Below are 211,146 nucleotides of genomic sequence, written 5' to 3'. Positions count from 1 at the left end.
CGAGTACGGTATCGTCAAAAATCAGATAGCCATGAGCGCTGGGAATCACGTGCGGCCGAATGTTTTCCCAAATGATGCGTGATGTGATGCGCTCGCCGTTCAAATACCGATTGAGGGCGTCATGGCTGAAGTGGGCATGATGCTCGGCATAGTGCGTCAAGGTGAAGTTGACCTGACTCGATAACAGGAACTGACAGTAGTCCACGCGGGATGGATTCATGTCGCCGCCTAGTGAAAGACAAAACTATGATCTATGCTTTCAAGAAGTTCAAGTTGAAATTAATTCATGGGATTTCTATGATTTTCTATCAAACTTTTGCGTAAGTCCTAACAAGAATACCCTTAAGCTAAGATTCTCGAAGTCGCAAGGCCAAAAAATTAATGAAGCAAAGAAACTCTTGTCGCTTTTATTCTTGCTCAAGCGAGAATCAGAAAAAACCCTTAGTAGCGTACTTGCCTTGGCAGAACTTATTTACCTTGACTTTTTGACTCACAAGGAAGAAATAAGACCGTATCTACGCTCCATCATTGAAACCGAAATACAACTCGCGAACGAGAAGAAGTCTGCTTTTGAGGTGGTCTGGCTGGTATTTTTCTCCCGCTACCTTAGCCTTGGCATATCAGACTTCAAAACCATGATCACCGATCCAGAGTTGATCGCAAACTCATTTGTTAAATGCTTTTTGACACCACAACACAAAATATATCCAGAAACCAAAATTTCGTTATTCCGCAAACCCAGCGAGTGCAAAGGAACGCTACTAGTAGATCAATTCGATGTATTTCAACGCAAAGCCTCCATATAACCACGTGGATAATGAGTCACAGACAGCACTTGCGACCCCACATACTCTCTCCACAACGATCATGATGGAATGTAGATATCGCATCTAAGGACAAGCTATCTTGGGCATCTTCTTTCAGGCCTTTTCGGTTTCTGACCAGACCATCGAAACCATCCTGCACGATCCGCTGCTGGTGTAGCAGGTGGTCGAGCATGAAAATCCCGAGGCCTATCGAAAGGCCTTGGATGTCGCCAACCGCAAGCATTTTCTCAAGCGCCTGTGGGGCAAGAGCTACCCGACCGTGGAGCCGTCAACGCTGGGTTTCAGTGAGCACGAGCTGCGCATACTGGACCTAGACAAATCCTGGGACGGCTTGAATTTCACCTTCCGCACGCTGTGGCCCGAGGCACCTAGATTTTTCGAGCATGCCGCAGAGATCGCGAACAAGTAATGGGCGACACAGATAAAACAATGAACTGGCGGTTTCCATGGAAATTTTATTTTTTCGCAGGAGCTTTTCTTCTTGCATTCCACCCATCTTCTGCCACGACGCTAAAATTCAGTCAAGAGCTGATACTTGAATTCCCTCAATCCGCAACACTGCTTGGTTTGCAGCACAAGAACCAGCTTCAAACGATTGCAGACGCCAAGACACAGCACTGCCTGCCGAGTCCGGAAGCGAGTGTTGTTGTTGCTGTGGAGGCAATAATATTAAGAACTGGCGATCCAGATGCACGTTCGGAAGCTGAGGCTCTCGCCAAAATTATCAGAGATACACTCATTGAACAGGGCATCCCGGGGTACACCATATTCCATGGCGCAACAGCCTGGGACGACATTACTTCAAGACGGTCGATTGCCAGAGATGTTTCTTATGAGCGGACAGCGCCAAATTCCGTCATCATTGAATTGGTTTGCGACCCCAAATCCCATTAAGCTGAAAATTCAAATGATCATGAATTCAATTTGATAGCTCATTTGTTCTTGGCCTATCCCAAAAAAACCTGTGAGCAGTTGGGCTGCTATACTCAACCACACAGGTGGCGCGCATTATTGAACCCTACCCCGCTTTCAAAACCAAAATACTCGCCGGCGACCGCAACCCCACGCGCTCCTCAACCTCCAGCCCGCACTGCCCGCACAGCGCCCGCCATTCACCGATAGGCCGCAGCCGGCCCGGTGTGCCCATGAGCATTTGCATGTCCACGGATGCGGAAGCGATATCCGGATCACATTCATCCGGTATCAACTCCATGACGGCCGCCCTCGCGCCGGAAACCGCGCAGCGCTCGCGCACATGGCGCAGCAACTCGATGCAGGCTTTGTCCTCCAGGCCGTGGAATATGGCGCTGAACAGGTAAACATCCTTTGCGCCCCGGGCGGGCGGCAGCGGGTCGAACAAGTCTCCCGCCTGGAATTCCAGCCGCTCCAGAATTTCGGGCTCCGCGCTGGCCGCCCACTTGGCGGACGCGGCCGAGACCAACCGCTTTCGATCCACCACCAGCGCCCGCAAATGCCGGTGCCGTTTCAGGATGGCGACCGCCTTGCTGCCCACGCCGCCGCCCACGTCGATCACCCGCTCGAAACGGCCCCAGTCGAAATCCTGCGCGAAACCATCGCCCCCCACGCGCTCCACGCTCGCCATGGCCTCGGAAAACAATTCGTCCAGGGCCGAATGCGAATCCATGTAGGCATAAAGATCCTGCCCGTGCGCCAATTCGAAGGGCACTTTCCCGCTACGCACGCCCTGCTCCAGTTGCGCGTACCACGGCAGGCTCATCGCCTCGGCGTTGTGCATGAGCACCAGCGGCCGCACGTTGCCGGGATGGCCGTCGCGCAAGTGGTTCGAGACCCGGTTGTTAGCAAACACGCCCGGCCGGGTTTCCCTGAACACCCCCAGCGCCGCCAATAAGCGCAGCAAGCGGCCGGTGGACCGCGCGTCCGAACCCACCCGGGCAGCCAGCGCGTCGATCGCCAGGCTTTGGTCTCCCAAGGCGGTGGCAAGGTCCAGCCGCGCGGCGACATATAAGGCCCGCGATTGCCAGAAGGCGGAGCCGATCTGGAGCAGCCTGAAGGGCGGCGGCGTGAGCTGGGCCACGGCCTGGCTCACGCCATTGATCAGGCGCACCAGGCCGCCAAAGACCCGCACGCCCAGCGCATTCCTTTGAAAGCTCATGCCTGCTCCAGCGGGCCACCCACGGCGGCGGCCAAGCCGGCCGAGAACAAGCGGCCGTTGAAGCACGCCAAACGGCCCAGGAATTCGGCATCCATGGGCCGCTCCATCTGCTCCTCGAAAACGCGCTTCAGCAGCATCGGCGTCATCGCCAGGCTGACGAAAGCCATGCGCACGATGTCCGGGTCCACGTCCGGCGCGATGCCGCCCTGGGCTTTCAAGTCTTCCAGGCGCCGAGCGCCGCGGGTGCGACCGCGCTCCAGCAACTGGTGGATGAAGCGCCGGCCGGGGCCCTGGTCCAGCGCCAGCACCTTCAATATCAGCTTGGGAAACTCCGGCCGGCTGGACATGGTGTCGTAATAAAGCCGCAGGAAACCCTCGAAACCTTCGACCGAGGCCAGCAGCGGGCCGTCTAGGATTTCCAGCAAGGGTTTCAACGTCTCCCGGATCATTTCCTCATACAGACCTTCCTTGCTGCCAAAATAGTAGCGGATCATCGAGACGTTCGCGCCCGCGCGGCTCGCGATCATTCTCGTGGTGACGTTGTGATAATCGTCCGCCAAGAAACAATCCAGCGCCGCCTGCAACAGTCGCGCCCTGACGGCTTCCGTTCCCTTGGCATTTTCCTTGTTGTCGTCTTCTTCCACGGTGCTTCCTCCCGGCTTGATGGAACCAAGAGTAGCATTCGGCGCAGCGCTCACGCCGGTGTTTCGTCAATCAAGATCTGGCGCTTGATTGAACTGGAATCCGTAAATTCATTTGCCACTGGACTTGATACGAATGGCGGCTCCAATCGCATCAAAATTTGATACGCAAACCGCGTTCATCGCATCAGGAGCGGCTGCACAGCAGGCTGGCGGAGGATCGCCGCTCCCCACGGCGATCCTCCCTTGCGCCTGTCATCGCCCCAGGCGCACCGGCGCCGCCGAGCCGGTTACCAGGACCAGCGCTTCGACGAGGCCCGGTTGGTCATGAATCCGCCCACGTAATAGCAATTCGGGAAGCAGCGCACCCAGTCGCCGGTCTGGTAATAGCCGTCGTAGCTCGTGTTGCGACTGCAGCCGCTGAAGCCGCGGGTAGAGGTCAGGCGGTTGTTGAATTGGCCCGGCATGTTGGCGACGTAGGAACGGCCGCCATAGCAACCATAGATATTGCGCGCGTACCAGGTGAAGCTGGCGCCGCGGTAGTAGGTGCTGTCGTAATCGATGCCGATCACCCGCGTCGCGGCGGCGGCGAGCTGCGATTCGCCCACCGTCTCCGGCGTGGCGTCGGAGGCCAGCGCGACGGTGTTGTCGGTCGCGGCGGCCATGGCGGCGGCGAAGCTCGCATGGCAGCTGACCTTGCCCATGGCTGAGGCCTTCGCGCCTTCGGCCAGCGGCGCCAGCTCGGCAATGCAGTGCTGCTTGCTGGGGGTGGTCGCCGCGCTGGTTTCCGGCGCCAGGCTGCCCGCCTCGGCTTTGGCATCGGATTGCGCCAGCGCCGCCGAAGTGCCCAGCACGGCCAGGCCCACGGTGGCGGCCACACGGAAGAAAGAGAATTGGCGATTCATTTCCAGCTCCAAAGCGAGTAGTTTCAAACTGCGGTTGAAAGGCACTGTTCCCTGGGTCTTGAAACTGTCAGCTTAAAAATGGCCCATCCGGCCATGAATCCTGAACCGGAATCATGGGACAGGCGGCCTGTTTCTTATGCTGCACTCCGCATGAATATCGCGGAATGAGGTCAGTGTAGGCAGCAGGTTCAACGTTTTTATCCCCCGGAGGGTGGCGCGAGTTGGAGGGGAGCTAGAATCCCCCCAATGGCCGTCGGCATCGCGTTGACACGAGTAACCCACCCCTCCATGCGAAAACTCAAGCAAATTCTGCTTCGTGCCGTCCTGGCGCTCGCCGGTTTCATGGCCGGGAGCGCGAATGCGCAGTATGGCAATCTGGGTTTTGCCCAGCTGCCGCAGGTGGATGGCGGAAAGATTTCGCTTTTCTATCCGACGCTGGCGGCGGAGGCGCCCGTGCGGCAAGGCCCTTTTGAATTCTCCTGGGCGGCCGAGGCGCCGCCCTCCTTCGGCAACGGCCGCTTGATCGTGATTTCGCACGGCTCCGGCGGATCGCCCTGGGTGCACATGGACTTGGCCCGGGTGCTGGTGCGGCGCGGCTTCGCCGTGGCTTTTCCCCAGCACCAGGGCGACAACGTCGTGGATGCTTCCAGCCCGGGCCCCGCAAGCTGGGCCAAACGGCCGCTGGAAGTCAGCCATGCCATCGACGCGGTGGCGTCCTACCCGCCGCTGTCCAATCTCGTGTCCACGGACAGGGTGGGTGTTTTCGGCGGCTCGGCGGGCGGGCACACGGCGCTGTCGCTGGCCGGCGGCGCGTGGTCTCCGGCCCGGTTCAGGGACCATTGCGAAAAGCACCTGCGGGAGGATTTCTCGTCCTGCGTCGGATTCACCACCCTGCTTCGCAACGACGGCTTCGACAGCCTCAAGCTGTGGCTGGCGAGGTTGGTCATCGCGTGGCGCTTCAAGGACGAAACTCTGCAGCGCCACACCGACCCGCGCATCCAGGCCGCCGTCGCCATGGTGCCTTTCGCGGCGGATTTCGACCCGGCATCACTGGCCGAGCCGAAAATCCCGCTGGGATTGGTCATCGCCAGCAAGGACGTCAACCAGGTGCCGCAATTCCATGCGGAGGCGGTCGCAAAAGTTTGCGAGCCCCGCTGCGAAATCATTTTGCGGCTGCCCGAAGGCGGGCATGGCGCCATGCTGTCGCCCATGCCGCCGCTAGCGCCGGGCAGCGTGGCGCAGGCGCTGTTGAGCGATCCGCCGGGTTTCGACCGCGCCACGGCGGTGCCCGCGGTTCACCAGGGCATCGCGGATTTCTTCGCGCAGCACCTGCTGCCGCAGCGGTGACCGGCTCGCGGCCGGCGCAGGCGGGTCCCGCCCCAAGCGCCGTGCCGCCGTGCCCTGGTCAGCGCATCACCTCTGCCGTGCCCTTGTTGGCGAGCTGGTCGGCGCGCTCGTTGCCCGGGTCGCCGGAGTGGCCCTTGACCCAGTGCCAGCGCACGTCGTGGCGCTGCGCCAGCTCGTCCAGGCGTTGCCACAGCTCCACGTTCTTCACCGGCTTCTTGTCGGCCGTGGTCCAGCCGCGCTTCTTCCAGCCGTGGATCCAGGTAGTGATGCCGTTGCGCACGTACTCGCTGTCGGTGTGCACGTCCACGCGGCAACGCTTCTTGAGGATGGACAGCGCCTCGATCACCGCCGTGAGCTCCATGCGGTTGTTGGTCGTCAGCCGCTCGCCGCCCCACAGCTCCTTCTCGTGCGTGCCGCTGCGCAGCCACGCGCCCCAGCCGCCGGGGCCCGGGTTGCCCTTGCAGGCGCCGTCCGTGTAGACGATCACGGCGGCGGGTGCCGCCGCGGCCTCGTCACGGCCCAGGGCCGCCCCACTCGTTTCACTCAACTTCCAGTCCTTCCTTGTTCGCGACCACGGCGGTTGCCGCGGTGCTCTTGATGCGTTCGCGCCGGGCCAGTCCCACCAGCCGCATGCCGCGCACGCGCTTGACCGCCACCACCAGGTACACGGCGCCGAACACCGGCCACCAGCGGTCGCCGCGGTCCTCCATCCAGGCGAAGCGCCGCAGCCAGCGGTGCGTCCACAGCGGCGGCACGAAGCAGCCGAAGCGCCCCGCCTCCACCTCGAAGCTCAGCAGCCGCAGCCAGTCGCGCAGCCGCCAGTAGCCGATGGGCTCGCCTGCCTGCGGCAGGAACAGCGGCGCGCGCGAGCCCAGCCGCCGCCGCAGCCGACCCACCCGCTGCCGCAGCCCCCACAGGCTCAACGGGTTGAAGCCCAGGATCACCACCCGCCCCTCCGGCACCAGCACGCGCTCGACCTCGCGCAGGGTGCGGTGCGGGTCGCTGGCGAGCTCCAGCGCGTGCGGGAGCACCACCAGGTCCAGGCTGGCGTTGGCGAAGGGCAAGGCGTCGGATTCGCAATGCAGCGTCACCACCGCCGCGCGCGTGCCGGCACTGATGACGTCCGGCGCCTCGTCGCTGGCGCGCCAGCGGTGCGGCATGCGGTTCATGCGCAGCGCGTCGAGCTCCGGCAACCCCAGTTGAAGGGCGTGGAAACCGAACAGGTCCGGCACCGCCTGGTCCATGCATTGCTGCTCCCAGGCGAGCAAGTAGCGCCCGGGCGGCGTCGCCAGCCAACGCCTCAGGGCCTCATGCTGCGACTGCGCTCGCGATGCCAACGGGTTCAAACGTTCGGCATCCATGACGAACGTCTGCGCTGCCACAGGGTTTTCACTTGGGGAGCCTTCCTATAATCCGGCCGCCATGCGTTTGCTTGCCCTACCCGCCTTCACCGACAACTACATCTGGATGCTGCACGACGGCGTGCGGGCGTTGGTGGTCGACCCGGGCGAGGCGGCGCCGGTGGAAACCGTGCTGCAAGCCCAGGGGCTGCAGCTCGCGGGCATTCTAGTGACCCACCATCACGGCGATCACGTCGGGGGCGTGGACGCGCTGCGGCCGCGCCTCAATGGTCCGGTGTTCGGGCCGGCGCGCGAGCGCATCCCGCAGCCCTTCACGCCGCTGCACGGCGGCGAGCGGGCCTCGCTGCTGGGCCTGGCGTTCCAGGTCATCGACGTGCCCGGCCACACCGCCGGCCACATCGCCTACTTTCTCCCCGAGGGCGCACACGGTGCGCCCATTCTTTTCTGCGGCGACACGCTGTTCTCCGCCGGCTGCGGCCGGCTGTTCGAGGGCAGCCCGGCGCAGATGCAGGCGTCGCTGGCGGCCCTGGCCGCGCTGCCGGACGACACACGCGTGTGCTGTGCCCACGAGTACACGCTGTCCAACCTCCGCTTTGCCGCCGCCGTGGAGCCGCACAACCCCGCCATCGCGCAGCACCGCGCCTGGTGCGAGACCGAACGTGCCCACGGTGGCATCACCCTGCCGTCCACGCTTGCGCTGGAGCGGCAGATCAACCCCTTCCTGCGCCTGTCGCAGCCGGACGTCGTCCGTGCCGCGCAGCAGCAGCGGTCGGGGACCCACGGCGACGTCGAGGTGCTGGCGACGCTGCGCGAATGGAAGAACGGATTCCAATGAAAAAACTGCCGACTTCGCTGCCGCCGTGCTGGCGCACCCTGCTGTCCCTGGCCGCTGCCGCGGCGCTGAGCGCCTGCGCCACGGCGCCCATGCCCGGCGGGCCCGTGACGCCCGAGGACGTGGCCGCCGCCCCGCCGGTAACGCCGGCCGTGGCGCCCGACGTCGTCGTCATGCCGCTGCCCAGCGAATCGGCCCCGGCGCCGGTGGCCGCGCCGGTGGACCCGCTGCGCCCCGACGAGTCGGTGGACCTCAACGCCAACAGCGCGCGCATCGACCTGTGGTCGCGCGTGCGCTCGGGCTTCACGGTGCCGGACCTGGACAACGACCACGTGCGCCGCGCCGAGCAGTGGTACTCCAGCCGGCCGGACTACGTGCAGCGCATGACCGAGCGCGGCGGGCGCTACCTCTACCACATCGTCGAGGAGGTGCAGCGCCGCGGCCTGCCCACCGAGCTGGCCCTGCTGCCCTTCATCGAGAGCGCCTTCAACCCGCAGGCGATGTCCACGGCCAAGGCCTCGGGCATGTGGCAGTTCATGCCCGCCACGGGCCGCGACTTCGAGTTGCGCCAGAACATCTTCCGCGACGACCGCCGCGACGTGCTGGCCTCCACCCGCGCCGCGCTGGACTACCTCACGCGGCTGTACGGCATGTTCAACGACTGGCACCTGGCGCTGGCGGCCTACAACTGGGGCGAGGGCAACGTGCAGCGCGCCGTGGCGCGCAACGCCAAGGCCGGGCTGCCGACGGACTACGAGAGCCTGCGCATGCCCGACGAGACGCGCTACTACGTGCCCAAGCTGCAGGCGGTGAAGAACATCGTGATGCGCCCGGACAACTTCGCGCTGTCGCTGCCGCCGCTGGAGAACCACCCCTACTTCCTGGGCGTGCCCATCCAGCGCGACATCGACGTGGCGCTGGCGGCGCGCCTGGCCGGGCTGACGCTGGACGAGTTCAAGGCGCTCAACCCGCAGATGAACCAGCCCGTGATCCTGGCCGCAGGCACGCCGCAGGTGCTGCTGCCCTATGACAACGCCAGCATCTTCCTGAACAACCTCTCGCGCCACCGCGGCCAGCTCGCGAGCTGGACCGCCTGGGTCGCGCCGCGCACCATGCGCCCGGCCGACGTGGCCAAGGAGCTCGACATCTCCGAGGCCGATCTGCGCGAGGCCAACCGCATCCCGCTGCGCATGCTGGTGAAGGCCGGCTCCACGCTGATCGTGCCGCGCACCGAGGACCGTGCCCATGACGTGGCCGGCCACATCGCGGAGAACGCCTCCATCGCGCTGGCCCCGGACGTGCCGCCGCTGCAGCGCGTGGTGGTCAAGGCCGGCCGCAAGGGCGAGACCGTGGCCGCCGTGGCGCGCCGCACCCACACCACCGTGGCGCAGCTTGCCGCCTGGAACAAGGTGTCCGCCAAGGGCCGCTTCGCCCCCGGCAGCAGCGTCGTGATGTACCTGCCCGAGCGCGCGGCGCAGGTGGCGATGGCCTCGGTGGCGCCCGAGCCCGAACCGGCCGCCAAGCCCGCCGCCGTCGCCCGCAACGCCAAGGCGGCACCCACGCGCAGCGCCGCCCGCCCGGCCACCAGCACCGGCCGCACCACCGTGGCCTCGGCCCGTCCCGCGGCGCGCCAGGCGCCTCCCGCGCGCAGCGCCGCACGTGCCGCTGCGCCCGCTCCGCGCACCGCCGTGGCCAGCCGCGGCAACGGCAGCATGCGGGTGGCGGAAGCCCGCGACAGCGTGCGCCGCTGAGGCGCCGTCGCCGGCCCTGTGGGCCGGACATGAAAAAGCCGCCGCGGGCCAGGTGCCCGTGGCGGCTTTTTCTTGGGCGGGTTCCAGGCGCAGGCCGCCACGGCCTGCGCGCGGCCCGGGTCAGTAGACCGCGCTGTGCTGCGGCAGCGCGCCCAGCAGGCCCAGCACGTCGTCCGTCGTGACGGCCAGCTGGTCCAGCAGGAACTGGTCGTCCGCCTTGCCGCCCTTCACGCTGGCCGCGATGACCAGCAGGTTGCCCTCGCGCCCGGTGGCGTTGAGATCGGCCCAGCGCGCCACGGCGCCGCCGTCGTTCTCCTCGCGCGCCAGGCCGGCCAGCAGCGCATCGCTCAGGCGGGTGGGCAGCGTGGCGGCGCTGCCGATCCAGGCCGTGAGGTCGCTGTCGCCCGTCACCTGGCCCAGGAAGGCCTTGTCCACCACCACGTCCTGCGAGAACTTGAACACCAGGTAGTTGTCGCGCCCGCTGTTGTCCACGGTGTAGGTCTGGCCGGCGCCCCTCTCGCTGGCGTCGGTCACGCCCAGGCCTTTGGCATAGGTGCCCACGTAGGCCTGGGACCACTGGCCGTCGGTGGTGCGGCTGAAGGCAGCGGCGGTGACGCTGACGTTGTCCCGCGCCATGCCGCCGCCGTTGGTGCCCAGGGCCTGCAGCAGCGTGGGCGCAGAGCCGGGCACGTCGACGCCGAACAGCGCCTCGAAGCTCATGCCGGGCATCAGCCCGGTTTCGGGCCAGCCCGACAGCGGCGCGCCGCCCGCTCCGGTGTGGTTCTTCCAGAAGCCAGGCGTAAGGCCCTCGGTGCCGCCGTCGGCGGTCTCGACGGTGTACTCGGCGTGGACGTATTTCTCGATGTCGATGCCCACGCAAGGCACGAGCACGCCGGCGTCGAGGCTGGTGTTCTCTCGCCGGAGGCCAGCGTGACGACCGGGCTGGCGCCAGCGGCGTCCACGTCCGAGTCGCCCAGGTCATCGCCGCGATCGCAGCGTGGCGAACACGCTGCCCGCGGGCTTGGCGAACACCACCTGTTACTGCACGCCCGGCGTCAGGCCCGTGAAGCGGTAGTTGCCGCTGGCGTCGGTGGTCACGGTGGCCGTGGTGTCGTCGCCGGTGCCGATGAGGCCATCGGCACCGCCACCGATGAGCGTGACTGTCTGGCCCGCGATGCCCTGCTCGCCCGCGTCCTGCACGCCGTCGGCGTCGAGGTCTTCCCCGACGAAATCGCCCAGCTTGGCCGCCTGGGTTTCCATGACCAGGGGCTGGTAGTGCGTGGTGCCGGCCGCGTTGGCGGGATCCAGCACGATGCCGATGGCTTCGCCCACGTCGGGCACGTAGCCGTCATGGGCCAGCGCCAGGGACACCAGGGCGTTGATGTCGCTCACGTCTTGCGGTGCCAGGTAGGCGGCGATCGGGTACTTGTAGCCCATGAGCTGCCAGATTGCGCTCTGCACCTCGCCGCTGAGGGCAGGTGCGAGCCCTGTCGCGCAACGTGGGGCGCGGCGCGGGATGAAGCGGGACGGGAGTCGAGAAGCAGCACACGGGGAGAACCGGCGTGCGGGAAAAGCCGCGGCATGAGGCCACGGCGGGAACGTCAGCGCCGGTCCACCAGGGCGTGTGCGATGGTGGAGAGGTCCACGTATTCGAGCTCGCTGCCCGCGGGGACGCCGCGCGCGAGCCGGGTGACCTGCAGCCCGCGCGCCTTGAGCGCCTGGGCCAGCACGTGGGCGGTAGCTTCGCCCTCGGCGGTGAAGCTGGTGGCCAGGATGACTTCCTGCACCTGCCCGTCACCCGCGCGCTCCATCAGCTCGGCCGCACCGATGTCGCGCGCGCCCACGCCGTCGAGCGGGCTCAGCCGGCCCTTGAGCACGAAGTACAGGCCGCGGTAGCTGCCGGTGCGCTCCAGCGCCGCGAGGTCGGCCGGCCCCTCCACCACGCAGAGCTGGCGCGCGTCGCGCTCGGGGTCGGCGCAGATGGCGCAGAGCTCGGTTTCGCTCAAGCCGTGGCAGCGGCGGCAGTGCCGCACGTGTTCGGCCGCGGCGCGCAGCGCGTCGGCCAGGCGCAGCGCGCTGGCGCGGTCGTGCTGCAGCAGGTGGTAGGCCATGCGCTGCGCCGATTTCACGCCCACGCCGGGCAGGCGGCGCAGGGCGTCGATCAGCGCATCGAGGTGGCTGGGGGCCGGGGTGTTCAAGCCGGGTCGGCGAGCGGCCTCAGAACGGGAACTTCATGCCCGGGGGCAGCGGCATGCCGGCGGTGAGCTTGGACATCTTTTCCTGGCTCACGGTCTCGGCGCGGCGGATGGCGTCGTTGAAGGCCGCGGCGACCAGGTCTTCAAGCATGTCCTTGTCGTCGGCCAGCAGGCTGGGGTCGATGGTCACGCGCTTGACGTCGTGCTTGCAGGTCATGGTGACCTTGACCAGGCCGGCGCCGGATTGGCCTTCGACCTCGATGTTGCCCAGCTCGTCCTGGGCCTTCTTGAGGTTGTCCTGCATCGCCTGCGCCTGCTTCATCAGGCCGGCCAGTTGTCCCTTCAACATCGTGAGTTCCTTCGTGTGTCAGTTCGGTTTGATCGACCCCGGCACGATGCGTGCCGTGGGATAGCGCTGGAGCATCTGCTGCACCAGCGGGTCGTCGTGGATGATGCGCTCGGCCTGGCGCTGGCGGCGGTCGCGCTCGGCGTTCTCGCGCAGCGCGGGCGAATCCTGCGCCTTGCCGGCTTCCACCTCCAGGCGCAGGGCCGGATGCACCGCCTCGCGCAGCGCCGCCTGCAGCTTCTCGCACAGCGCGGGGTTGCGCAGCGACTCGCGCTCCACGCGCAGCCGCCACAGCGGGGCGTCGGCCTCGTCCGCGGCGACGAGCTCGGCCTGCATCGCCAGCTCGCGCACCAGCGCCACCAGGCGCACCTGCTGCACGACCGCATACCAGCGCTCGCCCAGCGCGGTGGGCGCCAGCTCCACGTCCTCGGCCACAGCCGGCTGCGGCCTGGAAACCGGGGCCGGGGCCGGCGGCTCGCGCAGCACCGGCTCGGCCGGTTCCTCGGCCATGGGCGCGGCATCGGCCTGCTGCCAGGACGAGGGCTCGTCCTCCCAGGGCGGCGCCTCGTCGTGCCAGGCCGGCGGCTCCTCCTGCATGACTGGGGCGGTGGGACGCGCGGCCACGGCGGGCGGCTGCGGGCGCGCCTCGACAGCAGGCCGTGGTTGCGGACGCACCGGCGGCGTAGCGGCAGGCGGGGCAGCCGACGGCTCCACCCGGGTGGCGGCCGGCGGCGACATGCGCTCCGGACGGGCCGCGGCGGCTGCAGGAGCAGGTGCCGCCATCGGTGCACGCACCGGTGCAGCGGCCATGCCGGCAGGCGCGGGCGCCGCGGCTGGCGGCTGCGCCATGGCCGGCCGGGGCGCCGCAACGGGAGCAGGAGCCGGCAGCCGGGCTGCTACCGGCGCCGCGGTCGCGGTGGGCGTGGCGCTCGCGCCGCGCGCCGTTTCGGGTCTGGACAGCGTTTGCGGTGCCCCGCCCGCGGGCGGGAAGGCCAGCAGGCGCAGCAGCACCATGGTCAGCCCGGCGTATTCGTCCGGCGCCAGGCTCAGCTCGGCACGGCCCTGCAGCGCGATGCTGTAGAGCAGCTGCGTCTCGTCCGGTGGCATCAGGCTGGCAAGCTCGATGGCGCCGGCGGTGTCGGGATCGGTCTCGTCCAGCGCGCCGGGCACCATCTGCGCCACGGCCATCTGCTGCAGCAGCGTGGCCATCTCCTCCAGCGTTGCCGCGGCCGAAAGCCCGCGCTCGCGCAGTGCCTGCACGCCCGAGAGCACCGAGGCGCCGTCGCGCAGCGCCAGCGCGCGCACCAGCGAAGCCGCATGGCCGCGGTCCACGCTGCCGAGCATGGCGCGCACGGTCTCCTCGGCCAGCGCGCCGCCGCCGTAAGCGATGGCCTGGTCGGTGAGCGAGAGCGCGTCGCGCATGGAGCCGCGCGCCGCGCGCGACAGCAGCCGCAACGAGGGCGCGTCGAAGGCCACGCCCTCGCTCTGCAGCACGTTGAGAAGGTGCTCGTGCACGGTCTCGGGCGCCATGGGCCGCAGGTTGAACTGCAGGCAGCGGCTGAGCACCGTGGGCAGCATCTTGTCCGGGTCGGTGGTGGCCAGGACAAACTTCAGGTACTCCGGCGGCTCCTCCAGCGTCTTGAGCAGCGCGTTGAACGCGTCGCGCGTGAGCTGGTGCGCCTCGTCGATCATGAAGACCTTGAAGCGGCCGACGCTGGGCTTGTAGGCGGCGCGCTCGATCAGGTCTCGGATCTCGTCGATGCTGCGGTTGCTGGCGGCATCGAGCTCGACGTAATCGATGTAGCGGTCGGCGTCGATCTCGGTGCAGGCGGTGCACACGCCGCAAGGGTGCGCGGTGATGCCGCCCGTGCCGTCGGGGCCGGTGCAGTTGAGGCTCTTGGCGAGGATGCGCGAGACGGTGGTCTTGCCCACGCCGCGCGTGCCGGTGAAGAGATAGGCGTGATGCAGGCGCTGCTGCTGCAGCGCGTTGGTCAACGCCTGCACCACATGCGCCTGGCCGACCATCTGGTCGAAACTGCGCGGGCGGTATTTGCGGGCAAGGACCACGTAGGACATCCGGCGATTCTACGGGGCGCGCCGACCCTGCCCGGCGGCCCTGCCGGCAGCGCACGCAACAGGAGGCGGTCGGGGCGCTGCCCGATAATCCGCGCCCATGAATGCCCAAACGCCCTCTTCTTCCGACAACACCGCCGCACCCCTGAGCTACGAACAGGCGGGCGTGAACTACGACCTCATCGACCCGCTGAAGGTCAGCGCCCAGCGCGCCGCCGCCGCCACGGCGCAGCACGTGGCCGCGCACGGCTTCGCCGAGGTGGCCGCCTCGCGCGGCGAATCGGCCTACGTGGTCGATGTCGGCCCGTTCTACATCGCCAGCATCGTCGAGTGCCTGGGCTCCAAGGCGCTGGTGGCCGACGAGATGGCCCAGCTCACCGGGCGCAGCTTCTACGAGGGCATCGCGCAGGACACCATCGCCATGGCGGTGAACGACCTCATCACCGTCGGCGCCACGCCGCTGGTGGTGCAGGCCTACTGGGCCGCCGGCGGCAGCGACTGGTTCAGCGACGCGCAGCGCGCGCAGGCGCTGGTGGCGGGCTGGAAGGCCGCGTGCGACACCTGCGGCGTGGCCTGGGGCGGCGGCGAGACGCCGGCGCTGGCCGGCATCGTGGAGGCCGGCCGCATCGACCTGGCGGCTTCCTGCACGGGCCTGATCAATCCCAAGGAACGGCTGTCGGTGGGCGACAAGCTCGCCGCGGGCGACGCCATCGTGCTGCTGGCCTCCAGCGGCATCCACGCCAACGGCCTGAGCCTGGCGCGCAAGCTCACGGAGCGGCTGCCGCAGGGCTACCTCACGCCGCTGGCCAACGGCCAGACCTACGGCGAGGCGCTGTTGGCGCCCACCACGCTGTACTCGCCGGTGACCGAGGCGCTGTACAAGGCCGGCATCACGCCGCACTACTGCGCCAACATCACCGGCCACGGCTGGCGCAAGCTGCTGCGCCATCCGGCGCGCTTCACGTACCGCATCCACGCCGTGCCGGAAGTGCCGGAGGTGCTGAAGTTCATCGCCCAGCACGCCGGGCACGACGACCGCGAGGCCTACAGCACGCTCAACATGGGCGCGGGCTTCGCGCTGTTCGTGCGCGCCGAGGATGCGCAGCGCACGGTGGAGATCGCGCAGGCGCAGGGCATCCCGGCGCTGGTGGCTGGCCGGGTCGAGGAAGGCGACAAGCAGCTGCTGATCGAGCCGCTGTCGATCCGTTTCGGCGACGACGACCTGCAGCTGCGCTGAGCGGCGTTGCAGGGCGCGTGCCGGGCCCGCATCGGCATGCGCTTGGCAGCCCCGACGGGGTGGCTCATCGCGTGGGCTACAATGCGCGCTGACGGGCCTCCCCGCATGGGAGCGCGGCCAACCGGGTCAGGTCGGGAACGAAGCAGCCCCAACCGTTGTGACCAGTGCCGGGGGTAAGGCTCGTCAACCCCCATCTCTTCCACTTGGCGTGTTCTGCGCCAGGTTCTCCGACTTCCCTCCCACCACAGCCCCGAACGGCGACCGCGTGCGTCGCCCGGCAGCTGAGCCGGCGTGCGGGCTCAGCCCACCACGGGAGCTTCCGATTCGCGCAGCATGGCCCGCAGCTTGGTCGAGTCCAGGCGCAGCAGGTGGCCATAGCGCTGCGCGACCCGGTCCACCGCGGCCGCGTACAGGCGGGATGGTTGCGTATGCGCATGCACGGCCTCGCAGGCCGCACTGGCCACGGCGCGCAGGAGCTCATCGCTGTCGGTGACGCGCACGGGCTGGTCCAGCGGCAGGCGGCCCGTCAGCTGCAGCATCGAGTCGTCCAGGCCCCACTGCTTCACCACGTGCATGGAAAGCGCGCTCGGCTCCAGCCCCAGCACTGTTTGCGCTGCGCTGAGCTCGTCCATGCCGAAGACCTCGGGCTCGTCCTCCGACGTGGTCGGCGGCGGCGCCATGAGCACGCGGATCTGCAGCGCCAGGTCCGGGAAGTGGTAGTGCAACAGCAGGCTGCCCAGCTGCTGCAGCATCGTCACGATGTAGACGACCTCGGGATCGTGCTGTCCCGGGCTGAGCAGTTGCGCCAGCCGGGCCGAATGCTGCGTGTACGTGAGCTGCTGCATCATCCGCTGGGCCGCCGCTTCATCCAGCGTCCCTGGCCAGGGACGCTGCAACTGCACCGCGCGCTGCACGCCTTCCAGGCCGATCAACGCGATCGCCCGGCGCACGGTCACCACGGCGCCAGTGCCCGGGCGCTGCGTATTGCGCACGTAGGAAGCATTGGCTTGCCGCAGCAGCTCGAAGCACAGCGCGGGATCCTGCAACACCTCGTGGGCCAGCGCGCCCACGTGTCGACGCTCCATGTTCATCAGCCGTGTCGCGATGGCCGCGCCATCGGGCAAGGCCGGCAAAGCGCCATGGCGGCGCGCACGGTCCATCAGTTGCACGGGCAGGTCATTGCGCGATGACGATTGTTGCGACGGCACCCAGCTTTCAAGCGCACGCACCATCGTGCGCGCATGGCGGAAGCGCTGGTGCGGGTAGGGATCGAGGCAGCGGCTGACGATGGCGCGGAGCTCCTCGGGCACCGGCAGCGGCAGCTCGCGTGGCAGACGCACCGTGGCGTCGCCGAAAGGCGTGAGGCGCTCGACCGCCCGGCCCAGGTCGGGCTCGTCCAACGCCGGCCGGGCCGCAAGCAGGTGGTACATCTGCAAGCCCACCGCCAGCAGGTCGCGCTCGGCCAGGGCGTGCCGGCTCTGCAGCGGACCGATGTGCTCGGGCAGCTTCGGCTCGGGTGCCACGCCCAGCCCCAGCAGCTGCACGTCGCCGCGGTCGTTGAGCTGCACCATGTGCAGTTGCAGGTCCCGGTGCGCCTGACCGGCGTCGTGGGCGAAAGCCAGGCCTTCGAGCACTTGTGCGGCCCAGCGGACGACGTCCATCGTCACCTGGCCGCGCGGATCCAGCAGCTCCGCCACCGTCGGGCCGCTGCTGCGCGCATACGCGACAAAAGGCAGGCGCTGGAAGACGCCGATTTCCACCGCCGGCGCCAGCCGCGGATGGCTCAGCCGCGCCGCTGCGCGCACGTCCTCCATCCAGCGCTCCATCGCCATGGTGCCTTGGGGCGGCACGCGCGGCATGCACAGCGCCAACAGGCGATCCTGCTCCGCATCATGAGCTTCCCACAACATGCTGCGCCCGCTCTTGCCCAGCAACCGGCGGACTTCAAAGCGGCCAAAGCGTTGTGGAAAACGATCGACGGGCAGAGAGGGAGGGTGAGACATGACGGCGGTCACTGTGCCACCGCACCTGATTCACATCAGCCGCGATGGCATGAATTGCTGCCGTTTTTCAGAAAAACACGGTTACAAAACGGTAAAAACACCTTGCCAAGTACCGGGCTTGCATGCGTGAGCAAGCCTCCTCCCGGGATACCGATCAGCGCCAGCCCTGCCCGGGCAGGATGAGGGGTTTGTGTCAGAATCTTCAGACCACCGCTATTTACGCATTGCGCCGCAGTTCATCCCTGCGGGCGCGGGCAAATCCAACATGAGCAGCGAACTGATCAAGCATGTGTCCGACGCCTCGTTCGAGGCTGATGTACTGAAGGCTTCCCAGCCGGTACTGGTCGACTACTGGGCCGAATGGTGTGGCCCCTGCAAGATGATTGCGCCCATCCTGGACGAGCTGGCCGAGACCTACAAAGGCCGGCTGCAGATCGTCAAGCTCAACGTTGACGAAAACCGCGACACGCCGGCCAAGTACGGCATCCGCGGCATCCCGACGCTGATGTTGTTCCGTGACGGAAATGTCGCCGCGACCAAGGTCGGCGCGCTGGCGAAGGCGCAGTTGGCGGCTTTCCTGGACGCTAATCTATAATTCAGCAATCGCTGCGGTTTTCACCGCCTGAGATTTCGCCAAGGTCCGTTGCACTGGTCCCCGGCGGCGTCCGCAGCCCAAGCTTTGCCATCACACGCTCTACCGCCACGGCGGCTTGCGGCGTGTGAATCCGGCTCCCAACCCCCCGCGCATTTCCAGTCTTTTGGCCGCGACCAGCGGGTTGGTCCCGCCCGACATCGGGTTTTTCGAGCCGTAATGATCCGGTGCGCTTCCATGGCAAGGACGCGCGCCCTCCCCTCCCAGGGTCTGCCTTCCATGCATCTGTCCGAACTGAAAGCGCTGCACGTGTCCGAGCTCATCAAGATGGGCGAGGCGCTGGAGATTGACAACGTCGCTCGCATGCGCAAGCAGGAGCTGATGTTTGCGATCATGAAGAAGCGCGCCAAGGCCGGTGAGCAGGTCTTCGGCGACGGCGTTCTGGAGGTGCTGCCCGACGGCTTCGGCTTCCTGCGCTCGATCGACACCAGCTACATGGCGTCGACCGATGACATCTACCTGAGCCCCAGCCAGATCCGCCGCTTCAATCTCCACACTGGGGACATGATCGAGGGCGAGGTGCGCGTGCCCAAGGACGGCGAGCGCTACTTCGCGCTGGTGAAAGTTGACCGCGTCAACGGCCTCACCCCCGAGGAGAACAAGCACAAGATCATGTTCGAGAACCTGACGCCGCTGTTCCCCAAGGAACAGTTCAGGCTCGAACGCGACATCAAGAACAACGACGAGAACATCACCAGCCGCATCATCGACCTCATCGCGCCGCTGGGCAAAGGCCAGCGCGCGCTGCTGGTGGCGCCGCCCAAGAGCGGCAAGACGGTCATGATGCAGCACTTGGCGCATGCCATCGTCGCCAACCATCCCGACGTGCACCTCATCGTGCTGCTGGTGGACGAGCGTCCCGAGGAAGTCACGGAGATGCAGCGCACGGTGCGCGGCGAGGTCATCAGCTCCACCTTCGACGAGCCCGCGGCGCGCCACGTGCAGGTGGCCGAGATGGTGATCGAGCGCGCCAAGCGCCTGGTCGAGCTCAGGAAGGACGTGGTGATCCTGCTGGACTCCATCACCCGCCTGGCCCGCGCCTACAACAACGTGCTGCCCTCCTCCGGCAAGGTGCTCACCGGCGGCGTGGACGCCAACGCGCTGCAGCGCCCCAAGCGCTTCTTCGGCGCTGCGCGCAACGTCGAGGAAGGCGGCTCGCTCACCATCATCGGCACCGCGCTCATCGACACCGGCAGCCGCATGGACGAGGTGATCTACGAAGAGTTCAAGGGCACGGGCAACTGCGAGATCCACCTGGACCGCCGCATGGCCGAGAAGCGCGTGTACCCGTCGATCCTGCTCAACAAGAGCGGCACGCGGCGCGAGGAGCTGCTGCTCAAGCCCGAGATCCTGCAAAAAAGCTGGATCCTGCGAAAGCTGCTCTACCCCATGGACGAGATCGAGGCGATGGAGTTCATCCTCGACAAGATGAAGTCCACCAAGAACAACCTGGACTTCTTCGACCTGATGCGCCGCGGCGGCTGACCAGCCGTTCGCGCGGGCTGTCTCCGCACCGGCCCACTGCCCCACGGCAGTCGCGCATCAGTGGCGCCGCTTTTTGACGGCGTCAATCCCCGGTCGGCATGCCGGCTTGGGCTACAATCGCGGGTTTTCCGCTTTCGCCAAGTGCGCCGCATGGGGTGGCGTGGCTGGTGGCAACGCAGCGAGGTTTCCGATGAAAGAAGGCATTCACCCGAACTACCGCGAAGTCTGCTTCGTGGACCTGTCCAACGGTTTCAAGTTCGTCACGCGCTCTTGTGTGCAGAGCAAGGAATCCATCAAGCTTGACGACGGCCGCGAGCTGCCGCTGGTGAAGCTGGAAACCACCAGCGAGACGCACCCCTTCTACACCGGCACGCAAAAGAGCGTGGACAGCCTCGGCGGCCGGGTCGAGAAGTTCCGCAACAAGTTCGCGCGCGTCGGCCTCAAGAAGTGAGGTCGCGCTCCGGCGACACCAAAGGCAGCCTCGGCTGCCTTTTTTTCTGCCTGCGCCAACGCGGCGGCATGCCGGCCCGTTGCCAGATGTCCAGCGAGCAGCCGCGGCCCCGCACGGGGTCGCTTTCACATTGACGGCATGATTTCGGCGTGAACATCCCATCTCCCGCCCTGGTGACGCAACGCGCGGTGCAGCGGCTGCCGCGCATACCGCTGCTGCTGCTGTGCGCCGCTTACCTGCTGCCCGGCCTCTTCGGACGCGACCCCTGGAAAGGTGCGGACATCACGGCCTTCGGCTACATGACGGCCATCGGCGAAGGACGCGGCTCCTGGCTGACGCCCCTGGTAGGCCTGCTGCCGCCGGACGGACCGCTGCTGCCGCACTGGCTGGGCGCGTCTTTTATCGTCCTGCTCTCGCCGCTGATCGAACCGGCCCTTGCCGCCCGCATTCCCTTCGCACTGCTGCTGGCGGCGACGCTGGCGCTGACCTGGTACAGCGCTTTCCACCTCGCACGCACCGAGGCGGCCCAGCCCGTGGCCCTGGCCTTCGGCGGTGAAGCCAATACCGTGGATTACGCCCGCGCCGTGGCCGACGGCGCGCTGCTGGCCCTGATGGCCACGCTGGGCCTGTTGCAGCTCGGCCACGAGACCACGCCCGAGCTGGCCCAGCTCTTCGCCATGGCACTGCTGTTGTGGGGCCTGGCTGCGGCGACTTGGCGCACCAACCTGGCCCGCGCGGCGGTGCTGGGTGCCCTGCCCCTGCTGTCGGCCTGTGACGCGCCCAACGTGGCGCTGGCCGCGGGACTGATCGGCACGGCCATCTGTGCCCGCTCGGCCGACACGCCGATGCGCCGATTCGCCCCCTGGATCGGCGCCTCGACGCTGGCCTCCCTGCTGCTGACGCTGGCCCTGCAGCATGCGCGCTGGCGCTGGGAGTTCGAGCCCGATGCCGCGCAGCTGCTCCAGCTGGGCCGCCTGCTGTCGTGGTTCCTGTGGCCGGTGTGGCTGCTGGTGCCCTGGACGCTGTGGCATTGGCGCCGCCACCTGTTCAAGCGCCACATCGTGCTGCCGCTGTGCCTGGCGCTGGTCGGACTGGGCACCTGCATCGCCCTCGGCGGCTCGGACCGCGCCCTGCTGCTGGCGCTGCCCCCGCTGGCGGTGCTGGCCGCGTTCGCGCTGCCCGCGCTGCGGCGCAGCGCCAGCGCCGCAATCGACTGGTTCTCGGTCTTCTTCTTCAGTGCCGGCGCATTGGCGATCTGGGTGGTGTACGCCGCCATGCAGACGGGCGCCCCCGCGCGCACGGCGGCCAACATCGCCCGCCTGGCCCCGGGCTTCAAGGCGGAGTTCTCCCTCGTCAGGCTGCTGGCCGCGGTGGCCGGCACGCTGGCTTGGCTGGCGCTGGTGCGCTGGCGCACGGCGCGCCATCCGCAGGCGTTGTGGAAGAGCCTGGTGCTGCCCGCCGGCGGCGTGGCGCTGGCCTGGCTGCTGGTGATGACGCTGTGGCTGCCGGCGCTGGACTATGGGCGCAGCTACCGCCCGTGGGTGCAGCGCATTGCGCGCCACGTGGGACCGAGCCCCGCGTGCGTGGCCGCGCCGGGCCTGCCGCGCGCCGCGATCGCCGGACTGGAGTATTTCGGCGGCTGGCGCGTGGACGCCCGTCCCGATGCCACCGACTGCCCGGTGCTGCTGCGCCCCGATGTCGACCACCAGGCCGCGCCGCCCGCGCTTGCTGGCTGGCGCTTCGTCGCCCGGGAACGCCGTCCCACGGACCGCGACGAGAGCGTGCTGATCTACCGCCGCACCGCCGCGTCGACGCGCTGATCCAGCATTTGCGCCTGCCGCCGCACCCGCACCGGCGGCAGCAGCAGGCTGAAGGTGGAGCCCTGGCCCGGCGTGCTGTCGATGAGCAGCTCGCCGCCATGGCGCTGCGCCACGTGCTTCACGATGGACAGCCCCAGCCCAGTACCACCCGTCTCGCGCGAGCGGCTGCCGTCCACGCGGTAGAAGCGCTCGGCCAGCCGCGGCAGGTGCTCGCGCGCAATGCCGATGCCGCTGTCGCTCACGGCAATCTCCAGCCGCCCGTCCTCACGCCAGCGCAGGGCCAGACCGATGTGTCCGCCCGCGGGCGTGTAGCGCACGGCATTGCTCAGCAGGTTGGTCAGCGCACTGTCGATCTCGCCCTCGCTGCCGGCCATCTCGATGCCTTCCGGCGCCGTGAACCGCAGCTCGTGCGCGCCGCTGGACAGCGCCTGCGTGCGCGCCCGTACCTGCTCCAGCAGGGTGTCCAGCGCAAACCAGCGGTCCGGCGCCGGGCGCGGGCTGCCTTCCAGGCGTGCCAGCGTCAGCAGGTCGTCCACCAGCGTGCGCATGCGCGCCGTCTGCTGGGACATCAACGACAGCACCCGATGCCGCTCGGCCTCGGCCAGCGGCAGCGTCTGCATGGTCTCCACGAAGCCGGACAAGGCCGTGAGCGGCGTGCGGATCTCGTGCGACACGTTGGCGACGAAGTCGCGCCGCATGGCCTCGTGGCGCTCGCGCTCGGTCACGTCCTGCGACAGCACCAGCTTCAGTCCGGCGCCGTAGGGGCGCAGCAGCACCGACAGCGTGCCGGCGCGGCGCAGGCCCGACAGCAGCTGGGGCTGCGCCGGCGCCTGGGGTGCCTGCAGCAGCGCCACGAAGTCGGGAGCACGCACCAGGTTCGTCACGCGCTGCAGCCGGTCCCGCTCGGGATCGAGGCCGAAGTGGTCCGCCGCCGCCGCGTTGCACCACAGGATGGCCTCGCCCGCGTCCAGCAGCAGCACGCCGTTGGGCGAAGCTTCGATGGCGTTGAGGAACTGCGCATGCTGCGACCGCTCCCGCGTCAGCTGCCGCTCACGCAGCCGCAGCGCCCGCTCGATGCGGTAGCCCAGCTCGCCCCAGAAACCCGTGTCGCGCGGCGCTGCCGCGTCCTGGGCACCGCGCAGCCAGCGCATCAGCCGCTGCCCGCGCAGCGCATCGGCCGAGGCGTTCAGCAGCACCCAAAGGCCGCCTCCGGCCAGTACCCCGGGCCACAGCTCGCCCATCGGGGCCCCCACAAGCGCCCCCAGTCCTGAGCCCGCAGCCCAGGCCGCCACCGCGCCCAGCGGGCGCCCCAAGAGGTAGCGCACGGCCCGTCAGTCCTTCTGGCCCGGAGTGAAGTCTTGCGCCAGGCGGTAGCCGGCGCCGCGCACGGTCTCCACCAGCGCCGCGCAGTCCACCGGCGCCAGCGCCTCGCGCAGGCGTTTCACGTGCACGTCCACCGTGCGCTCCTCGATGAACACGTGGTCGCCCCAGACGCGGTCCAGCAGCTGCGAACGCGAGTGCACGCGCTGCGGGTGTGCCATCAGGAAGTGCAGCAGCCGGAATTCGGTGGGGCCGATCTTCACTTCCTGCACCGCCCCATCGAGCTCCCGGGTGACGCGCCGCGCCGCCGGGTCCAGCCGCAGCCCGGCGATCTCCAGCGGTGCCTCCAGTGCCTCGGGCGCACGCCGGCGCAGCACGGCGCGCATGCGCGCCTGCAGCTCCTGCATGGAAAAGGGCTTCACGAGGTAGTCGTCCGCGCCGGCGTCCAGGCCGCCGACGCGGTCGGCCTCCTCGGAGCGCGCGGTGAGCATGATGATCGGCAGCTCCCGCGTGCGCGGCTGGCTGCGCCACTGGCGCGCCAGCGCCACGCCGGAGCGTCCGGGCAGCATCCAGTCCAGCAGCACCAGGTCGGGCAGCACGCGGTCCACCGCGGCGACGGCGGCCTCGGCATCGCTCACGATGGTCACGCCATGGCCGGCATGGCGCAGGTTCATCGCGATGAGCTCGGCAATCGCCGGCTCATCCTCCACCACCAGCACGTCGCTCATGGCCGGGGCTCCCCGGCGGCACCCGACTCAGCGCACCACATTCTCGACCGTCTCCATCGGGGCATGGCGCACGTCGGTGCCCTTGACGACGTAGATGATGACCTCGGCCAGGTTCTTGGCATGGTCGCCCACGCGCTCGATGGCCTTGGCCACGAACACCAGGTCGATGCTGGCAGAGATGGTGCGCGGGTCTTCCATCATGTAGGTGATGAGCTTGCGCAGCAGGCCGTCGAACTCCTGGTCGATCTGGTCGTCCTGCTTGAGCACTTCCAGCGCGCGCGCCGTGTCCAGCCGCGCGAAGGCGTCCAGCGCCTTGCGCAGGCTCGCCATCGCCAGCTCGGCCTCGTAGGCCAGGTCGGCCACGGGAATGCGCATGCGCGTGGACAGCCCGGCCTTGATGAGCTGCTGCACGGTGCGGGCGATGCGCGCGGCCTCGTCGCCCACGCGCTCCAGGTTGGCGATGGCCTTGCTCACGGCGATGAGCAGGCGCAGGTCGCGCGCCGTGGGCTGGCGCCGGGCGATGACGCCGGAGAGGTCGCGGTCGATCTCCAGCTCCATGCGGTTGACGATCAGCTCGCGGTCCAGCACCTGGCTGGCGGTCTCCTGGCTGAAGGTCGAGAGCGCATACATCGCCTGCGCGAGCTGCGACTCCACCAGCCCGCCCATCTCCATCACGCGGTTGGAGATGGCGCCGAGCTCGGCGTCGAATTCGGATGAAAGGTGCTTGTCGGGCATCGTGATGTCCTCCTGGGCTTCGGGTCAGCGGCGCGGCCTCAGCCGAAGCGCCCGGTGATGTAGTCCTCGGTGTCCTTCTTGCGCGGCTTCATGAACAGCTCCGAAGTCGGCCCGAACTCCACCAGGTCGCCCAGGTACATGTAGGCCGTGTAGTCCGAGCAGCGCGCGGCCTGCTGCATGTTGTGCGTGACGATCACGACGGTGTAGTCGCTCTTGAGCTCGTGGATGAGCTCCTCGATCTTGCCCGTGGAGATCGGGTCCAGCGCCGAGCACGGCTCGTCGAGCAGCAGCACCTCGGGTCGGATGGCGATGCCGCGGGCGATGCACAGCCGCTGCTGCTGGCCGCCGGAGAGGCCCGCGCCGCTCTGGCCGAGCTTGTCCTTGACCTCGTTCCAGAGGGCTGCCTTGCGCAGCGCCCACTCCACGCGCTCGTCCATCTCCACGCGCGGCAGCGACTCAAAGAGGCGCACGCCGAAGGCGATGTTGTCGTAGATGGACATCGGGAACGGCGTGGGCTTCTGGAACACCATGCCGACCTTGGCGCGGATGAGGCTCACGTCCAGCCCGGACTTCAGGATGTCTTGGCCGTCCAGCAGGATCTGCCCTTCGGCGCGCTGCTCGGGGTAGAGCTCGAACATGCGGTTGAAGGTGCGCAGCAGCGTGCTCTTGCCGCAGCCCGAGGGGCCGATGAAGGCCGTGACCTTGTTCTGCGGAATGTCGAGGTTGATGTGCTTGAGCGCGAGGAACTTGCCGTAATAGAAGCGCAGGTCGCGCACGGCGAGCTTGGCCTTCTCGTGGGTGGGCAGCTCGAAGTCGAGCACGGCCTTGTCGGCAATGGCCTTTTCAGCGACGGCGTTCATGGGTTGGATCTCAATGCTTGTTGCGCAGCAGCACGCGCGCGGCGATGTTGAGCGCGAGCACGCCCAGCGTGATGAGGAAGACGCCAGCCCAGGCCAGCTGCTGCCAGTTCTCGTAGGGGCTCATGGCGAACTTGAAGATCGTCACGGGCAGGCTCGCCAGCGGCTGCGAGAGGTCGGCGTTCCAGAACTGGTTGGAGAGCGCGGTGAAGAGCAGCGGCGCGGTCTCGCCCGAGACGCGGGCCAGCGCCAGCAGCACGCCGGTGGCCACGCCGGAGCGCGCGGCCTTGAGCGTGACGGCGCCGATGACCTTCCACTTCGGCGTGCCCAGCGCGTAGGCGGCTTCGCGCAGCGCGTTGGGCACCAGGGTGAGCATGTTCTCGGTGGTGCGCACGACGATGGGAATGACGATAAGCGTCAGCGCCAGCACGCCGGCCCAGCCGGAGAAGCCTTTCATCTGCGTCACGACCACCGAGTAGACGAACAGGCCGATGACGATGGACGGGGCCGACAGTAGGATGTCATTGATGAAGCGGGTGGCCGCGCCCAGCCAGCCCTTGCGCCCGTACTCGGCGAGGTAGATGCCGGCCATCACGCCCACGGGCGTGCCGATGAGCGTGGCCAGGCCGACCATCAGGAACGAGCCGAAGATGGCGTTGGTCAGGCCGCCGCTCTCGGACTGCGGTGCGGGCGTCATTTGGGTGAACACCTGCAGCGATAGTGCGGGCAGGCCCAGGCGCAGCGTCTCCCACAGGATCCAGATCAGCCAGAACACGCCGAAGGCCATGGCCGCCAGGGCCAGGGCCAGTGCGACGGCGTTGTTGCGCTTGCGCGCGCGGTGCCGGGCCAGCCGGCGGGCGTCCAGGCCCGGATCGGTTTTCGCAGCGGTATTCATGCGCGCGCTCCTTCACCCTTCTTCAGCCGCGTCAGCAGCAACCGCGACAGCACCAGCACCACGAAGGTGATGAAGAACAGCACCAGCCCCAGGTAGATCAGCGAGGCCTGGTGCAGGCCCTCGCCCGCTTCGGCGAACTCGTTGGCCAGCGCCGAGGTGATGCTGTTGCCCGGCTCGAACAGCGACAGCGAGCGGAGCTGGTTCATGTTGCCGATGACGAAGGTGACGGCCATGGTTTCGCCGATGGCGCGGCCCAGGCCGAGCATGATTCCGCCCACCACGCCGGTCTTGGTGTAGGGCAGCACCACCTTGGAAACGACTTCCCAGGTCGTGGCGCCCAGCCCGTAGGCGGACTCCTTGAGCATCGGCGGCGTGACCTCGAACACGTCGCGCATCACCGAGGCGATGAAGGGGATGATCATGATGGCCAGGATGATCCCGGCCGACAGCAGCCCCAGGCCCACCGGCGGGCCCTGGAACAGCTGGCCCAGCCCCGGCACCTCGCCGAAGGCGGACTGCAGCGGCTGCTGCACGTAGGTCGCCAGCAGCGGGCCGAACACGAGCAGGCCCCACATGCCGTAGACGATGGAAGGCACGGCCGCCAGCAGCTCCACCGCAATGCCCAGCGGCCGCTTGAGCCACGAGGGCGCCAGCTCGGTCAGGAACATGGCGATGCCGAAGCTCACCGGCACGGCGATGAGCAATGCAATGGCCGAGCTGGCCAGCGTTCCCCAGATCATCACCAGGCCGCCGAAGCGGCCCTGCACCGGGTCCCACTCGCTGCTCCAGAGGAAACCCAGGCCGAAGGCCTCGATGGCCGGCCGGGCACCGATGAGCAGCGAGACGATGATGCCCAGCAGCAGCGTCAGCACGAGCACCGAGGCGCCGTGCGCGGCGGCGGAGAAGAGGCGGTCGGGCCAAGCGGAGAAGCGTCGCGCCACGGGCGACCTGGGCGCCACGTCGAAGGCGTCCATCGCGTCGGCGGCTTCCTGGCGCGGCGTGGCCGGCAGTCTTGCGGTCATGTCTTTGGAAGGGCGTGCGCTGCAGCGGTCGGGAACGGCGCCATCAGCAAACTGGAAGAAGAACAGGTACTTGCGTCACACGAAAGCCGGCGAGGAACGACGGGCGTCCACGCGCACGGGCCAGGGCGTCACTTGAAGGCCAGCGCCTTGCCGTCCTTGCCCTGGATGCCGGCCCAGCGCTTGCGCACCAGCGTCTTGAGCGTCTCCGGCAGGACCACGTACTTCAGCTCGGCAGCCGTGGCATCGCCGCTGGTGTAGGCCCAGTCGAAAAACTTCAGCGCGGCCGCGGCCACCTCGGGCTTCTCCGGCGACTTGGGCATGAGGATGTAGGTGGCGCCCGTGAGCGGCCAGGCGTCCTTGCCGGGCTGGTCGGTGAGCACTTGGTAGAAGGTCCTGCTCCAGTCGGCGCTGGCGGCGGCAGCCTTGAAGTTGGCGTCGTCCGGTGCCACGAAATGGCCCGCCTTGTTCTGGAGCAGCGTGTACGTCATCTTGTTCTGCTTGACGTAGGCGTACTCGACGTAGCCGATGGCGCCGGGCAGCTTCTGCACGTAGCTGGCCACGCCTTCGTTGCCCTTGCCGCCGAAGCCGACCGGCCACTTCACGGAGGTGCTGGCCCCCACCTGCGCCTGCCATTGCGCGTTGGCTTTGGAGAGGTAGTTGGTGAACAGGAAGCTGGTGCCCGAACCGTCGGAACGCTGCACCACGGCGATGGCCTGCTCCGGCAGCGCCACGCCCGGATTGAGCGCGGCGAGCGCCGGGTCGTTCCACTTCTTGATCTTGCCGAGGTAGATGTCGCCCAGCACCTGGCCGGTGAGCTTCAACTGGCCGGGCTGGATGCCCTTGACGTTGACCACCGGCACCACGCCGCCGATGACGGTGGGGAACTGCAGCAGCCCCTCCTTCTCCAGTTCCTCGTCCTTGAGCGGCATGTCGGTGGCGCCGAAATTCACCGTCCGGGCCTTCACCTGCTTGATGCCGGCGCCGGAGCCGACGGACTGGTAGTTCACGCGCACGCCGGTGGCCTTGTTGTAGACGTCGGCCCACTTGGCATAGACCGGCGCGGGGAACGTGGCACCGGCGCCCGTCACGTCCTGGGCGGCAGCCGAGCCGGCGGCGGCGATGAGCAGGGAGCCGATCAGCACCGGCAGATGGGGGCGCGACATCGCGGATCCTCAAGGCAGTTGAGCGATGGGCGCGACTCTAGGAGGCGTGTGTGACATCCGTGTGACAGCGCCACGGCACCTCGGCGCGGCCATCTCGCTCTCGGGGCCATGGCGCGATGACAGACGTGCGTGACGGATCGTCCGTGTCACACGGGCGTCATGCCGCGGGATCGGGAACGGGCGCCGGAAAAGCCGGCGCAAAAACAAAGAGGCGGCTGACGCCGCCTCTTCTGCCCGGGACAAGACCCGCCGCCGCGCCCTCAGCTCCGCGCCGCCTCGGCCAGCAGCTCGGCGCAGGAGCGACCCTGCTGCGCGTCACGGGCCTCCACCATCACGCGCAGCACCGGCTCGGTGCCGGAGGCGCGGATCAGCACGCGGCCGGCGTCGCCGAGGGTGCGCTCGACTTCCGCCTGCGCTTGCGCCAGCTGGGCGTTCTTCTTCCAGTCGCTGCCCTCGGCCAGACGCACGTTGAGCAGCGTCTGCGGGAAAAGGCTCACGCCTTCAAGCAGCGACGCCAGCGAACGGCCTTGGCGGTGCACGGCCTGCAGGATCTGCAGCGCGCTCACGATGCCGTCGCCCGTGGTGTGGCAGTCCAGCGCCAGCAAGTGGCCCGAGCCCTCGCCGCCCAGCTGCCAGCCGCGGGCCGAGAGTTCCTCCAGGACGTAGCGGTCGCCCACCTTCGCGCGCACCAGCGGCACGTCCAGGCGGCGCAGCGCCATTTCCACGCCCATGTTGGTCATCAGCGTGCCGACCGCGCCAGGCACGCTACCGCCCTGGGCCAGGCGATCCGCCACCATGACGTAAAGAAGCTCGTCGCCGTTGTAGAGGCGGCCCGTGGCATCGACCATCTGCAGCCGGTCCGCATCGCCATCGAGCGCGATGCCGTAGTGGGCGCCGTGCTCGCGCACGGCCTGCACCAGCGCCTGCGGTGCCGTGGCCCCCACGCCGGCATTGATGTTGAGACCGTCCGGGCTGGCGCCGATGTTCACCACCTCCGCACCCAGCTCGTGGAACACCGCCGGCGCCACGTGGTAGGCCGCGCCATGGGCGGAATCCACGACCAGCTTCATGCCCTTGAGCGACAGCTCATTGCTGACGCAGCTCTTGCAGAACTCGATGTAGCGCCCGCCTGCATCCTCCAGACGGCGCGCCTTGCCCAGGCCCGTGGAATCCACCCAGTGCGCCGGCTCCAGCAGCGCCGCCTCCACCGCCAGCTCCCAGGCATCGGGCAGCTTCTGGCCTTGGGCCGAGAAGAACTTGACGCCGTTGTCGTTGAAGGGGTTGTGCGAAGCGCTGATGACCACGCCCAGGTCCAGTCGCAGCGCCCGCGTGAGGTAGGCCACGCCGGGGGTGGGCAGCGGCCCGCTGAGCACCACGTCCACGCCGGCCGAGGCAAAGCCGGCCTCCAGGGCGGACTCGATCATGTAACCCGAGATGCGCGTGTCCTTGCCGATCAGCACCGTCGGGCGCTTCGTGCCAGCGCGCAGCACCCGGCCCACGGCGTGCCCCAGACGCAGCATGAAATCCGGGGTGATGGGCGATTGGCCAACGGTCCCGCGGATGCCGTCCGTGCCGAAGTAGTTCCTGCTCATCCTCTTTCCTTGTGCTTGTACGCCAGCGTCTTCGCGCCCCTCAGGGCAACCCGGCATTGTCGTCCAGAGGCTGGCCCCTACAGCCTTAGCGCACCAGCCCGGCCGCCTGCCAAACCTTGAGAGCATCCACGGTGGCGGCGACATCGTGAACTCGTACCACCTGCGCACCTTGGGCCACCGCAGCCAGCGCCGCGGCCACGCTGGGGACCAGGCGCTGGTTCACCGGGCGACCCGTGACGGTGCCCAGACAGGACTTGCGCGACAGGCCCACCAGCAGCGGCCGCCCCAGGGCCAGCAGTTCCCGCTGGCGGCGCAGCAGGTCCAGGTTGTGCGCCACCGTCTTGCCAAAGCCGTAACCGGGGTCCAGCACGATGCGCTCGTCAGCCACGCCCTGCGCACGCAGGACAGTCAGGCGCTCGGCCAGGAACGCACCGACCTCGGCCGCCACGTCGTCATACGCAGGCGCGACCTGCATCGTGGCCGGCTCGCCCTGCATGTGCATCAGGCACACGCCGGCGGCGACGCCGGATTGCACCAGCGCCTCCAGCGCCCCCGGGCGCTGCAAGGAGCGCACGTCGTTGACGATGTCCACGCCCAGATCCAACGCGTTGCGGATCACCAGCGGGCTGCTGGTGTCGACCGACACCGGAACGCCCAACGTCAGGGCATGGCGCAGCGCTGGCTCGACACGGGCCCACTCTTGCGCCTCGCTGGGCGTGGAGGAGCCCGGGCGGGTGGACTCGCCGCCGATGTCCAGGATGTCGGCACCCTCGGCCAGGAGCTGGTCGCAGTGCGCCTGCGCCGAAACCGCGTCGGCATGCTGGCCGCCGTCCGAGAAGGAATCGGGCGTGACGTTGACGATGCCCATCACTTGAGGGCGGGAGAGGTCGATGCGAAAGCGTGTGGTGGACCAGAACATGGGCAGATGAAAGAAAACGGGGCCCGAAGGCCCCGTGTACAGCATGTCAGTCAGGGAAGCGCCAGGGATCAGGACGATGCCGTGGCGGGCGAGCCGTCCGGGTTGACCGGCGGCGTGACGTTGCCACCCGAGCGCGGCGGCGTGGACGTCCAGTCCTTGGGCGGACGCGGCGGCTTGCCGGACATGATGTCGTCGATCTGGTCGCTGTCGATGGTTTCCCATTCGATCAGCGCGCGCGCCATGGCGTGCATCTTGTCCTTGTTCTCCTCGATGAGCCGACGCGCCGTGGTGTATTGCTCGTCGATGATCCGGCGGATGACCGAATCAACCTTACGCATCGTTTCTTCGGACATGTTGGTCGTCTTGGTGACCGAGCGACCGAGGAAGACTTCGCCTTCGTTCTCCGCGTAGACCATGGGGCCCAGCTCGTCGGTCATGCCGTAGCGGGTCACCATGTCACGGGCGATCTGCGTGGCACGCTCGAAGTCGTTGGAAGCGCCGGTGGTCATCTGGTTCATGAACACCTCTTCCGCGATGCGGCCACCGAAGAGCACGGAGATGGTGGAGAGCATGCGCTCCTTGTCCATGCTGTAGCGGTCGCCCTCGGGCAGCTGCATCGTTACACCCAGGGCACGACCGCGCGGGATCACCGTGACCTTGTGCACCGGGTCGGTCTTGGGCATCAGGCGCGCCACCAGCGCGTGGCCGGCCTCGTGGTACGCCGTGTTCTTGCGCTCTTCCTCGGGCATGACCATGGACTTGCGCTCGGGGCCCATCATGATCTTGTCCTTGGCCTTCTCGAAGTCGACCATCTCGACCACGCGCGCGTTGCGTCGCGCGGCGAACAGCGCCGCCTCGTTGACCAGGTTGGCCAAGTCGGCACCGGAGAAGCCCGGAGTACCGCGCGCCAGGATGTCGGCACGGATGTCCTGGCCCACCGGCACCTTGCGCATGTGCACGTTGAGGATCTGCTCGCGGCCACGCACGTCAGGCAGCGTCACGTAGACCTGGCGGTCGAAGCGGCCGGGACGCAGCAGCGCGGGGTCGAGGATGTCGGGCCGGTTGGTGGCCGCCATCACGATCACACCCAGGTTGGTCTCGAAGCCGTCCATCTCGACCAGCATCTGGTTCAGCGTCTGCTCGCGCTCGTCGTTGCCGCCGCCCAGGCCGGCACCGCGGTGGCGGCCCACCGCGTCGATTTCGTCCACGAAGATGATGCAGGGAGCGCTCTTCTTGGCCTGCTCGAACATGTCGCGCACACGCGCCGCGCCCACGCCGACGAACATTTCCACGAAGTCGGAGCCGGAGATGCTGAAGAAAGGCACCTTCGCTTCACCCGCGATGGCCTTGGCCAGCAGCGTCTTGCCGGTACCCGGAGGGCCCACCAGGAGCACGCCGCGCGGGATGCGGCCACCGAGCTTCTGGAAGCGCTGGGGATCCTTCAGGAAGTCCACAAGCTCCTTGACCTCTTCCTTGGCCTCGTCGCAGCCCGCGACGTCGGCGAAGGTGGTGGAGTTGTTGGCCTCGTCCAACATGCGCGCCTTGGACTTGCCGAAACTGAAGGCGCCTCCCTTGCCCCCGCCCTGCATCTGGCGCATGAAGTAGATCCACACGCCGATGAGCAGCAGCATCGGGCCCCAGCTCACGAGGATGCTCATCAGCACCGACGGTTCTTCACGCGGCTTGACGTCGAACTTGACGCCGTTGTTGATCAGATCGCCCACCAGGCCCCGATCGAGGTAGGTGGCGGTACTGCGCAGCCGCTTGTCGTCGGTGGTGGTGGCGATGATGTCCGTGCCGCCATTGCCTTCCTGCAGCGTCACGGATTTGATGCGCTTGGCGCGCACTTCTTCCAGAAAGTCCGAATAACCGATCTGGTTACCGGCCGTCACTCCGCGGTCGAACTGCTTGAAGACAGTGAACAGCACCAGGGCGATCACCATCCAGACAGCGACTTTAGAGAACCATTGATTGTTCACCGCGGCTCCTTTTCAAACCAGGCTCCGTCACGCGCGCGGGGCGTGACAGAGCGGAATTGAGGGCAATTTTAGTTCAGTCAAGGGTTCAACAAATCTTGCTTTGTCCCGGGAGGAGGCAGGTGTTTTCAACGCCCTAGGCAACACGGATGGACAAAGCCCCTCAAGCATTTTTCAGACCCAGGCCTACCAGAAAAGTTTCCGCCGACCGATCGCGCGAAGCCTTGGGCTTGATCGGCTTGACGACACGGAAGTGCCGCTTGAAAAGTTCCACCAACTGGCTGTAGCCACTACCGTGGAAAACTTTGCACACCAGCGCACCGGAGGGCTTGAGATGTCCCTCACAGAACTCCACTGCCAGTTCGACCAAATGGGCGATGCGCGCGGAGTCTGCACTCTCGATGCCGGACAGGTTCGGCGCCATGTCTGAGACCACCAAATCGGCCTGCCGCCCAGCCAGCGCTTCATGCAGCTGCGCCAGCACTGTGTCCTCCCGAAAGTCGCCCTGGATGAACTGAACGCCTTCCACCGGCTCGAACGGGAGGATGTCCAGCGCGATGATCGTGCCTTGCAGCTCGCCCACTGCCGCGCCGCCCGTACCGGCGGCCTTGGGCGCGAAGCGCCGCCGCAGGTACTGGCTCCAGGCTCCAGGAGCGGCGCCCAGGTCCACCACCACCTGCCCCGGCCGGATCAGGCCCAGCGCCTCGTCGATCTCCTTGAGCTTGTAGGCGGCGCGGGCGCGGTAGCCCTCCCGTTGCGCCATCTTTACGTAGGGGTCGTTGATGTGGTCGGCCAGCCAAGCCTTGTTGACCTTCTTGCTCTTGGTCTTAATCTTCATGCTGCGTCGATAATGTAAGGATGTCTGCGATCAATCTGACCCCGGCCCAGCGCAAAGAACACCGCGCCGCCGCTCACCACCTCGACCCCGTCGTACAGATCGGGTCCGAGGGCCTCACCCCCGGCGTACTCAAGGAGCTCGATGCTGCGCTCAAGGCCCATGGCCTGATCAAGGTGCGCGTCTTCTCCGATGACCGTGACGCGCGCGAGGCCCTGCTCGGCCAATTGGCCGACCAGCTCGACGCCGCCCCCATCCAGCACATCGGCAAGCTGCTGGTGCTGTGGCGCCCCATCCCACCCAAGGAAGCCGAGGAGCGCGAAGACCGCCGTCCCGGACCGAAGGTGGTGAAGATCGTGAAGTTCAGCAAGAGCGGCAACCACCGCCCCCAGGTCAAGAAGGTGCGCGTGCTGGGCAACGAACGCGTGACGCCCGGCGGCAGCATCAAGCGCGCCAAGCGCCGCACTACCAGCGTCAAGAAGCGCGTGGCCGAGTAAATCGGGAAACAGTTGTCAGGAATGCGGCGCCTTGTCCGGCGCCGCTACACGCCACGACAGCGCAAGCACGCACAGGATTTTCAGGCCGAAGAGCACCAGGCTGACGGCGTGCAGCTGTCCGAAGCTCAGCGCACCCTGCCCGGCACGCGCCTCGGCCATCATCGGCTGCAGGCTGAAGTAGCCAATCACCGTGAAAAACAGCGCACCCAGCGCCAGCGCCATCTCGGTGCTGAACTGGGAACCCAGCCCGGCGCGTGCACGGCGCCGCTCGATCAGCACGAAGGCCATCGCCGCCGCCAGTGTCAGGAACGCCTCGCGCTTGAAGATGAAAGCCACCACCAGTCCGGCCTGCGTACGCTCCAGCGTCGCAAAAGGCGCCGGCGTGGCCACCAGGGCGACGCACAGCAACAGCCCGGCCCACAGCGGGGGCAACAGCCGGCGTACGCGCAGCAGGCCGCCACCGCCCGGCGTCGTGGCATCGCTCACCGGTAGTGCACTTCCATGATCTCGTAGGTCTTGATGCCGCCGGGCGCCTGCACTTCGGCCACGTCGCCGGCTTCCTTGCCGATGAGCGCGCGCGCGATGGGCGAGCTGATGGAGATCAGGCCCTGCTTGAGATCGGCCTCATCGTCCCCGACGATCTGGTAGGTCACGCTCATGCCCGTGGCTTCGTCCTCCAGGTCCACCGTGGCGCCGAACACCACGCGTCCGCCGGCGTCGAGGTCCGACGGGTCGATCACCTGCGCCGCGGCCAGCTTGCCCTCGATCTCCAGGATCCGGCCCTCGATGAAGCCCTGCTTGTCCTTGGCGGCGTCGTACTCGGCGTTTTCCGACAGGTCGCCCTGCGCACGCGCTTCCTGGATCGCCAGCACCACCGCGGGCCGCTCGACGTACTTCAGGCGCTGCAGCTCCTCCTTGAGCTTCTCGGCGCCGCGCTTGGTGATGGGAATGGTGGCCATGGTTCGGATTGATGGATCAAAAGCAAAACGCGCCCGGGGCGCGTTTGAGTTATGAGAAAGCCACCGCCCCGGCAGCAGGCCCGGGCGGTGGCGACGCCGCTGCAGTTTAGTGCAGCTGAGCGTGCATCTCCTGCAGCGAGATGACGCCGAGGTCATCCTGGTGCTTGAGCGCCTCGGTGGCGGCCTCGCAGCCGGCCATGGTCGTGTAGTAGGTCACGCGGTTGGCCAGCGCGGCGGTGCGGATGTAGCGCGAATCGGCAATGGCCGTGCGCGTCTCGTCCACCGTGGTGAGCACCAGCTGGATCTCGCCCGCCTTCACCATGTCGGCGATGTGCGGACGGCCGTCCTTCACCTTGTTCACCGTCTTCACCGGGATGTCGGCAGCCGCGATGGCGGTGGCCGTGCCCTTGGTGGCCAGCAGCTTGAAGCCCAGCTTGTGCAGCTCGGCGGCCACCTGGACCGCGCGCTGCTTGTCGCTGTTCTTCACGCTGATCACCACCGTGCCCGACGACGGCAGCCGCGAGCCCGCGCCGAGCTGGCTCTTGAGCATGGCCTCGCCGAAGCTCTTGCCCACGCCCATGACCTCGCCCGTGGAGCGCATCTCGGGGCCCAGGATCGGGTCCACGCCGGGGAACTTGTTGAAGGGGAACACCGCTTCCTTGACGCTGAAGTATGGCGGCACCACCTCGCGCGGCGCGCGGCCGTCCGGCCCTTTCTGCCCGGCGAGCTTCTGGCCCGCCATGCAGCGCGCGGCGATCTTGGCCAGCGGCTGGCCCGTCGCCTTGGAGACGTAGGGCACCGTGCGCGAGGCGCGCGGGTTCACTTCCAGCACGTAGACGACGGCCTGGTCGCCCTCGCCCTGGATGGCGAACTGCACGTTCATCAGGCCCACGACCTTGAGCGCCTTGGCCATCAGCGTGGTCTGGCGGCGCAGCTCGTCCTGCAGCGACGCCGGCAGCGAGTACGGCGGCAGCGAGCAGGCGGAGTCGCCCGAGTGCACGCCGGCCTGCTCGATGTGCTCCATGATCCCGCCGATCATGACGGCCTCGCCGTCGCTGATGCAGTCCACGTCCACTTCGATGGCGTCGTCCAGGAAGCGGTCCAGCAGCACCGGCGACTTCTCCGACACGCGCACGGCCTCGCGCATGTAGCGCTCCAGGTCCTTGTCGCCGTGCACGATCTCCATCGCGCGGCCGCCCAGCACGTAGCTCGGACGCACCACCAGCGGGTAGCCGATTTCGTGCGCCAGTTGCAGCGCGGCCTCTTCGGTGCGCGCGGTGCGGTTGGGCGGCTGCTTCAGGCCCAGCTCGTGCAGCAGCTTTTGGAAGCGCTCGCGGTCCTCGGCGATGTCGATGGAGTCGGGCGAGGTGCCGATGATGGGCACGCCGTTGGCCTCCAGGTCCAGCGCCAGCTTCAGCGGCGTCTGGCCGCCGTACTGCACGATCACGCCGACGGGCTTTTCCTTGTCGACGATCTCCAGCACGTCCTCCAGCGTCACCGGCTCGAAGTACAGGCGGTCGGAGGTGTCGTAGTCGGTGGAGACGGTTTCCGGGTTGCAGTTGACCATGATGGTCTCGTACCCGTCCTCGCGCATCGCCAGCGCCGCGTGCACGCAGCAGTAGTCGAACTCGATGCCCTGGCCGATGCGGTTCGGACCGCCGCCCAGCACCATGATCTTCTTCTTGTCGCTGGGCGCCGCCTCGCACTCCTCGTCGTACGTGGAGTACATGTAGGCGGTCTGCGTCTCGAACTCGGCGGCACAGGTGTCCACGCGCTTGTAGACCGGGCGCACGCCCAGGGCGTGGCGCGCGCGGCGCACGTCGTGCTGGTTGCTGTTCAGCAGCTTGCCCAGGCGCTTGTCGGAGAAGCCCTTGCGCTTGAGGAAGAACAGCTCGTCCTTCGACAGGCTGTCCAGCGTGCGCGCCTTGAGCGCCTCTTCGGTCTGCACGAGCTGCTCGATCTGCGCCAGGAACCACGGGTCCACCGCGGTCTCCTCGAAGATCTCGTCCAGGCTCATGCCGATGCGGAAGGCGTCGGCCAGGAACAGGATGCGTTCAGGGCCGGGGCTGCCGATCTCTTCCACGATCTCGTCGCGGTCGGTCGAGCGCTCCGACAGGCCGTCGATGCCGGTCTCCAGGCCGCGCAGCGCCTTCTGGAAGCTTTCCTGGAAGGTGCGGCCCATGGCCATCACCTCGCCCACCGACTTCATCTGCGTGGTCAGGTGCGGATCGGCCTCGCGGAACTTCTCGAATGCGAAGCGCGGGATCTTGGTGACCACGTAGTCGATGCTGGGCTCGAACGAGGCCGGCGTGGCGCCGCCGGTGATGTCGTTCCTGAGCTCGTCGAGCGTGTAGCCCACGGCCAGCTTGGCGGCGATCTTGGCGATCGGGAAACCCGTCGCCTTGGAGGCCAGCGCCGAGCTGCGGCTCACGCGCGGGTTCATCTCGATCACGATCATGCGGCCGTTGTCCGGGTTGATCGAGAACTGCACGTTGGAGCCGCCGGTGTCCACGCCGATCTCGCGCAGGATCGCGATGGAGGCGTTGCGCAGCAGCTGGTATTCCTTGTCGGTGAGCGTCTGCGCCGGCGCGACCGTGATCGAGTCGCCGGTGTGGATGCCCATCGGGTCCAGGTTCTCGATCGAGCACACGATGATGCAGTTGTCCGCCTTGTCGCGGACGACTTCCATCTCGTACTCCTTCCAGCCGATCAGGCTCTCCTCGATCAGGAGTTCCTTGGTCGGCGAGAGGTCGAGGCCGCGCTTGCAGATCTCCTCGAACTCTTCGGGGTTGTAGGCGATGCCGCCGCCGGTGCCGCCCAGCGTGAAGCTGGGGCGGATCACCATCGGGAAGCCCGAGCCGCCGATCTCGGCCTGGATGCGCTTTTGCACGTTCCAGGCGTCTTCCATGCTGTGGGCGATGCCGCTCTTGGCCGAATCGAGGCCGATCTTGGTCATCGCCTCCTTGAACTTCTGGCGGTCCTCGGCCTTCTCGATGGCGTGCTCGTTGGCGCCGATCATCTCTACGCCGTACTTCTCCAGCACGCCGTGGCGGTGCAGGTCGAGGGCGCAGTTGAGCGCCGTCTGCCCGCCCATGGTGGGCAGGATCACGTCCGGGCGCTCCTTGGCGATGATGCGCTCCACCACCTGCCAGGTGATGGGCTCGATGTACGTGACGTCGGCCGTGGCCGGGTCCGTCATGATGGTCGCCGGGTTCGAGTTGACCAGGATGACCTTGTAGCCTTCCTCGCGCAGTGCCTTGCAGGCCTGGGCGCCGGAATAATCGAACTCACAGGCCTGGCCGATGATGATCGGGCCGGCGCCGATGATGAGGACGCTCTTGATGTCGGTGCGCTTGGGCATCTCAGTTCTTCTCCGTCTGGCGCGCCGCCATCAGCTCAATGAAGCGGTCGAACAGGTACGCAATGTCGTGCGGGCCGGGGGAGGCCTCGGGGTGCCCCTGGAAGCAGAAGGCGGGTTTGTCGGTCCAGGCCAGGCCCTGCAGCGAGCCGTCGAACAGGCTCACGTGCGTGGCGCGCAGGTTGGCCGGCAGCGCGTCGGCCTTCACGGCGAAGCCGTGGTTCTGGCTGGTGATGCTCACGCGGCCGTTGTCCAGGTCCTTGACCGGATGGTTGGCGCCGTGGTGGCCGAACTTCATCTTGTAGGTCGGCGCGCCGGCGGCCAGGGCCATGATCTGGTGGCCCAGGCAGATGCCGAAGGTCGGCAGCCCGCTGTGGATGAGCTCGCGCACGGCTTCGATGGCGTAGTCGCAGGGCTGCGGGTCGCCGGGGCCGTTGGACAGGAAGATGCCGTCGGGCTTGAGCGCCAGCGCCTCGCGCGCCGACGCCTGCGCCGGCAGCACCGTGATGCGGCAGCCGCGGCTGGCCAGCATGCGCAGGATGTTGAGCTTCACGCCGTAGTCGTAGGCAACGACGTGGAAACGCGGCGCCTCCTGGACGCCGTAGCCGCTGCCGAGCGTCCACTCGGTCTGCGTCCACTCGTAGGTCTCGCGCGTGGAGACCACCTTGGCCAGGTCCTGCCCCGCCATGCTGGGCGCGGCCTTGGCGCGCTCCACGGCCTCGGCCTTGTGCGCCTCGGTGATCACGGTGCCGGCCGGGAAGGCGACGATGCAGCCGTTCTGCGCGCCGGTGGTGCGCAGCACGCGCGTCAGGCGTCGTGTGTCGATGTCGGCGATGGCGACCGTGCCCTGCGACTGCAGGTACTCGGTGAGGGACTGGCCGGCGCGGAAGTTGGACACGCGCACGGGCAGGTCCTTGATCACCAGGCCGGCGGCATGGACCTTCGAGGCCTCGACATCCTCGCCGTTGACGCCGTAGTTGCCGATGTGCGGATACGTCAGCGTGACGATCTGGCGGCAGTAGCTCGGGTCGGTGAGGATTTCCTGGTAGCCGGTGAGCGCGGTGTTGAACACCACTTCGCCGACGGTATGACCGGCTGCGCCGATCGAGGTGCCCTGAAAGACCGTGCCGTCTGCAAGTGCGAGAAGTGCGGGAGGCTGTACAGGCAGCAAGGAAGACTCCGGTGTGTGTGCACGCCCGGCGCTGCTGTGGCGCTCGATGTTGGTGCGCAACCGGGGTGGACCGGCGGCAACGGTGGCGATATTCGCCGGGCGGGATGGTGGCGGGTAAACCTTGGAATTATAGCGGACCCCGGGTTTCCCCCCGGAGCCGCCCCCGCACCGCGTGAGGAGTTGTCCGCCTTTGCCGTGCACTTCGAACGGTGTCGCATGCGCCGGCATGGTGCATGCCAGCGCGGCCCCGACAGCCCGGGGCCAAGAACGGCTTTGTCAGGCGGTCTTGAGCGCCGCGATGCCCGCGCGCGCGATCTGGGCGTCCTCGGAGGACTTCACGCCGCTGACGCCCACGGCGCCGATGCAATGGCCTTCCACGGTCACCGGCACGCCGCCTTCGAGCAGGGCCTCGACGCCCGGCGCGCTCAGGAACGAGGTGCGGCCCTGGTTGATCATGTCCTCGTAGGCCTTGCTCTCGCGCCGGCCCAGCGCCGCGGTGCGGGCCTTGGCCGGGGCGATCTGCGACGACACCGGCGCCGCGCCGTCCAGGCGCTGCAGCCACAGCAGGTGGCCGCCGTCGTCCACGATGGCAATCGTCACGGCCCAGCCGTTGGCCTGTGCCTCGGCGCGGGCGGCCTCGCCCATCGCCTGCACGTCGTCCTGGGTCAGCATCGGTCGGTTCTTCATCTTGGGAACTGCTCTTTGTGGGGTGAAAAAAGGCCGCCAATGTAGCGGGCAGCCGGTCGCTGCTTCATGCGGCACCGATTAAAACTGCTTCACGCGCCGCGCAGGAGTGGCCACGGCGTCCGCGCCGGGGCAATCCCCCAAAGGGCGGAACTAGAATTGCAACAGCGGGTCGAAACCCCGTCTTGATCATCTTTGGAGGCTTCTTTCATGGACCAACGCCTGCAGACCGTCTATTCCGGCCAGGGAACGGCGGGTTCGCTCAGTGCGCAGCGCAACCGCGTGCTGCGCAACACCTACTGGCTGCTTGCGCTGTCGCTGGTGCCGACGGTCCTGGGCGCCTGGGTGGGCGTGAGCACCGGCATCATGGCCGCGATGGGCACGGGCATGAGCATGATCGTGTTCCTGGTCGGCGCCTTCGGCCTGATGTTCGCCATCGAGAAGACCAAGGACTCCGCCGCCGGCGTGGCCGTGCTGCTGGCCTTCACCTTCTTCATGGGCCTGATGCTCTCGCGCATGCTGGCCGCCGTGCTGGGCTTCTCCAACGGCGCGCAGCTCGTGATGCTGGCCTTCGGTGGCACCGCGGGCGTGTTCCTGGCCGTGGCCACGCTGGCCACCGTCATCAAGCGCGACCTCACGAACATGGGCAAGTTCCTGTTCGTGGGCCTGATCCTGCTGTTCGTGGCGATGCTGGTGAACATCTTCGTGCAGTCCAGCGCGCTGATGATGACGCTGTCGGTGATCGCCATCGGCCTGTTCTCCGCCTTCCTGCTCTATGACATCAAGCGCGTGATCGACGGCGGCGAGACCAACTACATCACCGCCACGCTGGCTATCTATCTGGACCTGTACAACATCTTCCAGAACCTGCTGGCCCTGCTGGGCATCTTCGGCGGCGACCGCGAATAACCCGAACACGCCGCACCCCGCAAGCAAAAAGGCCCCGCGAGGGGCCTTTTTCATGGGCGTTCGGTTTGTGCGCGTCAGGCCTCAGCCTCGGGCAGCGCCAACGCCTCGCCGGTGTCGGCCGGGGGCGCCTTCGGTACGGCATGCGGGTCGTACTCGAACACCGCCATGCTTTCCACATGCGCCGTGTGCGGGAACATGTTCACCGCGCCGGCCGCCGTGCAGCGGTAGCCCGCCTGATGCACCAGCAGCCCCGCGTCCCGTGCCAGCGTGGCCGGGTTGCAGCTCACGTAGACGATGCGCCGCGGCGGCTCCCAGCCCGGCGGCGCCAGCTCGGGCGACTGGCGCAGGTCCGCCAGCGCCTTGGCCAGCGCGAAGGCGCCTTCGCGCGGCGGATCCACCAGCCAGCGCTGCGCCGGCTCGTAGGCCACCACATCCGCCGGCGTGAGCTCGAACAGGTTGCGCGCCGCGAAGCTGGCCTTGTGGGCCAGGCCGTTGCGCTGCGCGTTCTCGCGCGAGCGCTGCACCAGCGTCTCGCTGCCCTCGATGCCCAGCACCTCGCGCGCCTGCGTCGCCAGCGGCAGCGTGAAGTTGCCCAGCCCGCAGAACCAGTCGATGACGCGCTCATCGGGCTGCACGTCCAGCAGCCGCAGCGCACGCCCCACCAGCACCGTGTTGATGTGGTGGTTCACCTGCGTGAAGTCGGTGGGCTTGAAGGGCATCACCACGCCGAACTCCGGCAGCGAATACGCCAGCTCCGGACCGCCCTCGTCGAGCAGGTGCACCGTGTCCGGCCCCTTAGGCTGCAGCCACCACTGCACGCCATGCTCGGTGGCAAAGTCGCGCAGCCGCTGCACGTCGGCGCCGCTGAGCGGCTCCAGGTGGCGCAGCACCAGCGCCGTCACCAGGCCCTGCGGGCCCTCGCCGATGGCGAGCTCGATCTGCGGCAGCCGGTCGCGCGCCTCCATGGAGGCGACCAGCGCGCGCAGCGGCATCAGCAGCGCGCTCACGTGCGGCGGCAACACCTCGCAGCGCTGCATGTCGGCCACGTAGCGCGACTTGCGCTCGTGGAAGCCCACCAGCACCGTGCCCTTCTTGGCCACGTGGCGTACCGACAGCCGCGCGCGGTAGCGGTAGCCCCAGGTCGGCCCTTCGACCGGGCGCAGCATGCGCTCGGGCTTGACCTTGCCCAGGTGCCAGAGGTTGTCCTCCAGCACGCGCTGCTTGATGGCGATCTGCGCGCCGGCATGCAGGTGCTGCATCTTGCAGCCGCCGCAGGCGCCCGCATGCAGCCCGAAGTGCACGCAGCCCGGCGTCACGCGCTGCGAGCTCTCGCGCCGCAGCGCCTGCAAGGTGCCCTGCTCCCAGTTGTTCTTACGCCGCGACACCTGGACTTGCACTTCCTCGCCCGGCAGCGCGCCCTCGATGAAGACGACCTTCCCCTCGGCGTTGTGGGCCACGCCTTGCGCATCGAGGTCCAGCGACTCGACGCGCAGCCATTCCTTGTCAACCGTCATAGGGCGCGGATTATCCCGCCCGGGCAAAGGGGAGCCGGCGCACGCGGCCATGCACGGTGCCGCGGCCGGGACAAATCCGCGCTTGGAAGCCCTGCGGCGCCTAGAAGATGGAGTCGCGGTCGATGCCCTGGCGCACCATGCGCCGCTTGAGCTTGACCAGCGCCTCCTGCTGGATCTGGCGGATGCGCTCGCGCGTGAGCCCCATGCGCTCGGCCAGCACCTCCAGCGTCTCGGGCTCGCGGTCGTGCAGCCCGTAGCGGCCGGTGAGCACCTCGCGCTCGCGCTCGTTGAGCTCGGAAATGCCCGTGCGCAGCAGCTGCTCCACCTCGCGCACCAGCGTGTGGCCCAGCGGATCGAGCGCCTGGTCGTCGGCCACGGTGTCCAGCATGGACTCGCCCTGGTCGCGCTCCAGCGGCGCGTCCAGCGAGGTGGGCTGCTCGGCAAAGCGCAGCAGCGCTGCCACGTCCTGCACCGAGCGGCCCAGCGCCGTGGCCACCTGTTCCACGCTCACCGTGCGCTCGCTGCTCTCGCCGGGACGGGCGTTCTCGCTCTCCAGCGCGCGGCGCATCTTGAGGACCTGGTTGAGCTCGCGCACCACGTGCACCGGCAGCCGCACCAGACGGGCCTGGTGCATGATCGCCCGCTCGATGTTCTGGCGGATCCACCACGAGGCATAGGTGGAGAAGCGAAAGCCCCGCTCCGGCTCGAACTTGCCGATGGCATGCATGAGGCCGAGGTTGCCTTCCTCGATCAGGTCGGTCATGGGCAGCCCGCGGCCCATGTAGTTCTTGGCGATGCTCACGACCAGGCGCAGGTTGCGCTCGATCATCGCCTGGCGCGCCTCGAAGTCCCCGGCACGCGCGCGCACCGCCGTGGCGTATTCCTGTTCGGGCGTGAGCAGCGGTGCGCGGCGGATCTCGCGCAAGTAGAGCTGCAGCGTGTTGCCGACGTCGGACTCGCCCGCCGGCAGCGCAACGGCGGGGCCGTCCGCCGCAGGCTCGGCGGCAGGAGCCGCCTCTTCCGGCAAGGGCGCCGGCCGGCTTTCCTCGTCGTCCAGCGCCGCCACCAGCGGCGCGATGTTCACCGGATTTACCGCTGAGCCCTCGCGTACGTCCCATCGCCTGCTCATTGGTCACCTCCGGTGAATCAAGTCATGCCATCAGCGTGGCGGTAGCAGCCTGGTCGGATCGATCGGCTTGCCCTGCTTGCGAATCTCGAAGTGCAGCTGCACGCGGCTGGCGTCGCTGGAGCCCATCTCGGCGATGCGCTGGCCGCGGCGCACCACCTGATCTTCCTTGACCAGCAGCGTCTGGTTGTGTGCGTAGGCCGTGAGGTACGTGTTGTTGTGTTTGACGATCACGAGGTTGCCGTAGCCGCGCAACCCCGAGCCGGCATACACCACGCGGCCATCGGCGGCGGCCAGCACCGGGTCGCCCGCGCGGCCGGTGATGGTGATGCCCTTGTTGCGCGTGTCGTCGAAGGCGCCGGCAACGCTGCCGCCGGCGGGCCAGATCCAGGTGATGTTGTCGTCCGGGTCGCGCGCGGCGCTGCTGGTCTCGCGCGCGGGCGTCGGTGCAGGCGCAGGCGTCGCGGCGGAGGCGCTGTCGCTGGCCGACGCCGCGGCCGTGACCGCCGTCGTGGGCGCTGCCGATGCGGCGGCGCCGGACGCAGCCGCGGCGCCGGCGGCCGTGGCCGCCGCGGGCTTGGCATCGAGCGCGCGGCTTTCGACGCGGGACGAAGCCACCGGGCGCGAAGCCACCACGCTCGGGTCCACGCCAGGCGGCACCACGCGCACCACCTCGCCAATCTCGATCTGGTTGGGATTGTCGATCCCGCTCCAGCGCGCGATGTCCTTCCAGCTCTGGCCGTTCTCCAGCCCGATGCGGATGAGCGTGTCGCCGGGGCGAATGGTGTAGTAGCCGGGCTTGCCGGCGTTCTCGATGCCGCGCAGCGGTTTCACGACCTCGACCGGTGCGGGAGTAGCCACCGGCGCGGGAGCCGGGCGCACGGCGGTGCGGGGGCGATCCTCGACGGGCGCCTGCTGCTGGGGCGAAGCACAGCCGACGATCAGCACCGTCGACACGCCCGCAGCCATGGCCAAGGCAGCACGCCAGGAATTCGAACTCATCGACAAAACGTCCCTCCGTTCAAGCAAGGCCGGATTTTAGGGGTACGAAGTGCACCGCCTCGTGCACCTGCCGGACCCAGTCCGACTCCGTGCGGTCCACCACCATCAGCACCTGCCCGCCGCCGGCGCTCGCGTGCAACGGCGCCACCAGGCGTGCGCCCGGGGCCATCTGGTCCAGCCAGGACTGCGGCAGCGCCTCGCCGCCGGCCGCGGCGATCACGGTGTCGTAAGGGGCATTGGGCCCATGACCCAGGCGGCCGTCAGCCCATACCAGGCGCAGGTTCTGGCGACGCAACGGCTGCAGCAGCGTGCGCGCCCGGTCGTGCAGCGGGCGCACCCGCTCCACCGAGATCACCTGCGAGCCCAGCAGGCCCAGCAGCGCGGCCTGGTAGCCGCTGCCCGTGCCGATCTCCAGCACGCGTCCCAGCGTGCCGCGCTGGCGCGCCGTGCGCCCCTCGAACAGCAGCGCCAGCATGCGCGCCACCACCGAGGGCTTGGAGATGGTCTGGCCGTGGCCGATCGGCAGCGCGGTGTCCTCGTAGGCCTGGGCCACCAGCGCCGCGTCCACGAAGTGGTGGCGCGGCACCTGCTCCAGCGCCTTCAGCACCGGCTCGCACAGCAATCCCTGCGCGCGCAACCGCTGCACCATGCGCGCGCGCACGGCGCCGGAGTCCAGCCCCAGCCCGCTGGGCGCGCTCTGGCGCCGGGCATCGGCGGCGGCCTCGTGCACCGGGCGCTGCGGACGCTGCGTGACGCCCGCGGTCTGCGCGCCGGGCGCCACGCGGTCCAGGCCGATCGGAAAGCGCGGCCCGCGCGGCTTCATGACTGGCGCTGCAGCACCGCGCGCCACGCCGGCAGCGTGGCATGCGCGGTGAGGTCCACCTGCAGCGGCGTGATCGACACGCAGCCGCTGGCCGTGGCGTGGAAGTCGGTGCCCTCGCCCGCCTCGCGCGCGTCGCCCGCGGGGCCGATCCAGTAGATCGGCTCGCCGCGCGGGTTGGTCTGCCGGATCACAGGCTCGCTGGCGTGGCGCCGGCCCAGCCGCGTCACGATCCGCGGCAGCCGCTCGGCTTCCGGGTGGTTGGGAATGTTGACGTTGAGCAGCCAGGGCACGGGCGCCGGGGGCTGGCGCAGCACCTCGTCCACGATGGCGCGCGCCACGCGCGCGGCGCTCTCCAGGTGGTGCCAGCCGCGCTCGGCCTGCGAGAACGCGATGGCCGGCACGCCGAACAGGTAGCCCTCCATGGCTGCGGCCACGGTACCGGAGTACAGCGTGTCGTCGCCCATGTTGGCGCCGTTGTTGATGCCCGAGAGCACCAGGTCGGGCCGCTGCGGCAACAGCCCCGTGAGGGCCACGTGCACGCAGTCCGACGGCGTGCCGTTGACCACGTTGAAGCCGTTGCCCGCCTTGAACACCGACAAGGGCCGGTGCAGGCTCAACGAATTGGAAGTGCCGCTGGCGTTCTGCTCGGGCGCGATCACGTCGATCTCGCCGAGGTCCTGCACGGCGGCCACCAGGGCCGCCAGTCCAGGCGCAAGATAGCCATCGTCGTTGGCGATCAGGATTCGCATCGGGTATTGCTTGGGTTGGGCCCGCGAAGCGCGCCGGAGTTGGCAGCCCGGGGCCGGACGTGGCGCCGGTCGGGCCGGCGCAAGGTTAGCGGGTGTTAGGATAATTTCAACAACATAACGGCCGCATTTCTTCACGCCGCGATCCCTGTCAAGGCGCGCGGCTTCTCATCGGGCGGGAGCCGTCTCCATGGCCGTCAAGGTCCTGATCCTGGAAAACAACCCGGTTGCGCGCAGCTTCCTGTGCCGCGTCGTGCGCGAGAGCTTCAGCGAGGCGATGGGCATCACCGAGGCCGGCAACCTGGAGTCGGCACGCACTCACCTGCGCAACGACGATGGCGAGCCCTTCCGCCTCGTGCTCGTCGACCTGGAGCTGGCCGACAACCAGGGCTTGGCCTTCCTGGCCGAGCTGGTCGACTACCCCGCCACCCGCATCGTCACCACGCTGTACGTGGACGACGAGCACCTGTTCCCCGCGCTGCAGTGCGGTGCCGAGGGCTACCTGCTCAAGGAAGACCGCTTCGAGCTGCTGGTGGAGGAACTGCAGCGCATCGTGCGCGGGCAGCCGCCGCTGTCGCCGGCCATCGCGCGGCGGATGCTGTCGCATTTCCGCGTCGGCGCGCCGACCACCGGCCTCGCCGCGCCCGGCCGCATCGCGCTGGAGCCGCACCAGGCCCAGGAGCAGCTCACGCCGCGCGAGAACGAAGTGCTCACCTTCCTGAGCAAGGGCTTCACGCTCAAGGAGATCGCCGGGCTGCTGGGCCTGCGCCCCCCGGGGCTCAACGAGCACATCCGCGCCATCTACCGCAAGCTCAACCTCAGCAGCCGCGCCGAGGCCGCCGTGCTCGCCAGCCGGCGCGGCCTGGCCTGAAGGCGCTCCGCTACTCCTCCCACGCCTCCAGCACCAGCGACACCCGCTGCACGCCCTGCACCGCCGTGGTCGCCAGCAGCCGCAGCGGGCGCCCGGCGGGCAGCCGCACGCTGAAGCGGTAGTCCAGCGAGTCGCTCCCTTCGGCGCTGTCCACGCGGCGCGACCAGCGCAGCGCGCCGTCCACCGACACCCGCAGCTCGTGCCACGCCTCGTCCGCATCGGCGCGGCGGCGCACCACGAAACGGCTGTCGATCTCGAAATGGCGCTCGCGCTGTGCGTCGGCCGGAATGTCCAGCCGCGCGACGTCGCCGCTGCCCGCGTCCAGGCTCCAGCGCTCGCGCGGACCCTGGGCACCTTGACGGATGCTGTGTTGCTTGCCCATGCGCGCGAGCTTAGCCAAGCGCGCCGCGGCGCCCGGCCGCCAGCCCCAGGCGCCGCGCCAGCCGGTGGAAATTGCTGCGGTCCATGCCCGCCTCCCGCGCCGCCGCGGCCATCGAGGCGCCGTGGCGCGCCAGCGCGGCCTCGATCCAGGCGCGCTGGAAGGCGTCGGTGGCCTCCCGCAGCGTCTGCCCCGGCACGGCGGAAACCGCCGCCTCCAGGCCGCCCGGCGCATCGCCCGCGGCGGCCGGCGCGGTGACGGGCGCCGGCGCCGCCACCGGCATCCCGGCGCCGGCGATGTCCGCCTCGCCCGCCAGGTGCCGAGGCTCGATCGCGATCCAGCGGCCCTTGCCCGGCTCCATGCGCGCGCGCAGCGCGGCGCGGCTGATCAGGTGCTCCAGCTCGCGCACGTTGCCCGGCCAGGCGGGCTGCAGCAGCAGCGCCTTGCTCGCCGGCGACAGGCGCAGGTTGCGCGCGCCCAGGCGATGCTGGTTCTCCTCCAGGAAGCTCTCCGCCAGCGCCAGCACGTCGCGCCCGCGCTCGCGCAGCGGCGGCACGCGCAGCGGGTACACCGACAGCCGGTGGTACAGATCGGCGCGGAAGCGCCCGGCCGCCACCTCCGCCGCCAGGTCGCGGTTCGTCGCCGCGATCACGCGCACGTCCACGTGCACCACCTCGTCGCTGCCCGGGCGCTGGACCTCGCCGCTCTGCAGCACGCGCAGCAGCTTGGCCTGCACCGGCAGCGACAGCTCGCCCACCTCGTCCAGGAACAGCGTGCCGCCGTCGGCGATCTGGAAGCGGCCCGCGCGCGCCTGCGTCGCGCCGGTGAAGGCGCCCCGGCGGTGCCCGAACAGCTCGCTCTCGGCCAGCGTTTCCGGCAGCGCCGCGCAGTTCACCTGCACCAGTGGCTGCGCGTGGCGCAGCGACTGGGCATGCAGCCGGCGCGCCACCAGTTCCTTGCCCACGCCGGTCTCGCCCAGGATCAGCACCGTCAGCTCCGAGGCGGCGACGGTGGCGATCTCGCGCTGCAGCCGCTGCATCGCCGGGCTGCGGCCCAGCAGCTCGCGCGGCGCGCGCTGCCCGTCGTCGCTCAGCGCCTCGGCCCGCGCCAGCGCCTGCTCGGCACTGTCGGCCAGCGCGCGGATGGTCCTCGCCGCCGCGATGCCCTGCTCCACCAGCCGCGCCAGCGCCGGCAGCTGCGCCTGCACCGCATCGAAGCGACCGGGCTGCAGCGCGTCCAGCGTCAGCAGGCCCCAGGTCTGGCCGTCCAGCTGCAGCGGCGCGCCCATGCAGTCGTGCACCGGCAGGATCTCGGGCTGGTGCGCCACCAGCCCGTCATAGGGGTCGGGCAGGCTGCAATCTGCCGGCAGCCGCTGCCCCTGCGGACTTCGCAGCAGCAGCGCCAGCCGCGGATGCGCCTGCACCGGGAAGCGCCGTGCAAGCGCCTCCTCGCTCAGGCCCTGCACCGCCACCGGCACCAGCACCTCGCCTTCGAGCCGCAGCAGCGCCGCCGCGTCCGCCTGCGCCATGCCGCGCACGGCGGCCAGCAGCTCGGCGTAGCGCACGTCCTCTTCCGTCACACCGGTCACCTGGGTCTTCATGACCACATTGTGGTTGATTTGACCACGCAATGTTCCAGGTGAAAAAGACCACTGCAGGCGCGGATTTGAGATGAATCAAGCACTTGGCGCACGCTGGCAGGCTGGTCCGCAAATTGATATGGAACAAAGGTTCTGCACTGGAGACCTTCTCATGCTGTCCGCCAAGACCATTGAACTTGTCAAAGCCACCGTTCCCGTGCTGCAGGAGCACGGCGAGGCGATCACGAAGCACTTCTATCCGCTCATGTTCCGCGAGCGTCCGGAAGTGAAGGCCTTCTTCAACGAGGCGCACCAGGCGCACGGCTCGCAGCCGCGCGCGCTGGCGCACGCGGTGCTGGCCTACGCGGCGCACATCGACCGCCTGGACAAGATCGCCGGCGAGCTGCCGCGCATCATCCACAAGCACGTCGCGCTGGGCGTGCTGCCCGAGCACTACCCGATCGTCGGCGAGTACCTGCTGCGCGCCATCCGCGAGGTGCTGGGCGAGGCCGCCACCGACGACATCATCAATGCCTGGGCCGAGGCCTACGGCGCGCTGGCGCAGGTGCTGATCCAGGCCGAGGAGGAGGTGTACGCCAGCAATGCCGAGCGCGTGGGCGGCTGGCGCGGCACGCGCGCCTTCCGCGTCGCGCGCCGCGAGGTGGAGAGCGAGCTGATCACCTCCTTCTACCTGGCCCCGGTCGACGGCGGCGCGCTGCCCGCGTACCACCCGGGCCAGTACCTGACGCTGGTGCTGGACATCGACGGCCAGCCCACGCGGCGCAACTACTCGCTCTCCGGCGCGCCGGGGAAGGACACCTGGCGCATCAGCGTCAAGCGCGAGCCCGGCGGCAAGGTGTCGAACTGGCTGCACGACCATGCCCAGGTCGGCACGGAGCTTCAGGTGCAGCAGCCTGCGGGCGAGTTCGTGCTGGACAAGCTCGACGCCACGCGCCCGCTGCTGCTGATCACCGGCGGCGTGGGCATCACGCCCGCGATGAGCATGCTGGAGACGGTGGCCGCCACCGGCCGCCCCGTGCACTTCCTGCATGCCGCGCGCCACGGCGGCGTGCACGCCTTCCGCGAGCGCGTACAGGCGCTGGCGGCCGAGCACCCCAACGTGCAGGCCTTCTTCCTGTACGACGAGCCGCGCTCGGGCGACCAGCCGCACGCCGTGGGCCGCCTCACGAGCCAAGTGCTGATGCAGCACCTGCCCGCGGACCGCGACGTGGACCTGTACTTCCTCGGCCCCAAGCCCTTCATGCAGCAGGTGCGCCGCCTGGCGCTCGCGCTGGGCGTGCCGGAAGAGCGGCTGCGCTGGGAGTTCTTCGGGCCGCTGGAGGCGCTGGAAGAGGCCGCCTAACCCGGGCCAGACCTGGGCAGGGCGGGGTGCCCTGCCCTTTCCTGCCCTTGCGCCTGCACCGATTTAGGGCATCGCGCAGACTCCCGCCCTCGCCGACCCCACCCGGAAGTCCGTGTCGTCGCTCACCACCACCTCCTCTCCCCGCCTTTCCTCCCTGAAACGACTGCTGCCGCCGCGCATGGACGTGGCGCCGCGGGAACGGCTGCGCGCCGCGGCCGGCGGCCTGGTCGGCATCCTGGCCACGGCGCTGATGGCGCGCTCGATGCTCGCCGCTGGCCAGCCCTGGCTGATCGCGCCCATGGGCGCGTCGGCGGTGCTGCTGTTCGCGCTGCCGGCCAGCCCGCTGGCGCAGCCCTGGTCGGTGCTGGGCGGCAACATGGTGTCGGCCACCATGGGCGTGGCCTGCGCGCTCACGCTGGGCGCCACGCCGCTGTCGGCGGGCCTGGCGCTGATGCTGGCGCTGCTGGCCATGTTCACGCTGCGCTGCCTGCACCCGCCGGGCGGCGCCATCGCGGTTTCGGCCGTGCTCGGTGCCTCGGCGCTGCAGAGCCAGGGCTTCAGCTTCGTGCTCATGCCCGTCGGGCTGGACACCGCGCTGCTGCTGCTGGCGGCCGTGCTCTACAACAACGTCACCGGCCGCGCCTACCCGCACCGCGCCGCGCCGCCGGTGCCCGGCCATGGCACCGCCGATGCCGCGCCCAACCAGCGCCTGGGCTTCACGCACGAGGACCTGGAAGTCGTGCTGCACCGCTACGGCCAGGTGCTGGACGTGGACCCCGAGGACCTGGAAAGCCTGCTGCACCAGGCCGAGGCCCAGGCCTACCAGCGCCGCTTCGGCGTGATCCGCTGCGGCGACATCATGTCGCGCGACGTGGTGACGGTGGAGTTCGGCACCCCGCTGGAAGAAGCCTGGAACCAGCTGCGCAGCCACCGCGTCAAGGCGCTGCCCGTGGTGGACCGGGCGCGGCACGTCATCGGCATCCTCACGCTGGTGGACTTCATGAAGCACGCCGGCCTGGACCGCCACGAGGGCTGGTCGCGCAAGCTGCGCGACTTCCTGCGCCCCAGCGGCCTGACGCACACCGAGAAGCCCGAGGCGGTGGGCCAGATCATGAGCGCCCGCGTGCACACCGCCGGCGTGGACACGCCCATCGTCGAGCTGGTGCCGCTGCTGTCGGACCTGGGGCTGCACCACATCCCGGTCGTGGACGCCGACCGGCGCCTGGCCGGCATGGTCACGCAGTCCGACCTCGTGGCCGCGCTCTACCGGGGCCGCCTCGACGAGGCCACCGGCTTCAGCGAAACGGCTTCAGCAAAAAAATCGATAGAAACGCTTGCGTAGTCGCTAGAAACGCTGCTAAGCTGCGCAGCTTCTGAGACGAACACCTAGCCCAGGTGGCGGAATTGGTAGACGCACTAGTTTCAGGTACTAGCGGGTAACTCCGTGGAGGTTCGAGTCCTCTCCTGGGCACCAAACAAAAAAGCCAGCGCACTGCGCTGGCTTTTTTCATTTCCGGGCCGGGAAGCCGCGGATCCGCTCGCATCCTTTCCAAAGTCACGTGCCAAGCGCCGGGCGCAGCGGAATCATCGGGCACAGCAGGAAGCCTTTTTCCTGTGCCGCCTGCTCCTTCCCGGAGGTGTGCCATGCCCACGACCGATGCCCGCAAGCACCTGCCCTTGCGGTTGTGCGAGGTACTGGAACAAGAGTACGCCGTCCTCCACGGCCAGATGGCCGAGCCCATGGACTGGCTGCTGCGCGTCGGCGACATCGATGCGTCCGCACTGGCGCGGCGGTTGCGCGAGAGCGCGCACGACCTGCGCGACAGCCCGGCCCGCGCGATCCACGAGCAACTGGGCGACGCCTGTACCGGCAGCGCCGACGGTGACGACGGTGACACCGGGTTCGCCCAACGGCTTTGCGATGCGCTCAACACCCTGCTGCTGCGGCCCGAACGGCTCTACCCGCCGTGCTGGCTGCAGCCCGACAGCGAAGCGTTCCGGTTGAGCGAGCAGTTGGCACGGCATCCCACGCCCGCGGAGGCGGATGCCGCGGGCACGCCGGAGGAGGATCCCGTGCGCGGCGAGCAGGCCCAGCTCAACCGGCTGCTGTTGGAGGCCGCCTTCCCTGAGCAGCTCGTGGCGCGCGCGGACGACGTGCGCGCGGCACGCCTGTACGCGTGCATCCATGCGCTGCCGAAGGAGCACCGGCTGCTGCGCAGCGCGCTGTGCCTGTCCGGTGGCGGTATCCGCAGCGCCGCCTTCGCGCTCGGCGCGGTGCAGGGCCTGGCCAGCCGCGGCGTGCTGGAGCGATTCGACTACCTCTCCACCGTCTCCGGCGGGGGCTACACCGGCAGCTGGCTCTCCACCTGGGTGCACCGCCATCCGCGCCATCTGCAGGGCGTGAGCGAGGAGCTGAGCCAAGTCGGGCAGCGCGACGGCGGCGCCTGGACATCCAGGACCGCGGCCGAGCCCGAGCCCTTGCGCTTCCTGCGCCGCTACAGCCACTTCCTCAATGCCCGCGCCGGCCTCTTCACCCTGGACACCTGGACCTGGGTCGGGCTGTACCTGCGCAACTTGTCGCTGAACTGGCTGGTGCTCATCCCGCTGCTGATGTCGCTGCTGATGCTGCCGCGCCTGTTCGCGGCCCTGGCCGGCTGGTTCGGGCAGAGCGCGCAGCCGGTCATGCCCTGGCTGTTCGCCGTGGCCAGCGCCGCGGCGGTGTGCACGGTGTTGTGCGCCATCGTCAACCGTCCCAGCGTCAGCGATCCCGCGCGGCGCACCCGCCAGCCCCCGGCGGTGCGGGCCGCGGCGCCGCGCTGGCGGGACCGGCTGCTGCGCCGGCTCAAGCAGCCGCATTGGGTCCTGATGCTGGGGCTGCTGCCGCTGCTGCTGTTCTCCACCGTGCTGGCGCTGTTCATGTGGGGCCTGCCGGCGTGGAAGGAAACGCTGCCCGTGCAGCAGTTGCTGCCCTGGCTGCTCAGCGTGCCGGCCGGCTCGCTGCCCGCGCTGCTGCCGCTGCTGCTGCTGGACCACATCGTGATCTGGGGCGAGGCGGTGATCGTCGTGGCCTGGCTGCTGTCGCTGGCGCTGCTGCGCGGCCTGCCGCTGAGGCTGCGCCTGCTGGACCTGGCGGCGATGCTGGTCGCCGGGCTGCTCACCTGGTCGATCCTGTCGGAGCTGGCCCCGCTGTTCATCGGCTGGAGCGCCAGCCAGGGCGCCAGCGTCCCGGGCTGGGCTGCCGGTGTCCGGCCACTGCACCTCTACACCGTGCTGGGTCCCCCGGCGGTGGTGCTGACGGTGCTGGCGGGCATGACGCTGTTCATCGGGCTGGTGTCCAAGTGGACGTGGATCGAGGACGAGGACCGTGAGTGGTGGGCACGCTTCGGCGCCTGGACGCTGGTCGCCGCCCTGGGCTGGGCCGCGCTGAGCGCCGTGGTGGTGCTCGGCCCGCTGCTGCTGTTCGAATGGCCGCGCCTGGTCACCGCGCTGGGTGGCTTCTCCGGCCTGGCCGGCGTGCTGCTGGGCAAGAGCGCGCTCACGCCGGCGGGCCACAAGAACGGCGACGGCGCCCCCGCCAAGAGCAAGCTCCAGGCGCTGCTGGGGCCGGTCTCGACGTCGGTGCTGGCGGCGGTGTTCCTGGCGGTCTTCCTGGCCGTCCTGTCGCTGCTCAGCAGCGCGGGCTTGGTGGCGCTGCAAGGCCTGACCGGCACCCTCTGGAGCAGCAGCGTGTTCTGCCCCGGGCCGCCGCTGCTGTTCACCGACGGGTTGATGCATGCCACGGTGCTGTGCCGTGCCTCCGTGCAGGACGTGTTCACGGCCCTGGTGCTGCTGGCAGCGTTCACCGCGCTGGCGGCCCTGGGCATCAACTTCAACAAGTTCTCGCTGCACGCGGCCTACCGCATCCGCATCGCGCGCACCTTCCTGGGCGCCTCGCGCGGGACGCAGCGCAAGCCCAACCCCTTCACCGGCTTCGACCCGCAGGACAACGTGCGCATGCATGAGCTGCAGCCCGGCCTGCTGCGCGAGAGCGACTTCGCCAGCGCCAGCGCGCTGGTGAACGGGTTCCACCAGGCCGTCAAGGCGGACGGCAAGCCGGCGCAGTCCGCGGCGCAGGCCGTGGCCGACCTGGTGTGCAACAAGCGCCACGACCCCGACGGCCACCTGAAGCAGAGGCTGCAAAGCTGGCAGCCCGGCCACACCGTGCTGGCGGCCCTGCTGCAGGACCTGGTCACCGCGCTCAACCGGGTGCTGGAGTCCGAGCGGCTGGAAACGCAGCTGCAACCTTTCCTGGACGACGCGCAGCGGGCACTGGTGCAGGGCTACGTCCAGCGCGGACAGCGCATCTTCGCCAACCGCAAGCTGCTGGAGCTGGCGTTTCCCGGCGTGCTGCCCTGCTTCAACTTCCCGCCGCCGCCGCCGCACAAGCTGATGCACGTGCTCAACCTCACGCTCAACCTGGTGCGTGGGCACGACCTGGCCTGGCAGGAGCGCAAGGCCGCGCCGTTCAGCGTCTCGCCCCTGCACAGCGGCAGCTACTACCTGGGCTACCGTCCCTCGCGGGACTTCGGCGGGGGCATCTCCATCGCCACTGCGGCGGCCGTCTCCGGCGCGGCCGTGAGCCCCAACATGGGCTACTCGTCCTCGCCGCTGACGGCGCTGCTGCTGACGCTGTTCAACGTGCGCCTGGGCTGGTGGCTGGGCAACCCCGGCGCCGACGGCGCGACCACCTGGCGGCGCAGCGAGCCCAAGCTCTCGCTGCGTCCGGTGATCTCCGAAGCCCTGGGCATGACCGACGACCGCAGTCCCTACGTCTACCTCTCCGATGGCGGGCACTTCGACAACCTGGGCCTGTTCGAGATGGTGCTGCGGCGCTGCCACTTCATCGTGCTCAGCGACGCCGGCGCGGACCCCGACTACCGGTTCGAGGACCTGGGCAACGCCGTGCGCAAGATCCGGCTCGACCTGGGCATTCCCATCGAGGTCGAGCCCATGCCCATCCGCAAGCGCAAGGACGAGAGCGACTTCGACGGCCGCTACTGCGCGATCGGCCGCATCCGCTATTCGGCGATGGACGGCCCGCACGCGCCCGACGGGCTGCTGCTGTACTTCAAGCCGGTGCTGTGCGGGCGCGAGCCGCGCGACGTGCTGCACTTCGCCGCGCAGAACCCCGACTTCCCCCAGCAGTCCACCGCCGACCAGTTCTTCGGCGAGGCGCAGTTCGAGAGCTACCGGCGCCTGGGGCAGTACGCGGTGGAGCAGGCCCTGCGGGGCGCTTCCGTTCCCGACAGCGGCTGGGCCCCTGCCCTGATGCAGCGTGCCCTGGCCCACATCAACGACACCGACGCCCCTGCGCCGGACGACGATTGGGTGGCGGAGTGGATCCGGCGTTTCACGCCCCCGGCCATCGTGACCGACCTGCGGCCCACCGGCACCTGAGGCAACGGCGCCGGGCTCAGGCCGGCGCGGTCCGGGCCGCCAGCAACGTGAGCGCCACGGGGCTGGCGGCGCCGTCCAGGGCCGCCGCGCCGCAATCGGGCTTCTCCCCCTCATACCCCTGCGCCCGCGCCAGCGCGTAGGCCTCGCGCGTGGCCAGCGCCCGCGTGCCCTGCGCCTTGTTGTGCTTCTCCAGCTTGGCCGCGAGGTTCACGGCGTCGCCGATGACCGTGTACTCCAGCCGCTGGCCGTCGCCGACGATGCCCGACACCACTTCTCCCGTCGCCAGCCCGGCACCCACGTCCGGCGCTGCCAGCCCGGCCTGCCGGCGCCGCGCGCGCCAGCCGTCCACCGCCAGCACGATCTCGTCCACCGCGCGCAGCGCCCGCGCGGCGCAGGCGGGGTCCGGCGCCACCGCGCCGAAGCTCGCCAGGATCCCGTCGCCCAGGTACTTGTCGACGCTGCCGCCGTGGCGCCGCAGGATGGGGACGATCAGCCGCTGGTACTCGCCCAGCAGCGCGATCACGCCGCGCGGGCCGAGCTGCGCCGCCGCCGCGGTGAAGCCGCGCAGGTCCAGGAACAGCACCGCCGCCTCGCGCAGCTCGCCTTGGCCCGCCATGAGCGCGTCCTCCGAGGCCGTGATGCGCCGCGCCACCGCGTCGTCGAAGAACAGCGACAGGTCCGCCGCCGCGCGCTGCTGCGCCAGCGCACGCCGCAGCAGCGCGCGGGCGCGCACCAGGGCCAGCGTCAGCGTGGCGGTGAACAGCGCCAGCGCCAGCAGCTTGTCCAGCTCGCCGCCGAGGTGGACCTGCAGCGAGCGCAGCGAGGTCACGTAGTCCCAGGTGAGCGGGCTCACCGGCGCGCTCCACAGCGTCCAGCCCAGCAGCGCGAGCCATGCCAGCAAGGCGGTGCCGCCCGACACCGCCACCCACAGCGGCTCGAAGCGCAGCGCGCGCAGGCCCACCAGCACGAAGACGTAGACGAAGGCCGTGCCCTTGAGCGCGAGCTGCGGCGGCTGCTCGTACTGCAGGTGCTGCAGCCACAGCGTGGCGATCAGCACGCCCATCTCCGCCACCACGCCGGCGGCCAGCAGCCGCGGGCCGAGCTGACCGGTCCAGGCCGCGTACAGGCGCAGCAGCACCAGCAGCGCGAACAGGCTCAGCCCCAGCGGCGCGGCCTGCACCGGCGTGTCGGGCGCGAAGCCCGGCGGTGCGACGCCCACCAGCGCCGCCAGCAAGCCCACCAGCAGCAGCTGCACGCCCGCCACCAGCAATTCGGCGCGGAACTGCTCCGCCTGCAGCTCCTGCCGCACCCGCGCCGGCAGCGCGGCGCCGGGCGCATTCAGCAGCAGCCAGGCGCGCCAGGGGGCGACGGCGCTCATCCCGCACCGCCGGTACGCAGCCGCCCGCCCGCGATACGCTCGCAGGTGCCCGCGGGCAGGACGATCCACTCCTGCGCGCCCCGGTCCTCGCGCGCCTGGCCCGCGCAGGCGTGGACGCTGGTGCCGCAGTCGTTGCGGCCGGCGCGCACGATGCCGTGGCAGCGCTCGCGCTCCAGCACGAAGCTGCTGCCCGGTGCGCTCAGCACCTGCGTGTAGCGCTGCACCGCAGCCAGCGCCGCCAGCAGCGCGCTGCCCAGCACGAGCGCATTGCCCAGCGCGGTGGCGCGGCCCGGGGCCACGCGCGGCATGCCGGGCGTGGCGGCGCCTTCGGCCGCGGCGGAAGGCGCCAGGGACGGGTCCGCGCTCATTGCAGCTCCTCCCCGCGCAGCACCGGCGCCTTGAGCGCCTGCGCCAGCCGCATCGCGGCGGCGATGACGGCGCACATCACGCCGAAGGCCAGCCAGGCATGCGGATGCAGCAGCGGCAGCCCCACCAGCACCAGGCCGTCGTTGGAGCCCGGGATCAGCAGGCTGCCGAGGGCCATCAACCCCCCGCCCGCCAGGCTGCGCAGCCACTGCGCCGGGGTCGGGCGCTGGCTCTTGAGGCGCCCGGCCGTCCAGCCGCCGACCAAGGCGCCGCCCAGCAGCGCGGCCAGCAGCGCCAGCGGCAAGGCCGGGTGCTGCGCCATGCGCCGCGCCAGCGCCGCCAGCAGGTCCGTGTAGGCCCAGGCGCCGGCCAGCAGCCAGCTCAGCAGGAAACAGACGCCGATGATGGCCGTGGCCGCGTGCGGTGCCCACACCCGCGCCGCCACGGCGGGCCAGCCGCCGCGCAGCCCTTGCGCCACGCGCCAAGCCGCGAACAGCACGAAGCCGGCGGCCAGCGGGGCCTGGGGCAGCAGGTTCGACGGGGCCGAGGCCGTCGCCACCGGCTGCGGCGCCAGCAGGCCCGCCGCGAGGCAGCCGAGGTAGAAACCCGCCGGCACCGCGGCCTGCGCCCACTGCCCGGAGCCCAGCCGCGCGATGGCGCCGAAGACGCAGGCGCCGTTGATCCAGGCGCCCAGCCCCAGCAGCGCGGCGCCCAGCACGGTGTGGGCGCCGACCGGATGCGGCGCGGGCATGACGCCGGTCCAGCCCGCCGCCTGCGCCAGCACCAGCCCGCCGGCCACCCACAGCGCGGCCTCGCCCATGGCGCGCAGCCGCCGGGCGCTGCGCTGGCGCAGCACTTCCTCCACGGCCGCGACGGTGCAGGTGCCGCCGCGCTGGATGGCGAAGCCCATCAGGGCGACGCAGGCGAGGACGGCCGCCAGGGCGGCCAGAGACGGCGTGTCCATCGCAGCCGCCTCACAGGAACTCGCCACGCAGATCCACGCTCGACCGCACCCCCAGCGCGCCGAAGTGCTGCTCCAGCCAGCGCCCGGCGTGCAGGCGGCCCGCGTCGCGCAGCTCGGTGAGGAAGCTCCAGTCGCAGTTGAGCTTGCTGGCCGCGCCGTAGCCGCTCATCACGTCGTCGGCGCGGATCGAGTGGATCAGCATCTGCTTGAACTCCTCGCTGGAGAGCTTGCCGCGCTCGATCAGCCCGGTGACGAACACGATGGCGCGCATCTCGCGCATCAGCGAGGAGTTGAAGCTCACCTCGTTGAGCCGGTTCAGGATCTCCCCGGCCGTGGTCGGCACGCCGCGGCGCACGATGGGGTTCAGGTGCACGATCACCACGTCCCGCGCCTCGCACTCGTAGATCAGCGGGTAGATGGCCGGGTTGCCCATGTAGCCGCCGTCCCAGTACGGCTCGCCGTCGACCATTACCGACTGGAACATGAACGGCAGGCAGGCCGAGGCCAGCACCGCGTCCGCGCTCACGTCGGCGCAGCTGAAGATGCGCACCTTGCAGGTCTGCACGTTGGTGGCGCACAGGTACAGCTTGATCGCCGACTCGCGCCGCAGCCGCTCGAAGTCCACGTGCGCCTCCAGCACGTCGCGCAGCGGGTTGAAGTTCAGCGGGTTGAGCTGATACGGCGAGAACACGCGCGTGAGGTATTCCATCCACTGGTAGGCCGGCGAGAGCTCCAGCGGCAGCTCGCCCAGCCAGCTCATCCACGGCAGCGCACGGTACGGGTTCCAACGCTGGCCGGCCTCGCTCACCGCGCGCCAGAAGCTCTCCAGCGCCTCGCGCGCGCCGTCGGGGCCGCCCACGGTCCAGCCGTGCGCCAGCACCGCCGCGTTCATGGCGCCGGCGCTGGTGGCGCTGATGCCCTCGAAGCGGATGCGGCCGTCCTCGATCAGCCGGTCCAGCACGCCCCAGGCGAAGGCGCCATGCGCCCCGCCGCCCTGCAGCGCCAGGTTGACGGTCTTCACTTCGGGCTTCACCGCCGCCTGCCGGCGGCTCGGTTTCACGCGCATGTCCATGGCGGCTCCTCGGTTTCGCATCTCGTCGCTCCGTTCGGCCAGGGCTGGCAGGACGGACATCTTCGGCCTCCCGCGGCCGGACGGGATCAGTGCTGGGTCCAGCCGCCGTCCATCGGGATGGCGGTGGCAGTCATGGAGGCGGCGGCCTCGGAGGACAGGAACACCGCCAGCGCGGCCAGCTCCTCCACGCGCACGAACTCCTTGCGCGCCTGGTGCGCCAGCATCACGTCGCGCACCACCGCCTCCGGCGGGATGCCGTGCGCGCGCGCCTGGTCGGCAATCTGCTGTTCCACCAGCGGCGTCTTCACGTAGCCCGGGCACAGCGTGTTGGCCGTGATGCCCGATTCCGCCAGCTCCACCGCCACGCAGCGCGTGAGCCCCACCAGCCCGTGCTTGGCCGCGACGTAGGCCGACTTGAAGGGCGACGCCGTGAGCCCGTGCGCCGAGGCCACGTTGAGGATGCGGCCGAAGCGCCGCGCCCTCATGCCCGGCACCACGGCCTGGATCAGCACGAAGGCGGCCGTGAGGTTGATGGCCAGCACGGCGTCCCAGCGCTCCTGAGGAAAGTCTTCCACCGGCGCCACGTGCTGGATGCCGGCGTTGTTGACCACGATGTCCACCCGGCCGAACTCGGCTTCAGCACACGCCGCCAGCTCTCGGATCTCCTGCGGCCGGCGCATGTCCGCGCCGTGGAAGCGCACCTTCACGCCGTACTCGCGCTGCAGCCCGGCCCGGGTGCGCTCGATCTCCTCGGCCGTGCCCAGCCCGTTGAGCATCACGTCGGCGCCCTGCGCCGCGAAGGCCCGGGCGATGCCCAGTCCGATGCCGCTGGTGGAGCCGGTGACGATGGCGGATTTGCCTGCGAGCAGCATGGTGTTCTCCAGGAAGGTTCAGACGGTGGGACGGGACGGCAGCGCGGGCTGGGACGGCGCCGCTTCGGCATCCGCCTCCGGCGTGCGCGTGAAGCGCAGGTGCGTGATGTCGGCGCTGAAGCACATGCTCCAGGTCCACTCGACCCAGATGCGCACCTTGCGCCCCAGGGTGGGCATGAGCAGCAGGTAGTACGCGCGCCACAGCAGCCAGGCCGGCAGGCCCGACAGCCGCAGCCCGGACAGCTCGGCCACGCCCTTGAGGTGGCCGGTGGTGGCCATCATTCCGCGCGAGCGGTGGCTGAAGGCCCGCGTGGGCGCGCCCCGCAGCGTTGCCAGCAGGTTGTCCGCCAGCACCCGGGCCTGCGCCACCGCGAACTGCGCCGTGGGCGGGCAAGGCGCGCCGTCGCCGTTGGGCACCAGCGCGCAGTCGCCCAGGGCCCACAGCCCGTCGATGCCGGGCACGCGCAGGTCCGGTGCGACGGGCAGGCGCCCGCGCTGGAGCGGCAGGCTGAGCTGCTCCACCAGCGGATTGGCCCGGGTGCCGATGGTGCACACCACGGTGGCCCCTTCGACGCTGCCGCCCCCGGCCAGCGCCACGCCTTCGGCGCTCGCCCCGGCGGCACGCGCGCCCAGCCGCACCTGCACGCCGCGCGACATCAGCGAGCGCTGCGCCGCCTCGCCCAGCGCTTCGGGCAGCTCCGGCAGCAGGCGCGGGCCGTCGTGCAGCAGCGTCACGCCCAGCTCCTGCGCCTGCACCCGCGGGTAGTAGCGCAGCGCGCCGCGCAGGAAGTCCGCCAGCGCGCCGGCCACCTCCACCCCGGAGAAGCCGCCGCCGATGACGACGAAGCTGCCGAGCTGCCGCCGCCGCGCCGGATCGCTCTCCAGCTCGATGCGCGCCAGCCGCTGCAGCACGCGGTTGCGGATGAAGAGCGCGTCGCCCACCAGCTTCAGCGGCAGCGCGTGCTCGGCCAGGCCCGGCACCAGGTCCAGGTTGGCGCGGGTGCCGAAGGCCAGCACCAGGTGGTCGTATTCGATGTCGCGCGGGCCGGCCAGGGTCTGGGCGCGCAGGCGGCGGTTCTGCACGTCGACCTGCGTCACCCGGCCCATGACGAAGCGGCTGCGCCGCAGCATCTGGCGGATGGGCGCCACCACCTGCTCCGGGAACACCGAGGCGCCGACCACCTCCGCCAGCAGCGGGTTGAAGGTGGTGGTGCTCTCCTCGCTCACCAGCGTGAGCTGCACGCCCTCGGGCAGCCGCCGCTCCAGGCGCCGCGCCAGCGCGGTGCCGCCGAAGCCGCCGCCCACGATCACGATGTGGGGGGTCATGGCCGCGCTCCTTCAGCGGGCCGAGGCCGGCCACGCGCGGCGGCCAAGCAGCCGGTCCAGCGACAGCGCGCCGGGGCCGTGCGTGAGCGTCACCAGCAGCAGCAGGCCCCAGGTCTGGTGATCCTTCAGGCCCACGGCGCCCAGGTCCGGATAGGAGATGACGGCCACGACGTTGAACACGAACAGCACCGCGGCGGACAGCCGCGTGCCCAGACCCAGCACCAGCAGCACCGGGAAGAACAGCTCCACCCCCGTCCCCAGCAGCGCCGCCAGCTCCGGCGGCAGCAGCGGCACGGCGTACTCGTTCTCGAACAGGGCCAGCGTCGAGTCCCAGCTCGCGAGCTTGGTCAGTCCGGACTTGAAGAAGACGGCGGCAACGAAGAGGCGCAGCACCAGGTCCACCACCGGGGAAAGATGGTCCAGGCCACGCACCAGGCGGCGGCCCTGCTCCAGGACACGCCGGGCGAAGCCAGGGGGTGCGGCGGTGGAGAGGCTCGAATGCGAGTTGACGTAATGCACGTTGCTTACTCCTGAATGCTGTGTGCAGACGCTCGGGACGGGTCGATGGTTGGGCGGCATTCGCCGTGAGCAGACCAGCTCACGGCCAGTACCCAAAAACTGCCCGGACAGGCCGCCTCACCCCGCCTTCTTCCCGTCCTTCATCAGCGCCGCCGCCCCGCCGTGCACGTTCTCCGGCTTGTCCGTGACCATGCCGCCGGCGATGCGGGCGCAGGTGCCCTTGGGCACGAAGACCCAGGCTTCGGCGTCGCGGTCCATGGTGGAGGTGCCGGCGCAGGCGCTCTTGCTGGTGCCGCAGTCGTTCTTGCCGGCCTTGACGATGCCGGCGCATTTCTCCATGTCGCCCTTGGCGGCCAGCGCCGGGCCGCTGGCGAGCGATCCGCCCAGCGCCACCAGCGTGGCGATCGAAGCGGCAACGAGGGTCTTGGATTGGGTGCTCATGTCGGACTCCTTGGTCAGTGAGGGAAAGGGTTGAGGGCTCGGCCGGAGCGTCCTGGTTGCCGTGGCAACTTCAATCGCGCCGTGAACACAGTCTGGTTTCCAGGGTTCACGCGGCCGTGGCGCGAAGATCACGTTTTGGTCACGGCGCCCTGCGTGGCTTGCTCAGGCCGCGGCCAGCGCCTCGAAGCGCAACACGTACTCGCGCAGCACGCGCGCGGCGCTCAGCGCCTCGCCGGAAGCCAGGTGCTGCGCGGCGCCGCACAGGCGCGCCAGCGCGCCTTCGAGCTCGTAGTCCACGGCCTCCAGGTCGGCGCTGTCGCGGCCCTCGTAGGCGGCCTGCGCCGCGGGCTGCGCCATGGACTGCGCGGACAGGTCCAGGAAGAAGCGCCGGTTCGGATGCGCCACCCGGTACAGCAGCCGCCCCGCGGCATAGACGCAGGCGTCGCCCGCGGGGCCGGCGACCACCACCGTGTCCGCCTCCACCATGCGCACCTGGGCCTGCACGCCCAGCAGCGCCGCGGGCCAGAACTGGCCGAAGAGCACGACGTTGCACTCGTCCTCGCGGGGACGGCGCGGCGACGCGGCCCCGGCCCCGCCTTCGGGCGGAAGCGACAGCGCGTCGTCCACGGCTTCCAGGTCGGTGGCCAGCGCGGACGCGAGCGCGAGCCGCAGGTGCTGTTCGGGATGGCGGATGTTCATGGCGGCCTCCGAGAGACACAGGGACGCTGCGGCGGCACGGGCCCGGCGGCCCGCGCCGCGGCACGGGCGTCACATGTCGTGTTCCATGTGCGGCTTGTCGACGGGGAAAAGATCGACCGAGATCAGCACCGCCGGGGTGGAGCCGGTGTTCTTCCACCAGTGCGACGTGCCGTTCTTCTCGGGCGCGACGTCGCCGGCGCGGTGCACGATGGGCACGGCGCAGCTGCTGGCGTACTCGGTGACCTCGCCCGAGACCGTGTAGATCATGGCCGGGCGGTTGTCGTGGCTGTGCCAGGGCACGATGCCGCCGGGCTGGATGTCGAGCTGGCGCAGCCTGAAGGCCCGTCCCTGCAGCGCCAGCGGCTCGCGGGAGAGGTCCGTCATGGCGCGCACCACGTCCGTGACGCCCTGCGGCATGGCCGGTCCCATGGCCTGGCCGCGGCCGTCGGGGACGCGCTGGTCGGCCGGGCATTCGCCGGCCCGCGCGGCCGTGGCGCCCAGCGCGGCGACGGCGGCCACAACGGTGGCTTGCGCCACGCGGCGCCAGGAGGAGGAAGTCATGCGGTTCATGCGGTGTGCTCCATCGGAAGAGGTTGCATGGACCGGCCCGTATCGAGCCGCCCGCAGACCAATTTGGTCGCCGGGCTTCAACGCGCGGTCGCGCGCTGGTCACGTTTTGGTCACGCCGCACGGGGGGCGACCAAAGATCACTTTTCCATCACGCCCCCCGCGCGCCACGCGCCGCTGCCTAGACTGCTTGCAAGTCTTTACAGCCTCGCCAGGAGCGCGCATGAACCCCTCTCCCCCGCACCCGCACCCGCACCCGCTGCCGCCCTGTGCCGCCGGCATCGGCCTGCGCGCCGAGCACCACGCGGCGCTGCTGGAGCAGCAGCCGCGGGTGGACTTCGTGGAGGTGCACAGCGAGAACTACTTCGGCCGCGGCGGGCCGCCGCTGCACTGGCTGCGCCGCGCGCGCGAGCTCTGCGCGCTGAGCCTTCACGGCGTGGGGCTGTCCATCGGCTCGGTGGACCCGCTGCGCGCGGACCACCTGCGCCACCTGCGCGAGCTGATCGACGAAGTGCAGCCCGCGCTGGTCTCCGAGCACCTGAGCTGGAGCTGCGTGGACGGCCTCTACGCCAACGATCTGTTGCCCCTGCCCTTCACGCGCGAGGCGCTGGCGCACGTGGTGGCGCGGGTGCAGCAGGTGCAGGAGGCGCTGGGCCGACCGCTGCTGCTGGAGAACCTCTCCAGCTACCTGCGCTTCGAGGCCGACGAGATGCCGGAATGGGCGTTCGTCGCCGAGGTCGCGCGGCGCAGCGGCTGCGGCCTGCTGTTGGACGTGAACAACCTGTACGTGAGCGCACGCAACCACGGCTTCGATCCCGCGGACTACCTGGCCGCGCTGCCGCCCGAGGCCGTCGCGCAGTACCACCTGGCGGGCTTCACGCACCGGCGCTTCGACGACGGCGCCGAGATCCTCATCGACACCCACAGCCGCCATGTGAGCGACGACGTGTGGGCGCTGTACGCGCAGGTGCTGCGGCAGCTGGGGCCGCGGCCCACGCTGATCGAGTGGGACGCCGATCTGCCGCCCCTGCCCACGCTGGTGGCCGAGGCGCACCATGCCGCCGCACTGATGGAGGAACACGCCCATGCCTGCTGCCCTGCATGAGCTGCAACGCCGGTTGATGGACGCTCTGCTCCAGCGCGGCGACGCCACCGCCGCCGCGGCACTGCTGCGTCCCACGCCGGGGCTGGACGCGGCGCGGCGGCTGCAGCTCTACCGCAACAACTGCTTCGAGAGCCTCGGCGCGGCGCTGGGCGCGGTGTACCCGGTGGTGCGGCAGCTGGTGGGCGAAGACTTCTTCCGTGCGCTGGCGCGGCGCTTCATCTCCGCGTTCCCCTCGCGCTCGGGCAACCTGCACGACTTCGGCGTGGAGCTGCCCGATTTCCTGCGCGGCTTCGCGCCGGCTGCATCGCTGCCCTACCTGCCGGACGTGGCGGCGCTGGAATGGGCCTGCCACGCCGTCTACCACGAGGCACCGGTGCCGGCGCTGTCGCTGGACGCGCTGGCGGCGCTGGGGGCCGAGCAGCAGGCGGCGCTGCGGCTCGACCTGCAGCCCTGCGCCCGGCTGCTGGCCTCCGACTGGCCGGTGCTGGACCTGTGGCAGGCGCACCAGGGCAACGCCGAAGACAGCCTGGGGACTATTGACTGGCAAGGCGGCGGCACGCGGCTGCTGGTGGCGCAGCGCGCGCTGGAAGTGGAGTTCCGGCTGCTGGGCGTGGGCGAATATGCGTGGCTGCGGGCGCTGCACGATGGCGAGCCGCTGGCGGCGGCGTGCGCGGTGGCGCTGGCGGCGGACCCTGCCTTCGAGCTGCCGCCGGTGTTGATGCGGCATCTGGCGCTGGGAAGCTTTTGTGCTTTGGATCACACCTCGCCAGCTGAAGCGCCGCTCACGGCATGCACCTCCTCATGTCCTTCCTCTACCGCCCCGCACCCACCCCAAGGAGAGCCCTCATGACCCCCCGTCGCGTGCTGGTGATCGAGGACGACCCGGACATCGGCCGCCTCGTGACGCTGCAACTGGCCGAGCTGGGCTTCGAGCACCGGCTGGTCGGCGACGGCGTCACCGGCCTGGCCGAGGCCGAGGGCGGGCGCTGGGACCTGCTGATCCTGGACCTGATGCTGCCGCGCCTGGACGGGCTGCAGATCTGCAAGCGCCTGCGCAGCCGCGGCGAGGGCTACCTGCCCATCCTCATGCTCACCGCCAAGTCCTCCGAGCTGGACCGCGTGCTCGGCCTGGAGCTGGGCGCGGACGACTACCTCACGAAACCCTTCTCCATGCTGGAGCTGGCGGCGCGGGTGAAGGCGATCCTGCGCCGCCAGGAGCATTTCGAGGCCGCGACCGCCGCGCCCGTGAGCACCCTCATCGAGGCCGGCGAGCTGCGCATCGACCTCGACCGCCACGAGGTGCAGGTCTCGGGCCGCAGCGTGGACCTCACGGCCAAGGAGTTCGAGCTGCTGGTGCACTTCGCGCGCGCGCCGGGCCGCGTCTTCACCCGCGCGCAGCTGCTGGACCAGGTCTGGGGCTACACCCACAGCGGCTACGAGCACACGGTGAACTCCCACATCAACCGGCTTCGCAACAAGATCGAGCGCGACCCGGCGCAGCCGGCGCACATCCAGACCGTGTGGGGCGTGGGCTACCGCTTCGCGTCGCAGTCATGAGCTTCCTCGTCCAACCCAAGCCGCCGCGCGCACGCGGCCCCATGGGCAACAGCCTGTCGCTGAAGCTGTCGGCCCTGCTGGCCGCGGCCTTCATCGCCGTGGGCGGGCTGCTCGTCGTGGCGACGCAGGCGATGTTCGAGCCCTCGCGGCTGCTGGAGCTGTCCACCGACGTGATGATCGGCAGCGTGGTGTTCTCGCTGCTGGCGGCGCTGTGCGTGTTCCAGCTCTTCACGCGGCGGCTCAAGCGCCTGGCGGACGCGGTGGACGCTTACGACCAGCGCGCCGACTTCCGCACGCCGCTGTCGCTGGCCGAGGCCGACGCGCACGGCGACGAGATCGAGCGCCTGGCCGCGCACGTGGAAGGCATGACCGGGCGCATCGCCGACCAGCTCGGCGAGCTGGAGCGCGTGGCCACGCGCCGGCGCGACCTGCTGGCCAACGTCTCGCACGACCTGCGCACGCCGCTGGCCTCGATGCAGGGCTACCTGGAGATCCTGCTGCTGCGCCGCGGCGAGCTCTCCGAGGCCGAGGAGCGCAACTACCTCGAAGTCGCGGCCAAGCACAGCGAGCGGCTGGGCCGGCTGGTCAACGACCTGTTCCAGCTCACCAAGCTGGAGGCCGAGGACGTGCATCCGCAATGCGAGCGCTTCCCGCTGGCGGAGCTGGTGCAGGACGTGGCGCAGAAGTTCGCCCTCGACGCCGCGCAGCGCCAGCTCACGCTGCACGCCGCCTGCGGCGCCGCCATGCCGCTGGTGGAGGCCGACATCGGCATGGTCGAGCGCGTGCTGGAGAACCTGGTGGAGAACGCGCTGCGCCACACGCCCGAAGGGGGCCGCGTCACGATGGAGCTGGGGCTGGACCAAGGCCGCGCCACGGTGGCGGTGAGCGACACCGGCGTGGGCATCCCGGCCGACGAGATCGACAAGGTGTTCGACCGCTTCTACCGCGCCAACCGCACCGGCTCGCGCCACCACGCCGGGCTCGGCCTGGCCATCGCGCGGCTGATGGTGCAGCTCCACGGCGGGCAGCTGCGGGTGCGCAGCACGCCGGGCCACGGCACCACCTTCAGCTTCGACCTGCCGCTGGCGCCCGGGCTGACCGTTTCGAACGACAAAGACATGGAGACACACCCCCGGCCCCTGCCCGGCGGGACCATCGCCGCGCCATGAACGTCCCTGTCCCGAGCCGGTACCCGTGGGTGCTGGGCCTGCTGCTGATCCTGGCCGCCGCGCTGGGCGGGCTCGCGCTGCGCCTGGGCAGCGCCGCGCTGGCGCCGGCGCTCGTGTGCGCGCTGGGGCTGGCCGTCGCGCTGGGCTGGCGGGCACGGCGGCGCGAGCTGGCGCTGAAGGTGCAGATGGCCGGCCAGGCGCAGCGCCTGGGCGCGCTGCAGCAGGCCCTGGAGCGTGCCCAGGCCGAGCGCGGCGAGGCACTGGCCGCCGTGCGCGCGGGCGAGCAGCGCTACGAGCTAGCGCTGCGCGGCAGCCAGGACGGCCTGTGGGAATGGGACCTCGGCGCCGACCGCATGCGGCTGTCCCCGCGCTGGAAAAGCATGCTGGGCTACGCCGAGGACGAGCTGGGCGACTCGCGCGCGCAGTGGCGCGGCTGCGTGGAGCCGCAGGACCTGCCCGCGCTGGAGCAGGCGCTGCAGCGCCACCTGGCCGACGCGCAGTGCCGCTTCGAGGGCGAGCTGCGCCTGAAGCACAAGGACGGCAGCCTGCGCTGGGTGCTCACGCGCGGCGTGGCGCTGCGCCATGCCAGCGGCACGCCCTACCGCATGGTCGGCCTGGACACCGACGTCACCCGGCTCAAGCGCGTGGAGACCATCCTCGACGCCGTGGCCCGCGGCACCGCCGACGCCTTCGGCGAAGCCTTCTTCAGGGCGCTGGTGAGGCACTTCGCGCGCGCGCTGGAGGTGGAGTGCGCCTTCATCACCGAATGCGCCGACCAGCCGCCCACGCGCGTGCGCACGCTGGCCTGCTGGGCCGGGCAGCAGTGGCAGGACAACGTCGAGTACGGCCTGCCCGGCACGCCCTGCGAGCAGGTGGTGGGCGGCGGGCGGCTGTGCTTCTTCCGCAGTGAGGTGCAACGCCTGTATCCGGTGGAAGCCGGCTACGAGGCCTACCTGGGCATCCCGATCCAGGCACAGGACGGGCGCATGCTGGGCCACCTGGCCTTCCTGGACACCGCGCCGCGCGGCGACGAGCTGCTGCTGGAGTCGGTCTACCGCATCTTCACGGCGCGCGCGGCCATCGAGCTGGAGCTGCGCGAGGCACGGCTGCAGCTGCAGCGGTTCAGCGATTCCGCCCTGTCCTGAACACCGTTGCGCTGGCAAGGCGCTACCGCGCGTCAGGCGAGGACAGGCACTGGGCGCGAGCACCAAGCGTTCTGGATGAGCGTGATCAGGGGCTTCTCGACGAAGCGGTTGACCAGTGTGGCCGCCACGCAGCCCAGGGCCACGGTCAGCAGGAGTATTCCGTTCGGGCTGTCGTGGAACAGCTTGCCCAGTAGAGGCACGGTGACGCTGATCACCATGCCGTGGGTGAGATAGAGCGGATAGGACAGGTCGCCCAGCCAGTTCGCATAGCGTCCCGGCCTGATGCGACCCGCGGACTCCGCCGCCGCCAGTCCGATGATAAGGAGGATCGAGCTCAGCCCGAACAGCAGCACCGAGGGCGCGCCGTGCGCGGGGAAGTGCAGCGTGTTTTCCAGCAGGCCCGAGGCCAGGAACCCCAACCCGCCCACCAGGGCCAGCACCCGCGCACAGGGCAGCGGGCCCCGGTGCACGAGCCAGGCAGCCCCGATACCCAAGAGAAACAACAGGTTGTAATTAGAGAACATGGTCCGGCCCAGGTCGCCCGGAAATCCGGTGCCCAAGTCGAGCCCCAGCCATTTCACGGCAGTGAAGAGCAGTATCCACAGGCCCAGGATCAGGCGGCTCAAGCGGGCATGGGCAATCGCGAGTCCGAACAGCAGGTAAAACAGGACTTCATGCACCAGTGTCCAGGACACGATCAGCATGGGAAAGCTCGCCTGCGGCAGGAGCAATATCGATTTGACGAAATAATCCCACTCGAATTTTCCAGCGGCGACAAACTTGGCCGTGACCGGGACCATCACCAACAGGAACAGCGGATAAATTCGCACCACCCGTTTCCACGCGAATATCTTCAACCTGGAAGGATGCCCCAAATCGCCATGGTGGACGTGGAACATGATGAATCCACTGAGAACGAAGAAGAAATCCACGCCGGCATGGCCAAACTTGAAAAACCCGTCGAACGGAGCGCCCCATCCCGGCTTGCACAACTCGACCACGCGCTCGCCATGGTAGAAAACGACCAGCAAGGCCGCCAAGCCGCGAACCACCTCAATCGTTCGGAGTTTTCCTTCCGCGACGGGCCGGACAAGGCTCGCCGTTTTGATAGCCGCAGCACTGGACATGTAGTAAAAATGCTTCTAAATCGCTTTGAAGGTTGAAGCAAAATTTTACAAACATGCATTCGTCATCCTGATCAGCACTCAGATCTTTTGTGCACAAGTTGGCATGCGATCGAATCCTGAAAGCCGGCGATACTGAATCCGGAACCTGTTCGGGAAATAGACATGCCAGACGACACCGCTTTTCATTCCCCCATCGACCAGGAAACGCTGGACTTCCTGCACGGCGTGCTGGACTCGGTGCGCCGTGGCGACGCCGCGCGCATCGCCTCGCTGCTGGAGCGCGGCCTGCCGCCCAACCTGCGTGATCACAAGGGCGACAGCCTGCTGATGCTGGCTGCCTACCACGGCCACCACGACACCGCCGCCGCGTTGCTGCGCCACGGCGCCGACCCCGAGCTGGCCAACGACCGCGGCCAGACGCCGCTGGGCGGCGCGGTCTTCAAGGGCGACCACGCCATGGTGGAGCTGCTGCTGGCGCAGGGCGCGCACGTCGACGGCGTGGGACCGGACGGCCGCACGCCGCTGATGCTGGCAGCCATGTTCAACCGGCTGGAGCTGCTGGAGCTGCTGCTGGCGCGCGGCGCCGACCCCGGGGTGCGCGACGCCACGGGCACGAGCGCGGTGGAGGCAGCAAGGAAGATGGGAGCCGAAGACGCGGCGCGGCGGCTGGAGCAGCTTCAGGCCGGCGCGTGAGACACCGGCAGGCCCTCGAGCCCCCGCCTGCAACGCCATCGGGGCCAAGCCGCCGCCCGCCCGCCAGCGGCGCACACTCGCCTCCCGCCCTGTGCAACGCAGGGCGCCGTCGCATCGACCAAGGAGGCTGAGATGTCCATTCCTTCGCGTCTATCGGACTACCTGAACCAGCACGCCACCCGCTACGACGTCTGCTGGCACCCGCACAGCCGCAGCAGCGCCGAGACCGCGCGCACCGCCCACGTGCCGCCCAGCCAGCTGGCCAAGGCGGTGATGCTGGAAGACCCGCACGGCTGCGTGATCGCCGTGCTGCCCGCCGACAAGAGCGTGATGCCGCACGAGGTGGCGCAGCTGCTGGGCCGCCAGGAGCTGCGCCTGGTGGAGGAGCGCCGCCTGGGCGAGCTGCTCGACGGCTGCGAGCCCGGCGCCGTGCCGCCCGTGGGCATGGCCTGGGGACTGGAAACCGTGGTGGACGACGAGTTGGAGCAGCGCGAAGTGGTCTACCTGGAGACCGGCGACCACGAGCAGCTGCTGCGGCTGTCGCAGGACCAGTTCCTGGCGTTGATGCACGGCGCGCGCTGGGGACGGATCAGCCGGGCGCAGATGCACTGAAGTTGACCTGGGCCCGTTGCCGTGGCCCGCGCCTGCCGGCGGGGGCCGCGGCTGCCCATCAAGGCCTCACTTGACCAGGGGCAGCCAGTTGATGTCCTCGCGGAAGCCCTCGCCGCCGTCGTCGCAGACCAGCCGCCGCAAGGGCTTGCCGTTGCGCAGGATCAGCACGCCGTCCTCGACTTCGGGCGTGCGTTCCGTCCCCTCGCTGCGGCCGAGCTGGCTGTAGACGCTGTACCGGTACTCGCCGCGCTGGAACGACACCGCGGTCGCACCGCCACCAAAGCGCAGGACATCGGAGCGCGTGAAACCAGGGCCGCCGGCGTGGCCGCTTTCCGGGAACACCAGCTCCGGCCGGCCCGCGGCGCCGAAGCGGTAAACCAGCGCCTTTTCCCCGGCGACGGGACGGCACAGCGAAACGATCTTCTTGCCCACGTGGCAGGAAAACACGACGGTTTCGTCGGTCCCGCACAGAGTATTTTCAGCCGCCCCGGCCGGCGCCATCGCGGCGGCGAACAGGACGGAGGCCAGGGAAAACAGACGCAATAGCTTCACATCGCTGCCTTGATTCGGGCCAGCCGCGCCTTGCGGTCGGGCAGGCCAATGTCGCCGCCATTGATGAGCCGGGTGACCTCGACCACGTCGTCGGCATCCGCAGCGGCATTCAGGGGGCGGGAATCCCAGAAGTAGAAAGCCGACTCGACACCGTAATCGATGATGTCGATCAACAGCTCCGGCCTTTCGACGAAATCCCGTGGGTCATCGGGATTGCGCGCGTTGTGCGAATTCGTGAAGCCCTTGTAATTGGTCTTGCCCGTCAGCTGGATCATGCCCCGGCCGCGGTACCTGAAGCCGTCGCCCGAGACCTCGTCCCCGTTGCCGAGCCGGTTGGCGTAAACGTAGCCCAGCAGGTTCTTGGAATTGCGGGCGCACCTGGCCTGCTCGGTCCAGAGTTTTTCTCGCAGCCGGCCCAGCTTGCAATCGTCGTGCCCCGCGTCGTAATTCTTGGAGCCGCCCTTGCAGCCAAATATCTGGTGCATGCGCTCGGTGCTGTAATTGCCGCTCTCCTCCACCGTTTTCAGCCCGCTCTCATGGGCAATCTGCGCCAGGAAATGGGCGACCCGGAGTTTGGTATTGATTCCGTAGGCCGCGGCATACTTGTTCATGCCGCCCAGGATGGACTGGTAATACAGATCAGAGTTACCCGGCTCGGCCGCTCCAAGAATGGCGGCGGTGATCATGTGGAATTTCTCCGGCCACAGGGAGTCTGTGGAAGCTCCATCCTCCGTCGCCGCGCTCAGGAACGAACTACCGGCTCTCACGACTGGCGCGGTCGGCTGACCCAGGTCACCACTTCGGGCCTGGCGCACCCCGGTATGCCGAGGGGCCAGGCGAGCGCATCGCCGTCCGCCGGCTGGTAGAGCGCCGCGCATGCGCCGGGAAGGAAGCCCGCTGGCGGGCCGGATCGCTGCTGCCATGGCCGAGCCTGGAAGCAAGCGGGCCTCCCACCAGCGCGCCTGGGCGAGCGCTCCCGCACCCGCCGCGGCGAAGCGGCTTCAGGCGCAGGCCGCCCGCAGCGCCCGTGTCACCTTCGAGCCCGGCTCGCGCCCCAGCACGCCGCTGATCCAGGCCGAGGTTTCCGCCAGCTGCTGCAGGTCCACGCCGGTGTCGGCGCCCAGGCCCTGCAGCAGGTAGACCACGTCTTCCGTCGCGACGTTGCCCGAGGCGCCCTTGGCGTAGGGGCAGCCGCCCAGGCCGGAGACCGAGGCGTCGAAGACGCGCAGGCCCAGTGCGTAGGAAGCGGCCACGTTGGCCACCGCCATGCCCCAGGTGTCGTGGTAGTGGCCGGCGAGCTGCGCCACCGGCACGCGCGCGGCCACCGCCTCCAGCATCGCCGTGACGCTGGCCGGCGTGCCGGTGCCGATGGTGTCGCCCAGCGACACCTCGTAGCAGCCCATGCCGTGCAGCCGCGCCGCCACCTCCGCCACCCGCAGCGGCGCCACCGGGCCCTCGTAGGGACAGGCCACCACGCAGGAGACGTAGCCGCGCACCTTCACCCCCGCTGCCCGCGCAGCCTCCATCACCGGCTCGAAGCGGATCAGCGACTCGGCGATCGAGCAGTTGATGTTCTTCTGCGAAAAGCTCTCGGATGCCGCCGCGAACACCGCCACCTCGGTCGCGCCGGACTCCACCGCCGCCTCCAGGCCCTTGAGGTTGGGCACCAGCACAGGGTAGTTCACGCCCGGGCGGCGCGGCAGGCGGCGCATGAGGTCGGCGTGGTCCGCCATCTGCGGCACCCACTTCGGCGAGACGAAGGCCGTGGCCTCGATGTCGCGCAGGCCCGCGTCGGCCAGCCGCGCGATCAGCTCCAGCTTCACGTCCGTGGGCACGGGCTGCTTCTCGTTCTGCAGCCCGTCGCGCGGGCCGACCTCGACGATGCGCACACGGTTGTCGCTCATGACGGCTCTCCAAACTCCACCAGCTCCGCCCCGTCGGCGACCTGCTCGCCCGGCGCGTACCTGAACGCCTTGACCACGCCCTGCCGCGGCGCGGTGATGGTGTGCTCCATCTTCATCGCCTCCAGCACCAGCAGCGGGGCGCCCTTCTCGACCGCGGCACCGGGCTGCGCCAGCCACGCGATCACCTTGCCCGGCATGGGCGCGCGCAATCCGCCTTCGGCCTCGTCGCCGCCGCCGCCCACGTGCAGGCTGTCCACCAGGCTCAGCGGCCAGCTGCGGCCCTCGAAGAAGACGTGGCGCCGCTCGCCCGCCGCGACCACCGCCGCGTGCAGCCGCCGCTCGCCCAGCTGCACCAGCAGCGCCCCGTCGGCGCCGGGTGTGGCGCGCGCCTCCACCGCCGGGCCGCCTTCCAGCCCGAGGCGCCAGGCGTTGCGCGGCAGCACTTCCACCATCACCGCCTGCAGCTGCTCGCCCAGCCGCAGCTGCAGCCGGCGCTGCGCGCGGCCGTTCAGGCGCCAGCCGTCCAGCGCGGCCCAGGGCGAATCGGCGGCGGCGCTGCGCTCGGCCGCCTTCTGCGCCTGCCGCTGCTCGCGCTGCAGCTCGGCCAGCGCGGCGATCAGCCACACGCTCTCGGGCACCTCGCGCCCGGGCGGGAACAGGGCTTCCTGCTCGCGCTCGATCAGCCCCGTGTCGAAGCGGCCCTGCGCGAAGGCCGGCAGCGCCACCAGCCGTGCCAGGAACTCCACGTTGTTCTGCACCCCCACCACGCGGAACTGCGCCAGCGCCTGGCGCATGCGCGACAGCGCTTGCGTGCGGTCGGCGCCCCAGACGATCAGCTTGGCGATCATCGGGTCGTAGTGCGGCGTGATCTCGTCGCCCTGCTCCACGCCGCTGTCCACGCGCACGTGCTCGCTCTCCGCGGGCGGCGACAGGTGCAGCAGCCGGCCGGTCGAGGGCAGGAAGCCCTTGTCCGGGTCCTCGGCGTAGATGCGCGCCTCCAGCGCGTGGCCGTCGATGGACAGCTGTTCCTGTGCCAGCGGCAGCGGCTCGCCGGCGGCCACGCGCAGCTGCCACTCCACCAAGTCCAGCCCGGTGATCATTTCCGTCACCGGGTGCTCGACCTGCAGCCGCGTGTTCATCTCCATGAACCAGAAGGAGCCGTCGCCCTGGGCGATGAACTCCACCGTGCCCGCGCCCACGTAGCCCACGGCCTTGGCCGCTTCCACGGCGGCCTGGCCCATGGCGGCGCGGCGCTCCGGCGTCATGCCCGGCGCGGGTGCCTCTTCCAGCACCTTCTGGTGCCGGCGCTGCACCGAGCAGTCGCGCTCGAACAGGTAGACGCAGCGGCCGTGCCGGTCGGCGAAGACCTGGATCTCGATGTGCCGCGGCTGCAGCACGTACTTCTCGACCAGCACGTGCGCGTCGCCGAAGGCGTTGGTGGCCTCGCGCTGGCAGGAGGCGAGCGCGGCCTCGAAGTCCGCGGCGCGGTCCACGCGGCGCATGCCCTTGCCGCCGCCGCCGGCACTGGCCTTGATCAGCACCGGGTAGCCGATGGCCTCGGCCTGCGCCGCCAGGAAGGCGGGCTCCTGGTTGTCGCCGTGGTAGCCGGGCGTGAGCGGCACGCCGGCCTTCTCCATCAGCGCCTTGGCGGCGGACTTGCTGCCCATGGCGCGGATGGCGGACGCGGGCGGGCCGATGAAGGCGACGCCCGCGGCCTCGCAGGCTTCCGCGAAGTCCTCGTTCTCGGACAGGAAGCCGTAGCCCGGGTGGATGGCCTCGGCGCCGGTGGCGCGCGCGGCCTCCAGGATGCGGTCGCCGCGCAGGTAGGACTCGCGCGCCGCGGCCGGGCCGATCAGCACCGCCTCATCGGCCAGGCGCACGTGGCGCGCGTTGGCGTCGGCCTCGGAATACACCGCCACCGTGGCGATGCCCATGCGCCGCGCGGTGCGGATCACCCGGCAGGCGATCTCGCCGCGGTTGGCGATCAGGATCTTCTTGAACATCTCACTGCCCTCCCACCCACGCCGCCGGCCGCTTCTCCAGGAAGGCCGACAGGCCCTCCTTCGCCTCCGGCGTGGCCCGCAGCGTCGCGATGCGCCGCGCCGTGTCCTCGATCACGGCCGCGTCGACGGGCCGGTCGGCCACGGCGCGGATCAGCTCCTTGGCCGCCGTCTGCGCCTTGGGCCCGCCGGCCAGCAGCGCCGACACCACCTGGTCCACCGCCGCGTCCAGCGCGTCGGCCGCGGCCAGCTCGTGCACCAGCCCCAGCTCCCAGGCGCGCTGCGCCGTGATGCGCTCCGCCGTCTGGAAGTAGCGCGTGGCCTGCCGCTGCCCGATGGCGCGGATCACGTAGGGGCTGATGGCCGAAGGGATGATCCCGAACTTCACTTCCGACGTCGCGAACGACGCCGCCGTGGAGGCGACGCAGATGTCGCAGGCCGACGCCAGCCCCATGCCGCCACCCAGCGCCGCGCCGTGCACGCGCGCGATGGTCGGCTTGCCGCAGGTGGCGATGGTGCGGAACAGCTCGGCGAGCCGGCGCGCGTCCTCCAGGTTGGCTTCCAGGGGCGCGGCGCTCTGGCGCTGCATCCAGTTCAGGTCCGCGCCGGCGGAGAAGCTTTTGCCTTCGCCGGCCAGCACGACCACGCGCACGGACGCGTCCGCGTCCAGGGCCCGGAACGTCTCGGTCAGCGCCGCGATCAGCGCCTCGTCGAAGGCGTTGTGCACCTCGGGCCGGCTCATCACCACGCGGGCGACGCCGCCGGCGCGTTCGATCTTCAAGGGTTGAGTGCTCATCACGGCCTCACATGCGGAAGACGCCGAAGCGGGTCGGCTCGATGGGCGCATTCAGCGCGGCGGACAGGGACAGCGCCAGCACGCGGCGCGTCTGCGCCGGGTCGATCACGCCGTCGTCCCACAGCCGCGCCGTGGCGTAGTACGGATGGCCCTGGTCCTCGTACTGCTGGCGGATGGGCGCCTTGAAGGCCTCCTCGGCCTCCGCGCTCCAGCTCTGTCCCTTGGCCTCGATGCCGTCGCGCCGCACGGTGGCCAGCACGCTGGCGGCCTGCTCGCCGCCCATCACGCTGATGCGCGAGTTCGGCCACATCCACAGGAAGCGCGGCGAGTAGGCCCGGCCGCACATGCCGTAGTTACCGGCGCCGAAGCTGCCGCCGATGATCGCGGTGATCTTGGGCACCTGCGCCGTCGCCACGGCCGTGACCATCTTGGCGCCGTCCTTGGCGATGCCGCCGTTCTCGTACTTGCGCCCCACCATGAAGCCGGTGATGTTCTGCAGGAACAGCAGCGGCACGCCGCGCTGGCAGCACAGCTCGATGAAGTGCGCGCCCTTCTGCGCCGACTCGCCGAACAGGATGCCGTTGTTGGCCACGATGCCCACCGGCATGCCGTGCAGCGACGCGAAGCCCGTCACCAGCGTGCTGCCGTAGCGCGCCTTGAACTCGTCGAAGCGCGAGCCGTCCACCACGCGCGCGATGACCTCGCGCACGTCGTAGGGCTTGCGCGTGTCGCGCGGGATGATCCCGTACAGCTCCTCCGGGTCGAAGCGCGGCGGCTCGGCGTTCTGCAGCACCACGGTGTCGGGCTTGCGGTGGTTCAGCCGCGCCACGATGCGCCGCGCCAGGTAGAGCGCGTGGCCGTCGTTCTCGGCCAGGTGGTCCGCCACGCCGGAGACGCGCGTGTGCACGTCGCCGCCGCCCAGGTCCTCGGCGCTGACCACCTCGCCGGTGGCAGCCTTCACCAGCGGCGGGCCGCCCAGGAAGATCGTGCCCTGGTTGCGCACGATCACGGTCTCGTCGCTCATCGCGGGCACGTAGGCGCCGCCCGCGGTGCAGGAGCCCATCACCACCGCGATCTGCGCGATGCCCTGCGCCGACATGTTGGCCTGGTTGAAGAAGATGCGCCCGAAGTGGTCGCGGTCCGGGAACACCTCGTCCTGCTTGGGCAGGAAGGCGCCGCCCGAGTCCACCAGGTAGATGCACGGCAGCCGGTTGGCCTGCGCGATCTCCTGGGCACGCAGGTGCTTCTTCACCGTCATCGGGTAGTAGGTGCCGCCCTTCACCGTCGCGTCGTTGGCGACCACCATGCACTCCACGCCCTGCACGCGGCCGATGCCGGTGATCACGCCCGCGCTGGGCGCGTCGCCGTCGTACATGCCGTGCGCGGCGAGCTGGCCGATCTCCAGGAAGGGGCTGCCCGGGTCCAGCAGCTGGTCCACGCGGTCGCGCGGCAGCAGCTTGCCGCGGGCGGTGTGCTTGGCCCGCGCCGCCTCGCCGCCGCCCTGGGCGGCGCGGGCGGCCTGCTGGCGCAGGTCCTCGACCACCGCGCGCATCGCGGCGGCGTTGGCCTTGAACTCCTCGGAGCGCGGGTCGATGCGGCTGTCCAGCGCCTGCATCACAGGGTCTCCGCGAACAGTTCCCGGCCGATGAGCATGCGGCGGATCTCGCTGGTGCCCGCGCCGATTTCGTAGAGCTTCGCGTCGCGCCAGAGGCGCTCCACCGGGAACTCCTTGGTGTAGCCCACGCCGCCCAGGGTCTGGATCGCCTCGCCTGCCATCCAGGTCGCCTTCTCGGCCGAGTACAGGATCGCGCCGGCGGCGTCCTTGCGCAGCGTGCGCGCGTGGTCGGCCGAGTCGCAGGCCTTGCCCACGGCGTAGACGTAGGCGCGGCAGGCCTGGTGCGTGGTGTACATGTCGGCCAGCTTGCCCTGCATGAGCTGGAACTCGCCGATGCTCTGGCCGAACTGCTTGCGGTCGTGCACGTACGGGATCACCGCGTCCATGCACGCGGCCATGATGCCCAGCGGGCCGCCGGAGAGCACGGCGCGCTCGTAGTCCAGGCCGCTCATCAGCACCCGCACGCCGTTGCCCACGCCGCCCAGCACGTTCTCCTCGGGCACCTCGCAGTCGTCGAAGAACACCGGGAAGGTGTTGGAGCCGCGCATGCCCAGCTTGTCAAGCTTCTCGCCGAAGGACAGGCCCTTGAAGCCCTTCTCCAGGATGAAGGCCGTGATGCCCTTGGGGCCGGCCTCGGGGTCGGTCTTGGCGTAGACGATGAGGGTGTCGGCGTCGCCGCCGTTGGTGATCCACATCTTCGAGCCGTTGAGCACGAAGCGGTCGCCCTTCTTCTCGGCGCGCAGCTTCATGCTCACCACGTCGGAGCCGGCGCCGGGCTCGCTCATGGCCAGGGCGCCGACGTGCTCGCCGCTGACCAGCTTGGGCAGGTAGCGGTCCTTCTGCGCGGCGGTGCCGTTGCGGTGCAGCTGGTTCACGGCCAGGTTGGAGTGCGCGCCGTAGCTCAGGCCCACCGAGGCCGAGGCGCGCGAGACCTCCTCCATCGCCACGATGTGGGCGAGGTAGCCCAGGTTCGTGCCGCCGTACTCCTCGCTCACCGTCATGCCGTGCAGGCCCAGGTCGCCGAGCTTCTTCCACAGGTCGGCGGGGAAGAGGTTGTCGCGGTCGATGGCCGCGGCGCGGGGAGCGATCTCCTTGGAAGCGAAGTTCGCGACCGTGTCGCGCAGCATCTCGATGGTCTCGCCGAGGCCGAAGTTCAGGCCGGGAAGCTGGGTCATGGCTTGTCTCCTTTGGTGCGCTGGTGCCGAGGGCGAGCGTAGGCCCGAGCGCGGCACGGCGGCGGCCAGTGGGGTTGCAAAAGCTGCCAAACTTGCAGGCCATCATGAGCACGCCCCCCGCCGTCACCCCCATGGCCTTCGTCCGGTGCATCGTCCTGGCCTTCGAGCGCCGGGGCATGGACCCGGCGCCGACGCTGGCGGCGGCACAAATCACGCCAGCAGAGCTGTGCGACCGCCAAGCGCGCATCACGGCGCTGCAGATGGAAGCCGTCTCCGCCGCCGCGATGCAGGCGCTGGACGACGAGGCGCTGGGCTGGTTCGGGCGCCGCCTGCCCTGGGGCAGCTACGGGATGCTGTGCCGCGCCAGCACCGGCGCCGCAACGCTGGGACTGGCGCTCAAGCGCTGGCGCCGACACCACCGGCTGCTGACGGAGGACGTGCTGCTGGAGCTGGAGGTGGGCGAGAACACGGCCCGCCTGTCCATCACCGAGCACCGCGCGCTGGGCGAGCTGCGCGAGTTCTGCCTGGTGACGCTGCTGCGCTACGTGCACGGCTACGCCTGCTGGGCGGTGGATTCGCGCATCCCGCTGCTGGAGGCGGCGTTCCCCTTCCCCGCGCCGGCGCATGCCGATGCCTACGCCCACATGTTCCCCGGGCCGGTGCGCTTCGAGGCGGCCCAAGCGGGCTTCAGCTTCGACGCGCGCTACCTGGCGCTGCCGCTGCGCCGCGACGAGGCGGCGCTCAACGGCATGCTCAAGCGCGCGCTGCCGCTGACGGTGCGCCAGTACCGGCGCGACCGGCTGCTGGCGCAGCGCGTGCGCGAGCGGCTGCGCCAGCAGCCCGGGGCGAACGCGGACGAGGTGGCGCGGGCGCTGTTCCTGTCCACGCGCAGCCTGCACCGCCAGCTGCAGGAGGAATCGACATCGCTGCAGGCCCTGAAGGACGCAGTGCGGCGCGACATCGCCGTGGAGCTGCTGCTGCGCAGCAGCCGCCCCGTCAAGCAGATCGCGCTGGCGGCGGGTTTCGACAACGAGAAGAGTTTCACGCGCGCCTTCAAGGGCTGGACGGGCGAATCGCCGGCGGCGCTGCGGCAGCGCGCGGGGAATGCGCCGGGCTGAACGGCGGCGGACTTCGTGCTCTAAGCCGGCTCGGCCGCGACCCCGGCCGGGGCCGCCAGCATCCGCTCGCAGCCCTTGAGGTCGCCTTGCTCCGCCAGCGCCCGCAGCCGCTCCAGGAAGCCGCTCCAGGGCGGCTGCGCGGCGGCCAGCTGGGCCGCCCAGTCGGCCACGTCCGACACCGCGCCCAGGCGCACCAGCCGGGCGAACTCGGACAGGTACTCCGGCGGGGGTGGCTGCAGCGCGGCGGCCGGCGCGGCCTCGCAGCCGCCCTCGTCCAGCGTCAGGCCCAGCAGGCCGGCCAGCGTCGTGCGCAGCTGCGCCCGGCTCACCGGCTTGCCCAGCACCGCCGAGAAGCCGGCGGGCTCGCGCAGCCGGGACTCCAGCGCCGCGCTGAGCAGCACCACGGGCAGCGCGGGCCAGCGCGCGCGCAGCGCCGCCAGCACCGCGTGGCCGTCCGCACCGGGCATCTGCAGGTCCGTGAGCACCAGGTCCGGCGCCGGTGCCGCGGCATCGTCCAGCCGCGCCAGGGCCTGCATGCCGCCGTCCAGCGCCAGCACCTCGAAGCCCAGGCCTTCCAGCTCGGCGCACAGCATCTCGCGCACCGCGGCGCTGTCCTCCACCACCCACAGCCGCCGCCCGCTGCCGTCCAGCTCGGGCGGCTGCTCCTGCTCCAGCATGCGCTGCGGCCGGGCGATGGCCTCCTCGCTCACCGGGCGCAGCGCCAGCTCCACGCGCATGCACGTGCCCTCGCCCGGCCGGCTCTCGGCCGCGATGCGCCCGCCCATGCGCTCGGTCCACTGCCGCGCAATCGCCAGCCCCAGCCCCAGGCCCTCGGGCCGGTCCGCCGCCCGCGAGCGCTGGAAGGGCTCGAACAGGTGCGGCAGCACCGCCGCCTCGATGCCCGGGCCGGTGTCGCGCACCGTGAAGCGGAAGCGGCAGCACCCAGCCTCGTCGGGCTCGGGCGCGACCTCCACCTCGAAGGCGACCCGCCCGCCGCGCGTGAACTTGGCCGCGTTGGCCAGCAGGTTCTGCAGCACCTGGCGCAGGCGCTTGGCGTCGGCCTCCACCGCCGTCGGCAGCGCGCCGCGCACCTGCAGCTCGAAGCGGTTGCCCTGCCGCGCGGCCAGCGCCCGGCCTTCGGCCGCCAGGTTCTCCAGCAGCGCCGCGGTGTAGAGCGGCGCGAGCTGCAGCGCGTCGGGCTGCACGCCGCCGCGGGCGTAGTCGATGAGGTCGTTGAGCAGCGCCAGCAGGTGCTGCGCGCTGCGCAGGATCACGCGCCCGTGCTCGGCCTCGCGCCGCCCGGCGCCGCTGAGCAGCCCGGCGTAGCCAAGGATGGAGGTCAGCGGCGTGCGCAGGTCGTGGCTCACGCGGGCCAGGAAGTCGCTCTTGGCCGCGTCGGCGTCGCGCGCGGCGATGAGCGCGTCCTGCAGCGCCCGCGTGCGCTCCTGCACCGCGCGCTCCAGCCGCGCCTGCTCCTCGGCCTGGGCGCGCAGCAGCGCGGCCTGGGCATCGAGCTTGTCGCGCACCGTGCCGTGGTAGTGGCTCATCACCGCGTGCAGCACCATGGCGACGATGCCCAGGTTCGTCCACTGCATGAGGTCGTCGTCCCAGGACACCAGCAGGGGCAGCACCGTGAGCTGCAGCACCCGCAGCGCCGAGACGCCCCACCAGACGCAGTAGTGCAGCAGGCAGATGCGAAAGCGCGGCAAGCGGTGGCGCCAGGCCGCCCACATCGACAGCGGCGTGAACAGCAGGGCCAGCAGGACCAGCAGCATCGTGGCCACGCCGGCCGCCACCGGGCTCATCCACGGCACCGCCACGGCCGCGCCCGCGAAGCCCGCCAGCAGCGCGCGGTAGAAGCGCCGCCACGGCCGCAGGCGGTACAGCTCCAGCGCCCGGTACAGGAACAGCAGCGAGACGCCCACCGTCAGGCTGCTCAGCACCACCCGCAGCCGTGGCTCGATCGGGCCGCCCTCGGACAGCAGGTAGCGGTAGACGAAGCCGTGATACGACAGCTGGTGAAGCGCTATCAGCAGCACCCACAGCGCGAACAGCCCGAAGACGCGCTCGCGCCGCGCCGCGAGCTGCAACAGGAAATACGCCGCCAAGCTCAGCTGCATGCCCACCGACACCAGCACCAGCAGCTTTTCCTGCGCCTCCTGCTCGCGGAAGGCCGGCGGCTCCCACACGCTCAGGTCCACCCGCACCAGCAGGCGCAGGCGCACCTCCGCCAGGAACACCATCTCCTGCCCCGGCTGCAGCGTCACCGGGAAGATGTTCTTCATGCCCGGGACGGGCCGCTCGCGCAGGGGATGCTCGATGCCGCCGGTCCAGGCCTGGCGCACGCGCGTGCCCTCGGGCTCGACCTCGTAGGCGCGCATGTGCTCGATGCGCCAGGCGCCCACCGCCACCCAGCGCGTCACGCTCTGCGGGCCCTGGTTGACCAGCCGCAGCCGCAGCCACAGCCGGCCCGGCACCAGGCCCTGCCTCATGTCCGGGTTGAGCTGCCGCGGCGTGGCGGGTGTCCAGCCCGGCGCCTGCAGCGCTTGCAGCGGCTCCAGCCGGGCCTGCGGGTCCGCCAGCGCCTCCAGCAGCACGCCCGGGTCCAGGCGCGGCTCCGGGCGCGCCAGGTCCAGCCCCTGGGCCCGGGCGCACAGGCTCCCGAGTCCGCACAGCAAGGCCAGCAGCAGCACCAGCGCCCGGCGCGCCCGAGCATTCATGCGCCAGGCTCCGGCGCCTTGCGGTACTGGCGCGGCGAGAGCCCGAAGCGCTCGCGGAAGGCGGTGGAGAAGTTGCTGGTGCTGCCGTAGCCCAGGTCGGCGGCGATGGTCTGCACTTCCAGCCCCGTCTCGGCCAGCAGCCGCCGCGCCTCCTGCATGCGCGCCTCGTACAGGTAGTCGAAGACGGTGGCGCCGCAGCACTTGCGGAAGGCCTCGTTGAGCCGGCGCGCATTGGTGCCCACCGCGCGTGCCAGCTCGGCCAGCTGCGGCGTCTGGTCCAGGTGCTCCAGCAGCAGCCGCTGCGCGGCCTTGAACACCACCTCCTCCACCGAGGCCGGGCGCGGCGGCGCCTCGGCCGGCACCGGCGCCGTGGGCGTGGACGGGCCGGCCGGGCGCCGCGCGGCGTCGAGGTGGATGCCCACGCGCAGCCGCACCTCGTCGAAGTCGAAGGGCTTGGTCACGTAGTCCACCGCCCCCTCGCTCAGCCCCTGCACCCGCTCCTGCGGCATGGCTGCGGCGGTGAGGAATATCAGCGGAATGCCCGCCGTTGCCGGATCGGCCTTGAGCCGGCGGCAGGCGGCGATGCCGTCGCATTCCGGCATGTTGATGTCCATCAATATCAGGTCGGGCAGCACGAAGCGGGCCTTTTCCACCGCGTCGCGGCCGTTTTCGGCCAGGAACAGCCTGTATCCGTGACGGCGCAGGAATTCCGCCAGCAGCCGCCGGTCCGGCTCCACGTCGTCGACGACCAGGATGCGCGGGACCAACTGAGAGGGAATGTAGGAAATGACCATGCGTGAATTGTTTTCTCGACGCCCGCCGCACCAGGAACCGCGAGTCCGGCCGGACGAAGATTTTTCCTTGCAGCATAACTCCAGGACCGCACGGCACAACTTCGCCGCCAGTCCTCACTAGCATGCCCGCCACGAGCTGTTTGAAAGGCCATCATGCACCAAGATATTTTCCTGGACCGCCGCGAAATGGCTGACAACCCTTTCATACCGGCCCGAGGAATTGGGGACTGGCGCCATCCCCCATTTCTGAAGCGCCGTTCGGGGCGAGGGCCAGGTTTTCTGCCCAACCGTCTGCGCCAACTCCGCAGCCAGGCGCTGGAAATGCGCGGGCAAGACGACTGCATGAGGCTGGCCGCCCTGGGCGGCCATGGCATGCCCGCGCTCAAGCCGCCGGTGCCGCTGGACCTGAATACGCCTTTCCAGGCCACCCGGGACGGCCTCGTGCTGGCCCGGGGCGAGTGCGAGGAGGATTCCGCGGGGTGGCTGGAAGGGCTGCAAACTTTGTGCGGCAGCCCGTGCGTGGTCGCGATGTCGTCCTGCCAGTATTCGCCGCTGGAGAATGTCCTGGTGAAATCCGGCAGCTTCTGCATGCCGGTGCGCAAGGGCACGCCGTTCCAGGTCCGGAGCACGACCGCCTTTGGAAACCCCAGGGCCTCGGCCTATTTCTGCGAGCTGTCGCAGCCCATGGCCTTTCCCGGCGCCCTGGAACCCCTGTCGCCCCACACCCTTTATACGGCGCGCAAGGACGGTTTTCTGCTGGCCCGCATTTCCGTTTTCGGAAACGGCGCCTGCCGCGAAGACGAGGGCAGCCAAGGGCGCGTCGAGGTATTTTCCTGGCCCGATTCCGACATGCCGGCGGCGGATGGGTTGATGGAAACGGCATCGGCCCATTTCCACCCTTCGGGCCGCTGGATCACGGGCAACACGGTGATGCTGCTGGTGCCTGCGGGAAATCGCTTCAAGGTGGAATTGAAGGATTCAACCGGCGGCAGCGAGGTCCGGGTGTGGTGGATGGCCGTGTCGGCCCGGGATTGAGCCCGACACCTGCGCGGCGGCCCGCGCCGCCCGTTGCATGAAAACCACGCAAAGCGCCGGCCGAGGGCTGTGCCGGTCGATTTCCGTGTGCGGTTAACCCGGTCTTCATCTGGCGCCCAGCATCATGCGCGCCATGAATTTCTCCCCCATCTCCACTTCCCGCCGCGGCGTGGCCCTGCTGGGCCTGGGCGCCGCCCTTTCCATGTCCACCGCCGCCTGGGCCGACGGCCAGCGCCGTGCCGGCGACGTGCTGAGCTACGCCATGCCCCTGGGCGTGGCCGCCTACGAGCTCTACCAGGGCGACCGCGAGGGCGCCTGGCAATTCGGCAAGGCCTTCGTGGTGACCATGGGCGCCACCGAGGTGCTCAAGCGCACCACCAATGTGGAGCGCCCGGACCACTCCGACGACGAGTCCTTTCCCTCCGGCCACGCCTCGCGCGCCTTCTCGGCCGCGACCTACATGCACCGGCGCCACGGCATCGAGGCGGCGTGGCCGATGTACCTGGCCGCCACCTACGTCGGCTGGACACGCGTGGACGCCAACCGGCACCGCTGGGGCGACGTGCTCGGCAGCGCCGCGCTCTCGGCCGCGGCGACCTGGTGGCTGGTGGACCCGAAGGAGGAGCGCCGCGTGACGGTGCTGCCGCTGATCGGGCCGCGCGGCGCGGGGGTGGAGGTGTCAGCGCGCTGGTGAGGAGCCGCCTCCGAAGCTGAGGACGGCGGCACGACGAATTTGTTTGCACGCTGACGCCTGGTCGGTTGCACAGTCGCGGCCATGGCCGACGGCGGGCACCTCGTCTGCTGGCGCCGCCCTCAGCCCTGGAGGAGCCGACCCGTGAAGCTGATCACCTGGAACATCCAGTGGGGCCGCGGCACCGACGGCCGCGTGGACTTGGAGCGCATCGTGGCCGACGCCCGCGCGCTGGCCGACTTCGACGTGCTGTGCCTGCAGGAGGTGGCCGACGGCTGGCCTCGGCTGCCCGGCGGCGCTGCCGGCGACCAGTTCCGTGAGCTGTCTCTGGCGCTGCCAAGCTTCACCGCCGTCGAAGGCGTGGCGGTGGACGTGCCCGGCCCGGCGGGCTCGCGCCGGCGCTTCGGCAACCTGCTGCTGTCGCGGCTGCCAGTGCTGCAGGTGCTGCGCCACCAGCTGCCCTGGCCGGCCGCCCCGGGCGTGCCTAGCATGCCGCGGCTGGCCATCGAGGCCACGCTGCGCGCCCCCTTCGGGCCGCTGCGCGTGATGACCACGCACCTCGCCTACTACGCCCTTTCCCAGCGCCTGGCGCAGGTGCAGCGGCTGCGCGAGCTGCAGCAGGAGGGTGCGGCGCACGCGCGGCAGCCGCGGGCCGAGCAAGAAGGCCCGTTCCTGGTGCTGCCCCGCGGCGGCCCCGCGCTGCTGGCAGGGGACATGAACTTCAAGCCGGGCTCGCCGGAGTACCGCCGGCTGCTGGCGCCCTTCCCCGACGGCACGCCGGCCTGGCTCGACGCCTGGGCGCAACTGCACCCCGAGGAGCCGCACCCGCCGACCTTCGCGCCGCACGAGGGGCCTGCGCCGGAGCCGCCCTACTGCTGCGACTACGTGTTTGCCAGCACCGACCTTGCGCCGCGCCTGCGCGCGCTGCGCGTGGACGCGCGCACGACCGCCTCCGACCACCAGCCGCTGCTGCTGGAGCTCGGCTGACCGCTTGACCAACCACCCCGGGAGACCGCCATGTCCATGGACGCACTGGAGACCATCGTCATTCCCCGCAGCTCGGACCTGGGCGACGGCTTCACGGTACGCCGCGCGCTGCCCTCGGCCGAGCGGCGCATGGTGGGGCCCTTCGTGTTCTTCGACGAGATGGGACCGGTGAGCTTCGAGGCCGGGCGCGGGCTGGACGTGCGCCCGCACCCGCACATCGGCCTGGCCACGGTGACGTACCTGCTGGAGGGCGAGATCCTGCACCGCGACAGCCTGGGCGTGGTGCAGCCCATCCGCCCCGGCGAGCTGAACTGGATGACGGCCGGGCGCGGCATCGTGCATTCCGAGCGCACGCCGGCCGAGCGGCGCGACGGCCACAGCCCGCTGGCCGGGATCCAGCTCTGGGTGGCGCTGCCCAAGGCGCACGAGGAAGCCGAGCCCTCCTTCGTGCACCACGGTGCCGGAGAGCTGCCGCAGATGGAGGCCGGGGGCTGCAGCCTGCGCGTCATTCTGGGCGACTTCGAGGGCGCGCACTCGCCCGTGCGCACGCTGTCGGAGATGTTCTACGTGGAGGTGCGGCTGGCACCCGGCGCGCAGCTGCCGCTGCCGCCGCTGCACGAGGAGCGCGCGGCCTACGTGATCGAGGGCCAGGTGTCGGTCAACGCCGAGGACGCCACGCAGGGCCACGGGCCGCGGCAGCTGCTGGTGTTCAAGACGGGCGAGCCGGTGGTGCTGCGCGCGCTGGAGGGGCCGGCGCGGCTGGTGCTGCTGGGCGGGCCGGCGATGGACGCGCCGCGCTTCGTGTGGTGGAACTTCGTCTCCAGCTCGCGCGAGCGCATCGAGCAGGCCAAGGCCGACTGGGCCGCCGGGCGCTTTCCGGCGGTGCCGCAGGAAACCGAATTCATCCCGCTGCCGCAGAACCGGCCCATGCCGCCGGTGAGTTATCCCTGAGTGGCGCGCGGGGCGGTGGCGGGAGCGGCGTCGGCTGGCCGCTCTTGCGGCGCAGCGTGTCTGGAGACCGGAGGGCTTAGCTTTCCGAAAGCTTCAGCCGCCATACTCGCTGCTGGTATCCACACGGGTTCAACACGCCATGATTTCCATCAAGACCCCCGGCCTGCAGCGAGCCCGGGGCACCAGCCCGTCCAGGAAAGTGAAACCGTGGTCATGGCGTTCCGCCGGACAGTTGGTGACCGGCGCTGGCCTGCTGTTCACCAGTGTGTTATCGGGCTGCGCCACCCTGCCCGGCACGGTGGCTGAAAAGGTGGATGAGCATCGCACCGAATATGTACTGGTGCGCAACGGGCCGCAGGTGGTGGTGTTTGAAAATGGCCTAGGCGCGAAGCTTGGAAACTGGGACAAGGTTTTCACTGAAATATCAAAGAACACCACCGCCTTTGCCTACAACCGCCCTGGCTACGGTGCCAGCGACCCCGCCGCCACGCCGCGCGACGGCGAGCACATCGTCGAGGAATTGCGCGGGCTGCTGAAAAGCAAGGGTTTGCAGCCGCCCTACGTGCTGGTGGGCCACTCGGCGGGTGGGCTGTACATGCAGTGGTTCGCGCGGCGCCATCCGGAGGAAGTGGCGGGATTGGTGCTGGTGGATTCCACGCACCCGCAGCATCTGCAGGGCAAGGGCAGCCCGGAACATTGGCCGGGCTGGGTGCGGGCGGGTTTCGGCATCTTGACCGCCCCTTCGGCGCAAGAGGAGCTGAAACTCCTGAACGCCACCGGCGAATCGGTGCTGGCGCTGCCGACGTTCACCGGCAAACCAGTGATGGTGCTCAGCGCGTTGAAACCCATGGCCGAGCGCTCTGAAACTGCCGATTACGTAAACGAGAAGCGGCGCGACGTGGTAAACCTTTATCCGGGGGCGAAACAGCTCTGGATCAACAGCGGGCACAACATCCAGCGGAAGCAGCCGGAGGCGGTGATCGAAGCCATTCGGGGGGTACTGGGGGCGGTGGGGAGGCAGGTTTCCTTGCACTGACCATCAAACCGGCTCAACCGTCTCCAAAAAGCGCTGAGGTCTGATCGTCCACCCGCCTGGATATTCTCAGCGGCGACTGCTTCTGAGCCTCTGCCCGCTCAAGGTTCAACACCAGCAGCCGCCGCAGCAATTCCCGCTGCGCGGCGGGACTGAGGGTGAAGCGCACACGGTCCTTTTCCGGCAGGGTTTCGACTTCGAAGAAGTCGTGGCCGAGATCCAGTTCCCGCCAGCCGTAGGCATCGCGCACGGCGCTGTCCAGGGCGACGTGCAGGCGGCGCAGTTCCAGCAGGCCTTCATATCCCGCCTGGACTACCTCCGCTGATTTCCTACTGATCTTCGCGACCAGCGCCGGTGTCAAGGCCTTGGCGTGGAACAGGTTGTAGATGTCCGTCAGGCCCAGCCACAGTTCGCGCATCAGGCGGCGGCGGTGCTCGTGGTAGCGCTCGCCGATGGCGGCCAACTCGGTGCTTGGGATAGCCCAAAGGTCTGGAGGAAACGGGAAAGTCTCGAAGCACTTGGACGGCGAGTAGCGCAGGTCCTGCTTCAGGGTACCGCTGTACTTGCGGGCCCAGATTTCGTGCAGGGTGGATTGGACGACGGCGTAGAGGTCCCAGCGGTCGGTGGCGAATACCTTCAGCGTATGCGCAAACACCGCCGTAGTAGGCAACTCAGAAAAATTGAGGTACTTCGTGGTTGCCGTAGCCACGAAGCAAGTCGGCACAGCCTTTAAAGCACCATATAAAATCACTGTTGGCCGCTTGAAAAGCCACCATTTCTTTCTCAGGACAATCTCGGCATGTGCCTCTCTGTAAGGCTTGACATTGGCAACCAGCCAGTCGATAGCACCTCTATACTGGGACGTCTGATCTAAGGACCAGTCTGCAAAGTAAACCGCATACCTACCCGGCCGTTGTAAAGGATGCTGATTCAGCTCCTCGCCATTTATCAAGGGCAGGACAACTTTAATTAAGATCGGATCTTCCTCAAGAATCTTGACTGCATCCGGTTCACTCAGCGTGAATCCATTCCCCACCCATTTTGATCCTTCAAACACTTTTTCTTGATTTTCAGCCAGAATCTCCGGAGGCAGTTCATTGGGCGAGTCGTCGAGAAAAGCGCTGATCCAATTCACTCGCCTGCCGTCAAGCCACCTTTCATCAACATCATGGAATCTATGCAACGCGACGAGTGACACCGCCAGATTGGCACGTCCAGGCCATTTGATCGTCCGCACAGCGAAGTTGATTTCCGCACCTTGCCTGATGACTTGCTCCAAGCCGTCCACCCGAACATCACCGTCCTTGATGGAGTTGGTAGTGATGAAGGCACTGAATCCTCCCAGACGCAGCAGCGAGTGCATGCGCCGCACGAAAAACACAACGAGGTCACTCAGCCCTGCAGGCGAAAATTCCCAGCGCACGTAATTACAGAAGGCGTGTCCGTAGGTTCCACTCAGGTACGTTCCACCCATATACGGCGGATTCCCCACCACGCAATCGAACCCGCCCCGCGCCGTCACCTCCGGAAACTCCAGGAACCAGTGGAAGAAGCGCTTCCTTTCCGCCACGGCCAGCGCCGCCTCCACCGCTGGCCCTTCCGGGGGGCGCGAGCCCTGCCAGTAGTGCCGGAAGGCTTCTTCGGTGACGTGCAGGTCCGGCCGCCCTGCGCGCTTGGGAAGGTAGAACTGCGCGATCGGCAGCGAGGCCAGCTGCTTCATCAGCAGCGCCTCCGGCGCTTGCGACAGCGCGATGAAACGCGCCGCCTTGGCCTCGACCTGCGCCGGCGTGTGGTCCGGCATGGCGTCCAGCGCACGCCAGTCCTGCAAGGCGACTTCCATGCGGCGCTCCGCCTCCGGGTCGAAATCGAGGCTGCCCTGCCCCGCGCGCTCAGCCTTGTTGCGCTTGCGCAGCGCCGTGGCGGTGTCCCTGTCGTCGCCCGGCAGGGTTCTGAAAGCCTCGTCCGGCACGCCGCGGCGGGCGACCTCCTCGCGCCGCACGGCGCCCACGATGGCGTTGCCGCACTTGACGTGGTGGTCCAGGAAGCTCAGCGGCTCGCCTGGCACGTGCGCCTCCAGCCACAGCGCCACCTTGCACAGCTCGACCGCCAGCGGGTTCAGGTCCACGCCGTAGATGCACTGCCGGATCACGTCGCGGATCGCGGTGCGGTAGGCCAAAGGCGCGGGCTGCTCCTCGCCCGTGCGCTGGACGGCCAGCGCCATGGCGATGCGCCGCGCCGCCGCCAGCAGGATGTGCCCCGAGCCGCAGGCCACGTCGGCCACGCGCAGATCCAGCAGCGCGGCTTCGCGGGCGGCGCGCTCCGGTAACTGCAGCCGCTCGGCAATCAGGTGGTCCAGCGAGTGTTTCAAAAGTGGCTGCACCAACTCGTCGGGCGTGTAGTGCGAGCCGGTGTTGGCACGGTCGTCGCCGCGCCTGAAATCGAAGAGCGGCTGCGCACCCTGCCACAGCAGCACCGGCGCGTACTCCAGCAGCCCTTCGTAAATGGAGCCCAGCTCTTCCACGTTCAGCGCCCCGTAGTTGACGCGGATGAGCTGCCCGCTGTCCGGGTGCGCGTACAGGCTCAGCGCCCGCAGCGCCTCCAGCAGCGCGTCGTTGCCCAGCGCGCAGCCGGCCAGGTCGGCGATGGCATCGCGCCCGAACAGCTCGCCGGCCAGCGGCGCAAGCCCCAGCGTCGCGCCGGGGCCGCCGACTTCGAACAGCCCGAAGGTGGAGCGCAGCGCCGGCCACAGGTCCGCGTGGCGGCGGTCGGCCAGGTGGCGCCTCTCGCTCAGGCGGCGCAGGCGCTGCAGGCTGTAGAAGCGCTCGTAAACCTCGCGCCGGCGCACCTCCACGCCGGGCGGGAAGACCAGCCCGCGCTCCTCGATCACCATCAGAAACAGCAGCCGGTAGATCAGCCGCAGCAGCTGCTGATGAAGCCCGTCAGCCGCCAGCGCGCCACTCTGCAGGCGCTCGCGCAGGGCCCCATTGGCGGGGTGCCGGATGAAGCCGTTGGCCAAACCTTTCAAGGCCTGCTCCACCGCCCTGGACAGGCCGGCGCGGATGCGCGAGCCGGCGTCCAGCGAGTCCTGGTGGTAGCGCTCCAGCCAGCACTGCGCCGCCTGCTCACACCGCGCCGGCAACCGGCTGGCGTGCAGCAGCCGCCACAGCAGCGCGAAGTCGGCGAACAGGCCGTCGCCGAAGATGCGCTCCAGGTCGAATTCCAGGCAGCTCAGCCTGGACAGCCGCGAGCTGTCGCGCAGCAGCCGCAGCACGCGGCCGTTGCTCACCACGCCGTAAAGCTCCTCGCCGAGGTTCAGCACCTCCTGGACCATCGCATGCGCCGACAGGCGCGGCGCGCCGGCGCGCGGCTCGGCCTTGCGGTCCAGCCCGGCCGGGTCGCGCCAGCCCAGCACGTGCACCACCATCCCGCCGCGGTTCACCACGCGGTGCGAGATCGGGTAGAGCTTGCCGTTCAGCTCCGTGTGCCGGGCCTGGAATTCGAGCTGCCAGCCGAGCAGGCCCAGCAGCGGCAGCACCCACAGCTGGCGCGTCTCGCGGGTGGCGGGACTGTCCGGCGGCAGCGCGGCGAGCTTGCGCTGGAACAGGCGCTAGAGCGCCTGCGCCTCGGCCCAGGCGCGGGCGATCTCGTCCTTGAGCCGGCACGCGTCCGCCAAGCCGAAGTCCGCCGGGCGCTGTCCGGGCTGGTCTTCCAGGCGGTCCAGAACCTCGGCCGAGAAGATCGTTCCTTCGATGCGAACGGCGGCGTACGTCACCGCGGCGCCTCCGGCAGCAGCACGTAGACGCCCAGCAGGTCCAGCGGCAGCACCGGATGGACGGCCTGCCGCTGCCGCGGGTCCATCAGCGCGCTGAAGCGCGCATGGGCTGCCATCAGCCGCTGCGAATGCGCCTGCGCCACCTCGGCGAAGGACTCGTGCAGCCGCTCCAGCGTGCGCAGCTCGTGCGCGAGGAAGGCCGCGCGCGCCTGCGGCGACAGCTCCGAGGCGGGCCGCGCCTCCAGCAGCAGGGCCTTGGCCGCGGCGTGGTCCAGGAAGCCGCGTTGCGCCGGCGGCCCCTGCCAGCCCCACAGCAGCATCTCCTCGGCCACGAGCGGGTGGCCGTGGCACGTGTCCTCGATGCTGCTTCGGCAGCGCAGCAGCAGCAGCGTGGTCTTGGTGTCCACCGCCAGGGTTGCGGATCACGGCCGCGCGCGCGGCGCGCGGGCCCTGGTGCTGCAAGGTGTTGGCCATCAGCACCTGGCACAGCCGCTCCACGAAGGGGTGATTGCGGCCCAGGTACGTGAAGGCCGAGGGCGTCGGCGAGTGAAAGCTCACCGGCACCGCGCCGAGTGTCGAGGCCCCGGGCAGAGCCTCGCGCAACGCCGGCGGCAGGTTCGGCGTGGCGATGCGCCAGCCCGGGCCCTGGCGCCGGACCTGCACGCCCAGCAGGTCCGGCAGCGCGCGGGTGACGAAGTCTTCAACGGCCCGAGGGTCGCCGATGGCCTCGTCCACCTCGCGCAGGTCGGCCTCGATGTCCCGCGCCTGCAGCGCGTGCTGGGCGAAGACGCCGCGCGTGGCCTGCTCGCGCTCCACGCTGCCGTGCAGCTCGCGCTCCAGCGCCTCCTGCGCGGCTGCGGCCTCCGCGAAGTCGCGGGCCTCGAACAGCTGCCCCTGCACGCCCTGCCGGGTGCTGAGCTCGCGCTGCGGCACCAGCAGCAGCGCCTGGGCAATGGTGTCCAGGACGGAGAGGGAATCCTCCGGGAAGGGCACGCTGATGCCGGTGGCCTGCTGGATCTCGCGCACCTTGCGCAGCAGCACGTCCAGCACGACGCCGTCGATGGGGTTGTCGGCACCGTAGAGGAGGCAGGTTTTCACTATGGGCGCGGCCCGGCCGAAGCGGTCCACGCGGCCTTCGCGCTGCTCCAGGCGGTTCGGGTTCCACGGCAGGTCGTAGTGCAGCACCGCGGTGAAGTGCTCCTGCAGGTTGATGCCTTCGCTCAGGCAGTCGGTGGCGACCAGCACGCGCAGCCGCGAGCGGCCCATGGCCTCGATGCGCTGGCGGCGCAGCTCATCCGGCAGCTCGCTGGTGAGGACCTGCAGGTCCAGCCGCGGCGCTTGCGCGCGCAGCAGCGGCGCCAGGTGCTCGCCCAGGTAGGCGGCCGTCACGACGTAGCGGCAGAACACCACGGCGCACTGCGGCGGCGTTTCCTGCAGCCAGGCCGCGAGCTGGCGGGCGGTCGCGAGCAGCTTGCGGTCGTGCGCCGGGCCGGCCAGCGCCTGCAGCGAGTCCGAGAACTCGCGCAACTGCCGGCGCTGGTGCCCGGACCAGGGCGCGCGCTCGACCAGCTGCAGCGGCGCGTGGTCGTCCTGCGGGCCGCAGCCGCTGTCGGCCACGGGGTTGAAGAACAGGTCGTCCTCGTCGATGCCCTGCTCCGGCGCCAAGCCCTGCTCTTCGGCTTCCCGCCGCGCGAGCCCCGACAGCCGCGCCTGCAGCATCTCGATGCCGGCTGCGGGGCTGGACATCACGCCGCGCAGCAGGCCCAGCGCCGCCCAGTAGCCGAGCCTTTGCCGGGGGCTGCCGCCTTGCGCCGGGGCGATGAGCCGGCGCGAGAAGCCGATGAGCGCCTGGAACAGCCGTCGCAGCGCTGGCGCCAGCTCGTAGCGCAGCTCGAAGGACTCGCGCCGCGGAAACGGCGTGTCCTCCCCGAGCCAGCGCTCCACGTCCGCGCGCTTGCGCTGCACGAAGTGGCGCGCCAGCTCGCGCCTTTGCGTCGGCGTGGCGGTGTGCGGGTCCAGTGTCTCGAAGCACGGCTTGAGCAGTCCCAGCAAGGACTGGAACTCCTGCGGCTTGCCGCTGTGCGGCGTGGCGGTGAGCAGCAGCAAATGCTGCGACTTGCGCGCGATGCGGCTCACCAGGTGGTGGCGCTGCTGCTGTGCCGCCGTGGCGCCGGCGGGGCGCGCGCAGGCATGGGCCTCGTCCACAACGATGAATTCCGGGCACTGCTCGACGAACACGTCCCGGCGCGCGTCGGACTTGATGAAGTCAATGCTGATGACCTGGAACGGGTAGTGCTCGTAGACGCTGGTGTCGCCGTGGACCTCGCGGTCCAGCCGCGCCTGCGTGCTGCTGCGGATGACGACGGCCTCGATGTCGAGCTTGGCCCGGATCTCGGCCTGCCACTGCTCGCACAGGTGCGGCAGGCACAGCACGGCGAAGCGGCGGATGCGCCGGCGCTCCAGCAGCTCGCGCACGATCAGCAGGGCCTCCACCGTCTTGCCCACGCCCACGTCGTCGGCGATCAGCAACCGCACCGGCTCCTGCCGCAGCGCCATGACCAGCGGGACCATCTGGTACGAGCGGGGCCTGAAGGACAGCCGGGCCAGGCAGCGGAAGGGGCCGGCGCCGTTGCGCAGCGCCAGCCGCGCGGCGTCGTGCAGCAGCCGCGCGGTGGCGAAGTCGCCCAGGTCCTCGGCCGTGGGTGGGTCGAAGCGCGTGTCGCTGGGCAGCTCGCCGCCCAGCGGCAGGTACAGGCCGGTGACCTCGTCCTCGGAGCCGCCCAGGGGCTTGAGCAGCAGCAGATCGGGATCGGCACCGGGCTGCACCACCCAGTCGCGTCCGCGCAGGGCCACCAGCCTGCCGGGCGGGTAGGCCGCGGCGCTCACCGCCGGGGGCTGAAGAGGTCGGGACGCTGCGCCACCTTCGCGGCCAGGTCCTCCGCGGCGTGCCAGACCCACACCTCGTCGCCGCGCGCCAGCAGGGTTTCATGCTGTGCCCAGGCGTCTTCCCGCGCGACCAGGTCTCCAGGTGTGCTGCCGTCGCAGAAGACCCAGGTGCGCGGCTCGAAGTGGAAATCCGGCTGCAGGTACAGGCCCGGCACGCGGCGCCGTGCCGCATCGGGCAGGCGCAGGCGGTGGGCGTGGAGGTGGTCGAGGAAGCGGCGGCTGGCGGCGGACGCGGGGTCGAGCTGCGCCAGCAGCCGCCGGTAGCGGGCTTCGTAGCCCTCTTCCGCCGCGGGGGCCTTCGGCACCAGCACGCAGCAGCTCAGGCGGTCCAGCGCGCCGTCGAGCCGGCATTCGCCGAGGCAGGCCGCCCGCGCCTCGCTGATCACGGAGCGCAACCGCGCTTCATCCATCAGGTGCGACAGGAGCCCGACACCGCGTCCGTCCGCCTCGTGCAGCAGGAGGCCGAGGCCGTCGCGCTCCCCCACGATCGCCACGCCCAGCTCGCCCGGATCGAGCCGCAGACCCCGCGCGGCGGCCTGCAGCAGCGCGTACTGGAGCGCGGCGACATGCCCACGCTCCAGGCCGAAGGACGCCGTGGGTCGGAGCAGCAGCGCATCGGCGCGGTACGAGGTCCAGAGTCTGACGCGGCGTTGCGGCCCCGAGGGTGACGCCAGGGGCTGCGGCCCGTACCAAGCGCCGCTGTGGAGGTCGAGCGTGAAACCTTCGTCGTCGCTGCCGCGCCACCGGCGGTTGAGAAACACCAGGCGGGCGCCGGGGATGAACGTCAGCGCCAGCAGCGTCTCGATGCCGCTCTGCAACCAGGCTTCCTGCATCGAGTCCGCGTTGGCCTCATCGACGCTGAAGCAGGTCTGGACCTCAAAGCCGGCCGCGACGGGCTCGTCCGCCGCAGCTTGATCGTCCACTTCCTCGGCATGGACGTCGGCCGCTTCCAGCAGGTCGTGCAGGTGCTCGCCAGCGCCGGGCTCGGAGAGATTCACACCGGAGACGGGACAGGTTTCGCGCTGGCGCTGCTCGCCGAGCAGCAGGCAGCCGGACGTGCGGCACAGCCTGGCGGCGGTGAGCGCGGCGGCGGGGTCCCGCGGCACGGTTCCGGTGACCCGATAGCGCCGCCCCTCGTGCTGGAACAGTGCCCGCGGTCCGAGTTCACGCAGCGCGTCGGCGCGCGGGCGTGAGACGAATCGGCCAGGCCCCTGCGCCGCGGACAGGAACGCGCGCAACGGATGGCGCACCTCGCCATGGCCGGGCAACAGCCCTTCGGCGGCGAGGAAGCGTGCAGGGTGGAATCCGGGCCACGCCCCCGTGTCGCCACCCACGTTGCGCAGCAGCTGGAGCTGGCAAGCGCCCTCCTCCTGGAGGCGCTGTTGGCGACGGTAGGCTTCACTGCGTGAGGACAACAGTTCACTCTGAATCTTGTACGTTGCAAGCTCCAGGGTGGCGCGCGCGGCACGGTAGAGAACGCGCCAGCGGTCCAGGGCTTGGTCCAGGCGGTCAGGCAAAGCGGCCAGCGCGTGCTCGATCCAGTCTTCGGTGAGCACCTCGATGGGGGTCTGCACCTCCCGGAGGCTGTACTCCAGAGTGGTCTGGAGGCGTTCGCGCATCCGGCGCCCGGGTCGCAGCGCAGCACGCAGGTCGGCACGCAGCGGCAGTGCGGCAGGTGCCTCGTCCACGAAGGCGCTGAGCGCGGGCTGGCCATGGCCACGGCGCGACCAGCCGGGCAGGTCCATTTCCGCAACCGCCAGCGCGTACAGGTGCGCTTGCAACAGTGCCGCCGGAACCGGTGCCGCCAAGGGAACATTGCCGATGCGGACCAAGGCGTGCCCGCACTGCGCCTGGAGCCGACCGATGAGCAGGGCCATCTCCATGGCCTGCACTTGGCCTGGGCCCTCCGCCCCAGACGCCACGACGCGCAGGCTTGAGCGCAGCTCGGGGCCGGTCCAGCCCATGAGCCACCGGTCCAGCGATGCGGCGTTGGTCAGCAGCAGCGCTGGTGCGTGCTCGCGCAGGCGGTCGTGTGCCGCCTGCGGCTCCTGGCTGGCACAGGCAGCGAAGCGAATGGGGAACGGGCTGCCCACGCTGTCGAGGTGGTTGCGGGCGCAGCGGCTGAGCGCTTCGAGCCGCTCGTTGATCGACGCTGGCGTCGGACAGATGATCAGCGCGCGCAGGCCGGCGCAGGAGCCGCCTGGTGGCTGGCAGGCGAGCGTGGCTTCAAGAACAGAACGCAGGTGCGGATCGAGGCCGTGAAAGGAACTGCGGATGTACTTCGAGTCGTCCTCGACCGCCCGCTGGTGCGCCAGCAGGACGTCCATCTTGGGTTCCCTCCCCTGCAGTCCGTATTTGTGACTTTTTATTTCACGGACCGGGGCCACCGCGATCAGGGCAAGCCCGAAGGCAACGTCAGAAACAACAAAGCCTCCGCGAGGGAGGCTTTGTTTACGGCATCACTGCCGGTGTTCGGTGGGGTGGCTGATGGGACTCGAACCCACGACGACCAGAATCACAATCTGGGACTCTACCAACTGAGCTACAGCCACCGTCGTTGGAGAACGTGATTGTAATACGAGGTTTTGAAGCCTTGCAAGACCTTCACGCGAATTATTTTGATGCCGCGGCATCGGCCGGCACCGCGGCCACGGCCGGTGCCTTGATCTTCACGTCGAAGCGCTTCTTCAGCGCCTCGTAGTAGGCACGGCCCTCGGCTGCGGCCCAGGCTTGCGCGTACTGACCTTGCAACGCCACGAGCTGCGGCGCGTCGGCCTTGGGCGACTCGACCTTGAGCAGCCGCGCCACCACATAGCCCTGCGGAACGTCCACGCCCAGCACGGCCGGCAGCTTCGAGGCATCGGCACGCAGCACGGCATCCAGCGCCGCGGGCGCAAGATCGCCGCGCTCGGCACGCGACACCGTCACGGCCGCCGGCAGCGAGCCCGCGGCGGCATCGCCGCCCTGCTGCAGCTGCGCCAGGCGCGCCTGGCCATCCTTGCGCGCCAACGCCAGCGCCTGCTCGTTGACCACGCGCTCGCGCACCTGCAGCTGCACTTCCTCGAACGGACGCACGCGCTCGGGCCGGTACTCCGTCACGCGCGCGGAGACGAGCTGGTTCGCGCCGACCTCCACGGCCTCGGTGTTGCGCTTGTTGCGCAGCACGTCGTTGGAGAACACGGCCTCCAGCAGCTTGGGCGAGGCCAGCGCGCCGGTGGCGCCGGGCGCGGGCGTGCGCTGCACGGTGGCCGTCTGCTTCTTCAGCTTGAGCTTGTCCATGACGGGCTGCAGCGAGTCCGATTGCTCGTACACCGTGTTGGTGAACTGCTCGGCGGCCTCGGTGTAGCGGCGCTGCGCCAGCTGCTTCTTCACCTCGGCCTCGATCTCCGGGCGCACCGCCTCAAACGGCTTCTTCTCGCCGCCGCGCACGGCATCGAGCCGGATGATGTGGTAACCAAAGTCGCTCTCGACCACGTTGCTGATCTCGCCGGGCTTCATGGCGTAGGCCGCATCCTCGAAGGGCTTGACCATGGCGCCACGGGCGAAGAAGTCGAGGTCGCCGCCGCGCTGTGCGGAGCCCGGGTCCTGCGACTCCTTCTTCGCCACCTCGGCGAAGCTCGCCGGGTTCTTGCGCAGCTCGGCCAGCAGCGCCTCGGCCTTGGCCTTGGCCTTGGCGCGCTCGGCGGCGGGCTGGTCCTTGTCGGAGGCGACGAGGATGTGGCTGGCGCGGCGCTGCTCGGCGCTGGTGTAGCGCGCGGCGTTCTCGTCGTAGTACTTGCGCAGGTCCTCCTCGCTCACGCTCAGGTCCTGCTGCAGCGCGTCCACGCCCAGCACCACGTACTCGATCACGGCCTGCTCGGGCGCCTTGAACTGCGCCTGGTGGCCGTCGTAGTAGGCCTTGAGCTCGGCGTCGCTAGGGTTCACGCGCGCGGTGTAGTCGGCGGCGTTGAATCGTTGCAGCTGCACCTGGCGCTGCTGCAGCAGCGCGTTGAAGGAGATTTGGCGCGCCGCGGGCGTGTCCGGTGCCGATTGCGTGACGCCTTCCATCACCTGGCGCAGCGTCAGGTCGCGGCGCAGGCGCTCGGCGAAGTCCGCGGAGCTCATGCCCTGCGCGGCCAGCATTTCGTTGTTGATGCTGCCGTCGGGCTTGCGCAGGAAGGCGTACTGCGGATCGCTGATGAAGAGCCGCTGCAGCCGGTCGTCATTGACGGCCAGGTGCTGCTTCTCGGCCGCGGACAGCAGCACGCGCTCGCGCACGAGCTGGTCCAGCGTCTCGCGCTTGAACTGCGGCGAGTCCAGCAGCTTGGGGTCCACATTGGGCATCTGGCGGCGCAGCCGCTCGGCCTGCTGCTGGTGCGCCATGTCCCACTGCTGCTGCTTGATGGCATGGCCATCGACTTCCGCCACCGTGGCATTGCCGCCCTCGGTGAAGCTGCTGTAGCCCTGCACACCGAAGAACACGAAGGAAGGAAAGATCAGCAGCACCAGCAGGAACTGCAGCAGCCGGGTGTGGGTGCGAACGAAATCGAACATGGGTTCCTCGACCAGGGTCCTGAGGCTGGGACGCAGCAAAAAAGCCTGGCCCGGATGCAACAAAGGCGAACCTCGGTTCGCCTTTGAAGCCATCTGCTGAGCCGGCCCTTGAGCCGCCGCGGGGTGGTGGGTGCTGAGGGGTTCGAACCCCCGACCTACGCCTTGTAAGGGCGCCGCTCTACCAACTGAGCTAAGCACCCCCGTCGGACCGAAACCGCTAGTGTAACCGCGCCGGCAGCGTCCTCCGGACGCCCTGCTGGCCAAACGCGATTGCCGCGGTGCCCATCACTGCCACGCTGGCAGCGACCGGAGCGCTTCCAAGAAAAATGCCCGCGGCAGCGGGCATTTTTCAGTATTTGGCTCCCCGACCTGGGCTCGAACCAGGGACCTGCGGATTAACAGTCCGTCGCTCTACCGACTGAGCTATCGGGGATTTGAATCACCGCTTGCACGACAAGCGCCTGCGGCTTTTCTTCGGTACTACTTACTACTGAGACTTCTGTTTGGCTCCCCGACCTGGGCTCGAACCAGGGACCTGCGGATTAACAGTCCGTCGCTCTACCGACTGAGCTATCGGGGAACAGAAGCTGAGATTCTAGCAAGGATTTCAGACCTGGCAAGCGATTTCATCACTTTTTTCGTCTGGCGGTTCCTTGCGGACCGCAGCAGGCTTATTGAATGAGCCCGCTGCAACTGGACGCACGTGCCCGGCGCCGGGCGCGGACATCACATGTTGTCGATCATCACTTGGCCGAAGCCCGAGCAGGAAACCTGCGTCGCGCCTTCCATCAGGCGGGCGAAGTCATAGGTCACCTTCTTGGACTGGATCGACTTCTCCATGGAGCTGATGATCAGGTTGGCCGCCTCGGTCCAGCCCATGTGGCGCAGCATCATCTCGGCCGACAGGATCTCGGAACCGGGGTTCACGTAGTCCTTGCCGGCGTACTTGGGCGCCGTGCCGTGCGTGGCCTCGAAGCAGGCCACCGAGTCGGACAGGTTCGCGCCCGGGGCGATGCCGATGCCGCCGACCTGCGCGGCCAGGGCGTCGGAGATGTAGTCGCCGTTGAGGTTGAGCGTGGCGATCACGGAGTACTCGGCCGGGCGCAGCAGGATCTGCTGCAGGAAGGCATCGGCGATCGAGTCCTTGATGATGATGTCCCTGCCCGTCTTCGGGTTCTTGAGCTTGCACCACGGGCCGCCGTCGATCTCCACGGCGCCGAACTCGCGCTTGGCCAGCGCGTAGGCCCAGTCACGGAAGCCGCCTTCCGTGAACTTCATGATGTTGCCCTTGTGGACCACGGTCACGCTGGGCTTGTCGTTGTCGATGGCGTACTGGATCGCCTTGCGCACCAGGCGCTCGGTGCCCTCGATCGACACGGGCTTGATGCCGATGCCCGAGGTCTCGGGGAAGCGGATCTTCTTGACGCCCATCTCGTCGACCAGGAACTTGATGAGCTTCTGCGCCTTCTCGCTCTTGGCCTCGTATTCGATGCCGGCGTAGATGTCTTCCGAGTTCTCGCGGAAGATGACCATGTTGGTCTTCTCGGGCTCCTTCAGCGGGCTGGGCACGCCCTTGAAGTACTGCACCGGGCGCAGGCAGACGTAGAGGTCGAGCTCCTGGCGCAGCGCCACGTTCAGCGAGCGGATGCCACCGCCCACGGGCGTGGTCAGCGGCCCCTTGATCGAGACCACATACTCGCGCAGCACATCGAGCGTCTCGGTCGGCAGCCACACGTCGGGACCGTACACCTTCGTGGACTTCTCCCCGGCGTAGACCTCCATCCAGTGGATCTTGCGCTCGCCGCCATAGGCCTTCTGCACTGCCGCGTCCACCACCTTCAGCATCACGGGCGTGATGTCGAAACCAGTGCCGTCACCTTCGATGTAAGGAACGATCGGGTTGCTGGGGACGTTGAGCGAGAAGTCCGCGTTGACGGTGATCTTCTGCCCGCCCTCGGGCACCTTGATGTGCTGGTACATGAAAACTCGCTCCGGCGTGGGGTTGTGGAATGAGACCGCGATTCTATTCGACGCGGTATTAAGTCCTATGTCTTACATAAGACTTGAGATTTCTTGGGCGAAACCAAAACAGCATTGCAGTCGAGGTTGACGCGAAGTTGACAGCGTTCGTTGCTCGCCCCTGGGGAAGACCCGGTGGTGCGCTCAGCTCGCGCACCAGTCGGCGATGCGTTGCCACAGGCCATTGCCCAGGGCCCAGGCGGATGCGCTCGCGAGACCCAGGCCCGCCAGGCGCACGGCCCAGCCGCCCGAGGCCAGCCAGCGCGAACCCGGCGCGCCCAGCCGCCACCATAGCGCCGGGCCCAGCCACAAGCCCAGCGAGGAGCCCAGCGCGAAGCCGGCCATGATCAGCGCACCGGAGGCCGGCTGCTGGCCCAGCGCCGCCACCACCAGGGCCGACTGCAACAGCCCGCAAGGCCAGGCCACCCAGGCCGTACCGGCCAGCCCGGCCTTGAGCGGACCGAGCATCGGCTGCCATCCGCCGTCACCCGCCGCGGAAGCCGCCGCCGGCGCGAGCCGCGTGCCGCGGCCGAGGTTCTCGATCCACTCCGGCTGCTTGCCCTTCAGCAGCAGCCACACGCCCAGGCCCAGCGCCGCAACGTGTACCAGCGTCCACAGCGGCCGCAGAGCGGGCGTCAGCTGCGAGAACTGCGCCAGCAGCGACACGCTGCCGGCCGCGACCGCGCCGGCGGCCGAGTAGCCCAGCAGTCGGCCGAGGTGAAAGCCCAGCAGCGCCTGCTGCGGCCGCCCTCCCCCGCAGCGCCCGGCCAGCGCGGTGCAGGCCGCACCGCACATGGCCACGCAGTGCGGCGATCCGGCCAGGCCCATCAGCAGGGCGCTCAAGACGAGGGCGGCATCCATGACCGGAAAACAGGGGGCTTTACTGCAAGGAGAACTGCGGGCGAAGCCTCAAATGATCCGCGAAAAGCGCTCGCGCGTCTGATCGGCGCGCAAATGCCGGTCGAACACCATGGCGACCCCGCGTACGAAGTACCAGCCCCGCGGCGTGACTTGGATCGCCTCGGGCTCGATCTCCACCAGGCCCATTTCCACCAGCGGCTGCAGCGCTTCGAGCTCGGTGGTGAAGTACTTGCGCATGTTGACCAGGTGCGCCAGCTCGATGGACTCGAACTCCACCCGTCCCTGGCACATGAGGGCCATGATCACCGCGCGGCGCACCAGGTCGTCGCGCGTGAGCGCCAGGCCGCGCACCACGGGAAACTGGCCCTGGTTCACGGCGTCGTAGTACTCCGGCAGGGTCTTGGCGTTCTGGCTGTAGGTCGCACCCATGCGGCCGATGGCCGATACGCCCAGGCCGATGAGGTCGCAGTCGGGCTGCGTGCTGTAGCCCTGGAAGTTGCGGTGCAGCCGGCCCTGGCGCTTGGCTGCGGCCAGGCTGTCGCCGGGCAGCGCGAAGTGGTCCATGCCGATGTACGTGTAGCCAAAGCCCAGGAAGCCCTGGATGGCGCTGCCCAGCATCTGCACCCGGTCGCCGGGCGGCGGCAGCTCGGCCGGGTCGATGCGGCGCTGCGGCTTGAAGCGCGCCGGCAGGTGCGCGTAGGCATAGAGTGCGATGCGGTCCGGCCGCAGCTCGCCCACCAGTTCCACCGTGCGCGCGAAGGAGACGGGCGTCTGCTTGGGCAGCCCATAGATGAGATCGACGTTGAGCGACTCGAAGCCCAGGCTCCGGGCGCTGGCCACGAGGTCGCGCACGCTCTCGTAGGACTGCACCCGGTGCACGGCCTTCTGCACCTCGGCATCGAAGTCCTGCACGCCGAAGCTCAGGCGGTTGAAGCCCAGGCGCGCCAGGTGCTCCAGGCGCTGCGTGGTGACGGTGCGCGGGTCCACCTCGATCGACAGCTCGGCCCCCGGCGCGATGCGGAAGGCATCGCGCAGCACGCTCATCAGCCGCTTGATCTCGGCGTCCGACAGGAAGGTGGGCGAGCCGCCGCCGAAGTGCAGCTGCGACACCGCCTTGCCCTTGCCCAGCACGGCCACATGCAGCCCGATTTCGGCTTCCAGGGCCTGCAGGTATTCCTCGGCGCGCTCATGGTGCTTGGTAATGACCTTGTTGCACGCGCAGTAATAGCAGACCGACTCGCAGAAGGGGATGTGCACGTAGATCGACAAGGGCGGCGTGCCGCCCACCGTGGCACCCTGGGCGCGCTGCTCCAGGGCCTGGCGGTATTCGATCGGGCCGAAGGCTTCCACGAAGCGATCGGCCGTTGGATAAGAGGTGTAGCGGGGCCCTGGCACGTCCAGGCGCCGCAGCAAGCTTTCAGTCAGGATGGGCCCGGTGGCAGAGGTATCGCTTAGCATGGCGAGACTTTGCCAAACTCGGCACATCAGAGCTTGATGTGCCTCAAGTCGGCAAGCCGCACAGCAGCCAAGAATGGTGCTTGTTATTGAGGCATATCATGTTGAAGACCGACGATCACCCCGAAGACTCCTGCGCCCAATCGCCGGGCTGTGCCGCCTCAACAACGCGAAGTGCCATGAACAGCACACTGCCGCCCATCCGCACCGAGCCTTTCAAGGTCGCCTGCTCGAGCTGCAACCTGCGTGAGCTGTGCCTGCCAGTGGGCCTGTCGCGCAGCGACCTGGAGCACCTGGACACCATGGTGGCGACGCGGCGCGCGGTGGTGCGGGGCGATACCCTCTTCCGCGCCGGCGACGCCTTCCAGTCGCTGTACGCGGTGCGCACGGGCTTCTTCAAGACCTGCGTCTCCGCCGAGGACGGCCGCGACCAGGTCACGGGCTTCCAGATGGCCGGCGAGCTGCTGGGGCTCGACGGCATCGGCAGCGAGCGGCACACGGTGGATGCCGTGGCACTGGAGGACTCGCAGGTCTGCGTGATCCCCTACAGCCAGCTCGAAGAGCTCTCGCGCGAGTTCTCCGACCTGCAGCGCCAGCTGCACAAGATCATGAGCCGTGAAATCGTTCGCGATCATGGCGTGATGCTGCTGCTGGGCAGCATGCGCGCCGAGGAGCGGCTCGCGGCCTTCCTGCTCAACCTCACGCAGCGCCTGCAGGCGCGCGGCTTCTCCGCCTCGTCGCTGATCCTGCGCATGACGCGCGAAGAGATCGGCAGCTACCTGGGCCTCAAGCTGGAAACGGTCAGCCGCACCTTCTCGAAGTTCCAGGAGGAAGGCCTGCTGGAGGTCAAGCAGCGCCAGATCCGCATCGTGGACCAGGCCGGCCTGCAGAAACTGGTCAACGGCGCGGCCTGCTGACCCGGCATTTTCGAGAACAGGTTCCCAGAAACGCCGATGGCGCCTCGAAGGCGCCATCGGCTTTTTTGCGCTTGCGTTTCGCGGATTCAGTGTCCGTGGACGCCGCGCATCGTGGGGCGGGTGCCGCCCGGGGGCGTCGAGAGCCAGCGCTCCAGGGCGCCCGCCGCGGCGATCACGGCCCAGAACAGGAAGAAGGCCAGGGAGTACACGCCGGTGGCGGAAAGCTCCAGCGGGATGCTGCCCGCACCTTGCAGGTCATGCGGGTCGACCAGTGCGAACACCAGCATCTCCAGCACCGAGGCCATCAGGAACGAAGGCCAGGCCACCATCATCACCGTCAGCGCGCGAGGGGTTGTCGACATGTCCGGTCACCTCCTGCGGGCCATTCTTGCGCGGCCCCGCCGCGCCCTGTCCTAGCGTTGACCCGAAGAGGCCTTGGCCCCGGCCGCCTCGGCGGCAGCCTTGTTGCGCGCCTCGATGGCGGGGCGCATGTCGCCCGAAGAGGTGTCCTCGGCAGGCTGCTGAGACTGCGGCGCCGCACCGGAACCCACCACCACGTCCGCGCCGCGGATGGCGATGACGGCCGTCACGATGGCGGCCACCACCACGGCCAGCGGCCCGCCCACCACCAGCCACATCATGCGCACACGCCACCAGGGCACGCGCTGGCCGCCGTCCGCCGCTTTATCGGTCTTGCGATCCATGGATTCACTGCTCCTGGGCCTTCAGGGCCCAAAAAACGCCGCGCGCCAGGGCCGGAAACCGGCCTGGCGCGCGTGTGTTGATGCGTCGCCCCGGAGCGCTCATGTCGCCATGAGCCTCCGGAGGTCGCGCCGCTTGCTTACTTCTGCGCCGTCGTGGCGGCACCGCCCTTGTGGGACAGGCTCCAGACATAGGCGCCGAGCACATGGATCTGCTCGGGGTTCAGGCGGCTGGCGTGCGCCGGCATGACGTTGGTCTTGCCGTTGTTGATCATGTTCATGATCGCCTGCTCGCCCCAGCCGTGCAGCCAGATCTTGTCGCTCAGGTTGGGCGCGCCCATGGCCTGGTTGCCCTTGCCGTCGGCACCGTGGCAGGCGGCGCACACCGTGGTGAACTTCTCCTTGCCCAGCTGCGCGTAGACCGCGTTGTGCGGGCTGCCCGAAAGGCTCAGCACGTAGTTGGCGACGTTGCGCACGTTCTCGCCACCACCGATGGCCGCGGCCATCGGGGGCATCATGCCCTGGCGACCACCGGTGATGGTCTCCTTGATCTTGTCGTGCGCGCCACCGTACAGCCAGTCGTCGTCGGTCAGGTTGGGGAAGCCCTTGCTGCCGCGCGCATCCGAGCCGTGGCAACCGGCGCAGGTGTTGACGAACAGGCGCTCGCCGATGCCCATGGCCGCCGGATCCTGAGCCAGCTGCTCGGCCGTCATGCCCACGTACTTGGCGTAGACCGGCGCCATGGCGGCGCGGGCCTTCTCCTGCTCGTTTTCGTACTGGCCGCGGCTGCTCCAGCCGAAGGCGCCCTTGCTGGAGCCCAGGCCGGGGTACAGCGACAGGTAGATGGCCGCGAAGACCACCGTGATGATGAACAGCCACAGCCACCAGCGCGGCAGCGGGTTGTTCAGCTCACGCAGGTCCTCGTCCCAGAGGTGGCCGGTGGTGTTGTCGGCAGCCATGGGCCGGTGCTTGCTCGCCACCATCAGCACGAACACGCAGAACGCGAGTCCGCCGACGACGATGGCGATCACGTACCAGGACCAGCCGCTGTTGATGAAATCACTCATTACTTACTCCCTTGGAAGCGGGCCGCTGCCGCAGCGACGGGCTCGCCGTCCTCTTCGAGGAAGGGCAGCTGCGCTGCCGCTTCGTGTTGGGAAAGCTGACGCTTGCTCCACGTCCACCAGGCGATGCCGAGGAACAGCACGAAGCTGAACACCGTCACGGCGCTGCGCAGAAGATTGATGTCGAAGTCCATCGCTTTGGCTCCGGGTCTCTGGTTTACTTCAGCGCAGTGCCCAGCACTTGCAGGTAGGCCACGACCGCATCGAGCTCGGTCTTGCCCTTGACCTCGTCGGCCGCCTTGGCGATCTCGTCGTCGGTGTAGGGCACGCCCACCTTGCGCAGTGCCGTCATCTTGGGCGCCAGGTCAGCCGGGTTGAGGGCCGCAGCCTCCAGCCACGGATAGGCCGGCATGTTGGACTCGGGCACCACGTCGCGCGGATTCAGCAGGTGGATGCGGTGCCAGTCGTCGCTGTACTTGCCGCCCACGCGGTGCAGGTCCGGACCCGTGCGCTTGGAGCCCCACTGGAAGGGATGGTCGTAGACGAACTCGCCGGCCGTGGAGTAGTGGCCGTAGCGCAGCGTCTCGGCGCGGAAGGGGCGCACCATCTGCGAGTGGCAGTTGTAGCAGCCCTCGCGGATGTAGACGTCCCGGCCTGCGAGCTGCAGCGCCGTGTACGGCTTGAGGTTCTCCACCGGCTTGGTCGTGCTGTGCTGGAAGAACAGCGGAACGATCTCGGTCAGGCCGCCGAAGGCGACCGTGACCAGGATCAGCACGATCATCAGGAAGTTGCTGGTCTCAATCTTCTCGTGACCAGTCGGATTTGCGTGTGCCATGTCGGTCTTTCCTCAATCCAATCAGGCGTGAGCCGTCACCATGGGCACCGGCGTCTCGACGACCTTGCCGCTACGCACCGTCATGATCGTGTTCCACAGCATGACCACCATGCCCAGCAGGTACAGCAGGCCACCCAGCATGCGGATGATGTAGAACGGGTACGAGGCCTTCACGCTCTCGACGAAGCTGTACACCAGCGTGCCGTCGGGGTTCACCGCACGCCACATCAGGCCCTGCATCACGCCGGCGATCCACATGGCGGCGATGTACAGAACGATGCCGATGGTCGCCACCCAGAAGTGCAGCTCGATGGCACGGGTGCTGTACATCGTCTTGCGGCCGAACATGCGCGGGATCAGGAAGTACAGCGAGCCGATCGAGATCATGCCCACCCAGCCCAGAGCGCCGGAGTGCACGTGGCCCACGGTCCAGTCGGTGTAGTGCGACAGCGCGTTGACGGTCTTGATCGACATCATCGGACCTTCGAAGGTCGACATGCCGTAGAACGACAGCGCAACGATCAGGAACTTCAGGATCGCGTCGTCACGCAGCTTGTGCCACGCACCCGAGAGGGTCATGATGCCGTTGATCATGCCGCCCCAGCTCGGCGCCAGCAGCACCAGCGAGAAGATCATGCCCACGCTCTGCGTCCAGTCGGGCAGCGCGGTGTAGTGCAGGTGGTGCGGACCCGCCCACATGTACGTGAAGATCAGGGCCCAGAAGTGCACGATCGACAGGCGATACGAGTACACCGGACGCTCGGCCTGCTTGGGGATGTAGTAGTACATCATCCCCAGGAAGCCCGCGGTCAGGAAGAAGCCCACGGCATTGTGGCCGTACCACCACTGCACCATGGCGTCCTGCACGCCGGCGTAGGCGGAGTAGCTCTTGAACAGGCTCACCGGGATCGCGGCGCTGTTGACGATGTGCAGCAGGGCCACGGCGATGATGAAGGCGCCGAAGAACCAGTTGGCCACGTAGATGTGGCGCACCTTGCGGATGCCCACCGTGCCGAAGAACACGATGGCGTAGGAGACCCAGGTGACGGCGATCAGGATGTCGATCGGCCACTCCAGCTCGGCGTATTCCTTGCCGGAGGTGTAGCCCAGCGGCAGTGTCAGCGCGGCCAGCACGATCACCAGCTGCCAGGCCCAGAACGTGAACAGGGCCAGGCCCGGCGCGAACAGTCGCGTCTGGCAGGTACGCTGCACCACGTGGTAGGACGTGGCAAACAACGCGCAACCGCCGAAGGCGAAGATCACCGCGTTGGTGTGCAGCGGACGCAAGCGCCCGTAGCTCAGCCAGGGAATGCCGAACGTCAGATCAGGGAAGGCAAGCTGTGTAGCGATGAACACGCCCACGAACATGCCGACCACACCCCAGAGCACCGCCGCAAGTGCGAACAATCGCACGGGGGCGTCGCTGTATACCGGTCTTCCCGGTTGCGCCGCTTGAGCCATCACTGGCCTCCTTCTTAGTGAGAATCCACCCGGTGCGCATTGTTCGGGGCCGAGCTTTCTCCAAGCTTGACCCCCGTCAACGCTTCACCATCCGCATTCAGAATGCGCTCGCCTTCCCGGTCGAGATCGTCAAATTGCCCGCCGTGCAAGGCCCAACCGAACACGCCGATGATCACCAGCACCAGCAGCGCCGACATCGGAATGAGCAGGAACAGGATTTCCATCGTCCATCAGCGCGCCAGGCGCAACGAGTTGCCCACCACGAGCAGTGAGCTCGTTGCCATGCCCAGGCCGGCGGCCCACGGAGGGAGCCAGCCGGCCAGCGCCAGCGGAATGCAGGCCAGGTTGTAGAGCGCGGCCCAGGCGATATTTTGCCGCACCACCCCCATGGCCTTGGCGGCAATACTGCGCGCATCGGCCAGTGCTTGAAGCCGCTGCGACGGCAGGATGGCGTCCGCATGCACCCGCGCCACCAGCGCGCCGTCGCCCATCGCGAAGGAGACGTCGGCCTGCGCCAGCACCGGCGCATCGTTGACGCCGTCACCAACCATGGCCACCACCTCGCCACGCGCCTGCGCTTCGCGCACCGCTTCGAGCTTGCGCTCGGGCGTGGCGCCGGCCTGCGCCACCGGCAGCTCCAGGCGCTGGGCCACCCGCTGCACGCGCGCGGGCGCATCGCCCGACAGCAGCGCGGGCTCGATGCCGGCGGCGCGCAGCGCGGCCATGGCCGCGGCCGCGTCCTCGCGCAGCCGCTCTTCGAAACAGAAGGTCAGCAGTACCTGACCGCGCGGGCCGAAAGCCGCCTGCAGCGCGTCGCCGCCATCGGCCACGGGCGCCTCGGCCACCCACGAGGCCCGGCCCAGGCGCCACTCCCGCCCCTGCGCGTCCAGCGCGCTCAAGCCCTGACCTGGTTGCTCGCGCACCTGAGTCCAGCCGCCCTCGCCCGGTACGGCCTCCTCGCCGTCCAGGGTCTGCACCAGCGCGCGCGACAGCGGATGCCTGGACCAGCGCGCCAGCACCACGGCCCGCAGCCGCAGCGCCTCCAGCTCGGCGTCTGCCACGCCGGCAGCCCGCTGGACTTCGCGCAGCGCCAGGCTGTCCTCGGTCAGCGTGCCAGTCTTGTCGATGAAGAGGCGACGCACCCGCGCCAGCGCTTCCAGCGCATCCAGCCGCTGCAGCAGCACGCCGCGGCGCGCCAGCCCGCCGGCGGCAGCCACCAGCGCCGAAGGCGCGGCCAGCGACAGCGCGCAGGGGCAAGTCACGATCAGCACCGACACCGCCACCCACACCGCCCGCGACGGATCCACCAGGCTCCACGCCAGCGCCGCCCCGACGGCCAGCACCAGCACCGCCCACAGGAAGGGCCGCGCCCAGCGGTCGGCGCTGCGCGCCAGCGAAGGCCGCTCGGTGAGCGCCTGCTGCATCAGCGCCACGATGCGCTCGTAACGCGTGTCCGCGCCCACGCGCTGCACGCGCATGCGCACCGGGGCGCCGACGTTGACGGCACCGCCCACCAGCGCGTCGCCGCACTGCCGCGACACCGGGCGCGACTCGCCGCTGAGCAGCGACTCGTCGGACTGGGTCTGCCCCTCGATCAGCTCGCCGTCGGCCGGGTAGCTCTCGCCCAGCGCCACCTGCACCACGTCGTCCGGACGCAGCGCATGCACGCTCACGGCTTCGAGGCTGCCATCGGCGCGCACGCGCTGCGCCGTCTGCGGCATGCGCGCCAGCGCCTCCTCCAGCGCCGCGGCCACGCGATGGCGCGCGCGCATCTCCAGGAAGCGCCCCGCCAGCAGGAAGCTCACGAACATCGTGAGCGAGTCGAAATACACCTCGCGGCCGAAGATGCCGCCCGGGTCGAAGGTCGCGCCGCTGCTGGCGACGAAGGTCACGATCACGCCCAGCGCCACCGGCACGTCCATGCCGATGCGCCGCGTGCGCAGGCTGCGCCAGGCCCCCTTGAGGAACGGTGCGGCCGACCACCACACCACCGGCACGCTCAAGACCCAGGAGCCCCAGTTGAGCAGCTGCCACAGGTCGGGCGCCATCTCGCCCGGCTTGGCCACGTAGATCGGCCAAGCCATCATCATCACCTGCATCATGCAGAACCAGGCCACGAACAGCCGCCACACGGCCTGCCGGTTCTCGGCCTGGCGCAGCGCGCGCGCCGGCGCGGCGGCGTCGGGCACGGCGTCGTAGCCGGCACGGCGGATCGCCTGCACCATCTCCGCCACGCGCGTGCGCGACGGGTCCCATTCGATGCGCGCGCGCTCGGCCGAAGCGCTCACGCGTGCAGACTGCACGCCCGGCACGTCCATGAGCGCCTGCTCGATGGTGTCGGCACAGGCGGCGCAATACATGCCCGACAGGCGCAGCACCGACTCGCCGACACGCTGCCCGTCACGTCCCTCGCGCCAGCGCGTGAAGCGCTGCTGCTCCTGCGGGTCGTCCAGTACGGCGAGCTCAGGCTGTCGGGCAGTGGTGTCCAGGGTGGCGGTGGGTGCGTTCATGGCGGCGGGCAGGCGCCGGCCACAGGCTCGACGACAGGGATAATCTAGGTGTCAACCCCAGAGCACGGCATGATCAAGATCAAGACGTACGCATTCCTGACGGGGCTGCTGGCCCTGGCACTCACCACCCTGCCCGCCGTCGCACAGCAGAGCCAGCCCCAGCGGCTCGAAACCATCACGCTCAACGCGGGCATGCACAACATTCGCGCCGAGGTGGCGCTCACCCCGGAGCAGCGCGCCACCGGCCTGATGTACAGGCGCGAGATGGCGGCTCACGAGGGCATGCTGTTCGTGTTCGAGCAGGCGGCGCCGCAGTGCTTCTGGATGAAGAACACGCTGCTGCCGCTTTCCATCGCCTTCCTGGCCGATGACGGGACGGTGGTGAACATCGCCGACATGAAGCCTCAGACGCTGGATTCCCACTGCTCGGCCAAGCCGGTGCGCTATGCGCTGGAGATGAACCAGGGCTGGTTTGCCAAGCGCGGCATCCAGACCGGCGCGAAGCTTAGCGGCGCACCGTTCAACGCGCCCAGGTGAAACGAAAAGGCCGATCGCAGGATCGGCCTTTTGACATCGCTCAAGCGGCGCCGCGCCGGGCGCCGCGGGCCTCAAGGGCCTCAGGCAGCGAAGTTGCTTTCCGCGAAGTCCCAGTTCGCCAGCTTGTCGAGGAAGGTCTCGACGAACTTCGGACGCAGGTTGCGGTAGTCGATGTAGTAGGCGTGTTCCCACACGTCCACCGTGAACAGCGGCTTGTCGCCGGTGGTCAGCGGCGTGCCGGCGGCGCCCATGTTGACGATGTCTACGCTGCCGTCGGCCTTCTTGACCAGCCAGGTCCAGCCCGAGCCGAAGTTGCCCACGGCGCTCTTGACGAAGGCTTCGCGGAAGGCGGCGTAGGAGCCGAACTTGGCGTTGATGGCCTGGGCCAGCGCGCCCTTGGGCTCACCGCCGCCGTTGGGCTTCATGCAGCTCCAGAAGAAGGTGTGGTTCCAGATCTGGGCCGCGTTGTTGTAGATGCCGCCGGAAGACTTCTTGATGATGTCTTCCAGGGACATGTTCTCGAACTCGGTGCCCTTCTGGAGGTTGTTGAGGTTCACCACGTAGGCGTTGTGGTGCTTGTCGTGGTGGTACTCCAGGGTCTCGCGGCTGTAGTGCGGGGCGAGGTCGTCGTAGCCGTAGGGCAGCGGGGGCAGAACGTGTTCCATCTTTTCTCCTGGGTTCATTGATGCACGTCAAAGGACGTGCAGCGGACAAAGCCACGGCGATTGTAGGAGTGCACGGAGCGGCGCGTCGGCGGTGCAAGGGCCTTGCGCGCAACGCCGGGTTTCAGTCCTCCGGCTGCACCTTCAGCACCTGCGCCAGCGCCCGGCCGTCGCTCCACACCGCCTGCACCTGCTGGCCCGGCTGCAAAGCCCGCGCCGAGACGATGGGCTGCCCGGCCTCGTTCGTCACCCAGGCATAGCCGCGCGACAGCACCCGGTGCGGGTCCAGGGCGGCCAGGCGCTGCTCCATGCCCTGCAGCGTGAGCGACGTGCGCTGATGCTGCGTCTGCTGTGCGCGCAGCAGCCGTGCGGCCAAGGCCTGCAGCCGCACGGCGGCGCGCTCGCGCTGCACGCCCTGTGCGCGCTCCAGCCGCGCGGCCAGGCGCTGCGGTGCCTCGGCCGCCCGCAACAACGCATGCCGCAGCGCGTGACGCGCGCGCTCCTCCAGCCGATCGAGCTGCTGCGCATGGCGCGCCAGCACGGCGCCGGGGCGCGCGAGCTGCAGCGCGCGCTGGTCCAGGTCCTGCGCCTGGCGTTCGAGCTGGCGCTGCACCTGGCGGCGCATGCGCCGTGCCAGCGTGGACAGCTGCTCCAGCGCCTCGGCCTGCGACGGCGCCACCAGCTCGGCCGCGGCGGTGGGCGTGGGCGCGCGCAGGTCGGCCGCGAAGTCGGCCAGGCTCACGTCGGTCTCGTGGCCCACGCCGCACACCAGCGGAATCCCGCTCTCGGCCACGGCAAACACCACGCGCTCGTCGTTGAAGGCCCACAGGTCCTCCAGCGAGCCGCCGCCGCGGCACAGGATCAGCACGTCCACCTCGCGGCGCTGGTTGGCCAGCTGCAGCGCGGCCACCAGCGCCGCCGGCGCCTCGGCGCCCTGCACCGGGCTGGGATAGATGACGACTTCCACCTGCGGCGCGCGCCGCGCCAGCGTGGTGAGCACGTCGCGCAGCGCCGCGGCGGCCAGCGAGGTGACCACGCCCACGCGCGCCGGAAAGCGCGGCAGCGCGCGCTTGCGCTCGGCGTCGAACAGGCCCTGCGCCTGCAGCCGCTCCTTGAGCCGCAGGAACTGCTCGTACAGCGAGCCCGTGCCCACGAGCTGCATGGACTCGACCACGAACTGCAGCTCGCCGCGCGGCTCGTACAGCGCGATGCGCCCGCGCAGCTCCACCTGCTGGCCATCGCGCGGGTTGAAGTCCACCAGCGAGGCGGCGCGGCGGAACATCGCGCAGCGCAGCGCGGCGGCCTGCCCGTCCGCGTCCTTGAGCGTGAAGTAGCAGTGCCCGCTGGCCGCGCGCGTGAAGCCCGAGAGCTCGCCGCGCACGCTGCACGCGCCGAAGCGCGCCGCCAGCGCGTCGCCCATGGCCAGCAGCAGCGCTCCCACGCCCCACACCTGGCGCGCCATCGTGCTCGGCTCGGCCATGCGGTTCTCCAAGATGAGTTTCAGAAGTCGGTGCTGAAAAATGCCGCAGCGCAAGCCGCGGCCCGGGCTGACAGGCACTTCGGTGCGCTGTCCCGGCGCTGCCCACAAACTTGTGCACAGCAACGGTGGACAGATTCAGTACCCGGCCCCAGTGCCGGCGGGCCCGCGGGAGGCCTTCGGCATAATCGCCGGTCCGTCCGGGCGGCCCAGTCCATGTGCACATGAGCAGCAGTCCCGGGCCTGTCTTTGTCGAACGCAATGACCCGGGGACGCCCTTGTTTTCGATCATACAAGCCGCCGGCTGGCCCATCTGGCCGCTGCTGCTGTGCTCGGTGCTGGCCATGGCGCTGATCATCGAGAGGCTCATGAGCCTGCGCACCGCGCGCATCGTGCCGCCCAAGCTGCTGGACGAGGTGCTGCAGCTCACGCGCGGCGGTCTGCCCGGGCCTGACGTGGTGCAGAAGCTACAGGAGCACTCGGTGCTGGGCGAGGTGCTGGCCGCGGGGCTGAACAGCGCGATGCAGCAGCCGCACGCCGACGAGGGCGGCCTGCGCCAGGCCTTCGAGAGCGCGGGGCGCGCGGCGGTGCACGAGCTGGAGCGCTACCTCAGCGCGCTGGGCAGCATCGCCTCGGCCGCGCCGCTGCTGGGGCTGTTCGGCACCGTGGTGGGCATGATCGAGCTCTTCGGCAGCCAGACGCCCGGCGGCGGCAGCAACCCGGAGCAGATCGCGCACGGCATCTCGGTGGCGCTCTACAACACCGCCTTCGGCCTGGCCATCGCGATCCCCGCGCTGCTGTTCTACCGCCACTTCCGCCGCCGCGTGGAGGACTACGCGATGGCGCTGGAGCAGGCGGCCGAGCGGCTGCTGCCGCTGCTGGTGCGCCACGCCGCGCGCGCGGCCTGAGCCGTGAACTGATTGAAGCCGCCGGAGAACGCGCGATGAACTTCCGCAAGCCGCGGCCCGAGGAACCGGAGATCAACCTCATCCCGTTCATCGACGTGCTGCTGGTGGTGCTGATCTTCCTGATGCTGTCCACCACCTACAGCCGCTTCACGGCGCTGGACGTGACGCTGCCCGTGGCCGGCACGCAGCCGCTGCCGCAGCGCCCGCAGGAGATCATCGTGGCCGTGGCCCACGACGGCCGTTACGCCATCAACCAGCGTCCCGTCGAGGGCCGCAGCGTGGAAGTGCTGGCCGCCGAGCTGCGCACCGCCGCGCAGGGCCTGAACCAGCCTATGGTGATCATCAGCGCCGACGCTACGGCCGCGCACCAGTCGGTGGTCAACGTGCTGGACGCCGCGCGGCGCAGCGGGCTCTCCAGGCTCACCTTCGCCACGCAGGCCGGTGCGCAGCACTGAGGCCAAGCCCAGCGGCGTCCTGGCGCGCGCGGGCGACTGGCTGCAGCGCCAGTGGTGGCAAGCATCGCCCACGGCCGGCGTGCGGCTGCTGCAACCCCTTTCCGCCCTGTACGAGACGCTGGCCGAGCGCCGGCGCCGCGCCACCGCGCCTGAAGGCACCGGTCTGCCGGTGGTGGTGGTGGGCAACCTCATCGTCGGCGGCGCGGGCAAGACGCCCACCGTCATCGCGCTGGTGCACGCGCTGCGCAAGGGGGGCTGGACGCCAGGCGTGATCTCGCGCGGCCATGGCCGCGACGGCGCCGCCGTGGCGGCCGTGCGCCGCGACAGCGCCGCGCGCGAGGTGGGCGACGAGCCGCTGCTGATCCACCTGCGCAGCGGCGCGCCGGTGGTGGTGGGCCGCGACCGGCTGGCCGCCGCCCGCACGCTGCGCGCGGCGCATCCCGAAGTGAACCTGCTGCTGGCCGACGACGGGCTGCAGCACTGGCGCCTGGCGCGCAACGCGCAGGTGATCGTGTTCGACGATCGTGGCGCCGGCAACGGCCTGCCCCTTCCCGCCGGACCGCTGCGCCAGCGGCTGCCCGAGGCCGTGCCGCCGCGCAGCCTGGTGCTCTACAACGCTGCGGCGCCCAGCACGCCGCTGCCGGGCTGGTGCGCGCAGCGCCGCCTGGCCGGCGCGGTGGAGCTGGCCGGCTGGTGGGCCGGTGAGCCGCCGAGCCTGCAAGCGCTGCACGCCCTGCGCGGGCGGGCGGTGGTGGCCGCGGCCGGCATCGGCGCGCCGCAGCGCTTCTTCGACATGCTGCAGGCTCAGGGGCTGAGCCTCACGCCCTGCCCCGTGCCCGACCATCACGACTACGCCACGCTGCCCTGGCCGCCGGGCACGCCCGACGTGGTGCTGACCGAGAAGGACGCCATCAAGCTCGACGCGGCGCGCTGCCCCGGGTCGCGCGTGTGGGTCGTGGCGCTAGACTTCGCCCTCCCCGACGGCTTCGTGGCCGAGCTGGCCCGGCTGCTTCCCGCATCACCTTCCGTACCCCATGAGCCTTGACCACCGATTGATCGAACTGCTGGTATGCCCGGTGTGCAAAGGCCCGCTGGAGCTGCAGCGCGACACGCAGCTGCAGCCGCGCGAGCTGGTCTGCCCGGCCGACCGGCTGGCCTTCCCCATCCGCGACGGCCTGCCCGTGATGCTCGAAACCGAGGCCCGCGCGCTGGACGTGCCGGCCCCGATGGCGCCTACCCCCGACGACGCCGCGGCCGTATGAGCGTCGTGCGCGACGAGGACTTCACCGTCCTGATCCCGGCGCGGATGTCCTCCACGCGGCTGCCCAACAAGCCGCTGGCCGACATCGCCGGGCTGCCGATGGTGGTGCGCGTGGCGCAGCGCGCCGCGCTCTCCGGCGCGCGCCGCGTGGTGGTTGCGGCCGACGACGACCGCATCCTGCTGGCCTGCGCGCGCAACAACGTCGAGGCCGTGCTCACCGCCAAGGACCACGCCAACGGCAGCGACCGCCTGGCCCAGGCCTGCACGCTGCTGGGCCTGGACGGCGAGGACATCGTGGTCAACGTGCAAGGCGACGAGCCGCTGATCGACCCCGCGCTCATCGACGGCTGCGCCAAGCTGCTGCGCGTGCGCGACGACTGCGTGATGGGCACCGCCGCCCACGCCATCGAGAGCGAAGCCGACTTCCGCAATCCCAACGTGGTGAAGGTGGTGCTCGACGCCGCGGGTCGCGCGCTGTACTTCACCCGCGCCAGCGTGCCTTTCTGGCGCGACGCCGTGCCGCCCACCGCGCTGCCGAGCCCGGCGCCGCTGCGCCACATCGGCCTCTACGCCTACCGTGCCGGCTTCCTGCGCCGCTTCCCGATGCTGGAAACCTCGCCGCTGGAGCGCATCGAATCGCTGGAGCAGCTGCGCGTGCTGTGGCATGGCGAGCGCATCGCCGTGCACGTGACGCGGCGCGCCCCCGGCCCCGGCGTGGACACGCCCGAAGACCTGGAGCGCGTGCGCGCGCTGCTGGCCGGCGGTTGAGCGCAGTGCGCCCATCGCGGGCGCGCCACGGGCTCAGCGCTTGAGCCCGCCCATGCTGACGAACCCCTGACGACCCCTTTGCCGGTGAGCCGATCGCGTGACGGGCGTCACGCGAAATCCAGGCCCCAACAGGTCTTTTCGCTTGCGCGGCGTCAGCTTGGCGAAAAGACCTGCGTGTTATTCTCGATCGAGACAACACGGCCGCCCTGGCCGGGAACAGGCGCCTTTCCCAAAGGGGCCCTCAAACATTCAAGCAATTCAAGCAAGGAAGCCATGAGACTGATTCTTCTGGGCGCACCGGGCGCCGGCAAAGGCACGCAAGCGGCCTTCATCTGCAAGAAATTCGGTATTCCGCAGATCTCCACGGGCGACATGCTGCGCGCTGCCGTGAAGGCCGGTACCCCGCTGGGCCTGGAAGCCAAGAAGGTGATGGACGCTGGCGGTCTGGTCAGCGACGAGATCATCATCGGCCTGGTCAAGGACCGCCTTGCCCAGTCCGACTGCGCCAACGGCTTCCTGTTCGACGGCTTCCCCCGCACCATTCCCCAGGCGCAAGCCATGCGCGACGCCGGCGTGAAGCTGGACGTGGTGCTGGAGATCGACGTGCCCGATGAGGCCATCATCGAGCGCATGGCCGGCCGCCGCGTGCACGTGGCCTCGGGCCGCACCTACCACGTCAAGTTCAACCCGCCCAAGGCCGAAGGCGTGGACGACGAGACCGGCGAAGCGCTGATCCAGCGCGACGACGACAAGGAAGAGACCGTGCGCAAGCGCCTGGAGGTCTACCAGAGCCAGACCCGTCCGCTGGTCGACTACTACGCCAGCTGGTCTGCCACCGGCGACGCGCAGGCCCCGCGCTACGCCAAGATCAGCGGCCAGGGCTCGGTGGACGAGATCACCGGCCGCGCCCTGCAAGCCCTCGGCGCCTGAGGCTCGCAAGCGTTGTAGAAAAGCCGCCCCCGGGCGGCTTTTTCACGCCTGCCTGCCATCCCGCGGCAGGCGCCGTTCATCCTCCGGTCCCCGGGGACGGACGGCATACGTCACTGGCAAGCGAACCCTGAAATCACACAAGGAGACGGACATGGACATCGCAGGCAAGGTTTTCATCGTCACCGGCGCGGCCTCGGGCCTGGGCGAAGGCACGGCGCGCATGCTCGCGCGCGAGGGCGCCAAGGTCGTGCTGGCGGACCTGCAGCTCGACAAGGGCGCGGCGCTGGCCGCGGAGCTGGGCGCCAGCTTCGTGAAGTGCGACGTCAGCCAGGAAGCCGACGCCCGCGCCGTGGTGCAGCAGGCCGTGTCGCTGGGCAAGCTGGTGGGCCTGGTCAACTGCGCCGGCATCGCGCCGGCGGCGCGCGTGGTGGGCAAGGAAGGCGCGCACGCGCTGGGGCTCTTCTCCAAGGTCATCAACGTCAACCTGGTGGGCACCTTCAACATGTGCCGCCTGGCGGCCGAGGCCATGTGCGCCAACGAGCCGGAGCCCACCGGCGAGCGCGGCGTGCTCATCAACACCGCCAGCGTGGCGGCCTTCGACGGCCAGATCGGCCAGGCCGCCTACGCCGCCAGCAAGGCCGGCGTGGCGGGCATGACGCTGCCGCTGGCGCGCGACCTGGCGCGCCACGGCATCCGCTGCGTGACCATCGCCCCGGGCATCTTCGGCACGCCGATGCTGGAGGCCATGCCGCAGGAGGTGCAGGACGCGCTGGCCGCCAGCGTGCCCTTCCCCGCGCGCCTGGGCCGCCCGGCCGACTACGCCAAGCTCGTGCACCAGATCGTCACCAACGACATGCTCAACGGCGAAACGATCCGCCTGGACGGCGCGATCCGGATGCCGCCGAAGTAATCGAACACTTCAGGGGGCACGGCTGCGCGCGCAACGAGGGTTGCATCGCTACCGCCCGCCATGCGCGCCAGTCCCTCAGCCAGCCGTCAAGCCGGCACCACCAGCCGCGGCACCGCCGCCAGCAGGCTCTTCGTGTACTCGTGCCGCGGGTCCTGCAGCACCTGCTCGGCCGGGCCGAGCTCCACGATGCGCCCGGCCTGCATCACCGCCACCTCGTGCGCCAGGTAGCCCACCACGCCGATGTTGTGCGTGATGAACAGGTAGGCCAGCCCCAGGCGCTGCTGCAGCTCGCGCAACAGGTTCAGGATCTGCGCCTGCACCGACACGTCCAGCGCCGAGGTCGGCTCGTCGCACACCAGCAGCCGGGGCTGCACCGCCAGCGCGCGCGCGATCGCGATGCGCTGCCGCTGCCCGCCCGAGAACTCGTGTGGCCAGCGCCGCAACGCATCGGCGGGCAGGCCCACCTGGCGCGCCAGCGCCTCCACGCGCGCCGTCCGCTCCTCGGAGCCCAGCTGCGGGAGCAGCGCCCGTAAACCTTCCTCCAGCAGCTCGGCCACGCGCAGCCGCGGGTTGAGCGAGCCGAAAGGGTCCTGGAACACGATCTGCGCCTGCGCCCGCGCGGCGCGCAGCTCGTTGCCCTCCAGCGCGAACAGGTCGCGCCCGTCCAGCAGCGCCTGCCCCGTCACCCGCGCCTGGCGCCGCAGCAACTGCACGATCGCCTTGCCCGTGGTGGTCTTGCCGCTGCCGCTCTCGCCCACCAGCGCCAGCGTGCGGCCGGCGCGCATGTCGAAGCTCAGCTCGCGCACGGCCTCCACGTGCCCCACCACGCGCCGGAACAGCCCCTTGCGCACCGGGAAGCCCACCGACAGGTTGCGGACCTGCAGCAGCGGCGGCGCGGCTGACTCGCTTCGCGACGGCGCCGACGCTCCGCCCGCGGGCACCGTGCCGGCCGCGCTGCCCCGCACTGCCTCGTCCGGCGTCTTCCGGACAGCCGCCGCCAGCGCCTCGGCCGTCTCGCGCGGCGACGGCGGCACCGCGCCGGGCGCGTACAACACGCAGCGCACCTGCCGGCCCGCATCGGGCTGGTACAGCGGCACCGCGCCGCTGCACGCCGGCCTGGCGTGCGGGCAGCGCAGCTTGAAGCGGCAGCCGCTCAGCCGCTCCGACAGCCCCGGCACGCTGCCCGCGATGGCCGCCAGCGGCTCGTCGCGCCGCCGTGCATCGGGCAGCGCGCGCAGCAGCGCCTGCGCATACGGATGCGCCGGCGCCCGGAAGAAGGCCTCGGCCGGCGCCAGCTCCACCAGCTGCCCGGCGTACATCAGCGCCACCTGCTGCGCAAAGCCCGAGACCAGCGCCAGGTCGTGCGTGATCAGCAGCAGCCCCAGGCCGTGCTCGCGCTGCAGCTCGCGCAGCAGGTCCATCACCTGCGCCTGCACGGTCACGTCCAGCGCCGTGGTGGGCTCGTCGGCCAGCAGGTAGTCCGGCTCGGTCGCCAGCACCATGGCGATCATCACGCGCTGCTTCTGCCCGCCGCTGAGCGCGAAGGGGTAGCTCTCGAACGCGCGCTCCGGCAGCCCCACGCGTTGCAGCCACTGCCGCGCCCGCTCGCGCGCCGCGTTGCCGCGCAGCGGCAGGTGGCGCTCGATGGCCTCGACGAGCTGGTCGCCCACCGTCATCACCGGGTCCAGGCTGGTCGCGGGCTCCTGGAAGATCATCCCGATGCGCTTGCCCCGCAGCGCCCGCATGCCGGACTCGGGCAGCGCCAGCAGGTCCTGCCCGTCCAGCTTCACCTGCCCGCCGACGATGCGCCCGGCCTCGGGCAGCAGCCGCATCAGCGCCAGCGCCGTGATGCTCTTGCCGCAGCCGCTCTCGCCCACCAGCGCCACGGTCTGGCCCTGCGCCAGCGACAGCGTCAGCGCGTCCACCACGGCCAGGCTGCCGGAGTCGGTGTCGATGAGGACGTCGAGGGCGTGGGCTTCGAGGTGGCTGGAGGGGGTGGTGACGGGGCTGGGCGGGAGGTTGCTCATGGTTGATGCCCGTTGTTGGCCGGAAGCTGACCTGCACCGACAACTACCTCGTCATTCCCGCGAAGGCGGGAATCCAGGCGGCCCCACGTCAGCACGAAGCCCGGGCACAGCGAACCAAGCGCCAGTCCTCGGCGTTCCGCCCGATCAACTTGCGGCCGGCTTGGGGGCCGCCTGGACTCCCGCCTGCGCGGGAGTGACGAAGTAGAGGGCGAAGCGGCTTGGCTTACGAGATGCGACGGTCTGGAAATTTTCCCGGGCCCCAGTACGCCTTCGCGGGCATGACGAAGTGGGGTGCCTGGCGCATCGGCTGACGGGATACAGCAGCGCGCCAACTTTCCCCAGCCAGCCATGCGCCTGCCCCTCACGCCTTCCTCACCCTCAACGCCCGCGCCCGCGGGTCAAAGGCATCGCGCACGCCGTCCGCCAGCAGGTTCGCCGACAGCACCAGCGCCAGCATGAAGACGAAGGCGCTGGTGAAGCTCCACCACACCAGCGGATCGCGGCTCATCTCGCTGCGGGCCAGGTTGATCATCCCGCCGAAGCTGTTGAGCGACGGGTCCACGCCCACGCCCACGTAGCTCAGCACCGCCTCGTAGAGCACCAGCGCCGAGAAATCGAGCACCGTCGTGATCAGCACCAGGTGCAGCGTGTTGGGCAGGATGTGGCGCAGCATGATCCGCCCCGCCGGCAGCCCGAAGGCCGTGGCCGCCTGCACGTACTCCATCTCGCGCAGCTTCAGCGTCTCCGCGCGCAGCAGCCGGCACAGCGTCGCCCAGCCCGTCAGGCCCAGGATCAGGCACAGCAGGAACAGCCGCAGGTCGCTGCGCTCGGCCCCGGTGGCGAACAGCTCCGGATGCTGGTCGATGAACACCTGCACCATCAGCACGCAGGCGGCGATCAGCAGCACGTTGGGCACCGCGGACAGCACGGTGTAGACGTACTGAATCACCGCGTCCGCCCAGCCGCGCAGGTAGCCCGAGACGATGCCCAGCACCAGCGCCAACGGCAGCGTGGCGATGGTGGCCAGGCTGCCGATCACGAAGGCCGTGCGCACGCTCTTGAGCGCCTGCACCAGCACGTCGTTGCCGGTGCGGTCCGTGCCCAGCACGTGGTAGTGGCCCATCAGCGCGATCACCACCCCGGCCAGCAGGCACAGCGCCGTGGCGCATAGCAGCGCAGCGCGCAGCGGCACGCGGGTGCGGTCGCGCACCACGTCCTTCAGGGCCCAGCGCCACGGGATGCCCTTGCGCCGCGCGCGCCACCCCGCCGTCAGCGCGAACAGGCCCGCCGCCACGGTCAATCCGCCCGCGGCGCCGGCCAGCGCGCGATGGGCGATGTCGCCGGCGCGCTCGGCCTCCGGGTCTGCCAGGTGAGCGCCGCCGTGCTGCAGCCGCGGGAAGGTGCGCAGCACCGTGCCGCCCTGCTCCACGCTCTGGCGGTTGAAGGCCACCACCGCCAGCGGCGCGGAGTAGCTGGACTCGCGCATGGCGATGGGCCGCGCCAGCAGCTCGTCGAGCAGGCTCTCCGTGCGCGTGGCGTAGAAGACCTCGCCGCCGGCCGTGGGCGGCAGCGCGCGCCGGAAGTGGACGCTGTCCAGCAGCGCCACGACGGCGAACACGGCGAAGACGATCAGCGCGCACAGCGCCGGCGCGTCGTGGAGCATGCGGCGCCAGGGCGCGCGCAGGGGAGGAAGCCGCCGCAGCCGCCAGCCGTAGAAGGCCAGCGCGGCCACCAGCAGCCACAGCACGGCGTCGGTCCACAGCAGCACGAGCTTCGGCACGGCGCTACTCCAGCCGCACCCGGGGATCGACCCAGGTGTAGGCGATGTCGATCAAGAGAAACGCCGCCACGTAGAGCAGCGAGCCCAGGAACACCATGGCGCGCACGACGGCGAAGTCCTGCGCCGAGATCGCGTCCACCACGTAGGCGCCCAGCCCCGGAATGCCGAAGAAGCTCTCGAACAGCAGGCTGCCCAGGAACACGTAGGGCAGGTACGAGCCGGCGCTGGTGAGGATCGGGATCATGGCGTTGGGCAGCACGTGCCGCACCAGCACGGCGGGCTCGCTCAAACCCTTGGCGCGGGCGGTGCGCACGTGGTCCTTGCCCACCTCCTCCAGCAGCATGGCGCGGTAGAGCCGCGCCTCGCCGCCCAGGCGCGCCAGCAGGCTCAGGGCCACCGGCAGCACCAGGAACTTCACCGCGTCCAGCCCCGGCGCCCAGCCGGAGATCGGGACCAGCTTCAGGATGCGCGAGAACAGCAGCTGGCCGACGATGATGTAGAAGAGGCTGCTGATCGAGAGCATCAGCACGCACAGCACCACGCCCCAGAAGTCGATGCGCGAGTGCCTGAAGAACACCAGCACCAGCGCGAAGCCGACCGAGGCGATGAGCTGCAGGACGAATATCGGCACCGCCAGCTGCAGGCTCACCAGCATGCGCGTGCGGATCTCCTGGCCGATGTCCACCGCGCTCTGCGAGTCCGAGCGGCCGAAGTCCAGCCACAGCAGCGACACCGAGCGCTGCCAGAACACGGTGCGGGTGAGTTTCTCGGCGCCTTGCGCCTGCTCGTTCCACAGCAGCGGCTGGTCGTAGCCGCGCACGGCCTTCCAGGTCTCGATCTGGTCGGCGCTCACCCGGCGCCCGCCGATGTTCAGCCGCGCCATGTCGTCGGGCGTGTTGAGCGTGAAGAAGAGCAGGAAGGTCATCAGGTTGACGCCCACCAGCACCAGCACCGCGTAGAGCACGCGCCGCAGGATCGCGTTGGTCACGCTACGCCCTCCCCGGCCGCCGGACGCGCCGGCGCCTCGCCGCTGCGGCCCTCGGCCGACTCCTTCGCGCGCCACTGCGTGCGCAGCCGCCACGCCAGCGCCAGCAGCGCCAGCGGCAGCAGCAGCAGCGGCCACCAGCGCGGGCGGTTCCACTCGGCCCAGCGCTCGGCGCGCACGGACGTGTCCAGCCGGTAGTACTTGGCCATGTCGCGCACCAGCAGGCTGGGCTTGCCGTTGTGCACCCAGGGCTGGAAGGCGGCGGCGGCGTAGGGAAACACGCCGAAGGCCCAGGGCGCGTCCTCGCGCACGATGTCCACCATCCGGTCGATCACGGCCTGGCGCTCGGGGCCGTCGTCCAGCGACTGCATGCGCTTGTAGAGCCGGTCGTACTCGGGGTTCTCGTAGTTGGCGGCGTTCTCGCCGTCGTGGCCCGCCTTGGCGTTGGGACCGTAGAGCAGGAACAGGAAGTTCTCGGGGTCCGGATAGTCGGCCAGCCAGCCCCACGCAAAGATCTGGGCGCGGCCGTTGCGCATCTTTTCCTGGAATTGGTTGTAGTCGGTGGCGCGGATTTCGAGCTGGATGCCCAGCTTGCCGAACTGGCGCGTGAGCCAGTCCAGCTCGGCGCGGATCTCCGGCGTGGGCACGCGCTGGAAGTCGTAGTACAGCACCAGCGGCCGGCCCGTCCTGGCGTCGCGCCCGTCGGGGTAGCCGGCCTCGGCCAGCAGCTTCTTCGCGTCCTCGATGGGGCGGCGCACCACCTTGCCGTCCACCACCCGGTGCGTCACCGGGTTGTGGCCTTCCACCGTGCCGTGGCGCGAGCCGAACAGCCCGGCGGGCAGCGGCCCGTGCGCGGCCTCGCCGGCCTTGTTGACGAAGATGCGGCCGTAGCCCTCCTCGTAGTCGATGGCGATGGAAATCGCCTGGCGCAGCTTGCGGTTCTTCACCTGCTGCTGCGGCGTGTCGCCGCGGCCGATGACGGGGTCGCGCCAGTTGAAGCCCAGGTAATTGATGCTGATGTCCACCGACTTCGGAAAGATGAAGCCGCGCTGCTCGTAAAGCCGGCGCGTGTCGGCGGAGTCCTGCATGTCGCTGAGGAACTCGATGCCCCACTCCGGGCGCTCGATCTCCGGCACGTCCAAGTAGCCCTGGATGAATTTCGCCTTGTGCGGCAGCTTCTCGCGCTCGTTGGTGGAGACGATGCGGTCGATGAAGGGCATGGGCTTGCCGCAGTCGTCCAGCAGCCCGGCCTCCTTGTCGCCGGGCATGCCCTCGCACGGGTAGGGCTCGCCGCGGAAGTTGGGGTTGCGCTGCAGCACGTGGCGGCGGTCGGTGATGCGCTCCACCAGCATGTACGGCCCCGTGCCCACCGGCCAGGCCGACAGGCTCAGCCCGGCGACCGCCATGCCGGGCTGGGCGTAGAAGGCATCGGCCTCCCAGGGCACCGGTGCCATGAAGGTCATGGCCATCCAGTACTTCCACTGCGGGTACTTGCCCTTGAGCGTGATGCGCAGCAGGTGTTTTTCAGGCGCCTGCGCGCCTTCCAGCGGCCAACGGCGCAGGTCTAGGAAGGGTTTGTCCAGGGCCGACGGCGGCAGGCCCTGGCGCAGCTTGGCGTCCTCGGCACGCAGCAGCGCGTTGAACGCCTTCAAGCCCAGCACGTGCTCGGAGAACACGCCGAACACCGAGGCTTCCACGCGCGGGCTGGCGTGGCGCTTGAGGGCGTAGACGAAGTCCTCGGCCGAGAGTTCGCGCGTGCCCTGGTGCTCGAAGTCCAGCGGGCTGCGCCGGCTGCCCAGCTCGCCGGGCTTCAGGGCGTGGTAGCGGTAAGCGCCCTGCTCGTCCTTGGCGAAGGCCGGGTGCGGCGCGAACAGGACGCCGGGGCGGATGCGGATGTCGTAGACGCTGAAGGCAATGCGGGCCGGGTCGGCGTCCTGCGGCAGCGGGTGGCGCTGCGCGTCCAGGTACCGCGGCTCCGCGATGGCCTCGGCCGCCTTGGGCACCAGCGCGTAGGGCCGCTTGAGGTAGTGGTAGCCGTAGAGCGGCTCGTAGGTCTGGTAGGTGTAGGGCGTCTCGTTGTTGTTGTAGGAGACGGTGGGGTCCAGCGAGCGCGGGCTGCGCTCCTGGAAGGCGTTGAGCAGCGTGTTGCTCTGGGCGGTGCCGCGCGGGTACGGGCTGTTGTCGCAGGCGGCCAGCGGCAGGAGCAGCAGCGCCGTGAGCGCCGGCAGGAGCAGGCGCCAAAGGCACCGCAGTCCCGTGAACCCCTTCAGCGCCATCGGCTCCTCCGCTGTGCAGTGGCCAACACCCCCGCCTCAACCCGTGGCGCGGGCCCTAGTGCGGGTGATCGCAGCCGCAGTCGTAATCGTGCTCGTGGCCGTCCTGGTGCTGGGGCTCGTGGGCGTGTGTGTGCTCCCAGCCGATGAACACGTCGCGCCGGTCCACGACGAGGGTCACCTTGCGGCCCACGGGCAGGCAGAGCTTGGTCGGGACGTGGCCGAAGGGCAGCCCGGTGAGGATGGGCGTGGCGCAGACCGAGCGCAGCATCTCCACCATCTGCTTCAGGCCGTAGCCGCGGTCCAGCGGCGACTTCTTCCAGTCGCTGAAATGGCCCAGGAGCACCGCCTTCTGCTGCTGCAGCACCCCCGCCTGCTGCAGCTGCAGCAGCATCCGCTCGACGCGGTAGGGATGCTCGTTGACGTCTTCCAGGAACAGGATGCCGCCGCGCACCTTGGGCCAGTGCGGCGTGCCCAGCAGCGAGCCGAGCACGGTGAGGTTGCCGCCCCAGAGCACGCCCTTGGCCTCCAGCCCGTCGAAGCCGGCCTCGGTGCGAAAGCCCACGGCCTCCAGCTCGCCGTTCATGGCCTCGCAGAACACTTCCGGGGTGATCTCGTCGAGGCCGCCGGCCGCGTCCTCCTTGCCGAAGTCGTCCAGCGCCAGCGGCCCGGCCCAGCTCTCGGCCTTGGCGTGGGCCAGCAGGCCGAGCTGCAGCGCGGTGACGTCGCTGTAGCCGACCCAGCGCGTGCCGCGCTCCACGCTGCGCGCCATCAGCTTCCAGTCGATGCGGTCCAGCAGCCGCGTGAGGCCGTAGCCGCCGCGCGTGGCCAGCGCGATGGAGGGTGCAGCCTCGGCGATGCGGTGCAGCGCCGCGAGCCGGGTGTCGTCGTCGCCGGCGAAGCGCTGGAAGCGCGCCAGCGCGGACTCGTCCACGCTGACGTCGAAGCCGAGGTTCGTGAGCCGCTTGACGGCCCGCCGCAGCGGCGTGGCCTTGGCGACCACGCCGGAGGGGGAAAACAGGGTGAGAGCACTCATTGAAGGGGATCGTAGCCGAGCGGAACGGCTCCCCTGAGCGCGGCATCGCACCTTGCACAACGCGAAAGCGCGGCGCCCGGCAAGCCGCCCGGCGCCTGCCAGCGGCGGTCTCGGCGCCCACTCGCCCGCGAAGCCGGGACGCCATCGCCCCCGAGCGGCATGGATGACCTCAAGGTCCGAACAACCTGGCTTCCATTTTCTTGACCAGATACGCCGCCCCGTGCGCCGACAAATGCGCGTCGTCGATGGCCACGAAATCTTCCGGCGCCTCGCCCACGCGCGACAGGCATTCCGCGCCCTTGCACAACATCTGCAGCACGGACACATATTCGACGCCATGGTCCTGGGCGATGCGGGCCAGATTCTCGTCCACGTCCTTCCACTGCGCAGCCGGCAGCATCGCCGGCACCTTGCCGGTTTTGTCCAAGACTTGGCGCCAATAAAGAAAAGCCGTTTTCTGCGGACTGTCCTTCCAGCGCGGCACCGGCCCCATCACCACCAGCCGCGACTGTGGCAGCCTGGCCTTGACCTGCTGCAGCGAGGCGGCAAACCGGGCATACAGCGCTTCCTTGCTCATCGGATAATCCAGGTGCAGATAAGCCGCGTGCATGATGACCACCTCCGGCCGCGCCGCCTGCAAATCCTGCAATATGCGCTGGTTGACCTCGTTGCATTTCACGTAGAACAAAAATTTCTCGACATCGAGTATCGGCGGACAGCCGGCCTGCGTGAGTTGCAGAATGCCCAGGGGGTGTTCAGCCTGCAGTTTCCTGAAGCCCGGATACAGGCTGGCCGCGTGGGAATCGCCCCACAAGGCGATCAGCGGCCGGGTTTTTTCATAGCAGCTTTCGTTCTGCTTCAGGTCCACCGGCTCCTGCAAATGGCAGACGTTGTAGCGGACCTGATTCTTCCAATCAAAGTCCACGCGCTGCGTGAGATACCGGGCTTCGGGCGAGAACCGTGAATCGATGCCCTGCGCCTGAAAGGTGGCAAACCCCACGCCCCCCATGAGCGCCATGAGCAACGCCATGGCCCCCGCCTTGGCGGCACCGTGCGGGCCGAGGCGGACGGGCCTTTCCACGAACCTGTAGGTCAGCCAGGCCAGCAGCACGGACACCACCACGGCGATGGTGCGGGCGGCAAACGGCGGATCGCCGCCGCGCACGATGCGCGTGAAGGAGAGCAGCGGCCAGTGCCAGAGATACAGCGGGAAGCTGATCAGCCCGAACCACACCACGACGGGGTGGGCCAGCACCTTGCGGTTCAGCCAGGCCTGGGGCCCGGCGGCGATGAGCAGCACCGCCCCCAGCACCGGCACCAGCGCCCAACTGCCCGGGAAATGCGATGCCGCGCTGATGCGCCAGAAGCCGTAGCCCAGCAGCAGCAGGCCGAGCACGGACAGCACGGCCGCCAGCGTGCGCCCGTCGTGCTCGCGAGGCTCGCGATAGAGAACCGCCGCCAGCCAGCCGTCCAGCCGCGTGCGCAAGCCGGCCAGCGACGCTTGCCGATACAGCGTCAGCCACGCCAGCAGGCTGCCGCACAGCAATTCCCAGAAACGCCGCTGCGGCGAATAGAAGGTTTCGACCGGGTCCTTGCGCACGCCGTGCACGTTGAGCGCGAAGGAAACGAGGGCGATCAACACGGTGAGCGTCAGCAGATTGAATTTGCGCTTCCACGCCATCCACAGCAGCAGCGGCCAGACGATATAAAACTGCTCCTCGATGCCCAGGCTCCACAAGTGCAGCAGCGGCTTGCTTTCGGCCGACTTGTCGAAATAGCCGGCCTCGCTCCACAGCACCAAGTTCGCCACGAAACCGGCCCCGCCCGCCACGTGCTTTCCCAGCTGCATGAACTCGTCGGCCAGCAAGGCGAACCAGCCGAAGGCATAACTCGCGGCCAGGACTAGCAGCAACCCTGGAAAGATGCGCCGAATGCGGCGCACGTAGAACTCGCCGAAGCTGAAAGTGCCCCGGTCCAGGTTCTGGAAAATGATGGTCGAGATCAGGAATCCGGAAATGACGAAGAAGATGTCCACGCCGATGAAGCCCCCTGCCAGCGCGCTGGGGAAGGCATGGAAAATCACCACGGAAATGACGGCCACCGCGCGCAGGCCGTCGATATCGGGTCGGTATTTGGGATGGGAAAGATGGGGATGAACAGAGGACATGAACCGGGGTTTCCCTGGGACACCAGGAATTCAGCGAAGGGTGGCGGCGCTTGGACCAACGCCGGGCCTGAGGGCCAGCGCTCACTGCGCCAAGGCGGCCCGGACCTGGATATTCGCGGGACGGCAGGCTGTGGCAAACGGCGAGCCCGGGGTAGGATTTACCGTTGGTCCTTATAACGCAAGCAGGCCGCTTGAAAAGCGCCCAGGAACATTCAGAGAAATACTCGCCTAGGCGCCTTACAAACTCGCAGCAGCGCCGGCTGCTTTTTCGCGCTGATTTTCAATGTCTCGTCAGTGGCAGGCCGGCGCACCGAAGGACCTCAGTCGCCCGGCTTGGCGGCATGCAGCGGCACCCCGTCTGCAGCCGCCCCCGCCGCCTCCAACGCTGCCGCCCGAAGTGCCTTCTGCTGCGCCCGCCGCTCGCGGAAGAAGCGCCGCAGCAGGTCCCCGCACTCCTCGCCCAGCAGCCCGCCCTCGATGAGCGTGTGGTGGTTCAGCTCGCGGTAGCCGAACAGGTCCAGCACCGAGCCCGCGACGCCGGTCTTGGGATCGGTGGCGCCGAACACCACGCGCTTGAAGCGCGCGTGCATCAGCGCCATGGCGCACATGGCGCAGGGCTCCAGGGTGACGAACAGCTCACACTCCGGCAGCCGGTAGTTGGACAGGCGCTGCGCTGCGGCGCGCAGGGCGACGATCTCGGCATGCGCCGTCGGGTCGTGCAGGCCGATGGGCTGGTTGAAGCCTGAGGCGATGGGCTCGCCGTTGAGCAGGATCACGGCGCCGACGGGGACCTCGCCGGCCTGGTAGGCCTGCTCGGCTTGGGCGAGGGCCAGGCGCATGGCTTGGTTGTCTGGGGTGATAGGAGGCATGAGAGAGGAGCAGCGGGTGTTGGAGCGACAGCTTCAAGAAAGGAAGAGATTGTCTCGCCACCCGGAAGCCTGACATTCTTCACTGAAAGGCTGGCCCCAAACCTTCACTGGAAGCGGCCTGCTGGACCGACGAAGCAGTCCACGACAAACTCAGCCAGATTTCCAACCTATCCTCAATTTCCGGTCTCGCTGAGCATTGGTTGATGAACGGCCTTTGCTGTGCAGCAGGCAAGGCCGTTTTCTGAGCCAAACCTGCAGAGATAGTCAAGACAAGTTATGAACGCGACTTCCGCAACCCTACGCCGCAAACCCCTAGTCAAGGAAAAACATCACGATTTACCGCCAAATAAACCGCCTCCCCTGCGCTCCGCGATTTCCTGATGGAAGACAGCTATCGGCCGAGGCTGTGTGAAAATTCGATCGACGGCCGTTTTCGGGGGTCCTTCGACCCTTGGCGATCTCCAAAAAATCGCACCTTGAGCGTTCTAGCGGGTCGTCGTTCTGCGAGGCGCCTTGGTAGCCGCGTTTTCACACAGCCTCGGCCAATTGCGGTCGGACGACTGCTATTTCCTACCGGCTGTTCTAGGCTGGGAGAGGACATTCAATCGTGAGCATTATCTCCGGCCCACTCGTGCCGTAGTGGCCACTCGCATAACTGTCATCCTTGCCAAGAAGCAGACGGTCGTCGTTCTTATGGGGCAACAGACAAACGCATGAGCATTTCAATGCTCAATTACTTCAAGCCGTTCATCTCCTATCATTAAATCTGGCCATCGGGGCGCAACCAAGCGAGTCTGACCTGCTTCAATGGCGGCTCGCCACGCAGAGATCGTCTTTTGGGAACCGATGACCCTAGCCTCTTTTCGCCAGCCGCTGGAATTTTTCCCATATATCGTTGCGAGGACGCCGCTTCCCTCCTCACACAACAACAGGGCTTCTTGCTGAGCGTCCGCATTGACATCAGTAAGCCAGATGACACATTTCTCCGGCTGCGAAAGACACGCTTGAATATTCCAGTCTATATGGGTCTTGGTTAGCCAATGTACCAAGTCCGGGGGAAGCTTGGCACCAACTGGCAATACAACGACATTTTCGATTTTGACGTTCTTTGTCTTCGCCGTATTTTGAATATTCGGGTTTAGAACAATATCGTTTAACGCCTGTTTGGCGCGCGCTGCCAGATCTTTGCTGTACGACGTACTACCTTGCTGAGTGGCGAGCGCCTCCAACGCAGGGCGGCCATAACGCTGCTCGCGTGCGAGGTACTGCCAATCGAATTCGGCGAGTTTAACTTTCCCCGCTTGAAGCCTTGCCACCTGATCATTCGCAGCAAGCATGCGCACATCGGCAATGGGGCTGATCAGAGCTGTCACAAGAGCGACTTCAAGAAGTGCTGCTGCGACGTTTGTCGGTGCGATCGTGGCCATCCATGCGCGCCTGCGGAAAACTAGCGAAATGACATATCCAACTGCGTGCATGGTGATCAACAGCGCCACAACTGCAGCCCAGATTCGAGCCTGTGTCCAACCATGTTGCTGAACCCGCTGAGCAAGAGCCCAGCAGGCAAGAGCGCAGAGTACCGGAAGCGTGATCCAAGCTGCGCGCAAGACCGAAGCAAGGAAAGGAGGGTAGACTGGCGGTTTACGCCCATCCTGAAATGCGGCATTTACGAATGTGATCGCAAGCAAAGCAAACCAAAGCAAGTAGAACGCGGCGCTGCGTGTTGCGAACAAAGGTTCAACACCGGTGATAAGTAGCGCCACCATCCAGATGATCGCAAAGGCTTGAGCAAGCGGCAAAAACCAGCTAATGAGCGAAAGCAAGCCGCTGATGCTGCTTGACGTTGTGTCGGCCAGAATTAGCACCAGTCCGGTTGACAGGCCAAGCGCAGAGGCCGTCAGGATGATCCTGAATGCGGGTGAAACCAAGATTTCATTGAACTGGCGTATGCCGATGCTCTCCATGAGCCAGGCAGCGGCTACCGACAGGACCCACAGCAGGCCTGTCAAGGCACAACTTAATAAAATGAGCAGCGCATTGCGCCAAGCAAATTGAAAGAGGATTGGGTAATCAAAGCGCCGTATTGTCTGCCGCCAGCCAGCGGCCAACGACAGTGTGATGAAACCAACCACCAAAGCGGCCAACATGTGCCCCAATGGCGGCCTGAATTTCCCACCATCATCTGTAGCCAGCCCTGCGTGGGCACCCAGTAACCCGAAGGCAAGACCAAGCAAAATTGCAAAAATAGCTTTTGCCTTGGCCGAGGAGTAAGCGTCATGAGATAACAACCATCCTAAGGCGGTGGCAATCGTCATGTACAAGCAGGCGCCAACAATTTCGGCAGGCAACGAGGCAGACACGTTCGTCAATGCCCATAACACCAAGCCCGTGACTGCGCCGACTGCGAGGTGGCTGATCAAAAGGGCGTGCCAGCCATAATTCGCCCGTTTGGCTTGAAATACTTTGACTGGCGGTTCATTGCTGCCATCTGGGCCTATGTCTGCCATTTCTAAGAACGATGTTTGAGTAGCACTGCTCAGTGTAAGGCTTGGCATGGACAGTTGATGGCGCTGGTCCAGCTTGAGCACAACGTTTTGGATTTGATGGTGCTGGTGGATAGCCGACGCTGGAGAGCAGACGTCGAAGTACAGTCGCTTTTGGTTGGCTGCCGCGGTTTGTAAACCCTGGTCGGACGGCCGCTTCCGCTGCGAAGGGGTATTCGCGATGGCGGGTCGAATAACTGCAACGGGCACGAAGCTGACTTCACGCCCTCTTGGATGCACCAAAGAAAAGGCCGTTGACCCCGGGCTAACATCCCATCGTCAACGGCCTTTTGCAGGCATCAAGCGACTATTTCAGCCGCCCCGCCCAATTATTCCCACTCAATCGTCGCCGGCGGCTTGGACGAAACGTCGTAGGTGACGCGGGAAATCCCCCGTACCTCATTGATGATCCGCGACGAGACCTTCTTGAGCAGCGAATAAGGCAGCTCGGCCCAGTCGGCGGTCATGAAGTCGGTGGTTTGCACGGCGCGCAGGGCCACGACGTAGTCGTAGGTACGGCCATCGCCCATCACGCCCACGCTCTTGACCGGCAGGAACACGGTGAAGGCTTGGCTGGTCAGGTCGTACCAGCTCTTGCCGCTGTGCGTGTCGCGCGTGCCGCGCAGCTCCTCGATGAAGATCGCGTCGGCCCGGCGCAGCAGGTCGGCGTACTCGCGCTTGACCTCGCCCAGGATGCGCACGCCCAGGCCCGGGCCCGGGAAGGGATGGCGGTAGACCATCTCCGGCGGCAGGCCCAGCGCCACGCCCAGCTCGCGCACCTCGTCCTTGAACAGCTCGCGCAGCGGCTCCAGCAGCTTCAGCCCCAGCGTCTCGGGCAGGCCGCCGACGTTGTGGTGGCTCTTGATCGTCACGGCCTTCTTGGTCTTGGTGCCGCCCGACTCCACCACGTCCGGGTAGATCGTGCCCTGCGCCAGCCACTTGGCGTTCGTGAGCTTCTTCGCCTCGGCCTGGAACACCTCCACGAACTCGCGGCCGATGATCTTGCGCTTGGCTTCCGGGTCGGTGACGCCGGTCAGGTGGCCCAGGAACTGCTCGCTGGCATCAACGTGCACCACCTTCGCGTGCAGCTTGCCGACGAACATCTCCATCACCATGCGGCCTTCGTTCAGGCGCAGCAGGCCGTGGTCCACGAAGACGCAGGTGAGCTGGTCGCCGATGGCGCGGTGGATCAGCGCCGCGGCCACGCTCGAATCCACGCCGCCGGACAGGCCCAGGATCACCTCCTCGTCGCCCACCTGCTCGCGGATGCGGGCCACCGCCTCCTCGATGTAGTCGTTCATCACCCAGTCGGGCTTGCAGCCGGCGATGTCGAGCACGAAGCGGTTCAGCATCGCCGCGCCCTGCTGGGTGTGCGTCACCTCGGGGTGGAACTGCACGGCGTAGTAGCGGCGGGCCTCGTCGGCCATGCCGGCGATCTCGCACGAGGGCGTGGAGGCCATCAGCTTGAAGCCCGGCGGCAGCCCGGTGACCTTGTCGCCGTGGCTCATCCACACCTTCAGCATCCCGTGGCCTTCGGCGGTGGTGAAGTCCTCGATGCCCTGCAGCAGCTGCGTGTGGCCGTGCGCGCGCACCTCGGCGTAGCCGAACTCGCGGTGGTCGCTCCACTCCACCTTGCCGCCGAGCTGGCTGGCCATGGTCTGCATGCCGTAGCAGATGCCCAGCACCGGCACGCCCGAGTCCCACACGGCCTGCGGCGCGCGCAGCTCGTGGTCCTCGTAGGTGCTGCCGTGGCTGCCCGACAGGATGATCCCCTTGGCGCCGAAGCCGCGGATGAAGTCGTCGGAGACGTCGTTGGGATGGATCTCGCAATAGACGTGCGCCTCGCGCACCCGGCGCGCGATGAGCTGCGTGACCTGCGAGCCGAAATCGAGGATGAGGATCTTGTCGTGCATGAGAGTGCTCTCAGGCGGCCGTGGAGGCGGCCGCGGTGGCGCTGCGCTGGCGCCGGAAGTGGCGGAAGGCGATGACCGCGGCCACGGCCTGCAGCAGCGCGCAGAAGTAGAAGGGAAGCCCGATCAGGAAGTCGCCCTGCGGGCGGTGCGACACCAGGGTCAGCAGCCCCGCGCCGGTGATCGGCGCGAGCACGGCCATCAGGCTGTTGAGCGAGGCGACGGAGCCCATGGTGCGGCCCTGGCGCGTGTCGTCCGCCGCGTTGGACACCATGCTCTGCAGCGCCGCGTTGACGGTGAAGCCCAGCAGGTTCAGGCCGATGACGGCGTACATCATCCAGCCCTCGGGCGCGAGGCCCCAGGCCAGGTAGCTCAGCGCCGAGGAGATCAGCCCCATGCGCACGAGCTTCTGCGGCGTGTGGCGCTTAAGCAGCTGGCGCATCAGCCCGCCCTGCACCAGCGCCGACATCAGGCCCACGGCGAACAGGCTCCAGCCGTTCTCGCGCGGGCCCCAGCCGAACTTCATGCCGGTGTAGAGCACCCAGGTGGAATGCAGCGTGAACTGCGCCAGGCCACCCAGCGCCATCACCGTCACCAGCGGGCCCACGCCGCGCAGGCTGCGCAGCTCGCGCAGCGCCGACACCGGGTTGGCGCGCCGCCACTCGAAGGGCCGGCGGTGGGCCTTGGGCAGCGACTCCGGCAGCACGAACAGGCCGTAGAGGGTGTTGAGCAGCGCCAGGCTGCCGGCAACGAGGAAGGGCAGGTGGAGGTTGATGTCCCCCAGCAGCCCGCCCGTCACCGGGCCGAGGATGAAGCCCACGCCGAAGGTGGCGCCGAGCATGCCGAAGCGCTTGGCGCGCTCCTGCGGCGTGCTGATGTCCGCGACGTAGGACTGCGCCACCGCCGCGTTGGCCTGCAGCGCGCCGCTGACCAGGCGCACCGCCACCAGGATCCACAGCGCCGGGGCGAACGCCGTGGCGAAGAAGCTGAACGCCAGGCCGCAGAAACCCAGCAGCAGCACCGGGCGGCGCCCGAAGCGGTCGGACAGCGCGCCGAGCACCGGCGAACCGAAGAAGTTCGCGATGCCGAAGGCGAAGCTCACCGCGCCGAACCAGAAGGCCTGGTCCGCCGCGCTGCCGGTGAAGGTGCCCACCAGCGCGGGCAGCACCGGGATGATCAGGCCGATCGACATCATGTCGATCAGCACCGTGACCAGGATGAACGGCATCGCGGCGCGGCGGCCGCGGCCACTGCCGCTGGTTTCAGCCTCGGCCACCGGTGCGCTGCCCTGTGCTTCTCGGGAGTCTGCAGTCACGGCGCCGGGCTCACTCCATGCGGTAGTTCGGCGCTTCCTTCGTGATCTGCACGTCGTGGACGTGGCTCTCGCGCACGCCGGCGCTGGTGATCTCGACGAACTCGGCCTTCTCGTGCATCTGCGCCACGGTGGCGCAGCCGCAGTAGCCCATGGAGGCGCGCAGGCCGCCGGCCATCTGGTACAGGATCGACAGCACCGAGCCCTTGTAGGGCACGCGACCCTCGATGCCCTCGGGCACGAGCTTGTCGGCGTTGGGGTTGGTGGTCTCGTCGTTTTCCTGGAAGTAGCGGTCGGCGGAGCCGGCCTTCATGGCGCCGATGGAGCCCATGCCGCGGTAGCCCTTGTAGCTGCGGCCCTGGAACAGGAACACCTCGCCCGGCGACTCCTCGGTGCCGGCGAACATGCCGCCCATCATCACGGTGCTGGCACCGGCGGCGATGGCCTTGGCGATGTCGCCCGAGTAGCGGATGCCGCCGTCGGCGATCAGGGGCACGCCGGTGCCGATCAGCGCGGTGGCGACGTTGTCGATGGCGGTGATCTGCGGCACGCCCACGCCGGCGACGATGCGGGTGGTGCAGATGGAGCCCGGGCCGATGCCGACCTTCACGCCGTCGGCGCCGGCTTCCACCAGCGCCAGCGCGGCGGCGCCGGTGGCGATGTTGCCGCCGATGACGTCCACGTCCGGGAAGTTCTGCTTGACCCAGCGCACGCGCTCCAGCACGCCCAGGCTGTGGCCGTGGGCGGTGTCGACCACCAGCACGTCCACGCCGGCCTTGACCAGCAGCTCCACGCGCTCCTCGGTGCCCTCGCCCACGCCGACGGCCGCGCCCACGCGCAGCTTGCCGTGCGAGTCACGCGCGGCGTTGGGGAAGGTGGTCTGCTTGGTGATGTCCTTGACGGTCATCAGGCCGCGCAGCTCGAAGGCGTCGTTGACGACGAGCACGCGCTCCAGCTTGTGCTGGTGCATGAGGGCCTTGCCCTCTTCGAGCGAGGCGCCTTCCTTGACCGTGATGAGCCGCTCGCGCGGGGTCATGATCTGGCGCACGGGCACGTCCATGCGGGTTTCGAAGCGCAGGTCGCGGCCGGTGACGATGCCGACGACGGTCTTGCCTTCGAGCACCGGGAAGCCCGAGATGCCGTGCTGTTCCGACAGCTGCTTGACCTGGCGGACGCTGGTGTCGGGGGTAACGGTGAGGGGATCGCGCAGCAAGCCCGACTCGTATCGCTTGACGCGTGCAACCTCGGCGGCCTGCTGCTGCGGGCTGAGGTTCTTGTGCACGATGCCGATGCCGCCTTCCTGCGCGATGGCGATCGCGAGGCGGGCTTCGGTCACGGTGTCCATGGCGGCGGACACCAGCGGCAGGTTCAGCGAGATGTTGCGCGACAGCTTGGTGGCAAGGGTGGTGTCGCGGGGCAGGACCTGGGAGAAAGCCGGCACCAACAACACGTCGTCGAAGGTGAGTGCTTTGCCAAGTAGGCGCATGAGAGGGCTCCAGACGCAAAAGCGGATTATAGGGAAGCCCCTTAGCAGGCCACAGGTTTGGGGGTAGGCTGCGCCTTGTGCCAAGGCGCAGAACGTGCGCAATCCGGCGCGGACCGCTCAGCCCCGGCGCTGCTTCTTCTCGCCGCCCTGCCCCTTGTAGCGAAGGCGCCGCGCCTCCTTGGGGTCCACCAGCAGCGCGCGGCACAGCTCGACGCGGTCGCCCTCGCGCAGCGGGTGCTCCGCGGGCTGCGGCCGGCCCCAGACGCTAAAGGACAGCGACTGCGCGCTGAAGTGCGGATGCCTCGCCAGCAGGCCCGAGGCCTCCACCGCCTCACGCAGCGTCGCGCCCACGGGCAGCTCCAGCACGATGGTCTCGACCTGGCGCGGCGCGGGGCTGAAGACGACTTCGACCTGCATGGAACCCATCTCAGCGCGGCCCATGGACCTGCTCGGCGCGCTTCACGAACGCGTCCACGAAGGTGTTGGCGATGCGGTCGAACACGGGGCTCACGACCAGCTCCAGCGCGCGGCTGGAGAAGGCGTAGCGCAGGTCGAACTCGATGCGGCAGGCCTTGGGCTCGGAGCCCGGGGCACCCAGGGGATGGAAGATCCAGGTGCCGTCCAGCAGCGAGAACGGGCCATCGACCAGCTCCATGCGCACCTCGCGGCCGGGGACCTGGACGTTGCGGGTGGTGAAGTTGTGGCGCACGCCGGCGTAGTGCAGGTGCAGCCGCGCGATCATGCTGTCCTCGCCACGCTCCAGCACCTCGGCGCGGTCGCACCATGGCAGGAACGCCGGATAGTCCTCGACTCCGGTCACCAGGTCATAGATCTCGCGCGGCGTGTACCACAGCAGGACCGACTTCTTCACGTGCTTCATACAATGCAGGGATTGTAGGGGCCGCGTTCGGCCCCCTTTTTGTTGCTCATGCCGCCACCCAACTCCGCTCTCATCGCCGAAAACCGCCGCGCCCGCTTCGAGTACCACATCGAGGAGCAATTCGAGGCCGGAATGGTGCTCGCGGGCTGGGAGGTCAAGGCCATCCGCGCCGGCCAGATCCAGCTCACCGACGGCTACGTCGTGATCCGCGATGGGGAGCTGTTCCTCATCGGCTGCCGCATCAACGCGCTGCGCAGCGCCTCGACCCACGTGGTGCCCGAGGCCGACCGCACCAAGAAGCTGCTGATGAAGAAGGAGGAGATCCGCCGCCTCATCGGCAAGGTCGAGCAGCGCGGCTTCACCCTGGTGCCGCTGAACCTGCACTACAAGAACGGCCTCGTGAAAGCCCAGATCGCGCTGGCCAAGGGCAAGGCCCAGCACGACAAGCGCGAAACCGAAAAGGCCCGCGACTGGGAACGCGAGAAGGGCCGCCTGATGCGGCACAAGGTGTCGACGAAGGCTTGAGGCGGCGCGGGCCGAGGCGCCCTACCCGCCGCCTCGTCGCTCCCGCGCCCTCTTCCCTCACCGCGTCCTGAAGCTCCCGCTGTGCCCCTGCACGCGCGCCCGGCGCGCGGCAACCCACGCCATGGCCCGCTGCTCCACGTGACGGTGGAACAGCGCGCCGGCGAACAGGCTGGCGCCCCAGGCCACCAGCATCCCCAGCGCCTGCGGCACCGGCTCGTCCGGCACGAACTCGGTGAAGGCCGCGTTGACCACCAGGCACACCGGGAAGTGCACCAGGAACACGCCGTAGCTGCTGCGCGAGACCGACGCGGTCAGCCGCCCCAGCGAGCCCTCGGCCCGCGGCACCCACTGCGGGCGCCACTGCAGCACCGCCAGCAGCAGCGCCACCGCCGACGCCACCGCGATGCGCAGGCGGAACTCGATCAGCAGCGCCACGCCCACCAGCAGCGCCAGCGCGGCCAGCGGCACCAAGCGTAGCCGTGGCGCCGTCCACCAGCCGGCCAGCACGCCCAGGCCGTAGGCGCCGAAGAAGTACGGCGCGGCCACGTCCCAGTCGGGCTCCAGGTTGAAGTACAGCAGCGAGGCCGCCACGCCCAGCAGCACCAGCGCGGGCGCCAGTTGCCGCCGCTGCTGCGGTCCGCCCTGCTCCAGCCAGCGGGCCAGCACCAGCAGCGCCAGCAGCAGCGCGTAGAGCTGGAAGTCGATGGCCACGTACCAGACGCCGGCCGACAGCGCCTCCACGCCCAGCAGGTCGTGCAGCAGCAGCAGGTGCGCCAGCAGCTGCCCCAGGCGCGGCGGGTCGGAGATGCTGGCGTGGTCCATCCACTCGCGCGCCAGGGCCGACGCAGCGATGGAGATGAGCAGCATCACCGCGTAGGGCAGCGCCAGCCGCGCATAGCGGTCGCCCAGCAGCTCCCAGGGCGCGGCGCCGTGCTTCAGGCGCGCCTGCGGCGCCAGGCTGCGCGCGGCCAGGAAGCCGCCCAGCACCAGAAACACCTGCACCGCCACGCGCGCGTGCTGCGACAGCCAGCCGATGAGTTCCGGCGCCAGCTCGGCGGCCGTGTCCGACATCGGGCCGTAGAAGGCCAGGTGGTGCAGCACGATCAATTGGCACGCGACCGCCTTGAGCGCATCCACGTGCGCCCAGCGTTGAGCGGCGGGCCTCACGCTTGCGCGTGCAGGACGGCGAGCGCCTGCTCCAGGTCGGCCTGCAGATCCTCAACCGCCTCCAGCCCCAGGCTGAAGCGGATGAGCGTGCCGCGGTAAGGCACCGGGCGGCTGCGCAGGCTGGCCGCGTCGTAGGGCACGGCCAGGCTCACCGGCCCGCCCCAGGACCAGCCGATGCGGAAGAGCTTCAAGGCATCCACCACCGCGTCGGCCTGCGCGGGGGTGTAGCGCGGGTCCAGCTCCACCGTGAACAGGCCGGCGGCGGCGCTGCAGGTGTCGGCCCAGTGCTCGTGGCCCGGCGCGCCGGGCAGCGCCGGGTGCAGCACGCGCACGAACTCGCTGCGCTGCGCGCACCAGCGCGCGAGCTGCCGCCCGGCGGCGTCCTGCGCCGCGTAGCGCAGCGGCAGCGAGGGCAGCGCGCGCAGCACCGCCTCCACGTCGTTGAGGCCCACGCCGAAGCCCAGCCGGCTGTGCGCCAGCGCCAGGCGGCGGTACAGCGCCTGGTCGGCGGTGACGACGGAGCCCATGAGCACGTCGCCGCCGCCGGAGGGGTACTTGGTAAGCGCGTGCACCGTGAGGTCCACGCCGAGGGCGAAGGCGTCGAAGGCGATGCCGGCTCCCCAGGTGTTGTCCAGCGCGATCACGGCCTGCGGCGCGCGCTCGCGCACGGTGCGGATGAGCGCGCGCAGGTCCGGGAACTCCATGGTCACGGAGCCCGCCGCCTCCAGCCACACCAGCTTGGCTTGCGGCGTCAGCAGCTCGGCCAGGGAGGCGGGGTCCATCGCGTCGTAGACCTTGTGGGCGATGCCCCAGGACTTCAGCTCATGCCGCGCGAAGGTCTTGCCCGGCCCGTAGGCGTTGTCGGGCAGCAGCACCTCGTCGCCCGAGGCCAGCAGCCCGATGTCCACCAGCGAGATGGCGGCCAGCCCGCTGGGCGCCAGCAGCGCGTGCTTGCCGCCCTCCAGCGAGGCGATGCGCGCCTCCAGCGTGAAGGTGGTGGGCGTGCCGTGCAGCCCGTAGGTGTAAGCGGACTTGTCGAGCCAGCTGTGGGTGCGCAGCGCCGCCGTGTTCGGGAAGAACACGGTGGAGGCCTTGTGCACGGCCACCACCGGCGACCCGAAGCCGCCCGGCGCGACGTACTCGTGGTGGATCAGCGAGGTACTGCGGCCCTTGTCGCTCATTGGGGCACCCTCGCGCTGCGCGCGGTCCCGCCGAGCGGGACGGAGCGCCTCCTTCGGAGCGGCCGTGCGGAGGCGCTCATACCGGCATGCCCACCAGGTCGTGTCCCTCGGCCGCGACGATGCGCACGCGCGTGAACTCGCCCACCTTCAGCGTGCGCGAGGCCTTCTCGGGCGGAAGGATGCGCACGGTGCCGTCGATCTCCGGCGCGTCGGCATAGGTGCGGCCCACGCCGCCCTTGCGGCCCAGCGCCGGGGCGCTGTCCACCAGCACCTGCATCGTGGCGCCGACGCGGCGGCGCAGCTTCTCCACCGAAATGCGCTCGGCCGTGGCCATGAAGCGCGCGCGGCGCTCCTCGCGCACGGCGTCCGGCACCGCGCCGGCCAGCTCGTTGGCCGTGGCGCCCTGCACCGGCGAGTAGGCGAAGCAGCCGGCGCGGTCGATCTGCGCCTCCTGCATGAACTGCAGCAGGTACTCGAACTCTGCTTCCGTCTCGCCGGGGAAGCCGGCGATGAAGGTGCTGCGGACCACCAGCTCCGGGCAGATTTCGCGCCACTTGGCGATGCGCTCCAGGTGCCGCTCGCCGCTGGCCGGGCGCTTCATGCGCTTGAGCACGTCGGGGTGCGCGTGCTGCAGCGGGATGTCGAGGTACGGCAGGATGCGGCCGGCGGCCATCAGCGGCAGCACCTCGTCGACGTGCGGGTACGGGTAGACGTAGTGCAGCCGCACCCAGGCGCCGTGGGCTTCAGCCAGCGCGCCGAGCTGCTCGCACAGCTCCAGCATGCGCGTGCGCACGGGCTTGCCGTCCCAGAAGCCGGGGCGGTACTTCACGTCGACGCCGTAGGCGCTGGTGTCCTGGCTGACGACGAGGAGCTCCTTCACGCCGGATTCGAACAGCGCGCGGGCCTCGCCCAGCACGTCGCCGATGGGGCGCGACACCAGGTCGCCGCGCAGGCTGGGGATGATGCAAAAGCTGCAGCGGTGGTTGCAGCCCTCGCTGATCTTCAAGTAGGCGTAGTGCTTGGGCGTCAGCTTGATGCCGGCGGCGCCGCGGGCCTCGGGCACCAGGTCGATGAAGGGGTCGTGCGGCTTGGGCACGTGCTGGTGCACCGCGTCCATCACCTCTTGCGTCGCATGCGGACCGGTGACAGCCAGCACCTTGGGATGGACTTCCCGCACCAGGTTGTCGCCGCCCTGCTGCCCTGTGCGCGCGCCCAGGCAGCCGGTGACGATGACCTTGCCGTTTTCGGCCAGGGCCTCGCCGATGGTGTCCAGGCTTTCCTTGACGGCGTCGTCGATGAAGCCGCAGGTGTTGACGATGACGAGATCGGCGCCGGCGTAGGTCTTGCTGGTTTCGTAGCCCTCGGCGCGCAGCTGGGTCAGGATCAGCTCGGAATCCGTCAGTGCCTTGGGGCAGCCCAGCGAGACGAAACCGATGGTGGGCGCCGCGCCGGCCGGCGCGGCGGGGTTAATGGGGTGACTCATGCGGGAATTGTCCCGCATTCGTCAAGGCTGACGTTTTGAGCCGGGAAAACCGGGCATGCCAGGGAACAGCGTCTCAGCCTGTTTTTGCATCTGCTCCTGCATCTGCGTGAACAGCTTCTTGGACTGCTCCATGTAATTGCCGATGAGGCCCTGCATCAGCGGCGCCTGGCCGCTGAGGAACTGCGTCCACATCTCGGGCGTGAATTTTTGCGCGTCGTACAGCCCGCGGCTCTGCTCGGCAAAACGGCCTTGCAGCTCGACGAAGGTCTGCAGGTTCTTTTCCAGATAGGAGCCCATGAGCCCCTGCATGGCGTGGCCGTAGAAACGGATGATGTGCGCCAGCATCTGGGTCGAGAACATCGGCACGCCGCCGGTTTCCTCTTCCAGGATGATCTGCAGCAGGATGCTGCGCGTGAGATTTTCACCGGACTTGGCGTCGCGCACCTCGAAGTCCTGACCGTCCAGCACCATCGTCTTCACGTCGGCCAGCGTGATGTAGGCGCTGGTTTGGGTATCGTAGAGGCGACGGTTGGGGTACTTCTTGAGGATGCGGGGCCCGCCGTGCCCAGCGTTGTCTTCATCACCGGCCGTACCGCCGGCTCGCTTCAAGGGCATATACAGACTCCCGTAACAATCGCTCGGATTCTAGGCGCAGCGCTCAGACCCCCAGGAACGAAAGCGGGCAATTCACAGTCCCATGACGGTCGCATGCGGGTTTTTTCCAGGGCAGAAGCTGTTGGAAGGCCTGAAAGCGGGCACACACATGCGCCAAGTGCCTGACGGCGCTGGCGCTTTGGCTGTCCGCGCTGATGGTTTGCGTCGAAACAGCGGCGTGTAAAAACAGCGGCCCAAAGCAAAAAGGCCATCCCGAGGATGGCCTTTTCGGCATTGAGCGGAAATCGTAAGCATTTCACGCCCTGTCGTTTCTTGAACGCCGCGCCACGAACCGGCATTTATCCGGTGGTGGAGGTAAGCGGGATCGAACCGCTGACCTCTTGCATGCCATGCAAGCGCTCTCCCAGCTGAGCTATACCCCCGAAAAGGTTAGCGCGCAGTTCAAGCAAGTTTTGGCGGAGTGGACGGGGCTCGAACCCGCGACCCCCGGCGTGACAGGCCGGTATTCTAACCAACTGAACTACCACTCCGCGTTGGTAGCCGCATCGCCGGAAATTGCTTTCCGCAAGCGCAGCCAAACTTGGCGTCCCCTAGGGGATTCGAACCCCTGTTACAACCGTGAAAGGGTCGTGTCCTAGGCCTCTAGACGAAGGGGACTGATTTTAAAATTTTAACTACCTGTTTTTCACGAAAACACCCACTGGCTGTGGCGGGCGTTTTCGGCAAAACCAAAAACTTTGGCGGAGTGGACGGGACTCGAACCCGCGACCCCCGGCGTGACAGGCCGGTATTCTAACCAACTGAACTACCACTCCGCGTTGGTAACGACTTTCCAGGTTGCCCTGCAAGTGCCGTCAAACTTGGCGTCCCCTAGGGGATTCGAACCCCTGTTACAACCGTGAAAGGGTCGTGTCCTAGGCCTCTAGACGAAGGGGACTTAATCCTTCACCCCTGATGAACCTCGCGCCGACCACCAACTTTTGGTTGGATGGTGGAGGTAAGCGGGATCGAACCGCTGACCTCTTGCATGCCATGCAAGCGCTCTCCCAGCTGAGCTATACCCCCTTCGGGTCGAAAACCTCAGCTTTCGCTGCTGTCTTCGTGTTTCGCGCTGTTCATCAAGCGAGAACGAGATTCTATAGCGACTCTTGCGAGCTTTGCAAGCGTTTCACAACTTCTTCTTTCGAAAAAAGTTCGAGCACTGCATCCACCGAGGGCGTCTGGGCGCGACCGCACACCAGCAGCCGCACCGGAATGGCCAGTTGCGGCATCTTCAGGCCGTGCTCGGCCAGCGTCGCCTTGAGCGCGCCGGCAATGCCCGCCTTGTCCCAGCCCGGCAGCGCCAGGAGCCGCTCGCACAACGCCGCCAGCGCCGGTTGCAGCGCAGGCGTGAGGTGCTGGGCCGCTTCCTCGGCCGAAGGCTTAGCTTCGACGAAGTACAGGCTCAGCCAGTCGGCCAGCTCCACCGTGGTGGCGCAGCGGTCCTTGAACAGGCCGACGGCCTGCTCCAGCGAGAACTCAGCCGGCACCTCGATGCCGCGCTTGCCCAGCTGCTCGCGCACCAGCGGCGCCAGCTCCGCGTCGGCCGTGCGCTTGATGTGCTGGGCGTTGACCCAGCGCAGCTTGGCCTCGTCGTACTGGCCGGCGCTCTTGCCCAGGTGGTCCAGGTTGAACCACTGCAGGAACTGCTCGCGCGTGAAGATTTCCTCGTCGCCATGGCTCCAGCCCAGGCGCGCGAGGTAGTTCACCATCGCCTCGGGCAGGAAGCCCTCGTCGCGGTACTGCGTCACGGGCTTGGCGCCGTTGCGCTTGCTCATCTTCTCGCCCTGCTCGTTGAGCACGGTGGGCAGGTGCGCGTACACCGGCGGCTCCTGGCCCAGGGCGCGGAAGATATGGATCTGGCGCGGCGTGTTGTTGACGTGGTCGTCGCCGCGGATGACATGGGTGATGCCCATGTCGATGTCGTCCACCACCACGCAGAAGTTGTAGGTGGGCGTGCCGTCCGGGCGCGCGATGACGAGATCATCCAGCTCCTCGTTGCTGAACTCGATGCGGCCCTTGACCTTGTCGTCCCAGCTCACGCTGCCGCCCACCGGGCTTTTGAAGCGGATCACCGGCTGCACGCCTTCGGGCACCGGCGGCAGGGTCTTGCCCGGCTCGGGGCGCCAGGTGCCGTCGTAGCGCGGCTTGAGCTTGGCCGCCATCTGGCGCTCGCGCAGCGCGTCGAGCTCGGCACTGCTCATGTAGCAGCGGTAGGCCAGCCCCTGCTCCAGCATCTGCGCCAGCACCGCCTTGTAGCGGTCCATGCGCTGCATCTGGTAGTACGGGCCCTCGTCGTGGTCCAGGCCCAGCCAAGCCATGCCTTCCAGGATCACGTCCACCGCCGCCTGCGAGCTGCGCTCCAGGTCGGTGTCCTCGATGCGCAGGATGAAGGTGCCGGCGTTGGCGCGCGCGAAGGCCCAGGGATACAGAGCCGAGCGGATGTTGCCCAGGTGGATGAAGCCCGTGGGCGACGGGGCAAAGCGGGTGCGTACGGTGGTCATTCGGTCAGAGCGTGTGCAGGCCGCGGGCGAGGTCGGCCTTGAGGTCCTCGACGTCCTCCAGGCCAACGGCCACGCGGATCATTCCCTGCGTGATGCCCGCGGCCTGGCGCTGCGCCTCGGTCAGCCGGCCGTGAGAGGTGCTGGCCGGGTGCGTGATGGTGGTCTTGGTGTCGCCCAGATTGGCGGTGATGGAGCAGATGCGCGTGGCGTCGATCACGGCGAAGGCGTTGGCACGCGCGGCTTCCGGCGTGTCGCCCTGCACGATGAAGCTCACCACCGCGCCGCCCAGCCCCGACTGCTGGCGCATCGCCAGCTCGTGCTGCGGGTGCGAGGCCAGCCCCGGGTAGTAGAGCCTGCTGACCTGCGGCTGCTCCTCCAGCCAGCGCGCCAGCTGCAGCGCCTTCTCGCTTTGCGCGCGCATGCGGATGGACAGCGTTTCCAGCCCCTTGAGCACCACCCAGGCGTTGAAGGGCGACAGGCTCATGCCGGCGCTGCGCATCACCGGCACGAACTTGTCGTTGACCAGCGCTTCACTGGCACACACGGCGCCGGCGATCACGCGGCCCTGCCCGTCCAGGTACTTGGTGCCGGAGTGGATGATCAGGTCCGCCCCCAGCTTCACCGGCTGCTGCAGCGCCGGCGAGCAGAAGCAGTTGTCCACCGCCAGCAGCGCCCCGCCCTCGTGCGCGATCTTCGCCAGCGCCGCGATGTCGCACACCTCCGTCAGCGGGTTGCTCGGCGTCTCGGCGAACAGCAGCTTGGTGTTGGGCCGCATGGCCGCGCGCCAGGCCTCGACGTCCGTCTGCGAGACGAAGGTGCTCTGCACGCCGAACTTGCCGAACTCGCCCTGCAGCAGCTTGATGGTGGAGCCGAACACGCTCTGCGAGCACACCACATGGTCGCCAGCCTTCAGCAGCCCCATGAAGAGCAGCATGATCGCCGCCATGCCGCTGGAGGTGGCGATGCAGGCTTGCGTGCCCTCCATCGCCGCCAGGCGGCGCTCCATCATCATGACGGTGGGGTTGGAGAAGCGGCTGTAGACGAAAGCCTCTTCCTCGTTGGCGAAGCGCCGCGCCGCGGTCGCCGCGTCCGGGTGCACGAAGCTGCTGGTCAGGAACAGCGCCTCGGCGTTCTCGCCCCAGGGCGTGGCCGGCAGCCCCTCGCGCACGGCGATGGTGTCGATGCGCGCGTCCGCGGGCAGTTCCACCCGCGGCAGCTTCTTGCCTGCGTCCATCAGGCCTGCTCCGCCGCGTTCTGCAGCGCCAGACGCGAACGGCCCGGGCCGTCCTCCTCTTCGTTGCCCTGGGACTGGCGCTGCTCGCGCATGGTCTCGAAGTCCTCCACCGAGACGTCACCCGTGATGTAGCGGCCGTCGAAGCACGAGGCCTCGAAGCCGTCGAGCTGCGGGTTGAGCGCGGCCACCACGCGCTTCATCGCTTCCACGTCCTGGTAGATCAGCGCGTCGGCGCCGATGAACTCGCGCACTTCCTCGATGCTGCGGCCGTGGGCGATGAGCTCCTCCTTGGTCGGCATGTCGATGCCGTACACGTTCGGGAAGCGCACCGGCGGCGCCGCGGAGGCCATGTACACCTTGCGCGCGCCGGCCTCGCGCGCCATCTGCACGATCTCCTTGCTGGTCGTGCCGCGCACGATGGAGTCGTCCACCAGCAGCACGTTGCGGCCCTTGAACTCGCTGGCGATGGCATTGAGCTTCTGGCGCACCGACTTCGTGCGCTTGGCCTGCCCCGGCATGATGAAGGTGCGGCCCACGTAGCGGTTCTTGACGAAGCCCTCGCGGTACGGCTTGCCCAGCTTCTGCGCCAGCTGCATGGCCGACGGCCGGCTGGACTCGGGAATCGGAATCACCACGTCGATCTCGCTGGGCGGCATGGTCGAGATCACGCGCTGCGCCAGCGTCTCGCCCATGTTCAGCCGCGCCTGGTACACCGAGACGCCGTCCATCACCGAGTCCGGCCGCGCTAGGTACACGTACTCGAACATGCACGGCTGCAGCGTGGGCTTCTCCGCGCACTGGCGCGCGTGCACGTTGCCCGCCATGTCGATGAAGATCGCCTCGCCCGGCGCCACGTCGCGCACGATGTGGTGGCCGGTGCCTTCCAGCGTGACGCTCTCGCTGGCCACCACCACCTCCTTGCCCTCGGGCAGGTCGGTCTCGCCGTACACCAGCGGGCGGATGCCGAAGGGGTCGCGGAAAGCCAGCAGGCCCTGGCCGGCGATGAGCGCGATCACGGCATAGCTGCCCTTGATGCGCTTGTGCACCGCCGCCACGGCGTCAAAGATCTTCTCGGGCGTCAGCGGCAGGTCGCGCGCGCTGCGCTCCAGCTCGTGCGCCAGCACGTTGATCAGCACCTCGGTGTCGCTCTCGGTGTTGATGTGGCGGCGGTCGATGTCGAACAGCTCCTTCTTCAGCGCGTGCGCGTTGGTGAGGTTGCCGTTGTGCACCAGCACGATGCCGAAGGGCGCGTTGACGTAGAAGGGCTGCGCCTCCTCCTCGCTGTAAGCGTTGCCGGCGGTGGGATAGCGGACCTGGCCCAGGCCGACGTTGCCCGGCAGCGCGCGCATGTTGCGGGTGCGGAACACGTCGCGAACCATGCCCCGCGCCTTGTGCATGTAGCACTTGGTGCCCTGCATCGTGACGATGCCGGCGGCATCCTGGCCGCGGTGCTGCAGCAGCAGCAGCGCGTCGTAGATCAGCTGGTTGACGGGCGTCTGGGAGATGACACCGACGATCCCACACATGGTCTTGCGTCCTTCAGTGATGCCGGCGCTTTTCAGAGCGCCGGCAGGTGCCGTGCCACCGCGGACGGCAGCACGGGTTGAATGCCTTGTCGCAGCGCCTGCAGCCAGGCGACGCCGCTGGAGGCGGTCCAGGTCGGCGAGTGCGCCAGCGGCGTCAGCGCCACCAGGGTGCTGAGCACCAGCAGCGCCAGCAGCCCGCGCAGCAGCCCGAAGCCCGCGCCCAGCAGCCGGTCCAGCGGCCCCAGCGGCGAGGCCTGCACCACCATCCGCAGCAGCCGCGCCGCCAGGCCACACAGCAGCAGCGCGGCGACGAACACCAGCACGTAGGCCGCGGCCAGCCGCCAGGCCGGCAACGCGCCCTCCCACGGCAGCCACTCGGCCGCCACGGGCGAAAACCTCTGTGCCGCCAGCCAGCCCACTCCGTAGCCGGCCAGCGACAGCACCTCAAATATCAGCCCGCGCCACAAGCCTGCCAGCGCGGACAGCAGCAGCAGGCCCAGCATCGCGACATCGACCCAGCCCAAGCCGGCAACGAAGTCCATCACTGCGGCAGCAGCGCCGTGGGCAACCCGGCAGCGCGGAGTTTGCCAAGCGCCTTGTCAGCCTCTTCGCGGCTGTTGAAAGGCCCCACCCGCACCCGGATGCGGCGCCCCGCCTCGGTCTCGATCACCTGCGTGTAGGTGCGCACGCCGACCTTCTCGGCCCGAGCCCGCGCCTCGCTGGCGGCGGTGGCATCGGCGAAGGCGCCGACCTGCACGATGTAACGCTTCTCCACCGTGTCGCTGCGCGACGTGTCCCTCAAGGCCTCGCGGGCCACTGCCTCACGCGCCTCGCGTGCTTCACGTTCCTTGGCTTCGCGCGCGGCCGCCTCGCGGGCCGCGGCCTTTTCCCGGGCCTCGCGCGCGGCGACTTCCTTTTCCTTCGCTTCGCGGGCCGCAGCCTCGCGCTCGCGGGCGGCAGCTTCCTTCTCCTTGGCCTCGCGGGCCGCGAGCTCCTTCTGGCGGGCCGCCTCGCGTGCCTCGCGTGCCTCGCGCTCCCGGGCTTCGCGGGCCGCCGCTTCACGCGCGGCAGCGGCTTCGCGCTCCTTGGCCAGGTCGCGTGCGGGCGGCGTCTCCTTGGGCGGCGCGGAACGGGGCGGATCCTGCAGCACCCGGATCGGCGCGGCCGGCGCGCTGGCCACGGGCCGCGGCGTGCTGGCCGCAAGCGACTGCGCAGCCGGCGCGCGGGTGTCGGCCGCCACGGCCGGCGCCGCGGGACGCACCGCTGGCGCGGATGACGGCGCCACCGCGGGCGCGGCCGGCGGCGGCACCTCGCGCCCGGCATCGGCGGCGGACTCGGTGATCGTCGATGACGTCGCCGGCGCCATGCGCGAGGGCAGCACCACCGGCGCCCCGCCGTCCTTGCGCGGGATCTCGATGTTCACTTCCACCGGCAACGGCCGCGGCTGGGTCTCGAACAGCAGCGGGAAGCCGACGATGCCCACGCCGAGCAGCACCACCGCGCCGATGAGGCGGCGGCGCGCCCGCACCCGGGCGGCCTGCACCTGCTCCCCCGGCGAAGCCATGCCGACCGGCTCCCGGGAAGCAGAGTTGTTGCGTTGCAGGAAGGAAAACAGGGGCATGCCGAAGCTGGGAGCGGGCGTGCGCCCGATGAAAAAGAAGGTTCCGAGACTTCAGCCGACGTGGGACGCACCCAGGCGCGGCAGCCCGTTCTTGAGCACACCGCCGACGGTGTAGAACGAACCAAAGACCACGATTCTATCAGCCGGGTCCGCGGCCCCAATGGCAGCGGCCAGCGCCGCGGCCGGGTCGGCGTGGGTGTGAACGCTCACCGTGCGCCCCTGGGCGGCGGCCTCCACCAGTGCGCGCAGCGCCTCGGGCTCGGCCGCGCGCGGCGTGGGCAGCGCCGTCAGGTGCCAGCTGTCCACCACCGGCGCGATATGCGCCAGCGCGCCGGCCAGGTCCTTGTCCTGCATGGCGCCGAAGACGGCATGCGTGCGCGGATAGAACCCCATCTGGTCCAGGTTCAGCGCCAGTGCCGCCACGGACTGCGGGTTGTGCGCCACGTCCAGCACCAGCACTGGCTGGCCCGGCACGATCTGGAAGCGCCCGGGCAGGTCCACCAGCGCCAGACCCTGGCGCACCGCCTGCGCGCTGATGGGCAGCTGCGCGTGCATCGCCTCGAACACCGCCAGCACGCCGGCGGCATTGAGCAGCTGGTTGGCCCCGCGCAGCGCCGGGTAGGCCAGGCCGTGGAAGCGCCGCTCGCGCCCCTTCCACTGCCACTGCTGGCGGTCGCCGGACTGGCTGAAGTCGCGCCCGGCCACGCGCAGGTCCACGCCCAGCGCCGCCGCCACGTCGAGCACGCTCTGCGGCGGCTGCGGATCGCTCACCACCGCCGGACGGCCCGCGCGCAGGATGCCGGCCTTCTCGCGCCCGATGCTCTCGCGGTCCGGCCCCAGGTAGTCGGTGTGGTCCAGCGCGATGCTGGTGATCAGCGCGCAGTCGGCGTCGACGGCGTTGACCGCGTCCAGCCGCCCGCCCAGGCCGACTTCCAGGATCACCACGTCCAGCGGCGCCTGCGACAGCGCCCGCAGGATCGCCAGCGTGGTGAACTCGAAGTAGGTCAGCGTCGTGCCCTGCCGCGCCGCCTCCACCGCCTCGAAGTGCGGCAGCAGCGCCTCGGCGTCGATCATCCGGCCGTCGATGCGGCAGCGCTCCTCGAAGTGCACCAGGTGCGGCTTGCTGTAGAGCCCCACCCGGTAGCCCGCGGCCAGCGCGATGGCTTCGAGCATCGCGCAGCTCGATCCCTTGCCGTTGGTGCCGGCCACGCTGATCACGGGCACGGAAAAGCGCAGCCCCAGCCGGTCGCGCACCGCGGCCACGCGCTCCAGCGTCATGTCGATGCTCCTGGGATGCAGGGCCTCGCAGTGGGCCAGCCAGTCGTCGAGCGTGCGGGGGGTGGTCATGGGGGTGGAGCTTAAGAGGCAGCAAAAAGGCCGGCGCGCAGCCGGCCTTGCGTGAAAAGTTGGCGGATCAGGCGACGGCGTCGGCGCTCTGGCGCTGCAGCATGGCCAGGGCGTGGGCGATGGTGGTGCGCAGCTGGCGCCGGTCCACGATCATGTCCAGCGCGCCCTTCTGCAGCAGGAACTCCGAGCGCTGGAACCCTTCGGGCAGCTTCTCGCGCACCGTGTTCTCGATCACGCGCGGGCCGGCGAAGCCGATCAGCGCCTTGGGCTCGGCGATCACGATGTCGCCCACGAAGGCAAAGCCCGCCGACACGCCGCCCATGGTCGGGTCGGTCAGCACGCTGATGTAGGGCAGCCTGGCCTTGGCCAGCCGCGTCAGCGCCGCGTTGGTCTTGGCCATCTGCATCAGGCTCAGCAGGCCTTCCTGCATGCGCGCGCCGCCCGTGGCGGTGAAGCACACGAAGGGCACCTTCTGCTCGATGGCGGTTTCGACGCCGCGCACGAAGCGCTCGCCCACCACCGAGCCCATGGAGCCGCCCATGAAGTCGAACTCGAAGCACGCCGCCACCAGCGGCACGCTCATCACCGAGCCGCCGATGACGATCAGCGCGTCGGTTTCGCCTGTCTGGTCCAGCGCCTGCTTCAGCCGCTCGGGGTACTTCTTGCTGTCCTTGAACTTCAGCGCGTCGACCGGGATGACCTCCTGGCCGATCTCGTAGCGCCCTTCGTGGTCCAGGAACGCGTCCAGCCGGGCGCGCGCGCCGATGCGGTGGTGGTGGTCGCACTTGGGGCAGACGTTGACGTTCTGCTCCAGGTCGGTCTTGTAGAGCACCGTCTCGCACGAGGGGCACTTGATCCACAGCCCCTCGGGGATGGTGCGCCGCTCCGACGGATCGGTCGGCTGGATCTTCGGGGGCAGCAGTTTCTCAAGCCAGCTCATGCATGCGCTCCTTGCGCCACGCCGTCGAGGGCGGCGCGAATCTCGGCCATGAATCGGCGGCCCGTGGCCACCACCTCGTCCCTGGGCTGCCCCTGCAGCAGCTGCACCAGGCGCGACCCGATGACGACGGCGTCGGCCACCTCACCGACGGCGCGCGCCGTGGCGGCGTCGCGAATACCAAAACCCACGCCCACCGGCACGCTCACGTGCGCGCGGATGCGCGGCACCATCGCCGCCACCGCGCTGGTGTCCAGGTGCCCGGCACCGGTGACGCCCTTGAGCGAGACGTAGTAGACGTAACCGCTGGCGATGCGCCCCACGTGCGCCATGCGCGCCTCGGTGGAGGTGGGCGCCAGCAGGAAGATCGGGTCCATGCCCGCGGCCTGCAACTGCGCCGCGAAGACCTCGCACTCCTCGGGCGGGTAGTCGACGATCAGCACCCCGTCCACGCCCGCGTCCCGGGCGTCGGCGACGAAGCGCTCCACGCCGTAGCGCTCCACCGGGTTGGCGTAGCCCATGAGCACCACGGGCGTGACGTCGTCGCTGCGGCGGAAGTCACGCACGATGTCCAGCACCTGCGCCATGCCGATGCCCTTGGCCAGCGCGCGCTCGGCGGCCTGCTGGATCACCGGGCCGTCGGCCATCGGGTCGGAAAAGGGCACGCCCAGCTCGATCACGTCGGCGCCGCCGTCGGCCAGCGCGCGCATCAGCGCGGGCGTGACGTCGGCGTAGGGGTCGCCCGCGGTGACGTAGGGAATCAGCGCCTTGCGGCCCTGAGACTTGAGCCGCTCGAAGGTGGCGGCGATTCGGACGGAGCCCTTGCTCATTGCTTCACCTTCTGGCCCTGGCAGGACGGACGGCAGAAAAAGGACGCGCCGGAGAGGTCGGCCACCGTACCGATGTCCTTGTCGCCCCGGCCGGAGAGGTTGACCAGCAGGTGCTGGTCCGGCCGCATCGTGACGGCAAGCTTCATGGCGTAGGCCACCGCGTGGCTGGACTCCAGCGCCGGGATGATCCCTTCCGTGCGGCACAGCCGGTGGAAGGCAGCCAGCGCCTCGTCGTCGGTGATGCCCACGTACTCGGCCCGGCCGATGTCCTTCAGGTATGCGTGCTCCGGGCCGACACCGGGGTAGTCCAGGCCGGCCGACACCGAGTGCGTCTCGGTGATCTGGCCGTTGGCGTCCTGCAGCAGGTACGTGCGGTTGCCGTGCAGCACGCCCGGCGAGCCCTTCTGCAGCGAGGCGGAATGCCTGCCGCTCTCCAGCCCCAGCCCTGCCGCCTCCACGCCGATGAGGCGCGTGTTGGCCTCGCCGATGTAGGGATAGAAGATGCCCATGGCGTTGCTGCCGCCGCCCACGCAGGCGATCACGGCATCGGGCTGGCGGCCGATCTGCTGCGGCATCTGCACCAGGCACTCGTCGCCGATGACGCGCTGGAAGTCACGCACCATCGCCGGGTACGGGTGCGGGCCCGCCACGGTGCCGATGATGTAGAAGGTGTTCTCGACGTTGGTCACCCAGTCGCGCAGCGCCTCGTTGAGCGCGTCCTTCAGGGTGCGCGAGCCCGATTCCACCGGCACCACCTTCGCGCCCAGCAGGTGCATGCGGTACACGTTCGGGCTCTGGCGCTTGACGTCCTCCGCGCCCATGTAGACCACGCACTCCAGCCCGTAGCGGGCGCAGATGGTGGCGGTGGCCACGCCGTGCTGGCCGGCGCCGGTCTCGGCGATCACGCGCGGCTTGCCCATGCGCTTGGCCAGCAGCGCCTGGCCGATGGTGTTGTTCACCTTGTGCGCGCCGGTGTGGTTCAGGTCCTCGCGCTTGAGGTGGATCTGCGCGCCGCCGAGCTCGCGCGACAGCCGCGCGGCGTGGTAGACGGGACTGGGGCGGCCCACGAAATGGGCCAGCTCGTTCTGGAATTCGGCCAGGAACTCGGGATCGGTCTTGTAGCGGTCCCAGGCCGCCTTGAGCTCGTCGAGCGCGTGGATCAGCGTCTCGGCGACGAAGGTGCCGCCATAGGGGCCGAAATGCCCGGAGGCATCGGGTTGGTCGTAGTTCAGCATCGGAAGGGGTATTTCAGGCTGGCAGGCGAAGCAGGTGCCTTAGACGGCGGCCAACTGGGCGTCGGCCGCGCGCACCGCCTCGCAGAACCGGTGCATCAGCGCGGCATCCTTGATGCCCTTGGCAGCTTCCACACCGGAGCTCACGTCAACGGCCCAGGGCCGCACGCGAAGCACGCCATCGGTCACGTTGGCAGCACTCAACCCACCAGACAAAACGACCGGAGCGGGGAGCGCGGGAGGGATGAGGGACCAATCGAAGACCTTGCCACCGCCGCCGTAGCCTTCGACGTGCGCGTCGAGGAGCAGTCCCTGGGCGTGCGGGTACTGCCGGGCGAAGTCTAACAAATCGACCCCTGGGGAAACCCTGGCCGCGCGCAGGAATGGCCGCTGGGCCGCCGCGCACTGCTGCGGCGTCTCGTCGCCGTGGAACTGCAGCAGCGCGTTCGGGATGGCCTGCAGCACCTCGTCGATGAGCGCCGGCGAGGCGTTGACGAACAGGCACACCGGCAGCACGAAGGGCGGCAGCCGCCGCGCCAGCTCCGCCGCGCGCTGCGCGCTGACGTGGCGCGGGCTGCGCTCGTAGAGCACGAGGCCGATGGCGTCGGCCCCGGCCGCCACGGCGGCGTCCAGGTCGGCCTCGCGCGTGAGGCCGCAGATCTTGATGCGGGTGCGGTGACTCATGGATGAAGGCTCGGGGTGTCAGGGCAGCCAGTCCAGCGCCGGGACATGGTCGGGAATGGCGTGGCGCGCATCGTAGTGCGGGCCCACGAAGTACAGGCCGTCCGGGGAGAAGGTGGGCGCGGCGATCTCGCGCCGGCGCGATTCGAGCACCTCGCCCATCCACGCCGCCGGCCGCGTGCCCTGCCCCACCGCCACCAGGCAGCCCATGATGTTGCGCACCATGTGGTGCAGGAAGGCGCTGGCCTCGAAGTCGAAGCGCCAGTACGCGCCCCGGCGCTCGATGCCGATGTGGCGCAGCGTCTTCACCGGCGACAGCGCCTGGCAGCCCGCGGCGCGAAAGGCGCTGAAATCGTGCTCGCCCAGCAGCAGCGCCGCCGCCTCCCGCATGGGCTCCAGCGCCAGCGGGCGGAAGGTCCAGCCCGCCTGGCCGCTCTCCAGCGCCGGGCGCACCGGTGACTCCAGCAGCACGTAGCGGTAGCGCCGCCCGCGCGCGCTGTTGCGGGCGTGGAAATCCGGCGCGACGGGACGGCACCACTGCACCGCGATGTCGCCCGGCAGGTAGCGGTTGACGCCGCGCACCCACGAGAACTCCTCGCGCTGCAGCGGCGTGTCCAGGTGCACGACCTGGTTGATGCCGTGCACGCCGGCGTCGGTGCGCCCGGCGCAGAGGGTGCTCACCGGCATGGCGGCGAAGGCCGAGAGCGCCTGCTCCAGCTTGTCCTGCACCGTCTGTCCGTCGGGCTGGCTCTGCCAGCCGTGGTAGTGGCCGCCGCGGTAGCTCACGCCCAGCGCGATGCGGTGCAGCGCCGGCGCCGCCGTGGCGCCGGGAACTTCCTGCGGCCGTTCAGACAAGGCTGTCGAGCATGCTCTGGGCACGCGTCTTCACGTCGCCGCTGGCCTTGGCCACGACCTCCTGCAGCAGGTCGCGCGCGGCGTCGTTCTCGCCGATCTGGCGGAACTCCTCGGCCAGGTCCAGCTTGCGCTGCAGCGGGTCGGCCTCCTCCTCGTCGAAGCCCGAGAGGTTGAGCTCGCTGAGCACCGAGGCCGTGGAGGGCTCGTCCAGATCCAGCGACAGCGAGTCGAGGTCGAAGGGCAGCGCGGGCGCGCCCTCGGACGGCACCGTCGGCGTAGGCACGCGCGGCAGCGCGGACGGCGGCCCGAAGTCCAGCGCCACCGAGTCGTCGTCCTCGGCCTGCAGCTCCGTCACGGGCTGGTCTCCGAAAGTCGACGCGGCGGCCACCGCAGTGGCCGTGGTCGCCGCCACGGCAGCGGCGGCCGGCACAACGGCAGGTGCCAGTGCCAGCGCGGGCTCCGGGCGCTCCAGGTTCGTGACCACGGGTCGCGTCTGCTCCAGCGACTGCGCCGGCGCGGTAGCGAGCTGGTCCAGGTCGAGGTCCAGCCGTTCGGCTTGCGGCACGGGCGCAGGGGCCGGCACAGGCGCGGGCGCCGGTGCGGGCGCCGCCATGTCTTCCGGCCAGGTCGAGGGCGACATCGTGTCCGGAGCGCGCTTGGCCGCCGCGGCGGCCTCGTCGTAGAGCACGTTGCCCGGGTCGATCTGCTGTCCCAGCTCGCGCGCCCGGGCCCAGTCCTCGCCCTCGCCCTGCGTGATCTGCTGCAGCTGCTGCGCCAGCAGCTCGAAGGCCTTGACGTCCTGCCGCTTGGCGTAGACCTCCAGCAGCTTGGTGCGGATGGACAGGCGCTGCGGGTTGCTGCGCATCGCCTCCTTGAGGATCTCCTCGGCCTGCAGGTCGCGGCCGTAAGCCAGGTAGACGTCGGCCTCGGCCACCGGGTCGACGTCGCCGATGGCGTCGAGCTGGCTCAGCGAGTACTGCTCGGACGCGGCCGGCTGGGCTGCATGGCCCACGCTCGCCGGCTGGGCACTGTGGCCGCCGAAGAACGAATCGGGCTGCAGCCGGCTTTCCAGGAACGAGGTTTCCGCGGCCACTTTCTTGCGCTTGCGCAGCAGCATCACGCCCGCGCCACCCACCACCAGCGCGCCCAGCACGCCGGCCAGGCCCATCCACCAATTGCGCGCCAGCGACGACAGGCCGTTCGCGGCCTCCGGCTGCGCCGGTGGCGGTGGCACCTCCACGGCGGAAGCCGCGGCGGCGGCAGCCAGCGCCGCTGCTGCGGCGGACTCGTCCACGGCCGAGGCCGCGTCCATGGCGCCCGGCGCAGACGCTGCTGCGGCAGCGGCGGACGCCGCCAGATCCGGCACGATGGACACGGCCGCCTCGGACGCGGACAGGGACGGCGCCGCGGGCGCCGAGGCGGCCGGGGCACCCGGGGCGCCGGGCACCGGCAAGCCCAGCGCGCTGGGCGCGGAAGCCGCATCAGGCGCCGCCGCTGCCGCCGCGTTGGACGAGTTCGCGGCCAGACGCCGCAGTTCTTCCACGTTGCGCGAGAGCTCGGCCACGCGCTGCGCCTGGTCGCGGCGCTCGGCCTCGCGCGACAGCGCCGCCTCCGGGGACGAGCCCTGCGTGCGCGACAGCCGCAGCCGGTCCGGCGCGACGGGAGCGGTCTGCCGGTCCTCGACCGCCGCTTCCACGGCGCCGCCGGAGCGCCGGGCCGACTCCTCCACCCGGGCCGCCGGCGCCCTGCCGGCCAGCCGCTCCCGATAGGCCTCGAAGTCGGCGCTCTGCATGCGCACCAACTGGCGCGCCTCGGTGCGCGCCACCTGTGCCGCCTCCTGCGCGCTGGGCAGGCGCAGCACGGCATCGGCGCGCAGCAGGTTCATGTTCTTGTTGATGAACGCGTGTGCATTGCCGCGGTACAGCGCCACCAGCATCTGGTCCAGCGACACGCCCTGCTGCGCCATGCGCGCCGCCACGCCGGAGAGGGTGTCGCCCCGGCGCACGGTGTAGCGGCCGGCAGGCGCCTCGGCCGCGGCGGGCGTGCGGGGCGCGGGCGCCGGCTCGGGTGCCGCGGCCTCGGCCGGCGTGCCCGTCACGGCCGGCAGCGAGGGCGTGGGCGCGGGGCCCAGCAGCGGCGCCGCCGCAGGGGCCGGCTCCCGCGCCGCGGCCTTGGGCGCCTCGAACAGCAGCGTGTACTCGCGCGTGAGCGCGCCACTGGCCCAGTTGATCTCCAGGATCAGGTCGAGGAACTCGTCCTGCACCGGCTGCAGGCTGCTGATGCGCAGCACCTGCCGCCCGTCGGAGCGCTGCACCAGGCTGACCCCCGCCTCGGCCAGCGCCGGGCTGAGGGCCACGCCGGCGTGGCGGTAGGCCTCGGCCGGCGCGATGGCGGCGGACAGGCTGCCCGCCTCCTCGGCGCTGATGGCCCCGATCTCCACCTCCGCGCGCAGCGGCTCGCCGCGTCCAGAGTGCAGCACGATGCGTCCCAGGCTCAGCGCCCAGGCGCTGCCGCAGACCGCCAGGCCGAGCGCCGCCACGGCCGAATGCCGCAGCGCCGCACGGGTCGCTTTCTTCGAGCTGATCCTCAAGGCCTCTCCCCTTACATAGCCAAGGCGGCGCTGCAGCTGCCGCCCGCAGCGCGCCGAGGTCCGCAAGGAATACAGCGCGGCGCGGCCGGCGCGCTAGCCCGTTTGTTTCTTATCGAGTCTCGATCAGCAGGCGCAGCATGCGGCGCAGCGGCTCGGCCGCGCCCCACAGCAGCTGGTCGCCGATGGTGAAGGCACCCAGGTACTCCGGGCCCATCGCCAGCTTGCGCAGCCGGCCCACCGGGATGGTCAGCGTGCCCGTCACGGCCACCGGCGTGAGGTCGCGGACCGTGGCCTCGCGGTTGTTGGCCACCACCTTCACCCACTGGTTGTCGGCGGCGATCATGGCCTCGATGTCGGCCAGCGGCACGTCCTTCTTGAGCTTGAAGGTCAGCGCCTGGCTGTGGCAGCGCATGGCGCCGATGCGCACGCAGAAGCCATCCACCGGCACGGCGGGGCTGCTGAAGCCCTCGCCTTGGCCGAGGATCTTGTTGGTCTCGGCCATCCCCTTCCACTCCTCGCGCGACATGCCGTTACCGAGGTCCTTGTCGATCCAGGGGATCAGCGAGCCGCCCAGCGGCACGCCGAAGTTGGCCTTCTCGGCGTCTTCCAGCGTGCGCTGCTTCTCGATGACGCGGCGGTCGATCTCCAGGATCGCGCTGGTCGGGTCGGCCAGCAGGTCGCGCACTTCATGATTGAGCGTGCCGAACTGCGTCAGCAGCTCGCGCATGTGCTGCGCGCCGCCGCCGGACGCGGCCTGGTAGGTCTGGGTGCTCATCCACTCGACCAGGCCGGCCTTGTACAGCGCGCCCACGCCCATGAGCATGCAGCTCACGGTGCAGTTGCCGCCGATCCAGTTGCGCCCGCCCTTGGCCAGCGCGTCCTTGATCACGGGCAGGTTCACCGGATCCAGCACGATGACGGCGTCGTCCTTCATGCGCAGCGTGGAGGCCGCGTCGATCCAGTGGCCGTTCCAGCCCGCGGCGCGCAGCTTGGGATAGACCTCGCTGGTGTAGTCGCCGCCCTGGGCCGTGAGGATGATGTCGCAGCGCTTGAGCGCGTCGATGTCGAACGCGTTCTGCAGCTTGGTCTCGTTCTTGGCCATGGCCGGGGCGTTGCCGCCGGCGTTGGAAGTCGAGAAGAACAGCGGCTCGATCAGCTCGAAGTCGCCTTCGGCGCGCATGCGCTCCATCAGCACGGAGCCGACCATGCCGCGCCAGCCCACCAATCCCACGAGTGCCATCGTCAATCCTTTGAAATTACTGCTTCCCGGACCCCAGCTTTCCCGGCTCGTTCGCCGGGGTCCAGGGGATGGGCGAGACGAACCGGAGCTGAATCAGCCCTTAATCGTTTTGCCGGTAATGGCCGCCACCACGGCGTCGCCCATCTCGCGCGTGCCCACCTTGCGGGTGCCGTCGCTGTAGATGTCGGGCGTGCGCAGACCCGCGGCCAGCACGGCGCGCACCGCCGATTCGATGCGGTCGGCGGCTTCGGGTTGGGCGAGGGTGTAACGGAGCATCATGGCTGCGGACAGGATTGTAGCCAGGGGGTTTGCAACACCCTTACCGGCGATGTCCGGCGCGCTGCCATGGCTGGGCTCGTAAAGGCCCTTGTTGTTCGCGTCCAGCGAGGCCGACGGCAGCATGCCGATGCTGCCCGTGAGCATCGCCGCCTCGTCGGAGAGGATGTCGCCGAACATGTTGCCGGTGACAACCACGTCGAACTTCTTGGGCGCCTTGACCAGCTGCATCGCGGCGTTGTCCACGTACATGTGCTCCAGCTCCACGTCCGGGTACTGGGCATGCACCTCGGTCACGACGTCCTTCCAGAACTGGAAGGTTTCCAGCACGTTGGCCTTGTCCACGCTGGTGACCTTCTTGCCGCGCCGGCGCGCGGCCTGGAAGGCCACGTGCGCGATGCGCTCGATCTCCGGGCGCGAGTAGCGCATCGTGTCGAAGGCTTCCTCGGCGCCGGGGAAGTGGCCGTCCACGGCCGTGCGGCGGCCGCGCGGCTGGCCGAAATAGATGTCGCCCGTGAGCTCCCGGATGATCAGGATGTCCAGACCCGCCACCAGCTCGGGCTTGAGGCTCGACGCGTGCGTGAGCTGCTCGTAGCACAGCGCCGGGCGCAGGTTGGCGAACAGGCCCAGGTGCTTGCGCAGGCCCAGGATCGCCTGCTCGGGGCGCAGCGCGCGCTCCAGCTTGTCGAACTTCCAGTCGCCCACGGCGCCGAACAGCACCGCGTCGGCGTCCTTGGCCAGCTGCAGCGTGGCGTCCGGCAGCGGATGGCCCTTGGCCTCGTAGGCCGCGCCGCCCACCACCGCCTCTTCCATCTCCAGCGGCAGCTCCAGCACGTTGAGGACCTTCACGGCCTCGGCCACGATCTCGGTACCGATGCCGTCGCCCGGCAGCACTGCAATCTTCATGTTCTCTTCTCCAGATGGGTGTTCGTGATCAGCGGCCGGTGTTGGCCAGCCAGGGCATGCGGGCCAGGCGCTCGCCCTCGAAGCGGGCGATCTTCTCGGCGTGGCGCAGCGTCAGGCCGATGTCGTCGAAGCCGTTGACCAGGCAGTACTTGCGGAAGGGCTGCACGTCGAATTCGAGCTCGGTGCCGTCCGGGCGCACCACGCGCTGGCGCGGCAGGTCGATGGTGAGCTGCAAGCCCGGGAAGGCCGCCACGTCGTCGAACAGCTTGTCCACCTCGTGCTCGGGCAGCACCACCGGCAGCAGCCCGTTCTTGAAGCAGTTGTTGAAGAAGATGTCGGCGAAGCTCGGCGCGATCAGCGCGCGGAAGCCGAACTGCTCCAGCGCCCAGGGTGCGTGCTCGCGGCTGGAGCCGCAGCCGAAGTTGCGCCGCGCCAGCAGGATCGACGCGCCGGCGTAGCGCGGCTGGTTGAGCACGAAGTCCGGGTTGGGCTTGCGCGTGGCGATGTCCTGGCCCGGCTCGCCGTGGTCCAGGTAGCGCCACTCGTCGAACAGGTTCGGGCCGAAGCCCGTGCGCTTGATCGACTTCAGGAACTGCTTCGGGATGATCGCGTCGGTGTCGACGTTCTCGCGGTCCATCGGGGCCACCAGGCCCTGGTGCACGGTGAAGGCTTGCATGTGGATGTCCTCGGGGCGTTGGTTGTCAGGCGATGCGGCGCACGTCCACGAAGTGGCCTTGCATGGCCGCAGCGGCGGCCATGGCCGGGCTCACCAAGTGCGTGCGGCCGCCGTTGCCCTGACGGCCTTCGAAGTTGCGGTTGGAGGTGCTGGCGCAGCGCTCGCCCGGCTCCAGCCGGTCGGCGTTCATGGCCAGGCACATCGAGCAGCCCGGCTCGCGCCACTCGAAGCCCGCGGCCTTGAAGACTTCGTGCAGCCCTTCGCGCTCGGCCTGCGCCTTGACCAGGCCCGAGCCCGGCACCACCAGCGCGGCCTTAACGTTGGAGGCCACCTTGCCGCCGATGCGCTTGACCACCGCCGCGGCCTCGCGCAGGTCCTCGATGCGGCTGTTGGTGCAGGAGCCGATGAACACCTTGTCCACGTGCACGTCGGCCAGCGGCTTGCCCGGCTCCAGGCCCATGTAGGCCAGCGCGCGCTCGATGGCGCCGCGCTTGACGGCGTCCTTCTCGTGGTCGGGATCGGGCACGCGGTCCTCGATGGACAGCACCATCTCCGGCGAGGTGCCCCAGGTCACCTGCGGCTTGATCTGCGCGGCGTCGATCTCCACCACGTGGTCGAAGTGCGCGCCCGGGTCGGAGTGCAGCGTGCGCCAGTGCGCCACGGCGGTCTCCCACTCGGCGTCGGTCTGCGGCGCGAAGGGACGGCCCTTGACGTAGTTCAGCGTGACCTCGTCCACCGCCACCAGGCCCGCGCGGGCGCCGGCCTCGATGGCCATGTTGCACACCGTCATGCGGCCTTCCATCGACAGCGCGCGAATGGCCGAGCCGCCGAACTCGATCGTGTAGCCCGTGCCGCCGGCGGTGCCGATCCTGCCGATGATGGCCAGCACGATGTCCTTGGCGCCGCAGCCGCGCGGCAGCGGGCCTTCGACCTTGACCAGCATGTTCTTGGCCTTCTTGGCCAGCAGCGTCTGCGTGGCCATCACGTGCTCGACCTCGCTAGTGCCGATGCCGTGCGCCAGCGCGCCGAAGGCGCCGTGGGTGCTGGTGTGGCTGTCGCCGCACACGACGGTCATGCCCGGCAGCGTGGCGCCGTTCTCCGGGCCGATGACGTGCACGATGCCCTGGCGCTGGTCCATGAACGGGAAGTACGCCGCGGCGCCGAAGGCGCGGATGTTGGCGTCCAGCGTCGTGATCTGCTGCTTGCTGATCGGGTCGTCGATGCCGTCGTAGCCGCGCTCCCAGCCCGTGGTGGGCGTGTTGTGGTCGGCGGTGGCGACGATGGAGCTGTTGCGCCAGGGTTTGCGGTTCGCCAGGCGCAGCCCCTCGAAGGCCTGCGGGCTGGTGACTTCGTGCACCAGGTGGCGATCGATGTAGAGGATGGCGGTGCCGTCTTCCTCGGTGTGGATGACGTGTTCATCCCACAGCTTGTCGTAGAGCGTGCGTGCGGTGTTCATGGCGTCGGGGTCAGGTTGGAAGAAGCGCGTCGGCGGCGGGAGCCGGCGCAGCCAGGGAATCGATGAAGCGCTGCACCAGGGCGGGCAGGCGCTGCTGGGAACGGACGGCGATCTGGTACTCGCGCTCGGCCCAGGCCTCGTCGAGTTGCAGCACCTGCAGGTCGAAGAGCTGGCTGAAGCGCTCGGCCACCACGGCCGGCAGAATCGCCACGCCCAGGCCCGCGCCCACGAGCTGCGCGATGGCGTCGAAGCCGTGCACCTGCAGCCGGGTGTTGAGCACGCGCCCGCGCTCGCTGGCCTGCTCGCGCATGAACTCCTGCACCGCGGCGCCCACGTGCAGGCCGACCAGGTCGTAGTCCAGCAGGGACTCGAAGCGCACCGACGCCTCGTCGGCCAGCTCGTGCCCGGCCGGGACGATCACGGCCAGCGTGCCGCGGCGCCACGGCCGCGTGGCGAGCTGCGGCTCCAGCAGCGGCGGCACGAAGATGCCCACGTCGGCATGGCCCTCGGCAACAGCCGCTTGCACCTCGGCGCTGGTCATGTCCTCCAGGCTGATGCGGATCAGCGGATTGGCGCGCGTGAAGGCCGCCAGCGGCGGCGGCAGGCATTCGGCAATCGCGCTGGCGTTGGCCGCCAGTCGCAGGTGGCCCTTGAGGCCGCGCGCGTACTCGACGACTTCGCTCTCCAGCGCGTGCAGCGAGGCGTTGAGCGAGCGGATGTGGCGCACCAGCGCGCGGCCCGCGTCGGTGATCTCCACGCCGCGCGCGCGGCGCTCGAACAGCACCACGCCCAGCCGCGCTTCCAGATCCGACAGCCGCTTGCTCGCGGCCGCCAGCGCCAGGTGCTCGCGCTCGGCAGCGCGCGTGAGGCTGCCGGTCTCGGCAATCGCGAGCACGAGGTTGAGGCTGAGAAGGTCGAAACGCATGGTGGTGTTCGGCAAGGCTGCGTATGGTGCCTTGGCGCCACGCGAAGGGTCATCGGCGTTTCGCAATCCAGCCTTCGCGCAGCGCGAAGGCTGGCAAACAATCAGTAACTCAGCCGACCAGCAGCCGGGCGCCCTCGCCGGCCGGCAGCACCTCGCCGATCTCGGCGGCGTGCTCGAAGCCGTGGCGGCGGAACAGCGCCAGCACGTCGGGCACGGAGGCCGCGTCGCAGCTCACCAGCAGGCCGCCGCTGGTCTGCGGATCGGTCACCAGCGAACGCTCCAGGTCGCCCAGGCCGGCACCCAGCGCCACCTCGGCGCCGTAGCCGGTCCAGTTGCGGCCCGAGGCGCCGGTGATGAAGCCCTGGGCGGCCAGCTCGCGCACGCCGGGCAGCAGCGGCACGGCGCTCCAGTCGAGGCGGACGCGGCAGCCGGCGCCGCGCGCCAGCTCCAGCGCGTGGCCGGCGAGGCCGAAGCCGGTGACGTCGGTGATCGCGTGCACGCCCGCAAGCTCGGCCAGCGCCGGCCCCGGCGTGTTGAGCTTGGTGGTGTTGGCAATCATGTGGGCGTAGCCCTCGGCGCCGAGCTTTTCCTTCTTGAGCGCGGCGGAGTAGACGCCCACGCCCAGCGGCTTGCCCAGCACCAGGCGGTCGCCGGGACGCGCGTCGGCGTTGCGGCGCACGCGCTTCGGGTGCACCAGGCCCAGCGCCACCAGGCCGTAGATGGGCTCGACCGAGTCGATGGTGTGGCCGCCGGCGATGGGGATGCCGGCCTCGCGGCACACCGACTGGCCGCCTTCGAGGATGCGGCCGATGGTCTCGGCCGGCAGCACGTTGATGGGCATGCCCACGAGCGCCAGCGCCATGATCGGCGTGCCGCCCATGGCGTAGACGTCGGAGATGGCGTTGGTGGCGGCAATGCGGCCGAAGTCGTAGGGGTCGTCCACGATCGGCATAAAGAAGTCGGTGGTGGCGATCAGCGCCTGCTCGTCGTTGAGCTGGTAGACCGCGGCGTCGTCGGCGGTCTCGATGCCCACCAGCAGCTGCGGCGGCACCGGCATGGCGGCGGTGGTCTTGAGGATCTCGGCCAGGACGCCGGGGGCGATCTTGCAGCCGCAGCCGCCGCCGTGCGAAAGCGAGGTCAGGCGGGGCGGGGTCGTGGTGGTGTTCATGGACAGGGGATCTCCAGCAGCTCGGCCATCAGGGCGCGCAGGGTGGCTTGCTCGCGCGCCGGCTCGAACAGCGGCGCACGCCGCGCGGCGGCCTGGGACAGGGCTGGCAGCATAGCGGGCTCGTCCAGGACGTTTTTGATCAGGGTCGCCAGCGCGCCGGCATCGCCCGGCTCGAACAGCCCGGGGTAATCGCTGCCCAGCAGCCCGAGGTGGCCCGGGATGCGCGAGGCCAGCACCGGCGTGCCGCTGGCCACCGCCTCCACCACCACGGTGGGCGCGCCCTCCACCACGCTGGCGTTCACCAGCACGTGCGCGCGGGCGATGCGCTCGCGCGTGGCCGCGTGCTCCAGGGCGCCGATCCACTGGTAGGCGGGCAGCTCCCGCTGCAGCGCCCGGGCCTGCGCGCCCAGGGCCTCGTCGAGCGCGGCACCCACGTGCTCGAAGCGCCAGTCGCCGCGCCCGGCCAGCCGGCGCAGCGCGGCGAAGAGCGTGGGCGGGTCCTTCTCCGGGCGCAGGTGGCCGACCATGACCAGGCTCAGCGGCGGCACCGGCGCCCGCGGCGGCGCCGCCAGCGGCTCCACGCTGGGAAAGCACACCACCGCCTTGCCGCGCCAGGCCGCGGGCACGTCGTCCACGGCGCGCTCCTGCAGCACCACCAGGCGCCGCGCCAGCGCCAGCGAGCGCTGGGCGGCAGCGTCATGGTGGATGTCGCGGTAGAGGTCCGTGCCGGTCAGTGCCAGGGCGACGGGCCGATCCGGCTGCGCGCCGGCCCAGGCGGCGATGCTCTCAGCGCTGCGGCGCGCATGCAGCGCCAGCAGCACGTCCGCCGCCTCGCCGCGCCAGCGGTCGGTGAGCAGCACTTCGAACGGCCCGTCCAGCATCTGTGCCCAGCGGCTGGCGGTGTGCCAGTTGCCGTTGTTGGCGGCGGCCAGCGCGGGCGTGACAAGGCAGATACGGGGACGGGTACAGCTCATGGGCCGCGGTTATAGCGGCCGGCCGCTGCGCCCTGCCGCGGCGGGGACTCCGGCCCGCTACGCCTTCGCCCCGAACACCGCGAACCCTTGCTCCGCGTCCGTCCAGCAGCGCGTGTCGGACCACCCCGCCGCGTGCAGCAGCGCGTCGAACTGCTCGATGCGGTACTTGTAGGAGTTCTCGGTGTGGATGGTGTCGCCCGCGGCGAAGTCGCGCTGCTGGCCGTCCCAGCGCACCCGCACGGCGCGCAGCGCGCGCAGGTGCATCTCGATGCGCGAGGCGTCGGCGTCGAAGCAGGCCAGGTGCGCCCAGTCGGCCGGGTCGAAGTCGCTGCCGAGTTGGCGGTTCACGTTCAGCAGCAGGTTGCGGTTGAAGGCGGCCGTGACGCCCAGCGCGTCGTCGTAGGCCGGCAGCAGCTGCGCCAGCGGCTTCACCAGGTCCACGCCGATGAGCAGCGCCCCGCCCTGGCACTGCTCGCGCGCCTGCCGCAGGAAGCGCCGCGCGTGCGCCGGCTCGAAGTTGCCAATGCTGGAGCCGGGATAGAACATCAGCCGCGGCCCGCCGCCCAGCGCCTCGGGCAGCGCCAGCTCCTGGGAGAAGTCCAGCGCCACGCCGGTCATCGGCAGCGCCGGGTGGCGCAGCTGCAGCGCCTGCAGCGCGTCGCGGATGAAGCCGGCCGCGATGTCCACCGCCACGTAGCGCGCCGGCCGCAGCAAGTCGAACAGCGATGCCGCCTTGGCGCAGTTGCCCGCTCCCAGGTCCACCAGCGTCATGCCCGTACCCAGCGCGCGCACGATGTGATCGCCGTGCGCCGCCAGGATGGCCGCCTCCGTGCGCGTGGCGGCGTACTCGGGCAGCTCGGTGATGGCCTCGAACAGCCGGCAGCCCAGCGGGTCGTACAGGTGCTTGGGCGACACGCGGGCGGGCCGGCTCAGCAGCCCGGCGGCCAGCTCGGTGGCGTGGCGGGCCGGCGCGGTGGCCGGGGCTTCGATGAAATTCGGCAGAAGCTCATGCATCCGGCCCACTCTAGGCAGCCGCCCCCCGCCAAGCTGCCACCGGGTGCAACTACGGTTTAATTCCGCTCCTTCGCCAACAAGCCCACCGGTCCCGATGAAAACCTCCATCTCCCTCGCCCGCCGCACCCTGCTGGCCGCCTCGCTGCTGACCGCCCTGGTCGGCGCCCAGGCGCAGCAGACGGTGTTTCGCGTCACCGCCATCCCCGACGAGTCGCCGACGGAGCTGGCACGCAAGGCGGCGCCGCTGATGAAGTACCTGGAGGGCAAGCTGGGCATGAAGGTCGAGTACACGCCCGTCACCGACTACGCCGCCGCCGTGGAGGCGCTGGTGAACCGCAAGGTGGACCTGGCCTGGTTCGGCGGATTCACCTTCGTGCAGGCCAACGTGCGCTCCGGCGGCAAGGTGATCCCGCTGGTGCAGCGGGAAGAGGACGAGAAGTTCCGCTCGGTGTTCATCACGGCCGACCCGGCCATCAAGAGCCTGGCCGACCTCAAGGGCCGCGACCTGAGCTTCGGCTCGCAAAGCTCCACCAGCGGCCACCTGATGCCGCGCCACTTCCTGCTGGCCGCGGGCATCGAGCCCGAGCGCGACCTCAAGCGCGTGGCCTTCAGCGGCGCGCATGACGCCACCATCGCCGCCGTCGCCTCCGGCAAGGTGCAGGCCGGCGCGCTGAACATCTCGGTGTGGGAGAAGTTCGTGGCCGACAAGAAGGTGGACACCAGCCGCGTGCGCGCCTTCTACACCACGCCCGCCTACTACGACTACAACTGGACCGTCCACGCCGACATGCCCGCGGCGCAGCGCGAGAAGCTCAGCGCCGCCTTCCTGGCCCTGGACAAGTCCACGCCCGAAGGCCAGCAGGTGCTGGAGCTGCAGCGCGCCACGCGCTTCATCCCCACCAAGGCCGAGAACTACAAGAGCATCGAGGGCGCGGCCCGCAGCGCCGGGCTGCTGTAAGCACCCTGGGCGGCGGGCGACCGCCGCCTTCGCCGCCCGGCACATCAAGGCAACCGCTCTGTAACAGAAAGTATTACAATTTCAGGCTCAGTTGAAATGGCCCGCCGGCCGGAGATTTCCGGCCGGGCCTTTCTTGCAGTCCGGTGGAAAACTCCCTGGAAATGTCTTCACCGGTGAGGTTGGGCATGGCGTTGGATTCGAAGAGCGGTTTCGTGGTCAGACTTGCCGGGCCGCAGGATTTGGCGGCGCTGTCGGTGCTGTTCAACGATTACCGGACGTTTTACTGGCAGGCCGGCGATCTGCCGCTGGCGAGCAGTTTTCTGGCCGAGCGGCTGCAGCTGCGGGATTCGGTGATCTTCGTCGCTTCGGCCGGCGCGCAGGAGCTGGCCGGCTTCACGCAGCTCTACCCCACTTTCTCCTCGGTGTCGGCACGGCGCGCCTGGATCCTGAACGACCTGTTCGTCGCCCCGGACTGGCGCCAGCGCGGCGTGGCCAAGGCCCTGATGCAGCAGGCGCTGGAGCATGCCCGCGCCAGCGGGGCCGCCTGGATCAGCCTGCAGACCGCGCGTGACAACCTGCCCGCACAGTCGCTCTACCGCAGTTTGGGCTTCGTGCCCGATGAATATTATTTGAGCTTCAGCCATGCTTTCTGAGGCCCCTCCGGGCCGGAGCACGGCCTGGAAATACCGCGCGGTGCAGGAATATCCGGCAGGTGCACGCCGGCATCCGCTGGCCTGATGTTTTGAATTGAGGCGCTCTTGGCGCAGCATGCCTTATGGGTATGCGGGCGCGGCGCCGGGCGATTGGGCGGCTGCGCTTACAGTCGCGGCCTTGCGCCGAGGCAGTTCTCCCTCCCGGCCGCCGACAGTCGTATTCCCCGGATTCCCATGCATTTGTCCCTGCAACAGGTCCAGGCGGCCCATCCCGCGGCGCGGCGCGGCGCCGCGCCCGCCTTGCACGGCATCACGCTCTCGCTGCGCGCCGGCGAGCAGGTGGCGCTGATCGGCCCCTCCGGCGCCGGCAAGACCACGCTGCTGCAGGTCGCCGCCGCGGCGCTGCGCCCGGCCTCGGGGCGCGTCGAGATCGACGGCACCGAGCCCTGGTCGCTGCCCGGGCGCGCGCTGCAGCGCCTGCGCGGGCGGCTGCTGCTGGCGCCGCAGGTACCGCCGCTGCCGCCGCGCCAGCGCGTCATCACCTCGGTGCTGGCGGCGCGGCTGCCCGCCATGGGCCTGTGGACCAGCCTGCGCTCGCTGTTCTACCCGGTGGACATCCCCGGCGCGCACGCGGCGCTGGAGCGCTTCGACCTGGCCGAGAAGCTCTTCGAGCGCGTGGACCGACTCTCCGGCGGCGAGCGCCAGCGCGTGGGCCTGGCGCGCGCGCTGCTGGCGCCCGCAAGCCTGTGGCTGGTGGACGAGCCGCTGTCGGCGCTGGACCCGCGCCGCGCCGAGCAGGCCATGGCGGTGCTGCTGGACGAGGCGCGCTCGCGCGGCGCGACGCTGCTGGCCTCGCTGCACCAGGTGGACGTGGCGCTGCAGCGCTTCCCGCGCGTCATCGGCCTGCGCGACGGCGCCGTGTTCTTCGACCTGCCCTCGGCGCAGGTCACGGCCGAGCGGCTGCGACAGCTCTACGCGCAGCACGAGGACGAACTGCACGCTCCGGCGGCGCCGACGGACACGCCCGCGCTGGGCCCGCGCCCGGCGGTGATGCACTGCCGATGAGCAGCGCCGCCCTGCCCCCGCGCCGCGACCCGGCGTGGATCGCCCGCGTGTCCTGGACCGTCACGGCGCTGGTGCTGCTGTGGCCGCTGCTCACGCTCACCGAGTTCCGGCCCGCGCAGCTGTGGGCGCCCGGCAGCCGCGAGCCGATCCTGAATTTCCTGGGCAGCTTCTTCCCGCCGGCGCACTCGGCGGAGTTCCTGCAGATGGTGGCCCGGGAGACCTGGCGCACCGTGGCGATGGCCACGGCCGGCATCGTGCTGGGCCTGTTCATCGCCGTGCCCGGCGCGCTGCTGGCCACCGAGGCGCTGTCGGTGTCGCTGCTGTCCGGGCGCATGGCGCCGCTGCCGCGCGCGCTGCGCCAGGCCGTGCGCTGGACGCTGATCGTGCTGCGCAGCGTGCCGGAGCTGGTGTGGGCGCTGGTGTTCGTGCGCGTGGCCGGGCTGGGGCCCACGCCGGGCGTGCTCGCCATCGCGCTGACCTACGGCGGCATGCTGGGCAAGGTCTACGCTGAGATCCTGGACAGCGGCGAGGCGCCGCCGACGCAGGCGCTGCTGCGCAACGGCGCCGGGCGGCTGCAGGCCTTCTGCTACGCGCTGCTGCCGCAGAACGCCGCGGAGCTGGCCTCCTACACCGTGTACCGCTGGGAATGCGCCATCCGCAGCTCGGTGGTGCTGGGCTTCGTGGGCGCGGGCGGCCTGGGGCAGCAGATGGACAGCTCCATGAAGATGTTCAGCGGCGGCGAGGTCGCCACCATGCTGCTGGTGTTCGTGGCGCTGGTGGCGCTGGCCGACCGCATGAGCGCCGCGTTGCGGCGGCAACTTGGTTGAGCGGGGTACGGACATGAGACGACGCCACGGCACCACCGCCGCCAACCCACCCTGGCGGCTGCCGCCGCCGCTGTTCAACGCGCGCTGCAAGGGCTGCTGGATCATGGCCGCCACGCTGGCGCTGGTCGTGGCTAGCTTCTGGTCGCTGGACCTGCAGTGGGCCGCCTTCCTCTCGCTGGAAGCGCTGGGCCAGATGGGCCGCTTCCTGGGCGAGTTCTTCCCGCCCGACTTGTCGCCCGTGTTCGTGAAGCGCGTGGCGTGGGCTTCGCTGGAGACGCTGGCGATGTCGGCGCTGGGCACGCTGCTGGCGGCGCTGGGCGGCTTGGCGCTGGCGCTGCCGGCCAGCCGCCACCACGAGGGCGACCGCGCGCGGCTGCGCGGCGTGGCCCGGCTGCTGCTCAACGCGCTGCGCGCGGTGCCGGAGCTGGTGTGGGCGGCGCTGCTGCTGATCGCCGCGGGCCTGGGCCCCTTCGCCGGCACGCTGGCGCTGGCGCTGCACACCTCGGGCGTGCTGGGCCGGCTGTTCGCCGAGGCGATGGAGAACGCCCCGCGCGACGCCGCCACCGCGCTGCGCACGCAAGGGCTGACGGGCTGGCGCGTGCTGGCTTACGCCACGCTGCCGCAGGTGCTGCCGCAGCTGCTCTCCTACACGCTCTACCGCTGGGAGAACAACATCCGCGCCGCCGCCGTGCTGGGCGTGGTGGGCGCCGGCGGCCTGGGGCAGCTGCTGGCCTTCCACATGGGCCTGTTCCACATGGGCAAGACGGCCACCGTGCTGATCGGCATGTTCACGCTGGTGGCGCTGGTGGACGGGCTCAGCTTCGCGATTCGGCGCTGGATGAAGTAGCCGCCGCCGCCCGGACCCGGGTGGCGGCGGACTCAGCGGATCAAGCGGGCACGCCCTTCGGCGCGCGGGGCTCGGGCTTGCGGGCGCTGATGCGTCCGCCGGTCACGAGGCCCAGCCCATGCGGGCAGATCCGGCTCAGGAGATGGAACAGGACGTGGCAGGCCATGATCGTCAGCGCGGGTGCCAGGAACCAAGTCAGCTCGCGCGGCAGGAGCGGAACCTCGTTCAACGCCATGGCGATGGCCTTCAGCGGGAAGGCGTGAAACACGTAGATGAAGAAGCTGACCACGGCCAGCCGTGGCGTCCATTGCCGCACCAAGGTGAACCGGGCCGGCAGGCTGCTGGCGGACCAGATCAGGAAAGGCGCGAAGACGGTGAACCATTTACGGTCCGCAACCCGGTTCACCATCATGACGATGCACACGCCGACCAGCAGGGCTAGGCAAAGGCCAGCGAAGCGGTCCAGCGCGCGCAAATCCCATTGGCGCACCGCCGCCAGCGCGCCCAGGGCGTAGGTCACCGGCAGGTCCGGCCGGGTCATCAGATGCCCGTCCAGATCGAAGAAGAAGAAAGCGCTCCACAGCGCAAAACCCGCATAGGACGCGCGTTCGAGCAAAAACCGCAGCACCGGGGTCATGACCACCAGCAGCATCAGGTCGCGCAGGAAATTCAGCGGGTAATCCCAGGGCGCCCGGGTCACGCCCAGCAGGCCGTCCAGCGTCCGCCAAGCCTGTAATGGATATACCTCCGACGCCGTCCCCGTTCCCAGCGCGGACAGGTACAGGAGGGCAAAGGCAAAGGCGTTCCAGAACAGCATCGGGACGAATATCGTCCGGCTGCGCTGGCCCAGTATCTCGGCGTAGCTCCTGCCTTTTGGCCGGAACAGCAGGTATCCGGAAATGCAGCCCAGTATCGGCACCGACATCCGGAACAGGATGTTCTGGATGAAGGACTTCGTCCATTCAAAAGCGGTGGGATCAGGCGGCAGCTCTGTAATGGCAGCGTAAGGCAGCGAGTGCAGCAACACGACGCCCAGGATGAGCACGTAGCGCAGTAAGTCGATGCGCACCGATATGTCGCCGGTCGGAAGATTTTTGTTTTTCATGACATTTAGACACGAATTTTCCGCTAGCGACCGCTGCTTCAACGACGAGGCCTTCTCCCGATTTCATGATCTTTTCCCGCAACGACAAGGTGCCAGGGCACGTGGGCCCTGGCAGCTGCCGCGCTCACTCCGGCTGGATCGCCGCCGCCTGCACCGCCTTGGCCCACTTGAGCGTTTCCTTGGCGGCGAAGAGGCCCAGCTCCGGCGGGCTGCTGGGCGTGAGGCCGAAGCCCGAGGGGGCGAGCTTGGCCTTCACGGCCGGGTCGGCCAGGGCCGCGCGCACCCACTGGTTCATCTGGCTCACGGCCGCCGCCGGCGTGGCTGCGGGGGCGTACATCGCGAACCAGGCCGTCATCTCGAAGCCCGGCACCACGACCGACATGGGCGGCACGCCCGGCAGCATCGGATGCTCGGCTGCGGAGGTCACGGCCAGCGCGCGCAGCTTGCCCGCCTTGATCTGCGGCAGCCCGGAAGAGAAGTCGGCGAACACCAGCTGCGTTTGGCCGCCCATGGTGTCCGTCATCGCCGGCTGCACGCCCTTGTAGGGCACGTGCGTCATGCGCAGGTTGTTGGCCGACACCAGCGCGTGGCCCGGGATCAGGCTGCCGCTGGAACCCGAGCCCCAGGCCAGCTTGTCGGGGTTGGCCTTGACGTAGGCCACGAACTTCTGCGCCGTGTCCGCCGGCACCGACGGATGCACCAGCATCACGAAAGGAATCTCCGCCAGCCGGCTCACCGGTGCGAAGTCCTTGATCGGGTCGTAGGGCAGCTTGCGGTAGAGCGAAGCGTTGGCCGCGTGCGTGGTGCTGGTGGCGATGAGGAAGCTGTGGCCGTCGGCCGGCGCCTTGGCCGCCGCAGCGGTGCCGATGGTGCCGTTGGCGCCGGGCTTGTTGTCGATGATCACGGTCTGCCCCGCGGCACGGCCCACGTGCTCGGCCAGCACGCGCGCGAGCTGGTCGGTGGCACTGCCGGCCGGGAACGGCACGATGAAGGTGACGGGGTGGTCCGGGTAGCGTTTCACTTGCGCTGCGGCGGGGCCGGCCAGGGTGACGGCAAGAGCGGCCAGCGGCAGTGCGAGGAGCGCGCGGCGGCGGGAATGGGTAGCTTGCATGGGGCTTCCGGGAAAAGTGGCGGCGCGCAGCATAGCGAGGCCGTGCCGCGGCGATGTGCGCCGTGCCCGTCCCGCAGCGGCGGCGTCCCGGACAGCGGCACGGCGCGGCCGCGCGCCCATGAAAAAACCCCGGCCAGGCCGGGGTTCTTGAGAGGCTGGAGCCCCCGGCGCGCTGCGCCAAGGGCGGGTGCCGATCAGCGCTTGTCCAGCGGGGGCACGTCGCGGCGCTCGGCGCCGACGAAGAGCTGGCGCGGACGGCCGATCTTGTACTCGGGGTCGGCGATCATCTCGTTGAGCTGGGCGATCCAGCCCACGGTGCGGGCCAGGGCGAAGATCGCGGTGAACAGGCTCACCGGGATGCCGATGGCGCGCTGCACGATGCCCGAGTAGAAGTCCACGTTCGGGTACAGCTTGCGGGAGACGAAGTACTCGTCTTCCAGCGCAATCTTCTCCAGCGCCATGGCCAGCTTGAACAGCGGGTCGTTTTCCAGGCCCAGGGCGGTGAGCACCTCGTGGCAGGTTTCGCGCATCAGCTTGGCGCGCGGGTCGTAGTTCTTGTAGACCCGGTGGCCAAAGCCCATCAGCTTGACGCTGGAGGTCTTGTCCTTCACCTGCTTGATGAACTCGCCGATCTTCTCGACGCCGCCCATCTGCTGGATCTCTTCCAGCATGTTCAGGCAGGCCTCGTTGGCGCCGCCGTGCGAGGGTCCCCAAAGGCAGGCCACGCCCGCGGCGATGGCCGCGAACGGGTTGGTGCCGGAGGAACCGCACAGGCGCACCGTGGAGGTGGAGGCGTTCTGCTCGTGGTCGGCGTGCAGGATGAAGATGCGGTCCATCGCGCGCACCAGCACGTCGTTGGGCTCGTACTCCTCGCACGGCGTGGCGAACATCATCCGCATGAAGTTGCCTGCGTAGGACAGGTTGTTCTTCGGATAGATGTAGGGCTGGCCGATCGAATACTTGTAGGCCATCGCCACCAGCGTGGGCATCTTGGCGATCAGGCGGATCGCCGCGATCTCGCGGTGCTTCGGGTTATTGATGTCGGTGCTGTCGTGATAGAAGGCCGACAGACCGCCCACCAGGCCCGTCATCACGGCCATCGGGTGCGCATCGCGACGGAAGCCACGCAGGAAGAACTGCATCTGCTCGTTCACCATCGTGTGGTTGTTCACGAGCTTGTGGAAGTCGCGCTGTTGCTGCTCGTTGGGCAGCTCCCCGTACAGCAGCAGGTAGCAGGTGTCGAGGAAGTCGCAGTTGGTGGCCAGCTGCTCGATGGGGTAGCCGCGGTACAGCAGCTCGCCCTTGTCGCCGTCGATGTAGGTGATCGCGGACTGGCAGGAGGCGGTGGACAGGAAGCCGGGGTCGTAGGTGAACTTGCCGGTCTGGCCGTACAGCTTGCGGATGTCGATCACATCCGGGCCGATGCTGCCCTTGTAGATGGGCAGGTCCATGGAGGGGCTGCCGTCCGAGAACGACAGGGTGGCTTTCACGTCGGAGGCATTCATCGGGGGGTTCCCTTTCACGTCAATTCGGTTGCATCGGCGGCGTGCGCAGTTGCGCCAGCAGCGCACGCACATCCTCACGATCGAGTTCGCCCTGCGGCTCCTTGCGGCGGAGCAGCAGGTCCAGCAGGTCGTTGTCCGACAGCTCCATGAGCGCGGACAGCGCCTCTCCCTGCGCCACGGTCAACGTGGCCTCGTGACGCTGGAAGAAGCGCTCGATCAGCAGGTCGTTCTCCAGCAGCCCGCGGCGGCAGCGCCACTTGAGCTTGCTCAGTGCACGGGCATCGAGAAGATTGTCCATGGCAGGCTTTCGGAGTGCTGACCGGTGGTGCTTACACCGCGCGGCGGACCATCAGTTCCTTGATCTTGCTGATCGCGCCAGCAGGATTCAGGCCCTTCGGACACACGTCCACGCAGTTCATGATCGTGTGGCAACGGAAGAGCCGGTACGGATCCTCCAGGTTGTCCAGACGCTCGGCGGTGCCCTGGTCGCGGCTGTCGGCGATGAAGCGGTAGGCCTGCAGCAGGCCGGCAGGACCCACGAACTTGTCGGGGTTCCACCAGAAGCTCGGGCAGCTCGTGGAGCAGCTCGCGCACAGGATGCACTCGTACAGGCCGTTGAGCTCCTCGCGCTCCTCGGGCGACTGCAGCCGTTCCTTGTCGGGCGGCGTGTTGTCGTTGACGAGGTACGGCTTGATCGAGTTGTACTGCTTGAAGAACTGCGTCATGTCCACGATCAGGTCGCGGACCACGGGCAGACCCGGCAGCGGCTTGAGCACCACGGTGCCGGGCAGCGAACGCATGTTGGTCAGGCAGGCCAGGCCGTTCTTGCCGTTGATGTTCATGGCGTCCGAGCCGCACACGCCTTCGCGGCAGGAGCGGCGGAAGCTCAGGGACGGATCGACCTGCTTGAGCTTGACCAGGGCGTCCAGCAGCATGCGCTCGGAGCCGTCGAGCTCGACCTCGAGGGTCTGCATGTAGGGCCGGGCGTCCTTGTCGGGGTCGTAGCGGTAGATCTGGAAGGTGCGCTTTGCCATGGCTGTACTTCTCTCAGAACGAACGGACCTTCGGCGGAATGGATTCCGTCGTCAGCGGCTTCATGTTGACCGGCTTGTATTCGAGGCGACGGCCTTCGCTGTAGAACAGCGTGTGCTTGAGCCAGTCGCGGTCGTTGCGGCCGTTCGCGAACTCGGGGCTGTCCGCGTAGTCGTTGACGGTGTGCGCGCCACGGCTTTCCTTGCGGGCCGCGGCCGACACCATCGTGGCCTGCGCGGCCTCGATGAGGTTCTCCACCTCCAGCGCCTCGATGCGCGCGGTGTTGAACACCTTGCTCTTGTCCTTGAGCGTGATGCTGCCCACGCGCGAGGCGACTTCGTTGATCGCCTTGACGCCCTCGTCCATGCTCTTTTGCGTGCGGAACACGCCCGCGTGCTGCTGCATGGTCTTGCGGATGTCGTTGGCCACGTCCTGCGCGTACTCGCCGGAGGTGCTGGCCTCCAGGCGGGCCAGGCGCGCCAGGGTGCGGTCGGCGGCGTCGGCCGGCAGCGGCTTGTGCGACTTGGTCTTGAGTGCCGTGTCGACGATGTGGTTGCCCGCAGCCTTGCCGAACACCAGCAGATCCAGCAGCGAGTTGGTGCCCAGGCGGTTGGCGCCGTGCACGCTCACGCAGGAGCACTCGCCCACCGCGTACAGGCCGTTGATGACCTCGTTGGGGATGCCGTTGTTCGGGACCACCACCTGGCCGTGGATGTTGGTCGGGATGCCGCCCATCTGGTAGTGGATGGTGGGCACGACCGGGATCGGCTCCTTGGTGATGTCGACGTTGGCGAAGTTGTGGCCGATCTCGAACACCGAGGGCAGGCGCTTGAGGATGGTCTCGGCGCCAAGGTGCGTCATGTCCAGCACGACGTAGTCCTTGTTGGGACCGCAGCCGCGACCTTCCTTGATCTCCTGGTCCATGCAGCGCGAGACGAAGTCGCGCGGCGCCAGGTCCTTCAGCGTCGGGGCATAGCGCTCCATGAAGCGCTCGCCGTTGACGTTGCGCAGGATGGCGCCCTCGCCGCGGCAGCCCTCGGTCAGCAGCACGCCCGCGCCGGCCACGCCGGTGGGGTGGAACTGCCAGAACTCCATGTCCTGCAGCGGGATGCCCGCGCGCGCGGCCATGCCCAGGCCGTCACCGGTGTTGATGAAGGCGTTGGTGCTGGCGGCGAAGATGCGGCCGGCACCGCCGGTGGCCAGCAGCACGGTCTTGCCTTCGAGGATGTGCACCTCGCCGGTTTCCATCTCCAGCGCCGTCACGCCCACCACGTCGCCCTCGGCGTCGCGGATCAGGTCCAGCGCCATCCACTCGACGAAGAACTGCGTGCGCGCCTTGACGTTCTGCTGGTACAGCGTGTGCAGCATCGCGTGGCCGGTGCGGTCCGCCGCGGCGCAGGCGCGCTGCACGGGCTTCTCGCCGTAGTTGGCGGTGTGGCCGCCGAACGGGCGCTGGTAGATGGTGCCGTCCGGGTTGCGGTCGAAGGGCATGCCGAAGTGCTCAAGCTCGTACACGACCTTCGGCGCTTCGCGGCACATGAACTCGATGGCGTCCTGGTCGCCGAGCCAGTCGGAGCCCTTGACGGTGTCGAAGAAGTGGTAGTGCCAGTTGTCCTCGCTCATGTTGCCCAGCGAGGCGCCGATGCCGCCCTGCGCGGCCACCGTGTGCGAACGCGTGGGGAACACCTTGGACAGCACGGCAACGTTGAGGCCCGCACGGGCCAGTTGCAGCGAGGCGCGCATGCCGGAACCACCGGCACCGACGATGACGACGTCGAACTTGCGCTTAGCGATCGATCCCAATGCCACTTGCTACTCCTGTTCTTATCAAAGGCGCCACAGCACCTGGACCGCCCAACCCGCACAGCCGACCAGCCACGCGATCGTGAAAACCTGCAGCACCAGCCGCGTGCCCACCGGCTTGACGTAGTCCATCCAGATGTCGCGCACGCCCACCCAGGCATGCCAGGCCAGCGAGATGATGGTGATGAAGGTCAGCACCTTCATCCACTGCGACGAGAAGATGCCGGCCCAACGGTCATAGCCCAGCTCGCCGGGCATGAGCACCTGCACCAGCAGCGCGATGGTGAACAGCGCCATCAGCGCGGCGGTGACACGCTGGCTCAGCCAGTCGCGCAGACCGTAATGCGCGCCCACGACCAGGCGCTTGGATCCGTAGTTCTGGTTCATTGCTTGGTTCCCCTCGGAGCTGGAATCAGTACACGCCGAACAGCTTGGCGCCCAGCAGCAGCGTCAGCACGACGGCGACGACCAGCACGGTCAGCGCGGAGCTGCGGCCGAAGGCCTTGGTGGTGTTGTGCGTGGCATCCATCCACAGATGGCGCACGCCGGCGCAGAAGTGATGCAGGTAGCCCCAGATCAGCGCCAGGGTCACGAGCTTGATGAACCAGCCCGGGAAGATGCCGGCACCCGCGGTGAAGGCACTGGTGAAGCGCTCGTAGGAGATTTCCGAAGAGACACTGGTGTCGAACATCCAGATGATGAACGGCAGCAGGAAGAAGATCATCGCGCCGCTGACGCGGTGCAGGATCGACACGATGCCCGAGGGCGGCAGACGGTAGGAAACGATCTGCGAGATGTGGATGTTTCGATAGACGGGTCTTTGTTTGATCGTGTCTGCCATGGTCCTGCCTTATCTAAAAGTTGGATCGCCGGGGTGCGGATAAACCCGCTGATTTTAGTCCACTGAAACAAGGCGTCACTTCAGCCCTACTACGTACTTGCTGCGCAAGCGGTGTGAAAGCCAAAGGGCCTAAGGTCGCTCGACCGCTCGCCTAACTCAGCTCGTTGCGATAGTGGTGCTGGGCCGTGTGATAGAGGCCACGGCGCAACTCCACGGGCTTGTCGCCGTAGGTGCGCGACAGCCGCTCCACGCTGAGCAGCGGCGCGCCGGGTTCCACGGCCAACAACTGCGCCGTCGCGGCGTCGGCCACCACGGCTCGGATCTGTTCCTCGGCGCGGATCATGCGCACGCCGAACTCGCTCTCGAACAATTCGTACATCGGCCCGCGCCAGCCCGAGAGCCTCTCGGCCGTGAGGCCCTTGAACAGCGCGCCGGGCAGCCAGATGTCGTCCAGCACCACGGGGCGTCCCTGCGCCGACAGCAGCCGCCGCACCAGCACCGCAGCCTCGCCGCTCTTGAGGTCCAGCGCGCGCGCCACCTCGGCCGGCGCGCGCAGGCGGCGGCAGTCCAGCACGCGGCGCTCCACCGGGGCGGTGGCGCCCTCGTCGGGCGTCAGGCGCAGGAAGCGGTACTGCACGGTCTGTTCCGCGTGCGTGGCCACGAAGGTGCCCTTGCCCTGGCGGCGCACCAGCAGCCCCTCGGCCGCGAGCTCGTCGATGGCCTTGCGCACCGTGCCCTGGCTGACCCTGAAGCGCGCGGCGAGTTCCAGCTCGCTGGGGATGGCCTCGCCGGGCTTCCACTCGCTGCCCTGCAGGCTGCGCACGAGCAGCGCCTTGATCTGCTGGTACAGCGGACTGAACGCCGGCGCCGCGCCGGCATCAGCGGAGGGTTCTACGGGATGGGCGGCGCTTGGCATGGGCGCGATTGCAGCACAAGCGGCGGCCCAAGTCCATTTAAACGTATCTTATATAAGACATAAGATCGAAATCAGCTGTGCCGCACCCCCCGCGGATGGATACACTTGCGTCCCGGCGCGTCCGCCGACACCCCGCGGGCGCTTTACTTCCCTGTCATGTTTGGAGTCTCTCCATGAGCAAAGCACCCGTCCGCGTTGCGGTCACCGGCGCCGCCGGCCAGATTGGTTACGCCCTGCTGTTCCGCATCGCCTCCGGCGAGATGCTGGGCAAGGACCAGCCCGTGATCCTGCAGCTGCTCGAGATCCCGGACGAGAAGGCCCAGAACGCCCTGAAGGGCGTGATCATGGAGATCGAAGACTGCGCCTTCCCGCTGGTGGCCGGCATCGAGGCCCACAGCGACCCGATGACCGCCTTCAAGGACACCGACTACGCCCTGCTGGTCGGCGCCCGTCCCCGCGGCCCCGGCATGGAGCGTGCCGACCTGCTGGCCGCCAACGCGCAGATTTTCACGGCCCAGGGCAAGGCGCTGAACGCCGTGGCCTCGCGCAACGTGAAGGTGCTGGTGGTGGGCAACCCGGCCAACACCAACGCCTACATCGCCATGAAGTCGGCCCCGGACCTGCCGGCCAAGAACTTCACGGCCATGCTGCGCCTGGACCACAACCGCGCCGCCTCGCAGATCGCCTCCAAGACCGGCAAGGCCGTGGGCTCGATCGAGAAGCTGGCCGTGTGGGGCAACCACTCGCCCACGATGTACGCCGACTACCGCTTCGCCACCATCGAAGGCCAGAGCGTCAAGGACCTGATCAACGACGAGCAGTGGAACCGTGAAGTGTTCCTGCCCACCGTCGGCAAGCGTGGCGCCGCGATCATCGCCGCCCGCGGCCTGTCGTCGGCCGCCTCGGCCGCCGGCGCCGCCATCGACCACATGCGCGACTGGGCCCTGGGCACCAACGGCAAGTGGGTCACGATGGGCATCCCGTCCAACGGCGAATACGGCATCCCCAAGGAAGTCATGTTCGGCTACCCCGTCACCTGCGAAGGCGGCGAGTACAAGATCGTCGAAGGCCTGGAGATCGACGCCTTCTCGCAAGAGTGCATCGACAAGACCCTGGCCGAGCTGCAGGGCGAGCAGGACGGCGTCAAGCACCTGCTGTAATCGCGCCTGGCGCGGCGGGCCCCTCGCGGGCCCGCGCGCCGCGTGACGACCGCTTCCCGGGGCCGGTGACCGTTCACCGGCCCTTTTTCATTTCAGGACCCATCCAGGACCGCCGCCGTGACCGAACGCATCCACCCCCGCCAGGCCCTGTTCGAAGAGGGCGAGCTGCCGCCCTCGCTGCCCGTGTGCGACCACTACGCCGGCGTGGAGCCGCGCATGGCCAAGAGCCTGCAGCTGCAGGCGGAGATGGGTCCGGTGTTCGACATCACGCTCGACTGCGAGGACGGCGCGCCGGTGGGCGGCGAGATCGAGCACGCGTTGCACATCGCCGAGCTGGTCAACTCGGCCGAGAACCGCTTCGGCCGCGTCGGCGCCCGGGTGCCGGAGGTGGGGCACGGGAAGTTCGAGGCCGTGGCCGAGCTGCTGGTGTCCAAGTGCGGCGCGCGGCTGGCCTACCTGATGATTCCCAAGCCCCGCGGCCTGGCCGAGCTGCAGCGCGCCATCGACTTCATCGACGCCGCCTCGGCGCGCGCCGGCCTGGCGCGCCAGATCCCGCTGCACGCGCTGGTGGAGACGCACGGCGCGCTGCACGAGGTGTTCGCGCTGGCCGCGCACCCGCGCATCGAGTCGCTGTCCTTCGGGCTGATGGACTTCGTCTCCGCGCACCGCGGCGCCGTGCCGGCCTCGGCCATGGGCGTGCAGGGCCAGTTCGAGCACCCGCTGGTGGTGCGCGCCAAGCTGGAGATCGCCGCCGCCTGCCACGCCCACGCCAAGGTGCCTTCGCACTGCGTGGTGACGGAGTTCAAGCACACGCGCGCGCTGGAGGAGGCGGCCACGCGTGCCGGGCGCGAGTTCGGCTACACGCGCATGTGGAGCATCCACCCGGCGCAGATCCGCCCGATCGTCGATGCCTTCTCGCCCACGGCCGCCGAGGTGGACCGCGCCGTGGAAATCATCAGCGCCGCGCAGGCCGCGAACTGGGCGCCCATCCGCCACCAGCACGGCGGGCACGACCAGCTCCACGACCGCGCCAGCTACCGCTACTTCTGGCACGTGCTGGAGCGCGCGCACCGCACCTCGTGGAGCGGCGGCGCGCAGCTGCCGGCCGAGGTGCAGCAGGCCTGGTTCGGCGAGCGCTGAATTGCTTCAAGCATGAATTAAATCCCGTTCGGCCCCGGGGTCCTCGGGACGCACGCTACGGCGCGCCGGCCGCGGTGCAGAATCGCGCCCGGCTCGCCGTGCAGGGCACGGTGCGGGCGGCCCGGTGCACAGCACGCGGCACGCCCGGCCCCATCTGTAGCGGGCCCGCAACCACGCTCTGTTGGCGCGGGGTTGGCGGGCTCAAAATTTCCATCCCCCACGCGCGCACACCGGTGCGTCCAGGAGACTTCATGATCGCTTCCCTTCGCCTGGCGGCACTGGCCGCCGCTGCCACCTTCGGCCTGATGAGCATCACGGCCGCGCAGGCCGAGGAGCACAAGCCCAAGGCCGCCGCCAAGGCCGTGGCCAAGAAGGCCGTGCAGCCCGCGCCCGCGCCCAAGGCCGAGGCCCCGCTGCCCGACGCCGACGAGGCCCAGCTCGTCGCCGCGCAGCGCGCCTACCAGGGCGTGTACGCCTGCGAGTTCAACCAGAGCCTGAACATCAGCCCCAACCCCAAGCACGCCGGCTACGTGGACGTGGCCTGGAAGAAGGAAACCTTCACCATGAAGCCGGTGCTCTCCTCCACCGGCGCGCTGCGCCTGGAGGACGTCAAGGGCCGCACGCTGATGGTGCAGATCGCCAACAAGTCCATGCTGATGGACACCAAGGTCGGCCAGCGCCTGGTGGACGACTGCCAGAGCGCCGAGCAGCGCGAGGCCGTGGCCGCGGCCAAGCTCGCCGGCCCGCAGGCCGGTGGCCTGGGCATCGACCCCAACAAGCCTCTCGTGGCTGAGGCCGCCAAGGTCGAGGCGATCAAGGTGCAGGCCGTCGGCATCGAAGCCGCCAAGTAAGCCCGCCGGCGGCGCGCCGCACGGCCGCGCCGCCCCGGCAACCTGCTTCCACGCGCTCGGCATCCGCAAGGCGGGCTGACGCAGCGCAAGGCCGGCGCAAGCCGGCCTTCCCACACTCGAAATCCCAGAAAACCCCCGGGTCTCCAGCGCCGCGCCGCGCGTGCGGTGGACACTCGCGCGGGGCTTTCTCGCCACAGCCAAGGCCGTGGCACTGTCCCAAGTCTTATATAAGACATAAAATGTCAGAGTCGGCCCCGCCCGCGGAGGCCGCCCTACCCCACGGTTTCCCCCGAGCACGGAGCCACTGATGCTGCAAGCCTATCGTCAACATGTCGCCGAACGCGCTGCGCTCGGCATCCCGCCGCTGGCCCTGTCGGCCAAGCAGGTCGCCGAGCTGATCGAGCTGATCAAGAACCCGCCGGCTGGCGAAGAGGCGTTCCTGCTGGAGCTGCTGACGCACCGCGTGCCTCCGGGCGTTGACGATGCGGCCAAGGTCAAGGCTTCGTTCCTGGCCGCCGTGGCCCATGGCGACCTGTCCGTGGCGCTGATCTCGCGCGCGCAGGCCACCGAGCTGCTGGGCACGATGGTGGGCGGCTACAACGTCAAGCCGCTGATCGACCTGCTGGACGACGCCGAAGTCGCCCCGGTGGCCGCCGTGGGTCTGAAGAAGACCCTGCTGATGTTCGACTACTTCCACGACGTGGCCGAGAAGGCCAAGGCCGGCAACGCCGTGGCCAAGGAAGTGGTGCAGAGCTGGGCCGATGCCGAGTGGTTCACCAGCCGCCCCGAAGTGGCACAGAAGATCACCGTGACGGTGTTCAAGGTGCCCGGCGAGACCAACACCGACGACCTGTCGCCCGCACCCGATGCCTGGAGCCGTCCGGACATCCCGATGCACTACCTGGCGATGCTTAAGAACACCCGTCCGGGCGCGGCCTTCGTGCCGGAAGAGGACGGCAAGCGCGGCCCGATGCAGTTCATCGAGGACCTGAAGAAGAAGGGCAACCTCGTGGCCTACGTCGGCGACGTGGTGGGCACCGGCTCTTCGCGCAAGTCCGCGACCAACAGCGTGATCTGGGCCACCGGCCAGGACATCCCCTTCGTCCCGAACAAGCGCTTCGGCGGCGTGACGCTGGGCGGCAAGATCGCCCCGATCTTCTTCAACACGCAGGAAGACTCGGGCTCGCTGCCCATCGAGGTGGACGTCTCCAAGCTGGAGATGGGCGACGTCATCGACGTGCTGCCCTACGAGGGCAAGATCCTCAAGAACGGTGAGACCGTCGCCGAGTTCACGCTCAAGAGCGACGTGCTGCTGGACGAAGTGCGCGCCGGCGGCCGCATCAACCTGATCATCGGCCGCTCGCTGACCGCCAAGGCCCGCGAGGCCCTGGGCCTGCCCGCCTCCACCGCCTTCCGCCTGCCCAAGGCCCCGGTGGACACCGGCAAGGGCTTCACGCTGGCGCAGAAGATGGTGGGCCGTGCCTGCGGCCTGCCGGAAGGCCAGGGCATCCGCCCGGGCACGTACTGCGAGCCGAAGATGACGACCGTGGGTTCGCAAGACACCACCGGCCCGATGACCCGCGACGAGCTGAAGGACCTGGCCTGCCTGGGCTTCTCGGCCGACCTGGTGATGCAGTCCTTCTGCCACACCGCGGCCTATCCGAAGCCGGTGGACGTGAAGATGCACCGCGAGCTGCCGCAGTTCATCAGCAGCCGCGGCGGCGTGGCGCTGCGCCCGGGCGACGGCGTGATCCACAGCTGGCTCAACCGCCTGCTGCTGCCCGACACCGTGGGCACGGGCGGCGACTCGCACACCCGCTTCCCCATCGGCATCAGCTTCCCCGCCGGTTCGGGCCTGGTGGCCTTCGGCGCCGCCACGGGCGTGATGCCGCTGGACATGCCGGAGTCGGTGCTGGTGCGCTTCAAGGGTGAGATGCAGCCCGGCATCACGCTGCGCGACCTGGTGCACTCGATCCCGCTGTACGCCATCAAGGCCGGCCTGCTGACGGTCGAGAAGGCCGGCAAGAAGAACGTGTTCTCGGGCCGCGTGCTGGAGATCGAGGGCCTGCCGAACCTGAAGGTGGAACAGGCTTTCGAGCTGTCGGACGCCGCCGCCGAGCGTTCCGCCGCCGCCTGCTCGGTGCAGCTCAACCCCGAGCCGATCGCCGAGTACCTGCGCTCGAACGTCGTTCTGATGAAGAACATGATCGCCAACGGCTACGAGGACGCCCGCACGCTGCAGCGCCGCATCGAGGCCGTGGAAGCCTGGCTGGCCAAGCCGGAGCTGCTCAAGGCCGACGCCGACGCCGAGTACGCCGCCGTGATCGAGATCGACCTGGCCGACATCAAGGAGCCGATCGTGTGCTGCCCGAACGACCCGGACGACGCCAAGTTCGTCTCCGAAGTCGCCGGCACCAAGATCGACGAGGTGTTCGTGGGCTCGTGCATGACCAACATCGGCCACTTCCGCGCCGCGGGCAAGATCCTGGAAGGCAAGAAGGACCTGCCGGTGCGCCTGTGGATGGCCCCGCCGACCAAGATGGACGCCGCCGAGCTGACCAAGGAAGGCTATTACGCCACCCTGGGCGGCGCGGGTGCCCGCATGGAAATGCCGGGCTGCTCGCTGTGCATGGGCAACCAGGCGCAGATCAAGGAAGGCTCCACCGCGATGTCGACCTCGACCCGCAACTTCCCCAACCGCCTGGGCAAGAACACCAACGTGTTCCTGGGCTCGGCCGAGCTGGCCGCGGTGTGCTCCAAGCTGGGCCGCATCCCGACCGTGGAGGAGTACCTGGCCGAAGTCGGCGTCGTCGCCAAGAACGCCAGCCAGATCTACAAGTACATGAACTTCGACCAGATCGAGGAGTACGCGGAAGTGGCGCAGGGCGTGAAGGCCTGAGTGGCTTCACCGCCGCGGCCTGACGAGGGCCACGGCTGACGCATGAATGGGAAGGCCCGCGCAAGCGGGCCTTTTTCGTTGGCGGCTGCGCTACGCCCGCCGCCGCAACCCCAGCCGCATGCCCCCCTTCGGCCGCAGCGTCACGTGCAGCACCGGCTCCAGCGCCGGCGCGTCTGCCGGCAGTGCGAGCTCATGGCGCTGCAGCAGCATCGCCGCTACGAGCGTCATCTCCAGCATCGCGAAGTGCTGCCCGATGCACACCCGCGGCCCCACGCCAAAGGGCATGTACGCGCCGCGCGGCACCGGCGGCGCGCCGGGCAGGAAGCGCTCGGGGCGGAATTCGTCCGGTGACTCCCACCAGCGCGGGTCGCGGTGCAGTACCCAGGGCGTGACGTACACGCTCGCGCCGCGCGGGATGCGCCAGCCGCCCACCGTGATGTCCCGCACCGCGTGGCGCGTGATCACCGCCGGCAGCGGCGGGTACAGCCGCATCGCCTCCTTCAGCGTCGCGGTGAGCCATGCCAGGGATGGCAGGTCCTCCGGGCCCGGGTCGCGCCCACCCAGCACCGCGTCCACCTCGGCCCGCGCCCGCGCCGCCGCCGCCGGATGCCCGGCCAGCAGCCGGCTCCACCAGGCCAGCGCCGTGGCCGTGGTCTCGTGCCCGGCCTGGAAGCTCACCATGCACTGGTCGAACACCTCGCGCTCGCTCAGGCCCTCGCCCGTGGCGTCGTCGCGCAGCGCCAGCAGCCGCGCCAGCAGGTCCTCGCCGCTTTCCGGGTCGGGCAGCGCGCGGCGCCGCGCGATGTGCCCGTCCACCAGGGCGTGCAGCGTGTGCAGCGCCCGGCGCTGGCCGGCCTTGCCCGGCCGCGGCAGCCACGCCGGCACGGTGAAGGGAAAGATCAGCTCGAACATCGCCGCCTCGCCCAGCACGCGCATGGCCCCGGCGGCGGCCTCGGCCTCGCCGTCCGCCGGGCGGCCGAAGAGCGTGCGCAGGATCACGTCCATCGCCACGTGCCCGAACAGCGCTTCCACGTCCACCAGCGCCTGCGCTTCGCCCTCAGGCACGGCGCGCTCCAGCGCGGCGCCGGCAGCCGCGCGCATCTGGTCGGCATGGCCGGCCACCTGGCGCGGCGTGAAGGCGGGCATCAGCATGCGGCGCTGGCGCTGCCAGGTGGCGCCCTCGGTGGTGATCACGCCCTCCCCCAGCCCGAAGCAGCGCTTGAGCACGCCGATGGTCCGCGGCCGGCGCACCAGGTCCTCGGCGCGGTCCACCAGCGCCTCGCGCACCAGGTCGGGCGTGAACAGGTCGTAGCACCAGCGCGAGCCGATGCGCATCAGGCAGACGTCGCCATGGGCGCGGTGGCGCGCCTCGGCGTAGCCCAGGAAGTCCCGCGCCATGGCGCGCAGCACCGGGAGGCCCCACCAGCGGTACGCCGGCCCGGGCGGGAGGGCGCCGGCCGCCACGGCGGCTTCGGAAGCGGAAGCGGGAACCGAAGCGGCGTCCTCGGCGCCGCGCATCGTCGAAGGTTTCATGGCGCGCATGCTGCGGCATGAATCGGCCCTCGCAGGCGGGCTTCTTCATCTTCACTGACGGCGAGGCCGCGCCGTCACCGCGCGGCTCAAGTCCGCCGCCACAGCCTCAGCCGCACGCCGCCCTTGGGCCGCAGCGTTACGTTGAGCACCGGCTCCGGCGGGGATGCGTCCGCCGGCAGGCTCAGCTCGTAGCGCTGCAGCAGCAGCACCGCGACGAGGGTCATCTCCAGCATCGCGAAATGCTGCCCGATGCACACCCGCGGCCCCAGGCCGAAGGGCAGGTAGGCGCTGCGCGGCACGGCCGGTGCACCCGGCAGGAAGCGCTCGGGGCGGAACTCGTCCGGCTGCGCCCACCAGCGCCGGTCGCGGTGCAGCACCCAGGGCGTCACGTAGAGCAGCGTGCCGGGCGGGATGGTCCAGCCGCCCACGGTGATCTCCCGCAGCGTGCGCCGCGCCATCAGCGCGGCCACGGGCGGATACAGGCGCATCGCCTCCTTCAGCGTGGCCGTGAGGAAGGGCAGCGCCGCGGGGGCGTCCGCGCCCGGGGCACGGCCGGCGAGCACCGCGTCCACCTCCTCGCGCGCCCGCGCCGCGGCCTCCGGATGCGCCGCCAGCAGCCGGCTCCACCACAGCAGCGCCGTGGCCGTGGTCTCGTGCCCGGCCTGGAAGCTCACGATGCACTGGTCGAACACCTCCCGCGCGCTCAGGCCCTCGCCCGTGTCCTCGTCGCGCAGGGCCAGCAGCCGCGCCAGCAGGTCCTCACCCGCCTGCACTTGCGCCTCGGGCAAGGCACGGCGCCGGTCGATGTGGCTCTGCACCAGGCCGCGCAGCGTGCGCAGCGCCCGGCGCTTGGCGGCCTTGCCGGGCAGCGGCAGCCAGTCCGGCAGCGTCGCGGGGAAGAACATCTCGCGCATCGCCGTCTCGCTCATCACGCGCGTGGCGTGGATCGCCGCCTCGGCCTCGCCCTGCAACTGCTCGCCGAAGAGCGTGCGCAGGATCACGTCCATCGCCACGCGCGAGAACAGCTCGTCCATGTCCACCTCGGCCTGCGCGGCATGCGGCGGCAGTGCGCGCTCCAGCGCCATCACCGCGGCCTCGGACATCAGGCCCGCGTAGCCGGCCACGCGCCGAGGCGTGAAGGCCGGCATCAGCATGCGGCGCTGGCGCTGCCAGGTCGGCCCTTCCGTGGTCAGCACGCTCTGGCCGAAGGTCTGGGCGAAGACCTCCACGCCGCGCTCCCAGCGCACCAGGTGCTCGGCGTTGTCCACCAGCGCCTCGCGCACCAGGTCGGGCGAGAACAGGTCGTAGGCCAGCTCGTGGCCCATGTGCATGGCGCAGACGTCGCCGTACTGGCGCTGGCGCGCCGTGGCGAAGCCGAGGTAGTCGCGGCGCATGTCGCCCAGCAGCGACAGGCCCATCCAGTTCCCGCGCGGGCCGGGCGGGCGGCTGCCGCTGGGGCGCAAGGGCGCGTATTGGCGGACAGCGGCATCGGTCTCTCCCGGAGCGGCGTCCGCTGCGCCGTGCATCGTCGTGGTGGTGTTCATGTGCCGCATGCTGCCCGCCGCGTCAGCCTGGCGTCTTGAACGAAAACGACACTGCACCGGCTCAAGACCGCCTCTGCGGCCCCCCCGCAAACTCCGCCCCCATGCCCGGCAACCTTTCCCCCGACACCATCAGCCGCCTGTGGCTGCCGCGCCCCGCGCTGGCGAGCTGCGTGCGCGCCGCACTGAGCCGCGACACGCGCGCCGCGGTGCTGGACGACGCGCAGCGCATGGACCACATGCCTTCGTCGCCGCTGTGCACGCTGTTCTGGCAGTTCGAGGGCACGGCCGAGCTGCTGCCGCCCGGCGCGCCAGAGAGCCTGGCGGTGCCGCGCGAGCGGCTGGAGCCGCGCGCCATGCTGCTGGGGCCCAGCACGCGCCCGACCATCGGCTGGCACGCCGGCCCCTGCCACGGCCTGATGGTGATGTTCACCTCCGACGCCCTGCACCGCCTCACGGGCCTGGAGGTGGCCGACTGGGTCAACCGCCGCGCCGACGTGCGCGAGGCGCTGCCCGCCGACTGGGTCGCGATGTGCGAGGCGGTGCTGGCCGAAACCGGCGACGACGCCCGCATGGCGCGCGTGCAGGACTTCCTGGAGCCGCGCTGGGAGGCCGTGCGCCCGGCGTTGCCGCTGCAGGCGCACCGCTACCTGGACTGGGCGCACTCCCTGGCGGCGCACGCGGCGCTCTCGGGTACGGGCCGCAGCCTGCGCCAGGTGGAGCGGCGCGTGAAGCGCTGGGCTGGGCTGCCGATGCGCTCGCTGCTGGGCATGGGCCGCGCGGAGCTGGCCTTCTTCAACGGCATGGCCGAGGCGGCCGAGCGCGGCGCGCCCAACTGGGCCGAGCTGGCCGATGCCAGCGGCTATGCCGACCAGTCGCACCTGTGCCGCGAGGTGCGCCGCGTCACGGGCTTCAGCCCCGAGGAGCTGTACCGGCGCATCCAGGAGGACGAGGGGTTCTGGGGCTACAGGCTGTGGGCGTAGGCCGGCAGGGGCTGGGGCGGCCCCCGGCCAGGCCCGCGCTTCCCGGGCCCGCTCAGCGCCCTTCCTGCTGCGCCCGGCTGGTGGCCGGGAAGTGGTCCAGCCAGCCGCTGACCTCGCGCCGGTAGGCCTGGTCGTTGAGGTCGGGCCAGGCGTTCTCGTCGAAGCCGCGCTTCATGTCGAGCTGCTCGCGCGGCACGTTGAGCACCAGGTCGCCGTCGCGCTTGCCCGTGGGCGGGCTCAGCGCCGCCAGCGGCAGCGCCAGCAGCTTGTCGTCCGGGCTCCACTTCTTGTCGAAGTCCAGCACCACGTAGTGCACGCGCTGCTGCGCCATGTTCACCACCACGTCCTCGATCTCGCCGGCATCGGCGCCCTGGCGGTCGTTGACGTCCTTGTCCAGCAGCTGGCTCATGCGCATGAGGCGCTGGCCGCCGGCGGCTGCCGTGGCCGTGGAGGAGCGCTCGCCGCTGCGGCCGGCGGCACCGTGGTGGCGGTCCACGTCGCGCCAGTAGGCGTCCGCGTCCAGTCCCGGCCAGCGGGCCTTGTCGAAGCCCGGCGCGGCGTTGAGCTGGTTCTTGTCCACCGTGAGCACCAGGTCGTCGCTGTCGGGTGAAGTGCGGAAGGCGTTGACGGGATAGGCGAAGAGCTTGTCGCCGATCCCGGCCACGCCGCCGAAGGACAGCACCGCGTACTGCAGCCGCCCGCTGCGCAGGTCCACGATCAGGTCGTTGATTTCGCCCAGCTTGGCGCCGTTGGGGTCGCGCACCTCGCGGCCGATGATCTTGCTCGCGCGCGCGTCGCGTGCCAGGGCACCCTGCGCCGCCGGCGCCGCGGTGGCCTTGGACGGCTGGGACGGCTGCGCGGCGTCCGCCGCGAGCACCGCTGGCGCGGCCAGCGCGCCGGCCAGCGACAGGAGCCAGGCCAGGGAGCGGGGGTGCAGGCGAATCGAGGTGTTCATGTGCTTCTCCGGAGGTGAGTCGGTCCAGGGGACGCCACGCCGTGCAATGCCTGCGGCAACGTGGCCAAGGACTCACTACCGGGCAAAGCCTGGGCCCGCGCGCGAGAGCGACTGAGCGGACGCGACGTCCGCCTCATAAGCACAAAAGGGCCGCAGCGCCATGCGCCACGGCCCTTGCGGGGCTGCCGGAGGCCGCATCGGCGCGGCCGCCGGGGGATGAGCCGGGATCAGCGGCCGGTGCTGCCCGTGCCGCTGGGCGCGCCGCTGTTGGGACCCACCGCCGTGCCGGCCTGGCCCGGGTCCGCCGTGGCGCCGCTGTTGCCCGAGGAGGCGCTGCCCGTCCTGGAGGAGCTGCCGGCGTTGCTGCCGCTGGTGGAGCCGGTGCTGCTGCCGCTGCCCATGCTGGAACCGCTGCCGGTGGTGGAGCCGCTGCTCATGCCGCTGCCCGACGTGCCGGAAGACATGGCACCCGGCGCGCCGCCGTTCGGACCCACGGCCGTGCCGGCCTGGCCTGGCGCGGCGGTGGAGCTGCTGTTGCCCGAGGAGGCGCTGCCCGTCCTGGAGGAGCTGCCGGCGTTGCTGCCGCTGGTGGAGCCGCTGCTCATGCCGCTGCCGGTACCGGTGCGGTTGCCCTGGTCCATGCCCGAGCCCATGGCGCCTTGCGAGCTGCCGCTGCCGGACATGCCCGTGCCGGCGCCCGTGGTCATGCCCTGCGAGCCGCTGCTGCCCATGCCGGTGCCCGAGCCCGTGGCCACGCCGGTGGTGGAGCGCGTGCCGGCTTGCATCACCGGCACGTCCAGCGTGCCGCGCAGGGCCTCGTTGTAGGCCTGGCGGGCCTCGTGCTGGCACAGCGCGCGCGACTGGCCGGACTGGCCGCTGTTGCAGTACTGCATGTCGGCGCGCAACTGCGCCTGCGCGGCGCTGCGGTCCCCGCGCTGGGCGGCGTTCGCTGCCGTGGCCGTGGCGCCCAGCGCCACCAGCACGGCGCCGCTCAGGAAGGCCAGGCGGAGGTTGCGTTGGGCCATGGCGATGTGTCGGTTGTTCATGCTTTCTCCTTGGGTCCGGTAGTGGGATGGATGGCGGCCTGTGAACGCCGCCCGGCCGGTACCCGGGAATTCAGCAAGCGGCATGCGCGCCGCGGGTGCATGGCTTGCCGGCAGCCCCACGTCGCCCGGAAAGCCGGGCAATGGAGCCGTCCCATGAACCCCCCGTATGCCGACTGCATCGAGGCCTGCGACGCCTGCGCCGCGGCCTGTGACTACTGCGCCGTGTCGTGCCTGCACGAGGCCCAGCCCAAACCCATGGCGCGCTGCATCGCGCTGGACATCGACTGCGCCGCCATGTGCCGCCTGGCCTCCGGCGCGATGGCGCGCGACAGCGAGCACGCGCAGGCCATCTGCGCCCTGTGCGCGCAGCTGTGCGAGGCCTGCGGCACCGAGTGCGGCCGCCACCCCATGGACCATTGCCAGGAATGCGCCGAGGCCTGCCGCCGCTGCGCCGAGGCCTGCCGCCGCGCGGCGGTGCACGGGAGCGTGGGCGCGCCTTGAAAGCGCGCCCGCCGGGAGATCAGGGCGCGATTTCCTCCGCCCAGTCGTACAGCGCCCCCAGGATCTCCTGCCCGCGCTCGTCGGCCGTCTCGCTCAGGGCGTCGATGCGCTCGGCATAGGCGGCCAGCGTCAGCACGCCGCCCTGCCCCTCGTGCAGCCGGCGCGCGCGGTGCTTGTCCCAGCGCGCGCGCTCGCCCTCGTCGAGGGTGTGGGGGAAGTTGCGGGCACGCCAGCGGAAGACCAGCTCCGACAGCCGCGGGTCCTCGAAGGGCGGCTCGCGCAGCGCCAGCTCGTGCGGCGGCGCCGCGCGCAGCGCGTTGAGCTTGTGGCGGTCGGCATTGCCGACGAAGCCGCCGTACAGGTCCTCGTCCACGTCCGCCGGGCCCGCGGCGGCCGGGCGCTCGAACACCTGCGCCCACAGCTGCGGCGGCAGCGGCCCGGCCTGGCGCAGCCGCTCGGCATGCTGCAGCTGCTGCTCCAGGTCCAGGCCCCAGCGCTGCGCCTGTGCGGGACTGAGCGTCTTCAGGTTGCCGATGACCACCGGCGACTTGTTGATGTGCACGCTCTTGATCGGCAGCCGCGTCACGCCCTCGGGCAGGTCCTGCGTGCGCGTGAACAGCCGCTCGCGGATGGTGTCGGCGTCCAGGCCGAACAGCTCCTGCGGGTCGGCCGCCAGGTCCCAGCACAGCAGCTCGTTGCGGTTGGACGGGTGCGGCCCCAGCGGCCACATCAGCGCCAGGCAGCCGCGCTCGGCGCCGAACATGCCCGAGACGTGCAGGAAGGGTTTACCTACGCCGATCTCCGCCAGCACCGCGTCCTTGCGCCGCAGCTTGAAGCAGAAGTCCCACAGCTTCGGCTGCGCCTGGCGCAGCCGCCGCGCCAGGGCGATGGTGGCGCGCACGTCGGACAGCGCGTCGTGGGCGGACTCGTGCGCAAGGCCGTTGGCGGCGGTGAGGTCCTCCAGCTTGAAGGACACGCGCCCGTCGGGGTGCTGCGGCCACTCCATGCCCTCGGGCCGCAGCGCGTAGGCGCAGCGCACCACGTCCAGCAGGTCCCAGCGTCCGCAGCCGTTCTGCCACTCGCGGGCGTAAGGGTCGAACAGGTTGCGCCAGAGCAGGTGGCGCGTGACCTCGTCGTCGAAGCGGATGCTGTTGTAGCCCACGCCCACCGTGCCCGGCTGCGCCAGGGCGGCCTCGATGGCGGCGGCGAATTCGTGCTCCGCGACCCCGTGTTCCTGGCAGTGCTGGGGCAGGATGCCGGTGAGCAGGCAGCTCTCCGGGTCGGGCAGCATGTCCAGCGGCGGGTGGCAGTACAGCGTCAGCGGCTCGCCAATCTCGTTGAGTTCGGCATCGGTACGCACCCCGGCGAACTGCGCCGGCCGGTCGCGTCGCGGCACGCGGCCGAAGGTCTCGTAGTCGTGCCAGAAGAAGGTCATGTCGCTCATCGGCGGGACGATACCCGAGGCCGCTCGGCCCGCCCGCCGCGGCGCCGTGTCAGAGGCCCGGCTCCACCCTCATGAAGCTCGCAAAGCGCGGCAGTCCCGTCGCGCTCCAGCCGCGGTGGCGGTAGCTCACCACGCTGCCCAGCGGCGGCGGGTCGCGACGCAAGGCGTCGCTGAAGCCGCTGCCCAGCAGGAACTCGCGCCCGCCGGGCAGGCGCAGCCGCAGCGCCACCAGCAGGCCCTGCATCCGGCCCTCGCTGCCGAAGCGCCGGTCCACGACCACGCCTTCGGCGTCCTGCTGCGGCTTGAGCTTGAGCAGCAGCTCGCTGCGGCCGGTGACGTAGGGCGCGTCGGCGCGGTGCAGCATCAGCCCCTCGCCGCCGGCGGCCAGCACCTGCTGCAGGCGGCGCTGCAGCGCGGCGCGGTCGGCCACGCGCTCCTGCGCCACCGCCTGCAGCGCGGGCGCGTCCAGGCGCGCCACCAACTCGGCCAGCGCCTGCGCGCGCGCCTCGAAGGGCCCCGGCGCGCCCGGCAGCTCGAAGACCTGATAGCGGATGCCGGCCCAGTCCGCCTCGCTCGCGCCCCGGCGCTTGGCCAGGCCCGCGAGCTCGCTGAAGCGCCCGCGCGCCAGCCACAGCTCGCCGTCCAGCGCCTGCGGCGGCAGCCGGCGCAGGAAGGCGACCGGCGCGGGCACCGCCGCGCCGCTGCGAAAGCGCAGCCGCTGCCCGTCCCACAGCGCGCGCACGCCGTCGAATTTCTCGCTCACCAGGTAGCCGGTGGGGTCGACGTCAGCCGGAGCCTCGCGCGCCAGCAGCAGCGCCGGGGGCTCATGCGGTGCGGGCGCTTTGGTTGCAGGCACAACGTCTTGCGCCGCCTCGTCCGGCGTGGCCCGGGCCACCTCGCCCAGCGCCCAGGCCGGCAGCGCCAGCAGCAGGTGGCGGCGCGTGAGCGATAGGGCCGATGCACTGGAGGCGCAAGGCCCGCTGGCGGCGCCGTCGCCGACTCGGCCTGTCCGGCCAGTGCCCGGGCGGACCGGGTCGTCCGCCGCTGCGTGCTGATCCCAACTGCCGGTGTGCTGCATGTTGTCCATGGCCATCTCCCGCGTCGTGGTGCGCAGCAGCATAGGAAGCGGTGGGCGGGCGCGGGCGTGGGCGGAACCCGAACTTCCAACCCGCGCACTACTGCCGCCCGCCCCTGTCGGCAGCAGCCGCTTCGGGCGATGCGCCGGTGGCGGCATGGTCCAATCCCGGAATGAGTGAAAGACCCAAGATTGGATTGAAGGCCGGCGCCAAGGGGCGCGACCCGCGTCGCGCCAACGTGCGACCCACCGCCCGCAAGGCCGGCCCGCCGCCCACCGCGGCCGAGCGCGCGGCGCGCGCGGAACAACGCAGTGCCGGTGACCGCCCCGGCTCGAATGACCGCCGCGAAGGCCCCGCCCGCGACCCGCGCCGCGAGGAACGCGGCGGCTTCGGCGACCGCCCCCGCCGCGACGACCGCGGCAGCAGCTTCGGCGACCGTCCCCGCCACGCCGGCCCCGGCGGCCGTGACGACCGTCCCCGTCGCGAGGAGCGCGGCGGCTTCGGCGATCGGCCTCCCCGCCGCGACGATCGGGGCGGCTTCGGTGACCGCCCTCGCTACGAAGATCGGGGCGGCTTCGGCGACCGCCCCCGCCACGCCGGCCCCGGTGGCCGTGACGACCGCCCGCGCCGCGAGGAGCGCGGTGGCTTCGGCGATCGGCCCCGCCATGAAGACCGCGGCGGCTTTGGTGACCGCCCCCGCCACGCCGGCCCCGGCGGCCGTGACGACCGCCCGCGCCGCGAGGAACGCGGTGGCTTCGGCGATCGGCCCCGCCATGAAGATCGTGGTGGCTTCGGCGACCGCCCCCGCCACGCCGGCCCCGGCGGGCGTGACGAGCGCCCGCGCCACGAGGAGCGCGGTGGCTTCGGCGACCGGCCTCCCCGCCGCGAAGACCGTGGCGGCTTCGGCGACCGCCCCCGCCACGCCGGCCCCGGCGAGCGCGACGACCGCCCGCGCCGCGAGGAACGCGGCGGTTTCGGCGACCGGCCTCCCCGCCGTGACGACCGTCCCGCTTTCGGTGACCGGCCTCAGCGCGAGGAGCGCGGCGGCTTTGGCGACCGGCCCCGCTTCGGCGGCCCGGCGGGCCGCGACGAGCGTCCCCAGCGCGGCGACCGCCCGGGCTTCGGCGAGCGGCCCCGCCGCGACGAGCGCCCGGCCTTCGACCGCCGCAGTCCCGCTCCCGGCCAGCCGGTGCGGCAAAGGCTGCCCGAGGCCGGGCTGAACGACAGAGCGGCCCGGGTCGAGGCGGATGACGAGGTGCGGGGTCCGGCCGCCGAGGCCGAGGTGGCGGCACAGGGCGTGCGCCTGTCCAAGCACCTGTCGGAACAGGGCGTGGTGTCGCGCCGCGAGGCCGACGACTGGATCGAGGCCGGCTGGGTGAAGGTGGACGGCAAGATGGCCGTGCTGGGCCAGCGCCTGCTGCCGGGCCAGGTGGTGGACATCGACCCCATCGCCCGCGAATCGCAGGCCAAGCGCGTGACCATCCTGCTGCACAAGCCCATCGGCTATGTCAGCGGCCAGGCCGAGGACGGCTACGAGCCCGCGTCGGTGCTGGTCACGGCCGACAACCACTGGGGCGAAGACCCGGCGCGCATCCGCTTCCATCCCGGCCACGCGCGCCACCTGGCGCCCGCGGGACGGCTGGACATCGACTCCACCGGGCTGCTGGTGCTCACGCAGGACGGGCGCGTCGCCAAGCAGCTCATCGGCGACGAGACGCGCGTGGAGAAGGAATACCTGGTGCGGGTGGAGTACATGCACCCGGGCCGCCTGCCCGAGCGCGACCTGGAGCTGCTGCGCCACGGCCTGGAGCTTGACGGCAAGCCGCTCAAGCCCGCGCAGGTGAGCTGGCAGAACGAGGACCAGCTGCGCGTCGTGCTGCGCGAGGGCCGCAAGCGCCAGATCCGCCGCATGTGCGAGGCCGTGGGCCTCAAGGTCGTGGGCCTCAAGCGCGTGCGCATCGGCTCCGTGGTTCTGGGCAAGCTGCCCCCGGGGCAGTGGCGCTACCTGGGCGAGTTCGAGAAGTTCTGAAGAGGTCCGGGGTGCTGGCCGCAGGGTGATGCGGCGGCCCCCTACGTCGCCACGCCCGCCTGCGCGGGCATGGCGAGGGCGGAACGCGCACAGCGTCCGCCTTCGGGAGTGCGCGTCAGCCGCGGTCGGCGCGCGCGGGGCGCATACCGCGGTCGGTGTGCACGTCCACCGCGCCGTTGGCATTGCGGCCGACGTCCACGTCCACGCCCGGCACGCCGCGGGCAGTCTCGTTGCGGGCCGGCGCCGGCTCGTTGGCGTTGTTCTTGTTGACGTTCACGTCGATGGCGCCGTCAGCGTTCTTGCCCACGTCCACGTCCACGCCCGGCACGCCCCGGTTCTTCTCGGCCTGGGCGGCCGAGGTACCGGTACCGACGTTGGACTGGTCTGCGGCCTGCACGGCGCCGGCCAGGGCCAGCAGTGAGACGGCGGCAGCGGCAAGAGTATTGCGGATGACGTTCATGTAGTGCTCCTCTAAGACAACGGGTCTTGGATCACCACCGGGAGCCGACCGTGCCGGCTGCGGGCGACTCCCGGGGCTTGCACCTTAGTGGCAAGGGCTGTGCCCACGAGGCCCGGCACGGGCCGCAAGGCTGCGGGGACCGGCGTGCCCAGCCCGCCATCCACCAGCCGCGGTGCGCAGGTCCAGACCGTTGCGTCGGAAACCAACCGGCGCAAGACACCAAGCGCGGAAGGGATGTTCCGGCAACGCGCCGGAACGAAGGCTCGGAAGAGGATGGACCGCCGCGGCTACGCCGCGCGGCCCTGGAGCATCTCGCCCACGCGCTGGTTCAGCAGCGCGAGGTTGACCGGCTTGACGAAGAAGCTCGTGTTGCCGGGCACCAGCGGCTCGTCGCCCGCGTAGCCCGACATCATGATGATGGGCAGCTCGGCGCGGCGCTGGCGCAGCTGCAGCACCAGCTCGCGCCCGCCCATGCCCGGCATCCTCAGGTCGGTGATGACGAGGTCCGCCGGATCGGCCTCCTCCAGCGCCAGCGCTGCGGCGCCATGCTCGGCCACGCTGACGCGGTAGCCCAGGCTCTCGAAGTAGTACTGGAACACCGTCGTCACATCGACCAGGTCGTCGACGATCAGGATGTGCTGACTCATGGATGGCAACCTTCAGCCTTCATGCAGTGAACCGGCCGGTGCCCGGGAGGAGGACGCGGCGCCGGCGCGCTTGAGCGCCGCGCGCACCTGCTCCAGCAGCTCGGCACGCCGGTAGGGTTTGGTCAGGACGGGATCGCGCGTGGCGCCCTCGCCCAGCAGTTCTTCCGCGTAGCCCGTGCTCAGCAGCACCGGCAGGCCCGGCAGCCGCTCGCGCAGCCGCGCGGCCAGCACCAGGCCGTTCATGCCGCCGGGCATCATCACGTCGGTGAAGAGCAGGTCCACGGGGCCGTGGCGCTGCAGCAGCTCCAGCGCCGCCTCGCCGCTGGCGGCGCACAGCACGCGGTAGCCCTGCTCGCGCAGCACCTGCTCGGTCATGAGGCGCACGTCCTCGCTGTCCTCGACCAGCAGGATCGTGCCCGTCGCGCCTTGCGCTTCCCGCGCGTCCTGCGCGTCGGCCGGCGGCGCGGGCCGCTGCGCCTCCGCGGGAAAGATCATGCGCACCGTGGTGCCGCGCCCGGGCTCGCTGTCGATCTCCAGCCGCCCGCGCGACTGCTGCACGAAGCCGTGCACCATGGCCAGGCCCAGCCCGGTGCCGGCCTGCCGCGTGGTGAAGAAGGGCTCCGTGGCGCGGTGCGCCACGTCGGCGGGCATGCCCTGCCCTTCGTCGATGACGCACAGCACCACGTAGCGGCCCGGCGGCAGCTGGTGCGCGCTCGCGCGCGCGGCCTCGTCCAGCAGCGAGGTGCCTACCGTGACGCGGCCGCCTTCGGGCATGGCATCGCGCGCGTTGATGAGCACGTTGAGCAGCGCCATCTCCAGGTGCGTGGGATCGAGCGTGCACGGGGGCAGGCCCGGCTTGAGGTCCAGCCGCAGGTCCACCTGCTCGCCCAGCGTGCGCACCAGCATCTCGCTGAACTCCGTCACCAGCGCGTTGAGGCTCACGCGCCGCGGCTCCAGCCGCTGCTTGCGGGCGAAGGCCAGCAGTTGCTGCGTCAACTGTCCGCCCCTCTCGGCGGCGCGCTGCGCGTGCCGCACGCTGCGCAGCGCGACATCGTCGTCCTCCAGGCGCTGCTCCACGAGCTCGAGGTTGCCCGTGACCACCTGCAGCAGGTTGTTGAAGTCGTGCGCCAGCCCCGCGGTGAGCTGCCCGATGGCCTCCATCTTCTGCGCCTGGCGGAAGGCCTGCTCCGAGCTGTGCCGGCGCGTGATGTCCATCTGCGAGGCGAAGAAGTACAGCAGCTCGCCTTGCGGATCGAAGACGGGGCCGATGAACAGCGCGTTCCAGAACGGGCGGCCGTCGGCCTTGTAGTTGAGGATGTCCACCGCCACCGCGCGCTGCTCGGCCAGGGCCGTGCGCACCTCCTCCACCGTCTCCGGGTCGGTGCGCGGCCCCTGCAGGAAGCGGCAGTTGCGCCCCAGCACTTCGTGCTCCTCGTAGCCGGTGAGGTCCAGGAAGGCGCGGTTGACAAAGACGACGGGGTTGTCGGACTGCTTGGGGTCGGTGATGACCATGGGCATGCGCGTCATCTCGATGACGGCGAAGAACACGCTGCTGCGCTCGTCCAGCCCCGGATGCGTGATGGCGCTGGCCTGCCAGTGGTGCACGCCCGGGTAGCTCAGCGGGTTGAAGGCGTTGCCCTCCAGCTCGCCGGCGGCGGGCACCCCGGCGCTGGCGCCGTCGCCCGCCACGCCCAGCGGCTTGCCCCCCTCCTCGCGCTTGCTGCCCATCGTCATCGCTGCTCCCTGTGCGGGCCGCAGGTCGCGGGCCGCCTTGGGAACGTGATTGCAAGCGCGGTGCCCGGGGCCGGGCCGGGGCGGACGCGGCCCGCCATGTCAGGCCGGGCCCTGCGCATCGAGCACGGGCAGCGCGAGCGTGACGCTGAAGGTGCTGCCCCGCCCCGGCGTGCTCTCCAGCGCCAGCGCGCCGCCCATCATGTCCACCAGCCGGCGCACGATGGACAGGCCCAATCCTGTGCCGCCGAAGCGCCGCGTGGTGGAGCTGTCGGCCTGCATGAAGGGCTCGAAGATGCGCGCGCGCTGGTCGGCCTGCACGCCGATGCCCGTGTCCGCCACGTCGAAGCGCAGCGTCGCCCGGCCGGCCTCGCGCGCGACGACGGCCACCCGCAGCTCCACGTGGCCCGCCGGCGTGAACTTCACGGCGTTGCCCAGCAGGTTCAGCAGCACCTGCTTGATCCGCAGCGGGTCGCCCTGCAGCACCGCGGGCAGCCCTTCGGGCAGCTCCAGCCGCAGCGGCAGGCCCTTGGCCGTGGCCTGCGGCTCCACCATCGCACGCAGCGCCTGCAGCAGCGGCGCCAGCTCGAAGGGCACGGACTCCAGGTGCATCTCGCCGGCCTCGATGCGCGAGAGGTCCAGCACGTCGTTGGTCAGCGCCAGCAGCTGCTCGCCGGCCTGCTGGATGTGGCCGACGAAGCGCTGCGCCTCCTGCGGCAGCGTCATGCGCGCCATGAGCTGGCTCAGCCCGATGACGGCATTGAGCGGGGTGCGGATCTCGTGGCTCATGTGCGCCAGGAAGGCGCTCTTGGCGCGGCTGGCGGCCTCGGCCTGCGTGGTGCGTAGGCGCAGCCGCTCCTCCAGCGACTTGCGCTCCGACAGGTCCGTCAGCACGCCCAGGAAGCCCTTGGGCTCGCCGCGCCCGTCGTGCAGCACGCTCAGGCTCAGCATCACCGGCACGCGCGTGCCGTCGGCGCGCACGCAGGTCCACTCCTGGCCCGCCTCGGCCGCCGCCCCGCGCGGCTCCACCGTGCGCGCGCGCGGCCACAGCACGCGCCGGATGTCCGCCGGCAGCAGCCGCCCGCGCTTGCGCAGCTCGTGCGCATCGACGAAGTCCAGCACCCGCCGCCCCAGCGCCTGCGCCACCGGCAGGCGCAGCAGCGCCTCGGCGGCCGGGTTGATGGTGGTGATGCGCCAGCCCAGGTCGGTGGCGATGATGGCGCTGGCGGCGCTGTCCAGCACCGTGCGCATCTCGCGCGTGCGCTGCTGCATGCGCTGCTCCAGCAGCTCGCGCGCGGTGTGCTGCTCGTGCACGTCGGTGGCCACGCAGAACCAGCGCAGCACCTCGCCCTGGCTCAGCGGCTCCACGCGCACCAAGTGCCAGCGGTGGGCGCCGTCGTGGCGGCGGATGCGCAGCTCGTGCACGAAGGGCTTGCCGGTGTTGCGCGCGTGGCGCCAGTGCGCGCGCGCCACCGGCCGGTCGTCCGGGTGCAGCGCCTGCACCCAGCCCGCGCCCAGCGCCTCGTCGTCAGCCTGGCCCGTGTACTCGCGCCAGCGCCGGTTGAACCAGTCGGCATGGCCGTCGGGGCTGCAGCGCCACAGCAGGTCGGGCACCGACTCGGCCACGGCCTGGAAGCGCACCTGGCTGTCGCGCAGCGCCGCGCGCACGGCCACCACGTCCAGCGTGGAGCCGCGCCGGCGTTCCACCAGTGCCGTCCCCGGCAGCTCGGCCATGCCCGGGCCGTCGCCCGCACCCCACGTCGCCGGCGTGCCGGGCAGCACCGTCACGCACAGCCCCGTCACCACGCCCGACTCGTCGCGCAAGGCGCTGCAGCACCAGACCGGGCTGCCCGGCGCGGCCTCGTCCGGCCCGGCCGCGGGCTGCACGCCCATCACGGGCTGGCCGGTGGACAGCACCCGCTCCACCGCCGGGCCCAACCGCTCCCACTCCCGCGCCCAGCACGCGCGCGCCGGCAATCCCAGCGCCACCGGATGCCGCGTCCCGAGCAGCGCCAGCGCCGCGTCGTTGTGGAACTGCAGCAGCTCCGGCCCCCACCAGACCAGTCCTGGCAGCGGCGAGGCCAGGCACAGGTCGATGGCCGTGCGCAGGCTCTGGGGCCAGGACGCGCTCGGCCCCAGCGACGTGCCGCTCCAGGCGCGCTCGCGCAGCAACGCCGCGACCGCGCCCTGCTGGGCGGGCCACGGCATCGGGCAGGCGCGTGTCGAAGGTCCGTCGGCGCTGGAAGAGGTCATGAAAGGGCCGGGCGTGCTGCCGCGCGGGGCGCCAGCGACCGGTTGCCCGAGGGAAGTGGTCAAGGTGGGAACCGTGAGGAAGGAAGCGACGTGGGAGCAATCCCCGGGCCTTGCCTGGGGCAGCGGGCGTTAATTCTTAACACCGTGACGCATTTTGCTCCCCCGTTCGGGGGTACCGCGCGTGGCTGATACGCTCGCCCGATGCCCGTTCCACCCGTTTCGCCGCCGGCCGCATCGCGGCCGGCCGTTTCTTCCGGCGTCGTTGCCCTTGCTCTGGCGCTGCTGCTGGGGCTGCAGCCCGTCACCACGGACCTGTACCTGCCCGCGCTGCCGCGCCTGACGCGCGCCTTCGGCGCCACGACGGCGCAGAGCCAGCTCACGATGTCGGCGCTGATCCTGGCCTTCGGCATCGGCCAGCTGTTCTGGGGCCCGGTGGCTGACCGTTTCGGCCGGCGCCCGGTGCTGCTGCTGAGCCTGGCGCTCTACACGCTGGCCAGCGCCGGCGGCGCGGCGGCGCCGGCCATCGAGTGGCTGATCCTGTGGCGCACGCTGCAGGGCGCGGCGCTGGCGGCGGTGGTGGTGTGCGCGCGCGCCATGGTGCGCGACCTGTACGAGCCGCACGAGGGCGCGCACGTGATGTCCAAGGGCATGTCGGGGCTGGGCCTGATCGCCATCAGCTCGCCGATGCTGGGCGGCGCGCTGGCCGTGGCGCTGGGCTGGCGCGCGCCGCTGGGCGCAGTGGCGGCCATCGGCGCCCTCGCGCTGGCCTTCGTGGCGCTGCGGCTGCCGGAGTCGCTGGCGCAGCGCAACCCGCACGCGCTGCGGCTGGGCCCGCTGGCGGCCTCGGTGCGCGAGGTGCTGGCGCACCGCACCTTCCGCGCCTGGTCGGCGCTGGTGGCCAGCACCTACGGCGGGCTGTTCGCGATCCTGGCGCTGTCCTCCTTCGTCTACATCGAGGTGCTGGGCCTGACGCCGGGCCAGTACGGCATCGCGCTGGCCTCGGGCTCGGTGGCGTACCTGCTGGGCACCTTCTTCTGCCGACGCTGGCTGCTGCGCCACGGGCTGGACGGCGCGGTGCGCCGCGGCGCGGGCTTCAGCCTGGCGGGCGGCCTGTCGATGGCGGCGCTGGCGCTGGCCGGCGTACAGGAGGTGTGGGCGGTGCTGCTGCCGCAGTGGCTCTACAGCTTCGGCCACGGCATCCACCAGCCCTGCGGGCAGGCCGGCGCGGTGGGGCCCTTCCCGCGCAGCGCGGGCGTGGCCGCGGCGCTCAACGGCTTCGTGCTGGCCGCCACCGCCTTCGCGGTGGGCCTGTGGGTGGGCCACGCCATGAACGGCACCACGCGGCCGCTGGGCCTGGTGGTGGGGCTGTTCGGCATCGTCACCGCCACGGTGGGCTGGACGCTGGTGCAGCGCCACGGCGTGCTGCCGCGCCCGCGCACGGCATGACGGAGGCGGCCCGGATGAGCTTCGACATTCCCTGGATCGCCCTGGCCGGCCCCACGGCCAGCGGCAAGACCGCGCTGGCCCTGGCGCTGGCCGAGCGGCTGGCGCAGCCGGTGGAGATCGTCAGCGTGGACTCCGCGCTGGTGTACCGCGGCATGGACATCGGCACCGCCAAGCCGACGGCGGACGAGCGCGCGCGGGTGCCGCACCACCTGATCGACCTGATCGAGCCCACGCAGGCCTACTCGGCCGCGCAGTTCGTGGCCGACGCCGAAGGCGCCATGGCCGGCATCCGCGCGCGCGGCGCGCTGCCGCTGCTGGTGGGCGGGACGATGCTGTATTTCAAGGCGCTGATCGACGGCCTGGACGCGATGCCGGCCTCGGTGCCCGAGGTGCGCGCAGCCATCGAGGCCGACGCGGCGGTGCGGGGCTGGGCGGCGCTGCACGCGGAGCTGGCGCAGGTCGATCCGGTGACGGCCAAGCGCCTGGCGCCGCTGGACGCGCAGCGCATCTCGCGCGCGCTGGAGGTGTGGCGCGTCAGCGGCCAGCCGATCTCGGCCTTCCACCGCGAGCGCGAGGCGCAGGCGCCGGCGGGCCCGTTCCTGTCACTGGAGCCGGACTCGCGCGCCTGGCTGCACGGGCGCATCAACCAGCGCTTCGACCTGATGCTGGACGCGGGCCTGGTGGAGGAAGTGCAGCGCCTGCGCGCGCGCGGCGACCTGCAGCTGGAGATGCCCTCGATGCGCTGCGTGGGCTACCGCCAGGTGTGGGAAGCGCTGGACGCGGGCCTGTCGGGTGCCGCGCTGCGCGCGCGCGTGAAAGAGACAGGTAGCGCCGCGACGCGGCAGCTGGCCAAGCGCCAGATCACCTGGCTGCGCGGCATGCCCTGGCGCCTGGGCGTGACGTGCGACGCGCCGGACCCGCTGGCGCTGCTGCTGCAGCGGTTGCGGGAGAAAGTGCCGGCGCTTTAGAAACCCCGTTCGGGCTGAGCCTGTCGAAGCCCCCGGCACAGCTGGCCAACAGGCCCTTCGACGCGCTCAGGGCGAACGGTGAATTTCATTGGGAATGGAACGCCTTCAACCTCGCTACAGCTCCAGCGCATAGAACCTGTCGTCCAGCCCCATGACCGGGAAACTCGGCGGCAATTCCTGGCGGCCGATTTGCTTGAAGCCGTTCTTTTCGTAGAAACGGTGCACGGCCGGGTATTTGGACGAAGTACCCAGGAAAACCCCGCGCAGGCCACGCTCGCGGCACCAGGCCAGCAGTTTCTTGAGCAGCCCGCCGGACACGCCCAATTCGGGGCCGCGGTAGGCGCGGGTCACGAACATCTTGCGCAGCGCGCCCTGCTGCTGGCCGATGTCCTGCAGCGCCACCGTCCCCACCACCCGTTCCTTGTCCAGCGCCACCCAGAAATTGCCGTTGTCCTTCTGGTAGTAGCGCGGAATGTCCATCAGGTCCGGCTGCGCCTCCAGTGAAATGGGAATGCTCAGCTCGGACTGCTGGATGGGCAGGATGACCGAGGCGACGTCGTTTCGGTACTTCGGATCGAACGGGCCGATTTCGATGGTATCGACCGGCTCGCCGAAGGAACCCTTGTCCGGCAAATTGGGATAAGTGCCCAGGCGCCGCCAAAAGGCCACCAGCTCGGTGGTGGGCAGCAAGGCCGAGTGGGAATGTGAGGCCGGCGGAGAAGGAGGTGCCTCTATCTCAGCCCCGCGCGATCGGGTTGAAACTCCAGTCCAGCCACATCGAATTTTTCAAGGTCATTCTCGGTTCTGTTTTATTGGAATCGACGGACCGGCTCGGTCCCTCCCCACCGTCTTTTCGGCTGCGACACCGTGAACAACCCGGACTTTCTTCGTGACATCCGTCACGGAATCACCGAAAGCTGCCGCCAGGCTTCAGTCCTTGCACCGCTTCACGTTCAGGCGTGCGCGCGGGAACGCAGCCCCGCCGATGCTGGCCCGCATGCCGCAGAACTGCTGGCGGCAGCGGTCGCCCTCGTCCAGCAGCTCGACATAGCCTTGGTGGAAGCTGATGGACAGCTTGCACTCCGGCTGCCCGCTGACCATTTCCATGGTTTCGCGGTATTCGTAGGCTGAACCCTTCGCTTTTCGCGCCACGCCTTCCATCTCGCAGCTGTGGGCGTTGGAGCCGAACAGGGTGAACTTGAATTCCAGCTCCGAGCCGGATTTCCGCTTCAACGCCAAGCAATCCCACATGTCCACCGGCTCGTCCCTTTGCGTGTCCGGGTTGTGGATGAAGCTGGGACGGCGCGTGCCGTACACGCCGGCCACGTTCGCGGGCTCGGGATCGGCGTCATTCCAGGTGGACAGGAATTTCAGCCGCGCGTTGTAGCTGTCGGCCAGGCAGGCGGCGTCCTTGCACTGGTCGCGCTCCCGCATCCAGCCGAGCTGGTCGGTCTTGAGGGCCGCTGCATCGGTTTGAGCGGTGAGCTGCTTGTAGCGCCGGCTCAATTCCTCATCCAGCGCGGAAAGGCTGTCGGTTCGGCAGATCAGCAGGTCGGTGCGGGTCTTGGCCTTGGCGCAATCGAAGCTGGCGGCCTGGGCCGGGGGCATGGCCGCCATCAGCAAAGCGCCGCAAAGGGCCGCCAGACGGGGGCGGAATACCGGGAGCTTCATCACCGCGCCCCCGCTTCATTCGCCAGCGCCGCGTGCTCCCGCAACTCGGCGTCGATGAAGCCGGAAATCATGGCCCTGTAAACCTGCTCGGCCACGGCCGGATTCGCGCCCAGCTCGTCCGACAGCGCCCGCACCTTGGCGATCACCTGTTCCACCCGCTGCGGCGCCTTCACGTCATCGGTGCTTTTCTTGAATTTCGCCGCCTGATTCACGTAGCCGCCGCGCTCGGCCAGCAGGCTGACGATCTGGCGATCGAGGCGGTCTATATGGCTTCGCACTTGTTCAAGCGAGGTGCAGGGTTCCACGGGATTCACGGTATGTCCTCTTCGTCGTTCTTGTTCAGGCAAGGCACCGGGGTGGGCCGGCAAAGACGCCTTGGCGTGAGCCTCCGCGGTCACGCCGGCGCCATGGCGGCCGCACGTCCAACAGTGCGCGTCAACGGGTGTTCAGCGTCTTCACGGCCTCGGCCGACGCGTTCTTGACGAAGCCCAGGATGGCTTCCCGGACCGGTGCAAGCTCGGCTTCGGTCAGGTTCGAGAAGTTCGCAGGCTCCTTGGACGGCAGCGACCGGGTGGGCGTCTTGAGCACGGCCCGCATGGATTCGGCCTTCGCGGTGTCGGCCAGCGGGTCCAGCACGAACACGTTCCAGTCATAAGCGGCCACGGCGGTGTAGCGGGTCAGGTTGAAGATGGAGCGCGTGTACAGCCCGGTGGCGCCCACGTAGCGCGCGTTGCAGGGACCGCCGTAGCACTCCAGGTCGGCCTGCACCGGTCCTTCCTTGAGCACCATCACCGCCTTGAGCCGCCACTGCTGCCGCAGTCGACGCACGGCCTCTTCCTTGCCCGGCGCCGCTTGCCATGCGCCATTGCCCGGCTGGACGAGCCCGGACACGTCGGCCAGGGACAGGCCCTCCTTGCGCAGGTCCACCATCTCCAGGCCCGCGCCCTGGATGCTCTGCTGCAGCGTGCGCGTGAGTTCCGCGTTCAGCTTCCAGTCGTAGGGATAGGCCTTGGTGAAGTTGTTGAACACCGTGGAGCCTATGTGCGTGTGCGTGGGCGTGTTGCCGGCCTCGACCCACACGCCGACCCGTTCCCCGCGCGCGGATTCGATCTTGGGCATCGGCGTTGTCGAGATGGAAGCGCAACCGGCCGTCAACAGGGTTGCGCTCAGCAGCACGGCGGAGAAACGGAATTTCATGAAACTTCTCGGTCGAATTGGAACGCAAGCCCACCGGGAACGAGATCCGGCGAGCACACGTTTCGTTTTCGGCTGCCCGCAAAGATTTTCGCCCCAGGCCGCGTGAAATATTTCAAGAAGCCAGCAGCCAGGACTGCCGTCCGCAAGGCGTCATGCGCCGGCCGGCGCCTGCAACGCCAGGGCATAGAACCGCGTATCGACGCTCATCACCGGAAAGCCAAGCGGCAACCGCCCGGGCTCGACGCGAGTGAAACCCTGTTTCTCGTAAAAACGATGGGCGGCCAGGAATTTGTCGGTGGTGCCCAGGAAAACCTCGCGGATATCCCGCTCCCGCCCCCAGGCCAGCAGCGTGCCGAGCAGCGCCTGGGCCACGCCATGCGCCTTGCCGCGGTGCGAGGCCGCCACGAACATCTTGCGCAAGGCGCCCTGCTGTTGGCCGATGTCCAGCAGCGCGACGGTGCCGACGATTTCACCGCCTTCGGTTTCCGCCACCCAGAAATTGCCGTGGCCGCGCTGGTAGAAGCCTGGAATGTCCTGCAGGTCCGGCTGGGCTTCCAGCGTGATGGGAATGCCGAATTCGGCCTGCTGGATCGGCACGATGACGCTCACGACGCCGGCGGCGTGCGCTGGGGCGAAAGGCAGGATCCGGATCACGGAAAATCTCCAGGAAGTTGGCTCAGCAGCCGCGGTTGCCATTGTTTTCACGCAGTATGCGGCCCGGCTCGGGCGCCCCTCTTGCCCAGCCGCCCCATTCCAATCGTGAATTCCGTCACGAACCCATGCTTCAAATCCGCTCCCTCGAAAAACGCTACGCCGACAGCCCCGTCTTCACCGGCGTGGACCTGCAAGCCCGTCCCGGCGAATTCATCGCCATCCTGGGCGAGTCCGGCGTGGGCAAATCGACCCTGCTCAACTGCATCGCCGGACTGGACGAGGCCGACGCCGGCAGCGTCACGCTCGACGGCGTGCAGGTGTTCCAGCTGGGCGAGGAGCAGCGCGCGCGCTGGCGGCGCGAGAAGCTGGGCTTCGTGTTCCAGGCCTTTCACGTGCTGCCGCACCTGAGCGTGAGCCAGAACGTCGCCCTGCCCCTGCTGCTGCTCCAGCGCCCCGACCCCGCGCGCGTGAAGCACATGCTGGCCGTCGTGGGCCTGGAGGGCTTCGACGAGCGGCTGCCGCGCACGCTCTCCGGCGGGCAGCTGCAGCGCGTGGCCATCGCCCGCGCGCTGGTGCACCGCCCTGCGCTGCTGCTGGCCGACGAGCCCACCGGCAATCTGGACCCGGCCACCGCCGAACGCGTGCTCACGCTGCTGCTGGACCAGGCCCGCGCCGAAGGGGCGATCTGCCTGCTGGTCACGCACTCGCAGACGGCCGCCGCGCGCGCCGACCGCGCCCTGCACCTCACCGCCACCGGCTTCGAGCCCCTGCCGGCATGAGCGCCCCCGCACGGCCGCTCCGAAGGGGGCGATCCGTCCCGCTCGGCGGGACCGCGCGCAGCGCGAGGGGGCACCAGTGAGCGGCGTGCTTCTCCTGCTGCGCCAGCTCGTCCTGCCCGAGTGGCGGCACCACCCGTGGCGGGTGGCGGTGGCAGTGCTGTCAGTGGCGCTGGGCGTGGCCCTGGCCTTCTCCGTCCAGCTGATCAACCGCTCGGCGCTGGACGAGTTCTCCAACGCCGCGCGCGCCGCCGCCGGCGAGCCCGACCTCAGCCTGCGCGCCGCCGCGCAGGGCAGCCTGGACGACGCCTGGTTCGAGCGCGTGGCGCTGTCCCCGCTGGTGCAGGCCGCCAGCCCGGTGCTGGAAGTGGACGCCGCGGCGCTGAACGCCGCCGGCGAGCGCGTGAGCCTGAAGCTGCTGGGCGTGGACGCGCTGCGCGTCGCGCCCCTGGCCGCGGCGCTGTTCCCGGTGCCCATGAAGGGCGCCGCGCTCACCGCCTTCCTGGAGCCCGACGCCGTCTTCCTCAACCCCGCCGCGCTGCAGAAGCTGAACCTCCAGCCCGGCGGCACGCTCACGCTGCAGCAGGGGCTACAGCGGCTGCAGTTGCGCGTGCTCGGCACGGTGACCGCGGGCGGCGCGCCGCTGGCGGTCATGGACGTCGCGGCGGCGCAGGCGCGCTTCGCGCCCGCGAAGCTCTCGCGCGTGGACATCCGCCTGGCCGCCGGCGCCGATGCACGCGCGCTGCGCGAGGCACTGGCGCTGCCCCC

General features: G+C 69.6%; 188 protein-coding genes, 11 tRNA genes, 1 other RNA gene and 1 pseudogene (1 of these 201 cut by a window edge). 58 read left to right on the top strand and 143 right to left on the bottom strand.

Annotation, left to right across the window (positions count from 1 at the left end; genetic code table 11):
- Window positions 1-220: pseudogene (locus tag H537_RS53445) on the bottom strand (IS701 family transposase); the annotation flags it as partial.
- On the opposite strand from H537_RS53445, the gene H537_RS53440 reads away from it, so the two are divergent.
- The 3 genes from H537_RS53440 (at window position 219) to H537_RS53435 (ending at window position 1,721) form a co-directional block, all read left to right on the top strand.
- Window positions 219-806 (top strand): hypothetical protein, encoded by a 588-nt coding sequence (locus H537_RS53440; protein ID WP_156901967.1) that lies wholly within the window; start codon window positions 219-221, stop codon window positions 804-806. The pseudogene H537_RS53445 and the gene H537_RS53440 sit on opposite strands and share 2 nt — an antisense overlap.
- 181 nt (window positions 807-987) lie before the next feature.
- The gene (locus tag H537_RS0127540) at window positions 988-1,236 is read left to right on the top strand and encodes a hypothetical protein (protein ID WP_156901966.1); all 249 of its coding nucleotides are present in this window, start codon (window positions 988-990) and stop codon (window positions 1,234-1,236) included.
- Complete coding sequence (locus H537_RS53435) at window positions 1,236-1,721, top strand: hypothetical protein (protein ID WP_156901965.1); 486 nt, start codon at window positions 1,236-1,238, stop codon at window positions 1,719-1,721. Before H537_RS0127540 ends, H537_RS53435 begins: the two co-directional genes overlap by 1 nt.
- Before the next feature lie 124 nt (window positions 1,722-1,845).
- On the opposite strand, the gene H537_RS0127535 is transcribed toward H537_RS53435, so the two are convergent.
- From H537_RS0127535 to H537_RS0127525, 3 genes are all read right to left on the bottom strand, one after another.
- Window positions 1,846-2,961, bottom strand: coding sequence for a methyltransferase (locus H537_RS0127535; RefSeq protein ID WP_029000436.1), 1,116 nt, complete (start codon window positions 2,959-2,961; stop codon window positions 1,846-1,848).
- Window positions 2,958-3,605, bottom strand: a complete 648-nt coding sequence (locus H537_RS45815) for a TetR/AcrR family transcriptional regulator (protein ID WP_043460196.1) — start codon at window positions 3,603-3,605, stop codon at window positions 2,958-2,960. The genes H537_RS0127535 and H537_RS45815 overlap by 4 nt, the downstream gene beginning before the upstream one ends.
- Before the next feature lie 287 nt (window positions 3,606-3,892).
- Window positions 3,893-4,552 (bottom strand): hypothetical protein, encoded by a 660-nt coding sequence (locus H537_RS0127525; RefSeq protein ID WP_169517101.1) that lies wholly within the window; start codon window positions 4,550-4,552, stop codon window positions 3,893-3,895.
- 201 nt (window positions 4,553-4,753) lie between these two features.
- Between H537_RS0127525 and H537_RS0127520 the strand changes: the two genes are divergently transcribed.
- A complete protein-coding gene (locus H537_RS0127520; protein ID WP_238446821.1) occupies window positions 4,754-5,854 on the top strand; it encodes an alpha/beta hydrolase family protein in 1,101 nt (366 codons plus the stop codon).
- 58 nt (window positions 5,855-5,912) lie between these two features.
- On the opposite strand, the gene rnhA is transcribed toward H537_RS0127520, so the two are convergent.
- Both rnhA and H537_RS0127510 read right to left on the bottom strand, forming a co-directional pair.
- Window positions 5,913-6,401: a ribonuclease HI gene (gene rnhA / locus H537_RS0127515; protein ID WP_238446820.1), complete on the bottom strand. Its 489-nt coding sequence runs from the start codon at window positions 6,399-6,401 to the stop codon at window positions 5,913-5,915.
- Window positions 6,394-7,098, bottom strand: a complete 705-nt coding sequence (locus H537_RS0127510) for a class I SAM-dependent methyltransferase (protein WP_238446819.1) — start codon at window positions 7,096-7,098, stop codon at window positions 6,394-6,396. The genes rnhA and H537_RS0127510 overlap by 8 nt, the downstream gene beginning before the upstream one ends.
- A 178-nt stretch (window positions 7,099-7,276) precedes the next feature.
- Here H537_RS0127510 and gloB point away from each other — a divergent pair, with 178 nt between their 5' ends.
- Window positions 7,277-8,050 (top strand): hydroxyacylglutathione hydrolase, encoded by a 774-nt coding sequence (gloB, locus tag H537_RS0127505; RefSeq protein ID WP_029000431.1) that lies wholly within the window; start codon window positions 7,277-7,279, stop codon window positions 8,048-8,050.
- Window positions 8,047-9,798: a transglycosylase SLT domain-containing protein gene (locus tag H537_RS0127500; RefSeq protein WP_051243331.1), complete on the top strand. Its 1,752-nt coding sequence runs from the start codon at window positions 8,047-8,049 to the stop codon at window positions 9,796-9,798. Before gloB ends, H537_RS0127500 begins: the two co-directional genes overlap by 4 nt.
- Before the next feature lie 120 nt (window positions 9,799-9,918).
- On the opposite strand, the gene H537_RS0127495 is transcribed toward H537_RS0127500, so the two are convergent.
- The 5 genes from H537_RS0127495 to dnaX all read right to left on the bottom strand — a co-directional run bounded on the left by H537_RS0127495 (window position 9,919) and on the right by dnaX (window position 14,415).
- Window positions 9,919-10,689 (bottom strand): hypothetical protein, encoded by a 771-nt coding sequence (locus H537_RS0127495; RefSeq protein WP_029000429.1) that lies wholly within the window; start codon window positions 10,687-10,689, stop codon window positions 9,919-9,921.
- 147 nt (window positions 10,690-10,836) lie between these two features.
- Window positions 10,837-11,259: an SdrD B-like domain-containing protein gene (locus H537_RS0127490; protein ID WP_156901963.1), complete on the bottom strand. Its 423-nt coding sequence runs from the start codon at window positions 11,257-11,259 to the stop codon at window positions 10,837-10,839.
- Window positions 11,260-11,399: 140 nt separating this feature from the next.
- A complete protein-coding gene (gene recR, locus H537_RS0127485) occupies window positions 11,400-11,996 on the bottom strand; it encodes a recombination mediator RecR (protein ID WP_029000427.1) in 597 nt (198 codons plus the stop codon).
- Window positions 11,997-12,015: 19 nt separating this feature from the next.
- Window positions 12,016-12,342, bottom strand: coding sequence for a YbaB/EbfC family nucleoid-associated protein (locus tag H537_RS0127480; RefSeq protein WP_029000426.1), 327 nt, complete (start codon window positions 12,340-12,342; stop codon window positions 12,016-12,018).
- Window positions 12,343-12,360: 18 nt separating this feature from the next.
- Window positions 12,361-14,415, bottom strand: a complete 2,055-nt coding sequence (dnaX, locus tag H537_RS0127475) for a DNA polymerase III subunit gamma/tau (protein WP_029000425.1) — start codon at window positions 14,413-14,415, stop codon at window positions 12,361-12,363.
- Window positions 14,416-14,512: 97 nt separating this feature from the next.
- On the opposite strand from dnaX, the gene H537_RS0127470 reads away from it, so the two are divergent.
- Together H537_RS0127470 and ffs are read left to right on the top strand one after the other, a co-directional pair.
- On the top strand, window positions 14,513-15,649 hold the full coding sequence (locus tag H537_RS0127470; protein WP_051243329.1) for an AIR synthase-related protein: 1,137 nt from the start codon (window positions 14,513-14,515) through the stop codon (window positions 15,647-15,649).
- A gap of 90 nt (window positions 15,650-15,739) precedes the next feature.
- An RNA gene (ffs, locus tag H537_RS50405) (signal recognition particle sRNA small type) lies at window positions 15,740-15,837 on the top strand.
- A gap of 111 nt (window positions 15,838-15,948) precedes the next feature.
- Here the strand turns inward: ffs and H537_RS45810 are convergent.
- Window positions 15,949-17,559 carry an HDOD domain-containing protein gene (locus tag H537_RS45810; RefSeq protein WP_156901962.1) on the bottom strand — a complete coding sequence of 537 codons (1,611 nt, stop codon included), beginning with the start codon at window positions 17,557-17,559 and terminating at the stop codon, window positions 15,949-15,951.
- A 358-nt stretch (window positions 17,560-17,917) separates the two neighbouring features.
- Between H537_RS45810 and trxA the strand changes: the two genes are divergently transcribed.
- From trxA to H537_RS0127445, 4 genes are all read left to right on the top strand, one after another.
- Window positions 17,918-18,247, top strand: coding sequence for a thioredoxin TrxA (gene trxA, locus H537_RS0127460; RefSeq protein ID WP_029000423.1), 330 nt, complete (start codon window positions 17,918-17,920; stop codon window positions 18,245-18,247).
- A gap of 276 nt (window positions 18,248-18,523) precedes the next feature.
- Window positions 18,524-19,789, top strand: coding sequence for a transcription termination factor Rho (rho, locus tag H537_RS0127455; protein WP_029000422.1), 1,266 nt, complete (start codon window positions 18,524-18,526; stop codon window positions 19,787-19,789).
- Window positions 19,790-19,979: 190 nt separating this feature from the next.
- Window positions 19,980-20,240 carry a type B 50S ribosomal protein L31 gene (locus H537_RS0127450; RefSeq protein ID WP_029000421.1) on the top strand — a complete coding sequence of 87 codons (261 nt, stop codon included), beginning with the start codon at window positions 19,980-19,982 and terminating at the stop codon, window positions 20,238-20,240.
- 149 nt (window positions 20,241-20,389) lie between these two features.
- Window positions 20,390-22,060 carry a hypothetical protein gene (locus tag H537_RS0127445; protein WP_029000420.1) on the top strand — a complete coding sequence of 557 codons (1,671 nt, stop codon included), beginning with the start codon at window positions 20,390-20,392 and terminating at the stop codon, window positions 22,058-22,060.
- Here H537_RS0127445 and phoR read toward each other — a convergent pair.
- The 11 genes from phoR to H537_RS0127390 form a co-directional block, all read right to left on the bottom strand.
- Entirely contained in the window at window positions 22,030-23,385 is a 1,356-nt protein-coding gene (phoR, locus tag H537_RS45805) for a phosphate regulon sensor histidine kinase PhoR (protein WP_043460194.1), read from the bottom strand. The two genes, H537_RS0127445 and phoR, sit on opposite strands and share 31 nt — an antisense overlap.
- A 6-nt stretch (window positions 23,386-23,391) precedes the next feature.
- Window positions 23,392-24,108, bottom strand: coding sequence for a phosphate regulon transcriptional regulator PhoB (gene phoB, locus H537_RS0127435; protein WP_029000419.1), 717 nt, complete (start codon window positions 24,106-24,108; stop codon window positions 23,392-23,394).
- Between the two features lie 27 nt (window positions 24,109-24,135).
- Window positions 24,136-24,843, bottom strand: coding sequence for a phosphate signaling complex protein PhoU (phoU, locus tag H537_RS0127430; RefSeq protein WP_029000418.1), 708 nt, complete (start codon window positions 24,841-24,843; stop codon window positions 24,136-24,138).
- 38 nt (window positions 24,844-24,881) lie between these two features.
- A complete protein-coding gene (pstB, locus tag H537_RS0127425; RefSeq protein WP_169517100.1) occupies window positions 24,882-25,703 on the bottom strand; it encodes a phosphate ABC transporter ATP-binding protein PstB in 822 nt (273 codons plus the stop codon).
- A gap of 10 nt (window positions 25,704-25,713) precedes the next feature.
- Complete coding sequence (gene pstA / locus H537_RS0127420) at window positions 25,714-26,595, bottom strand: phosphate ABC transporter permease PstA (RefSeq protein ID WP_029000416.1); 882 nt, start codon at window positions 26,593-26,595, stop codon at window positions 25,714-25,716.
- Window positions 26,592-27,569 carry a phosphate ABC transporter permease subunit PstC gene (pstC, locus tag H537_RS0127415; protein ID WP_051243347.1) on the bottom strand — a complete coding sequence of 326 codons (978 nt, stop codon included), beginning with the start codon at window positions 27,567-27,569 and terminating at the stop codon, window positions 26,592-26,594. The genes pstA and pstC overlap by 4 nt, the downstream gene beginning before the upstream one ends.
- A 176-nt stretch (window positions 27,570-27,745) precedes the next feature.
- Complete coding sequence (gene pstS, locus H537_RS0127410) at window positions 27,746-28,780, bottom strand: phosphate ABC transporter substrate-binding protein PstS (protein WP_051243325.1); 1,035 nt, start codon at window positions 28,778-28,780, stop codon at window positions 27,746-27,748.
- Between the two features lie 260 nt (window positions 28,781-29,040).
- The gene (gene glmM / locus H537_RS0127405) at window positions 29,041-30,372 is read right to left on the bottom strand and encodes a phosphoglucosamine mutase (RefSeq protein WP_029000413.1); all 1,332 of its coding nucleotides are present in this window, start codon (window positions 30,370-30,372) and stop codon (window positions 29,041-29,043) included.
- A gap of 85 nt (window positions 30,373-30,457) precedes the next feature.
- Complete coding sequence (gene folP / locus H537_RS0127400; protein ID WP_029000412.1) at window positions 30,458-31,291, bottom strand: dihydropteroate synthase; 834 nt, start codon at window positions 31,289-31,291, stop codon at window positions 30,458-30,460.
- A 68-nt stretch (window positions 31,292-31,359) separates the two neighbouring features.
- A complete protein-coding gene (gene ftsH / locus H537_RS0127395; RefSeq protein ID WP_029000411.1) occupies window positions 31,360-33,270 on the bottom strand; it encodes an ATP-dependent zinc metalloprotease FtsH in 1,911 nt (636 codons plus the stop codon).
- Between the two features lie 160 nt (window positions 33,271-33,430).
- Window positions 33,431-34,105: an RlmE family RNA methyltransferase gene (locus H537_RS0127390; RefSeq protein ID WP_029000410.1), complete on the bottom strand. Its 675-nt coding sequence runs from the start codon at window positions 34,103-34,105 to the stop codon at window positions 33,431-33,433.
- Between the two features lie 20 nt (window positions 34,106-34,125).
- Between H537_RS0127390 and H537_RS0127385 the strand changes: the two genes are divergently transcribed.
- Window positions 34,126-34,599, top strand: coding sequence for a YhbY family RNA-binding protein (locus H537_RS0127385; protein WP_029000409.1), 474 nt, complete (start codon window positions 34,126-34,128; stop codon window positions 34,597-34,599).
- A gap of 15 nt (window positions 34,600-34,614) precedes the next feature.
- Here the strand turns inward: H537_RS0127385 and H537_RS0127380 are convergent, their stop codons facing one another.
- The 5 genes from H537_RS0127380 to H537_RS0127360 form a co-directional block, all read right to left on the bottom strand.
- On the bottom strand, window positions 34,615-35,085 hold the full coding sequence (locus H537_RS0127380) for a DUF4149 domain-containing protein (RefSeq protein WP_238446818.1): 471 nt from the start codon (window positions 35,083-35,085) through the stop codon (window positions 34,615-34,617).
- Complete coding sequence (gene greA / locus H537_RS0127375; protein WP_029000407.1) at window positions 35,082-35,558, bottom strand: transcription elongation factor GreA; 477 nt, start codon at window positions 35,556-35,558, stop codon at window positions 35,082-35,084. Before greA ends, H537_RS0127380 begins: the two co-directional genes overlap by 4 nt.
- A 106-nt stretch (window positions 35,559-35,664) precedes the next feature.
- Entirely contained in the window at window positions 35,665-38,919 is a 3,255-nt protein-coding gene (carB, locus tag H537_RS0127370) for a carbamoyl-phosphate synthase large subunit (protein ID WP_029000406.1), read from the bottom strand.
- A gap of 1 nt (window position 38,920) precedes the next feature.
- Window positions 38,921-40,087: a glutamine-hydrolyzing carbamoyl-phosphate synthase small subunit gene (carA, locus tag H537_RS0127365; RefSeq protein WP_029000405.1), complete on the bottom strand. Its 1,167-nt coding sequence runs from the start codon at window positions 40,085-40,087 to the stop codon at window positions 38,921-38,923.
- Window positions 40,088-40,363: 276 nt separating this feature from the next.
- Complete coding sequence (locus H537_RS0127360; protein WP_029000404.1) at window positions 40,364-40,774, bottom strand: GlcG/HbpS family heme-binding protein; 411 nt, start codon at window positions 40,772-40,774, stop codon at window positions 40,364-40,366.
- Between the two features lie 207 nt (window positions 40,775-40,981).
- Here H537_RS0127360 and H537_RS0127355 point away from each other — a divergent pair, with 207 nt between their 5' ends.
- Entirely contained in the window at window positions 40,982-41,680 is a 699-nt protein-coding gene (locus tag H537_RS0127355) for a Bax inhibitor-1/YccA family protein (protein WP_029000403.1), read from the top strand.
- 74 nt (window positions 41,681-41,754) lie between these two features.
- Here the strand turns inward: H537_RS0127355 and rlmD are convergent, their stop codons facing one another.
- From rlmD to surE, 5 genes are all read right to left on the bottom strand, one after another.
- A complete protein-coding gene (gene rlmD / locus H537_RS45800; protein ID WP_084150973.1) occupies window positions 41,755-43,194 on the bottom strand; it encodes a 23S rRNA (uracil(1939)-C(5))-methyltransferase RlmD in 1,440 nt (479 codons plus the stop codon).
- 100 nt (window positions 43,195-43,294) lie between these two features.
- Window positions 43,295-44,323: an RNA polymerase sigma factor RpoS gene (gene rpoS, locus H537_RS0127345; protein WP_084150972.1), complete on the bottom strand. Its 1,029-nt coding sequence runs from the start codon at window positions 44,321-44,323 to the stop codon at window positions 43,295-43,297.
- A gap of 30 nt (window positions 44,324-44,353) precedes the next feature.
- Window positions 44,354-45,322 (bottom strand): peptidoglycan DD-metalloendopeptidase family protein, encoded by a 969-nt coding sequence (locus tag H537_RS0127340; protein WP_051243321.1) that lies wholly within the window; start codon window positions 45,320-45,322, stop codon window positions 44,354-44,356.
- A gap of 19 nt (window positions 45,323-45,341) precedes the next feature.
- The gene (locus tag H537_RS0127335) at window positions 45,342-46,145 is read right to left on the bottom strand and encodes a protein-L-isoaspartate(D-aspartate) O-methyltransferase (protein ID WP_029000400.1); all 804 of its coding nucleotides are present in this window, start codon (window positions 46,143-46,145) and stop codon (window positions 45,342-45,344) included.
- Complete coding sequence (gene surE, locus H537_RS0127330; RefSeq protein WP_029000399.1) at window positions 46,142-46,894, bottom strand: 5'/3'-nucleotidase SurE; 753 nt, start codon at window positions 46,892-46,894, stop codon at window positions 46,142-46,144. Before surE ends, H537_RS0127335 begins: the two co-directional genes overlap by 4 nt.
- A 187-nt stretch (window positions 46,895-47,081) precedes the next feature.
- Between surE and H537_RS0127325 the strand changes: the two genes are divergently transcribed.
- On the top strand, window positions 47,082-47,762 hold the full coding sequence (locus H537_RS0127325; RefSeq protein ID WP_029000398.1) for a LuxR C-terminal-related transcriptional regulator: 681 nt from the start codon (window positions 47,082-47,084) through the stop codon (window positions 47,760-47,762).
- 10 nt (window positions 47,763-47,772) lie between these two features.
- Here the strand turns inward: H537_RS0127325 and H537_RS0127320 are convergent, their stop codons facing one another.
- Together H537_RS0127320 and norR are read right to left on the bottom strand one after the other, a co-directional pair.
- Window positions 47,773-48,144, bottom strand: coding sequence for a hypothetical protein (locus tag H537_RS0127320; protein WP_051243318.1), 372 nt, complete (start codon window positions 48,142-48,144; stop codon window positions 47,773-47,775).
- A gap of 10 nt (window positions 48,145-48,154) precedes the next feature.
- Window positions 48,155-49,741 carry a nitric oxide reductase transcriptional regulator NorR gene (norR, locus tag H537_RS0127315; protein ID WP_051243316.1) on the bottom strand — a complete coding sequence of 529 codons (1,587 nt, stop codon included), beginning with the start codon at window positions 49,739-49,741 and terminating at the stop codon, window positions 48,155-48,157.
- 151 nt (window positions 49,742-49,892) lie between these two features.
- Between norR and hmpA the strand changes: the two genes are divergently transcribed.
- The 4 genes from hmpA to H537_RS55115 all read left to right on the top strand — a co-directional run bounded on the left by hmpA (window position 49,893) and on the right by H537_RS55115 (window position 56,519).
- Window positions 49,893-51,083 (top strand): NO-inducible flavohemoprotein, encoded by a 1,191-nt coding sequence (hmpA, locus tag H537_RS0127310; RefSeq protein ID WP_029000395.1) that lies wholly within the window; start codon window positions 49,893-49,895, stop codon window positions 51,081-51,083.
- A 112-nt stretch (window positions 51,084-51,195) separates the two neighbouring features.
- Window positions 51,196-52,425 (top strand): HPP family protein, encoded by a 1,230-nt coding sequence (locus tag H537_RS45795; RefSeq protein WP_238446817.1) that lies wholly within the window; start codon window positions 51,196-51,198, stop codon window positions 52,423-52,425.
- 47 nt (window positions 52,426-52,472) lie between these two features.
- Window positions 52,473-52,557: transfer RNA gene (locus H537_RS0127300), tRNA-Leu, on the top strand.
- A gap of 170 nt (window positions 52,558-52,727) precedes the next feature.
- Window positions 52,728-56,519: a patatin-like phospholipase family protein gene (locus H537_RS55115; protein ID WP_029000394.1), complete on the top strand. Its 3,792-nt coding sequence runs from the start codon at window positions 52,728-52,730 to the stop codon at window positions 56,517-56,519.
- A gap of 16 nt (window positions 56,520-56,535) precedes the next feature.
- Here H537_RS55115 and H537_RS0127290 read toward each other — a convergent pair whose 3' ends face one another.
- The 10 genes from H537_RS0127290 to H537_RS0127245 all read right to left on the bottom strand — a co-directional run bounded on the left by H537_RS0127290 (window position 56,536) and on the right by H537_RS0127245 (window position 64,726).
- Window positions 56,536-57,897, bottom strand: a complete 1,362-nt coding sequence (locus H537_RS0127290) for an adenylate/guanylate cyclase domain-containing protein (RefSeq protein ID WP_051243313.1) — start codon at window positions 57,895-57,897, stop codon at window positions 56,536-56,538.
- Window positions 57,894-58,265: a BufA1 family periplasmic bufferin-type metallophore gene (locus H537_RS0127285; protein WP_238446816.1), complete on the bottom strand. Its 372-nt coding sequence runs from the start codon at window positions 58,263-58,265 to the stop codon at window positions 57,894-57,896. The genes H537_RS0127290 and H537_RS0127285 overlap by 4 nt, the downstream gene beginning before the upstream one ends.
- The gene (locus H537_RS45790; protein WP_043460189.1) at window positions 58,262-59,227 is read right to left on the bottom strand and encodes a YeeE/YedE thiosulfate transporter family protein; all 966 of its coding nucleotides are present in this window, start codon (window positions 59,225-59,227) and stop codon (window positions 58,262-58,264) included. The genes H537_RS0127285 and H537_RS45790 overlap by 4 nt, the downstream gene beginning before the upstream one ends.
- 10 nt (window positions 59,228-59,237) lie before the next feature.
- The gene (locus H537_RS0127275; RefSeq protein WP_029000391.1) at window positions 59,238-60,293 is read right to left on the bottom strand and encodes a patatin-like phospholipase family protein; all 1,056 of its coding nucleotides are present in this window, start codon (window positions 60,291-60,293) and stop codon (window positions 59,238-59,240) included.
- Between the two features lie 92 nt (window positions 60,294-60,385).
- Window positions 60,386-61,168, bottom strand: coding sequence for a 3-hydroxybutyrate dehydrogenase (locus tag H537_RS0127270; RefSeq protein WP_310733031.1), 783 nt, complete (start codon window positions 61,166-61,168; stop codon window positions 60,386-60,388).
- Between the two features lie 21 nt (window positions 61,169-61,189).
- On the bottom strand, window positions 61,190-62,497 hold the full coding sequence (locus tag H537_RS45785) for an NAD(P)/FAD-dependent oxidoreductase (protein ID WP_043460187.1): 1,308 nt from the start codon (window positions 62,495-62,497) through the stop codon (window positions 61,190-61,192).
- 12 nt (window positions 62,498-62,509) lie between these two features.
- Complete coding sequence (locus H537_RS0127260) at window positions 62,510-63,016, bottom strand: DoxX family protein (RefSeq protein ID WP_238446814.1); 507 nt, start codon at window positions 63,014-63,016, stop codon at window positions 62,510-62,512.
- Window positions 63,017-63,133: 117 nt separating this feature from the next.
- Window positions 63,134-63,457, bottom strand: coding sequence for a BufA1 family periplasmic bufferin-type metallophore (locus tag H537_RS45780; RefSeq protein ID WP_043460185.1), 324 nt, complete (start codon window positions 63,455-63,457; stop codon window positions 63,134-63,136).
- 162 nt (window positions 63,458-63,619) lie between these two features.
- Window positions 63,620-64,156 carry a hypothetical protein gene (locus H537_RS0127250; protein ID WP_029000388.1) on the bottom strand — a complete coding sequence of 179 codons (537 nt, stop codon included), beginning with the start codon at window positions 64,154-64,156 and terminating at the stop codon, window positions 63,620-63,622.
- A gap of 69 nt (window positions 64,157-64,225) precedes the next feature.
- Window positions 64,226-64,726: a cupin domain-containing protein gene (locus H537_RS0127245; RefSeq protein ID WP_156901961.1), complete on the bottom strand. Its 501-nt coding sequence runs from the start codon at window positions 64,724-64,726 to the stop codon at window positions 64,226-64,228.
- A 220-nt stretch (window positions 64,727-64,946) separates the two neighbouring features.
- Here H537_RS0127245 and bufB point away from each other — a divergent pair, with 220 nt between their 5' ends.
- From bufB to H537_RS45765, 5 genes are read left to right on the top strand one after another with little or no spacing between them, the layout of a single operon-like run.
- A complete protein-coding gene (gene bufB / locus H537_RS0127240; protein ID WP_029000386.1) occupies window positions 64,947-65,828 on the top strand; it encodes an MNIO family bufferin maturase in 882 nt (293 codons plus the stop codon).
- Window positions 65,809-66,678, top strand: coding sequence for an HvfC/BufC N-terminal domain-containing protein (locus H537_RS45775; protein WP_084150970.1), 870 nt, complete (start codon window positions 65,809-65,811; stop codon window positions 66,676-66,678). The genes bufB and H537_RS45775 overlap by 20 nt, the downstream gene beginning before the upstream one ends.
- Window positions 66,675-67,385 (top strand): winged helix-turn-helix domain-containing protein, encoded by a 711-nt coding sequence (locus H537_RS0127230; RefSeq protein ID WP_029000385.1) that lies wholly within the window; start codon window positions 66,675-66,677, stop codon window positions 67,383-67,385. Before H537_RS45775 ends, H537_RS0127230 begins: the two co-directional genes overlap by 4 nt.
- Window positions 67,382-68,554 (top strand): sensor histidine kinase, encoded by a 1,173-nt coding sequence (locus tag H537_RS45770; RefSeq protein WP_064736053.1) that lies wholly within the window; start codon window positions 67,382-67,384, stop codon window positions 68,552-68,554. Before H537_RS0127230 ends, H537_RS45770 begins: the two co-directional genes overlap by 4 nt.
- Window positions 68,551-69,699, top strand: coding sequence for a PAS domain-containing protein (locus tag H537_RS45765; RefSeq protein ID WP_084150969.1), 1,149 nt, complete (start codon window positions 68,551-68,553; stop codon window positions 69,697-69,699). The genes H537_RS45770 and H537_RS45765 overlap by 4 nt, the downstream gene beginning before the upstream one ends.
- Before the next feature lie 32 nt (window positions 69,700-69,731).
- Here the strand turns inward: H537_RS45765 and H537_RS0127215 are convergent, their stop codons facing one another.
- On the bottom strand, window positions 69,732-70,826 hold the full coding sequence (locus H537_RS0127215; protein WP_084150968.1) for an acyltransferase family protein: 1,095 nt from the start codon (window positions 70,824-70,826) through the stop codon (window positions 69,732-69,734).
- Window positions 70,827-70,988: 162 nt separating this feature from the next.
- Here H537_RS0127215 and H537_RS0127210 point away from each other — a divergent pair, with 162 nt between their 5' ends.
- Window positions 70,989-71,519, top strand: coding sequence for an ankyrin repeat domain-containing protein (locus H537_RS0127210; protein ID WP_029000383.1), 531 nt, complete (start codon window positions 70,989-70,991; stop codon window positions 71,517-71,519).
- Window positions 71,520-71,651: 132 nt separating this feature from the next.
- The gene (locus H537_RS0127205) at window positions 71,652-72,131 is read left to right on the top strand and encodes an aminoacyl-tRNA deacylase (RefSeq protein ID WP_029000382.1); all 480 of its coding nucleotides are present in this window, start codon (window positions 71,652-71,654) and stop codon (window positions 72,129-72,131) included.
- 66 nt (window positions 72,132-72,197) lie between these two features.
- Here H537_RS0127205 and H537_RS0127200 read toward each other — a convergent pair whose 3' ends face one another.
- The 7 genes from H537_RS0127200 to H537_RS0127170 all read right to left on the bottom strand — a co-directional run bounded on the left by H537_RS0127200 (window position 72,198) and on the right by H537_RS0127170 (window position 80,173).
- Window positions 72,198-72,563: a hypothetical protein gene (locus H537_RS0127200; RefSeq protein WP_156901960.1), complete on the bottom strand. Its 366-nt coding sequence runs from the start codon at window positions 72,561-72,563 to the stop codon at window positions 72,198-72,200.
- A 116-nt stretch (window positions 72,564-72,679) separates the two neighbouring features.
- A complete protein-coding gene (locus H537_RS0127195; protein WP_211235091.1) occupies window positions 72,680-73,369 on the bottom strand; it encodes a glycoside hydrolase family 19 protein in 690 nt (229 codons plus the stop codon).
- Window positions 73,370-73,684: 315 nt separating this feature from the next.
- Window positions 73,685-74,587 carry a hydroxymethylglutaryl-CoA lyase gene (locus tag H537_RS0127190; RefSeq protein ID WP_029000379.1) on the bottom strand — a complete coding sequence of 301 codons (903 nt, stop codon included), beginning with the start codon at window positions 74,585-74,587 and terminating at the stop codon, window positions 73,685-73,687.
- Window positions 74,584-76,590 carry an acetyl/propionyl/methylcrotonyl-CoA carboxylase subunit alpha gene (locus tag H537_RS0127185; protein WP_029000378.1) on the bottom strand — a complete coding sequence of 669 codons (2,007 nt, stop codon included), beginning with the start codon at window positions 76,588-76,590 and terminating at the stop codon, window positions 74,584-74,586. The genes H537_RS0127190 and H537_RS0127185 overlap by 4 nt, the downstream gene beginning before the upstream one ends.
- A gap of 1 nt (window position 76,591) precedes the next feature.
- Window positions 76,592-77,383 carry an enoyl-CoA hydratase/isomerase family protein gene (locus tag H537_RS0127180; RefSeq protein ID WP_029000377.1) on the bottom strand — a complete coding sequence of 264 codons (792 nt, stop codon included), beginning with the start codon at window positions 77,381-77,383 and terminating at the stop codon, window positions 76,592-76,594.
- A 7-nt stretch (window positions 77,384-77,390) separates the two neighbouring features.
- Window positions 77,391-78,998, bottom strand: coding sequence for a carboxyl transferase domain-containing protein (locus H537_RS0127175; protein WP_029000376.1), 1,608 nt, complete (start codon window positions 78,996-78,998; stop codon window positions 77,391-77,393).
- Complete coding sequence (locus tag H537_RS0127170; protein WP_029000375.1) at window positions 78,998-80,173, bottom strand: isovaleryl-CoA dehydrogenase; 1,176 nt, start codon at window positions 80,171-80,173, stop codon at window positions 78,998-79,000. Before H537_RS0127170 ends, H537_RS0127175 begins: the two co-directional genes overlap by 1 nt.
- 104 nt (window positions 80,174-80,277) lie before the next feature.
- Between H537_RS0127170 and H537_RS0127165 the strand changes: the two genes are divergently transcribed.
- Entirely contained in the window at window positions 80,278-81,291 is a 1,014-nt protein-coding gene (locus H537_RS0127165; RefSeq protein WP_029000374.1) for an AraC family transcriptional regulator, read from the top strand.
- A 20-nt stretch (window positions 81,292-81,311) separates the two neighbouring features.
- Here the strand turns inward: H537_RS0127165 and H537_RS45760 are convergent, their stop codons facing one another.
- Together H537_RS45760 and H537_RS0127155 are read right to left on the bottom strand one after the other, a co-directional pair.
- A complete protein-coding gene (locus H537_RS45760) occupies window positions 81,312-84,011 on the bottom strand; it encodes a hybrid sensor histidine kinase/response regulator (RefSeq protein ID WP_084150967.1) in 2,700 nt (899 codons plus the stop codon).
- A complete protein-coding gene (locus H537_RS0127155; RefSeq protein ID WP_051243308.1) occupies window positions 84,008-84,805 on the bottom strand; it encodes a response regulator transcription factor in 798 nt (265 codons plus the stop codon). Before H537_RS0127155 ends, H537_RS45760 begins: the two co-directional genes overlap by 4 nt.
- 153 nt (window positions 84,806-84,958) lie before the next feature.
- On the opposite strand from H537_RS0127155, the gene H537_RS0127150 reads away from it, so the two are divergent.
- The 5 genes from H537_RS0127150 (at window position 84,959) to H537_RS45750 (ending at window position 89,505) form a co-directional block, all read left to right on the top strand.
- Entirely contained in the window at window positions 84,959-85,840 is an 882-nt protein-coding gene (locus tag H537_RS0127150; RefSeq protein WP_156901959.1) for a hypothetical protein, read from the top strand.
- 133 nt (window positions 85,841-85,973) lie between these two features.
- The gene (locus H537_RS45755) at window positions 85,974-86,534 is read left to right on the top strand and encodes a phosphatase PAP2 family protein (RefSeq protein ID WP_169517099.1); all 561 of its coding nucleotides are present in this window, start codon (window positions 85,974-85,976) and stop codon (window positions 86,532-86,534) included.
- Window positions 86,535-86,675: 141 nt separating this feature from the next.
- Window positions 86,676-87,518, top strand: a complete 843-nt coding sequence (locus H537_RS0127140) for an endonuclease/exonuclease/phosphatase family protein (RefSeq protein WP_029000371.1) — start codon at window positions 86,676-86,678, stop codon at window positions 87,516-87,518.
- A gap of 36 nt (window positions 87,519-87,554) precedes the next feature.
- Window positions 87,555-88,469: a pirin family protein gene (locus H537_RS0127135; RefSeq protein WP_375136340.1), complete on the top strand. Its 915-nt coding sequence runs from the start codon at window positions 87,555-87,557 to the stop codon at window positions 88,467-88,469.
- 139 nt (window positions 88,470-88,608) lie between these two features.
- Entirely contained in the window at window positions 88,609-89,505 is an 897-nt protein-coding gene (locus H537_RS45750) for an alpha/beta fold hydrolase (RefSeq protein ID WP_169517098.1), read from the top strand.
- A gap of 13 nt (window positions 89,506-89,518) precedes the next feature.
- Here the strand turns inward: H537_RS45750 and H537_RS45745 are convergent, their stop codons facing one another.
- The 11 genes from H537_RS45745 to hemN form a co-directional block, all read right to left on the bottom strand.
- Window positions 89,519-92,821, bottom strand: a complete 3,303-nt coding sequence (locus H537_RS45745) for an Eco57I restriction-modification methylase domain-containing protein (protein WP_156901958.1) — start codon at window positions 92,819-92,821, stop codon at window positions 89,519-89,521.
- A 288-nt stretch (window positions 92,822-93,109) separates the two neighbouring features.
- Window positions 93,110-96,160, bottom strand: coding sequence for a helicase-related protein (locus tag H537_RS45740; RefSeq protein WP_211235090.1), 3,051 nt, complete (start codon window positions 96,158-96,160; stop codon window positions 93,110-93,112).
- Complete coding sequence (locus tag H537_RS0127115) at window positions 96,157-98,547, bottom strand: hypothetical protein (protein WP_029000369.1); 2,391 nt, start codon at window positions 98,545-98,547, stop codon at window positions 96,157-96,159. The genes H537_RS45740 and H537_RS0127115 overlap by 4 nt, the downstream gene beginning before the upstream one ends.
- Window positions 98,548-98,696: 149 nt before the next feature.
- Window positions 98,697-98,772, bottom strand: a tRNA-His gene (locus tag H537_RS0127110).
- 61 nt (window positions 98,773-98,833) lie between these two features.
- Entirely contained in the window at window positions 98,834-100,753 is a 1,920-nt protein-coding gene (locus tag H537_RS0127105) for a SurA N-terminal domain-containing protein (protein WP_029000368.1), read from the bottom strand.
- Window positions 100,754-100,877: 124 nt separating this feature from the next.
- Window positions 100,878-100,953 (bottom strand) — tRNA-Val (locus H537_RS0127100).
- A 157-nt stretch (window positions 100,954-101,110) separates the two neighbouring features.
- Window positions 101,111-101,186, bottom strand: a tRNA-Asn gene (locus H537_RS0127095).
- Window positions 101,187-101,257: 71 nt separating this feature from the next.
- A tRNA-Asn gene (locus H537_RS0127090) sits at window positions 101,258-101,333 on the bottom strand.
- 146 nt (window positions 101,334-101,479) lie between these two features.
- Complete coding sequence (gene icd, locus H537_RS0127085; RefSeq protein ID WP_029000367.1) at window positions 101,480-102,733, bottom strand: NADP-dependent isocitrate dehydrogenase; 1,254 nt, start codon at window positions 102,731-102,733, stop codon at window positions 101,480-101,482.
- A 183-nt stretch (window positions 102,734-102,916) separates the two neighbouring features.
- Window positions 102,917-103,615, bottom strand: coding sequence for a sulfite exporter TauE/SafE family protein (locus tag H537_RS0127080; RefSeq protein WP_310733030.1), 699 nt, complete (start codon window positions 103,613-103,615; stop codon window positions 102,917-102,919).
- Between the two features lie 66 nt (window positions 103,616-103,681).
- The gene (hemN, locus tag H537_RS0127075) at window positions 103,682-105,091 is read right to left on the bottom strand and encodes an oxygen-independent coproporphyrinogen III oxidase (RefSeq protein WP_051243305.1); all 1,410 of its coding nucleotides are present in this window, start codon (window positions 105,089-105,091) and stop codon (window positions 103,682-103,684) included.
- A gap of 176 nt (window positions 105,092-105,267) precedes the next feature.
- Here hemN and fnr point away from each other — a divergent pair, with 176 nt between their 5' ends.
- Complete coding sequence (fnr, locus tag H537_RS0127070) at window positions 105,268-106,005, top strand: fumarate/nitrate reduction transcriptional regulator Fnr (RefSeq protein WP_043460181.1); 738 nt, start codon at window positions 105,268-105,270, stop codon at window positions 106,003-106,005.
- Between the two features lie 86 nt (window positions 106,006-106,091).
- On the opposite strand, the gene H537_RS45735 is transcribed toward fnr, so the two are convergent.
- The 8 genes from H537_RS45735 to H537_RS0127030 form a co-directional block, all read right to left on the bottom strand.
- Complete coding sequence (locus H537_RS45735; RefSeq protein WP_051243304.1) at window positions 106,092-106,367, bottom strand: hypothetical protein; 276 nt, start codon at window positions 106,365-106,367, stop codon at window positions 106,092-106,094.
- Between the two features lie 51 nt (window positions 106,368-106,418).
- Window positions 106,419-106,709 (bottom strand): hypothetical protein, encoded by a 291-nt coding sequence (locus tag H537_RS49755; protein ID WP_156901956.1) that lies wholly within the window; start codon window positions 106,707-106,709, stop codon window positions 106,419-106,421.
- Window positions 106,710-106,846: 137 nt separating this feature from the next.
- Window positions 106,847-107,773, bottom strand: coding sequence for a cytochrome-c oxidase, cbb3-type subunit III (gene ccoP / locus H537_RS0127055; protein ID WP_029000363.1), 927 nt, complete (start codon window positions 107,771-107,773; stop codon window positions 106,847-106,849).
- Entirely contained in the window at window positions 107,773-107,964 is a 192-nt protein-coding gene (locus tag H537_RS45725) for a cbb3-type cytochrome oxidase subunit 3 (RefSeq protein WP_043460179.1), read from the bottom strand. The genes ccoP and H537_RS45725 overlap by 1 nt, the downstream gene beginning before the upstream one ends.
- 23 nt (window positions 107,965-107,987) lie before the next feature.
- Window positions 107,988-108,605 carry a cytochrome-c oxidase, cbb3-type subunit II gene (gene ccoO, locus H537_RS0127045; protein ID WP_029000362.1) on the bottom strand — a complete coding sequence of 206 codons (618 nt, stop codon included), beginning with the start codon at window positions 108,603-108,605 and terminating at the stop codon, window positions 107,988-107,990.
- A 21-nt stretch (window positions 108,606-108,626) separates the two neighbouring features.
- On the bottom strand, window positions 108,627-110,066 hold the full coding sequence (gene ccoN, locus H537_RS0127040; RefSeq protein WP_029000361.1) for a cytochrome-c oxidase, cbb3-type subunit I: 1,440 nt from the start codon (window positions 110,064-110,066) through the stop codon (window positions 108,627-108,629).
- Between the two features lie 14 nt (window positions 110,067-110,080).
- Entirely contained in the window at window positions 110,081-110,290 is a 210-nt protein-coding gene (gene ccoS, locus H537_RS51570) for a cbb3-type cytochrome oxidase assembly protein CcoS (RefSeq protein ID WP_084150966.1), read from the bottom strand.
- A gap of 6 nt (window positions 110,291-110,296) precedes the next feature.
- The gene (locus H537_RS0127030) at window positions 110,297-112,576 is read right to left on the bottom strand and encodes a heavy metal translocating P-type ATPase (protein ID WP_043460274.1); all 2,280 of its coding nucleotides are present in this window, start codon (window positions 112,574-112,576) and stop codon (window positions 110,297-110,299) included.
- Window positions 112,577-112,645: 69 nt separating this feature from the next.
- Between H537_RS0127030 and H537_RS0127025 the strand changes: the two genes are divergently transcribed.
- Window positions 112,646-113,113, top strand: a complete 468-nt coding sequence (locus H537_RS0127025) for a DUF192 domain-containing protein (RefSeq protein ID WP_043460175.1) — start codon at window positions 112,646-112,648, stop codon at window positions 113,111-113,113.
- Window positions 113,114-113,193: 80 nt separating this feature from the next.
- On the opposite strand, the gene H537_RS0127020 is transcribed toward H537_RS0127025, so the two are convergent.
- The gene (locus H537_RS0127020; RefSeq protein ID WP_029000358.1) at window positions 113,194-113,778 is read right to left on the bottom strand and encodes a superoxide dismutase; all 585 of its coding nucleotides are present in this window, start codon (window positions 113,776-113,778) and stop codon (window positions 113,194-113,196) included.
- Between the two features lie 121 nt (window positions 113,779-113,899).
- Window positions 113,900-115,255, bottom strand: coding sequence for an exodeoxyribonuclease VII large subunit (gene xseA / locus H537_RS0127015; protein ID WP_029000357.1), 1,356 nt, complete (start codon window positions 115,253-115,255; stop codon window positions 113,900-113,902).
- 275 nt (window positions 115,256-115,530) lie between these two features.
- Here xseA and H537_RS0127010 point away from each other — a divergent pair, with 275 nt between their 5' ends.
- The 7 genes from H537_RS0127010 to H537_RS0126980 all read left to right on the top strand — a co-directional run bounded on the left by H537_RS0127010 (window position 115,531) and on the right by H537_RS0126980 (window position 120,484).
- A complete protein-coding gene (locus H537_RS0127010; RefSeq protein ID WP_029000356.1) occupies window positions 115,531-116,160 on the top strand; it encodes a MotA/TolQ/ExbB proton channel family protein in 630 nt (209 codons plus the stop codon).
- A 35-nt stretch (window positions 116,161-116,195) separates the two neighbouring features.
- Window positions 116,196-116,615, top strand: coding sequence for an ExbD/TolR family protein (locus H537_RS0127005; protein WP_029000355.1), 420 nt, complete (start codon window positions 116,196-116,198; stop codon window positions 116,613-116,615).
- Window positions 116,602-117,660 (top strand): tetraacyldisaccharide 4'-kinase, encoded by a 1,059-nt coding sequence (lpxK, locus tag H537_RS0127000; protein WP_064736052.1) that lies wholly within the window; start codon window positions 116,602-116,604, stop codon window positions 117,658-117,660. Before H537_RS0127005 ends, lpxK begins: the two co-directional genes overlap by 14 nt.
- The gene (locus tag H537_RS0126995) at window positions 117,650-117,877 is read left to right on the top strand and encodes a Trm112 family protein (protein WP_029000353.1); all 228 of its coding nucleotides are present in this window, start codon (window positions 117,650-117,652) and stop codon (window positions 117,875-117,877) included. Before lpxK ends, H537_RS0126995 begins: the two co-directional genes overlap by 11 nt.
- On the top strand, window positions 117,874-118,644 hold the full coding sequence (kdsB, locus tag H537_RS0126990) for a 3-deoxy-manno-octulosonate cytidylyltransferase (RefSeq protein WP_029000352.1): 771 nt from the start codon (window positions 117,874-117,876) through the stop codon (window positions 118,642-118,644). Before H537_RS0126995 ends, kdsB begins: the two co-directional genes overlap by 4 nt.
- A 273-nt stretch (window positions 118,645-118,917) precedes the next feature.
- Window positions 118,918-119,574 carry an adenylate kinase gene (adk, locus tag H537_RS0126985; protein WP_029000351.1) on the top strand — a complete coding sequence of 219 codons (657 nt, stop codon included), beginning with the start codon at window positions 118,918-118,920 and terminating at the stop codon, window positions 119,572-119,574.
- A 151-nt stretch (window positions 119,575-119,725) separates the two neighbouring features.
- Complete coding sequence (locus H537_RS0126980; RefSeq protein WP_029000350.1) at window positions 119,726-120,484, top strand: 3-hydroxyacyl-CoA dehydrogenase; 759 nt, start codon at window positions 119,726-119,728, stop codon at window positions 120,482-120,484.
- 86 nt (window positions 120,485-120,570) lie between these two features.
- Here H537_RS0126980 and H537_RS0126975 read toward each other — a convergent pair whose 3' ends face one another.
- The 13 genes from H537_RS0126975 to H537_RS0126915 all read right to left on the bottom strand — a co-directional run bounded on the left by H537_RS0126975 (window position 120,571) and on the right by H537_RS0126915 (window position 139,752).
- The gene (locus tag H537_RS0126975; RefSeq protein ID WP_051243303.1) at window positions 120,571-122,511 is read right to left on the bottom strand and encodes an ABC transporter ATP-binding protein; all 1,941 of its coding nucleotides are present in this window, start codon (window positions 122,509-122,511) and stop codon (window positions 120,571-120,573) included.
- Window positions 122,512-122,872: 361 nt separating this feature from the next.
- Window positions 122,873-124,291, bottom strand: coding sequence for an ABC transporter permease (locus H537_RS0126970; protein ID WP_029000348.1), 1,419 nt, complete (start codon window positions 124,289-124,291; stop codon window positions 122,873-122,875).
- Between the two features lie 4 nt (window positions 124,292-124,295).
- Window positions 124,296-125,279: an ABC transporter permease gene (locus tag H537_RS0126965; protein ID WP_029000347.1), complete on the bottom strand. Its 984-nt coding sequence runs from the start codon at window positions 125,277-125,279 to the stop codon at window positions 124,296-124,298.
- Window positions 125,276-127,552, bottom strand: a complete 2,277-nt coding sequence (locus tag H537_RS0126960) for an ABC transporter substrate-binding protein (protein ID WP_051243302.1) — start codon at window positions 127,550-127,552, stop codon at window positions 125,276-125,278. The genes H537_RS0126965 and H537_RS0126960 overlap by 4 nt, the downstream gene beginning before the upstream one ends.
- 55 nt (window positions 127,553-127,607) lie before the next feature.
- Window positions 127,608-128,585 carry an LD-carboxypeptidase gene (locus H537_RS0126955; RefSeq protein ID WP_029000345.1) on the bottom strand — a complete coding sequence of 326 codons (978 nt, stop codon included), beginning with the start codon at window positions 128,583-128,585 and terminating at the stop codon, window positions 127,608-127,610.
- 169 nt (window positions 128,586-128,754) lie between these two features.
- Entirely contained in the window at window positions 128,755-130,752 is a 1,998-nt protein-coding gene (locus tag H537_RS45715) for an acyltransferase family protein (RefSeq protein ID WP_084150965.1), read from the bottom strand.
- 320 nt (window positions 130,753-131,072) lie between these two features.
- Window positions 131,073-131,591 carry a tRNA adenosine(34) deaminase TadA gene (gene tadA, locus H537_RS45710; protein ID WP_051243300.1) on the bottom strand — a complete coding sequence of 173 codons (519 nt, stop codon included), beginning with the start codon at window positions 131,589-131,591 and terminating at the stop codon, window positions 131,073-131,075.
- A gap of 752 nt (window positions 131,592-132,343) precedes the next feature.
- Window positions 132,344-134,374, bottom strand: a complete 2,031-nt coding sequence (locus H537_RS51565) for a DUF4153 domain-containing protein (RefSeq protein ID WP_156901955.1) — start codon at window positions 134,372-134,374, stop codon at window positions 132,344-132,346.
- A gap of 119 nt (window positions 134,375-134,493) precedes the next feature.
- A complete protein-coding gene (gene guaA, locus H537_RS0126935; protein ID WP_029000344.1) occupies window positions 134,494-136,077 on the bottom strand; it encodes a glutamine-hydrolyzing GMP synthase in 1,584 nt (527 codons plus the stop codon).
- A 10-nt stretch (window positions 136,078-136,087) separates the two neighbouring features.
- Window positions 136,088-137,389 carry an MFS transporter gene (locus H537_RS0126930; protein ID WP_238446813.1) on the bottom strand — a complete coding sequence of 434 codons (1,302 nt, stop codon included), beginning with the start codon at window positions 137,387-137,389 and terminating at the stop codon, window positions 136,088-136,090.
- A 10-nt stretch (window positions 137,390-137,399) separates the two neighbouring features.
- The gene (guaB, locus tag H537_RS0126925) at window positions 137,400-138,872 is read right to left on the bottom strand and encodes an IMP dehydrogenase (RefSeq protein WP_029000342.1); all 1,473 of its coding nucleotides are present in this window, start codon (window positions 138,870-138,872) and stop codon (window positions 137,400-137,402) included.
- 117 nt (window positions 138,873-138,989) lie between these two features.
- Window positions 138,990-139,313: an RnfH family protein gene (locus H537_RS0126920; RefSeq protein WP_029000341.1), complete on the bottom strand. Its 324-nt coding sequence runs from the start codon at window positions 139,311-139,313 to the stop codon at window positions 138,990-138,992.
- Window positions 139,300-139,752 carry a type II toxin-antitoxin system RatA family toxin gene (locus tag H537_RS0126915; RefSeq protein ID WP_029000340.1) on the bottom strand — a complete coding sequence of 151 codons (453 nt, stop codon included), beginning with the start codon at window positions 139,750-139,752 and terminating at the stop codon, window positions 139,300-139,302. Before H537_RS0126915 ends, H537_RS0126920 begins: the two co-directional genes overlap by 14 nt.
- Window positions 139,753-139,800: 48 nt before the next feature.
- On the opposite strand from H537_RS0126915, the gene smpB reads away from it, so the two are divergent.
- A complete protein-coding gene (gene smpB / locus H537_RS0126910; RefSeq protein WP_043460264.1) occupies window positions 139,801-140,277 on the top strand; it encodes an SsrA-binding protein SmpB in 477 nt (158 codons plus the stop codon).
- Between the two features lie 57 nt (window positions 140,278-140,334).
- Here the strand turns inward: smpB and H537_RS0126905 are convergent, their stop codons facing one another.
- The 30 genes from H537_RS0126905 to egtD form a co-directional block, all read right to left on the bottom strand.
- Window positions 140,335-141,444, bottom strand: coding sequence for an acyltransferase family protein (locus H537_RS0126905; protein ID WP_029000338.1), 1,110 nt, complete (start codon window positions 141,442-141,444; stop codon window positions 140,335-140,337).
- Entirely contained in the window at window positions 141,441-142,625 is a 1,185-nt protein-coding gene (locus tag H537_RS0126900) for a PLP-dependent transferase (protein ID WP_029000337.1), read from the bottom strand. Before H537_RS0126900 ends, H537_RS0126905 begins: the two co-directional genes overlap by 4 nt.
- A gap of 76 nt (window positions 142,626-142,701) precedes the next feature.
- Complete coding sequence (rimO, locus tag H537_RS0126895; RefSeq protein ID WP_029000336.1) at window positions 142,702-144,108, bottom strand: 30S ribosomal protein S12 methylthiotransferase RimO; 1,407 nt, start codon at window positions 144,106-144,108, stop codon at window positions 142,702-142,704.
- A 21-nt stretch (window positions 144,109-144,129) separates the two neighbouring features.
- Window positions 144,130-144,723, bottom strand: a complete 594-nt coding sequence (phaR, locus tag H537_RS0126890; protein WP_029000335.1) for a polyhydroxyalkanoate synthesis repressor PhaR — start codon at window positions 144,721-144,723, stop codon at window positions 144,130-144,132.
- A gap of 346 nt (window positions 144,724-145,069) precedes the next feature.
- Window positions 145,070-145,145 (bottom strand) — tRNA-Ala (locus tag H537_RS0126885).
- Between the two features lie 31 nt (window positions 145,146-145,176).
- Window positions 145,177-145,253, bottom strand: a tRNA-Asp gene (locus H537_RS0126880).
- A 51-nt stretch (window positions 145,254-145,304) separates the two neighbouring features.
- A tRNA-Glu gene (locus tag H537_RS0126875) sits at window positions 145,305-145,380 on the bottom strand.
- A gap of 81 nt (window positions 145,381-145,461) precedes the next feature.
- A tRNA-Asp gene (locus H537_RS0126870) sits at window positions 145,462-145,538 on the bottom strand.
- A gap of 46 nt (window positions 145,539-145,584) precedes the next feature.
- A tRNA-Glu gene (locus tag H537_RS0126865) sits at window positions 145,585-145,660 on the bottom strand.
- Between the two features lie 52 nt (window positions 145,661-145,712).
- A tRNA-Ala gene (locus H537_RS0126860) sits at window positions 145,713-145,788 on the bottom strand.
- A 71-nt stretch (window positions 145,789-145,859) separates the two neighbouring features.
- Window positions 145,860-147,266, bottom strand: coding sequence for a glutamate--tRNA ligase (gene gltX / locus H537_RS0126855; protein ID WP_029000334.1), 1,407 nt, complete (start codon window positions 147,264-147,266; stop codon window positions 145,860-145,862).
- Between the two features lie 4 nt (window positions 147,267-147,270).
- Window positions 147,271-148,500: an O-succinylhomoserine sulfhydrylase gene (locus tag H537_RS0126850; RefSeq protein WP_043460173.1), complete on the bottom strand. Its 1,230-nt coding sequence runs from the start codon at window positions 148,498-148,500 to the stop codon at window positions 147,271-147,273.
- Window positions 148,500-150,026: an amidophosphoribosyltransferase gene (purF, locus tag H537_RS0126845; protein WP_029000332.1), complete on the bottom strand. Its 1,527-nt coding sequence runs from the start codon at window positions 150,024-150,026 to the stop codon at window positions 148,500-148,502. Before purF ends, H537_RS0126850 begins: the two co-directional genes overlap by 1 nt.
- A gap of 32 nt (window positions 150,027-150,058) precedes the next feature.
- Complete coding sequence (locus tag H537_RS0126840; protein WP_029000331.1) at window positions 150,059-150,568, bottom strand: CvpA family protein; 510 nt, start codon at window positions 150,566-150,568, stop codon at window positions 150,059-150,061.
- Entirely contained in the window at window positions 150,568-151,647 is a 1,080-nt protein-coding gene (locus H537_RS0126835) for an SPOR domain-containing protein (RefSeq protein ID WP_211235089.1), read from the bottom strand. The genes H537_RS0126840 and H537_RS0126835 overlap by 1 nt, the downstream gene beginning before the upstream one ends.
- A 51-nt stretch (window positions 151,648-151,698) precedes the next feature.
- Window positions 151,699-152,994 carry a bifunctional tetrahydrofolate synthase/dihydrofolate synthase gene (folC, locus tag H537_RS0126830; RefSeq protein ID WP_029000329.1) on the bottom strand — a complete coding sequence of 432 codons (1,296 nt, stop codon included), beginning with the start codon at window positions 152,992-152,994 and terminating at the stop codon, window positions 151,699-151,701.
- A gap of 67 nt (window positions 152,995-153,061) precedes the next feature.
- Window positions 153,062-153,934, bottom strand: a complete 873-nt coding sequence (gene accD, locus H537_RS0126825) for an acetyl-CoA carboxylase, carboxyltransferase subunit beta (protein WP_029000328.1) — start codon at window positions 153,932-153,934, stop codon at window positions 153,062-153,064.
- Window positions 153,931-154,761: a tryptophan synthase subunit alpha gene (gene trpA / locus H537_RS0126820; protein ID WP_029000327.1), complete on the bottom strand. Its 831-nt coding sequence runs from the start codon at window positions 154,759-154,761 to the stop codon at window positions 153,931-153,933. The genes accD and trpA overlap by 4 nt, the downstream gene beginning before the upstream one ends.
- A complete protein-coding gene (trpB, locus tag H537_RS0126815) occupies window positions 154,758-155,996 on the bottom strand; it encodes a tryptophan synthase subunit beta (protein ID WP_029000326.1) in 1,239 nt (412 codons plus the stop codon). Before trpB ends, trpA begins: the two co-directional genes overlap by 4 nt.
- A 39-nt stretch (window positions 155,997-156,035) precedes the next feature.
- Window positions 156,036-156,677 carry a phosphoribosylanthranilate isomerase gene (locus H537_RS0126810; RefSeq protein ID WP_029000325.1) on the bottom strand — a complete coding sequence of 214 codons (642 nt, stop codon included), beginning with the start codon at window positions 156,675-156,677 and terminating at the stop codon, window positions 156,036-156,038.
- 18 nt (window positions 156,678-156,695) lie between these two features.
- Window positions 156,696-157,529 carry a tRNA pseudouridine(38-40) synthase TruA gene (gene truA / locus H537_RS0126805; RefSeq protein ID WP_051243298.1) on the bottom strand — a complete coding sequence of 278 codons (834 nt, stop codon included), beginning with the start codon at window positions 157,527-157,529 and terminating at the stop codon, window positions 156,696-156,698.
- Window positions 157,522-160,119: a motility hub landmark protein FimV gene (locus H537_RS0126800; RefSeq protein ID WP_051243297.1), complete on the bottom strand. Its 2,598-nt coding sequence runs from the start codon at window positions 160,117-160,119 to the stop codon at window positions 157,522-157,524. Before H537_RS0126800 ends, truA begins: the two co-directional genes overlap by 8 nt.
- Before the next feature lie 109 nt (window positions 160,120-160,228).
- Window positions 160,229-161,359: an aspartate-semialdehyde dehydrogenase gene (asd, locus tag H537_RS0126795; protein ID WP_043460171.1), complete on the bottom strand. Its 1,131-nt coding sequence runs from the start codon at window positions 161,357-161,359 to the stop codon at window positions 160,229-160,231.
- Between the two features lie 93 nt (window positions 161,360-161,452).
- Entirely contained in the window at window positions 161,453-162,541 is a 1,089-nt protein-coding gene (gene leuB / locus H537_RS0126790; RefSeq protein WP_029000321.1) for a 3-isopropylmalate dehydrogenase, read from the bottom strand.
- Between the two features lie 28 nt (window positions 162,542-162,569).
- Entirely contained in the window at window positions 162,570-163,217 is a 648-nt protein-coding gene (gene leuD, locus H537_RS0126785) for a 3-isopropylmalate dehydratase small subunit (RefSeq protein WP_029000320.1), read from the bottom strand.
- A gap of 25 nt (window positions 163,218-163,242) precedes the next feature.
- Complete coding sequence (leuC, locus tag H537_RS0126780) at window positions 163,243-164,673, bottom strand: 3-isopropylmalate dehydratase large subunit (RefSeq protein WP_029000319.1); 1,431 nt, start codon at window positions 164,671-164,673, stop codon at window positions 163,243-163,245.
- 10 nt (window positions 164,674-164,683) lie between these two features.
- A complete protein-coding gene (locus H537_RS45705) occupies window positions 164,684-165,598 on the bottom strand; it encodes a LysR family transcriptional regulator (RefSeq protein WP_043460257.1) in 915 nt (304 codons plus the stop codon).
- A 109-nt stretch (window positions 165,599-165,707) separates the two neighbouring features.
- Window positions 165,708-166,766: a selenide, water dikinase SelD gene (gene selD / locus H537_RS0126770; RefSeq protein ID WP_029000318.1), complete on the bottom strand. Its 1,059-nt coding sequence runs from the start codon at window positions 166,764-166,766 to the stop codon at window positions 165,708-165,710.
- A complete protein-coding gene (gene senB / locus H537_RS0126765) occupies window positions 166,763-167,740 on the bottom strand; it encodes a selenoneine biosynthesis selenosugar synthase SenB (protein WP_043460169.1) in 978 nt (325 codons plus the stop codon). Before senB ends, selD begins: the two co-directional genes overlap by 4 nt.
- A gap of 57 nt (window positions 167,741-167,797) precedes the next feature.
- Window positions 167,798-168,754, bottom strand: a complete 957-nt coding sequence (egtD, locus tag H537_RS0126760) for an L-histidine N(alpha)-methyltransferase (protein WP_029000316.1) — start codon at window positions 168,752-168,754, stop codon at window positions 167,798-167,800.
- A gap of 94 nt (window positions 168,755-168,848) precedes the next feature.
- Between egtD and H537_RS0126755 the strand changes: the two genes are divergently transcribed.
- The 5 genes from H537_RS0126755 to phnE all read left to right on the top strand — a co-directional run bounded on the left by H537_RS0126755 (window position 168,849) and on the right by phnE (window position 173,104).
- The gene (locus H537_RS0126755; RefSeq protein WP_029000315.1) at window positions 168,849-169,712 is read left to right on the top strand and encodes a putative selenate ABC transporter substrate-binding protein; all 864 of its coding nucleotides are present in this window, start codon (window positions 168,849-168,851) and stop codon (window positions 169,710-169,712) included.
- A 185-nt stretch (window positions 169,713-169,897) separates the two neighbouring features.
- Window positions 169,898-170,365 (top strand): GNAT family N-acetyltransferase, encoded by a 468-nt coding sequence (locus tag H537_RS0126750; protein ID WP_043460167.1) that lies wholly within the window; start codon window positions 169,898-169,900, stop codon window positions 170,363-170,365.
- Between the two features lie 234 nt (window positions 170,366-170,599).
- On the top strand, window positions 170,600-171,430 hold the full coding sequence (locus H537_RS0126745; RefSeq protein WP_029000313.1) for a phosphonate ABC transporter ATP-binding protein: 831 nt from the start codon (window positions 170,600-170,602) through the stop codon (window positions 171,428-171,430).
- Window positions 171,427-172,257, top strand: coding sequence for a PhnE/PtxC family ABC transporter permease (locus H537_RS0126740; protein WP_029000312.1), 831 nt, complete (start codon window positions 171,427-171,429; stop codon window positions 172,255-172,257). The genes H537_RS0126745 and H537_RS0126740 overlap by 4 nt, the downstream gene beginning before the upstream one ends.
- 13 nt (window positions 172,258-172,270) lie before the next feature.
- Entirely contained in the window at window positions 172,271-173,104 is an 834-nt protein-coding gene (phnE, locus tag H537_RS0126735) for a phosphonate ABC transporter, permease protein PhnE (protein ID WP_029000311.1), read from the top strand.
- Between the two features lie 40 nt (window positions 173,105-173,144).
- Here phnE and H537_RS0126730 read toward each other — a convergent pair whose 3' ends face one another.
- The 9 genes from H537_RS0126730 to H537_RS0126690 all read right to left on the bottom strand — a co-directional run bounded on the left by H537_RS0126730 (window position 173,145) and on the right by H537_RS0126690 (window position 181,417).
- Entirely contained in the window at window positions 173,145-174,209 is a 1,065-nt protein-coding gene (locus H537_RS0126730; protein WP_084150962.1) for an acyltransferase family protein, read from the bottom strand.
- 124 nt (window positions 174,210-174,333) lie between these two features.
- Complete coding sequence (locus tag H537_RS0126725; RefSeq protein ID WP_029000309.1) at window positions 174,334-175,320, bottom strand: Bug family tripartite tricarboxylate transporter substrate binding protein; 987 nt, start codon at window positions 175,318-175,320, stop codon at window positions 174,334-174,336.
- 194 nt (window positions 175,321-175,514) lie between these two features.
- Window positions 175,515-176,825, bottom strand: coding sequence for a citrate synthase (gene gltA / locus H537_RS0126720; protein WP_029000308.1), 1,311 nt, complete (start codon window positions 176,823-176,825; stop codon window positions 175,515-175,517).
- A 19-nt stretch (window positions 176,826-176,844) separates the two neighbouring features.
- The gene (locus H537_RS0126715; protein ID WP_029000307.1) at window positions 176,845-177,123 is read right to left on the bottom strand and encodes an FAD assembly factor SdhE; all 279 of its coding nucleotides are present in this window, start codon (window positions 177,121-177,123) and stop codon (window positions 176,845-176,847) included.
- Between the two features lie 31 nt (window positions 177,124-177,154).
- Window positions 177,155-177,859: a succinate dehydrogenase iron-sulfur subunit gene (locus tag H537_RS0126710; RefSeq protein WP_029000306.1), complete on the bottom strand. Its 705-nt coding sequence runs from the start codon at window positions 177,857-177,859 to the stop codon at window positions 177,155-177,157.
- A 13-nt stretch (window positions 177,860-177,872) separates the two neighbouring features.
- Window positions 177,873-179,600 (bottom strand): succinate dehydrogenase flavoprotein subunit, encoded by a 1,728-nt coding sequence (sdhA, locus tag H537_RS0126705; protein ID WP_238446825.1) that lies wholly within the window; start codon window positions 179,598-179,600, stop codon window positions 177,873-177,875.
- Between the two features lie 84 nt (window positions 179,601-179,684).
- Window positions 179,685-180,047, bottom strand: coding sequence for a succinate dehydrogenase, hydrophobic membrane anchor protein (sdhD, locus tag H537_RS0126700; protein ID WP_029000304.1), 363 nt, complete (start codon window positions 180,045-180,047; stop codon window positions 179,685-179,687).
- A 25-nt stretch (window positions 180,048-180,072) separates the two neighbouring features.
- Window positions 180,073-180,501 carry a succinate dehydrogenase, cytochrome b556 subunit gene (gene sdhC, locus H537_RS0126695; protein ID WP_029000303.1) on the bottom strand — a complete coding sequence of 143 codons (429 nt, stop codon included), beginning with the start codon at window positions 180,499-180,501 and terminating at the stop codon, window positions 180,073-180,075.
- Between the two features lie 151 nt (window positions 180,502-180,652).
- The gene (locus tag H537_RS0126690; protein ID WP_029000302.1) at window positions 180,653-181,417 is read right to left on the bottom strand and encodes a GntR family transcriptional regulator; all 765 of its coding nucleotides are present in this window, start codon (window positions 181,415-181,417) and stop codon (window positions 180,653-180,655) included.
- A gap of 173 nt (window positions 181,418-181,590) precedes the next feature.
- Between H537_RS0126690 and H537_RS0126685 the strand changes: the two genes are divergently transcribed.
- From H537_RS0126685 to acnB, 4 genes are all read left to right on the top strand, one after another.
- On the top strand, window positions 181,591-182,577 hold the full coding sequence (locus H537_RS0126685) for a malate dehydrogenase (RefSeq protein ID WP_029000301.1): 987 nt from the start codon (window positions 181,591-181,593) through the stop codon (window positions 182,575-182,577).
- A gap of 117 nt (window positions 182,578-182,694) precedes the next feature.
- Window positions 182,695-183,717 (top strand): HpcH/HpaI aldolase/citrate lyase family protein, encoded by a 1,023-nt coding sequence (locus tag H537_RS0126680; RefSeq protein ID WP_029000300.1) that lies wholly within the window; start codon window positions 182,695-182,697, stop codon window positions 183,715-183,717.
- 251 nt (window positions 183,718-183,968) lie between these two features.
- Entirely contained in the window at window positions 183,969-184,568 is a 600-nt protein-coding gene (locus tag H537_RS49750) for a hypothetical protein (protein ID WP_051243296.1), read from the top strand.
- A 307-nt stretch (window positions 184,569-184,875) separates the two neighbouring features.
- Window positions 184,876-187,467: a bifunctional aconitate hydratase 2/2-methylisocitrate dehydratase gene (gene acnB, locus H537_RS0126670; protein WP_029000299.1), complete on the top strand. Its 2,592-nt coding sequence runs from the start codon at window positions 184,876-184,878 to the stop codon at window positions 187,465-187,467.
- Between the two features lie 90 nt (window positions 187,468-187,557).
- On the opposite strand, the gene H537_RS0126665 is transcribed toward acnB, so the two are convergent.
- Window positions 187,558-189,000, bottom strand: coding sequence for a cytochrome P450 (locus tag H537_RS0126665; RefSeq protein WP_238446812.1), 1,443 nt, complete (start codon window positions 188,998-189,000; stop codon window positions 187,558-187,560).
- An 86-nt stretch (window positions 189,001-189,086) separates the two neighbouring features.
- Window positions 189,087-190,544, bottom strand: coding sequence for a cytochrome P450 (locus H537_RS0126660; protein WP_029000297.1), 1,458 nt, complete (start codon window positions 190,542-190,544; stop codon window positions 189,087-189,089).
- Window positions 190,545-190,645: 101 nt separating this feature from the next.
- Between H537_RS0126660 and H537_RS0126655 the strand changes: the two genes are divergently transcribed.
- Window positions 190,646-191,524, top strand: a complete 879-nt coding sequence (locus H537_RS0126655) for a helix-turn-helix domain-containing protein (protein ID WP_043460164.1) — start codon at window positions 190,646-190,648, stop codon at window positions 191,522-191,524.
- A 52-nt stretch (window positions 191,525-191,576) separates the two neighbouring features.
- Here the strand turns inward: H537_RS0126655 and H537_RS49745 are convergent, their stop codons facing one another.
- Window positions 191,577-192,479: a PRC-barrel domain-containing protein gene (locus H537_RS49745; RefSeq protein WP_051243295.1), complete on the bottom strand. Its 903-nt coding sequence runs from the start codon at window positions 192,477-192,479 to the stop codon at window positions 191,577-191,579.
- A 227-nt stretch (window positions 192,480-192,706) separates the two neighbouring features.
- Window positions 192,707-193,525 carry a hypothetical protein gene (locus tag H537_RS49740; protein WP_051243294.1) on the bottom strand — a complete coding sequence of 273 codons (819 nt, stop codon included), beginning with the start codon at window positions 193,523-193,525 and terminating at the stop codon, window positions 192,707-192,709.
- Window positions 193,526-193,678: 153 nt separating this feature from the next.
- On the opposite strand from H537_RS49740, the gene H537_RS45685 reads away from it, so the two are divergent.
- The gene (locus tag H537_RS45685) at window positions 193,679-194,026 is read left to right on the top strand and encodes a four-helix bundle copper-binding protein (protein WP_043460162.1); all 348 of its coding nucleotides are present in this window, start codon (window positions 193,679-193,681) and stop codon (window positions 194,024-194,026) included.
- A 19-nt stretch (window positions 194,027-194,045) separates the two neighbouring features.
- Here the strand turns inward: H537_RS45685 and sbcB are convergent, their stop codons facing one another.
- The gene (gene sbcB / locus H537_RS0126635; protein WP_029000295.1) at window positions 194,046-195,470 is read right to left on the bottom strand and encodes an exodeoxyribonuclease I; all 1,425 of its coding nucleotides are present in this window, start codon (window positions 195,468-195,470) and stop codon (window positions 194,046-194,048) included.
- A 49-nt stretch (window positions 195,471-195,519) separates the two neighbouring features.
- A complete protein-coding gene (locus tag H537_RS0126630) occupies window positions 195,520-196,557 on the bottom strand; it encodes a DNA ligase (RefSeq protein WP_238446811.1) in 1,038 nt (345 codons plus the stop codon).
- A 161-nt stretch (window positions 196,558-196,718) separates the two neighbouring features.
- On the opposite strand from H537_RS0126630, the gene H537_RS45680 reads away from it, so the two are divergent.
- Window positions 196,719-198,575, top strand: a complete 1,857-nt coding sequence (locus tag H537_RS45680) for a pseudouridine synthase (RefSeq protein ID WP_064736051.1) — start codon at window positions 196,719-196,721, stop codon at window positions 198,573-198,575.
- A 115-nt stretch (window positions 198,576-198,690) separates the two neighbouring features.
- Here the strand turns inward: H537_RS45680 and H537_RS0126620 are convergent, their stop codons facing one another.
- From H537_RS0126620 to H537_RS49735, 4 genes are all read right to left on the bottom strand, one after another.
- Window positions 198,691-199,035, bottom strand: a complete 345-nt coding sequence (locus H537_RS0126620; RefSeq protein ID WP_029000293.1) for a hypothetical protein — start codon at window positions 199,033-199,035, stop codon at window positions 198,691-198,693.
- Between the two features lie 287 nt (window positions 199,036-199,322).
- Window positions 199,323-199,682: a response regulator gene (locus H537_RS45675; protein ID WP_051243292.1), complete on the bottom strand. Its 360-nt coding sequence runs from the start codon at window positions 199,680-199,682 to the stop codon at window positions 199,323-199,325.
- Between the two features lie 12 nt (window positions 199,683-199,694).
- On the bottom strand, window positions 199,695-201,416 hold the full coding sequence (locus H537_RS45670; protein ID WP_051243291.1) for a histidine kinase famiy protein: 1,722 nt from the start codon (window positions 201,414-201,416) through the stop codon (window positions 199,695-199,697).
- 99 nt (window positions 201,417-201,515) lie between these two features.
- Window positions 201,516-203,621 carry a PAS domain-containing sensor histidine kinase gene (locus H537_RS49735; RefSeq protein ID WP_029000292.1) on the bottom strand — a complete coding sequence of 702 codons (2,106 nt, stop codon included), beginning with the start codon at window positions 203,619-203,621 and terminating at the stop codon, window positions 201,516-201,518.
- A gap of 246 nt (window positions 203,622-203,867) precedes the next feature.
- On the opposite strand from H537_RS49735, the gene H537_RS0126600 reads away from it, so the two are divergent.
- Together H537_RS0126600 and miaA are read left to right on the top strand one after the other, a co-directional pair.
- Complete coding sequence (locus H537_RS0126600; protein ID WP_029000291.1) at window positions 203,868-205,112, top strand: Bcr/CflA family efflux MFS transporter; 1,245 nt, start codon at window positions 203,868-203,870, stop codon at window positions 205,110-205,112.
- The gene (gene miaA / locus H537_RS0126595) at window positions 205,109-206,080 is read left to right on the top strand and encodes a tRNA (adenosine(37)-N6)-dimethylallyltransferase MiaA (RefSeq protein ID WP_029000290.1); all 972 of its coding nucleotides are present in this window, start codon (window positions 205,109-205,111) and stop codon (window positions 206,078-206,080) included. Before H537_RS0126600 ends, miaA begins: the two co-directional genes overlap by 4 nt.
- Before the next feature lie 114 nt (window positions 206,081-206,194).
- Here the strand turns inward: miaA and H537_RS0126590 are convergent, their stop codons facing one another.
- The 5 genes from H537_RS0126590 to H537_RS0126570 all read right to left on the bottom strand — a co-directional run bounded on the left by H537_RS0126590 (window position 206,195) and on the right by H537_RS0126570 (window position 209,602).
- The gene (locus tag H537_RS0126590; RefSeq protein ID WP_238446809.1) at window positions 206,195-206,770 is read right to left on the bottom strand and encodes a GNAT family N-acetyltransferase; all 576 of its coding nucleotides are present in this window, start codon (window positions 206,768-206,770) and stop codon (window positions 206,195-206,197) included.
- A 240-nt stretch (window positions 206,771-207,010) separates the two neighbouring features.
- Window positions 207,011-207,697, bottom strand: a complete 687-nt coding sequence (locus H537_RS49730; RefSeq protein ID WP_156901954.1) for a lysozyme inhibitor LprI family protein — start codon at window positions 207,695-207,697, stop codon at window positions 207,011-207,013.
- A 53-nt stretch (window positions 207,698-207,750) separates the two neighbouring features.
- Complete coding sequence (locus tag H537_RS0126580; protein ID WP_238446808.1) at window positions 207,751-208,065, bottom strand: chorismate mutase; 315 nt, start codon at window positions 208,063-208,065, stop codon at window positions 207,751-207,753.
- Between the two features lie 121 nt (window positions 208,066-208,186).
- Entirely contained in the window at window positions 208,187-208,948 is a 762-nt protein-coding gene (locus tag H537_RS0126575) for a hypothetical protein (RefSeq protein ID WP_156901953.1), read from the bottom strand.
- Window positions 208,949-209,098: 150 nt separating this feature from the next.
- Window positions 209,099-209,602, bottom strand: a complete 504-nt coding sequence (locus tag H537_RS0126570) for a GNAT family N-acetyltransferase (protein WP_029000286.1) — start codon at window positions 209,600-209,602, stop codon at window positions 209,099-209,101.
- Window positions 209,603-209,727: 125 nt separating this feature from the next.
- Between H537_RS0126570 and H537_RS0126565 the strand changes: the two genes are divergently transcribed.
- Together H537_RS0126565 and H537_RS0126560 are read left to right on the top strand one after the other, a co-directional pair.
- Window positions 209,728-210,381 (top strand): ABC transporter ATP-binding protein, encoded by a 654-nt coding sequence (locus H537_RS0126565; protein WP_029000285.1) that lies wholly within the window; start codon window positions 209,728-209,730, stop codon window positions 210,379-210,381.
- Window positions 210,382-210,466: 85 nt separating this feature from the next.
- Window positions 210,467-211,146 carry the 5' portion of an FtsX-like permease family protein gene (locus tag H537_RS0126560; RefSeq protein ID WP_029000284.1) on the top strand. Its footprint extends 1,819 nt past the window's final position, so 680 of the gene's 2,499 nt are visible here — the first part of the coding sequence; its start codon is at window positions 210,467-210,469; its stop codon lies off the right edge, out of view.

Source organism: Azohydromonas australica DSM 1124 (genome assembly GCF_000430725.1).
GTDB classification, from domain to species: Bacteria; Pseudomonadota; Gammaproteobacteria; order Burkholderiales; family Burkholderiaceae_C; genus Azohydromonas; species Azohydromonas australica.
The sequence above is the reverse complement of the archived record's forward strand: the minus strand, read 5'-3'. Positions and strand labels throughout refer to the sequence as shown.

Coding starts and splice junctions, on each gene's coding strand:
- icd (WP_029000367.1), bottom strand. CDS start 102,733: ATGTACCAGCACATCAAGGTGCCCGAGGGCGGGCAGAAGATCACCGTC.
- H537_RS0127355 (WP_029000403.1), top strand. CDS start 40,982: ATGGACCAACGCCTGCAGACCGTCTATTCCGGCCAGGGAACGGCGGGT.
- H537_RS0127340 (WP_051243321.1), bottom strand. CDS start 45,322: ATGAGTTCGAATTCCTGGCGTGCTGCCTTGGCCATGGCTGCGGGCGTG.
- sbcB (WP_029000295.1), bottom strand. CDS start 195,470: ATGAGCGACATGACCTTCTTCTGGCACGACTACGAGACCTTCGGCCGC.
- H537_RS0126565 (WP_029000285.1), top strand. CDS start 209,728: ATGCTTCAAATCCGCTCCCTCGAAAAACGCTACGCCGACAGCCCCGTC.
- H537_RS0126745 (WP_029000313.1), top strand. CDS start 170,600: ATGCATTTGTCCCTGCAACAGGTCCAGGCGGCCCATCCCGCGGCGCGG.
- H537_RS0127185 (WP_029000378.1), bottom strand. CDS start 76,590: ATGTTCAAGAAGATCCTGATCGCCAACCGCGGCGAGATCGCCTGCCGG.
- H537_RS45725 (WP_043460179.1), bottom strand. CDS start 107,964: ATGGACTTCGACATCAATCTTCTGCGCAGCGCCGTGACGGTGTTCAGC.
- H537_RS45810 (WP_156901962.1), bottom strand. CDS start 17,559: ATGTTGTGGGAAGCTCATGATGCGGAGCAGGATCGCCTGTTGGCGCTG.
- H537_RS45750 (WP_169517098.1), top strand. CDS start 88,609: ATGATTTCCATCAAGACCCCCGGCCTGCAGCGAGCCCGGGGCACCAGC.
- H537_RS49735 (WP_029000292.1), bottom strand. CDS start 203,621: ATGCCGTGGCCCGCCCAGCAGGGCGCGGTCGCGGCGTTGCTGCGCGAG.
- folC (WP_029000329.1), bottom strand. CDS start 152,994: ATGACCACCCCCCGCACGCTCGACGACTGGCTGGCCCACTGCGAGGCC.
- H537_RS0127320 (WP_051243318.1), bottom strand. CDS start 48,144: ATGGGCAAGCAACACAGCATCCGTCAAGGTGCCCAGGGTCCGCGCGAG.
- H537_RS49745 (WP_051243295.1), bottom strand. CDS start 192,479: ATGAACACCTCGATTCGCCTGCACCCCCGCTCCCTGGCCTGGCTCCTG.
- gltA (WP_029000308.1), bottom strand. CDS start 176,825: ATGAATGCCTCCGACGTGAAAGCCACCCTGTCGTTCTCGGACGGCAGC.
- H537_RS0126750 (WP_043460167.1), top strand. CDS start 169,898: ATGGCGTTGGATTCGAAGAGCGGTTTCGTGGTCAGACTTGCCGGGCCG.
- egtD (WP_029000316.1), bottom strand. CDS start 168,754: ATGCATGAGCTTCTGCCGAATTTCATCGAAGCCCCGGCCACCGCGCCG.
- H537_RS0127170 (WP_029000375.1), bottom strand. CDS start 80,173: ATGACCCAGCTTCCCGGCCTGAACTTCGGCCTCGGCGAGACCATCGAG.
- leuC (WP_029000319.1), bottom strand. CDS start 164,673: ATGAACACCGCACGCACGCTCTACGACAAGCTGTGGGATGAACACGTC.
- rimO (WP_029000336.1), bottom strand. CDS start 144,108: ATGAGTCACCCCATTAACCCCGCCGCGCCGGCCGGCGCGGCGCCCACC.
- H537_RS45775 (WP_084150970.1), top strand. CDS start 65,809: ATGCCTGCTGCCCTGCATGAGCTGCAACGCCGGTTGATGGACGCTCTG.
- H537_RS0127450 (WP_029000421.1), top strand. CDS start 19,980: ATGAAAGAAGGCATTCACCCGAACTACCGCGAAGTCTGCTTCGTGGAC.
- H537_RS0127215 (WP_084150968.1), bottom strand. CDS start 70,826: ATGTCCAGTGCTGCGGCTATCAAAACGGCGAGCCTTGTCCGGCCCGTC.
- senB (WP_043460169.1), bottom strand. CDS start 167,740: ATGAGCTGTACCCGTCCCCGTATCTGCCTTGTCACGCCCGCGCTGGCC.
- H537_RS55115 (WP_029000394.1), top strand. CDS start 52,728: ATGCCCACGACCGATGCCCGCAAGCACCTGCCCTTGCGGTTGTGCGAG.
- H537_RS0127205 (WP_029000382.1), top strand. CDS start 71,652: ATGTCCATTCCTTCGCGTCTATCGGACTACCTGAACCAGCACGCCACC.
- folP (WP_029000412.1), bottom strand. CDS start 31,291: ATGTTCTGGTCCACCACACGCTTTCGCATCGACCTCTCCCGCCCTCAA.
- H537_RS45675 (WP_051243292.1), bottom strand. CDS start 199,682: ATGAGTCAGCACATCCTGATCGTCGACGACCTGGTCGATGTGACGACG.
- H537_RS0127335 (WP_029000400.1), bottom strand. CDS start 46,145: ATGAAGCCGCGCGGGCCGCGCTTTCCGATCGGCCTGGACCGCGTGGCG.
- H537_RS49750 (WP_051243296.1), top strand. CDS start 183,969: ATGATCGCTTCCCTTCGCCTGGCGGCACTGGCCGCCGCTGCCACCTTC.
- xseA (WP_029000357.1), bottom strand. CDS start 115,255: ATGGCCGAGCCGAGCACGATGGCGCGCCAGGTGTGGGGCGTGGGAGCG.
- H537_RS45780 (WP_043460185.1), bottom strand. CDS start 63,457: ATGAGCACCCAATCCAAGACCCTCGTTGCCGCTTCGATCGCCACGCTG.
- phoB (WP_029000419.1), bottom strand. CDS start 24,108: ATGAGCGACGTGCTGGTGGTGGAGGATGAGCCGGCGATTGCCGAGCTC.
- H537_RS0126955 (WP_029000345.1), bottom strand. CDS start 128,585: ATGAGTGCTCTCACCCTGTTTTCCCCCTCCGGCGTGGTCGCCAAGGCC.
- H537_RS45705 (WP_043460257.1), bottom strand. CDS start 165,598: ATGCGTTTCGACCTTCTCAGCCTCAACCTCGTGCTCGCGATTGCCGAG.
- H537_RS0126900 (WP_029000337.1), bottom strand. CDS start 142,625: ATGAGCGACAAGGGCCGCAGTACCTCGCTGATCCACCACGAGTACGTC.
- phoU (WP_029000418.1), bottom strand. CDS start 24,843: ATGCCCGACAAGCACCTTTCATCCGAATTCGACGCCGAGCTCGGCGCC.
- H537_RS0126960 (WP_051243302.1), bottom strand. CDS start 127,552: ATGGCGCTGAAGGGGTTCACGGGACTGCGGTGCCTTTGGCGCCTGCTC.
- ccoP (WP_029000363.1), bottom strand. CDS start 107,773: ATGAGTGATTTCATCAACAGCGGCTGGTCCTGGTACGTGATCGCCATC.
- ccoN (WP_029000361.1), bottom strand. CDS start 110,066: ATGGCTCAAGCGGCGCAACCGGGAAGACCGGTATACAGCGACGCCCCC.
- H537_RS0127005 (WP_029000355.1), top strand. CDS start 116,196: ATGAACTTCCGCAAGCCGCGGCCCGAGGAACCGGAGATCAACCTCATC.
- H537_RS0127510 (WP_238446819.1), bottom strand. CDS start 7,098: ATGGACCAGGCGGTGCCGGACCTGTTCGGTTTCCACGCCCTTCAACTG.
- H537_RS0126620 (WP_029000293.1), bottom strand. CDS start 199,035: ATGAACGTCATCCGCAATACTCTTGCCGCTGCCGCCGTCTCACTGCTG.
- H537_RS0126665 (WP_238446812.1), bottom strand. CDS start 189,000: ATGAAACCTTCGACGATGCGCGGCGCCGAGGACGCCGCTTCGGTTCCC.
- H537_RS0127535 (WP_029000436.1), bottom strand. CDS start 2,961: ATGAGCTTTCAAAGGAATGCGCTGGGCGTGCGGGTCTTTGGCGGCCTG.
- pstS (WP_051243325.1), bottom strand. CDS start 28,780: ATGTCGCGCCCCCATCTGCCGGTGCTGATCGGCTCCCTGCTCATCGCC.
- H537_RS0126600 (WP_029000291.1), top strand. CDS start 203,868: ATGCCCGTTCCACCCGTTTCGCCGCCGGCCGCATCGCGGCCGGCCGTT.
- guaA (WP_029000344.1), bottom strand. CDS start 136,077: ATGCACGACAAGATCCTCATCCTCGATTTCGGCTCGCAGGTCACGCAG.
- ccoO (WP_029000362.1), bottom strand. CDS start 108,605: ATGGCACACGCAAATCCGACTGGTCACGAGAAGATTGAGACCAGCAAC.
- H537_RS0127180 (WP_029000377.1), bottom strand. CDS start 77,383: ATGAGCACTCAACCCTTGAAGATCGAACGCGCCGGCGGCGTCGCCCGC.
- H537_RS45735 (WP_051243304.1), bottom strand. CDS start 106,367: ATGTCGACAACCCCTCGCGCGCTGACGGTGATGATGGTGGCCTGGCCT.
- H537_RS0126710 (WP_029000306.1), bottom strand. CDS start 177,859: ATGGCAAAGCGCACCTTCCAGATCTACCGCTACGACCCCGACAAGGAC.
- H537_RS0127470 (WP_051243329.1), top strand. CDS start 14,513: ATGAATGCCCAAACGCCCTCTTCTTCCGACAACACCGCCGCACCCCTG.
- H537_RS0127105 (WP_029000368.1), bottom strand. CDS start 100,753: ATGTTCGATTTCGTTCGCACCCACACCCGGCTGCTGCAGTTCCTGCTG.
- H537_RS0127500 (WP_051243331.1), top strand. CDS start 8,047: ATGAAAAAACTGCCGACTTCGCTGCCGCCGTGCTGGCGCACCCTGCTG.
- smpB (WP_043460264.1), top strand. CDS start 139,801: ATGCCGCCACCCAACTCCGCTCTCATCGCCGAAAACCGCCGCGCCCGC.
- H537_RS0126810 (WP_029000325.1), bottom strand. CDS start 156,677: ATGAGTCACCGCACCCGCATCAAGATCTGCGGCCTCACGCGCGAGGCC.
- H537_RS45680 (WP_064736051.1), top strand. CDS start 196,719: ATGAGTGAAAGACCCAAGATTGGATTGAAGGCCGGCGCCAAGGGGCGC.
- rpoS (WP_084150972.1), bottom strand. CDS start 44,323: ATGAGCAGGCGATGGGACGTACGCGAGGGCTCAGCGGTAAATCCGGTG.
- H537_RS0126835 (WP_211235089.1), bottom strand. CDS start 151,647: ATGCCCCTGTTTTCCTTCCTGCAACGCAACAACTCTGCTTCCCGGGAG.
- gloB (WP_029000431.1), top strand. CDS start 7,277: ATGCGTTTGCTTGCCCTACCCGCCTTCACCGACAACTACATCTGGATG.
- H537_RS0126915 (WP_029000340.1), bottom strand. CDS start 139,752: ATGAAGCACGTGAAGAAGTCGGTCCTGCTGTGGTACACGCCGCGCGAG.
- miaA (WP_029000290.1), top strand. CDS start 205,109: ATGACGGAGGCGGCCCGGATGAGCTTCGACATTCCCTGGATCGCCCTG.
- sdhA (WP_238446825.1), bottom strand. CDS start 179,600: ATGCGCGCCTCGCTGCAACTGGCCCGTGCGGGCCTCAACGTTGCCGTG.
- H537_RS0126980 (WP_029000350.1), top strand. CDS start 119,726: ATGGACATCGCAGGCAAGGTTTTCATCGTCACCGGCGCGGCCTCGGGC.
- ccoS (WP_084150966.1), bottom strand. CDS start 110,290: ATGGAAATCCTGTTCCTGCTCATTCCGATGTCGGCGCTGCTGGTGCTG.
- H537_RS0126715 (WP_029000307.1), bottom strand. CDS start 177,123: ATGGACAATCTTCTCGATGCCCGTGCACTGAGCAAGCTCAAGTGGCGC.
- H537_RS0127520 (WP_238446821.1), top strand. CDS start 4,754: ATGGCCGTCGGCATCGCGTTGACACGAGTAACCCACCCCTCCATGCGA.
- H537_RS0127165 (WP_029000374.1), top strand. CDS start 80,278: ATGAGCACGCCCCCCGCCGTCACCCCCATGGCCTTCGTCCGGTGCATC.
- asd (WP_043460171.1), bottom strand. CDS start 161,359: ATGGCACTCGTGGGATTGGTGGGCTGGCGCGGCATGGTCGGCTCCGTG.
- trpA (WP_029000327.1), bottom strand. CDS start 154,761: ATGAGCAAGGGCTCCGTCCGAATCGCCGCCACCTTCGAGCGGCTCAAG.
- carB (WP_029000406.1), bottom strand. CDS start 38,919: ATGCCCAAGCGCACCGACATCAAGAGCGTCCTCATCATCGGCGCCGGC.
- sdhD (WP_029000304.1), bottom strand. CDS start 180,047: ATGAACCAGAACTACGGATCCAAGCGCCTGGTCGTGGGCGCGCATTAC.
- H537_RS45790 (WP_043460189.1), bottom strand. CDS start 59,227: ATGGACACGCCGTCTCTGGCCGCCCTGGCGGCCGTCCTCGCCTGCGTC.
- guaB (WP_029000342.1), bottom strand. CDS start 138,872: ATGCGCCTACTTGGCAAAGCACTCACCTTCGACGACGTGTTGTTGGTG.
- tadA (WP_051243300.1), bottom strand. CDS start 131,591: ATGCGCCTGGCCCTCGCCCAAGCCGAGCAGGCCTACCAGGCCGGCGAG.
- leuD (WP_029000320.1), bottom strand. CDS start 163,217: ATGCAAGCCTTCACCGTGCACCAGGGCCTGGTGGCCCCGATGGACCGC.
- H537_RS53435 (WP_156901965.1), top strand. CDS start 1,236: ATGGGCGACACAGATAAAACAATGAACTGGCGGTTTCCATGGAAATTT.
- acnB (WP_029000299.1), top strand. CDS start 184,876: ATGCTGCAAGCCTATCGTCAACATGTCGCCGAACGCGCTGCGCTCGGC.
- pstA (WP_029000416.1), bottom strand. CDS start 26,595: ATGAATACCGCTGCGAAAACCGATCCGGGCCTGGACGCCCGCCGGCTG.
- H537_RS0127115 (WP_029000369.1), bottom strand. CDS start 98,547: ATGGACGTCCTGCTGGCGCACCAGCGGGCGGTCGAGGACGACTCGAAG.
- H537_RS0127020 (WP_029000358.1), bottom strand. CDS start 113,778: ATGGAACACGTTCTGCCCCCGCTGCCCTACGGCTACGACGACCTCGCC.
- accD (WP_029000328.1), bottom strand. CDS start 153,934: ATGAGCTGGCTTGAGAAACTGCTGCCCCCGAAGATCCAGCCGACCGAT.
- H537_RS0127210 (WP_029000383.1), top strand. CDS start 70,989: ATGCCAGACGACACCGCTTTTCATTCCCCCATCGACCAGGAAACGCTG.
- gltX (WP_029000334.1), bottom strand. CDS start 147,266: ATGACCACCGTACGCACCCGCTTTGCCCCGTCGCCCACGGGCTTCATC.
- H537_RS45715 (WP_084150965.1), bottom strand. CDS start 130,752: ATGTCCTCTGTTCATCCCCATCTTTCCCATCCCAAATACCGACCCGAT.
- bufB (WP_029000386.1), top strand. CDS start 64,947: ATGAACCCCTCTCCCCCGCACCCGCACCCGCACCCGCTGCCGCCCTGT.
- H537_RS0126685 (WP_029000301.1), top strand. CDS start 181,591: ATGAGCAAAGCACCCGTCCGCGTTGCGGTCACCGGCGCCGCCGGCCAG.
- H537_RS0126975 (WP_051243303.1), bottom strand. CDS start 122,511: ATGAGCAACCTCCCGCCCAGCCCCGTCACCACCCCCTCCAGCCACCTC.
- H537_RS0126575 (WP_156901953.1), bottom strand. CDS start 208,948: ATGAAATTCCGTTTCTCCGCCGTGCTGCTGAGCGCAACCCTGTTGACG.
- fnr (WP_043460181.1), top strand. CDS start 105,268: ATGAACAGCACACTGCCGCCCATCCGCACCGAGCCTTTCAAGGTCGCC.
- H537_RS0126725 (WP_029000309.1), bottom strand. CDS start 175,320: ATGCAAGCTACCCATTCCCGCCGCCGCGCGCTCCTCGCACTGCCGCTG.
- leuB (WP_029000321.1), bottom strand. CDS start 162,541: ATGAAGATTGCAGTGCTGCCGGGCGACGGCATCGGTACCGAGATCGTG.
- rlmD (WP_084150973.1), bottom strand. CDS start 43,194: ATGACGGTTGACAAGGAATGGCTGCGCGTCGAGTCGCTGGACCTCGAT.
- H537_RS49740 (WP_051243294.1), bottom strand. CDS start 193,525: ATGAACAACCGACACATCGCCATGGCCCAACGCAACCTCCGCCTGGCC.
- H537_RS0127230 (WP_029000385.1), top strand. CDS start 66,675: ATGACCCCCCGTCGCGTGCTGGTGATCGAGGACGACCCGGACATCGGC.
- H537_RS53440 (WP_156901967.1), top strand. CDS start 219: ATGTCGCCGCCTAGTGAAAGACAAAACTATGATCTATGCTTTCAAGAA.
- H537_RS45770 (WP_064736053.1), top strand. CDS start 67,382: ATGAGCTTCCTCGTCCAACCCAAGCCGCCGCGCGCACGCGGCCCCATG.
- H537_RS0127155 (WP_051243308.1), bottom strand. CDS start 84,805: ATGGTCATTTCCTACATTCCCTCTCAGTTGGTCCCGCGCATCCTGGTC.
- H537_RS0126630 (WP_238446811.1), bottom strand. CDS start 196,557: ATGGACAACATGCAGCACACCGGCAGTTGGGATCAGCACGCAGCGGCG.
- sdhC (WP_029000303.1), bottom strand. CDS start 180,501: ATGGCAGACACGATCAAACAAAGACCCGTCTATCGAAACATCCACATC.
- H537_RS49730 (WP_156901954.1), bottom strand. CDS start 207,697: ATGGCGGCCATGCCCCCGGCCCAGGCCGCCAGCTTCGATTGCGCCAAG.
- hmpA (WP_029000395.1), top strand. CDS start 49,893: ATGCTGTCCGCCAAGACCATTGAACTTGTCAAAGCCACCGTTCCCGTG.
- H537_RS0126850 (WP_043460173.1), bottom strand. CDS start 148,500: ATGGACGCAGGCAAGAAGCTGCCGCGGGTGGAACTGCCCGCGGACGCG.
- H537_RS45685 (WP_043460162.1), top strand. CDS start 193,679: ATGAACCCCCCGTATGCCGACTGCATCGAGGCCTGCGACGCCTGCGCC.
- H537_RS0127275 (WP_029000391.1), bottom strand. CDS start 60,293: ATGCGCGTGAAACCGAGCCGCCGGCAGGCGGCGGTGAAGCCCGAAGTG.
- H537_RS0127190 (WP_029000379.1), bottom strand. CDS start 74,587: ATGAGCGACAACCGTGTGCGCATCGTCGAGGTCGGCCCGCGCGACGGG.
- trpB (WP_029000326.1), bottom strand. CDS start 155,996: ATGCTGAACTACGACCAACCCGATGCCTCCGGGCATTTCGGCCCCTAT.
- H537_RS0127195 (WP_211235091.1), bottom strand. CDS start 73,369: ATGATCACCGCCGCCATTCTTGGAGCGGCCGAGCCGGGTAACTCTGAT.
- adk (WP_029000351.1), top strand. CDS start 118,918: ATGAGACTGATTCTTCTGGGCGCACCGGGCGCCGGCAAAGGCACGCAA.
- surE (WP_029000399.1), bottom strand. CDS start 46,894: ATGCGAATCCTGATCGCCAACGACGATGGCTATCTTGCGCCTGGACTG.
- dnaX (WP_029000425.1), bottom strand. CDS start 14,415: ATGTCCTACGTGGTCCTTGCCCGCAAATACCGCCCGCGCAGTTTCGAC.
- H537_RS0126840 (WP_029000331.1), bottom strand. CDS start 150,568: ATGGACTTCGTTGCCGGCTTGGGCTGGGTCGATGTCGCGATGCTGGGC.
- H537_RS0126690 (WP_029000302.1), bottom strand. CDS start 181,417: ATGCCAAGCGCCGCCCATCCCGTAGAACCCTCCGCTGATGCCGGCGCG.
- H537_RS0127250 (WP_029000388.1), bottom strand. CDS start 64,156: ATGAACATCCGCCATCCCGAACAGCACCTGCGGCTCGCGCTCGCGTCC.
- H537_RS45755 (WP_169517099.1), top strand. CDS start 85,974: ATGAATTTCTCCCCCATCTCCACTTCCCGCCGCGGCGTGGCCCTGCTG.
- H537_RS0127480 (WP_029000426.1), bottom strand. CDS start 12,342: ATGTTGAAGGGACAACTGGCCGGCCTGATGAAGCAGGCGCAGGCGATG.
- kdsB (WP_029000352.1), top strand. CDS start 117,874: ATGAGCGTCGTGCGCGACGAGGACTTCACCGTCCTGATCCCGGCGCGG.
- glmM (WP_029000413.1), bottom strand. CDS start 30,372: ATGAGCAGGAACTACTTCGGCACGGACGGCATCCGCGGGACCGTTGGC.
- phnE (WP_029000311.1), top strand. CDS start 172,271: ATGAGACGACGCCACGGCACCACCGCCGCCAACCCACCCTGGCGGCTG.
- H537_RS0127360 (WP_029000404.1), bottom strand. CDS start 40,774: ATGAAGAACCGACCGATGCTGACCCAGGACGACGTGCAGGCGATGGGC.
- H537_RS0126920 (WP_029000341.1), bottom strand. CDS start 139,313: ATGGGCCGCGCTGAGATGGGTTCCATGCAGGTCGAAGTCGTCTTCAGC.
- hemN (WP_051243305.1), bottom strand. CDS start 105,091: ATGCTAAGCGATACCTCTGCCACCGGGCCCATCCTGACTGAAAGCTTG.
- H537_RS0127135 (WP_375136340.1), top strand. CDS start 87,555: ATGGACGCACTGGAGACCATCGTCATTCCCCGCAGCTCGGACCTGGGC.
- H537_RS0126740 (WP_029000312.1), top strand. CDS start 171,427: ATGAGCAGCGCCGCCCTGCCCCCGCGCCGCGACCCGGCGTGGATCGCC.
- H537_RS45785 (WP_043460187.1), bottom strand. CDS start 62,497: ATGACCCCCCACATCGTGATCGTGGGCGGCGGCTTCGGCGGCACCGCG.
- rho (WP_029000422.1), top strand. CDS start 18,524: ATGCATCTGTCCGAACTGAAAGCGCTGCACGTGTCCGAGCTCATCAAG.
- norR (WP_051243316.1), bottom strand. CDS start 49,741: ATGAAGACCCAGGTGACCGGTGTGACGGAAGAGGACGTGCGCTACGCC.
- H537_RS0127245 (WP_156901961.1), bottom strand. CDS start 64,726: ATGAACCGCATGACTTCCTCCTCCTGGCGCCGCGTGGCGCAAGCCACC.
- H537_RS0127150 (WP_156901959.1), top strand. CDS start 84,959: ATGCACCAAGATATTTTCCTGGACCGCCGCGAAATGGCTGACAACCCT.
- H537_RS0126995 (WP_029000353.1), top strand. CDS start 117,650: ATGAGCCTTGACCACCGATTGATCGAACTGCTGGTATGCCCGGTGTGC.
- H537_RS45765 (WP_084150969.1), top strand. CDS start 68,551: ATGAACGTCCCTGTCCCGAGCCGGTACCCGTGGGTGCTGGGCCTGCTG.
- pstB (WP_169517100.1), bottom strand. CDS start 25,703: ATGAACGCCGTCGCTGAAAAGGCCATTGCCGACAAGGCCGTGCTCGAC.
- phaR (WP_029000335.1), bottom strand. CDS start 144,723: ATGCCCTTGAAGCGAGCCGGCGGTACGGCCGGTGATGAAGACAACGCT.
- H537_RS0127290 (WP_051243313.1), bottom strand. CDS start 57,897: ATGAGCGCCGTCGCCCCCTGGCGCGCCTGGCTGCTGCTGAATGCGCCC.
- H537_RS0126660 (WP_029000297.1), bottom strand. CDS start 190,544: ATGAACACCACCACGACGATGCACGGCGCAGCGGACGCCGCTCCGGGA.
- H537_RS45670 (WP_051243291.1), bottom strand. CDS start 201,416: ATGACGATGGGCAGCAAGCGCGAGGAGGGGGGCAAGCCGCTGGGCGTG.
- trxA (WP_029000423.1), top strand. CDS start 17,918: ATGAGCAGCGAACTGATCAAGCATGTGTCCGACGCCTCGTTCGAGGCT.
- greA (WP_029000407.1), bottom strand. CDS start 35,558: ATGGCCACCATTCCCATCACCAAGCGCGGCGCCGAGAAGCTCAAGGAG.
- H537_RS0126730 (WP_084150962.1), bottom strand. CDS start 174,209: ATGAAAAACAAAAATCTTCCGACCGGCGACATATCGGTGCGCATCGAC.
- H537_RS0126655 (WP_043460164.1), top strand. CDS start 190,646: ATGCCCGGCAACCTTTCCCCCGACACCATCAGCCGCCTGTGGCTGCCG.
- H537_RS0127385 (WP_029000409.1), top strand. CDS start 34,126: ATGTCTGCGATCAATCTGACCCCGGCCCAGCGCAAAGAACACCGCGCC.
- H537_RS45760 (WP_084150967.1), bottom strand. CDS start 84,011: ATGAATGCTCGGGCGCGCCGGGCGCTGGTGCTGCTGCTGGCCTTGCTG.
- H537_RS0127390 (WP_029000410.1), bottom strand. CDS start 34,105: ATGAAGATTAAGACCAAGAGCAAGAAGGTCAACAAGGCTTGGCTGGCC.
- H537_RS0127030 (WP_043460274.1), bottom strand. CDS start 112,576: ATGAACGCACCCACCGCCACCCTGGACACCACTGCCCGACAGCCTGAG.
- pstC (WP_051243347.1), bottom strand. CDS start 27,569: ATGGACGCCTTCGACGTGGCGCCCAGGTCGCCCGTGGCGCGACGCTTC.
- H537_RS0127285 (WP_238446816.1), bottom strand. CDS start 58,265: ATGAGCGCGGACCCGTCCCTGGCGCCTTCCGCCGCGGCCGAAGGCGCC.
- H537_RS0127175 (WP_029000376.1), bottom strand. CDS start 78,998: ATGCAGGCGCTGGACAGCCGCATCGACCCGCGCTCCGAGGAGTTCAAG.
- selD (WP_029000318.1), bottom strand. CDS start 166,766: ATGAACACCACCACGACCCCGCCCCGCCTGACCTCGCTTTCGCACGGC.
- H537_RS0126755 (WP_029000315.1), top strand. CDS start 168,849: ATGAAAACCTCCATCTCCCTCGCCCGCCGCACCCTGCTGGCCGCCTCG.
- H537_RS0127025 (WP_043460175.1), top strand. CDS start 112,646: ATGATCAAGATCAAGACGTACGCATTCCTGACGGGGCTGCTGGCCCTG.
- H537_RS49755 (WP_156901956.1), bottom strand. CDS start 106,709: ATGGATCGCAAGACCGATAAAGCGGCGGACGGCGGCCAGCGCGTGCCC.
- purF (WP_029000332.1), bottom strand. CDS start 150,026: ATGTGTGGGATCGTCGGTGTCATCTCCCAGACGCCCGTCAACCAGCTG.
- H537_RS0127325 (WP_029000398.1), top strand. CDS start 47,082: ATGGCCGTCAAGGTCCTGATCCTGGAAAACAACCCGGTTGCGCGCAGC.